Source organism: Streptomyces orinoci (assembly GCF_003121295.1).
In the GTDB taxonomy this organism is placed as follows: domain Bacteria; phylum Actinomycetota; class Actinomycetes; order Streptomycetales; family Streptomycetaceae; genus Streptomyces; species Streptomyces orinoci.
This window is the reverse complement of record NZ_PHNC01000006.1, coordinates 1-228,893: the sequence shown is the minus strand read 5'-3', so window position 1 is coordinate 228,893 and position 228,893 is coordinate 1. Positions and strand designations below refer to the sequence as shown.

Annotated in this window: 195 protein-coding genes, 1 tRNA gene, 24 pseudogenes and 1 riboswitch (1 of these 221 running past the window's edge); of the genes and pseudogenes, 111 read left to right on the top strand and 109 right to left on the bottom strand. The window is 70.4% G+C overall.

Going from position 1 to position 228,893, the window contains the following annotated elements:
- Positions 1-516, top strand: partial view of a L,D-transpeptidase gene (locus CV755_RS02950; protein WP_241560932.1) — the final stretch only. The gene continues 672 nt to the left of window position 1, outside the view; 516 of the gene's 1,188 nt are visible here — the last part of the coding sequence; its start codon lies off the left edge, out of view; its stop codon occupies positions 514-516.
- Between the two features lie 58 nt (positions 517-574).
- Here the strand turns inward: CV755_RS02950 and CV755_RS02945 are convergent, their stop codons facing one another.
- Both CV755_RS02945 and CV755_RS02940 read right to left on the bottom strand, forming a co-directional pair.
- Positions 575-1,720 (bottom strand): macrolide family glycosyltransferase, encoded by a 1,146-nt coding sequence (locus tag CV755_RS02945; RefSeq protein WP_109278517.1) that lies wholly within the window; start codon positions 1,718-1,720, stop codon positions 575-577.
- Positions 1,721-1,898: 178 nt separating this feature from the next.
- On the bottom strand, positions 1,899-2,264 hold the full coding sequence (locus CV755_RS02940; protein ID WP_109278706.1) for a DUF488 domain-containing protein: 366 nt from the start codon (positions 2,262-2,264) through the stop codon (positions 1,899-1,901).
- A 141-nt stretch (positions 2,265-2,405) separates the two neighbouring features.
- Here CV755_RS02940 and CV755_RS02935 point away from each other — a divergent pair, with 141 nt between their 5' ends.
- Together CV755_RS02935 and CV755_RS02930 are read left to right on the top strand one after the other, a co-directional pair.
- Positions 2,406-3,806, top strand: coding sequence for an MFS transporter (locus tag CV755_RS02935; RefSeq protein WP_109278516.1), 1,401 nt, complete (start codon positions 2,406-2,408; stop codon positions 3,804-3,806).
- 136 nt (positions 3,807-3,942) lie between these two features.
- Complete coding sequence (locus CV755_RS02930; protein ID WP_109278515.1) at positions 3,943-4,401, top strand: hypothetical protein; 459 nt, start codon at positions 3,943-3,945, stop codon at positions 4,399-4,401.
- Between the two features lie 3 nt (positions 4,402-4,404).
- Here the strand turns inward: CV755_RS02930 and CV755_RS02925 are convergent, their stop codons facing one another.
- The 3 genes from CV755_RS02925 to CV755_RS02915 are packed head-to-tail and all read right to left on the bottom strand — an operon-like array spanning position 4,405 to position 6,516.
- Positions 4,405-5,226 (bottom strand): ABC transporter permease, encoded by an 822-nt coding sequence (locus tag CV755_RS02925; protein WP_109278514.1) that lies wholly within the window; start codon positions 5,224-5,226, stop codon positions 4,405-4,407.
- The gene (locus tag CV755_RS02920; RefSeq protein WP_241560964.1) at positions 5,186-6,037 is read right to left on the bottom strand and encodes an ATP-binding cassette domain-containing protein; all 852 of its coding nucleotides are present in this window, start codon (positions 6,035-6,037) and stop codon (positions 5,186-5,188) included. The genes CV755_RS02925 and CV755_RS02920 overlap by 41 nt, the downstream gene beginning before the upstream one ends.
- A gap of 5 nt (positions 6,038-6,042) precedes the next feature.
- Positions 6,043-6,516 (bottom strand): MarR family winged helix-turn-helix transcriptional regulator, encoded by a 474-nt coding sequence (locus CV755_RS02915; protein WP_109278513.1) that lies wholly within the window; start codon positions 6,514-6,516, stop codon positions 6,043-6,045.
- A gap of 1,154 nt (positions 6,517-7,670) precedes the next feature.
- Here CV755_RS02915 and CV755_RS37325 point away from each other — a divergent pair.
- Positions 7,671-7,892 carry a hypothetical protein gene (locus tag CV755_RS37325; protein ID WP_161968579.1) on the top strand — a complete coding sequence of 74 codons (222 nt, stop codon included), beginning with the start codon at positions 7,671-7,673 and terminating at the stop codon, positions 7,890-7,892.
- A 33-nt stretch (positions 7,893-7,925) separates the two neighbouring features.
- Positions 7,926-8,282, top strand: coding sequence for a MerR family transcriptional regulator (locus tag CV755_RS02900; RefSeq protein ID WP_109278511.1), 357 nt, complete (start codon positions 7,926-7,928; stop codon positions 8,280-8,282).
- Here CV755_RS02900 and CV755_RS02895 read toward each other — a convergent pair.
- A complete protein-coding gene (locus CV755_RS02895; protein WP_109278510.1) occupies positions 8,254-8,907 on the bottom strand; it encodes a TetR/AcrR family transcriptional regulator C-terminal domain-containing protein in 654 nt (217 codons plus the stop codon). The two genes, CV755_RS02900 and CV755_RS02895, sit on opposite strands and share 29 nt — an antisense overlap.
- 98 nt (positions 8,908-9,005) lie before the next feature.
- Here CV755_RS02895 and CV755_RS02890 point away from each other — a divergent pair, with 98 nt between their 5' ends.
- The 5 genes from CV755_RS02890 to CV755_RS02865 all read left to right on the top strand — a co-directional run bounded on the left by CV755_RS02890 (position 9,006) and on the right by CV755_RS02865 (position 15,474).
- Positions 9,006-9,428 (top strand): ester cyclase, encoded by a 423-nt coding sequence (locus CV755_RS02890; protein WP_109278509.1) that lies wholly within the window; start codon positions 9,006-9,008, stop codon positions 9,426-9,428.
- Between the two features lie 100 nt (positions 9,429-9,528).
- Positions 9,529-11,586 (top strand): AAA family ATPase, encoded by a 2,058-nt coding sequence (locus tag CV755_RS02885; protein WP_241560931.1) that lies wholly within the window; start codon positions 9,529-9,531, stop codon positions 11,584-11,586.
- 82 nt (positions 11,587-11,668) lie between these two features.
- The gene (locus CV755_RS02880; protein ID WP_109278508.1) at positions 11,669-13,366 is read left to right on the top strand and encodes a hypothetical protein; all 1,698 of its coding nucleotides are present in this window, start codon (positions 11,669-11,671) and stop codon (positions 13,364-13,366) included.
- 90 nt (positions 13,367-13,456) lie between these two features.
- Positions 13,457-13,882 carry a hypothetical protein gene (locus CV755_RS02875; RefSeq protein ID WP_109278507.1) on the top strand — a complete coding sequence of 142 codons (426 nt, stop codon included), beginning with the start codon at positions 13,457-13,459 and terminating at the stop codon, positions 13,880-13,882.
- Positions 13,883-14,538: 656 nt separating this feature from the next.
- Complete coding sequence (locus tag CV755_RS02865; protein ID WP_109278506.1) at positions 14,539-15,474, top strand: DUF5996 family protein; 936 nt, start codon at positions 14,539-14,541, stop codon at positions 15,472-15,474.
- Between the two features lie 34 nt (positions 15,475-15,508).
- Here the strand turns inward: CV755_RS02865 and CV755_RS02860 are convergent.
- Positions 15,509-15,920 (bottom strand): annotated as a pseudogene (locus tag CV755_RS02860) (VOC family protein).
- A gap of 59 nt (positions 15,921-15,979) precedes the next feature.
- Here CV755_RS02860 and CV755_RS02855 point away from each other — a divergent pair.
- A pseudogene (locus tag CV755_RS02855) lies at positions 15,980-16,225 on the top strand (methyltransferase); the annotation flags it as partial.
- On the opposite strand, the gene CV755_RS02850 reads toward CV755_RS02855, so the two are convergent.
- The 4 genes from CV755_RS02850 to CV755_RS02835 all read right to left on the bottom strand — a co-directional run bounded on the left by CV755_RS02850 (position 16,194) and on the right by CV755_RS02835 (position 20,651).
- Positions 16,194-16,907, bottom strand: a complete 714-nt coding sequence (locus tag CV755_RS02850; protein ID WP_206608382.1) for a flavin reductase family protein — start codon at positions 16,905-16,907, stop codon at positions 16,194-16,196. The pseudogene CV755_RS02855 and the gene CV755_RS02850 overlap by 32 nt on opposite strands.
- Positions 16,908-17,018: 111 nt before the next feature.
- Complete coding sequence (locus tag CV755_RS02845) at positions 17,019-17,810, bottom strand: universal stress protein (protein WP_109278504.1); 792 nt, start codon at positions 17,808-17,810, stop codon at positions 17,019-17,021.
- 469 nt (positions 17,811-18,279) lie between these two features.
- A complete protein-coding gene (locus CV755_RS02840; protein WP_109278503.1) occupies positions 18,280-19,632 on the bottom strand; it encodes a cytochrome P450 in 1,353 nt (450 codons plus the stop codon).
- A 137-nt stretch (positions 19,633-19,769) separates the two neighbouring features.
- Positions 19,770-20,651, bottom strand: coding sequence for a LysR family transcriptional regulator (locus tag CV755_RS02835; protein ID WP_109278502.1), 882 nt, complete (start codon positions 20,649-20,651; stop codon positions 19,770-19,772).
- Positions 20,652-20,763: 112 nt separating this feature from the next.
- Here CV755_RS02835 and CV755_RS02830 point away from each other — a divergent pair, with 112 nt between their 5' ends.
- Entirely contained in the window at positions 20,764-21,597 is an 834-nt protein-coding gene (locus CV755_RS02830) for an alpha/beta fold hydrolase (protein WP_109278501.1), read from the top strand.
- A 625-nt stretch (positions 21,598-22,222) separates the two neighbouring features.
- The gene (locus tag CV755_RS02825) at positions 22,223-23,146 is read left to right on the top strand and encodes a DMT family transporter (RefSeq protein ID WP_109278500.1); all 924 of its coding nucleotides are present in this window, start codon (positions 22,223-22,225) and stop codon (positions 23,144-23,146) included.
- Here the strand turns inward: CV755_RS02825 and CV755_RS02820 are convergent.
- Complete coding sequence (locus CV755_RS02820) at positions 23,136-24,296, bottom strand: methyltransferase (protein WP_109278499.1); 1,161 nt, start codon at positions 24,294-24,296, stop codon at positions 23,136-23,138. The genes CV755_RS02825 and CV755_RS02820 overlap by 11 nt on opposite strands.
- Positions 24,297-24,647: 351 nt before the next feature.
- Here CV755_RS02820 and CV755_RS02815 point away from each other — a divergent pair, with 351 nt between their 5' ends.
- The 3 genes from CV755_RS02815 to CV755_RS02805 all read left to right on the top strand — a co-directional run bounded on the left by CV755_RS02815 (position 24,648) and on the right by CV755_RS02805 (position 28,736).
- Positions 24,648-26,396 (top strand): TIGR03767 family metallophosphoesterase, encoded by a 1,749-nt coding sequence (locus CV755_RS02815; RefSeq protein ID WP_109278498.1) that lies wholly within the window; start codon positions 24,648-24,650, stop codon positions 26,394-26,396.
- 137 nt (positions 26,397-26,533) lie between these two features.
- On the top strand, positions 26,534-27,751 hold the full coding sequence (locus CV755_RS02810; RefSeq protein WP_109278497.1) for an MFS transporter: 1,218 nt from the start codon (positions 26,534-26,536) through the stop codon (positions 27,749-27,751).
- A gap of 220 nt (positions 27,752-27,971) precedes the next feature.
- The gene (locus tag CV755_RS02805; RefSeq protein WP_109278496.1) at positions 27,972-28,736 is read left to right on the top strand and encodes an ATP-grasp domain-containing protein; all 765 of its coding nucleotides are present in this window, start codon (positions 27,972-27,974) and stop codon (positions 28,734-28,736) included.
- Positions 28,737-28,774: 38 nt separating this feature from the next.
- Here the strand turns inward: CV755_RS02805 and CV755_RS02800 are convergent, their stop codons facing one another.
- From CV755_RS02800 to CV755_RS02785, 5 genes and pseudogenes are all read right to left on the bottom strand, one after another.
- Positions 28,775-30,166, bottom strand: a complete 1,392-nt coding sequence (locus CV755_RS02800) for an FAD-binding oxidoreductase (protein ID WP_241560930.1) — start codon at positions 30,164-30,166, stop codon at positions 28,775-28,777.
- Positions 30,167-30,217: 51 nt separating this feature from the next.
- Positions 30,218-31,072, bottom strand: coding sequence for a class I SAM-dependent methyltransferase (locus tag CV755_RS02795; protein ID WP_109278495.1), 855 nt, complete (start codon positions 31,070-31,072; stop codon positions 30,218-30,220).
- Positions 31,069-31,134 (bottom strand): annotated as a pseudogene (locus tag CV755_RS37070) (hypothetical protein); the annotation flags it as partial. The gene CV755_RS02795 and the pseudogene CV755_RS37070, both read right to left, overlap by 4 nt.
- A 181-nt stretch (positions 31,135-31,315) precedes the next feature.
- Positions 31,316-31,366, bottom strand: a pseudogene (locus CV755_RS37065) (hypothetical protein); the annotation flags it as partial.
- 139 nt (positions 31,367-31,505) lie between these two features.
- Positions 31,506-32,771 carry an alpha/beta hydrolase family protein gene (locus CV755_RS02785; RefSeq protein ID WP_241560929.1) on the bottom strand — a complete coding sequence of 422 codons (1,266 nt, stop codon included), beginning with the start codon at positions 32,769-32,771 and terminating at the stop codon, positions 31,506-31,508.
- Positions 32,772-33,011: 240 nt separating this feature from the next.
- Between CV755_RS02785 and CV755_RS02780 the strand changes: the two genes are divergently transcribed.
- The 9 genes from CV755_RS02780 to CV755_RS02740 all read left to right on the top strand — a co-directional run bounded on the left by CV755_RS02780 (position 33,012) and on the right by CV755_RS02740 (position 45,556).
- Entirely contained in the window at positions 33,012-34,334 is a 1,323-nt protein-coding gene (locus CV755_RS02780) for an RNA-guided endonuclease InsQ/TnpB family protein (protein WP_109278494.1), read from the top strand.
- A 233-nt stretch (positions 34,335-34,567) separates the two neighbouring features.
- Complete coding sequence (locus CV755_RS02775) at positions 34,568-36,373, top strand: ABC transporter ATP-binding protein (protein WP_109278701.1); 1,806 nt, start codon at positions 34,568-34,570, stop codon at positions 36,371-36,373.
- A 4-nt stretch (positions 36,374-36,377) separates the two neighbouring features.
- Positions 36,378-36,719: an MmcQ/YjbR family DNA-binding protein gene (locus CV755_RS02770; protein ID WP_422070497.1), complete on the top strand. Its 342-nt coding sequence runs from the start codon at positions 36,378-36,380 to the stop codon at positions 36,717-36,719.
- A 77-nt stretch (positions 36,720-36,796) separates the two neighbouring features.
- The gene (locus CV755_RS02765) at positions 36,797-36,991 is read left to right on the top strand and encodes a DUF2795 domain-containing protein (protein ID WP_109278493.1); all 195 of its coding nucleotides are present in this window, start codon (positions 36,797-36,799) and stop codon (positions 36,989-36,991) included.
- Between the two features lie 150 nt (positions 36,992-37,141).
- Positions 37,142-37,783, top strand: coding sequence for a ScbR family autoregulator-binding transcription factor (locus CV755_RS02760; RefSeq protein ID WP_109278492.1), 642 nt, complete (start codon positions 37,142-37,144; stop codon positions 37,781-37,783).
- Positions 37,784-37,836: 53 nt separating this feature from the next.
- A protein-coding gene (locus tag CV755_RS02755; RefSeq protein WP_109278041.1) for an IS5 family transposase occupies positions 37,837-38,717 on the top strand; the annotation gives its coding sequence in 2 pieces (ribosomal slippage) (positions 37,837-38,197 and positions 38,197-38,717; 882 coding nt in all).
- A 234-nt stretch (positions 38,718-38,951) separates the two neighbouring features.
- Positions 38,952-43,166: a DEAD/DEAH box helicase gene (locus CV755_RS02750; RefSeq protein ID WP_241560927.1), complete on the top strand. Its 4,215-nt coding sequence runs from the start codon at positions 38,952-38,954 to the stop codon at positions 43,164-43,166.
- Complete coding sequence (locus CV755_RS02745; RefSeq protein WP_109278491.1) at positions 43,163-44,389, top strand: hypothetical protein; 1,227 nt, start codon at positions 43,163-43,165, stop codon at positions 44,387-44,389. Before CV755_RS02750 ends, CV755_RS02745 begins: the two co-directional genes overlap by 4 nt.
- Before the next feature lie 141 nt (positions 44,390-44,530).
- A complete protein-coding gene (locus tag CV755_RS02740) occupies positions 44,531-45,556 on the top strand; it encodes a globin domain-containing protein (protein WP_241560926.1) in 1,026 nt (341 codons plus the stop codon).
- A gap of 56 nt (positions 45,557-45,612) precedes the next feature.
- Here CV755_RS02740 and CV755_RS02735 read toward each other — a convergent pair whose 3' ends face one another.
- The 8 genes from CV755_RS02735 to proP form a co-directional block, all read right to left on the bottom strand.
- Positions 45,613-47,022: an acyltransferase family protein gene (locus CV755_RS02735; protein ID WP_241560925.1), complete on the bottom strand. Its 1,410-nt coding sequence runs from the start codon at positions 47,020-47,022 to the stop codon at positions 45,613-45,615.
- A gap of 119 nt (positions 47,023-47,141) precedes the next feature.
- Entirely contained in the window at positions 47,142-48,008 is an 867-nt protein-coding gene (locus CV755_RS02730) for a trypsin-like serine peptidase (protein WP_241560924.1), read from the bottom strand.
- A 139-nt stretch (positions 48,009-48,147) separates the two neighbouring features.
- Entirely contained in the window at positions 48,148-48,525 is a 378-nt protein-coding gene (locus CV755_RS02725; RefSeq protein WP_109278490.1) for a hypothetical protein, read from the bottom strand.
- 42 nt (positions 48,526-48,567) lie between these two features.
- The gene (locus CV755_RS02720; RefSeq protein WP_241560923.1) at positions 48,568-48,963 is read right to left on the bottom strand and encodes a roadblock/LC7 domain-containing protein; all 396 of its coding nucleotides are present in this window, start codon (positions 48,961-48,963) and stop codon (positions 48,568-48,570) included.
- A gap of 115 nt (positions 48,964-49,078) precedes the next feature.
- Entirely contained in the window at positions 49,079-49,843 is a 765-nt protein-coding gene (locus tag CV755_RS02715; RefSeq protein ID WP_109278488.1) for a hypothetical protein, read from the bottom strand.
- On the bottom strand, positions 49,843-50,220 hold the full coding sequence (locus CV755_RS02710; protein WP_109278487.1) for a hypothetical protein: 378 nt from the start codon (positions 50,218-50,220) through the stop codon (positions 49,843-49,845). The genes CV755_RS02715 and CV755_RS02710 overlap by 1 nt, the downstream gene beginning before the upstream one ends.
- Before the next feature lie 194 nt (positions 50,221-50,414).
- Positions 50,415-50,888: a DUF5709 domain-containing protein gene (locus CV755_RS02705; protein WP_109278486.1), complete on the bottom strand. Its 474-nt coding sequence runs from the start codon at positions 50,886-50,888 to the stop codon at positions 50,415-50,417.
- 104 nt (positions 50,889-50,992) lie between these two features.
- On the bottom strand, positions 50,993-52,588 hold the full coding sequence (gene proP, locus CV755_RS02700; protein WP_109278485.1) for a glycine betaine/L-proline transporter ProP: 1,596 nt from the start codon (positions 52,586-52,588) through the stop codon (positions 50,993-50,995).
- Positions 52,589-52,801: 213 nt separating this feature from the next.
- Between proP and CV755_RS02695 the strand changes: the two genes are divergently transcribed.
- The 4 genes from CV755_RS02695 (at position 52,802) to CV755_RS02680 (ending at position 58,533) form a co-directional block, all read left to right on the top strand.
- On the top strand, positions 52,802-54,181 hold the full coding sequence (locus tag CV755_RS02695; protein ID WP_109278484.1) for a S53 family peptidase: 1,380 nt from the start codon (positions 52,802-52,804) through the stop codon (positions 54,179-54,181).
- A gap of 82 nt (positions 54,182-54,263) precedes the next feature.
- Entirely contained in the window at positions 54,264-55,196 is a 933-nt protein-coding gene (locus CV755_RS02690) for an SAM-dependent methyltransferase (RefSeq protein ID WP_109278483.1), read from the top strand.
- Positions 55,197-55,446: 250 nt separating this feature from the next.
- Entirely contained in the window at positions 55,447-56,289 is an 843-nt protein-coding gene (locus CV755_RS02685) for a transglycosylase SLT domain-containing protein (RefSeq protein WP_109278482.1), read from the top strand.
- Positions 56,290-56,592: 303 nt separating this feature from the next.
- Positions 56,593-58,533: an N-acetylmuramoyl-L-alanine amidase gene (locus CV755_RS02680; protein WP_241560922.1), complete on the top strand. Its 1,941-nt coding sequence runs from the start codon at positions 56,593-56,595 to the stop codon at positions 58,531-58,533.
- On the opposite strand, the gene CV755_RS02675 is transcribed toward CV755_RS02680, so the two are convergent.
- Positions 58,530-59,903 (bottom strand): aspartate aminotransferase family protein, encoded by a 1,374-nt coding sequence (locus tag CV755_RS02675; RefSeq protein WP_109278481.1) that lies wholly within the window; start codon positions 59,901-59,903, stop codon positions 58,530-58,532. The two genes, CV755_RS02680 and CV755_RS02675, sit on opposite strands and share 4 nt — an antisense overlap.
- Positions 59,900-63,988, bottom strand: coding sequence for a Pls/PosA family non-ribosomal peptide synthetase (locus CV755_RS02670; RefSeq protein WP_241560921.1), 4,089 nt, complete (start codon positions 63,986-63,988; stop codon positions 59,900-59,902). The genes CV755_RS02675 and CV755_RS02670 overlap by 4 nt, the downstream gene beginning before the upstream one ends.
- A 594-nt stretch (positions 63,989-64,582) precedes the next feature.
- On the opposite strand from CV755_RS02670, the pseudogene CV755_RS34485 reads away from it, so the two are divergent.
- The 3 genes and pseudogenes from CV755_RS34485 to CV755_RS02655 all read left to right on the top strand — a co-directional run.
- Positions 64,583-64,690, top strand: a pseudogene (locus CV755_RS34485) (helix-turn-helix domain-containing protein); the annotation flags it as partial.
- 313 nt (positions 64,691-65,003) lie between these two features.
- A complete protein-coding gene (locus CV755_RS02660; RefSeq protein WP_109278479.1) occupies positions 65,004-65,567 on the top strand; it encodes an NUDIX domain-containing protein in 564 nt (187 codons plus the stop codon).
- A gap of 309 nt (positions 65,568-65,876) precedes the next feature.
- The gene (locus CV755_RS02655) at positions 65,877-66,614 is read left to right on the top strand and encodes a lysozyme family protein (RefSeq protein WP_109278478.1); all 738 of its coding nucleotides are present in this window, start codon (positions 65,877-65,879) and stop codon (positions 66,612-66,614) included.
- A 51-nt stretch (positions 66,615-66,665) separates the two neighbouring features.
- On the opposite strand, the gene CV755_RS02650 is transcribed toward CV755_RS02655, so the two are convergent.
- The 3 genes and pseudogenes from CV755_RS02650 to CV755_RS02640 all read right to left on the bottom strand — a co-directional run bounded on the left by CV755_RS02650 (position 66,666) and on the right by CV755_RS02640 (position 69,456).
- Positions 66,666-67,346 (bottom strand): response regulator transcription factor, encoded by a 681-nt coding sequence (locus tag CV755_RS02650; RefSeq protein ID WP_109278477.1) that lies wholly within the window; start codon positions 67,344-67,346, stop codon positions 66,666-66,668.
- Positions 67,306-68,124 (bottom strand): annotated as a pseudogene (locus tag CV755_RS02645) (sensor histidine kinase); the annotation flags it as partial. The gene CV755_RS02650 and the pseudogene CV755_RS02645, both read right to left, overlap by 41 nt.
- 30 nt (positions 68,125-68,154) lie before the next feature.
- Complete coding sequence (locus CV755_RS02640) at positions 68,155-69,456, bottom strand: cytochrome P450 (protein ID WP_161968578.1); 1,302 nt, start codon at positions 69,454-69,456, stop codon at positions 68,155-68,157.
- 155 nt (positions 69,457-69,611) lie between these two features.
- Here CV755_RS02640 and CV755_RS02635 point away from each other — a divergent pair, with 155 nt between their 5' ends.
- From CV755_RS02635 to CV755_RS02625, 3 genes are all read left to right on the top strand, one after another.
- Positions 69,612-70,010, top strand: coding sequence for a YidB family protein (locus CV755_RS02635; protein WP_109278474.1), 399 nt, complete (start codon positions 69,612-69,614; stop codon positions 70,008-70,010).
- 32 nt (positions 70,011-70,042) lie between these two features.
- Positions 70,043-70,861 (top strand): DNA-formamidopyrimidine glycosylase family protein, encoded by an 819-nt coding sequence (locus tag CV755_RS02630; protein WP_109278473.1) that lies wholly within the window; start codon positions 70,043-70,045, stop codon positions 70,859-70,861.
- A gap of 84 nt (positions 70,862-70,945) precedes the next feature.
- Complete coding sequence (locus tag CV755_RS02625) at positions 70,946-71,371, top strand: Hsp20/alpha crystallin family protein (protein WP_109278472.1); 426 nt, start codon at positions 70,946-70,948, stop codon at positions 71,369-71,371.
- 49 nt (positions 71,372-71,420) lie between these two features.
- On the opposite strand, the gene CV755_RS02620 is transcribed toward CV755_RS02625, so the two are convergent.
- The gene (locus CV755_RS02620) at positions 71,421-73,124 is read right to left on the bottom strand and encodes an ABC-ATPase domain-containing protein (RefSeq protein ID WP_241560920.1); all 1,704 of its coding nucleotides are present in this window, start codon (positions 73,122-73,124) and stop codon (positions 71,421-71,423) included.
- A 218-nt stretch (positions 73,125-73,342) separates the two neighbouring features.
- On the opposite strand from CV755_RS02620, the gene CV755_RS02615 reads away from it, so the two are divergent.
- The 3 genes from CV755_RS02615 (at position 73,343) to CV755_RS02605 (ending at position 75,022) form a co-directional block, all read left to right on the top strand.
- A complete protein-coding gene (locus CV755_RS02615; RefSeq protein WP_241560960.1) occupies positions 73,343-73,621 on the top strand; it encodes a DUF1540 domain-containing protein in 279 nt (92 codons plus the stop codon).
- 143 nt (positions 73,622-73,764) lie between these two features.
- Positions 73,765-73,980, top strand: a complete 216-nt coding sequence (locus CV755_RS02610; protein WP_109278469.1) for a hypothetical protein — start codon at positions 73,765-73,767, stop codon at positions 73,978-73,980.
- Between the two features lie 73 nt (positions 73,981-74,053).
- Positions 74,054-75,022: a threo-3-hydroxy-L-aspartate ammonia-lyase gene (locus CV755_RS02605; RefSeq protein ID WP_109278468.1), complete on the top strand. Its 969-nt coding sequence runs from the start codon at positions 74,054-74,056 to the stop codon at positions 75,020-75,022.
- On the opposite strand, the gene CV755_RS02600 is transcribed toward CV755_RS02605, so the two are convergent.
- From CV755_RS02600 to CV755_RS02540, 13 genes are all read right to left on the bottom strand, one after another.
- On the bottom strand, positions 75,019-75,915 hold the full coding sequence (locus CV755_RS02600) for a squalene/phytoene synthase family protein (protein ID WP_109278467.1): 897 nt from the start codon (positions 75,913-75,915) through the stop codon (positions 75,019-75,021). The genes CV755_RS02605 and CV755_RS02600 overlap by 4 nt on opposite strands.
- 170 nt (positions 75,916-76,085) lie before the next feature.
- Positions 76,086-76,850 (bottom strand): MerR family transcriptional regulator, encoded by a 765-nt coding sequence (locus CV755_RS02595; protein WP_109278466.1) that lies wholly within the window; start codon positions 76,848-76,850, stop codon positions 76,086-76,088.
- A gap of 109 nt (positions 76,851-76,959) precedes the next feature.
- A complete protein-coding gene (locus CV755_RS02590) occupies positions 76,960-78,615 on the bottom strand; it encodes an AMP-binding protein (protein WP_109278465.1) in 1,656 nt (551 codons plus the stop codon).
- A gap of 12 nt (positions 78,616-78,627) precedes the next feature.
- Complete coding sequence (locus tag CV755_RS02585; RefSeq protein WP_109278464.1) at positions 78,628-79,236, bottom strand: methyltransferase family protein; 609 nt, start codon at positions 79,234-79,236, stop codon at positions 78,628-78,630.
- A gap of 35 nt (positions 79,237-79,271) precedes the next feature.
- A complete protein-coding gene (locus CV755_RS02580) occupies positions 79,272-81,560 on the bottom strand; it encodes an MMPL family transporter (RefSeq protein WP_109278463.1) in 2,289 nt (762 codons plus the stop codon).
- 29 nt (positions 81,561-81,589) lie between these two features.
- Positions 81,590-82,441: a 4'-phosphopantetheinyl transferase superfamily protein gene (locus CV755_RS02575; RefSeq protein WP_153068566.1), complete on the bottom strand. Its 852-nt coding sequence runs from the start codon at positions 82,439-82,441 to the stop codon at positions 81,590-81,592.
- On the bottom strand, positions 82,438-83,004 hold the full coding sequence (locus CV755_RS02570) for a ferritin-like domain-containing protein (RefSeq protein WP_109278461.1): 567 nt from the start codon (positions 83,002-83,004) through the stop codon (positions 82,438-82,440). Before CV755_RS02570 ends, CV755_RS02575 begins: the two co-directional genes overlap by 4 nt.
- A gap of 3 nt (positions 83,005-83,007) precedes the next feature.
- The gene (locus CV755_RS02565) at positions 83,008-84,108 is read right to left on the bottom strand and encodes an SDR family oxidoreductase (protein WP_109278460.1); all 1,101 of its coding nucleotides are present in this window, start codon (positions 84,106-84,108) and stop codon (positions 83,008-83,010) included.
- Positions 84,105-85,013, bottom strand: a complete 909-nt coding sequence (locus CV755_RS02560; protein ID WP_109278459.1) for a class-II aminoacyl-tRNA synthetase family protein — start codon at positions 85,011-85,013, stop codon at positions 84,105-84,107. The genes CV755_RS02565 and CV755_RS02560 overlap by 4 nt, the downstream gene beginning before the upstream one ends.
- Positions 85,010-85,270 (bottom strand): acetyl xylan esterase, encoded by a 261-nt coding sequence (locus CV755_RS02555; protein ID WP_109278458.1) that lies wholly within the window; start codon positions 85,268-85,270, stop codon positions 85,010-85,012. The genes CV755_RS02560 and CV755_RS02555 overlap by 4 nt, the downstream gene beginning before the upstream one ends.
- Entirely contained in the window at positions 85,260-86,177 is a 918-nt protein-coding gene (locus tag CV755_RS02550; protein ID WP_109278457.1) for a diiron oxygenase, read from the bottom strand. Before CV755_RS02550 ends, CV755_RS02555 begins: the two co-directional genes overlap by 11 nt.
- Positions 86,174-87,148, bottom strand: a complete 975-nt coding sequence (locus tag CV755_RS02545) for a 3-oxoacyl-[acyl-carrier-protein] synthase III C-terminal domain-containing protein (RefSeq protein ID WP_161968577.1) — start codon at positions 87,146-87,148, stop codon at positions 86,174-86,176. Before CV755_RS02545 ends, CV755_RS02550 begins: the two co-directional genes overlap by 4 nt.
- Positions 87,149-87,487: 339 nt before the next feature.
- Positions 87,488-88,822 carry a PucR family transcriptional regulator gene (locus CV755_RS02540; RefSeq protein ID WP_153068564.1) on the bottom strand — a complete coding sequence of 445 codons (1,335 nt, stop codon included), beginning with the start codon at positions 88,820-88,822 and terminating at the stop codon, positions 87,488-87,490.
- 240 nt (positions 88,823-89,062) lie between these two features.
- Between CV755_RS02540 and CV755_RS02535 the strand changes: the two genes are divergently transcribed.
- Both CV755_RS02535 and CV755_RS02530 read left to right on the top strand, forming a co-directional pair.
- Positions 89,063-89,842 carry an SDR family NAD(P)-dependent oxidoreductase gene (locus tag CV755_RS02535; protein ID WP_109278454.1) on the top strand — a complete coding sequence of 260 codons (780 nt, stop codon included), beginning with the start codon at positions 89,063-89,065 and terminating at the stop codon, positions 89,840-89,842.
- 186 nt (positions 89,843-90,028) lie between these two features.
- Positions 90,029-91,765, top strand: a complete 1,737-nt coding sequence (locus CV755_RS02530; protein WP_109278453.1) for a hydroxysqualene dehydroxylase — start codon at positions 90,029-90,031, stop codon at positions 91,763-91,765.
- Between the two features lie 12 nt (positions 91,766-91,777).
- Here CV755_RS02530 and CV755_RS02525 read toward each other — a convergent pair whose 3' ends face one another.
- Together CV755_RS02525 and CV755_RS02520 are read right to left on the bottom strand one after the other, a co-directional pair.
- The gene (locus tag CV755_RS02525; RefSeq protein ID WP_109278452.1) at positions 91,778-92,290 is read right to left on the bottom strand and encodes a DUF1990 family protein; all 513 of its coding nucleotides are present in this window, start codon (positions 92,288-92,290) and stop codon (positions 91,778-91,780) included.
- 210 nt (positions 92,291-92,500) lie between these two features.
- Positions 92,501-92,854, bottom strand: coding sequence for a VOC family protein (locus tag CV755_RS02520; RefSeq protein WP_206608381.1), 354 nt, complete (start codon positions 92,852-92,854; stop codon positions 92,501-92,503).
- 365 nt (positions 92,855-93,219) lie between these two features.
- Here CV755_RS02520 and CV755_RS02515 point away from each other — a divergent pair, with 365 nt between their 5' ends.
- Positions 93,220-94,320, top strand: coding sequence for an alpha/beta hydrolase family protein (locus tag CV755_RS02515; protein ID WP_241560919.1), 1,101 nt, complete (start codon positions 93,220-93,222; stop codon positions 94,318-94,320).
- A gap of 101 nt (positions 94,321-94,421) precedes the next feature.
- On the opposite strand, the gene CV755_RS02510 is transcribed toward CV755_RS02515, so the two are convergent.
- Entirely contained in the window at positions 94,422-95,519 is a 1,098-nt protein-coding gene (locus tag CV755_RS02510; RefSeq protein WP_153068563.1) for a helix-turn-helix domain-containing protein, read from the bottom strand.
- Positions 95,520-95,915: 396 nt separating this feature from the next.
- Here CV755_RS02510 and CV755_RS02505 point away from each other — a divergent pair, with 396 nt between their 5' ends.
- Positions 95,916-96,122, top strand: coding sequence for a hypothetical protein (locus CV755_RS02505; protein ID WP_109278448.1), 207 nt, complete (start codon positions 95,916-95,918; stop codon positions 96,120-96,122).
- Positions 96,119-96,352, top strand: coding sequence for a DUF7848 domain-containing protein (locus tag CV755_RS34480; RefSeq protein ID WP_479681630.1), 234 nt, complete (start codon positions 96,119-96,121; stop codon positions 96,350-96,352). Before CV755_RS02505 ends, CV755_RS34480 begins: the two co-directional genes overlap by 4 nt.
- A gap of 134 nt (positions 96,353-96,486) precedes the next feature.
- On the opposite strand, the gene CV755_RS02500 is transcribed toward CV755_RS34480, so the two are convergent.
- Entirely contained in the window at positions 96,487-96,924 is a 438-nt protein-coding gene (locus CV755_RS02500) for a cyclic nucleotide-binding domain-containing protein (protein ID WP_109278447.1), read from the bottom strand.
- Positions 96,925-97,159: 235 nt separating this feature from the next.
- Between CV755_RS02500 and CV755_RS02495 the strand changes: the two genes are divergently transcribed.
- Positions 97,160-97,591, top strand: a complete 432-nt coding sequence (locus CV755_RS02495) for a DUF7144 family membrane protein (RefSeq protein WP_109278446.1) — start codon at positions 97,160-97,162, stop codon at positions 97,589-97,591.
- Positions 97,592-97,593: 2 nt separating this feature from the next.
- Here the strand turns inward: CV755_RS02495 and CV755_RS02490 are convergent, their stop codons facing one another.
- A complete protein-coding gene (locus CV755_RS02490; protein WP_109278445.1) occupies positions 97,594-98,286 on the bottom strand; it encodes a helix-turn-helix domain-containing protein in 693 nt (230 codons plus the stop codon).
- A gap of 189 nt (positions 98,287-98,475) precedes the next feature.
- Positions 98,476-99,633, bottom strand: a complete 1,158-nt coding sequence (locus tag CV755_RS02485; RefSeq protein ID WP_153068562.1) for a hypothetical protein — start codon at positions 99,631-99,633, stop codon at positions 98,476-98,478.
- A 126-nt stretch (positions 99,634-99,759) separates the two neighbouring features.
- Here CV755_RS02485 and CV755_RS02480 point away from each other — a divergent pair, with 126 nt between their 5' ends.
- Entirely contained in the window at positions 99,760-101,370 is a 1,611-nt protein-coding gene (locus CV755_RS02480) for a hypothetical protein (protein WP_109278443.1), read from the top strand.
- A gap of 110 nt (positions 101,371-101,480) precedes the next feature.
- On the opposite strand, the gene CV755_RS02475 is transcribed toward CV755_RS02480, so the two are convergent.
- The 8 genes from CV755_RS02475 to CV755_RS02440 form a co-directional block, all read right to left on the bottom strand.
- Complete coding sequence (locus CV755_RS02475; RefSeq protein ID WP_109278442.1) at positions 101,481-102,095, bottom strand: DUF6924 domain-containing protein; 615 nt, start codon at positions 102,093-102,095, stop codon at positions 101,481-101,483.
- Between the two features lie 15 nt (positions 102,096-102,110).
- Positions 102,111-103,118, bottom strand: coding sequence for a NucA/NucB deoxyribonuclease domain-containing protein (locus CV755_RS02470; protein ID WP_161968575.1), 1,008 nt, complete (start codon positions 103,116-103,118; stop codon positions 102,111-102,113).
- 311 nt (positions 103,119-103,429) lie between these two features.
- Positions 103,430-104,395 carry a GlxA family transcriptional regulator gene (locus tag CV755_RS02465; protein WP_193553339.1) on the bottom strand — a complete coding sequence of 322 codons (966 nt, stop codon included), beginning with the start codon at positions 104,393-104,395 and terminating at the stop codon, positions 103,430-103,432.
- Positions 104,396-104,494: 99 nt separating this feature from the next.
- Positions 104,495-105,886: an amino acid permease gene (locus tag CV755_RS02460; RefSeq protein WP_109278439.1), complete on the bottom strand. Its 1,392-nt coding sequence runs from the start codon at positions 105,884-105,886 to the stop codon at positions 104,495-104,497.
- Positions 105,887-106,005: 119 nt separating this feature from the next.
- Entirely contained in the window at positions 106,006-106,266 is a 261-nt protein-coding gene (locus CV755_RS02455; RefSeq protein WP_109278438.1) for a Prokaryotic metallothionein, read from the bottom strand.
- A gap of 189 nt (positions 106,267-106,455) precedes the next feature.
- Positions 106,456-107,940 carry an amino acid permease gene (locus CV755_RS02450; RefSeq protein ID WP_109278437.1) on the bottom strand — a complete coding sequence of 495 codons (1,485 nt, stop codon included), beginning with the start codon at positions 107,938-107,940 and terminating at the stop codon, positions 106,456-106,458.
- 383 nt (positions 107,941-108,323) lie between these two features.
- Positions 108,324-109,943: a purple acid phosphatase family protein gene (locus tag CV755_RS02445; RefSeq protein ID WP_109278436.1), complete on the bottom strand. Its 1,620-nt coding sequence runs from the start codon at positions 109,941-109,943 to the stop codon at positions 108,324-108,326.
- Positions 109,944-110,091: 148 nt separating this feature from the next.
- A complete protein-coding gene (locus CV755_RS02440) occupies positions 110,092-110,967 on the bottom strand; it encodes an alpha/beta fold hydrolase (protein WP_109278435.1) in 876 nt (291 codons plus the stop codon).
- A gap of 491 nt (positions 110,968-111,458) precedes the next feature.
- Here CV755_RS02440 and CV755_RS02435 point away from each other — a divergent pair, with 491 nt between their 5' ends.
- The gene (locus CV755_RS02435) at positions 111,459-114,038 is read left to right on the top strand and encodes a beta propeller repeat protein (RefSeq protein WP_109278434.1); all 2,580 of its coding nucleotides are present in this window, start codon (positions 111,459-111,461) and stop codon (positions 114,036-114,038) included.
- 51 nt (positions 114,039-114,089) lie between these two features.
- Here CV755_RS02435 and CV755_RS37060 read toward each other — a convergent pair whose 3' ends face one another.
- Together CV755_RS37060 and CV755_RS02425 are read right to left on the bottom strand one after the other, a co-directional pair.
- Complete coding sequence (locus tag CV755_RS37060; RefSeq protein WP_109278433.1) at positions 114,090-116,183, bottom strand: NEW3 domain-containing protein; 2,094 nt, start codon at positions 116,181-116,183, stop codon at positions 114,090-114,092.
- A 137-nt stretch (positions 116,184-116,320) separates the two neighbouring features.
- Positions 116,321-117,310, bottom strand: coding sequence for a GlxA family transcriptional regulator (locus CV755_RS02425; protein WP_241560918.1), 990 nt, complete (start codon positions 117,308-117,310; stop codon positions 116,321-116,323).
- A gap of 71 nt (positions 117,311-117,381) precedes the next feature.
- Here CV755_RS02425 and CV755_RS02420 point away from each other — a divergent pair, with 71 nt between their 5' ends.
- Positions 117,382-118,101: an HD domain-containing protein gene (locus CV755_RS02420; protein ID WP_109278432.1), complete on the top strand. Its 720-nt coding sequence runs from the start codon at positions 117,382-117,384 to the stop codon at positions 118,099-118,101.
- Positions 118,102-118,107: 6 nt separating this feature from the next.
- Here the strand turns inward: CV755_RS02420 and CV755_RS02415 are convergent, their stop codons facing one another.
- On the bottom strand, positions 118,108-120,498 hold the full coding sequence (locus CV755_RS02415) for a phosphoketolase family protein (protein ID WP_241560917.1): 2,391 nt from the start codon (positions 120,496-120,498) through the stop codon (positions 118,108-118,110).
- A gap of 371 nt (positions 120,499-120,869) precedes the next feature.
- On the opposite strand from CV755_RS02415, the gene CV755_RS02410 reads away from it, so the two are divergent.
- Positions 120,870-121,376, top strand: a complete 507-nt coding sequence (locus CV755_RS02410; RefSeq protein ID WP_109278431.1) for a DUF6624 domain-containing protein — start codon at positions 120,870-120,872, stop codon at positions 121,374-121,376.
- Positions 121,377-121,395: 19 nt separating this feature from the next.
- Here the strand turns inward: CV755_RS02410 and CV755_RS02405 are convergent, their stop codons facing one another.
- The gene (locus tag CV755_RS02405; protein WP_109278430.1) at positions 121,396-121,872 is read right to left on the bottom strand and encodes a MarR family winged helix-turn-helix transcriptional regulator; all 477 of its coding nucleotides are present in this window, start codon (positions 121,870-121,872) and stop codon (positions 121,396-121,398) included.
- Between the two features lie 44 nt (positions 121,873-121,916).
- Between CV755_RS02405 and CV755_RS02400 the strand changes: the two genes are divergently transcribed.
- The 3 genes and pseudogenes from CV755_RS02400 to CV755_RS35740 form a co-directional block, all read left to right on the top strand.
- On the top strand, positions 121,917-122,840 hold the full coding sequence (locus CV755_RS02400) for an alpha/beta hydrolase (RefSeq protein WP_109278429.1): 924 nt from the start codon (positions 121,917-121,919) through the stop codon (positions 122,838-122,840).
- A gap of 265 nt (positions 122,841-123,105) precedes the next feature.
- Positions 123,106-123,375, top strand: coding sequence for a hypothetical protein (locus CV755_RS02395; RefSeq protein WP_153068561.1), 270 nt, complete (start codon positions 123,106-123,108; stop codon positions 123,373-123,375).
- A 178-nt stretch (positions 123,376-123,553) separates the two neighbouring features.
- Positions 123,554-123,640, top strand: a pseudogene (locus CV755_RS35740) (pyruvate formate-lyase-activating protein); the annotation flags it as partial.
- A 228-nt stretch (positions 123,641-123,868) separates the two neighbouring features.
- On the opposite strand, the gene CV755_RS02385 reads toward CV755_RS35740, so the two are convergent.
- Positions 123,869-124,510 carry a CBS domain-containing protein gene (locus CV755_RS02385; protein WP_109278427.1) on the bottom strand — a complete coding sequence of 214 codons (642 nt, stop codon included), beginning with the start codon at positions 124,508-124,510 and terminating at the stop codon, positions 123,869-123,871.
- Between the two features lie 453 nt (positions 124,511-124,963).
- Here CV755_RS02385 and CV755_RS02380 point away from each other — a divergent pair, with 453 nt between their 5' ends.
- From CV755_RS02380 to CV755_RS02365, 4 genes and pseudogenes are all read left to right on the top strand, one after another.
- A complete protein-coding gene (locus CV755_RS02380; protein ID WP_109278426.1) occupies positions 124,964-126,700 on the top strand; it encodes a sensor histidine kinase in 1,737 nt (578 codons plus the stop codon).
- Positions 126,681-127,582, top strand: a pseudogene (locus tag CV755_RS02375) (IS5 family transposase). Before CV755_RS02380 ends, CV755_RS02375 begins: the two are co-directional and overlap by 20 nt.
- A gap of 90 nt (positions 127,583-127,672) precedes the next feature.
- The gene (locus CV755_RS02370) at positions 127,673-128,104 is read left to right on the top strand and encodes a pyridoxamine 5'-phosphate oxidase family protein (RefSeq protein WP_109278425.1); all 432 of its coding nucleotides are present in this window, start codon (positions 127,673-127,675) and stop codon (positions 128,102-128,104) included.
- A complete protein-coding gene (locus CV755_RS02365) occupies positions 128,101-128,766 on the top strand; it encodes a response regulator (protein ID WP_109278424.1) in 666 nt (221 codons plus the stop codon). Before CV755_RS02370 ends, CV755_RS02365 begins: the two co-directional genes overlap by 4 nt.
- A 61-nt stretch (positions 128,767-128,827) precedes the next feature.
- Here the strand turns inward: CV755_RS02365 and CV755_RS02360 are convergent, their stop codons facing one another.
- Entirely contained in the window at positions 128,828-129,613 is a 786-nt protein-coding gene (locus CV755_RS02360; RefSeq protein WP_109278423.1) for a universal stress protein, read from the bottom strand.
- Positions 129,614-130,411: 798 nt separating this feature from the next.
- On the opposite strand from CV755_RS02360, the pseudogene CV755_RS35735 reads away from it, so the two are divergent.
- The 3 genes and pseudogenes from CV755_RS35735 to CV755_RS02340 form a co-directional block, all read left to right on the top strand.
- Positions 130,412-130,690, top strand: a pseudogene (locus CV755_RS35735) (SMI1/KNR4 family protein); the annotation flags it as partial.
- 1,532 nt (positions 130,691-132,222) lie between these two features.
- A complete protein-coding gene (locus CV755_RS35730) occupies positions 132,223-132,810 on the top strand; it encodes an alpha/beta fold hydrolase (protein WP_241560915.1) in 588 nt (195 codons plus the stop codon).
- A 501-nt stretch (positions 132,811-133,311) separates the two neighbouring features.
- A complete protein-coding gene (locus CV755_RS02340; RefSeq protein ID WP_109278422.1) occupies positions 133,312-134,433 on the top strand; it encodes an NADAR family protein in 1,122 nt (373 codons plus the stop codon).
- Positions 134,434-134,780: 347 nt separating this feature from the next.
- On the opposite strand, the gene CV755_RS02330 is transcribed toward CV755_RS02340, so the two are convergent.
- Positions 134,781-135,365, bottom strand: a complete 585-nt coding sequence (locus CV755_RS02330) for an acyl-CoA-like ligand-binding transcription factor (RefSeq protein ID WP_109278421.1) — start codon at positions 135,363-135,365, stop codon at positions 134,781-134,783.
- 104 nt (positions 135,366-135,469) lie between these two features.
- Here CV755_RS02330 and CV755_RS02325 point away from each other — a divergent pair, with 104 nt between their 5' ends.
- Positions 135,470-136,405 (top strand): oxidoreductase, encoded by a 936-nt coding sequence (locus tag CV755_RS02325; RefSeq protein ID WP_109278420.1) that lies wholly within the window; start codon positions 135,470-135,472, stop codon positions 136,403-136,405.
- 28 nt (positions 136,406-136,433) lie between these two features.
- Here the strand turns inward: CV755_RS02325 and CV755_RS02320 are convergent.
- Positions 136,434-137,276, bottom strand: a pseudogene (locus CV755_RS02320) (IS5 family transposase).
- Positions 137,277-137,278: 2 nt separating this feature from the next.
- On the opposite strand from CV755_RS02320, the pseudogene CV755_RS02315 reads away from it, so the two are divergent.
- Positions 137,279-137,416: pseudogene (locus CV755_RS02315) on the top strand (IS630 family transposase); the annotation flags it as partial.
- Positions 137,417-137,435: 19 nt separating this feature from the next.
- Here CV755_RS02315 and CV755_RS02310 read toward each other — a convergent pair.
- The 4 genes and pseudogenes from CV755_RS02310 to CV755_RS02300 all read right to left on the bottom strand — a co-directional run bounded on the left by CV755_RS02310 (position 137,436) and on the right by CV755_RS02300 (position 140,994).
- Positions 137,436-138,080, bottom strand: a complete 645-nt coding sequence (locus tag CV755_RS02310; RefSeq protein WP_109278419.1) for a dihydrofolate reductase family protein — start codon at positions 138,078-138,080, stop codon at positions 137,436-137,438.
- 1,049 nt (positions 138,081-139,129) lie between these two features.
- Positions 139,130-139,645, bottom strand: coding sequence for an AAC(3) family N-acetyltransferase (locus tag CV755_RS02305; RefSeq protein ID WP_241560914.1), 516 nt, complete (start codon positions 139,643-139,645; stop codon positions 139,130-139,132).
- Between the two features lie 11 nt (positions 139,646-139,656).
- Positions 139,657-139,713, bottom strand: a pseudogene (locus CV755_RS37055) (hypothetical protein); the annotation flags it as partial.
- Between the two features lie 318 nt (positions 139,714-140,031).
- Positions 140,032-140,994, bottom strand: a complete 963-nt coding sequence (locus tag CV755_RS02300; protein ID WP_109278418.1) for an alpha/beta hydrolase — start codon at positions 140,992-140,994, stop codon at positions 140,032-140,034.
- A gap of 144 nt (positions 140,995-141,138) precedes the next feature.
- On the opposite strand from CV755_RS02300, the gene CV755_RS02295 reads away from it, so the two are divergent.
- Complete coding sequence (locus tag CV755_RS02295) at positions 141,139-141,792, top strand: TetR/AcrR family transcriptional regulator (protein WP_109278417.1); 654 nt, start codon at positions 141,139-141,141, stop codon at positions 141,790-141,792.
- A gap of 275 nt (positions 141,793-142,067) precedes the next feature.
- A pseudogene (locus tag CV755_RS02290) lies at positions 142,068-142,532 on the top strand (transposase family protein); the annotation flags it as partial.
- A gap of 166 nt (positions 142,533-142,698) precedes the next feature.
- Here the strand turns inward: CV755_RS02290 and CV755_RS02285 are convergent.
- The gene (locus CV755_RS02285) at positions 142,699-143,280 is read right to left on the bottom strand and encodes a TetR/AcrR family transcriptional regulator (protein WP_109278416.1); all 582 of its coding nucleotides are present in this window, start codon (positions 143,278-143,280) and stop codon (positions 142,699-142,701) included.
- Positions 143,281-143,535: 255 nt separating this feature from the next.
- On the opposite strand from CV755_RS02285, the gene CV755_RS02280 reads away from it, so the two are divergent.
- Together CV755_RS02280 and CV755_RS02275 are read left to right on the top strand one after the other, a co-directional pair.
- A complete protein-coding gene (locus tag CV755_RS02280; protein ID WP_109278415.1) occupies positions 143,536-143,982 on the top strand; it encodes a hypothetical protein in 447 nt (148 codons plus the stop codon).
- Positions 143,983-144,124: 142 nt separating this feature from the next.
- Positions 144,125-145,018: a hypothetical protein gene (locus CV755_RS02275; RefSeq protein WP_109278414.1), complete on the top strand. Its 894-nt coding sequence runs from the start codon at positions 144,125-144,127 to the stop codon at positions 145,016-145,018.
- Positions 145,019-145,133: 115 nt separating this feature from the next.
- On the opposite strand, the pseudogene CV755_RS02270 reads toward CV755_RS02275, so the two are convergent.
- Positions 145,134-145,525, bottom strand: a pseudogene (locus CV755_RS02270) (transposase); the annotation flags it as partial.
- Positions 145,526-145,542: 17 nt separating this feature from the next.
- Between CV755_RS02270 and CV755_RS37050 the strand changes: the two are divergent.
- Positions 145,543-145,759: pseudogene (locus CV755_RS37050) on the top strand (IS982 family transposase); the annotation flags it as partial.
- A 181-nt stretch (positions 145,760-145,940) separates the two neighbouring features.
- Here the strand turns inward: CV755_RS37050 and CV755_RS02260 are convergent.
- A pseudogene (locus tag CV755_RS02260) lies at positions 145,941-146,581 on the bottom strand (histidine phosphatase family protein).
- 204 nt (positions 146,582-146,785) lie between these two features.
- Here CV755_RS02260 and CV755_RS02255 point away from each other — a divergent pair.
- Positions 146,786-147,265 carry a DUF4279 domain-containing protein gene (locus tag CV755_RS02255; RefSeq protein WP_109278413.1) on the top strand — a complete coding sequence of 160 codons (480 nt, stop codon included), beginning with the start codon at positions 146,786-146,788 and terminating at the stop codon, positions 147,263-147,265.
- A 106-nt stretch (positions 147,266-147,371) separates the two neighbouring features.
- On the opposite strand, the gene CV755_RS02250 is transcribed toward CV755_RS02255, so the two are convergent.
- The 4 genes from CV755_RS02250 to CV755_RS02240 form a co-directional block, all read right to left on the bottom strand.
- Positions 147,372-147,980, bottom strand: coding sequence for a hypothetical protein (locus CV755_RS02250; RefSeq protein WP_109278412.1), 609 nt, complete (start codon positions 147,978-147,980; stop codon positions 147,372-147,374).
- Between the two features lie 230 nt (positions 147,981-148,210).
- The gene (locus CV755_RS02245; RefSeq protein ID WP_109278411.1) at positions 148,211-148,438 is read right to left on the bottom strand and encodes a hypothetical protein; all 228 of its coding nucleotides are present in this window, start codon (positions 148,436-148,438) and stop codon (positions 148,211-148,213) included.
- An 88-nt stretch (positions 148,439-148,526) separates the two neighbouring features.
- The gene (locus tag CV755_RS34475; protein WP_161968574.1) at positions 148,527-148,694 is read right to left on the bottom strand and encodes a hypothetical protein; all 168 of its coding nucleotides are present in this window, start codon (positions 148,692-148,694) and stop codon (positions 148,527-148,529) included.
- 106 nt (positions 148,695-148,800) lie between these two features.
- Positions 148,801-149,586, bottom strand: a complete 786-nt coding sequence (locus CV755_RS02240) for a hypothetical protein (protein ID WP_164503263.1) — start codon at positions 149,584-149,586, stop codon at positions 148,801-148,803.
- Between the two features lie 417 nt (positions 149,587-150,003).
- On the opposite strand from CV755_RS02240, the gene CV755_RS02235 reads away from it, so the two are divergent.
- Positions 150,004-150,183 (top strand): hypothetical protein, encoded by a 180-nt coding sequence (locus CV755_RS02235; protein ID WP_153068560.1) that lies wholly within the window; start codon positions 150,004-150,006, stop codon positions 150,181-150,183.
- 586 nt (positions 150,184-150,769) lie between these two features.
- Here CV755_RS02235 and CV755_RS02230 read toward each other — a convergent pair.
- The 5 genes from CV755_RS02230 to CV755_RS02205 form a co-directional block, all read right to left on the bottom strand.
- Positions 150,770-150,985, bottom strand: a complete 216-nt coding sequence (locus tag CV755_RS02230) for a hypothetical protein (RefSeq protein WP_109278408.1) — start codon at positions 150,983-150,985, stop codon at positions 150,770-150,772.
- Positions 150,982-151,254 (bottom strand): hypothetical protein, encoded by a 273-nt coding sequence (locus CV755_RS02225; RefSeq protein ID WP_109278407.1) that lies wholly within the window; start codon positions 151,252-151,254, stop codon positions 150,982-150,984. Before CV755_RS02225 ends, CV755_RS02230 begins: the two co-directional genes overlap by 4 nt.
- A 107-nt stretch (positions 151,255-151,361) precedes the next feature.
- Positions 151,362-151,871: a metallophosphoesterase family protein gene (locus CV755_RS02220; RefSeq protein WP_109278406.1), complete on the bottom strand. Its 510-nt coding sequence runs from the start codon at positions 151,869-151,871 to the stop codon at positions 151,362-151,364.
- Between the two features lie 465 nt (positions 151,872-152,336).
- A complete protein-coding gene (locus CV755_RS02210) occupies positions 152,337-153,254 on the bottom strand; it encodes an aminoglycoside phosphotransferase family protein (RefSeq protein ID WP_109278405.1) in 918 nt (305 codons plus the stop codon).
- A 162-nt stretch (positions 153,255-153,416) separates the two neighbouring features.
- A complete protein-coding gene (locus CV755_RS02205) occupies positions 153,417-153,935 on the bottom strand; it encodes a hypothetical protein (protein WP_109278404.1) in 519 nt (172 codons plus the stop codon).
- A 683-nt stretch (positions 153,936-154,618) separates the two neighbouring features.
- Here CV755_RS02205 and CV755_RS02200 point away from each other — a divergent pair.
- The 4 genes and pseudogenes from CV755_RS02200 (at position 154,619) to metE (ending at position 160,130) form a co-directional block, all read left to right on the top strand.
- Positions 154,619-155,149, top strand: a complete 531-nt coding sequence (locus CV755_RS02200) for a hypothetical protein (protein ID WP_109278403.1) — start codon at positions 154,619-154,621, stop codon at positions 155,147-155,149.
- Entirely contained in the window at positions 155,146-155,766 is a 621-nt protein-coding gene (locus CV755_RS02195) for a hypothetical protein (protein WP_109278402.1), read from the top strand. The genes CV755_RS02200 and CV755_RS02195 overlap by 4 nt, the downstream gene beginning before the upstream one ends.
- Positions 155,767-156,717: 951 nt before the next feature.
- Positions 156,718-156,981, top strand: a pseudogene (locus CV755_RS37045) (lysine transporter LysE); the annotation flags it as partial.
- A gap of 469 nt (positions 156,982-157,450) precedes the next feature.
- A riboswitch (cobalamin riboswitch) is annotated at positions 157,451-157,641 on the top strand.
- 164 nt (positions 157,642-157,805) lie between these two features.
- A complete protein-coding gene (gene metE / locus CV755_RS02180) occupies positions 157,806-160,130 on the top strand; it encodes a 5-methyltetrahydropteroyltriglutamate--homocysteine S-methyltransferase (protein ID WP_109278401.1) in 2,325 nt (774 codons plus the stop codon).
- A 12-nt stretch (positions 160,131-160,142) separates the two neighbouring features.
- On the opposite strand, the pseudogene CV755_RS02175 reads toward metE, so the two are convergent.
- Positions 160,143-161,228, bottom strand: a pseudogene (locus CV755_RS02175) (FAD-dependent oxidoreductase); the annotation flags it as partial.
- Here CV755_RS02175 and CV755_RS02170 point away from each other — a divergent pair.
- Positions 161,209-161,703, top strand: a complete 495-nt coding sequence (locus tag CV755_RS02170) for a TetR/AcrR family transcriptional regulator (protein ID WP_109278694.1) — start codon at positions 161,209-161,211, stop codon at positions 161,701-161,703. The pseudogene CV755_RS02175 and the gene CV755_RS02170 sit on opposite strands and share 20 nt — an antisense overlap.
- 197 nt (positions 161,704-161,900) lie before the next feature.
- On the opposite strand, the gene CV755_RS02165 is transcribed toward CV755_RS02170, so the two are convergent.
- The 4 genes from CV755_RS02165 to CV755_RS02150 all read right to left on the bottom strand — a co-directional run bounded on the left by CV755_RS02165 (position 161,901) and on the right by CV755_RS02150 (position 166,825).
- Positions 161,901-163,613 (bottom strand): NAD-dependent malic enzyme, encoded by a 1,713-nt coding sequence (locus CV755_RS02165; protein WP_109278693.1) that lies wholly within the window; start codon positions 163,611-163,613, stop codon positions 161,901-161,903.
- Positions 163,614-163,885: 272 nt separating this feature from the next.
- Entirely contained in the window at positions 163,886-164,992 is a 1,107-nt protein-coding gene (locus CV755_RS02160; RefSeq protein ID WP_109278399.1) for a PP2C family protein-serine/threonine phosphatase, read from the bottom strand.
- Between the two features lie 123 nt (positions 164,993-165,115).
- The gene (locus CV755_RS02155; protein WP_109278398.1) at positions 165,116-166,138 is read right to left on the bottom strand and encodes a tetratricopeptide repeat protein; all 1,023 of its coding nucleotides are present in this window, start codon (positions 166,136-166,138) and stop codon (positions 165,116-165,118) included.
- Positions 166,139-166,321: 183 nt separating this feature from the next.
- Positions 166,322-166,825: an LURP-one-related/scramblase family protein gene (locus CV755_RS02150; RefSeq protein ID WP_109278397.1), complete on the bottom strand. Its 504-nt coding sequence runs from the start codon at positions 166,823-166,825 to the stop codon at positions 166,322-166,324.
- Positions 166,826-167,019: 194 nt separating this feature from the next.
- On the opposite strand from CV755_RS02150, the gene CV755_RS02145 reads away from it, so the two are divergent.
- Together CV755_RS02145 and CV755_RS02140 are read left to right on the top strand one after the other, a co-directional pair.
- On the top strand, positions 167,020-168,852 hold the full coding sequence (locus tag CV755_RS02145; RefSeq protein ID WP_206608379.1) for a bifunctional metallophosphatase/5'-nucleotidase: 1,833 nt from the start codon (positions 167,020-167,022) through the stop codon (positions 168,850-168,852).
- 72 nt (positions 168,853-168,924) lie between these two features.
- Positions 168,925-169,386: a GNAT family N-acetyltransferase gene (locus tag CV755_RS02140; RefSeq protein ID WP_193553334.1), complete on the top strand. Its 462-nt coding sequence runs from the start codon at positions 168,925-168,927 to the stop codon at positions 169,384-169,386.
- Between the two features lie 7 nt (positions 169,387-169,393).
- On the opposite strand, the gene CV755_RS02135 is transcribed toward CV755_RS02140, so the two are convergent.
- The gene (locus tag CV755_RS02135; protein ID WP_109278395.1) at positions 169,394-170,035 is read right to left on the bottom strand and encodes a maleylpyruvate isomerase N-terminal domain-containing protein; all 642 of its coding nucleotides are present in this window, start codon (positions 170,033-170,035) and stop codon (positions 169,394-169,396) included.
- 318 nt (positions 170,036-170,353) lie between these two features.
- Here CV755_RS02135 and CV755_RS02130 point away from each other — a divergent pair, with 318 nt between their 5' ends.
- Entirely contained in the window at positions 170,354-170,911 is a 558-nt protein-coding gene (locus tag CV755_RS02130; RefSeq protein ID WP_109278394.1) for a hypothetical protein, read from the top strand.
- Between the two features lie 51 nt (positions 170,912-170,962).
- Complete coding sequence (locus tag CV755_RS02125; protein ID WP_109278691.1) at positions 170,963-171,436, top strand: hypothetical protein; 474 nt, start codon at positions 170,963-170,965, stop codon at positions 171,434-171,436.
- A gap of 59 nt (positions 171,437-171,495) precedes the next feature.
- On the opposite strand, the gene CV755_RS02120 is transcribed toward CV755_RS02125, so the two are convergent.
- On the bottom strand, positions 171,496-172,275 hold the full coding sequence (locus CV755_RS02120; protein WP_109278393.1) for a TetR/AcrR family transcriptional regulator: 780 nt from the start codon (positions 172,273-172,275) through the stop codon (positions 171,496-171,498).
- An 87-nt stretch (positions 172,276-172,362) separates the two neighbouring features.
- Here CV755_RS02120 and CV755_RS02115 point away from each other — a divergent pair, with 87 nt between their 5' ends.
- Positions 172,363-172,752 carry a VOC family protein gene (locus CV755_RS02115; protein ID WP_109278392.1) on the top strand — a complete coding sequence of 130 codons (390 nt, stop codon included), beginning with the start codon at positions 172,363-172,365 and terminating at the stop codon, positions 172,750-172,752.
- A 232-nt stretch (positions 172,753-172,984) separates the two neighbouring features.
- Complete coding sequence (locus tag CV755_RS02110) at positions 172,985-173,941, top strand: D-2-hydroxyacid dehydrogenase family protein (protein WP_109278391.1); 957 nt, start codon at positions 172,985-172,987, stop codon at positions 173,939-173,941.
- Between the two features lie 172 nt (positions 173,942-174,113).
- On the opposite strand, the gene CV755_RS34470 is transcribed toward CV755_RS02110, so the two are convergent.
- Positions 174,114-174,260: a hypothetical protein gene (locus CV755_RS34470; protein ID WP_161968573.1), complete on the bottom strand. Its 147-nt coding sequence runs from the start codon at positions 174,258-174,260 to the stop codon at positions 174,114-174,116.
- 419 nt (positions 174,261-174,679) lie between these two features.
- Between CV755_RS34470 and CV755_RS02105 the strand changes: the two genes are divergently transcribed.
- A tRNA-Ala gene (locus tag CV755_RS02105) sits at positions 174,680-174,752 on the top strand.
- A 94-nt stretch (positions 174,753-174,846) separates the two neighbouring features.
- Here CV755_RS02105 and CV755_RS02100 read toward each other — a convergent pair.
- Together CV755_RS02100 and CV755_RS02095 are read right to left on the bottom strand one after the other, a co-directional pair.
- Positions 174,847-175,722, bottom strand: coding sequence for an LLM class F420-dependent oxidoreductase (locus tag CV755_RS02100; protein ID WP_109278390.1), 876 nt, complete (start codon positions 175,720-175,722; stop codon positions 174,847-174,849).
- A 271-nt stretch (positions 175,723-175,993) separates the two neighbouring features.
- On the bottom strand, positions 175,994-177,265 hold the full coding sequence (locus tag CV755_RS02095) for an MFS transporter (protein ID WP_109278690.1): 1,272 nt from the start codon (positions 177,263-177,265) through the stop codon (positions 175,994-175,996).
- 75 nt (positions 177,266-177,340) lie between these two features.
- Between CV755_RS02095 and CV755_RS35720 the strand changes: the two are divergent.
- Positions 177,341-177,691 (top strand): annotated as a pseudogene (locus CV755_RS35720) (MarR family winged helix-turn-helix transcriptional regulator); the annotation flags it as partial.
- A gap of 214 nt (positions 177,692-177,905) precedes the next feature.
- On the opposite strand, the gene CV755_RS02085 reads toward CV755_RS35720, so the two are convergent.
- Positions 177,906-178,856, bottom strand: a complete 951-nt coding sequence (locus CV755_RS02085; RefSeq protein ID WP_241560912.1) for a CPBP family intramembrane glutamic endopeptidase — start codon at positions 178,854-178,856, stop codon at positions 177,906-177,908.
- Positions 178,857-179,138: 282 nt separating this feature from the next.
- On the bottom strand, positions 179,139-180,062 hold the full coding sequence (locus CV755_RS02080; RefSeq protein ID WP_109278389.1) for an SDR family oxidoreductase: 924 nt from the start codon (positions 180,060-180,062) through the stop codon (positions 179,139-179,141).
- Positions 180,063-180,182: 120 nt separating this feature from the next.
- Between CV755_RS02080 and CV755_RS02075 the strand changes: the two genes are divergently transcribed.
- Positions 180,183-180,749: a TetR/AcrR family transcriptional regulator gene (locus CV755_RS02075; RefSeq protein ID WP_109278388.1), complete on the top strand. Its 567-nt coding sequence runs from the start codon at positions 180,183-180,185 to the stop codon at positions 180,747-180,749.
- A gap of 215 nt (positions 180,750-180,964) precedes the next feature.
- Here the strand turns inward: CV755_RS02075 and CV755_RS02070 are convergent, their stop codons facing one another.
- A complete protein-coding gene (locus CV755_RS02070) occupies positions 180,965-181,534 on the bottom strand; it encodes a hypothetical protein (RefSeq protein WP_109278387.1) in 570 nt (189 codons plus the stop codon).
- Positions 181,535-181,840: 306 nt separating this feature from the next.
- On the opposite strand from CV755_RS02070, the pseudogene CV755_RS02065 reads away from it, so the two are divergent.
- The 7 genes and pseudogenes from CV755_RS02065 (at position 181,841) to CV755_RS02035 (ending at position 186,709) form a co-directional block, all read left to right on the top strand.
- A pseudogene (locus CV755_RS02065) lies at positions 181,841-182,614 on the top strand (transposase).
- A 196-nt stretch (positions 182,615-182,810) separates the two neighbouring features.
- Positions 182,811-183,227 carry a YtxH domain-containing protein gene (locus CV755_RS02060; RefSeq protein ID WP_153068557.1) on the top strand — a complete coding sequence of 139 codons (417 nt, stop codon included), beginning with the start codon at positions 182,811-182,813 and terminating at the stop codon, positions 183,225-183,227.
- Between the two features lie 207 nt (positions 183,228-183,434).
- The gene (locus CV755_RS02055) at positions 183,435-183,866 is read left to right on the top strand and encodes a DUF2267 domain-containing protein (RefSeq protein WP_109278385.1); all 432 of its coding nucleotides are present in this window, start codon (positions 183,435-183,437) and stop codon (positions 183,864-183,866) included.
- A gap of 167 nt (positions 183,867-184,033) precedes the next feature.
- Entirely contained in the window at positions 184,034-184,969 is a 936-nt protein-coding gene (locus tag CV755_RS02050) for an ADP-ribosylglycohydrolase family protein (RefSeq protein ID WP_109278688.1), read from the top strand.
- A 76-nt stretch (positions 184,970-185,045) separates the two neighbouring features.
- A complete protein-coding gene (locus CV755_RS02045) occupies positions 185,046-185,402 on the top strand; it encodes an ArsR/SmtB family transcription factor (protein WP_109278687.1) in 357 nt (118 codons plus the stop codon).
- 34 nt (positions 185,403-185,436) lie between these two features.
- Complete coding sequence (locus CV755_RS02040; RefSeq protein ID WP_109278384.1) at positions 185,437-186,117, top strand: NAD(P)H-dependent oxidoreductase; 681 nt, start codon at positions 185,437-185,439, stop codon at positions 186,115-186,117.
- A 121-nt stretch (positions 186,118-186,238) separates the two neighbouring features.
- A complete protein-coding gene (locus tag CV755_RS02035; protein WP_109278383.1) occupies positions 186,239-186,709 on the top strand; it encodes an SRPBCC family protein in 471 nt (156 codons plus the stop codon).
- A 203-nt stretch (positions 186,710-186,912) separates the two neighbouring features.
- On the opposite strand, the gene CV755_RS02030 is transcribed toward CV755_RS02035, so the two are convergent.
- On the bottom strand, positions 186,913-187,596 hold the full coding sequence (locus CV755_RS02030; RefSeq protein WP_109278382.1) for a lipoprotein: 684 nt from the start codon (positions 187,594-187,596) through the stop codon (positions 186,913-186,915).
- 436 nt (positions 187,597-188,032) lie between these two features.
- On the opposite strand from CV755_RS02030, the pseudogene CV755_RS02025 reads away from it, so the two are divergent.
- Positions 188,033-189,566: pseudogene (locus tag CV755_RS02025) on the top strand (AMP-binding protein).
- Between the two features lie 195 nt (positions 189,567-189,761).
- Complete coding sequence (pth, locus tag CV755_RS02020; protein WP_109278381.1) at positions 189,762-190,358, top strand: aminoacyl-tRNA hydrolase; 597 nt, start codon at positions 189,762-189,764, stop codon at positions 190,356-190,358.
- A 178-nt stretch (positions 190,359-190,536) separates the two neighbouring features.
- Here pth and CV755_RS02015 read toward each other — a convergent pair whose 3' ends face one another.
- Entirely contained in the window at positions 190,537-191,385 is an 849-nt protein-coding gene (locus CV755_RS02015) for an NmrA family NAD(P)-binding protein (protein ID WP_109278380.1), read from the bottom strand.
- The gene (locus tag CV755_RS02010) at positions 191,382-191,807 is read right to left on the bottom strand and encodes a nuclear transport factor 2 family protein (protein ID WP_109278379.1); all 426 of its coding nucleotides are present in this window, start codon (positions 191,805-191,807) and stop codon (positions 191,382-191,384) included. The genes CV755_RS02015 and CV755_RS02010 overlap by 4 nt, the downstream gene beginning before the upstream one ends.
- Before the next feature lie 94 nt (positions 191,808-191,901).
- Between CV755_RS02010 and CV755_RS02005 the strand changes: the two genes are divergently transcribed.
- Complete coding sequence (locus CV755_RS02005) at positions 191,902-192,495, top strand: TetR family transcriptional regulator (protein WP_109278378.1); 594 nt, start codon at positions 191,902-191,904, stop codon at positions 192,493-192,495.
- 965 nt (positions 192,496-193,460) lie between these two features.
- On the opposite strand, the gene CV755_RS02000 is transcribed toward CV755_RS02005, so the two are convergent.
- Entirely contained in the window at positions 193,461-193,928 is a 468-nt protein-coding gene (locus CV755_RS02000; protein ID WP_161968572.1) for a DUF6228 family protein, read from the bottom strand.
- Positions 193,929-194,745: 817 nt separating this feature from the next.
- On the opposite strand from CV755_RS02000, the gene CV755_RS34045 reads away from it, so the two are divergent.
- From CV755_RS34045 to CV755_RS01985, 3 genes are all read left to right on the top strand, one after another.
- Positions 194,746-194,940 carry a hypothetical protein gene (locus tag CV755_RS34045; RefSeq protein ID WP_153068556.1) on the top strand — a complete coding sequence of 65 codons (195 nt, stop codon included), beginning with the start codon at positions 194,746-194,748 and terminating at the stop codon, positions 194,938-194,940.
- A gap of 513 nt (positions 194,941-195,453) precedes the next feature.
- The gene (locus tag CV755_RS01990; RefSeq protein ID WP_153068555.1) at positions 195,454-200,031 is read left to right on the top strand and encodes a hypothetical protein; all 4,578 of its coding nucleotides are present in this window, start codon (positions 195,454-195,456) and stop codon (positions 200,029-200,031) included.
- Positions 200,032-200,135: 104 nt separating this feature from the next.
- Entirely contained in the window at positions 200,136-200,324 is a 189-nt protein-coding gene (locus CV755_RS01985; protein ID WP_109278375.1) for a hypothetical protein, read from the top strand.
- Positions 200,325-201,051: 727 nt separating this feature from the next.
- Here the strand turns inward: CV755_RS01985 and CV755_RS01980 are convergent.
- Positions 201,052-202,074 carry a Vgb family protein gene (locus CV755_RS01980; RefSeq protein WP_109278374.1) on the bottom strand — a complete coding sequence of 341 codons (1,023 nt, stop codon included), beginning with the start codon at positions 202,072-202,074 and terminating at the stop codon, positions 201,052-201,054.
- 365 nt (positions 202,075-202,439) lie between these two features.
- Here CV755_RS01980 and CV755_RS36600 point away from each other — a divergent pair, with 365 nt between their 5' ends.
- The 4 genes from CV755_RS36600 to CV755_RS34040 all read left to right on the top strand — a co-directional run bounded on the left by CV755_RS36600 (position 202,440) and on the right by CV755_RS34040 (position 209,648).
- On the top strand, positions 202,440-203,540 hold the full coding sequence (locus CV755_RS36600; protein ID WP_109278373.1) for a TerD family protein: 1,101 nt from the start codon (positions 202,440-202,442) through the stop codon (positions 203,538-203,540).
- Positions 203,541-204,126: 586 nt separating this feature from the next.
- Positions 204,127-205,707: a TROVE domain-containing protein gene (locus CV755_RS01970; protein ID WP_109278372.1), complete on the top strand. Its 1,581-nt coding sequence runs from the start codon at positions 204,127-204,129 to the stop codon at positions 205,705-205,707.
- A 144-nt stretch (positions 205,708-205,851) separates the two neighbouring features.
- A complete protein-coding gene (locus CV755_RS01965; protein ID WP_153068554.1) occupies positions 205,852-209,463 on the top strand; it encodes a hypothetical protein in 3,612 nt (1,203 codons plus the stop codon).
- Positions 209,460-209,648, top strand: a complete 189-nt coding sequence (locus CV755_RS34040) for a hypothetical protein (RefSeq protein ID WP_153068553.1) — start codon at positions 209,460-209,462, stop codon at positions 209,646-209,648. The genes CV755_RS01965 and CV755_RS34040 overlap by 4 nt, the downstream gene beginning before the upstream one ends.
- A gap of 34 nt (positions 209,649-209,682) precedes the next feature.
- Here CV755_RS34040 and CV755_RS01960 read toward each other — a convergent pair whose 3' ends face one another.
- Positions 209,683-210,459 (bottom strand): SDR family oxidoreductase, encoded by a 777-nt coding sequence (locus CV755_RS01960; RefSeq protein WP_109278370.1) that lies wholly within the window; start codon positions 210,457-210,459, stop codon positions 209,683-209,685.
- 198 nt (positions 210,460-210,657) lie between these two features.
- Between CV755_RS01960 and CV755_RS01955 the strand changes: the two genes are divergently transcribed.
- The 8 genes from CV755_RS01955 (at position 210,658) to CV755_RS01920 (ending at position 218,160) form a co-directional block, all read left to right on the top strand.
- Positions 210,658-211,524, top strand: a complete 867-nt coding sequence (locus CV755_RS01955; protein ID WP_109278369.1) for a helix-turn-helix transcriptional regulator — start codon at positions 210,658-210,660, stop codon at positions 211,522-211,524.
- A 122-nt stretch (positions 211,525-211,646) separates the two neighbouring features.
- Complete coding sequence (locus CV755_RS01950; RefSeq protein WP_109278368.1) at positions 211,647-212,006, top strand: SH3 domain-containing protein; 360 nt, start codon at positions 211,647-211,649, stop codon at positions 212,004-212,006.
- A gap of 114 nt (positions 212,007-212,120) precedes the next feature.
- A complete protein-coding gene (locus CV755_RS01945; RefSeq protein WP_109278686.1) occupies positions 212,121-213,263 on the top strand; it encodes an alpha-hydroxy acid oxidase in 1,143 nt (380 codons plus the stop codon).
- A 379-nt stretch (positions 213,264-213,642) separates the two neighbouring features.
- A complete protein-coding gene (locus CV755_RS01940; protein ID WP_109278367.1) occupies positions 213,643-214,023 on the top strand; it encodes an acyl-CoA thioesterase in 381 nt (126 codons plus the stop codon).
- A gap of 47 nt (positions 214,024-214,070) precedes the next feature.
- Positions 214,071-215,597 carry an acyl-CoA dehydrogenase family protein gene (locus CV755_RS01935; protein WP_241560957.1) on the top strand — a complete coding sequence of 509 codons (1,527 nt, stop codon included), beginning with the start codon at positions 214,071-214,073 and terminating at the stop codon, positions 215,595-215,597.
- Positions 215,597-216,541, top strand: a complete 945-nt coding sequence (locus CV755_RS01930; protein ID WP_109278365.1) for a DMT family transporter — start codon at positions 215,597-215,599, stop codon at positions 216,539-216,541. Before CV755_RS01935 ends, CV755_RS01930 begins: the two co-directional genes overlap by 1 nt.
- Positions 216,542-216,643: 102 nt before the next feature.
- On the top strand, positions 216,644-217,501 hold the full coding sequence (locus CV755_RS01925) for an endo alpha-1,4 polygalactosaminidase (RefSeq protein WP_241560911.1): 858 nt from the start codon (positions 216,644-216,646) through the stop codon (positions 217,499-217,501).
- A gap of 173 nt (positions 217,502-217,674) precedes the next feature.
- A complete protein-coding gene (locus tag CV755_RS01920; protein WP_109278363.1) occupies positions 217,675-218,160 on the top strand; it encodes a VOC family protein in 486 nt (161 codons plus the stop codon).
- 86 nt (positions 218,161-218,246) lie between these two features.
- Here the strand turns inward: CV755_RS01920 and CV755_RS35710 are convergent.
- A pseudogene (locus tag CV755_RS35710) lies at positions 218,247-218,387 on the bottom strand (LysR family transcriptional regulator); the annotation flags it as partial.
- Between the two features lie 69 nt (positions 218,388-218,456).
- Between CV755_RS35710 and CV755_RS01910 the strand changes: the two are divergent.
- The 3 genes and pseudogenes from CV755_RS01910 (at position 218,457) to CV755_RS01900 (ending at position 220,208) form a co-directional block, all read left to right on the top strand.
- Positions 218,457-219,379, top strand: a protein-coding gene (locus tag CV755_RS01910; protein WP_422070496.1) for an IS5 family transposase whose coding sequence is annotated in 2 segments (ribosomal slippage) — positions 218,457-218,852 and positions 218,855-219,379 — 921 coding nt in all. Because the reading frame shifts where the segments join, the coding sequence is not laid out codon by codon here.
- A 56-nt stretch (positions 219,380-219,435) separates the two neighbouring features.
- A pseudogene (locus CV755_RS01905) lies at positions 219,436-219,702 on the top strand (MFS transporter); the annotation flags it as partial.
- 209 nt (positions 219,703-219,911) lie between these two features.
- Positions 219,912-220,208: an SH3 domain-containing protein gene (locus CV755_RS01900; protein WP_109278362.1), complete on the top strand. Its 297-nt coding sequence runs from the start codon at positions 219,912-219,914 to the stop codon at positions 220,206-220,208.
- 493 nt (positions 220,209-220,701) lie between these two features.
- Here CV755_RS01900 and CV755_RS01895 read toward each other — a convergent pair whose 3' ends face one another.
- Both CV755_RS01895 and CV755_RS01890 read right to left on the bottom strand, forming a co-directional pair.
- Complete coding sequence (locus CV755_RS01895) at positions 220,702-221,064, bottom strand: peptidoglycan-binding domain-containing protein (RefSeq protein ID WP_241560910.1); 363 nt, start codon at positions 221,062-221,064, stop codon at positions 220,702-220,704.
- 224 nt (positions 221,065-221,288) lie between these two features.
- Entirely contained in the window at positions 221,289-222,593 is a 1,305-nt protein-coding gene (locus CV755_RS01890) for an FAD-dependent oxidoreductase (RefSeq protein ID WP_109278360.1), read from the bottom strand.
- A 298-nt stretch (positions 222,594-222,891) separates the two neighbouring features.
- Between CV755_RS01890 and CV755_RS01885 the strand changes: the two genes are divergently transcribed.
- Positions 222,892-223,509 (top strand): methyltransferase family protein, encoded by a 618-nt coding sequence (locus CV755_RS01885; RefSeq protein WP_109278359.1) that lies wholly within the window; start codon positions 222,892-222,894, stop codon positions 223,507-223,509.
- 340 nt (positions 223,510-223,849) lie between these two features.
- On the opposite strand, the gene CV755_RS01880 is transcribed toward CV755_RS01885, so the two are convergent.
- The 5 genes and pseudogenes from CV755_RS01880 to CV755_RS01865 all read right to left on the bottom strand — a co-directional run bounded on the left by CV755_RS01880 (position 223,850) and on the right by CV755_RS01865 (position 227,992).
- Positions 223,850-225,079, bottom strand: a complete 1,230-nt coding sequence (locus CV755_RS01880; RefSeq protein WP_193553332.1) for an MFS transporter — start codon at positions 225,077-225,079, stop codon at positions 223,850-223,852.
- Positions 225,080-225,219: 140 nt separating this feature from the next.
- Positions 225,220-225,613, bottom strand: a pseudogene (locus CV755_RS01875) (transposase); the annotation flags it as partial.
- Positions 225,586-225,999: a hypothetical protein gene (locus tag CV755_RS34035; protein ID WP_153068552.1), complete on the bottom strand. Its 414-nt coding sequence runs from the start codon at positions 225,997-225,999 to the stop codon at positions 225,586-225,588. The gene CV755_RS34035 and the pseudogene CV755_RS01875, both read right to left, overlap by 28 nt.
- Before the next feature lie 157 nt (positions 226,000-226,156).
- Entirely contained in the window at positions 226,157-226,510 is a 354-nt protein-coding gene (locus tag CV755_RS01870) for a thioredoxin family protein (protein WP_109278358.1), read from the bottom strand.
- Positions 226,511-226,690: 180 nt separating this feature from the next.
- Positions 226,691-227,992, bottom strand: coding sequence for a phosphatase PAP2 family protein (locus tag CV755_RS01865; protein ID WP_109278357.1), 1,302 nt, complete (start codon positions 227,990-227,992; stop codon positions 226,691-226,693).
- Between the two features lie 239 nt (positions 227,993-228,231).
- Between CV755_RS01865 and CV755_RS01860 the strand changes: the two genes are divergently transcribed.
- Positions 228,232-228,893, top strand: a 662-nt coding sequence (locus CV755_RS01860) for a tellurite resistance/C4-dicarboxylate transporter family protein (protein WP_241560909.1), incomplete at its 3' end; no start/stop codon positions are given.

Genomic DNA, 228,893 nt, shown 5'->3' with positions numbered 1-228,893 from the left:
GGCGAGGGCGGCTGGTTCGTCCGCGACTACGACTTCGGCTTCACCATAGGCGCCGACCACAAGGCCGTCATCGACGTACCCGCGCACAAGCTGACGATGTATGAAAACGGCAAGCCGGTGGGCAGTGTGATGGGCTCGGCGGGCTCCCCGGAGAACCCCACCCGCGGTGGCATCCACACGGTGCGCAGCAAGAACGCCGACGAGACCATGGACTCCTCCACCATCGGCTTCGGCAATCAGTGGATGCTGGACGCCAAGTGGGTCACGCATATGACCGCCTCCGGCACCTTCCTGCACTCGGCGCCCTGGAACAACGACATCGGCGTGGTCAACAACAGCCATGGCTGCTTCGGTATGACCACCGAGGACGCCAAGACCGTCTATGACTTCCTGCCCATCGGCTCCACGGTGGAGGTCAGGGGCACCTCCAACCCCAATAAGACCGAGGTGGGCAACGGCCTGGAGGTCTGGCAGGAGACCTGGGCCGAGTGGCAGAAGCGCAGCGCGCTGAAGTAGCCGACGCCCAAGGCGGATGACGGCCCGGGAGGTGAGGTCCCCCCGGGCAGTCGCGCCGTCAGCGCAGCTCCGCCTCGATGAGGTCGGCGGCCCGGGAGGTGCCGCCCAGGGCCCGCGTCCGGTCCCGCAACTCTGCGGCCCGTTTGGCCACTTCACCGTCGGAGACCAGCTCCAGCAGCGTCGTACGCAGGACTTCCGCGGTGGCCTCCGCGGTGTTGACGCGCCGGGCCACGCCCAGCTCCACCAGCCGGTCGGCGTTGAGGAACTGCTCGGCGGCCTGCGGTACGGCGATCATCGGAAGGCCGTGGTGGAGGCCCTCACCGCAACTGCCCATCCCCGCATGGGTGACAAAGGCGTCGGCCTGGGCGAGGACCGCCAACTGAGGCACCCAGGAGTGCACTTCCACATTGGACGGGACGGTGCCCAGCACCGCCGGATCGACATACTTGCCGATCTGCAGCACCACATGCCATCCGTCGAGGCCGCCGAAGGCGGCCACACACTGCCGGTAGAACTCCGGCTGCCGGGTGGCCGCCGAGCCCAGCGAGACCAACAGCACCCGCTCGGCACCGGCCGGCCGCCGCCACTCGCCCTGCTCCGCCCGCTGCCCCAGGCAGGGTCCGACAAAGCTCACCTGACGGTCCACTCGGCCGGCGTGCGGCTGCATGGCCTCCGGGATCAGCGCCAGGGCGCGCGGCGGCCGCCCGGAGAAGCGGTCCACCTCCTTGGTGGTGGCACCGCAGCTCGCCAGCCACTGTGCGAACTTCGCCTCGAATCCGGCATATCCGGGCAACTGCTTTAGCGGCCCGGTGAGTTCGGTATCCGCCCCCTCCCAGAAGACAAAGGTGGGGGACAACTGCACCAGTGGACGGCCCTGTCGCTCGGCCAGCGCGCGGGCGGCATAGGCGCCGATGTCATAGAGGTACAGATCGGCGGGGTCGGCGTCATGGACGGCCCGCAGCTGGGGAAGTGCCTGGACGGCTTCGTCCAGGAAGAGCTCCATCACGGCGATGGGGTCCTCGGGCCAGCGGTTGTCGGCCACCGGCAGGGTGGAGGTGACGGGCACGAACTCGGCACCGGTGGCGCTCACCAGCCCGGCCACCGCGGGGTCATTGGCATAGGTCACCCGGTGGCCGCGGTCCACCAGCTCCCGGATGACGTCCAGGGAGGGCAGGACATGGCTGACCGCGGGAATGCCGGCCATGGCTATATGGGCACGGCGATGGGACAAGGCGGATCACTCTCTCAGGTCCGTGGTTGACGGGGACGGGATGAGGGGCAGGGTCAGCCATAGATCTGGAGAAAGCTCATGCCGGTGACGCTAAACGGTTCCCCGGCCATGGGCCACCGAAATTCGCCGGGCGGTACGGGCTCCGCCGCCGCTACCGCCCCAACCGCTCGGCCAGTACCGCCGCTTGGCTGTGCTCCACATCCTTGGTGGCGGTCAGCAGGGTGAGGTGGTCCTCGGCCGCCAGCTCCCGCAGATGGTCCAGGGCCTGCCGCCGCTCCGGCTCCCGCAGCTCCTCCAGATAGCGCCTGCGGAACTCCGCGAAGCGCTCGGGCTGATGGCCGTACCAGCGGCGCAGATCCGTGGAGGGCGCGACCTCGCGCAGCCATTCGTCCAGGTGCGCGTCCTCCTTGCGGATGCCGCGCGGCCAGACGCGGTCCACCAGGACGCGCTTGCCGTCCTTCCCCGGGGACTCCTCGTACACCCGCCGGCAGTCGATGCGATGCGATCGCTTGCTCATGGTGCCCTCCGTCCCCTCCATGGTGCGGCCGGTCCGGAAGACCCGCCAGTTACCTTCCCTAGCATTGCAAGGCGCTCTCTAGCGGTGCTAGTTTCGTGGGCCTGTCACCGCTGGCTTTCCCGTACTTGAGGAAGTGGTCGCATGACCCTGCACGATCCGGCCGCCCCCGCCGCCCGGCGGACACCGGCCCCGCAGCCGGCCCCGCACGGGTGGTGGCCGCTGGTGGCGATCACGGCGGCGCTGTCGATGCTGATGCTGGATGCCACCGTGGTCGTGGTCGCCCTGCCGGACATCCGGCATGAGCTCAACACCGGTCTGGGCGACGCCCAGTGGGTGCTCAACGCCTTCACGCTTCCCTTGGCCTGCTGCCAGCTGATCGCCGGTTTTATGGGCGACCGGTTCGGCCGGCGCCGGACCTTCGCCGGGGGAGTGCTGGCTTTCGCGGCCGCGTCCCTGGCCTGCGGACTGGCCCCCGACGCCGGACTGCTGATCGCGGCCCGGGGCGTCCAGGGCGGGGCCGCGGCGGCGGTCTTCGCGGTCACCCCGGCGCTGATCGCCCAGTGCTACCGGGGCAAGGCGCGCGGTACCGCGTTCGGGATCCGCGGCGCCGTGGCCGGGGCCGTGGTGGTGCTCAGCCCGCTGCTGGGCGGGACGCTGGTCTCGGTGCTCGGCTGGCGCTGGATCTTCTTCGTCAACCTCCCCGTCTCCGCCGCGGTGTTGGCGCTCACCCGCCTCAGGATGCCCGCCGACCGCCCGGTGCGGGCCGGCCAACGCCCCGACTGGGGCGGGCTGCTGACCCTGTCCATGGGACTGCTCCTGCTGACCCTGGCACTGCTGCGCGGCGGCGACCATGGCTGGTGCGGCACCACCTCGCTGCTGATGTTCACCGGTGCGGCGGTGGCCCTGCTCGCCTTCCTCATCGTGGAAGCCCGCCGGGCCGACCCGATGCTGGACCTCTCCCTCTTCCGGGGCCGCACCTTCACCGGGACCCAGCTGGCCACCCTGTGCACCCATGGCGGCTTCTTCGGTCTGCTGCTCTATCTCTCGGTGTACTTCCAGGACCACCTCGGCTACTCGCCCATGAAGACCGGCCTGTGCTTTCTGACCGTCAACCTGCCGATACTCGCCGTGAGTCCGGTGGCCGGAGCGCTGATGGACCGGCTGCCCGCCCGGCTGCTGCCGAGCGCGGGACTGTCCCTGGTGGCCACCGGTCTCCTGCTGATGCATGGACTCACCCCGGCCTCCGGCTGGCGGGACCTGTCACCCGGCCTGGCCGTGGCGGGCCTCGGCCTGGGCCTCACCCTCCCCGCGCTGGGCTCACTGGCCGTCGGCGGAACCGACGACCGCCGTCTGGGCATGGCGGCCGGAGTCAACACCACGGCGAGCCAAGCGGGAATGACCCTCTCCACCGCCGTCTACGGCACCCTGCTCCAGGCACACCGGGATTTCCTGGCCGGCCTGGACCAACTGCTGCTCACCGCCGCCGCGGTGACAGCCGCGGGCGCGGCGGCGGCCCTGCTGCTGATCACCTCGGCCGAGTAGGCACTGCCGGGCACCCCGCTCCCAGGGTGCGGAAGAACAGGGCGTACCGCCCGCCCATTGACGGCCAACCTCCCGCATGCCAGCGTCACTTGAACACCCGCACCCCGCCGAACCCTCGCACCCGAGAGGAAGCCCCATGAAGAGATGGTCCGCCAGAGCGTTAACGATGACGGCCGCGCTGACCGCCGGAGTCACCCTGGCCGCCGGTCCCGTCGCGGCCGCGGCCGCTAGTCCGTCCACGGTGGCCGGAGTGGCGGCGCCCGCCGACGACCCCGCCCCGGACGAGCAGGCCGCCCTGCGCCAGGTGGCGACCGCCATCTGGGGAGCGGACCTGGCCAACGGCTGGGAGATGAACAGTGCCGTGGCCGATGTGCTCTCCCAGGCCACCCATGAGATCCTCCGGTGCTCCGAGGCCTTCTCCCTGGTGCCCAAGCCGCCCGGGTGGCTGCCGGGCCCGTTGTACCTGGTGAAGTACGCCAAGAACCTCTATGACTACTTCAACGCGGTCAAGGGCAGCCGCACCTACCGCACCTGTGTGGTGGGCGTGGCCTATGACTACCGCACCCAGATGGACATGGCCTCCCAGGGCCTGTGACCCTCACCGCGCCAGCCGCCCCAGCAGCGCCGAGGCGGCGGTGACGCCGATCACCACCGAGCCCGCCAACACCCCGAAGTCCAGCAGCAGATGCGCGGGCGTGCCGATCAACAGTCCGCGCAGGGCGTCCACTTCATAGCTGAGCGGATTGAAGCGGCTGACCGTCTGCAGCCAGTGCGGCATCAGCTCGATCGGATAGAGCGCGTTGGAGCCGAAGAACAGCGGCATGGTGATGGCCTGGCCGATGCCCATCAGCCGGTCGCGGGTGAGCACCAGACCGGCGATGGTCATGGACAGGCACGAGAAGAAGGCGGCCCCGAGCATCAGCACGGCCGCCACACCCAGCAGATGCAGCGGGTTGGCGTTCAGCGCCACGCCCAGCAGGGCCGACAGCACCAGCACCACCACGGCCTGGGCCAGCGCCCGTACCCCGGCGGCGAACGCCTTGCCGGTGACCAGGGCGGCCCTGGGCGTGGGGGTCACCAGCAGCTTGGTGAGTACTCCGGCGTCCCGCTCCCAGATGATCTGGATGCCATAGAAGATGGCGATGAACAGCGCGGACTGGGCCAGGATGCCGGGGGCCAGATAGTCCAGGTAGGGGACCGGCCCGGTGGGGATGGCCCGCAGCCGGGTGAAGGTCTCGCCGAAGATCAGCAGCCAGAGCGCGGGCTGGACGGCCCGGGTGAACAGCTCGGTGCGGTCCCGGCGCAGCTTCTCCAGCTCCACCAGGCACAGGGCGAACACCCGGTCCGGCAGCCGGCGCCAGGACGGGGGTACGGGCGCCTCAGCCCAGGCGGCCCGCGGTGCGTCGGGTACGGCGGACATCACGCAGCCCTCCTTGCCGGCCGGCATCGCCCAGGTGGTCTCCGGTGTAGTGGCGGAAGACGTCTTCCAGGCTCGCCCCCGGCCCCAGTTGGTCCTTGAGTTCGGCCGGGGCGCCCAGCGCCCGCAGCCGCCCCCGGTGCATCAGGGCGACGCGGTCGCAGAGGGCGTCCGCCTCGTCCATGTAGTGGGTGGTCATCAGCACGGTCATCCCGGTGGCCGCGCGCAGTTCGGTGATGCGCTCCCACACCCCCGAGCGGGCCACCGGGTCCAGGCCGATGGTCGGCTCGTCCAGCACCAGCAGCCGGGGCCGGTTGACCAGCGCCTGGGCCAGCTCCAGACGGCGCACCATGCCGCCGGAGTAGCCCGCCACCACCCGGTCCGCGGCCTCGGTCAGCTCCATCGCCGCCAGCACCTCCGTCACCCGCTCCCAACGCTGGGCACGCGGCACATCGAAGAGCCGGGCGAAGAGCATCACATTCTCCCGGCCAGTGAGCGAGCCGTCGGCGGACAGTTCCTGGGGTACGTAGCCCAGCAGGCGCCGTACCCGCATCGGCCGCCGCCCCGGGTCCAGGCCGAACACCCGGGCCCGGCCCTGGCGCAGCGGCAGCAGGGTGGTGAGCAGCCGGATGGTGGTCGTTTTCCCGGCGCCGTTGGGGCCCAGCAGACCGAACACCTCGCCGGGGGCGATCCACAACGAGACGTCGTCCACCGCCAGATGGTCGCCGAAGCGGTGGCTCAGGCCCCGGCAGTCAACGGCCCGTTCGGCTTCGGGGGGTTCCGTCGGAGGGCCCGGGGTGGTCATACCCGCCATACCCGTCATACCGCCTCCATGGCGTCGGCCAGCCGCCGCAGCAGGGCGACGGCATCGGGCAGCCGGTCCCGCTCGGGCCGGTCCAGCCGCTCCAGGGCGCGGGCCAGGGCGGCGCAGCGCCGGTCCCGCCAGGCGCTCATCCGCCGGTGGGCGTCCGGCGTCAGTTCCAGACGCACCACCCGGCGGTCCGGCGCCCGCCGCACCCGCCGCACCAGTCCCGCCCGGCACAGACAGCCCACCAGGGTGCTCACCGAGTTGGGGGCCATGCCCAGTTCGGTGGCGGCCGCGGTCACCGACAGGCCCGGCCGCCGGTAGAGCAGCCGCAGCAGATCCGCCTGGGCGCCGGTGAGCGAGGCGAACACCGGGCCGCGGCCCGCCACCCGGCACGAAGCGCGCCGCAGGGCGGACACCGCTCCCAGCAATTCCTCGGCCGGCTGAGCCGAGGTGGGCACCGCCATCGTGGCGGTTTCGGCTGGCATGCCCCGATTTTATCTCTCGGTCAGAGGCTTTGCCCAGGCCGGCGAAGTCCCCCGGGGCAGGGCCGAAGTGCTCATCGAGGGTGCGCTGCCCGTCGGGGCGTGGCGGCCTCGGCCGCCCCGGCTGGGAGCGGGCGGGGCCGCCATGCCCAGTGACGGCAGGGCCGGGCCAGGGGCCGCCGGGTGCCGTGGTCCAGGGCGATGCCCGGACGCTCGTACCAGGGCAGGCCAGGCCCGCCTCGGTGAAGGCGAAGCCGGTGGAGTGCTGGAGCAGGCCCAGCCGGTCCAGGGCATCACTGATCAGTGCGCCCAGCCGCCCGGCGAGACGGTCGTAGCAGGTCCGGGCCCGGGCCATGACCGCCCCGGGGAGGCGGCCCGCAGGGTGCGCGGCGGGGGCGGTGATGGATCCGGCGTGGCACGGCCCGTTCCTCGATCAGCTAGGGGACCCCATGACCGCCAGGCGCAGATAGCGGTGGCGCCCCCGCCGTTCCTGGACCAGCAGCCCGCCCGCCGTCAGCGGGGCGAGATGACCGCTGGCCATGGAGGGGCCACCCCGGCATGCGGGCCACTTCCCCAGCGGTCCAGGCCCGGCCGTCATGGGTGATCCGGTGACGGCGGCGGAGCCGCGCCACCCCGGCGGTCCAGGCCCGGCCGTCCAGCAGGGCCGGACAGAACGCCGCCCGGCTGTCATCGGCGAGCGGCGGTCGGCCGCTGCCCCGGTCGCGGGCGGTGTGCGGCCGCTCGGCGGTGGTGGCGGCCAATGTCGCCCAGGGAGCGGCAGGTGTCCGCGGTGCCGGCCGGGATCTTCAACGCGGCCACCCCGGTGCTCACTCTGGGCGTGGCCGCCGTGCTGCCGCCCGGCGAACGTCCCGTACGTGGGAGGCCGTTGGGCATCACGCTGGTCTTCGCCGGGGTGCTGATGGTGCCGGGTGTCCGGCGGGCACCGGACGGTCCGCGGCCGGCCGGGCAGGCCGCCTGTCCCATGGCCGCGGCCTGCTACGCGATGGGCTTCCCCGGTGCCGAGCGGCACTTGGCGGGCCGGGCCGAGTCCACGGTGGCGCTGCCCCCGGCGCTCTCCGGGGGACTGCCCGAGGTGCCCGGCCGCCGGGGTCTGCCCCCGGCGCGGCCTGCTGGCCCTGGGAGCCCTGGGCACGGGGGTGGCCCATCTGCTCAACCGCCGGTTGCCGCGCCGGGCGGGCGCGGTGGCGGCGACCACGGTGGCCTATCCGATGCCGCTGGTGACGGCGGCCGCCTGGGTGCTGGTGCTGGGGGAGCGGCTGACCTGGAACCAGCCGGTGGCCGCGGTGGCGGTGGGGCAGGGCGGGAGCCCGCGAGGAGCGAGCGCGTCGGCGGTCCCCGCCGGGGACTCTAGAATCTGATCTTGGAGTCAGGTTCAAACCGGGGGAACGGCCGTGCTGATCGGGGAGTTGTCGCGCAGGACCGGCGTGAGCGAGCGCTCCCTGCGCTACTACCAGCAGCAGGGACTGCTCACCGCCGAGGGTACGGCCAGCGGCCAACGGGAGTTCCCGGAGAGCGAGGTCGAGCGGGTGCTGCGCATCCGGGAGCTGTTCGCGGCCGGGCTGTGCAGCGGCAAGATCGCCCAACTGCTGCCCTGTGTACGGGTGCACGGCGGCAGCCGGACCGCGCCCCCGGAGCTGGTGGCCGTTCTGCTGATGGAACGGGCCAGGATCGACGGCCTGGTCAGAGGGCTGCTGCGGTCCCGCGAGCTGCTCGACCAGGTCATCGCCGAGGCGCGGCCGGCCGACTGACCCCGGCCAGCAGGGCCTCCACCGCCAGCTCGAAGCGTTCGGCGTCATCCACTCCGGCGCCGGTCCGGGCCGCCTCGGTGAGCAGCGGATAGCGCCCGGGGTCGGCACCGGCCAGCCACTCGGCCGAGCCCGGCCCCTCCTCGCCCAGCCCGGCCGCCTCGGCCGTGGCATGGCTTATCGCCAGCAGCGCAAGCGAGTTCACGGTGTGCAGCGCCCGGCCCAGCTCTATCCCGGCCCCGGTCAGCACCCGCAGACAGCGCTCCACCGTGTCCAGCGCCGCCGGGGTGACGGCGGGGCGGGCCGCCACCAGGGGCAGCACCCCGGGATGGCGCAGCAGGGCGGACCGCAGGCCATGGGCGTAGGCACGCAGCAGGGGGCGCCAGTCCTCCTCCGTGGTGTCCAGGGGCAGCGCCTGGGTGAGAACCCGCTCCACCAGGCCGTCCAACAGGGCCTGCTTGCCCGGAACATGGTGGTAGAGGGTCATGGCCTCCACGCCCAGTTCGGCGCCCAGCCGGCGCATGGTCAGGGCGCCGGTCCCGGAGTGGTCCACCAGGTCCAGGGCGACATCCAGGACCCGCTCCCGGTTCAGCCCGGCCCGTTCGCCCGGCCTTCTTCCGTCAACCATCCGTGCCCCCTTGGCCCTTGACTTTCTTACGCCGTAAGGCCATCCTAGCGGGGACAGTGAAACTTACGTCGTAAGAAATATGCAAACGGGGGGCTGGGATGTCGGACGTCAAGCAGGTCGTCAAGGACTTCTTCGATGCGGTCAATGAGCGCCGACTGGCGGATCTGCCGCGGTATATGGCGGCCGATGTGATTGATCACAACAAGATCATTTTTGGTGAGCCGGATGAGCCGGGCGCGGCCTTCGACGGCTTCCGGCAGCAGCTCGATGCCTTCGGCGAGGTACGGATGGAGCCCCGGCAGCTGATCGCCGAAGGCGACACCGTGGTCGCCCGGCTGCTGGTCAGCGGCATCCATACCGGCTACCACCCCCGGATGCCCCGGCCCACCCACCGCTCCTTCGGTGTCGAGCAGATATGGATCTTCACGGTGCGGGACGGCCGGATCGGCGAGATACGGGCGGTCAGCGACCGGCTGGGAATGTTCCTTCAGCTCGGCTGGGAGTGGCCGGCGGCCGCCTGAGCCGCCTTGGTGGCCGGGGCCTCGTGGCGGCGGGTGGGGCCAGGCAATACGCTGTGCGGGCCAAGAGGCGCCAGGGCGGGACGAGTCGGAGGGAAGCCGGGTGGACGGCGGCAGCAGCGGGGGTGCCGGGCGGGTGGTCAACAACTCGGTGGCGGGCGACGCCTCGGTCTATGGCCCCCTGGTCCAGGCCGATCGCATCGACTCCCTCACCTTCGCCGCACCGCCCCAGCCGGTGATCCCCCGCCAGCTGCCCTCGCCCCGCCCCCACTTCGTCAACCGCGAGCGGGAGTTCGCCCAGCTCAACGCGGGCATCGCCGAGCAGGCCGCGGACGGCCGGCCCGGGGTGATCGTGGTCACCGGGCTCGGTGGCGTGGGCAAGACCGAGCTGGTGGCCGAGTGGTTCCGCCGGGACTTGGCGGACCGGTATCCGGACGGCCAGCTCTATGTGGACCTGACCGAGTTCCGCCGGGACGGCGGAGTGGACGTCGGCGCGGTGCTCGGTTCCTTTCTGCGCGACCTCCAGGTGGACGACCGCGTCATCCCCGCCACCCTGGGCGAGCGCACCCGGATGTTCCGCAGCGTGACCGCCGGACGCAGCCTGCTGGTGGTGATCGACAACGCCCAGCAGGCCGCCGAGGTACGGCCGATGCTGGCCGGGCGCGGACTGACCGTGGTGCTCAGCCGCACCCGGCTGGCCTCACTGGAAGTGGACGGAGCCATTCCAGTGCGGGTGGATCCGCTGGATCATGCGGCCGGTGCCCAACTGCTGCGCCACTGGCGGGCGTCGGAGGCCGACTCCACCGACGGCGAGCGGCTGATCGAGCTGTGCGGCGGACTGCCGCTGGCCCTGCGCGCCGCCGGTCGGCGGCTCATCCAGCGCCCGCATGTCAGCCTGGCGTCCATGGTCCGGGAGCTGGCCGACGACCGGCCCCGCTCCGGCGGCCCCGGCGGCAACCCGGCGGTGCCGGTCATCGAGGCGGTCGTCGGCGCCTTCCCCCGGCACACCCGCCGCCTATACCGCTTCCTGGGCACCTTCCCCGGCACCACCTTCACCCCCGAACTGGCCCGGGCAGCAGGGATCGAGCGGTTCGACGACGCGCTGGAGGACCTGCTCACCGCCCACCTGGCCGTGGACACCCGGCGGCCCGGCCGGTTCCGGCTGCACGATGTGGCGGCCGCGCACGCCCGGCAGGAGGCCGGCACCCGGCCCGAGGAAGAGCTCCGCCAGGCCCGGCGCCGGACCACCGACTACTATCTGGCGGCCGCCGCGGCCGCCGACCGCGCGGTCATGGGCGAGCGCTTCCGGCTCCAGCAGGCGCCCGAGCACGCCCCCCGGTTCCAGGGCAGCGCCCAGGCGCTGGACTGGCTCGACGACGAACGCGCCAACCTCCTGGCCGTGCTGCGCGGCGCCGCCGGCCAGGGCTGGCATGACGCGGTATGGCGGCTGTGCGAGTCGCTCTGGGCGCTCTACCACAACCGCAAGCACTACGCGGACTGGATCGAGTCCCACCGGCTGGGCATCGAGGCGGCCCAGTGGGAGGGCCGCCCCGACGCCGAGGTCCGGATGCGCAACCAACTCGCCCGCGCTCACTACGAACTGGGCGACTACCACCTGGCCGAGGAGCAACTGCGCCCGGCCGAAGAGCTGTTGGGCAGTGTCACCGACCCCCGCCTGCCCGGCGTCATCTGGGAGACCACCGGCCTGCTCAGCCTCGCCCGCGGCGAACCCGAGGCGGCCATCGGCCTGTTCCGGCGCTCCCTGGCGGCCAACCAGGGTGATCCGCACGGCATAGTGGTGCAGAGCTACCACCTCGCCCAGGCCCTGCTGGCCGCCCGCCGCCCACGGGAGGCGGGCGAGGTGCTGGCCGGCGCCATGGACCTGGCCCGCACCCACAAGGACGAGGCGATGCAGGTGAGGGTGAGCCTGGTCCGGGCCCGGGTCTACCAGGCCCTCGGCGAGGACCAGCGGGCGCTCCGCGCTGCCACCGACGCCGCACTGCTCGGCCGGCACCTGGGCCACCACCTCAAGGTGGACCAGGCCCTCCGGCTGACCGCCGAGATCGGCGAACGGCTGCGCGTCCCCCAGGTCCAGCAGGCCAGCAGGCGCAAATCACGCGAACTCTGGCAGAGCTTGGGGCTGCTCGACCCGGTCGCCTGAAGCGTCCCTCGGTTCCCCTACCCGGCTGAGTACGATCGCCTCAGCTGCCCCAAGTTCAACCCATGTTGCCCGGAGAGTGGTTGTGTCACTGCTGCCTCACCGCCGCACCCGGCGTGACCGGTCACGCTGGGACACCCTGCGGGAGGACGCGCAGGTCCTGGGCGTCGCACGCACCCTCACCTCGGCCACCCGGCTGCTGGATGTGATGCAGCTGCTCCGCCCCGAGGACGGCATCCGCGTCTCCTACACCGTCAACCCCGGCTCGGTCTTCAGCGAGGGGCTGGAGGACTACCTCTACGACCTGGGCGCCACCGTGCTCAGCTGGCGGGAGGCCAAACGCCGCCGTTTCGACCTGGCGGTGGCCTGCGCCGTGCACCCGTCCATGCGCGGCCTGCACGCCCCACTCTTGGTGATGCCGCACGGCGCCGGGTACAACAGGCTGGTCACCGAGTCCACCGGCGACCCCTCGGCACCCGCCGGGCTCTCCCGCCGCGAGCTGATGCACCGCGGCAAGGTGCTCCCCGAGATCATCGGGGTCTCCCACCGGGACCAGATCGCCCGCCTGGCCGCCACCTGCCGTGAGGCGGTCCCGCACGCCCGCCTGATCGGCGACTACTGCCTGGACCGGATCAGGGCGAGCATGCCCCGAAGGGACCTCTACCGGGAACGGATGGGCGTCACCGGCGGACAGCGGCTGGTCCTGGTCAACAGCACCTGGAGCGAACACTCCCTGCTGGGCCGCCACCCCGACCTGCCGCTGCGCCTGGTGGCGGCACTGCCCGCCGACGAGTTCAAAGTCGCCCTGGTGCTGCACCCCAATGTCTGGGCCCGGCACAGCCGCCACCGCGTCTACGAGCGGCTGGGCAAGGCGATGGACGCCGGACTGCTGGTACTGCCGCCCGAGGAGGGCTGGCGGGCCGCCATCGTGGCCAGCGACCTGGTGGTCGGCGACCACGGCAGTACCTCCTTCTACTCCGCCGCCCTCCGGCGCGTGGTCCTGCTCGCCGCCACCGGCCTGGACGAACTGGACCCCGCCTCACCCGCCGCCGCCTTCGGACGCACCGCCCCCCGCCTGGACCCCGAGGGCGACCTGCTGGCCCAACTCCTGGACGCGGACGGCCGGCACAAGCCCGACGACCTGGCCGAAGTGGTGGAGCGACAGCTCGGCGGCCCCGGCGAGGGCGGCCAGCTGCTCAGGGAGATCATGTACTCCTTCCTGGAGCACCGCGACATCCCCGCCCCCACCGGCAAGTGGCAGCCCCTGCCCGTCCCCGAACCCAGCCCACGGCAGCGCCCCGCACCCGCCACCTGGGATGTCACCGGCGAAATCCATCCCGATGGCTCGGTGGCCGTCCGCCGCTGGCCGGTGATCGCCGAACTCCACGAGGAATCCCGGGGTTTCCTGGCCGTCACCGACCAGGAAACCCACCCGCTGTGGCAGGCCTCCGCCGCGGTGGCCGCCCGTACCGTCCTGGACGCGGACCGCCCGCCCGCCGACTGGCTGGCCCAACGCCTCGCCGACTACCCCGGCCTGGACGTCCTGGTCGCCGCCCTCGCCGAGGACCGCTGCCTGGTACTGCTGCGCCGCGGCCGGGTGCTGCTGGAAGCACACACCCAGCGGGCCTGGGGAGAGCCCGACCGCCGCCTGGACCCGGTGCTGCTGGGCGCCGCCGTCAACCTCTGGCTGAACGAAGGACGTTCGGCCGCCGACCTCGGCCGCGGTCTGCGGCTGCGGACCGGCCCCCGCGGGCTGCGCATCGCCTTCACCACCCGCCCCTGAACCAGCGCCGCCCCTGAACCGGCGCCGCCTCGACGCGGAGTGCCCGGACCACTACGGTGGCGGCAGCGCAAGCGAGACAAGGGGGAGCCCATGGAGGCGGAACTGACCGCGCTGGCGGTCTCGGGGGCCACGGCACTGGTGCAGAACATGGCCAGCGACGCCTGGGAACAGGTCAAGGGACGACTGGCCCGGCTGGTCTCCCGCGGCGGCGACACCCGGCAGACCGAGGAGGAACTGGCCGCCTCCCGCACCGAGTTGATGGCCGCCCGGCAGTCCGGGGACGAGGAAACGGCGGCCGAGATCCACGAGGAGTGGCGGCTCAGGCTGCGCCGGGTGCTGCGCACCGACCCGGAAGCCGCCCGCGAACTGCGGCAACTGCTGGACGAGGTGGCCCCGGAGGGCCCCGCCGCCGGCTCGGTCACGGTCAACAACACCATCAGCGGCGGCACCTACCAGCAACCGGTCTTCCAGGGACAGAACTTCTCCAGCCTGCGCATCACCGAACCCGGAAACTAAGTCACATCACGCGGCCCCGCCGCGTGAGCGCGACCGGCCAAGGACGGCCCCATCAGGGTCACTGCCGCCGATGACCGGCTGACGGCGGCCACCGCCCACCGCCTGGCCTGCGAAGGCACCGCCCTGCTGTGGCGCGGCGATTACCCCAACGCCCGCCGGCTGCTGAGGGCGATGGGCCGCCGGGTGGACCGCAAACCCGCGCCGGCGGGGAGCAGCCCCGCGGAGACCTATCACCTGTACCGGCGGGCCCGCGGCCACCGCGCCCGGATCCTGAGCCGGTTGCTGGTGCTGCTGGAACCGGACCACACCCTCGCCCTGCGCCGGGCCCCGGACGTCCGCCGGGCCTGCGCCCAGGCATATGGCCCGCTTTCTGCGCCCACGGCGGTGGCCCTCACCGAACTCCTCGGTGTGACCGGGGCGTTCGAATGGCGCCGCAAGGGGGTGGAGGTGCCCGCCCAAGGTCGCTCTGCTCCGGAAACCGCAGTGAGCCGGGACACGATAGGTGGAACCTGGCCACGCATGTTGGAACCAGGGCCCTTGGCTTCGGGGGAGCTGGGTGCTGGACCGCTCCCTCGGCGGCATGCGGGATGTCCCCGGCGGGGTCATGATGAGACGGCCCGGCCGCCGCGGGAGCGCCGGGCGGGAAGGAGCAGGCGATGGAGCTGTTCCCGCCGGCGCCGCTGCAGGAGTGGCGGGACACGAAGGAGACGCTGCACCGCTTCGCGCAGATTGTCGGCAAGATCCGCTTGGCCGCGAGCGCTCGGCGCAACCACTGGTGGAACGTCCCGTTCCATGTCACTGGGCGCGGCATCACCACCCGTCCGATGGGACAGGCCGACGGGAATCCGATCTTCACGGTCGACTTCGACTTCGTCGACCACCGGCTCGCCGTCATGACGCTGGACGGTCAAGAGCGGTCCTTTCCGCTTCCGGGCCAGTCCGTCGCGTCCTTCTACGACCAGACCCTGGCCGCTCTGGCCGCGCTGGGCGTCCGGGTGAACATCGCTATTCCCAGGCCCTTCGATCTACCCGACGCCGACCGGCCGTTCGCCGAGGACACCGAGCACGCGACCTACGACCCGGTAGCCGCAAACCGCTACTGGCGGGTGCTGAGCCAGGTGGCGTCCGTACTGGAGGAATTCGCGGCAGGGTACTCGGGGAAGGTGAGCCCGGTGCACCACTTCTGGCACACCTTCGACATCGCGCACACCCGGTTCTCCGAGCGTCACATCGAGCAGCCAGAGCAGACCGACCCGGTCACCCGGGAGGCGTACTCCCGGGAGGTGATCAGCTTCGGCTTCTGGTTCGGCGACGACACTTTTGCCGAGCCCGCGTTCTACTCGTACACCGCCCCCGAGCCCGCCGGTCTGGCCGAAGCGCCGCTCAGCCCGGCGTCCGCGCAGTGGGTCGCGCGCGGCGACAGCCACCTGGCCGTGCTGCGCTACGACGCGGCCCGCGCCGAGGCCGATCCACGTGCCGCCGTGCTCGCCTTCTACGAAAGCGCCTACCAGGCCGGGGCCGGACGCGCCGGATGGGACATCGCGGCGCTTGCGAGCCCCGGCGGAATCACGGACCCGGTCCGTCGTATCTGACGAATTCGGTCAGCAGTGCAGCGCGGTGCAGTGGTCAGGCTTCGGTATCGGTGCGCGCCAGGATGCCCTTGAGCAGGCCCGTGGACTGGCCGACCTCGATGAGGTAGCCATCCGGGTCGCCCATGTAGCAGCGCAGCTCGGCGCGCCGGTCGATGGGCGGGGTGAGGAACTCGGCTCCCTTGGCGCGGGCTGCCGCGTAGAAGCCGTGGATGTCCGCCACCCGTACGTTCAGGAAGCTGGAGGCGGTGTGGCGGTCCTCCGGTGGGCGCAGTGTGACGTCGGGTTTGTCATCCGTGGGCCCGCCGCCGGGGTTCATGATGATCCAGCTGTTGGCGACCTTGATGATGCAGGGGTTCTCCTCCAGCACCACCTGCCCGCCCAGCACGTCGGCAATAGAACGCTCGCGAGCGAGGGACGTCACCGACCGTGAGAAAGTGCGTCAGCAGCAGACCCTCGGCCGGTGCGGGAAAGTCCGGCTTGGCGTTCGATGTTCCCCGAGGCCGTTCTGCGTCAGCTGCCCGGGCACCTGGCACCCGGCGGGGAGGGCTGGCTGATCCTCTCCGATCTGGCCGAACTCCTGGGCCTGCGCAGCCGGGAGCAGCTGACGGCCGCCATCGCGGCGGCGGGCCTGCGGGTGCTGGACCGGCTGGACACCCGGCCACGGCATCCGCGCGCCGCCGATCCGGCCGACCCGCTGCACCGGGCCCGGGCGGCCGAGGTCACCTCGCTGTGGCGGCTGGCGGCGGCATAGCGGCCGTGCGGGCGCGGTCCACATCCGGGCTGCGGTAGAGGCGTTCCGGGATACGGGCCAGGGTGGAGGGGTGTACCTCGGCCCCGAGCCCGTACAGCCGCTGAAAGCTCATGATCAACGGGCGCCAGGCGTCCGGGTCGATCCGGTCCTCCGTCCCGGCGGCCCTGATGTCCGGGTGCACCAGCACCCGTTGCACCCGTACCTCGAAGGCCGCGATGGCGCCCTGCTGCCGGGGATCGTCCTCGGCGACCGGGTGCACCGCCTCGACCACCGCCTCCATGGCCACCGGGCACTCGGCCGCCCGGGGCGGGGCGACCGTCTCGGAAGCGACCGGGGTGAGTCCGGACCGGCCGAACTTGTCCGGCTCATACCGGTATCCACGGGCCCGCTTGCGGGCGGGGACCGGATCGGTGCCGGTGGTCAGGGCCAGCCGGTCAACGGCCCCGGCGAGCGCGTCGGACGGGAGATTGAGCACGCACTCGCGCTCGCGCAGCAGATTGCGGGCCGTCTGGGAGCTGCGGCCCAGCCCCAGCACGGCCCGCCAGCCGAGCCAGAAGGCGGAGGACATGGGGGCCAGATTGGCCGAACCATCCTGGTTCCGGGTGGAGATCAGCACCACGGGGGTGCCGAAGTAGAGAATGCCGGGTTCAACTCGGGTGTGCGTCGCGGTACTTGTGGTCACGCCGCCAGTCTCGGCGGGCGGTGCGCGCCGCTGCTGGCGGGAATCGGACGCTCAGCCGGGCGGCTGGGCCGTCGATGGCGGGTCGGCGCCCACGAGGGAGCAGGCACGCCCTCAGTCGTGCGGCACCACGGCCACCGGGCACCTGGCATGGTGCAGTACGGCGTGGGCCACCGGGCCCACCCCCAGCGCCGGGCGGTGCTCATGGCGGCCCACCACCAGCAGTTCGGCGTCCGCGGCGGCGGTGAGCAGGTGCTGGGCGGGGGAGCCGGTCAGCAGCCATTCGTCCACCTCCACGGCCGGCCAGTGCTCCCGGTGCGGGCGCAGCATCTCGGCCAGCGCCTCGGCGTCCCGGCTGACCCTGCCCCCGTTCGGCTCCTCGCGCCGCACCCGGACCACCCGCAGCAGCGCGTCATGCCGGGCGGCGGCCGCGAAGGCGAAGGGCAGCAGGGACTCGTCGGCCTCCTCCGGGTCCAGGCCGACCAGTACCGGACGCCCGGTGGCCGGAGCGGCCGGCACCTCCGGCTCATGAACCACCGTGACCGGCCCGGGTGCCCGAGCCAGCACCGCCAGGCTCACCGGCCCCAGCAGAAACCCCTGCTGTCCGGCCAGCGCCCGCGAGCCCAGCACCAGCAGATCGGCGGTCGCGGCCTCCGCCAGCAGCACCTCCGTCGGCGCACCGGACTCCTGGCGCACCTCCACCGGCAGGCCGGGATGGGTGGTGCCCAGCTCCTGCCAGACCGCCTCGATCCGGGCGGCGGCCCATTCGCCGCCGTCCGGGTCCGCGCCGCCGGCGTACACCAGGTGCAGCGGCACCCGGCGCAGCACCGCCTCCCGCCCGGCCCAGACGGCCGCGGCCAGGCTTTCCGGGGAGCCGTCCACTCCGGCGGATACCGGTCGGGTCACGTGGTCACCGCCTCCACTACGAGAGCTGTCTGCTGTTTCGCATCCTCCCGCCGGTGAGCGCGACGCGCATGTCCGCGCCCGGTGAGGGACGCGGGGCAGCCGCCCCATGCGGCCCCGCCGCGCGGGCGCGTCCGGCCCCGGACGGATCCGGACGGGCCTGCGGCCGAAACGCGCCCCACCCGTCATACGGTCACCGCGGACGACCCGGCCAACGCCGCCGTACCAGCCTCGGCGATCTCAGCTCCCTGCCCCGCGGACGATCGGTGCGAGATGCCCACCGCGCCGGTGACCGCCGCCGTCCGGGCCGCGCAATGGCAGCCCGTAACAGCGGCAGGCCGCTGCCGAAGGAGACCGGCCCCCCGTTGCTCCGGCCGGTGCCGTGGACGACGGGGCCACCCGGGCCGGAGATTCCGCCCACCTGCGGATTCCGGGCCGCTGGGCGGCCGGCCCGGCCGCCAACCGCCCGCCCTCAAGGCGGCTTTGGATCCGCCGCCCGGATCAGCCGCATCGGCAGCCGCCGGGGGCTGAGCACCAGCCGGGGCACCGGGCGTACCGCCTGGTCCCCCGGTGGGCTCAGCGGTTCCAGCCGCCAGCGGGAGACGATCGCGGCCAGGGCCAGCGCCGTCTCGGCAAGGGCGAAGGAGTCCCCGACGCATTTGCGGGCGCCGCCGAACGGGATATAGGCCCCGGACAGGCGCTGAGGCGCGGTGCCCAGCCAGCGGTCGGGCAGAAAGCGTTCGGGTTCCGGATAGAGGCCGGCGCGGTGGTGCAGCAGATGGGCGCTGAAGACCACGGTGGTCCCGGCCGGCGGCGGATGCCCGCCCAGCCGGGTGTCGGCGGTGGTGGTCCGGTTGAGCAGCCATACCGGCGGCCGGATCCGCAGGGTCTCGGCGATGACCCGCCCGGTGAGCTCCAGCCCGTCCAGGTGGTGATGGCCCACCGGGCCGTCACCCGCCATGGCCGCCACCTCGGCGCGCACCCGGTGTTCCACTTCCGGATGGCGGGCCAGCAGATGCAGTGCCCAGGCGAGCGTGGCGGCGGTGGTCTCCATGGCGGCCGCGAAAAAGGTGACCAGCTGGTCGAGGATCTCCCCGTCGGACAGCCCCCGTTCGCCCTCGGCGTCCGGCGTCAGCAGCAGCGAGAGCAGGCTGCCTTCCTGTGGGTCGTCGGTCCGGCCCTCGAGGATCAGCCGCTGAAGCGCCTCCCGGAGGCGGGCGCGGGCCCGGTCGTAGCGGCGGTTGCCCGGCGTGGGCAGCCGGTCCACCGGCCAGGGCATCAGGGCGCGGCCGGGAATGCCCGCCACCACCACGGCGAAGTCCTCGATGAGCCGGCCGAGCGCTGTGGCGGGGACCCGGTCGCCGAACAGGGCGGCCGCCGTGACCCGGGCGCTGATTTGCAGGGTCTCCGCCATCACGTCGATCACCTGGCCGTCCTGCCGGCGATCGGTCACCTCGGCGATCCGGGCCGTCATCACCCTCGCATACCCGGGCAGCCGCGCCGGGTGGAACGCGGGCTGGATCAGCCGCCGTTGGCGCCGGTGCCGCCGGTAGGGGCAGCTGGCCAGGCCGTCCCCGGCCACCTCCCGGATCCGGTCGTACAGCGGCCCGCCCTTGTCGAAGAGCCGGTCGTTCAGCAGCACTTGACGGGTGAGCTCGGGATCGCACACGACCACCGCCCGGTACGGCCCCGCGCGCACCTGCACCAGGTCCCCGAAGCGGGGCAGCGAGGCGAAGAAGCGCAGGGGATCGTGCAGCAGTGGCAGCGCATGCCCGAACCACGGAAGTGCGCCGGGGGCCTGGGCCCAGGTGCAGGAGGTCCGCACACCGCTGCACGTGCCCCCGGCGCTCCCGGGCAGCCATTGGTCAACTCTTTGCAGCTGGGCGGCGGTTGCCCACCCCGCACGGACCGCGCACGCCGGGCGCGTGTACCGGGCGCCCGGCCGGGGCGGGGAAGCAGCCGCTATTCCACCTCATGGCAGGACTCGATCAGCGCCCGCAGCTCCGCCCGGGGCGGATCCGGCCGGACCGCCAGGAAGGTGCGCAGCACCGGCGTGGGGTTGCGCAGCGGCCGGAAAACCACGCCAGGCACCGGCAGTTGCCGGGCGTGCGCGGCATAGAAGACCGTCCAGGAGGGCTTGCCGAACCCAATGGTGGCCAGCGTGTCCTGGGCGGTGGTGAACGCGGGCCCCAGGAGTGGCTCGAATCCGGCCTCCCGGCAGCAGCGCAGCATCAGTTCATGGAGGGCGGGGTTGCGCTCGGGGGTGGCCAGCCGCAGCGGCAGCCCGGCCAGTTCGGCCAGGTCGATCTCGCCGCGCACCGCCAGGTCGTGCCGGGCGGGAATCGCGGCGAACAGGGTGTCCTGCCACAAGGGCAGCAGTTCCAGGCCGGTTTCCGGCCGTTCGCCGCGCAGCAGGGTGGCGTCCAGCTCGCCGGACCGTACCGCGCGCAGCCGGTCCGCCTGAGGAGCGGTGACCAGTTCCAGCTGGGCGAGCGGGGCGAGCCGGGCGAATCCGGCGAGCACCGCTTCCAGCCGGTCGCCCAGTCCGTCGCTGGTGCCCAGGCGCAGGGTGGCGGCCGTCTCGCCGCGCAGTTCGTCCATGGCGGTTCTGGCCCGTGCCTGGGCGGCCAGTATCTCCCGGGCGTGCGGGAGCAGCCGACGCCCGGCCTCGGTGAGGCGCACGGCGCGGGTGCTGCGGTCGAACAGGTCCACCCCCAGCTCCCGTTCCAGCCGGCGCACCTGCTGGCTGACCGCCGACTGCACAATGTGCAGCCGCTCGGCTGCCCGCCGGAAATGCAGCTCCTCCGCCACGGTGAGGAAGTACTGCAACTGCCGGATTTCCATGCTTACCCCCGCGCTGATCTTGATCGGTGATGAGTGTATGCGCGGTTCGGCGGTTGGTCGCGGGCGTGGATCGCGATGAGGTGGGGGCAGCGAACGAAAGGAAGAACCCCCCATGCGCCAGACCATCGTTGAGACCAGTGGCGGCCCCGCCACCGTCGCCTATGACATCACCGGCACCGGCCCGGGCCTGCTGCTGGTGCATGGCACCGGAGCCGACCGCACCCAGTGGCGGCCGCTGACCGAGGCGGTCGCCGACCGCTTCACCGTGGTCGCCCTGGACTACTCGGGGTCCGGTGACACCACCGACCACGGCGGCCCGCTGACCCTGGACGACCTGGCCGGCCAGGTGCTGGCGGTGGCGGACCACGCCGGGCTGGACTCCTTCCACCTGGTGGGCCACTCGCTGGGCGCGGTGGTCGCCGCACAGGCCGCGGCGACCGCGCCCGAGCGGGTGCGCTCCCTGGTGATGCATGCCGGCTGGGTGCACACCGACGTCCGGATGGACGCCGAATTCCGCTACTGGCTGGAGCTGTTGGCGGCCGACGCCCGCCAGGGCAGTGAACTGTTCGTCCGGATGCTCCCGTTGATGGCCTTTGGCCCGCGCTACTGGGAGCGTACGGACGCCGCGGCCAACGAGAAGTTGGTACGCATGCTGGCCGGTGTACTGGCGCCGGGTACGGACCGGCAGACCGAGGTGGACCGCACCGTGGACCTGCGCCCGGTGCTGGGCCGGATCACCGCCCCAACCCTGGTGCTCGCCAGTGCGCATGACCGGGTGATCGGCGCGGAGCAGCAGCAGGCGCTGATGGACTCCATCGCCAACTCCCGTTATGCGGAGATCGATGCCGGGCACGGCGCCCCGGCCGAGGACCCGGCGGGCTTCGCGGCGAAGATCACCGGCTTTCTGGACGAGCGGCTGGCTGTGGAGAAGGCGGGCGTGGCCTGAACGGCCGCTGCCCCGGCAGGGGTTGTGCCCTTGCACGCCCCCGCCGCACGCCGGGGCGCGCACGGGCCCTCCGCACCCCAACCTATCGACTACCCTAGGTGACTGAATGAATGCGCTCTGGAATCATAGGAGTTGCACGGTCGCGAAGGGCGGCGCCGGCGCTCCGGGAGGGGAGGGTGTGCCACCTGCGGAGCACCGCCTCAGCCGACCGCCGGGACGCCCCTGGGGCAAGGGGAGACCTGCCGGTCGAGGAGCCGGTGCGCCGGGCGCATCCCCGGTGCCGGCGCTCCCACCGCACCGTGCGCCGCCGGGCGGCGAGCGGATGAGCGCGGCCACCGGCGAGGGGCCGGGCCGGAGCCCCGCCGTAGCGCGCCGCCCCGCGGGCGGGCAACGGCCGGGCTCCGGCCGGCAACGCGCCCCGTCAGGGGTGCGGGGAACTGCGCGATCAACCCCAGCCGGCCCGCAGCCGTACCGCCACCAAAGGAACCCTTTGATTTCATACCGGAATTCATTATTCGACTTATAGAGCGCCGCTCGGTAGCTTCGGAACCGTCTCCCATTTCTCTCCGACCGAGGGCGGTATTCCGTGGCGGGCGAGCGCCGGACGGCGACTCCTTGGGCCTTTATGGCCGCGACAGCGATCCTCTGGGGATCGGCGTTTCCGGCGATACGCATCGCCCTGGACGGCTATGCCCCGACCGATATGGCCGTGCTGCGCCTGGCGACCGCCGTGGTCCTGCTGCTGCCCTGCCTGCTCACCGGCCGCGTCAGCCGGCTGCGCCGGGCGGACCTGCCGCGGATGGCCGGCTTCGGCCTCAGCGGAATGACCACCTATCAGCTGCTGCTCTACGGCGGTGAGCGCCATGTGGAGGGCGGCACCGCCGCCATGCTGGTGGCCACCAGCCCGGTCTTCGCCACCCTGCTGGGCATGCTGGTGCTGCGCGAGCGTCCGGGTGTCTGGGGGCTGGGCGGGCTGGCGGTGGCCCTGTGCGGAGCCCTGGTGGTCGCCATGACCAGCGGCGGTGGAGGCGGCTCGCGGACGGGCATGGCCATGGTCGTTCTCGCCGCCGCCGCCCAGGCCACCTCCTTCATCCTCCAGAAGCCGCTGCTGCGCCGCTATTCCGGCATGGACTGCATCTTCTACGGCAGCCTCTTCGGCCTGCTGCCCCTGCTGGCCTGCGCTCCCGGCGCGGCGGCCCACGCGGTCACCGCCGGCTGGCAGCAGAGCGCCGCGGTGCTCTGGCTGGGACTGGGCTGTACGGTGCTGGCCTTCTGCACCTGGTCCCGGGTGCTGAGCGCGGCCACCGCGGCCACCAGCTGCCTGGTGCTCTACGCGGTGCCGGTCGCGGCGCTGCTGCTGGACGCCGCGCTGCTGGGCACGCTGCCCGCCCCGATGGCCGGGGTGGGCGGGCTGATCGTGCTGGCCGGGGTGGCCATGGCCGCCCTGCGCAGGCCGCCCAAGCCGCAGCCGGAGCAGCAGCCGGAGCCGCGGCCGGAACCGTCCGGGCGGGCGGCACGGCCGCGCGAGCGGGAGCGGGTCAGCTCTTGACCGCGCGCAGCACCACGAACTTGGGGTCGCCGGCCACCAGTTCGCAGTTGCCGAAGAGGCGGCGCAGCTTGGCGTGGTAGCCGAGGTGGCGGTTGCCGATCACCCAGAGTTCGCCCGAGGGGCGCAGCACCCGGCGGGCGCCGGTGAACATCCGCCAGGCGGTGGCGTCGGTGGTGGACTGATGGGTGTGGAACGGCGGGTTGTTGAGCACCAGGTCCACCGATTCGTCCGGTACCGCGGACAGCCCGTCGCCCACCAGGAACTCGGCCTCGGCGCCGGTGGTGTTGGCGTGGAAGGTGGCCTCCGCGGAGGCCACCGCCTGGTACGACTCATCGATGAACACCGTCCGCGCCGCCGGGTTGGCCAGTGCGGCGGCGGTGCCCACGACTCCATTGCCGCAGCCCAGGTCCACCACCCGGGCCGGCCCCCGGCGCCGCGGCAGGTGCTGGAGGAAGAACCGGGTGCCGATGTCCAGTCGGTCGGCGCAGAACACCCCCGCGTGGTTGACCACGGTCAGGCCCGCCGCCGCACCGGCGTCGGCGCCCAGGGTGTAGCGGTACGGCCAGGGGTTGCCGCCCGGCCCCGCCTCGGGGGCCGGGGTCTGCGGGGAGCAGAAGATCAGCCGGGACTTGCGGACCGCCAGTGAGGTCCTGGTCGGCCCCAGGATCCGCTCGAACAGCTTGAGGGTGGAGGTGTGGATCTCGGTGACCCGGCCGGTGCCCACCACCAGGCTGCCCGGGTGCAGCCGGGGCGCCAGCCGGTGCAGCTGGTCCTCCAGCAGCGCCAGGCTCTTGGGCACCCGGACCAGCAGGACATCGATCCGCGGCGGCGGGTCGTCCTGGGTGGACAGCAGCCGCACCGCCTCGGCCGGACGGCCGTTGCGGGCCAGGTTGGCGGCGGTCGCCCGCTGGGCCAGATAGGAGTCGCTGATCTGCACCGGGCGGAACTCCGCCAGCGCGGTGGCCAGCGCGCCCCATCGGTCCCCGAGGACGGCCACGGTGCCGGAGAGGTCGGCCGGCTCCCCGTCGGTGCCCGCCAGGTGCCGCAGCAGGTACTCATCGGCGGAGTCCCAGGCGCGCAGCCGGTCGCGGGGGTCCTCGGGAAAGCGGGTGAGCTCCAGCTCACCCCAAGGTGTGCAGAATCGGTTCATTGTGCCCACAGGCTAGCGGTTCGCCGCGGTGCCCGGCGAAGCGGCGGGAGAGCCGGGACCGGCGAAGTCCCCGCCGGGGTATGTCCCGTCGGCCCGTCCGCACCCTTGGCCGAGCCCCAACCGCCTGACCTCCAGGGACATTTGACGGTGTGTTTCGGCCACCCAGGGGCACGGCCCGGACGCGGGGTGTCATCGACACCATTCCTTTGCCAACCGTTCACACAATGCCGACTGTCGTCTCCATGCCGGGCCCCCATCATTACTGACCGGTAAATAGCAGGCACCGGACGGCAGTTCCGCATGCCATCGGCGCCCGTCATCGGACAAACCAGGCATTCCAGGAGATCCCCCATGCCCGCATACAGCAGACGCCACTTCCTCACCGGCAGCGCCGCCGCGGCCTCCGCGGCGGCGCTCGCGCTCGTCGATGGCCGGTTCGCGTCCGCCGCGGCACTGGACCGGGCGGCGGCCGCCACCGCCGCCCGCGCGGTGCGCATCGAGGGCACCACCCTGGAGCAGGTGGCCACGCCCACCGGCAGCGGCGGCTACCGGCGGCTGCGCTCCGGCCCCGGCTGGCCGCTGGTGGTCCGTACCGACCTGGCGTCCTCCTCCGCGGCCCGCGACACACGCCGCACCGGACTCGCCTCCTTCGTCCAGTTCACCGATCTGCATCTGAACGACACCGAGTCGCCGGTGCGTTTCGAGTACCTCGCCCCGTTCAACGGCGCCGCCTACCGCCCGCAGGAGGCGCTCACCGTACGCGGTGCCTCCGCCCTGGTGGAGCGGATCAACTCGCTGTCCGGCGGCCCCTTCACCGGACTGCCGTTCTCCATGGTGATGGCCACCGGTGACAACACCGACAATCATGAACTGGTCGAACTCGACTGGTACCTCCGCGTGATGAGCGGCGGCCGGATCACCCCCAACAGCGGTGACCCCAACCGCTACGAGGGCGTACAGAACTCCGGCAGCGCGGAGTTCTGGAACCCCGAATCCGCCTTCCGCGACTCCTTCAAGGCCAAGGGCTTCCCCGAGGTGCCGGGCTTCCTCGGCGCCGCCGGACGGCCGTTCACCGCACCGGGCCTGCGTACCCCCTGGTACAGCACCATCGGCAACCACGACGACAGCATCGAGGGCACCCTGCCCGACCTCGGCCTGCTGCACTCCCTCTACACCGGCGACCGCAAGCTGGAGGGCTGCGACGAGTCGGAGGCGGCCAAGCTGGCCGACGCCCTGCGCAACGACCCCGGCCAGGCCATCCTCCGGCTGGCCAAGCTGCTCAGGAGCGGCGGCCCGGTCCGGGACATCACCCCCGACCCCCGGCGCGCCCCCTTCTCGCCCACCGAGTTCGCCAAGGCCCACCTCGACCCTGCGCACACCGGCCCCGGCCCGGTGGGACACGGTTTCTCCGCCGCCGATGTCGCCAAGGGGCGGCTCTACTACACCTTCCCCATCGCGGAGGGCGTCCTGGGCATCAGCCTGGACACCACCAACCCGGCCGGTTTCGCGGACGGTTCCATCGGCACCGCCCAACTCACCTGGCTGGAATCGGTCCTTCGGGCGCACAGCGGTCACTGGTACGACAGCGACGGCCGGGTGGTGCGCGGCGGGAGCGGCGGCCAGCTGATTGTCATCTTCAGCCACCACACCAGCGCCAGCATGGGCAATCTGCTGCCCGACCCGCACCACCTCTTCGAGAAGCGCCATGACGGCAAGGCCGTGGTGGACCTGCTGCAGCGCTACCCCCATGTGGTGGCCTGGGTCAATGGCCACACCCATGAGAACCGGATCCTGCCGCACGGGCACCCGACCCCCGAGCGTGCCTTCTGGGAGATCAACACCGCCTCGCACATCGACTTCCCGCAGCACGCCCGGCTGATCGAGATCGCCGACAACGGCGATGGCACCCTCTCGCTGTTCACCACGCTCGTGGAGTCCGCCGCCCGCTACGAGACCGACTTCGGCGACACCTCCGACGCCGGACTGGCCGCGCTCTACCGTGAACTGTCCTACAACGACCCGCATGCCACCCCCGGAGCGCGCCTGGGCGGCCCCGCCGACCACAACACGGAGCTGCTGCTGACCAAGCCCGGCCGCTGACCTTATCGCCGGTATTGCCACTATCGGGCGTGATACCGGCGAAAGTTGGGACTCGCCCCTCTTGGTCCGCTTAAGGTGGAGCGCGGTTCGGCCGGGGCCGCTGTGCCCGGTCTGGCGTCGTGCGGCCGGGAGGGCGCATGGAGTACCTGCGACTACTGCGACGGCGACGGGTGCTGGTGCTGTGGCTGGCGCGCAGCCTGTCGGTGCTGGGCGACCACTTCTACGCGGTCGCGGTCATATGGAGCGTCTACGCCGCCACCGGCTCGGCCTCCCTGATGGGGCTGGTGGCGGTCGCCGAGTCGGCACCCTATGTGGTCCTGGGCGCGGTGGGACGGCGGGCAGTGGCCCGCTTCCTCTCCTACCGCGCACTGGCCGGACTCGACCTGGTACGGGCGGTCCTGGTCGCCGCCCTGCCCTTCGTCTGGACCCCGGACGGGCGGGGCCTGGCCGTCCTGCTGGCCGGCGTACTGCTGCTGGGCACCCTTGGGGCGCTCTTCGACCCCAACCTGGAGGCCCTGGTCGCCGAGCTGGCCGAACCGGCCCGCATCCAGCAGGTGACCGGCCTGTTCGACCTCACCGGCCGGATCGCCCGGATCGCGGGCAAGGCCGGCGCCGGACTGCTGCTGATCTGGTTCTCCAAGATCCAGCTCTTTGCCCTGGACGCCGCGGCCTTCGCCGTCTCCGCCCTCTCCCTGCTGCTGCTCGCCGGGCGCCGCGCCCCGGTGTCCGGCTGTCAACTCCCGTGCGCGGTACCGCCGGTACGGGCCTGGCCACTGCTGCGCAGCCACCCCCAGGTGGCGCTGGCCATGGCGGTGCACGGCCTGGTGCCGTTCTGCTCGGCGGCCACCACGGTGGGGATACCGGTACTGCTGGCCACCCGCTTCGACGCCGGCGCCGGCGTCTACGGCCTGGTCACCGCCTCCGTCGGCATCGGCGCCCTGATCGGCAACCCGCTGGCCGGCAACTGGCGCCCCGGCGGCTGGCTGGCGGTCTGCTGTGGCGCCTGGGCGGCGGACGGCCTGGCCACCGCCTGTATGGGCCTGGCCGGCCGGGTCTCCGCCCTGGAGATGATGTCCCTGGCCACGGGACTGGTGGCCCCCCTGGCCACGGTCACCCTGCGCACCCGCCTGGGCCTGTTCCCCCCGCCCGAACGCCTGCGCCTGATGGCCGTGGAACACACCGCGACCCGGCTGGGCAGCATGCTGGGCATACTCCTGCTGCCCCTGCTGGTGGACATATCCCCCCGCGGCTGCTTTGTCGCGGCCGGTGCGATGGTGACGGGCCTGGCGGTGGCGGCCCGGGTGGTCTCCCCCTGGATCGGGGGGCGGGAACCGGTGCGGGCTGTGGAGGTCTGACCGCGCCGGTCCATGCGCAGCCCTGCGGGCTCCGTACTGACCCAGGGCCTCCGGCGAGGCGGTGCCATCTTTCCGGTTACGTTGACGCGCGGGTCGTCGGGGGCTGGTCGCGCCCACGCGGCGAAGGCGCATAAAGTAATCGCCCCACGCCCCTGACGGGGTGCCCGGCGAACGATATTCGCTGGTCAGAGCGGCGGCCCGCGGACCATGATCGGGCACCATGACCCTGCTCCTGCCGCCCCGGCTCACCGCCTCCGCCCAGGCCGTGCGTACCGCTGCCCGGCAACGGGGCCTGCGCACCGTGCAGTTGCCGGACTTCACCGTGCCGCCCGGGTTGCGCGCCCGCCACCTGCACGCGGGCCCCGGCTTCGCGGATGCCGTGGCACCGGCCCTGGGCATCGCCCTGCTCGAGGCCCCGCCGGACTGGCTGACCGGGCTGCCATGGGAGTACACCCGGCGGGAGATCCGGGCGATGCCGATCGCCGAGGCCTACCGGCTGCGCCGCCCCGCCTTTGTCAAGTCGCCCAACGACAAGGGGATCCCGGCCCGGGTCTACACCGACGGCTCCCGGCTGCCCGGCCCGGACGCCGTCGATCCGCGGACCCCCGTTCTGGTCGGCGACGTGGCCGAGTTCACCGCCGAGTACCGGCTGCATGTGCTGGACGGGCGGGTGCACACCGGCGCTCGCTATGCCCAGCACGGCAGGCTCGCGCCCGGCCCCTTGGCGGACGGGGCCCTCGCCTTCGGCGCCGGGCTGCTGGCCGGGTACGGGCACACACTGCCCAGCGCCATCGTGGTGGATATCGGCCTGACCGGGGGACACTGGGCGGTGGTGGAGGCCAACGCCGCCTGGGCCAGCGGGATTTACACCGCCGATCCGGGGCGGGCGCTGGATGTGGTGCTGCGGGCGGCCGGACCGGAGGAGACGGTCAGCGAACGGGACCGTCCGTACCGCCGGCCTCGGCCACCACGATATGCAGGGTGACGATGGCGTGGAACGGCCCCTCGGCGAGGTGCCGGAGGTTACGCGGGACGGACGTTGCGGTTGCAGCGGAAGAGGTTCTGCGGGTCGTAAGCGGCCTTGAGCGCGGACAGCCGCCGGTAGGTGTCGTCCTCGAACCCGGCCCGGGTCTGGGCCTCGTCGGCCCGTTCGCCGTCGCCGTAGAGGAAGCCCAGGCTATGGCCGAGGGTCCAGGGCGCCAGGACGCGGCGCAGCTCGGCATGGCGGTCGCGGACCTGGTCCGGGCCGATGCCGCCGGGACCGTACATGGAGATGGCGCGGACAATGAATTCCGCCTCCCGGTGGTCCACCGCGATCTGCCCGGGGCCGCGCTTGCGCAGTGCCCCGCCGAGGTGGCGGATGTCCAGGACACAGGGGACGGGGGAGCCGGGCCCGGCGGTGCGGAGCGTCAAGTCGAGTGCCCGCGGGGTGAGTTCGCCGAGCAGTGCGTTGGTGGCGGCATAGGGGTGGGGGTTGTCGGGATCGCTGTGGATGGTGCCGCATTCGGCGTAGGGCATCTGGCGCAGGGTGTCCAGCAGTGGTCTGCCCAGGGCCCGCAGCGGTGCCATCAGGCGTTCGCCCTCCTCGGCGGGGCCGTTGAAGGCGATCCGGAAGGAGGCCGCGTACCGGCCGCGCAGGGCGGCGGGGACCTGGGGGAGCTCGGGGTAACCGAGCAGGGTGACGGAGGAGGTCAGTTCGTCCGGGACGGTGGCGGTCCATCGCCGCCAGGTCTCCAGAGCCTCCTCCACAAGCGGGGCTCCGAAGGCCAGTTGGCCGCCGTAGACGGTGGCGACGGGGAACAGTGCCACCTCCAGGGCGGTGACCACCCCGAGGTTGCCGCCGCTGCCCAGCAGCGCGCCGAAGAGCTCGTCCCCGGGGAGCAGCCGGCGTGCTTGCCCGTCGGCGGTGACCAGCTCCACCGCCCGTACCCGGTCGGCCGCATAGCCGAACTGGCGGGCCAGCAGCCCCAGTCCGCCGCCCAGGGTGTAACCCACCGCGCCCACCGAGGGGGAGGAGCCGTTGAGCGGGGCCAGGCCATAGCGGGCGGCCGCCTCGATCACCGCGCCCCAGCGCACCCCGGCGCCCAGCCGGGCGGTACGGGACTGGGGGTCGATCACCAGCTCCGTCATCCGGCGGGTGCTGACCAGCACCCCGCCATCGGTGGCCACCGAAAGACCGTGCCCGGTGGCCTGGACGGCCACCGGCAGCCCATGCCGCGCGGCATGGCGCACCGCCCGGCGGACGTCCTCGGCGTCGGCCGCGCCCACCACCAGTGAGGGGCGGTGGGTGTACGCGGTCTGGAAACCGGCGGTTTCCTGGTGGTACCCGGGGTCCTGGGGACGGAAGACCGGGCCGGTGAAGACGGGCTGGGAGCTGCGGTGTTCGGTGATCTCCATGACCAACAGCATTGCCATGATGCGTTCATAAGTCCAAGAGCTGGTTGGTCTGGCCGGGAGAAGCACTGCTTATGCGGGCCGGAGGGCCCGCAGGGCGAACATCAACGGGATCTTCGGCTGGGAGGAAGGGAGCCGCCACCAGCCGCCCTCCGACGGTTCCATGGCGGCGAAGCGCTTCCAGGGCAGCAGGTCCGTCTCCCGCAGCCGATCCACTCGCAGCCCGGCCCCGGTGAGGGCGGTGAGGATCTCGCCCAGGCCGTGCCGCCACTCATAGCTGGTGATGGCGCCCGCCAGCGGCGGACCGTCGGTGTAGGTGTACGGGGAGTCGCCACGGATGGCGCCGCGTCCCGCCAAGTAGTCATGGCGCAGCGTCAGTCCGTCCTCCTCGCCCGGGCGGGGCACCGGGCCCAGGGAGTTGAGCAGCGGATGGAACTCCACTAGGTACAACAGCCCGCCGGGGTGGAGCAGTTCGCTGACGATCCGCGCCCAGCGGGTGAGGTCGGGCAGGTAGCACAGGGCGCCCTTGCCGGTGTAGACGATGTCGAATTGCCGCCCGTCCAGGGCGTGTTGGGCTTCATGGACGTCGGCGAGTACGAACTCCACCGGCCGCCCCGCCTCCGCCGCCAGCCGGCGGGCCTCGGCCACGGCGGCGGAGGAGAAGTCCAGCCCCACCGTGTGCAGCGCCCCGCGTGCGGCGAAGGCCTGGGTCTCGGTGCCCAGATGGCACTGCAGATGCAGTACCCGGCGGCCCGCCAAAGGGCCCAGATCCTCCCACTCGAAGGGCGCGAACCAGTCCTCGGCGGTGCGCGAGCCGTCCAGGCCGTAGAAGTCGCTGGCGATATGCGCCGGGGTACGGGCGTCCCAGTTGGCCGCGTTGGCCCGCAGCATCTCCTCGGTGGTCATCGGGTGCTCTTGGGCAGTCATGGCCAATGTCTACCCTTCTCGATGTACTGGCGTGCAGCGGTCAGCGGTGCCCCGCCGCAGCTTCCGGCGAAGTGCGAGCCGGACCAGAAGTGACCTCCCCATGGGCGCCGTCACACATGGGGGTCGTATTCCTTGCGAAGCAGCCGGGCGGAGACGCCCTTCAACGAGTTGGCCGGCCTGGAGTGCTGGAGTTGGGCGGTAGTGCCCGAGCATGTGCACATGGTCTGGGTTGCGTAAGCTCGGCTTCGAAGTCCGGGCAGACCTCCCGATGATCTCCTCGCATCGGCTGAGCATGGTGCCGGTGAAGACGCCGCGCCGGTAATTGGTGACAAAAGCTAAGTGGTTGGCTCCGGAAGTCTTTCGGGGGGTTGGCTCCGGAGCCGGTGCTGTGTGTTGCCTCGTTCCGCCTCGCGAGCGCAGAGCGGGCCGGCTCTCAGCGCAGTCGGCTGAACCAGCGGACGGTGGCGGCTGTGCCCGCGACGTTGGAGCCAAGGTGCCGGGAACCCGCGAAGTCGGGGGTGCCGAGATTGACGACTGGCGCGTTCACGCCGTGTGATTGCAAGGCGGCCTCGCAGTGGTCGGTGTTGGCATTGGCCGCCTGCTCGTCCGCACTGGCGGCGTACAGACGGACCGGGACGCGGGGACTCCAGGCGCAGGTGTTGTCGGCCACCCGAAGCGCCGCCGCCAGCTGACCGGTCGGGTGGCGCAGCATGTCGAAGCCGTGTGGGGTGAGCAACGCGCTGAGGGTGTTGGGCGTGCCGGCGAAGAGCTGCTGGCCGGTGTGCGAACCGTCGAACAGTGCCTCAATCGTGCTGTCGTACGGCGCCTGGAAGACCTCGTTCGGCGAGTGGTACAGATGGTGCAGCCGATTCCACGCGACGAGAAGATACGCCGTGTACAACACACTGGACTTTGCATCGAGGGAGCCGTCGAGCAGTGCCGGCAGCTCGGCGTGCTGGAAGTCGTAACCGCCGCTGATCGGCGCGACGGCTTTGATCCGGAACCATCGATCGCCGTCGGCCTGGAGCGTTCGCGCGAGTGCCATCGCCGCCGAGGCTCCCTGGGAGAACCCGGTGACCAGCACGTCGTGTCCCAGCGCCCGGCCGGTATGCGGAGCAAAGGCGCGGGCTGCCCGCAGCATGTCGAGTGAGGCGGTCGTCTCAGAGGGCACGTCCATCCAGGGGTGGTGTCCCGGACCAGCACCGAGGCCGAGGTAGTCCGGGGCGACAGCGGCAAACCCGGCGGACGCGTACGTAATAGCGGGGGAGGACACAAAGCCGGCCTTGACCATGGAGGATGGTGCGTCGGACCGGTAGCTGGTGGTTCCATGAGTGAACGAGACCGTCCGCAAGTGGTGTTCGCGGCTCCGGGGCAGCACCAGCAGTCCGCTGGCGGTGGTAGGCCGGCCCTGGGGGTCCACGGTGCGGTACACGAGCCGGTAGGCATCCACCCCGAACCGGACCGTACCCGCGTCGAATCTGGCAGCGGCCAGTGCTGCTGCCACGTCCTGCTTCGTGGCCAGTGTGCTCACCTGCTGAGCGGACACCAACTGCCCGCGATCGCTTGGGGCCACCGCGCCCGCCGAGGCGGCTCCGGCCGTCACCGTCGTAGCGGCCAACACCAGGCCGACCAGGACCGTCACGGCGCTGCGCCGACGGGACACGGAGCGCGGATTGCCTGTTGAATAAGCGGATTTCATGTCGCAGACGCTAGTGACGACCGCGCTCGCCCACTGCCCGGCCAGCGGGTGTATCCGCCCTGGGGCAAGCCCTACCACGGCACCAGACTCGAGCGCCTGACGAGCCTCGCGTCAACCCCCGAAGGACTTCTGGGGCCGACCACTAAGTAACCATGGAGGTTGTGGACGCGGTGTCGGCCCAGTGCGCACATCGGGGTCTGGATTCCAGCGCGTGACATGAGCCAATGTCATGGTGGCCGTGTGAGCAGCGAACTCGCCGAGGGCGCACGGAAGTTCGGGCATCGTGCCCGGCTTGTGCTGAGCCCGGCCGAGGTCCGGCTGCTGGACGATCAGGCGCACGCGGCCCGCACCTTGTGGAACTGCCTGCATGCCTGGTGGACGATGCTGCCGAAGGACAAGCGGACGCTGGCCGCCGCTGACGCGGCGATCCGCCAGGCCCGCAAGGAGATTGACTTCCTCGCCGCTCTTCCCGCTCAGGCCGCCCAGGCGGTGCTCAAGACGTACTTCCAGGCGTGGAAGCACTGTTGGGAGGTCCGGGCGGGGGAGCCGAACTTCAAGGCCCGTTTCCGTTCGGTGCTGAGCGTGGACACCCCTCAGGGCCGGGACTTGCAGATCACGCGGGTGCACCGCCGCTGGGGCATGGTCAACATCCCCAAGATCGGTCGCGTCCGGTTCCGCTGGACCCGAGACCTGCCCGTGGGCAAGAAGGCAAACGGCGACAACCGGATCACCGGCGCCCGCCTGATCAAGGACGCACTCGGCTGGCACATCACCTTCCGTATCACCGCCCTCGAAGCCCAACCCCGGCCACACGCCGGCCCGGAGGTCGGCATCGACGCCGGGGTGAACCTCCCGCTCGCCCTGTCCGACGGCAATCACCAGGACCACGGGCGTCCGCCCCGCCTCCCGGACGGCACCTCCGACCGGGACAAATGGCTGAACACCGGTGAGAAGGCCAGGCTGCTGCGCCTGGAACGACGGGCCGCGCAACTCATGCGGCACCGCGGGCCCGGGCGGCGGTCGTCGAACCGGCTGCGGGCGGTATACGACCAGATCGGCAAGCTTCGAGCGAAAGCCAAGCGACGGGCAACCGACTGGCAGCACAAGACCACCACCCACCTCGCCCGCACCTACGGCGTGATCGTGGTGGAACACCTGGATATCGCGAACATGAACAAAAGCGCCCGGGGCACCATCGAGAAGCCGGGCAGGAACGTCAGGCAGAAGGCCGGTCTCAACCGCTCCATCAGCCAGGAGGCATGGGGCCGGACCGTGACGATGCTGACGTACAAGACCGCCAAGTACGGCGGCACCCTGCACAAGGTTCCCGCTCCCGGCACCTCCCAGCGCTGCTCAGCGTGTGGTTTCACCACGCCGGGCAGCCGGGAGAGCCAGGCTGTGTTCGTGTGCAAGAACGAGGGCTGCGGCTGGTCGGGCAACGCCGACCACAACGCCGCCCGGAACATCCTGCACCTGTACCGGATGGGCCTCGCGCTCATCCCGGCTGCCGGGAGGGCAGTCGTCAGGCGCGCACGTCGCGTCAAGCCCGCCACCGCAAGGTAGGCAGGAATCTCCTTCCCGAGCTCGCGAAGCCCCCACCTTCGGGTGGATTGAAACCGTTCGCCGGTGCGCCCGGGGTGTGGTACGGCATCGTGCACTCGCTCATGCCGTAACCCGCTTATGCCCTGAGGGGCCCAGAGACAAGGGGGTGCGCAGTGCCGTCCGCGACCGCCCAGAACCCGGGAGAGGAATTACGGTACAACTCCCACAGCCTCAACCTCTTCACCACCAACCCCATGACCGCCCGGTCGATGAGCCGTCGGCTGCCCCAACTGGTGCGCAGGGCGCTGTCCTTGGCCTGGCGAGTGGACCGCAGGGCGGTGGTCCTGCTGCTGGCCTGCCAGGTGGCCTCGGCCGCCTTCGAGGCCTTCGGCCTGCTGGCCACCACCCGTACCATCACCGCGCTGATCGCCTCCGGCCATATCCAGAACCGGCTCCGGGAGGCGCTGCCCTCCCTGCTGATCCTGGCCGCCGCCGCGGGCACCCGCGCCCTGCTGGCCATCGCGGTCGGCAATATCTCCAGCCGGCTGGCCCCGCGCATCTCCCGCGAGGCGGAGATGCAGATGCTGGATGCCGCCGTCCACGCCGAGCTGGCCGCCTATGACCACCCCGGCTTCAACGACAAGCGCGAGGCCGCCGACCGGGGCGCCGAGGTGGCCCGCGATCTGCTCACCGACGCCCAGGACCTGATGTCCTGTGTCGCCTCGCTGGTGGCCGCCGCGGGCGTGGTGACCCTGCTGCACCCGGTGCTGCTGCCCCTGCTGATGCTGGCCACCCTGCCGCAGGGCATCGCCGGCATCAAGGCCGCCCGTATCCAGTACCAGACCTCCCGCGCGCTCAGCGGGGAACGCCGGGTGCTCAACCATCTGCGCTGGTACGTCACCGACAAGCGCCCCGCCGACCAGCTGCGGGCCGGCACCATGGCGGACTTCCTGCTGGAGCGCTACCGGACCATCGGCACCCGGATCGACCTGGCCACCGACCAGGCGGTCAACCGGGGCGCGCGCTACGCCCTGGCCGGTTCGGCGGCCGGCGGCGCGGCCTCCGCCCTGGTGTGGGCGGCGCTGGCGATGCTGCTGGCCACCGGGCGAGTGTCCATCGCCTCGGCGGGCACCGCGGTGTTCGCGCTGCGCTCGGTGGGCTCCGCGCTGCGCGGCATGGTCGCCTATGGCACCCGGCTGTTCCGTACCGGGCTCTATCTGGACGACTGGGCCGAGTTCATCGAGGAGGCGGGCGGGCACCGGGTGCGCCGGGGCACCGTACGGCCCGCCGCGCCCAACGCCGTGGAGGCGGAGGCGGTCGGCTACCGCTACCCCGGCGCCGACCGGCCCGCCCTGGAGAAGGTGAGCCTGACCGTGCGCCGGGGCGAGGTGCTGGCGCTGGTGGGGGAGAACGGCTCCGGCAAGAGCACCCTGAGCAAACTGCTGGCCGGGCTCTATCTGCCCACCGACGGCAGCGTCTGCTGGGACGGGGTGGACACCCGCGAGCTGGACCCCTACGAGCTGTGGCGGCAGACCGCGGTGGTGCCCCAGGACTATGCGCACTGGCCGATGACCGCCCGGGAGAACATCACCCTGGGCCAGCCGCACGGCGGCGACCGGGCGGTATGGCGGGCGGCCCGGCTGGCCGGTGCCGACGAGGTGGTCTCCTCGCTGCGCAGCGGCCTGGACACTCTGCTGGCCAGGGAGTGGTTCGGCGGGGTGGACCTCTCCGGAGGGCAGTGGCAGCGCATCGCCATCGCCCGCGCCTTCCACCGGCCGGCCGGGCTGCTGGTGATGGACGAACCCACCAGCGCCCTGGACGCCCGGGCCGAGCACCGCATCTTCACCGGTCTGCGGGCCATGGCCCGGGACCGGGCGGTGGTCCTGGTCACCCACCGGCTGGCCAATGTGGCGGTCGCCGACCGCATTGTGGTGCTGGACCAGGGCCGGGTGATCCAGCAGGGCACCTTCCCCGAGCTGGTGGCCACCCCCGGCCTGTTCCGGGAGCTGTGGGAGCTGCAGAACGACCGCGGCACCGCCGGCCCGGCCGGACTACCGTAGCGGGGTGATCGTCAATGCCGCCGCGGTACGCCGCTTCGCCCTGTCCCTGCCCGAGACGGTGGAGAAGGAGGCATGGAGCATGCCCACCTTCCGGGTCGCCGGGAAGATGTTCCTGACCATTCCCGACGACCAGAGCTCGATCGCGGTGCGCTGCCCCCGGCATGAACGGGCCGAGCTGATCGCGGCCGAACCGGAGAAGTTCTGGGTGCCGCCGCATGAGGCGGGCTCCAACTGGGTGCGGGTGCGGCTGGCCGCCCTGGAGGACCCGGCGGAGATGCGGGACATCCTGCGGGACTCCTGGCGGCAGGCGGCACCGCCGCGCCTGCTGGAGACATCAGGTGAATAGTCCGGATTTTTCCGGGTACCCGGCGTAGCCGCGGCCGCCCTCTCGGGCGGCGGTGGATCACTACACAGGAGGTCTTCATGGCCGGCACCAACCCCATCGAGCTGCAGAAGGCGCTGAAGAACGCGCACTACCCCACCGACAAGCAGCACCTGGTCGAAGTCGCCAGGAAGAACAAGGCGAGCAATGACGTGGTGGACAAGATCTCCGATCTGAAGAAGGACCGGTTCGACAGCCCCGCGGATGTACAGGAGGCGATCTTCCGGTCCAAGTGAGTCCCGGGGGACGGCGGGCGTGGATGCGCCCGCCGTTCCCGTACAAGCCCGGCCAAATGTCGCCATTCGAATCGGTTTAACTTGTAACATCGCCGGGGCGGGGATGGGCGTCCCGGCGGCGGTGGGCCGGTGAGAGGGATGAAGCAGCCGATGGCGACGCAGAATCGTGCAATTCGCACCAGACGGGCGATTCTTGAAGCCGCCGCCACGGTCTTCTCCGAGCACGGCTATGCAGCGGCCAAGGTGGCCGACATCCTTGAGCTGGCCGAGGTCACCAAGGGTGCGCTGTACTTCCACTTCGACTCCAAGGAGGAGCTGGCCCGCGCGGTCATCGACGCCCAGGCCGCCGACGCCCCGCCCCGGGCCGCCCAGGCGCTGCGGACCCAGGAGTTCGTGGATCTGGGCATGGTCTTCGCCCACCGCCTCACCCACTCCGTCCTGCTGCGCGGCAGCCTCCGCCTCACCGGCGAGAGCGGCGAATGCGAGCTCAACCGCCCCAGCCCGTACCGCGACTGGACCCGGCAGGGCACCGCCCTGCTGGAGGAGGCCGCCGGCCAAGGGGAGTTGCTGCCCGGTACCGACCCCGCCGAGACGGCCGGACTGGTGGTCGCCTCCTACGCCGGGGTCCATATGATGGCCCGCGCCCTGGACGAACTGCACGACCTGGAACGGCGCATGTCGGCGCTGTACCGCCATGTGATGCCCGGCGTCGCCGTCCCCCGGGTGCTGGCGGCGCTGGATATGGCGCCGGGACGCGGGGCACGGGTGCTGGCGGCGGCAGCGGGCGGTTAGGGTCTGTCCGGCGGATCATGTGACCGCTCTGCGTTCGGGACGTTAGGTCTTGTGTGGGGCGGGGTGATCTGACGAATGACGAGTGGGCCCGGCTGGAGCGGCATCTGCCCAAGTCCGGGCAGCGGGGCGGCCGGTGGGCCAGTCATCGCAGGGTGATCAACGGGATTCTCTTCCGTGAGCGGACTGGTGTCCCGTGGCGGGACCTGCCGGAGCGTTTCGGGTCGTGGAAGACCGTCTACGAGCGGCACCGTCGCTGGTCGGCGGACGGCACGTGGGACCGGATCCTGCGGGCTGTCCAGGCCGAGGCCGACGCGGACGGCCGGATCGACTGGAGCATGGTGAGCGTGGACTCGACCTCGTGCCGCGCTCACCAGCATGCCGCCGGGGCCCACAAGAAGGCACCTCGTGTCCCGAAAAAAGATCAACGCCCCGGCAGCACAGGCCCGATGAGGGACTCGGACGGTCCCGGGGCGGGCTGACCTGCAAGATTCACCTCGCCGCCGAAGGCGGGCGCCGACCACTGGCCCTGCTGGTCACGCCGGGCCAGTGGGGCGACTCACCACAGCTGATCCCCGTCCTGGAACGCATCCGCGTCCCGCGCCCGGTCGGCGGGCATCCGCGCACCCGCCCGGACCATCTGGGCGGAGACAAGGCCTACAGCTCCCGCCGCAACCGCCGCTACCTGCGCAGGCGGCAGATCAAGCACACCATCCCCGAGCCGAAGGACCAGCGGGCCAACCGCAAACGCCGTGGCAGCAAGGGCGGCAGGCCCGCCGGCTTCGACAAGGAGATGTACAAGCGCCGCAACGAGGTCGAGCGGACCATCAACCGGCTAAAGCACTTCCGGGCCGTGGCTACACGCTATGACAAACGGGCCTACGTCTTCCACGGAACCGTCACCGTCGCCGCGATCCGGCTCTGGCTCCGAACATGATCCGCCGGACAGAACCTAGGGCGCGCCCCATAAGGGGGCGGGGCGCTGTTTTTCCGTACGGCCGCGCCGTGTACGTCCACCGGCGGCCCGCACCGGAAACGCATCGAACACCGTGGCACCAAGGCTCGAACTCCTTTGCGGCGCATGGCTCTTCCGTACGACCGGAAGCCGTTTCACCCCCCGCCCAGCCATCGCTCTGCTTGACTCCTGCGGTAATCCGGAGAGGAGTCGCCCTTGACCGCTGAACCCCACGGCCGTCACCCCGGTCATCAGGCCCCGGACGCGGAACGGTGGCACGCCGCCCTGAAGTCGGCGTGCGCGCGGCGCAGTTACCCCGAGGAGCACACCGCCGAGGCCGTCCGCAGAGCGGCCGAGGGACGGCTGAGCCTGCGGGATCTGCGCCTGATGCTGCTGGCCGTCCCCGACCACCCCGCCCGCCAGGCCGCCTTCGACCAGGTCGCCGCCCATGGGGATGCGGCGGGCCAACTCCTGCTGCTGCACGCCCAGCTGGAGTCCTGGCCGCCGCCCGTGGTCACCGACGACGGTGCGGAAGAGGGGCGGGAACACCGGGCCAGCGCGCTGGCCGGGCCGCCCGGCCGGCCGGTGCGCGGCCCCGAATGCCGGGCGGACACCCGCAAGGCCGCCCGGCAGCGCGCCCAGCTGGCCCTGCTGTGCCAACTGGCCGGGCTGACCCCGCGCCAGGCCGCCCCGGACGCCACCCCGCTTCGCGCCGCCCGCGCCCTGGAACCCGGGATGACCGGTGCGGAGTTCGAGACCCTGCTACGGGAGCGGGCCGAGTCGGGCCAGGGGCCGGGCGAGGAACTGCTGGAGGAGATCCTGCGCCGCGCCTCCGCCAGCCGGCTGCGCCACCGGGACCTGGAACTCCTGCTGTTCCACACCGGCGGGCCGCCCTGGGCAGCGGCCCGGGCCGCCGCCCTGGAGCTGGTGGCCAGAATGCCGCCCACCGCCGAGACCCTGCTCAGCTGGCACTGCGAACAAAGCGGTGGCCCCGGCGCCGAATACCGGCAGGAGACCGGCGGCACCCCGGCTGAGCCGAAGTACACCGTCACCGCCCGGCTGGGCCCCCACACCGGCGGCCCCCGCCAGGCCCTCGGCCGCAAGGTCGCCCGGCACTACGCCGCCGTGGAACTGCTCGCCCGGGTGACCGGCCTGGAGCCGCCGCGGGTCACGGTCCCCGACCGGCCGGAGAACGAAAAACGGGTCGCCCCGCTCAAGGCCGGGGACGACCCGCTGAAACTGCTCAACAAATACACCCAGCTCGAGGTCATCACCAAGCCCGTCTACACCTTCAGCCGCGGCCGCCCCGGCTCCCAGGCGCCCGTCATCTGCACCGCGGCCTGTGACTACCGGGGCCGCCGGACGGAGGTCTCGGCCCAGGGCCGGGCCGCCTCCAGGGCCGAGGCCCGGATCGCCGCCGCCCGCGCCCTGATCGGCGTGCTCAGCCGGACCGGCGGCGACATGGCGCCCGTACCCGCCATACCGGAACGCCGCAAGCCGCCCGCCACACCGGCTCCCGCCACACCAACACCCCCTGCTCCGGCGGCCGCCGGGGCCTCGGCCGACCAAGCCCTGGAGGCGCTCCGGGCCGGCTGTGCGCTGGTCTTCCTCCCGGCCCCGGCCCCCTCCCACGCCCGGCTGCTGATTCACCGGCCCGACGGCAGCCCCCTGCCCGCCCCGCCGCTGCCCGGGCCGCTCACCCCGGCCCGCCGCCAACTCGCCCTGGAACGGCCCGAAGGCATCCGGTGCGCCCAAGTCGAGGGCTGGGCCCTGCCCTTGGACCATGCCGTCCCGCTGCTGCTGAGCGCGGACGGTCAGGCCGCCGTCCACCCCACCGTGCGTGCCTGGGCCCGGGCGGCCCGTACCGGACTGCGGCTGATCGCCGCCCGGCTGGTCCACCCGGCGCTCACCCCGGCCGGCCTGGACACCTGGCGCATCGGCCCGCTGCCGGAGGAAACCCACCGCACCCTGGACCAACTCGCCGCCCAACTGCCGCCGCACGCCCACTGCACCCCCGCCGGCTCCCCGCCGCATCTCCCGCCGCCCGGCCGCACCCTGCAGGAGTTCCTGGACGCCCTGGCCGACGCCCTGCTGCGCACCCCCGGCGCCGTACCGCTCTTCGGCGATCTGCCCTTCACCGGAACGACCGCCCGCCCGGCCCCCCAACTGCGGCTGTGGACAGACATGGTGGCCGACCGCTGTGAGGGCGGCACCACCCCCGGCCTCGTCCTGCGGGTGGCACCCCCGGACCCGGCGGACGCCGAGGCCGGGCGGCTGCGCGCCACCCTGCTGCTCCGGCCCCCCGGCAGTGACCGGGCCGAACCGGTCGCCCGGTTCCATACCGGCCACCGTCCACCGCCCGGCCTGGACCACGGCGATCTGCGCCGGGCGGTACGCGCCCTGCGCCGCGCCGCCCAGGACTGGCCGCCGCTCAAACGGCTCGCCGACCACGACCCGGCCGCCCCCCTCCTGCTGACCTCCTCCGACATCCTGGAACTCCTGGGCGAGACCGGCCGGTTGCTGGCGGAGCGGGGCCTTGGCATCCAGTGGCCGGAGGAACTGCGCCGGGCGCTGAGCACCCGTACGGTGGTCGGCGGCACGGCCCACGACGGTTCGGACGGCTCGCGAGGCTCGGGCGAGTCCGGCGGCCCAGGGGCATCCGTGGGCTTTGGGCTCAACCAGCTCCTGGACTTCCGCTGGCAGCTGGTACTGGACGGCGAGCCGCTCACCGAGGCGGAGATGGACCGGCTGGTGGCGGCGGCCCGCCCGCTGGTCGCCCTGCGCGACCGCTGGGTCCTGGTCGATCCGGACACCGCCCGCCGCGCCCGCCACCGCCGTCTGGAACCGCTCACCGGCGCGGCCGCGCTGACCGCCGCCCTGTCCGGCTCGGTCACCGTGGACGGCCGGGACTTCGCCTGCGAGCCGGCCGGGGCGCTGGCCGAGGTGGTCGCCACCCTGCGCGGCGGTGAAACCGCCCGCCCGGTGCCGGTGCCCCGCGCCCTCCACGCCCAGCTGCGCGACTACCAGCACCGGGCGCTCAACTGGCTGTCCCACACCACCTCATTGGGCTTCGGCGCCTGCCTGGCCGATGACATGGGCCTGGGCAAGACGCTCACCGCCATCGCCTTCCATCTGCACCGCCGGGAATGCGGCCACCCCGGCCCCACCCTGGTGATCTGCCCGTCCTCGCTGGTCGCCAACTGGGCCAGGGAAATCGCCCGGTTCGCCCCCGGCACCCCCGTCATCCGCTACCACGGCAACCAGCGCTCGCTGGCCGGTACGGCGGAGACGGCCGTGGTGGTGACCACCTATGGCATCCTGCGCCGCGACCACCGGCGGCTGGCGGCCGTCAACTGGGACCTGGTGCTGGCCGACGAGGCCCAGCATGTGAAGAACCACCGCACCCAGACCGCCCGTTGCCTGCGCGAGCTGCGCTCCGGAGTACGCCTCGCGCTCACCGGCACCCCGGTGGAGAACACCCTGGACGAACTCTGGGCCATCCTGGACTGGGCCAACCCCGGACTGTTCGGCACCCTGGCCCGGTTCCGGGAACGCTATGCACGCGATGTGGAACGGGACACCGCCGACCCGGCCGCCCGCCGGCTCACCCGGCTGATCAGCCCCTTCCTGCTGCGGCGGCGCAAGAGCGACCCCGGCATCGCCCCCGAACTGCCGCCCAAGGTGCACCAGGAGCGCATTGTCCAGCTGACCGCCGAACAGGCCGCGCTCTACGAGGCCAATGTGCGCGAGGCCATGGCCGCCGTACGCGGCTCGGCCGGACCCGGCCGACGGCGGATGGTGCTGCGACTGCTCACCGCCCTCAAACAGATCTGCAACCACCCCGCGCACTATCTGCACCACCGCACCGGCCGGCCGGCGCCCGACGAGCCGCCCTTCGCCGAGCGCTCCGCCAAACTCAGGGCACTCCAGGAGCTGTTGACCACCATTGGCGAACGCGGCGAATCCGCCCTGATCTTCACCAGCTATGTGGTGATGGGCCGGCTGCTCCAGGACCATCTGGACACCCTGGGACTGGACCCGCTGTTCCTGCACGGCTCCACCCCGCCCGCCCGGCGCCAGGAAATGGTGGACGCCTTCCAGGCGGGCCGGCACCGGATCCTGATCCTCTCCCTGCGGGCCGCCGGCACCGGGCTCAATCTCACCCGCGCCACCCATGTCATCCACTACGACCGCACCTGGAACCCCGCCATCGAGGACCAGGCCACCGACCGCGCCCACCGCATCGGCCAGCACCGCACCGTCCATGTCCACCAACTCATCAGCGAGGGCACGGTGGAGGACCGGATCGCCGCCCTGCTGGAGAGCAAACGCGCCCTGCACGACGCCGTCCTGGCCACCGGCGAAAGCGCCCTGGGCGCCCTGACCGACCGGGAACTGGCCGACCTCGTCACCCTGGGGAAGAACACATGAGCACGGCCCTCAGGCCCGCCACCGCCCGCTGGGCCGACATTTGGACCACCGCCTTCAAGGCCGCCGCGGGCAACCCCGCCGTGCCGGCGGAAGGGTGTGCCCTGCTGGGCACCCTGGGGCCGCTGAACATCGGCGCCGGAGTGGTCACCACCAAGATCCATGTCCCCGGCGTCCAGGCCAGGATCCGCCCGGTCATCGGAGTGCCGGTGCTCGGCGAGGAGGAATGGGACCGGATCTACGCCGCCCTGTCCCAGGACCCCGTGCTCGCCGCCGCACTGCGCGGTGAGCGCCTCCCCGATGTACTCACCGACCCCGCCCGCACGGCCGGGGTACCGCTGATGCCCTCGGCCGCCGAGCTCTCCCTCCGCTGCAACTGCGGTGCCGAGTCCGGCATTTGCCCGCACACCGCCGCCCTGGGCCATGCCTTCGCCCAGCGGCTGCGTACCGCCCCCGCCGTGCTGCTCTCGCTGCGCGGCCGCGCCCATAAACACCTCCGCGCCCACCTGGCCACCGGGGGCGTCCCCGCCCCCTCGCCCGCCCCGGACCTCCAACCCGATCCGGACGGCATCCCGGCCGAGGAGGCCTATCGCCGCTGGCGCAACCGCCCCACCGGGGCCGCCCCGCCGGACGACCGCGCCGCCCCGCCCGGCGAACCGGAGTTCTGCCTCCTGGACGGCTCCCTGGAGGAGCCGCCCGCCCCCGCCCCGTCCCTCACCGTCCTGTCCGCCCTGGCCGATGACGCGGCCCGGCGCGCCCGGGCCCTGCTGCGCGGGGAGCACCGCCCGCCCGCCGGCGATTCCTTCACCGACGCGGTGCGCCTGCTGGCCACCTCCCCGGGGGCACCCTGGGCCGCCGAGGCGGCCGAGCGCCTGGGCCTCGCCCCCGGCCAACTGCGGCGGCTGGGCACCGCGTTGGAGTACGGCGGCCTGGACGGCCTCCAGGTCACCCTGCACCGCCTGCCCGCCGACCCCGATACCCTCGCCCAGGCCGAGGCCGCCATCCAGCCCTTGCGGCCGGCGCCCCTCTCCACCCTGGAGCGCGACCACAACCGCGTCACCGACCCCGGCGCCCGGGTCCAGCTCCGGCTCGGCCCGGACGGCCGCTGGTACCCCTTCACCGACTGGCTTGGCACCTGGCGCCCGGCCCCCGGCCCGTCCCCGGACCCCGCCATGGCCTACAAGGCCGCCCGCCAGGCACTGAGCCGCCAGCCGGGAGGCGGCTAGCCGGGGGCGCGGAGAACCCGCGGCCCTCAACACAGGCGCGCCGATGCGCCGAGAGCCACCGGAAGCCGCCCGTCCAGGGCCCAACGGCCCTGGTGAACGGGGCCCTTTGGGCACTCGGGGGCGGTGTCATACTGCGGCCCCATGAAGATCGACACGCATGAGTACCACGCCCTGCTCGCCCGGCATGACGCCATGCGGCTGCGCCGGCGGCTGCTGTCCACCGCGCCGGACCGGGCGGGCGGGCCACAGCCCTATGACGGGGCCGCCGACCAGGCGGTGATCCACCGGTACCTGGACACGGTCACCCCCTTTGAGAAGCTGATCGCCCACCTCTACACCTCCCTCTTCGAGCAGTGGCCCGCGCTGCGGGCGCTGTTCCCCGAGTCCATGGCCTTCCAGCGGCAGCATCTGGCGGAGATCCTGCGGTACTTGACCGCCAACCTCCATCAACCGCGGGAGATCGAGGGGACCTTCGCCCGGCTGGGCCGCGAACACCGCAAACTCGGGGTGCGCCCCGCGCACTTCGCCGCCTTCGAGACCGCGCTGCGCCAGGCGCTGCGGGCCACGGCGGGGCCGCGCTGGACCGAGGAGATGGAGGGCGCCTGGCTGCGGATGCTGCGCTTCGCGGTGGCCGCCATGGTGGCCGGTGCGGAGGCGGCGGTGGGCGAGCCCACCGCCTGGCAGGCCACCGTCACCGCGCATGAGCCCGTCGCCCCGGGCACGGTGCGGCTGCGGTTACGGCCGCATGAGCCGTACCCCTATCGGGCCGGGCAGTCTGCGGCCCTGGAGTCCCCGCTGCTGCCCCAGGCCTGGCGCCGCTATGCCATGGCCCATGCGCCCCGCCCGGACGGTGAACTGGAGTTTCTGGTCGGCAGGTTGGGACCCGGTGGGGTGAGCGAGGCGCTGGTGGAACACACCCGCGTGGGCGATGTGCTGCGGCTGGGACCGGCCGCGGGCGGACCCACCCTCCAGGGTGGCCCCGGCCCGCGAGGTGCTGCTGGTGGCGGGCGGCTGGGGACGCTCGGCGGCCCGCGCCCTGCTGGAGGAACTGGCCGTACGACGGCGGCCGGTGCCGGTGTTCCTGGACACCCCCGCGACCGGCGAACCCTGGCCGTGGGCACGATTGACGCCCCCCGGGGACATCCCTTCCGCCGCCCTGCCGGGTGACCTGTCCCGTTGCCTCGCCCTGGTCAGCGGGCCCCCGGAGTCGGTCGAGGAGGCCCTCACCCGGCTGCTGGCGGCGGGACTGCCGAAGGAGAACGTCCGGCGCGGATAGCGCGCGCCCCGCCGGCGGAACCGCCCTCGGCGACGGCGGCCAGGACGGGGCCGGGGCCGCCCTGCCAAGAGCGCGGGGCGTGAGGCGCAGGGCGGCTCCGCCGCGCGGGCGCGACCGGCTCAAGACGGCCCGCACCGGACAGCGCGGCCGAGGCAACCGGACCGCTCACCGAAGGAACCGCGCCCGGCGATGTCGTGGCCCCCTGGCGCACCCCACCCGGCCGCCTTCCCCCACGCCCGTGCTCGAACCGGTGGAACACCGCCCAGAACAGCGCCAGCGCCACCCCGAACACCGGCACCCACAGCACCCGCAGCGCCGCCCAGCCGGGCCCGTCCGGTGCGGTGTGCAGGGCGGGCAGCTGACCGGCCGCCACCAGCCCCAGCCCGGTGACCGCCATCATCGCCGTCTGGTGCCAGAGGAACACCGTCATCGCGAAGAGATTGACCCCGGCCACCCCCGCCCAGGCCAGCGGCCTGCGCATGGCCCGCCGCAGCGGCTCCATCAGCAGCAGCGCCAGTCCGCACTGGGCCAGGCCGAAGCACACCGCGGCCAGCGTGGGCGGGCTGAGGTTGGAGATCGCCGCACCCGGCACCCCCACCATGCTCGCCGGATAGCCGCCCCACAGCACCAGGGCCACCGTCGCCGCGCCCCCGCCCAGCAGCAGCGGCAGCCCCGCGTACCGTCCGCGCAGCCCGCCCCGGGCGTAAAGCGCGCCGAGGGTGAAGGGCACCAGCCAGCCCGCGGCCACATTGACCCAGCCCAGCCAGGCCGGGCCGCCCAGGGCGAAGCGGGTCAGGTCCACGGCGGCGACCACCGCCAGCGGCCCGCCCGGGTGCAGCCGGGCCACCAGCGGAGTGGCGGCGGTCAGTGCCGCGAACACCAGCAGGAACCACATGGGGGAGGCCACCAGCGTCATCAGCGTGCGTACCGTCCCCTTCGGTACTCCCAGGGCCGGCAGCAAGCACGCGACCGGGATCCACACCGCCAGGACCACGGCCGCCGGACGGGCCAGCCGGCCCAGCCTGCCGCCCGCCCACCGCCGGTAGCCGATGCCCCGGCCGCGGGCCGAGCGATAGCCGCGCACCGCGCAGATGCCGCCGACGAAGAAGAACAGCGCCAGCGTCTGGCACACCCAGGACACCGGGGCCAGATAGGGCATATGCCGCAGCGGACTGTCCGTGTGCAGCCCGCCGTCGGTCGCCACCAGGGCGGTGACCAGCCAGTGGCCCAGCACCACCCCCAGGATGGCGAAGGCCCGCAGCGCGTCCAGGGCCCGGTCGCGGCCGGGCGGGGTCAGGTCCGACACCCGCCGCGCCAGCAGGCGAGGCGAGGGCGGCCGGGATATCAGCAGGGTCATTGCCGGGGCTTCCTTCCGGTGTGGTGTCCGGAGCGGAAGCTAGGGAGGCGGCCGGGCGGACCGCGTCACCCCGGGGTAGCAGACCGGGCCTGATACCCCAGGGTCAGCGGGATGAGGGATCAGCCCTGCTGGGCGACCGCCTGGTCGTACAGCTTGCGGACCGCATCGTCGAAGTACGGGCTGTAGGACACATCGTCGCTGTCCCCGCCTTTCTGGTAGCCGCCGATGACCCCGATCACCGAGCCATTGCGGGTCGCCGGGTCGAAGTCGGTCACCCAGGGACTGCCGCTGGTCCCCCCGCTGTAGCCGGTGCAGGCGATCCGCATCTGGTGCGCGCTCTGCTCGCTGATGTGGTTGCCGCAGGTGATGGGCTCATTGCCGCTGTCGGGGTAGCCGGTGATCCGTACGTCATGGCCGAAGCCGGGGTCGATGCCCAGCCGGTTGGTGCCCAGCACATCGGCGATGCGCTTGCCGCCCAGCGGTTTGAGCACGATGAACGCCACATCCGCGTCGGGGTCCCCGGACCGCGTCCAGCGAGGGTCCACCACCAGGGCGGCGGGCTGCCAGATACCGTCGGGGCTCCTGCCGTCGCGGTAGGCCGGGACGAAGACGATGTCCCGCTTGTAGTCGCCGCCCGCCCCGCCGTGCACACAGTGCGCGGCGGTGATCAGCAGGGACTTGCCCGGGCTGGACACCACGCTGGCCGTACAGAAGTGGTCGCCCGAGGTGTCATGGGAGAACAGCGCCCCCACCCGGGAGTTGGACAGCGTCGCCCGGGCGGTATGGGACACCCCGGGATGGTGCCCGAGCGCCCTGGCATGCGCCAGCCGCTCCCTTGACCAGGAGGGCGGCGCGGTGGGCGGAACGGTCCGCGCGCCAAGGGACGGCCGGGCGGCGGAGTGCGTGGCACCGTCCGGGGAACAGCCGGTGAGCGGGAGGAGCAGCAGCAGGGCGCACAGCAGACGGGGGCAGAGTCTTGGCCGCATGACGGAACGCTAGCGGCATCTCACCCCGTACACCCGGGACCCGGGGCGGGCGGACGGGGGATGGCCTCACCGCCGGGACGCCGCGCTGCCGGGGCCGCGCGGCCACCGCACACTCCAGGGCGGTGAGGCCAGTGGCGGGTCAGACCTCCAGGCCGCCCTCGATCGTCTTCAACTGGTGCCTGGCCATCGCCAGGTTGGCCCGGGAGCGGTCCAGGGCGAGGTAGAGGAACATGCCCTTGCCATTGCGTCCGGTGAGCAGCCGGATCAGGTGGTACTGGGTGCCCAGGGTGATGAGAATGTCCTCGATCTCCTCCTGCAGCCCCAGCATCTCCATGGTGCGCACCTTGGCCCGGACCACATCGGTGTTGCCGGCCGCGGCCACCGTGAGATCCAGGTCCTTGCCACCGCCGACCGTGCCCAGCGCCATTCCGCTGGTGTAATCGACCAGGGCCGCGCCTATGGCGCCCTCGATGGAGGTCATCGCTTCCTTCAGCGCGGTCTCGATGTTGATGGCCATGATGGGTGATTCCTTTCAACTGGGGTTATTCGGAGCGGAGGTTCAGCGGCGTTCGGCGGTGCGGCCCAGGGTGCTTTCCACAAGTTCCGCTATCCGGGCACTGCAGCGGCGGACCTCCAGCTGCAGGCGGCCGACATTGGCGCGTGGTTCGGCGAGTACGGTCACCACCGCCGAGGGGCCGGCCGCGTAGATGGCGACATATCCCTGCTCGCCGCGCACCAGCAACTCACGGAATTCGCCCTGGGCGGTGGCCTCGGTGAGCCGCATTCCCACACCGAGCGCGGCCGCGGTCAATGCGGCGACGCTCTCCGTCTCGGGCGTCGCACTGTCATGGGCGAGGACAAAACCATCGACGGTGGCCGCCAGGACACCGGTCAGATGGGGCACTCTCGCCCGAAGCCGCTGCAATTCCTTGGCGACTTCGGCGTCTACGGTCATCAGCCGGTTCCTTCCAGCACGCTGACGCAGCATCCGCCTCATGACGCTGCGGTTGTCCGGACAAGAGCAAGGGCAAGGGCATGGCCAAGGGCAAGAGCGCGGGCCGGAACGGGATTCACAGTCGGGCCTCCAAGGCATCGCGAATGCGGCGCAGCAACGCGACGTCCGGCACGGCCGCCGCGTCCGCGCTCCACGGGGCGAGGGGGGTGGCGGGACGGGGCGGCGGACCGGCGGCCGGGGTGTCGATATATCCGGCGGCCGCCAGCCGCCGTATGTCGATCAGGGTGTGGAACGCCGGACGGCCCAGCAGCCGGGCGATCTCACTGGGGGTCCGTACGCCGTCGGCCAGTGCCAGCACCGCGCCCTGGCGGCGGCTGGGGGCGGGGGAGTGGGGCGCGGCGCGCCGCACCACGGGCGCGGTGTCCACCTGGGGATGCGGCCAGAGGCCATTGAGCAGGGCGGTACGGCGCCTGCTCTCCCGTTCGACGGCCCCGGCGGTGATGGGGCGGAGGTGGCCGAACCAGTGCTGGGCGCCCGGGCGGAAGCGGGTGGGGCCGCCCTTGGCGCCCAGCACAAAGTAACTGGCGTCGAAGAGGGCCGACAGATGGCAGATCTCCAGCTCGCCGCAGGAGAGCCGGCCGCTGTCCACCAGGAAGCGGCCCACCTGCCGCCGGGCTCCGGCCCGGTCGATGGCGCCGCGCCAGAGGTCGTCGGTGAGCCGTCCGCCGGCGGTCAGCAGGGTGCCGACCCCGGGGGCGGCGGGGCTTTCGGCGTGGACCACGGCGCCGTCGGCGAGATAGAGGGTGCCGGAATCCCGCAGCAGGGCGCCGGTGGCCCGGCGGGCGGCGAGGTCCAGAAGCACGGAGCGGGGGCCGGACATCAGCCGAGCACCAGCTCCGTCGCCAGATGGCGCAGCCGTAATCGGGCCAGGGCCAGGTTGGCGTGGGAGCGGTCCAGCCATAGATGAATGAGCACGCTGCTGTCGAAGCCGGTTTCCACGAACCTCAGGACATGGAAGTCACTGCCGGTGGTGACGATGACGTCCTCCACCGGGAATTCGCCGCGTGCTCCGAAGGCCTGGTGCTCGGCGGCCAGCCGGGCCAGTTCGGCGGTCTCCGCGGCGGCGGTCTCCCGGTCGTCTTCCGGTGCTTCGCCCGCCGTGCCCAGGGCCAGCCCGCTGACCCAGTCGAGCACCGCGGCACCACGGGCTCCGGGCAGAGCCATGACATCCAGCAGGCACTCTTCGATTCCGGGCATGGAAAATCCCCTCGATCCGGGCGGCTGCGCGGCGACAAGGGGAAGCGTAGGGAACCGTGGCCAAGGGTGAGCGGGTTTCCGCATTTTCCAGCGAAATATGCGGGCGGTGGGTTATGAGGCCGTGAACTGCCGTCGTCCCGGCGGCCGTTGCCGGAATTCCGCAAAGAGGTTGCCAAAGGGGGATGGGCGGCGCGTCACAACTCCCGTTCGCCGCTCGCCTCCTCGTCGATGATGTGCATCGCCGCCTCCTCCGCGGACGCCGCTCCGCCGTTGATGCCCACGTCCCGGGCGAAGACATCGTTCCGGCGGGGCGGCAGGCGGTCGATGACCGGGGTGAGGCGGCCCGCCCGGGCGTCGCCCACCTCCTCGTCCACCGGCTCGCCCGCCTTGTCGCTGTCGTCCCCGATGCCGTCGCCGTCGGGAACGGCGATATCGGGGACTTCCTCGGCCAGGCGCTGCTCCAGGGTCTCGCCCGCGCGCTGTTCGCCGGCGGTGTTGCCGTAGTGGTTCACGGCCAGCGGCCGCTCCGGCGGCGAGTAGCCCTCGTCGAGAATCTTGTCGAGGCCGTCCTGGTCGAGCGCGTTCTCCAGGTCGAGGTCGGAGGGGTTGTCGCGGTCGTCGGACCGGACCGGCTGATAGACCTCGTCACCCATCGCGTCGTCGGACATGGGTCCTCCTTCTTCGCTCCTCGGGCCCCCGAGTGGTCGCCCACGCCTGAGGTGTTCCCCTCTTCCATTCTCCGCGCGGCTTCCCGGCGCCGCGCGGCGGGCCGTCACCCCCGGTCGTGGTGCCGGTGGCCGGGGCGGCGCAGCCGGAGCCAGGTCTCACGGGCCCGGCGCCCGGCCTCCACCCGGCTGCGGGCGACCAGCTCCCGGGCCTGTTCCTCGGTCTCCACCATCGGCCCGGAGCCGCGCAGCGGCCGCCCGGCGGTCTCGTGCAGGAAGAAGGCGGAGACAAAGCCGATGGCACCGGCGGCCATCAGGTAGTAGGCCGGGACCATCTTGTTGTGGGTGCTCTCGATCAGGGCGGAGACCGCCAGCGGGGTGGTGCCGCCGAACAGCGAGACCGAGATGTTGTAGGAAACCGATAGCGCGCCATAGCGCAGCCGGGTGGGGAAGAGGGCGGGCAGGGTGGCGGCGGCGGTGCCCGCGAAGCAGACCAGCAGCAGCCCCAGCACCAGACAGCCGATGGCCGGCAGCAGGGTGCCCTGGGCCCGGATCAGCAGCAGCGCCGGAATGGCGAGGGCCACCAGGGCCGCGCTGCCGGCCATAAAGACCGGCCGGCGTCCCCAGAGGTCGGAATAGCGGCCCACGGTGGTGATGGTCAGCGCCACGACGATCATGGTGCCCAGGATCAGCAGCTGGGAGGTGGTGGAGTCCCGGCCGAGCGTCTCGGTCATATAGGTCGGCAGGTAGGAGGTGACCAGATAGTTGGTGACGTTGTAGACCACCACCAAACCCATGCAGATCAGTACTGCGTGCCAGTGCTTGGTGAAGGTCTCCTTCAGCCGCCCGTGCCCGGACTGGCGGGCCTCCTCGGCGTGGGCCTGGTGGGCGGCCTCGGTGTCGTCACCGCCCGCCTCCATGCCCACCGAGGCCTCGGCCCGGAAGGCGGGGGTCTCCTCCAGCCGCATCCGCATATAGAGCCCGATCAGCCCCAGCGGTCCGGACAGCAGGAAGGGCAGCCGCCAGCCCCAGTCGGTCATGGTGTCCGTGCCCAGGGCGGCGGTGAGCCCGGTCACCAGCGCCGAGCCCAGCGCGTAGCCGACGAAGGTGCCGAAGTCCAGCCAACTGCCCAGGAAACCACGGCGGTTGTCGGGTGAGTACTCGGCGATATAGGTGGTGGCCCCGGCGTACTCGCCGCCGGTGGAGAAGCCCTGGACCAGCCGGCAGACCAGCAGCAGGACCGGTGCCCACAGCCCGGCGGTGGCATAGCCGGGCAGCAGGCCCACGGCGAAGGTGCTCACCGCCATCATGATCATGGTGGCCGCCAGGACCCGCTGCCGTCCGATGCGGTCGCCCAGCGGCCCGAAGGCCAGTCCGCCCAGCGGGCGCACCAGGAAGGCCGCGGCGAAGGTGGCGAAGGAGGAGATCACCTGGACACCGGGGGAGCTGCCGGGGAAGAAGACCTTGCCCAGCACCGCCGCCAGGTAGGCGTACACCCCGAAGTCGAACCACTCCATCATGTTGCCGAGCGCCGCCGCCGAGACGGCGCGGTGCACCTCGGGGCGGTCGGTGACCAGGACCTCTTCGAGGCTCAGGGGACTCTTCCGGCGGCGCAGTACGGTGCGCAGCAGCCGGTCGGTGGCCGGAGTGCTCTCCCGCTGCCACTGGGCGCGGCCCGGCTTCGACGGCCTTCTTCCGTCCATGAAGCTAATTCAACCCTTATGTGCGGCTTGGTGCTTTTCGAGTGCCCGCCGGAGCGGACCTGCACGCGTATACCCCGGGACGCAAGTCGTATTCATTTTCGTATTCAGGTAAAACGTTCGCCATCAAGAGACCAAGAGTCTTGATCTGTTCATGACCTCCCGCTGGGATCTTGCCAGCCGCTTCAGCGGCTTGAGCCCACTCAGGGAGAATCCATGCGCCTTGCTCGTCCCCGGCCGCGTACCGCCGCCACCGCGGCCTTCGCCGCCACCCTCGCCGCCGCCGCGCTGGCCGCCGTCCCGCAGACCGGGACCGCGCAGGCCGCGCCCATCCCGCACACCTTCGCCAAGCCGGCGATCGCGGGACACGAGCTGGCGAAGGGGATAGGCACCCCGCTGTCCATTGCTCAGTGCCAGGCCAAGTTCAAGCTCAACTGCTACAACCCGCTCCAGTACCGCCAGGCGTACAACCTCAACTCGCTGTACAAGTCGGGCATCACCGGCAAGGGCCGCACGATCGTGATCGTGGACTCCTTCGGCTCCCCGACCATCCAGCACGACCTGGACGTCTACAGCAAGCAGTTCGGCATCAAGAGCACCAAGGTCGATGTGGTCAAGTGGGGCAACGTCCCCAAGTTCGACCCCAAGAACGCCGATATGACGGGCTGGGCCGGCGAGACCACCCTGGATGTGGAGATGGCCCACGCGGTGGCCCCGGACGCCAAGATCGTCCTGGTGGAGACCGCGGTCGCCGAGACCGAGGGCACCACCGGTCTGCCGGAGATGATGGACGCCGAGAAGGCCATGATCAAGAAGGGCGTCGGCGATGTGATCACGCAGAGCTTCGGCGCCACCGAGAACACCTTCCCGGGCTTCGACAAGGGCGACTTCTCCAGCATCAAGAACCTGCGCTACGCCTTCGAGGAGGCGGCCCGCAAGCATGTCACCGTGCTGGCCTCCTCCGGTGACGGCGGCGCCACCGACAACACCGCGGACGGCAAGGGCTTCTACAAGGAGCGCGTCAACTCCTGGCCCTCCTCCGACCCGCTGGTCACCTCCATCGGCGGCACCCAGCTGCACCTCAACGACAAGGGCGACCGCATCAAGCCGGACAGCGTCTACAACGACCACGGCGCGGGCGGCGGCGGCCAGTCCCATGTCTTCACCCGCCCCTCCTTCCAGAACAGCGTGAAGAAGGTCGTCGGTGACCGCCGCGGCACCCCGGACGTCTCCATGGCGGCCGCGGTGGACGGTGGCGCCTGGATCTACACCAGCTACGACCCGACCGCGGTCGGCTGGGAGATCACCGGCGGCACCAGCGAGGCCAGCCCGCTGTTCTCCGGCGTGATCGCCCTGGCCGACCAGGCCGCGGGCAAGCGCGTGGGCGACATCAACCAGGCCCTGTACACGCTGAACGCCCGTTCCGCCCACGACCGTTCCACCGGCATCGTGGACGTGGCCGACGGCACCAACAACAGCTACGCCGGTGTCACCGGCTACACCGCCGTCAAGGGCTATGACATGGCCACCGGCGTGGGCACCGTGGACGCCAACCGCTTTGTCCGCGCCCTGGCCCGCCTCAGCCGTCACCACTGACGCACGCGGCATCTGCCGGACCCCCTGAACGACATGCCCCGCCCTTGGGCGGGGTATGTCGTTTGTGTTTTCGCGTTAACTGATGTGGCTGGAGGGCCTGGTGGACGGCGTGCGTCGCGGTAGTACGGATGAATGGGACATTGTCTCGGGGGTGGGCATCACCGCGCTGGCGGTGGCCTCGGGCCGGGCGATCGAGTCAACCCGCCCCGATCCCCTGATAGTTGACCCCTACGCCGCCTGGTTCCTGGCCGAGGCGCAGCCGCCGGTGCCCATGCCGGACTCGGCCGACGACCCCGAGGTCACCGGGTCGCCCCAGGGCGGCTGGGCCGCCGCCTCCCGCTATATCGCGGTCCGTTCGCGCGCCTTCGACGACTACCTCCAGGACGCCGCCCGTTCGGGAATCGGCCAAGTGGTCATCCTGGCCTCCGGGTTGGACACCCGCGCGCACCGCCTGGACTGGCCCCAGGGCACCACCGTCTTCGAAATCGACCAGCCCGCCGTCCTGGACTTCAAGCTCCGGGTGCTGCGGGACCGGGGCGCCCGCCGCGCCTGTGTGCACCGGCCGGTGCCGGCCGACCTGCGCGAGGACTGGGCCGCCGCCCTCCGGGAGGCCGGCTTCGACCGCACCCGGCCCACCGCCTGGCTGGCCGAAGGGCTGCTGCCCTACCTTCCGGCGGACGCCGAGGAACGCCTCTTCGCCGAGATCCACCGCCTGTCCGCCCCCGGCAGCCGGCTGGCCGTCGAACAGGTCCAGGAGGTCGAGGGGGCGGTCGCCGCCACCGCCAGAGCCTCCCGTCACGCCGATCTGCGCATCGGCATCTCCCAGCTGGTCCACGCCGACCCCCGCCCCCCGGCCGACCACCGGCTGTCCGCCATGGGCTGGCAGGCGGAGTCCGTCAGCCCGGTCGATACCGCGGCCCGCTACGGCCGCGACCTGACCACCGACAGCTCCCCGGGCCGGCACATCCGGCACGCCTTCGCCCACCTCCCGGCGCCGGGGGCCCAGCGGCTGTGAGCCAGGTCATGGGACGCAGATCACTTACTGAAGTGGTTAGTGCTGAGTGAGGGCGATTTCTGGCGGCTTTCGCCGGTTTCTGGTCGCTTCAATGCGGTGTGCGGTAGTAGGTCACAGTCTTGTACCGGGTTTTCCGGGCCGCTAACAATGGCTGGGCCGCAGGGCGCCGTGGATCGGATACGGCGCCTTCCGCATGCCGGGCTTCCGGCCGCTGCGGCATCCGCGATCGAAATCGAGGTTCTGCTTCGTTATGCGCTCCAACCACTCTGGCTATACCCGTCTGTCCAAGGTCCACAAGGTTTCCGCCGCCGCGCTGACGGCCGCCGGTGCGGCTGCCGTGGTGTTCACCGCGGTGGGCGGCGCCTCGGCCGCCGAGCAGTCGGCCGAGGTCAAGCCGGTGGCGTTCAGCGCCAAGGCTTTCGGCCAGGATCACGACGCGGAGCTGGCCAAGCGGGCCGACGCCGCTGCCGCCCAGGCGAAGACGCAGGCCGCGGAGCGCAAGAAGGCCGACGCCGACGCGAAGGCCGCCAAGGCCGCGCGGGAGCGTGCGGACAAGGAGCGTGCCGAGAAGGCCAAGGCGGAGAAGGCCAAGGCCGAGAAGGCCAAGGCCGAGAAGGCGAAGGCCGCCGAGAAGGCCAAGGCCGACAAGGCCGCCAAGGAGCGTGCCGCCAAGGAGGCCGCCAGCCGTTCCGAGGCCCGTAAGCCCATCGCCGCCGCTCCGGCTGCCCCGGCCGCTCCGGCCGCTCCGGCCGCTCCGGCTCCGAAGGTGTACGCGGACAACCTGGACGGCTGGATCAGCCAGGCGCTGGACATCATGCACGCCAAGGGCATCCCCGGCTCCTACGACGGCATCAAGCGCAACATCATGCGTGAGTCGAGCGGTAACCCGCAGGCGATCAATGACTGGGATGTCAACGCCCAGGCCGGTATCCCGTCCAAGGGTCTGCTGCAGATCATCGACCCGACCTTCAAGGCGTTCCATGTGGACGGCACGTCGTGGAACATCTGGGACCCGGTGGCCAACATCGTGGCGTCCTGCAACTACGCGGCCAAGACCTATGGCTCCATGGACAACGTCAACTCCGCGTACTAAAGAAGCGCTCCCTCAGGGCGGCGGCCCCGGCACCCAGCCGGAGCCGCCGCCCTTTTGCCATGTCCGGAAGCACCCGGCGCCGCGGCCCCCTAGCACAGGACGCTCCAGTGGCGCCGGTGACCGCCATCCGGTATGCCCGCTCCGCCGGCCGGCGGAATCCCAGGGTCTTCCCGGGCGCCGCCATCAGGGGTGTTGTGGTGCTCCGCCGAGGAGGAAAGGCCCTGCACCGGGCAATGGTGGGGGAGACCCGCGGGGTGCCTCCGCGGATTTCACCGCCCGCTCTTGGCCCGTTGGAGAACCCGCATGCGCCGTTACGCCAAACGCCTCAGCGCCCGGCTGGGTGCGAGCGTGCTGTTGTCCCTGCCGGGGATCCTCCCGGCCAGCGGTGCCCCCGCCGCCACCGTCCAGCAGGCGTTCCTGGACGCCGCCGCCGAATTCCAGGTGCCCCCGCAGGTACTGCTCGCCCTGAGCTACCAGACCTCCTGGTGGGAGTCCCATACCGGACAGCCCAGCACCAGCGCCGGATACGGCCTGCTCCACCTCACCGATGCCACCGCCGCCGAGGCCGCCACGGCGGACGCCGCCACCCCGGGCGATGCCGCCGCCCGCCCGCCCGCCGAACCGGACCGCGCCCGGTCCGGTGATGCCTCGCTGCACACCCTGGACACCGCCGCCCAGCTGCTGCGCACCCCGGGGGAGCGGCTGCGCACCGAGGACCGGGAGAACATCCGGGGCGGCGCCGCGCTGCTCGCCCAGTACGAGCAGGCGCTGACCGGTGGCCGCCCCCGCGACCCCGCCCAGTGGTACGGGGCGGTGGCCCGCTACAGCCAGGCGCCCGGCCGGAGCGGCGCGGCGGCCTTCGCCGACGAGGTGTACGCCACCATGCGCCGGGGCGCCCACCGGGTGCGCTCCGACGGGCAGGAGGTACGGCTGCCCGCCGACCCCAATGCGGTCCCCGACCGGGGCCAGCTGGCCCGGCTCCGGCTGGCCCCGGACGCCGCCCGGACCGATACCGAGTGCCCCGCGGGCGCCGGCTGCCGGTTCGTACCCGCCGCCGCCGGCAACTACCAGAACACCAACCGGACCGAGAACGGCATCCCCATCGACTACATCGTCATCCATGACGCCGAGGGCAGTTACAGCGGGATGATCGCCACCTTCCAGAACACCGCCGCCCGCACCTCGGCGCACTATGTGGTGCGCTCCTCCGACGGGGCGGTGACCCAGATGGTGGCCACCAAGAACGTGGCCTTCCACAGCGGCAATTACTGGTTTAACCTGCACTCGATCGGCATCGAGCACGAGGGCTTCGCGGCCCAGGGCGCCGCCTGGTTCACCCCCACCCAGTACAAGGCCACCGCCTCCCTGGTGCGTTATCTGGCCGAGCGCTACCACGTCCCGCTGGACCGGCAGCACATCATCGGGCACGACAACGTACCGGGCATCACCCGGGAGGCCGTGGGCGGCATGCACTGGGATCCCGGCCCCTACTGGGACTGGAACGCCTTTATGGACCTGCTGCAGGCGCACGATGACGCCGAACCCGAAAGAAGCACCCCCGCCGTCGGATCGGTGGTCACCATCGCGCCCCCCTTCGCCGGCAACAAGCAGACGGTACGGATCTGCCAGCGCGCCCCCAAGTCCCCCAAGAGCGCCAAGTCCCGTCGTCGCACCACCACTTGCAGCAACCAGACCCAGCCCGCCAATCTGCTCTTTGTACACACCTCGCCGGGCAACAGCGCACCGCTCTTCCCCGACCCCGCCATCCACCCGGGAGAGAGCGGCGGCAGCAACGCCATTGAGGACTGGGGGAGTTCGGTCGTCGCCGGGCAGCAGTTCGTGGTCGCCGACCGGCAGGGCGACTGGACAGCCATCTGGTTCTCCGGCCGCAAGGCGTGGTTCTACAACCCGGGCGGCAAATACACCCGCTCCGACGGCGGCACCGCCCGGATCGTCCGGCCCCGCCCCGGGGCCACCGCCATCCCGGTCTATGGCAGCGCCTATCCGGCCGCCGACTCCTACCCCAAGGGCCAGCCGCCCTCCGCGCAGACCGCGCTGGGCCTCTACACCGTCCCCGCCGGGCAGGCGTATGTGGCCACCGCCCCGGCCGCCGAGGCGGACGACTACGCGGCCAAGCAGGGCACCGTGGTGGTCGGCCGGAAGCACTACTACACCGTCCAGCTCAACCACCGGGTGGCCCTGCTCAGCGCGGATGACGTGGAGGAATCCGGCAAGGACGGCTAACGGGCCGGCGGGGCGGCGCACTTCCGCACGGCGGCCACCAGGATCGAGCAGGCGGTGTCCACCACCTCCTCGGTGACATTCAGCGGCGGCAGCACCCGTACCACGCTGTCCGCCCGCCCGCCCAGCTCGGTGATCAGACCATGCCGCAGCGCATGGTCCTGCACCGCCCGTGCGAGCTCGGGCGCCGGGCGGCCGTCCCGGGGATCGGCCAGTTCGACGCCCCACATCAGGCCAAGGCCGCGCACCTCCCGCACCCAGCGGCAGTCGTCCAGCTCCCCCAGGCGCTGCCGGATCTGGGCGCCGCGCGCCCGGACATTGGCCAGCACGCCCTGCTCCCGGATGATGCGTACCGTCTCCACCCCGGCGGCGAAGGCCAGTTGGTTGCCGCGGAACGTTCCGGTGTGCGCGCCCGGCGCCCAGACATCCAGCCGGCGGTCATAGATGATCAGGGCCACCGGGGCGCCGATGCCGCTGAGCGCCTTGGAGGCCACGATCACATCGGGTTCGATGCCGTACTGCTCAAAGGCGAACCAGCTGCCGGTGCGCCCGCAGCCGGTCTGCACCTCGTCCACGATCAGCGGGATGTCCAGCTCACGGGTCAGCTCCCGGACGCGGGTGACGAACTCCAGGCGGGCCGGGATGACGCCGCCCTCACCCTGGACCAGTTCCAGCACCACCGCGGCCGGCAGCGGCACCCCGCCGTTGCCGTCGTGCAGCGAACGTTCCAGGAACGCCGCGCAGTTGGTCTCGCAGTCGTCCGGTGACAGCGCCAGCGGGCAGCGGCCGCAGTAGGAGTACGGGAAGAAGTGCACCCCCGGCATGCCGTTGGCCACCGGCTGCTTCTGGGCGACCAGCCCGGTGAGCGCCATGGCGGCATGGCTGCTGCCATGGAAGGCGCCCTGGAAGGCGACCACCTCCCCGCGACCGGTGGCCGTCTTGCACAGCTTCACCGCCGCGTCCACCGCATTGGCTCCGGTGGGCCCGCACAGATGTACCTTCATCCGCTCCCGCAGCGCGGCCGGCAGCATGGACAACTGGGCCTCGACAAAGGCGTCCTTGACCGGAGTGGGGAAGTCCAGGCCATGGGTGAGCCGGGCGGCCTGCCGGGTCACCGCCGCCACCAGCTCCGGGTGGCCATGGCCCAGTGAGAGCACCCCGGCACCGGCCAGGAAGTCGATGAACACATTGCCGTCCACGTCCCGCAGCCAGGGCCCATGCCCCTCCGCCGGTGCGATGGGCAACCGCCGGGGGTAGGTACGGGCGTTGGACTCCCAGTGCCGCTGGCGGGCCAGCAGCTCGGCCGAGCGCGGACCGGGCAGATCCCCGTGCACCCGGGGACCGTGCCAGGCGGTGACATCGGCGGCGGTCATGAGGACTCCCTTGCTGTGCTGGGCCGGTGGCCGGTGCCGGAGGGACAGGGGCGGGCCGGAATGCCGCGCCAGGCGGTCGCCGGGGGCAGGTTCTCGCCCTTCATGACCAGGGAGAGCGCGTCCAGCGAGGCGCCGGCGCCCACCCGGGCGTCATAGAGCACCACACAGCGGGCGCCCACCGAACTGCCTTGGTCCACTTGGACCCTGGACATCTTCATCACCCGGTCCTCGAAGAGATGGGTCTGCAGTGAGGTGGCCCCGGCCACGGCGGCGTCATCCCCGATGGACACCAGGTCGAACTCGGTGACAAAGGTGGTGTCGATCCAGCAGCGCCGCCCCGCCCGCACCCCGAACAGGCGAAGTACCGGCGCCATAAAGGGCGTTCCGGCCACCAGGCCCACCAGCGCGGGCACCACCAGGTTCTCGTAGAGGCCGGTGATCAGCTCGGTGCGGCGGACCCAGACGCTCCACAGCGGTTCGGTACGCGGCCGGTAGCGGCCGATCACCAGCCATTTGAGGGCCGCCACCACCAGGGTGCAGGCCAGCCCGGAGGCCAGCAGCAGGGCGGGGGACAGGGCGAGCAGGACGAGCGGCGGCAGCCGGCGGGCGAGGGTGACCATGGTGTACAGCAGGGCCAGCAGGCCCGCCCCGCCGATGGTGGCGGGCAGGGTGACCCGCAGATACTCGATGGCCAGCCGGGCCGCGATCAGTCCCCGGGTGGGGGCGAAGGTGTACTTGGCCGGGAAGCCGGGGCTGGCCTCCCGGCGGGGCAGGAACAGCGCGGGCGAACCCAGCCAGGTGGTCTCCGGCTCGATGGGCCCGTCCGGCGCCACCGAGTGCACCCCCAGCAGGCTCCGGTCGCCCAGCCGGCAACCCCCGGGCAGCAGCGCCCCGTTGCCCACGAAGGCACGGTCGCCCACGGTGGCCGGGGCCAGGGCGATCCGGCCGCGGTGGAAGACCGCCGGAGCCACCACGGAGATATCGGCGACAAAGCTGCGCTCACCGATCTCCAGCAGGTCGGGATCGACAAAGCTGACCGTGGCCACCTCCGCCCAGCGCCCGGTGCGCGCCCCCAGGGCCCTGAGGAAGGGCACCAGGTAGAGGGTGGAGTACAGGGAGTGGGTGAGGGTGAGGCTGAGTGTCATCATCCCGTCGGCGATCCACTTGGCCGCGCCGAAGGGGCTGCGCTCGGCATGGATGCCGGTACGGGCCCGGGGCAGCAGGCCGCGTTTGACGGCCACCACCAGCAGACAGGTGGTCAGCGGGACCAGCGGCCCGGAGACCGCCAACGAGGCCAGCGCCAGGGGCAGTCCGCCCCGGGCGGCCGCCCAGCCGGTCAGCACCGCGCCCGGCGCCGGCACCAGCAGCGGTGCCAGTACCAGCAGCAGCGCCCCCAGGGCGTAGCAGACCAGCACCCGGACCGGCCAGGGGCGCCGGTCCGCGGCGGCCTCCAACTCCGCGATCAGCGCCGGCTTCCCGCCCTGTGGCGTGGCGGGCGAACCGGCCCAGTAGGCGCCGTCCGGGACGCTGACATCGGCGGGCACCAGTGACTGGGCTCCCACCACCGCCCCCCGGCCCAGCCCGGCCCCCGGCAGCAGCACACTGTTGGTGCCCAGACAGCTGCCCGGCCCCAGGGTCACCGGCGCCAGCCGCAGCCGGCCGCCCTCGACCGCGAAGGGCTGCACCTGTGCCCCGTAGCCGACGCTGCACTCATCACCGAAGGAGACCAGCGCGGGCACCGCGGGCACGGTGGCCAGATGGCAGCCATGGCCCACCCTGGCTCCCAGCAGCCGCAGAAAGGGCGCCAGGAACGGCGATCCGGCCAGGGCCCGGGCGGGGGAGAGGGCCAGCACCTTGCCATGCAGCCAGAACCGCAGATGGATCCGGCCCCACAGCGGATACCAGCCCGGCCGGACGCGGCCCATCAGCAGCCGGGCGCCCACCGCGGGCAGCACCACCAGATCCACCGCCATCCAGGCCAGATCCAGCGGGATGAACGCCGCCCAGCCCAGATGGGCCAGTACGGCCAGGGCGCCCGGTCCGTCCGCCACGCGCGTCGGCAGGCCCACGGTGGTGCACAGCCGGTAGAACAGCGCCAGCACCGGCGCGCTGAGCAGCAGCAACCAGCCACAGAAGAGCGTGAGCTGGGCCAGCCCGAAGGTCCATACCCGGGCGGTGGAATGCCGCCGGGGCGGTGGCGCCGGTACCGCGGGGCACTGCCGGGCGGAGTGCTGGGCGGCCGCCGCACAGGAGGCCAGGGAGCGGATGGTGGGATGGGCGTAGAGGTCGCCCATGGCCAGCTGCCGCAGCCCGGGTTCCCGGCGCAGCCGGGAGATCAGCCTGGCCGCGGCCATTGAGTGGCCGCCCAGGTCACAGAAGAAGTCGTCGTCCACCGAGACCTCGGCCAGGCCCAGGATCTCCCGCCAGACGGAGGCCAGTTGGCGCTCCAGCGCGGTGGCCGGGGCGACCGGTTCGGTGCGGCGGCGGCCGAAGGGGGCCGAGGCGGGGGCGGGCAGCCGGGAGCGGTCCACCTTGTCGGCGGCCAGCAGCGGCAGTTCGTCCAGGATCTCCACAAAGGCGGGGATCATATAGTCCGGGAGCCGGCGGCGCAGGGCGGTGTGCAGCCGGCCGCGCAGCTCCTCCTCGTCCTGGCTGCCGCGTGGAGCGGTGAGGGTGAGATAGCCGACGAGGTCCTGGGCGGAGCCGTTCACCTGGCGGGGGACGACCACGGCGTTCTCCACCGCGGGGTCGGCGCGCAGCAGTTGCTCGATCTCGGCGCACTCGATGCGATAACCGCGGATCTTGACCTGGGTGTCCACCCGGCCCAGGTACTCGATCTCCCCGGCCGGGGTGATCCGGCCCAGGTCTCCGGTGCGGTAGAGGCGGGGGACGGTGGCCCGGTCGGCGGCCACCGGGTTGGCTATAAAGCGCTCGGCGGTCAGTTCCGGCCGGTTGAGATAGCCGGTGGCCACTCCGGGGCCGCCCACACAGATCTCGCCCTCGGCGCCGTCCGGCACCGGCCGCAGCCGCTGGTCCAGGATGGCGATCCGGTAACCGGGCAGCGGGCGGCCGATGGTCACCGGCCGGCCGGGGCGCAGTTCGGCGCAGGTGGCGGTGACGGTGGACTCGGTGGGGCCATAGGCGTTGAGGATCCGTCGCCCCCGTCGCGACCAGCGGCGCACCAGGTCCGGCGGGCATGCCTCGCCACTGACCAACAGGGTGCGCAGGGCGGGCAGTTCACCCTCGATGGTGGTGAGCAGGGTGGGCACACAGCACAGCACGGTGATGGCGTGCCGGGCCAGGAACTCGGTGAGCCCCTGGCCCACCCGGCGGTCGTCACCGGGCCCCGCGTAGAGGGTGGCCCCGGCGATCCAGGCGGGCCAGATCTCCTCGATGGAGAAGTCAAAGGCCAGCGAGAGTCCCTGGTAGACGCGGTCCTGCCGGCGCACCCGGTAGACGGGGGCGGCCGCGTTGAGGAAGCTGACGATATTGGCGTGGCTGATCACCACTCCCTTGGGGCGGCCGGTGGTGCCCGAGGTGTAGATGACATAGCAGGGCGCGGAGGAATCGCGCAGCGGCCGCAGCCGGCCTTCGGGCCGCGCCGCCAACTTCTCTTCCCATAGGTCGAGTTCGAGCACCGGGCAGCCCGCGTCCCGGGTCTGCTCGCGCCGGGCGGAGGTGGTCAGCAGCTCGCTGAGCTCGGCGTCCTGGGCGATATGGCGCACCCGGCCGGCCGGGAAGGACGGGTCCAGGGGCACATAGGCCGCACCCGTCTTCAGTACGGCCAGCAGGCCGGCATAGGTGTACGCGGACCGGTCGAGCAGAAGGCCCACCGTGCTGCCCGCGCCGATCCCGTGCTCCTTGAGCAGATGGGCCAGCCGGTTGGCGCGGCGGTCCAGCTCCGCGTAGGTCAGCTCCTCGTCCTCGCAGACCACCGCCAGGGCGTCCGGAGTCCGGTCGCAGGTCTGCTCGAAGAATTCCGGAAGAAATCGTACGGGCGGTGGGGGGTTTTCCTGTTCGAGTCTGCCGGGCCTTTCCTCCGGGTGCACCGCCCGGTGTTCCGGGGTCGCTTTGGTGTAGGGCACTTACCCCCCTCGCGAATTCGGGAATGCGGTCACACCACCGCCGGATCCCGGACTTTGCCGATCCGGATGTCCGGGGGCGGGGTGCGAGGAAGCTAGGGGGTTGAGGCCAGGGCCGACAGCGGTAATCCGGCCAACGTCCTCCCTGCCGGGAGGGGGTCACATGGGTACCGAGGAGCGGGGCGCCAGTCATCTGGCGGGACTCATGGGTCGCACGACCTGCACGAAAGAATGAAGCGCGGAATGGAGTTGACGATCGAAGGGGGTATAGCGGACTCAACTGACGGGCGGGATCCGGCCAGTTATCGCCGGGCAGCCGGAAAGGCAGGCAAAGAATGCGTACGGAGCCGGCCTGCTGCGTAAATGCCGCCCAAAAAGCGGGTCGGTGAAGTGCACGGAAGGTAATCGGCGGCGGGGCTGCGGTAGTTGCCGGGGCGCGGCACCGTTTCGGCGCGTGGGCGGGGCGCGCCCGCCACAGGCGGAAAACGGCACCGCACCCGGCGGCACCGCTCGGCCCTCACCCCCGCAGGAACTCCAGGACATCCGCCACCTCTGTAGTCGTTTGCCCCTTCCATATGACCCGCCGTTGGTAGGGTCGTGGCTGTGCAGCTGCGCTACAACTACCGTGCCTACCCGGATACTTGCCGGCGCCGGGCGCTGGCGCGGGCGTTCGGGTGTGCCCGGGTGGTGTGGAACGACTGCCTGCGCGACCACAATGCAGCCCGCAACGTCCTGTTCGAAGGATGCCGAATCGTCGCCGCCGAACGGGCGGAGACGCAAAACGCCTCGTGGAGCGCCGGTAAGACCAGGGCGAAAGTCCCGGCACAGCGCGGTGAAGCAGGAAGCCCCCGGAAGGGTCAGCCGACCCAGGCCGGAACCCCTGGCCATTGGACCAGGGAGCACGTCAACTCCGGGGTCATGTTCCAAACCCGTAAAGGGCGCCAGGCGCTTGCGCGGCCCCGGCGGTCCGGAGCTATACGCTCCGGCAGCTCAGGCCCGGCCCGGCAGAGGGGAACCCATGATGAACGGCAACGACGGCGCGACCGGCCGCTGGCAGCGGCTGTCCCGGGAAACGCTGTACGACCTCCCGGGGCTGCGGCTGCACCGGGACCGGGTGACCCAACCGGACGGTGCCACCGGCGACTTCCGGGTGCTGGACATTCCGGACTGCGCACTGACCGTCGCCGTGGACGAGGCGGAGCGGATCGCCCTGGTCCGCTATGGCACCTATCTGCACGGCGAGATGCTGACCCCGCCCGGCGGCCGGGTCGAGCCCGGCGAGAGCCCCGAGGCCGCGGCACGGCGGGAACTGGCCGAGGAGGCCGGGATCACCGCCGCGTCCTGGCACAAGCTGGGAACCGTGGCGCTGATGACCAATAGCACCTCCCGGCTGCATATGTTCCTCGCCACCGGCCTGACGCTCGGCGAACAGCAGCTCTCGGGCACCGAGGCCGGAATGAAGCTGGAGTGGTGGGAACTGCCGGACGCCGTGCGGGCCGCCCTGGACGGGCGGATGCGGCTGTCGGGGGCGGCGCTGTCGGTATTGATGTACGCGCACCGGGCCACGGGTGGTTCCGTTTAGCCCCGCTTATGCGTAGCGGTTGTTGGGCGGTGGGTGAGATCGGGGGGTGTGGAGTGTGAGCCCGCCCATGAGACCCACGTCACTTACGAGCCTCTTTCGTGATAACCGAACGCGTGGGATGGCGAATTGGCGGAAGTGGTGTGCCCTCTGCATGGGGTTCTTTCGTAGGTCACACCCTTTGCCAGGGGGTTTTTGCGTCGCTAAGACTGGTCGGGTCGCAGGGCGCCGTCGGATCGAGACGCGGCGCTTCTTTCGCGCCGATGAGGGCCGCTGCGGCAGATTCCCCCCACTGGAAGGTTCAGCTCACTTATGCGTTCTGGCTATACCCACCTGACCAAGGCCCACAAGTTCGCCGCCGCCGGTATCGCCACCGCTGGTGCCGCCGCCCTCGCCCTGGGCGTGGCGGGCACCGCTTCGGCCGCCGAGTCCACCTCGGTCAAGCCGGTCGCATGGAATGCGCAGACCTTCTCCGGTGCGGGCCAGACCGAGCTGACCCAGCTGTCGGACACCGCCGCCGCCCAGGCCAAGGCCCAGGCCGCCACGGTCAAGGCCACCGCCGCCAAGAAGCAGGCCGACGCCAAGAAGCAGGCCGACGCCAAGGCCGCCGAGAAGGCCAAGGCCGCCGAGAAGGCGCACGCCGCCAAGGCCGCCGCCGGCCGCTCCGAGGCCCGCAAGCCCATCGCCGCCGCTCCGGCCGCCCCGGCCGCTCCCGCTCCCAAGGCGTACGCCGACAACCTGGACGGCTGGATCAACCAGGCGCTGGACATCATGCACGCCAAGGGCATCCCCGGTTCCTACGACGGCATCAAGCGCAACATCATGCGTGAGTCGAGCGGCAACCCCCAGTCGATCAACGACTGGGACGTCAACGCCCAGGCCGGTATCCCGTCCAAGGGTCTGCTGCAGATCATCGACCCCACCTTCAAGGCCTTCCACGTGGACGGCACCTCGTGGAACATCTGGGACCCGGTGGCCAACATCGTGGCGTCCTGCAACTACGCGGCCAAGACCTATGGCTCCATGGACAACGTCAACTCCGCGTACTAAAAAAGCGCTCCCTCAGGGCGGCGGCCCCGGCACCCAGCCGGAGCCGCCGCCCTACGCATATCCGCCCCCCTCGGCGTCGTGCACCAGCAGAGCGATCTGCACCCGGTTGTTGAGGTCCAGCTTGGTGAGGATGCGCGAGACATGGGCCTTGACCGTGGGCACCGACATATAGCGTTCAGCCGCGATCTCCGCATTGGTACGGCCCTGGCCGACCGCCCGGGCGACCTCCAGTTCCCGCTCACCCAGCAGGGCCAGCCGCTCCCTGGCGCGGGCCGCCCGGGAGCCCTGGGCTTCGCCGTCGGCGGCCACCCGGGCCATCAGACGCCGGGTGACGGCCGGGGAGAGCACCGGGTCACCGGCCGCCACCCTGCGGATCGCCTCCACAATCTGCTGCGGCGGGGTGTCCTTCAGTACGAACCCGGCGGCGCCCGCGCGCAGTGCCCGCAGCACATTGCGGTCGGTGTCAAAGGTGGTCAGCACAATGACCTCGGGCGGCCGCGGCAGTCCCCGCAGTTCCTCGGTGGCGGCCAGCCCGTCCACCCTCGGCATGCGGATGTCCATCAGCACCACCTGGGGCGAGTGCCGGGCGACCAGGTCCCGTACCTCCGCCCCGTCGGCCGCCTCCGCGACCACCTCCAGGTCCGGAGCGCCGCCGAACATCAGGCGCAGTCCGGCTCGTACCAGGGGGTCGTCATCGACCAGGAGCACATGGATCGGGGCGGGCGGGGTCAAGGGCGGCCTCACGGTCGGGGAGTGGGTTGTTCATGGTCCGCCGGCCAGGTAGCCAGGCGGCCAGCCGGAACTCCGTGCCCACCCTGCCGTGCTCCAGCCGTCCGCCGGCCAGTTCGGCAAGCCCTATCAGCCCCTGACCGGCACCCGGTATGGCGTCGGCGGTGCGCCCGCCGGGTACTGCGTTGCGCACCTCCACGCTCAGCCCGCCGCCCGGGCGGCCGGTGACCGCCACTCTTACCGCCTGCTCGGGGGCGTGTTTGCGGGCACTGGTCAGACCTTCCTGGACCACGCGATAGACGGTGCGGCCCAGGGCCGCGGGAGGGGACGGCAGGGTGCCCGGCCAGTAGTCGATGTGCATGCCGGCCTGTCTGGACTCCTCGACCAGTAGCGGCAGTTCACTCAGCGTGGGCTGGGGGCGGGGATCGCCCTCGGGAGCCCTGAGCACCCCGATGACCTCGCGGAGGTCCTGGAGTGCCTGGTGGGCGCTGGCCCGGATGACGCCCGCCGCCCGGCCGATCTCCTCGGCGGGGGCGCCGGGGTGGTACTCCAGGGCTCCGGCGTGGACGCTCAGCAGGGACAGCCGGTGGGCGAGCACATCGTGCATCTCCCGGGCGATCTCCTCGCGCGCCTGCCGCCGCGCCCGGTCCGCGCGCAGCTCCGCCTCCGTCTCGGCGCGCTCGGCCCGTTCCCGCAGCGAGGCGATCAGCTGCTGCCGGGCCCGCCGGAACAGCCCCCAGCCCAGGGCGCCGGCGAGCAGGGCGAAATAGGTGACCGCGGAACCGGCGCGGTTCTCCCTTAGGGGTGCCCCTCAAGGGCGCCTTCGGCGCACCAGTCGCATTGGCAGTGTCCGGGGTGCCAGCACGCTGCGGGCCGCCGCGTGGACCAAGTGGCCCGGCAGCGGGCGTAGTTGCCAGTGGGACGCGATGGTGGTCAGGGCCACGGTGGTTTCGGTGAGGGCGAAGGACTCGCCGATACAGCGAGTGGGCCCGGCGCCGAAGGGGAGGAAGGCGGCCCGGGCCCGCCGGTCCGTCCCGCCCGGCAGCCAGCGCTCCGGGCGGAAGCGTTCCGGCTCGGGGTGGAGGTCGGGCCGGTGGTGCAGCACATAGGGGCTGAACAGCAGGGTGGCCCCGGCCGGGAGCCGGTGGCCGGCCAGCATGGTCTCCCGGGTGACGGTGCGCGGGATGGCCCAGGCGGGCGGATAGAGGCGCAGGGACTCCTTCACCACCCGGTGGACATGGTCCAGTGCGGCCGGGTCCGGCCCGCCCGAGTCCAGCCCGGCGTGCAGTTCCGCCTCGGCGTCCGGGTGGGCGGCCAGCAGATGCCAGGTCCAGGACAGGGCGGCCGAGGTGGTCTCCGCCCCGGCGAGCACCAGCACCGCGATCTGGTCGGCCAGCTCGGCCTCGCTCAGCCCGCCTTGCCGGCCGTCCCGGGCCTCCAGCAGGGCGGACAGCAGGTCCGGCCCGCCGGCCGGGCGGCGCCGGGCCTCGTCGATGAGCTGCCGCACATAGTGCCGCCAGCGGACCAGGGCCCGGTCGAAGCGGCGGTTGGCGGGGGTGGGCAGGACGGTGGACAGCGGCAACAGGGCCCGGGTGTAGGAGCCGCGCAGAAAGACATCCAGGCACTGCCGCAGCGCGGCGGTGGTCCCGGGGCCGATCCGGGAGGAGAAGAGCGTCCGTACCGCCACCGAGACGGTGAGCCCGAACATCGCGTCCACCACGTCGATCACCTGGCCATGGCACCAGCGGTCCGCCAGCGCCGCGCTCTCCTCCTCCATCACCGTCCGGTAGCGCTCCAGCCGCTCTCGCTGGAAGGCCGGCCGCAGCAGCAGACGCTGCCGGTGATGCTCGGCCTGGGGGCAGGTGGCCAGTCCATTGCCCATCTCCGCGCGGATGCGGTCGAACAGCGGGCCGGTGCGGTCGAAGGTATGGCCGTCGGCCAGTGCCCGGCAGGCTGCTTCCGGCCCGCAGGGGACGAAGACCTGCCGCCCGCCGAGCCTGATCCGCACCACCTCGCCCTGGGCGGGCAGGGAGCGCAGAAAGCCCAGGGGATCCCGGGCGAACCGGGGCAGATGGCCGACCAGCGGCCAGGCCGAGGGGGCGGAAGGAGTCATGGGCGCTACGCCTCTCGACGGGGTGGCGGATGCGGCTGTCCACCGGCCTTCCCCGGGCCGGCTCCGGGCAAGCCGGGGGGACTGGCTCCATATGACAGTGGGTACCCGCGATGCGACCATGCGTTCAGTGCCACTGCCGTAGGAAGGAAGCCGCCATGGCCGGATCTGACCTGGGAAGCCTGCTTGAGCCACTGCTCGGCGGAAGCGGCGGTCAATCCGGCGGCAGCCTTCTGGGGTCCCTGCTGGGCGCGCTGGGCAGTGGGGGCGGGCAGTCGCTGGAGGGGCTGATCCAGGAGCTCAACGAGGGCGGACTGGGCGAGAAGACCCGCTCCTGGGTGAGCACCGGCGCCAATCAGCCGGCCACCGGCCCGGAGATCGCCCAGGCGGTCCCCGACCAGGTGCTCAACCATGTGGCCCAGCACTCCGGCCTCTCCCCGGAGCAGGCGGCGGACCGCCTCGCCGAGGCCCTGCCGCAGTTCGTGGACAAGCTCACCCCGGGCGGGGAGATCCCCCAGGGCTCGCTGGAGGACGTCATCCGGCAGCACCTCGGCTAGCGCCGTCGGGGGCGAGCCGACCGGGGGACCGTATGCCCGAAGGTGACACCGTCTGGCGCGTGGCGCGGGAGCTGGAGCGGGCGCTGGGCGGGCAGCGGCTGGTCCGGTGTGATCTGCGGGTGCCCGCGCTGGCGACCGTGGACCTCACCGGGCGGGAGGTCACCGAGGTGGTCTCGCGCGGCAAGCACCTGCTGATCCGGGTCGAGGGCGGCCTCACCCTCCACTCCCATCTGGGCATGGACGGCGCCTGGCGGATCCAGGCAGCCGGGGAGCGCCGCCGCGGCGGGCCGGAGCACCAGGTCAGGGCCGTACTGGGCACTGCCGCCCGCACCGCAGTCGGCTACCGGCTGCCCGTCCTGGACCTGCTGCGCACCGCCGAGGAGGACTCGGTGGTCGGCCACCTCGGCCCCGACCCCCTGGGGCCGGACTGGGATCCGGCCGAGGCCACCCGCCGCCTGCTCGCCGAACCCGCCCGGGCCGTCGGGGAGGCCCTGCTGGACCAGCGCAATCTGGCGGGCGTCGGCAATGTCTACAAGTCCGAGCTGTGCTTTCTGCTGCGGGTGACGCCCTGGCTGCCGGTGGCCCGGGTGCCCCGGCCGGAGCGGATGGCGCCGCTGGCCGCCAAGCTGCTGGAGGTGAACAAGGCCCGTACGGCCCGGATCACCACCGCCGACCGGCGGCCCGAGCACCGGCTGTGGGTGTACGGGCGGGCGGGCCGCCCCTGCCGCCGCTGTGGCACCGCCATCGCGGTGGCCGGCCAGGGGCCGCCGGGCCGGGAGCGGCCCACCTACTGGTGCCGTCACTGCCAGGCGGGTCCCGGGCCGGAGGGCGAGCCGGATGCAGAATCTTGAGCCAAGGCTTGTCAAGTTTCTGCCGCCGGGCTATATAAGAAGTGTCACGCGCATCCGCTCCGACAAAGCGCTGAGGAGGGACCCATGATGCTGATGCGTACTGACCCGTTCCGCGAGTTCGACCGCCTGACCCAGCAGCTGCTGGGCACCGCCGCGCGGCCGGCCGCGATGCCCATGGACGCGTACCGCGACGGCGAGACCTTTGTGATCGAGTTCGACCTGCCCGGTGTGACGCCGGAGAGCATCGACCTCGACGTCGAGCGCAATGTGCTGACCGTCCGGGCCGAACGGCGTCCGACCGCGGGCGAAGGAGTGGAGCTGGTGGCGGCCGAGCGGCCCGCCGGATCCTTCAGCCGGCAGGTCTTCCTGGGCGAGACCCTGGACACCGAGCGCATCGACGCCGCCTATGAGGCGGGTGTGCTGCGGCTGAGGATCCCGGTCGCCGAGCACGCCAAGCCGCGGAAGATCTCCATCAGCGGCGGTGCCGACCGCAAGGAGATCAGCAGCTGACACCGGCGGTCATCCGGCCGTGCCCGCCCCGCGGCGGGCGCGGCCGCCGTCAGCGGCCGACCGCCAGCGTCCGAAGGCGGTTGAGGGCCGCGGCGACCTCGAAACGGCGCGGCACGGCGAAGTCCTCGTCGCGCACCGACAGCAACGGGCCCACCCCCTGGGCCAGTTGCCCGTCCAGCAGATCCAGCGCGGCGGCCAGGGTGCGACTGCCGTCCAGATGCCCGTCCCGCACCAGCAGGGCCAGGGCGTGCCCGACACCCACCACCTGCCGGGAGTCGGCCAGCTGCTCGACCGCCCGCAGATCCACGGTGTGTTCACCGAAGACCAGGGCGTCGGTGCCCCGGGCGCTGACCCGTACCCGGCCGCGCACCACCCCGTCCACGGACGCCGGATCCGGCCTGCGGTGCACCGGGGCCGGGAAGGCGTCCGCCTCGGCCTTGCGCCCGGTGGGCACCGCGGCCAGCTCCCTGGCCCGGGCCGTGACATCACGGGGCCGGTAGCCGTCCATCATCACCACCCGGTCGGCGACCTCCATATAGTCGCCCGAACCGCCCATCACCAGCACGGTGGAGACCCCGTGATCGCGGTGCAGGGAACGCACCAGGTCCACAAAGGGGGTGAGCGGCTCCCGCTCCTTGGCGACCAGCGCCTGCATCCGGGCGTCCCGGATCATCAGATTGGTGGCCGCGGTGTCCTCGTCGATCAGCAGCACCCGGGCCCCCGCCTCCACCGCCTCCACGATGGAGGCCGCCTGGGAGGTGGAGCCGGAGGCATTGTCGGTGCGGAAGTCCGAGGTGTCCTGACCGGTGGGCAGATGGTCCACAAAGGCGTGCAGATCCACCCGCTCGATCCGGCGGCCGTCCTCGGCACGGACCTTTACGGTGTCCGGCCGGGACACCGCCAACTCCCGTCCGTCCCCCGGCACATGGTCATGGATCCCGCTCTCCAGGGCGCGCAGCAGGGTGGACTTGCCATGGAAGCCGCCGCCCACGATCAGGGTGACGCCCTCCGGCACGCCCATCCCCGACACCCGCCCGGCATGCGGCAGTTCCACGTTCACCCGCAGCTCCTCCGGGGAGCGGAAGGGGATCACACCCGGTCCGGTGGCCGCCCGGTCGTCCACCCCGCTACGGCGCGGCAGTACGGCGCCATCGGCCACAAAGGCCACCAGGCCAAGGCCCGGCAGCGCCTCCCGCAGGGCGCAGGAGTCCTCCACCGTCTCGATAAAACGCCGGAGCGCGGCGGGGTCCAACGCCTTGTGGCGCAGGGAAAGTTCGGCCAGCCGGGGCAGACGGCGGCAGAGCAGCTCCTCGGCGGCACGGCCGTCCACCCGGCGCCTGGGGCCGGGCAGCGGCGCGTTCAGCCGCAGGGTCACCGAACCGGGGTCCGCCTCGTCCGGTCCGGCGATCCGGCAGGAGGCCCGCTCCAGGACCTCCTGCCCGCCCGCGTCCACCAGGACCCCGCTGCCGTCCCCGGCCTCGGCGGCGGCCCGCCGCGCCAGAAAGCTCGCCAGAGCACGCCGCCGCAGGGGCGTCAGCCAGAGCTCGGGCGGGAATCCGGCGGCCTCCGAGGTCAGGTGCAGGGCCAGCCGGGCGGGCGGGGCGAAGGGGTCCGCCTGGGCCCTGACGATCTCCAGCACATGGCCGGCGCCGGACCAGCGGCCGGTCAGCGACTTGTAGCGGCCATAGGGAGCGCCGTCCAACCTGCGCAGCACGGAGGAGAGTTCGCCTTCGGGGCGGGGCCGGCGGGTCATGCGTGCTCCTGGGGGCGTACTGGCGGTGAAGGCTCCATGGGCCATTCGGGAAATGCTATCGGGGGGATATGACCCCCACGGCGGTACCCCGGGCGCCGCCTGGCCGGGTGAACCGGCGGGGCGACCGGTGTCCCCGCCGGGCGCCCGAGGAAGGGATCCGGCGCCGAACCGCCCACCAGGACGCCGACGGGCGCCATACCAGGAGGAATGCCGTGGATATGCCGATGGTGACCATCTGCCAGGTCGATGAATGCGCCTACAACCAGGAAAGCACCTGCCACGCCCTGGCCATCACCGTCGGAGATTCCCAGCACGCCCGCTGTGACACCTTCTTCTCCTACGCCGGCAAGGGCGGGGACGCCTCGGCCGTCGGCCGGGTGGGGGCCTGCAAGATGTCCGGCTGCCGCTACAACACGGCCCTGGAGTGCCAGGCGCCGGGCATCACGGTGGGAGCGGTCTGGGAGACCGCCGACTGCCTGACCTACACCTCCCGTTAGGGCCGTCCGCCTCCCGTTGGGGCCCGCCCGGCGGCCCTTGGCCGGCCGCCGGGCGGTATCACCCATTCGGCCGCGTCCTGTCGCCTCCCATGCGGTGCTGCCGCACGGTGCTAGATGGAGCACCCATTCGGAGGAGGCTGGAAATGATCAAGAAACTTCATGAGGCCGGACTGCGCAGCGAGCACGCCTACACCGCCGCGATGGCCTCGATCGGCCTGTCCGTCCTGTCCTGGGCCACCTCGCTCAAGGCCGAGTCGGCCGGCGTGGAGCGCGCCGACCGCTGGGGGATCTTCATCGGTGAGTGGGCACCCACCTTCTTCGGCCTCGGGCTGGCCCTCGCCCAGTTCGAACGGGACTGAACCCGGCGCAGGGCACCGAGGACGGCAGCGGTAGAGTCCGGCGGTCCAGTCGTCGCCGCCAAGGAGGCAGCAGATGTCCGGCCCGCCGACCTACCAGGACGTCCTCGACGCCGCCGAGCGTATAGCGCCGCACGCCCACCGCACCCCGGTGCTGCGCTCCCGGCTGATCGACGCCGAGCTCGGCGCCCAGGTGCTCTTCAAATGCGAGAATATCCAGCGCATGGGCGCCTTCAAGTTCCGGGGTGCCTATAACGCGCTGTCCCGCTTCACCCCCGAGCAGCGCCGGGCCGGGGTGGTCGCCTACTCCTCCGGCAACCATGCGCAGGCCATCGCGCTGGCCGCCCAACTGCTCGGTATTCCGGCCACCATTGTGATGCCCCATGACGCCCCGGCCGCCAAGGTGGCCGCCACCAAGGGATACGGCGGGCGGGTCGTCGGCTATGACCGCTACACCGAGGACCGGGAGGAGATCGGCCGGGCGCTGGCCGCGGAGCGGGGGCTGACGCTGATCCCGCCCTATGACCACCCCCAGATCATCGCCGGGCAGGGCACGGCCGCCAAGGAACTCTTCGAGGAGGCGGGCCAACTGGACGCCCTCTTTGTGCCCTTGGGCGGCGGCGGGCTGCTCTCCGGAACCGCGCTGGCCGCCGAGGCGCTGGCCCCGCGCTGCACGCTCTATGGCGTGGAGCCGGAGGCCGGTGACGATGGACGGCGCTCCCTGCGCGAGGGCCGCCTCGTGCGTATCGAGACGCCCCGGACCATCGCCGACGGGGCGCAGACCGAGCAGCTGGGCAGCCTGCCCTTCGCCCTGCTGCGCCGGGCCGCGCCGGAGATCCGGACCGTCCGTGACGACCAACTGGTCGAGGCCATGCGGATGTTCTTCACCCTGATGAAGATCGTGGTGGAGCCCACCGGCTGCCTGGGCCTGGCCGCGCTGCGCGAGATGGCGGAGCAACTGCGCAGCCGGCGGGTGGGGGTCATCGTCAGCGGCGGCAATATCGACCCGGCCCGGTTCGCCGCCCTGGTGAGCGGCGGCGCCTAGCGGCCGCGCCGGGCGTACTCCCGGCACAGCACCCGCAGGGTGGTGAGCGCCGGCGGCCGGGCCGGACCGGCCGGCAGGGCGGCGCCCTTGGCCAGGGCCGCCTCGGCGGTGCGCATCTCCAGTTCGAGCATGGCGCGGACGAAGGAGCGGTTGGCCGGCGGTGTCAGGCGGACCAGGGGACGGGCGGCCAGCAGATCCTCGCGGGCCCGCTCCAGCAGGGTGCGCAGCAGGGACCGTACGCCCGCCGTGTCCCGGCCGCACTCCAGGTCCTCCCGGCTGACGCCGTGCCGCGCCAGCGTGCTCACCGGCAGGGTCAGCCGGCCGGAACCCAGGTCCTCGGCCAGGTCGTTGACGAAGTCCAGGCGCTGGCTGCCGTCGATATAGGCCCGGCACAGCCGGCGGGCGGCCGACGGGTCGGCGTCCGGTGCCAGCAGCAGAGTGGCGATGAGCATAAAGGCGGGCAGTGAATAGGCGTCCACATAGCGCTGGTAGTCCGCCTCATCGGGGAACCCGGTGAACTCCCGGTCCAGCAGGGCCCCGGCGAGGAACTCCTCGACCGGGCGGCGCAGGGCGGGGCGGGCGGCCAGGGTGTGCAGCAGCGGCCGGAGCTCCGGGTCGGTGCTCTCCCCGGTGGCCAGGGCGGAATGGACCTCTTTCTCCCAACTCGCCCAGGCCGTACCGTCGTCGGCGCCGTCCAGCAGGGTGTCGGTGCGGTGCATAAAGGCGGTGGCGGCGATGATGTGCGGCGCCAGGGCCTCGGGCAGCAGCAGCCGCACCGCGGCATAGGCGTGCCGCCGGTAGGCGGCGACCTGCTGCCGCTGGCGGGTGTAGTCCGCCCGCAGCCGCGGGTGGTCGATGCCCGCGAGGGTGAGGGTCCGGTCCCAGTTGCGCATATGGTTCTCCCGCGGACGGCGACAAGCGGACCGAGCCTATCGCCCGGGAATCAACGGCGCCCGTCCGGGTCGGCAGGCATCCGGCGATGCCGGTGCCAAGTGTGCGAGGGGCGTGGTGACTTGCCCGGTGCCGGGGGTCTGCAGCCCCCCGGGCGGAGCCGGGCCGCCGGTCAGCTCAGCCGGGTGTCGGCGTAGACGGCCATGGCGTCGCGCTGGTAGACGGCCAGCCCTTCGGCGATCTTGTCGTAGTTCTCGCGGAACCGCGGGTCATCGACATAGGTCTGGCCCAGCCCCTTGTACGCGGCCGCGTTGGGGGTCCAGAACCGGCATACGCTCTGGTGGTGCACCTCCATCTCGGCCTGCACCGCGGCGTCGGTGACGGGGGTGCCGGCCGCCATGAACTCCGCCAGGCGGATCATCTGGGCGGTCACCGCGCGCTGCCACCGCTCCATGTCCTCGGCGGTCATCGCCGCGGCGGCCTGCCGGGACTGCTCCCAGTGCTCCGGCCACCGCTCCCGTACCTCGGCATCGATCTCCGGGGACTGCTCAAAGCCCTCGAAGAGGTTCTCCGGCCGGTTGATCTTCACCATGTGCTGTCCGTCCTTGTCTTCCTCCAGTTCGGCGATGGTGCGGCCAATGGTGCGTACCAGCGTCTCCAGGCGCCGCTGTTCCGCCAGCAGCCGTTGCCGGTGCTCCCGGAGCACCGCCACCCGGTCCACCTGGCTGTCCAGCACCGCCCGGATCTCGCGCAGCCCCAGGTCCAGCTCCCGCATCAGCAGGATCTGCTGGAGCCGCAGCAACTGGGCCTCCTCGTAGTAGCGGTGGCCATTGCCGCCGATCCACGCCGGGGGCAGCAGACCGATCTCGTCGTAGTGCCGCAGGGTCCGGGATGTCACCCCGGACATCCGGGCCACCTCCGCGATCGACCAGGCCATGGCTCCGCCCTCTCATCGCCGGGCCGGTCCTTCCGGCCCTGGAGAAGACGGTAGAAGTTGACGCAGCGGAAAGCGCAAGCGGCGTTTCCCGGGCCCGCCCCACCGGCGGTCAGCCGATGACGGTCGCCCCCTTGACGGCGCCCTCCCGCAGCAGCCGCCACATATGGCGGCGGCGCGGCTTGCCGCTGCTGGTCCGTTTGAGCAGGCCGCGCCGTCCGGCGACCAGGGTGAGCGAGGGCTCGGAGCCCAGCTCGTTGCGGAGCGCACCGGTCACCGCCTCGGTCCAGGGGCCGGGGGCGGTCTCCACAAAGACGGCCAGGCCGGGCCTGCCCCGGTCGTTGACGGCGACCACCGCCACCCGTTCCTTGTCCACCCCGGCCGCCGCCGCCACCTTGGCGTCCAGGTCGTCCACATAGACACTGCGGCCGCGCAGCTTGAGGCTGTCTCCCATCCGGCCCAGGACGAACAGCTCGCCATGGTGGCGGAACCCGGCGTCCCCGGTGCGCAGTTCACCGCCCACAAACCGGGTGGAGCCGCCCTGGCGGCCGGCATGGTAGCCGTCGGCCACCGAACTGCCGGTCACCGCGATCTCCCCCAGGTGGCCATCGGGCAGCGGGCGCCCCTCCTCGTCCAGGACGCGGACGCCGATGCCGTCCCCCGAGTGCGGGGCGCCATGGCCCACCAGCCAGCCCGAGCCCGGCTCAATGGGCCGGTCGCCCAGCTTGGCCTCCTCGGTGATGGTCACCGCCTCGCCCATCCGCAGCGCGGCCCAGTCCGGGCGCACCAGCAGCACCGGTCCGTCGGCGCCGGTGACCGCCAGGGTGTTCTCGGCCAGTCCATAGGAGGGCAGATAGGCGTCGGGGGAAAAGCCGGCCGGGGCCGCGAAGCGGGCGAAGGCGTCCAGCGCGGCCGGGTCGATCACCTCGGCGCCGGTGATCACCGTGCGCCAGCCGGACAGGTCCAGCTCCGCCAGCCGCCCCGGGCGCACCCGGCGGGCCGCATAGGCGAAGGCGAAGGAGGGTGCCGCCGAGTGCGCCGCCCGGCCCGGGGCGAAGCAGGCCAGCCAGCGGGCCGGATCGCGGATGAACTGCTCGGGCCGCATCAGCCACAGCGGGCTCTGGGCGGCCACCGGGAAGAGAAAACAGCCGATCAGGCCCATGTCATGGTGCAGCGGCAGCCAGGAGGCCACCCCGTCACCGTCCCGCCAGCCCGACATCCGGCGCTGCACCGCATGGTTGGCGGCCAGGTTCGCCCAGGTGACCCGCACCCCGCGGGGCTCCCCGGTGGAGCCGGAGGTGAACTGCAGCAGGGCGGTCCCGGCGGCCGGGCGGACATCGGCGGCCACGGTGCCCTCCCGGGGCGTCCAGGGTGCGTCCCGGCGTCCGGCCTCGGCCATCGCCCGGGCGGCCAGTGGGGCGTACTCCTCGGCACAGACCACCAGGGAGGGTTCCGCCTGCCGGAGGATGGCCGCCAGATACCCGGTGTACTCCGCGTCGGTCTGGAAGGACGGCGGCAGCAGCGGGGAGACGGTGGCCCCCGCCGCCCAGACGGCGAACAGAGCGCTCGCCAAAGGACGTCCGCTGGGCAGCACCAGGCAGACCACCGAGCCCGGACGCACCCCGGCCGCCGTCATCTGTGCCGCCATCCGGCGGGCGGACAGGGCCAGTTCGCGGTACGGGACGAACTCCCAGCCGTCCGTGTCATCGGCGAAGCGCACCCCGTGCCGGGGATGGGGATCGGTCAGCCAGGAGACCAGAGGCGACATGGCGCGGCCCTCCTATCGTTCGCCGGCCGCAACGGTCTCCAGCGGCGCGGCCGCCGGAAGCCTGCCCGGCCGGGGGAAGAAACGTCCGGTGTGGGTGAGGTAGTCGCGGTACTCCGCGCCGAACTCCGAGGCCGCCAGCCGCCGTTCCTCCCGTACCGCGGTAAGGCGCAGCGCCAGGAAGCCATAGAGGGCCAGGGCCAGGGTGGGCCAGTGCGGCCAGGCCAGCAGGCCGGAGCAGAAGGCCAGCAGGAAGGCGGTGTAGAAGGGGTGCCGGATCCGGCGGTAGGCGCCATAGGTCACCAGATGCCGGGGGGCGTCGTCGTCCTGGTGCCACAGGGCCAGCGGAATGCGGTGGGTGCCCAGAGTCATGGAGATCAGCGCTATCGAGGCCGCGTTGAGCACCACCGCGGCCAGGACGGTGCCGGTGCGCCAGGCATCGGGCAGCAGCGGCTGCCAGTGCAGGGCGGTGGCCGCGGCGACCAGTGCCGGGCAGAGGAAGAACGGCAGCGCGGTCAGCCACCACTTGAGGTTGAACCGGCCGTCCGGCCGGAAGAAGAGCCTGGGCAGCGCGCCGATCAGGCCGAAGTTCAGCAGGAGGAGCAGGAGAGCGGAGCCGTCCATGGGTCGGGTGGTCCTTTCGCGCTTGTGTCGGGTGGTTACGGCCGGACGGCCGGTTCCCCGGCGACGGGGGAAGTGCGGGCCGGGCGGGCCGGGCGGCCCGGCAGCCACCAGTTCCAGTCGCCCATCAGCTGCATGGCGGCGGGCACCACCACCAGCCGGATGACCGTGGCGTCCAGGGCGATGGCCACGGCAAGTCCCAGGCCCAGCTGCTGGATCGGCATGATGCCGGTGAAGGCGAAGGCACCGAACACCGCCACCATCAGCAGGGCGGCACCGGAGATCAGCGGAGCGGTACGGGCCATCCCGCGCGCCACACTGGAGGTGTTGTCCGCCCCGCCGTCGAACTCCTCGCGGATCCGGTGCAGCAGAAACACCTCGTAGTCGGTGCTCAGGCTGAACAGGATCGCCAGCAGCAGCACGGGTACGAAGTTCTGCAGATAGCCGAACTCCTGGAAACCCAGCGGGCCGGCGAGCGCCGAGTGCTGGAAGACCAGCACCAGCACGCCATAAGTGGCGCCCAGCGACAGCAGGTTGATCAGGATCGCCTTGACCGGCAGCAGCACCGAGCGGAAGGTGACCAGCAGCAGAAGGTAGATCACCACCAGCATCACCAGGATCACCGCGGGCAGCCCGTCCTCGATGGCGGCATTGGCGTCCACGCCCTCCGCCGACTCGCCGCCGACCACGGCACGCAGACCGGGGGCGTCCAGCTCCCGCACCAGCGAGCGCATCGAGGAGACCAGGGCCCGCGAGACGGCGGCGGAGGCATGGTCGTCGCCGATGACCTCCAGCACCAGGGTGCGCCGGTCGGCCGAGACAAAGTGGTCCACGGTGGCCCGGGCATCGGCGGGCAGTTGGGCGAAGACCGCCGGTTCCAGCGCGCCGAGCGGACGTCGGGGGCTCGCCCCGCGCAGCGCCTCCAGCGGCGAGTTGACGCCGGTGACATGCGGCAGCGCGGCCAGCCGGTCGCGCAGCAGGGGGATCTTCGCGGCCCCGGGTGCGGCGGTGAGCGGGGTACGGGAGGTGATGACCACCTGGTGGGGGGAGGCGGTGCCGGGGCCGAACTCCCGGCGCATGGCGTCGAATCCCTGGCGCACCGGGGAGGAGGCGGGCACGATCCGGGCGTCCGGGGTGAAGGTGCGCAGCGACAGCGAGGGCGCGGCCAGGGCCGCCATGGCGATGACGGCGGTGAGCAGAAAGAGCACCGGCCGGCGCATGATCTGCCGGGCCACCCGCTGCCAGCGCCGCCCCCGTTCCCCGGACGGGGCACGCCGGCCGGGCAGCCGGCCCCACAGCACGCGGTCACCGAGCAGCCGCAGCACCAGGGGGAGGACGGCCACCGAGGCCAGCACGGCGAAGGCGACCACCACCACAATGCCCAGGGCGATGGACTGGATCACATTGAGATCCACCAGGAACAGGCTGGCCATCGCCAGGATCACGATCAGCCCGGAGAACACCACCGTCCGCCCGCTGGTGCGCAAGGTGGTGACCAGCGCCGCCTCCTGGCCGCTGCCCCGGGCGAGTTCATCGGTATAGCGGGAGATGATGAACAGCGAATAGTCCACGCTCACCCCGAGGCCGATCATCGTGGCGGCGTTCTCCACAAAGAGGGACAGCTCGAAGTGCCGGGCCAGCAGCGACATCAGGCCCAGGGTGAAGACGATGGCGGTGGCGGAGACCACAAAGGACACCACCGCCGCGGCCACGGTCCGGTAGAGGAGCAGCAGGATCACCAACAGCAGGGGGAAGGTGATGAGTTCGGCCTTCTCCAGGCCCCGCTGGCTGAGGGTGTTGATCTCGCCCCACAGGGTTCCGGCGCTGACCAGCGAGACCCGCAGCCCCTCGGGGGCGAAGCGGTGCTCCGTGTCCTTCTGGACCTCGGGCAGGACACGGCGGGCGGTGCCGTCGTCCAGTTCCAGCCCGACCAGGGTGATGGCGGTGCGCCGGTCCTTGCCGAGGAAAGTGCCCCGGGCAGCAGGGGAGAGGGTGGTCCAGCCGTAACTTCCCACCGTGCGCAGCCGCTTGTCGCCGGTGACCCGGTCCACGGCCCGGCGCACCCGCTGCTCGAAGTCCGGGTCGGTGGCGGTGTTGCGCTCGTCCCTGACCACCAGGGTGAGATCGCTGGCGCCCCGGTCGGCGAAGCCCGCGCGGGTGGCGGCGATGGCCTGCTGGGAACCGGAGCCGGGGACGTACCAGCCGCCGCCGCTGAGCCGGTCGGCGATGGGCAGCGCGGCGACCCCGGCGGCCACCAGGGCCACCAGCCAGAGGGCCAGCAGGGGCCACCGGAACCTGGTGAGTGTCCGGATCAGACGTTGCGACATGGCGGGCTCCGCTCTCCCGGGCGCGTCCGTCAGGCCCGGACGCCGACGAGACCGGCGAGTTCGCCCAGGGTGGTGATCTCGCGCAGCTCGTGTTGGGTGAAGACGGTGTCGAACTCCTCCTGGAGGTCCACGGCCATCTCCACCAGCCGGAAGCTGTCGGCGGCCAGTTCACGCAGGCGGGTGCCGGGGGTGAGCTGCTCCACCGGGATGGAGAGGGTGGCGCTGATGCGCTGGGCGACGTCGTCGAAGGTGAGGGCGGGCACGGGGCGCTCGCTTTCCGGTACGGGGGAACGGGGTCGGATGGCCACGGCGAAGGAGAGGTGGCCCTGGTGGAGCCGGGCGCTGCTGTAGCCGAAGAGGGTGCCGGGGTGCGGGCGGGCGCGGGCCCGTCCGCAGCGGGCCGCCGGGTCGGCGGTGATGTAGTCCGGCAGAACGGTGCGGTGGTTGAGCGGATCGGCCTTGAACAGCGCCTCCTTGACGGTCCACAGCCGCAACCGATGGGCGGCCCGGGCGTCTTGGGGGAGCGAGTCCAGCCAGGACCGCTCGCGCGGGTCCAGAAAGAAGCGGGAGGTGTCCACCGGTGCCGTCCGGTCCGCCTCCAAGTCCACGCCCAGGCCGTGCTGATGGGTCATTGCCGTGCCCGCCGCCACCGCCGCGCCGTCGGTGTGGGAGAGCGACAGCCGCCAGTGGGGGAAGGTATGGGCGGTGGTGTCGGGGGGCAGCCCCAGCAGGCCCAGCAGCACCTTGAGGGCGTGCCGGGAGATCAGCCACTGGCGGCGGGCCCGGGGCGGCACGGCGGCCAGCCGCTCCCGCTCCCGGCGGGTCAGGGTGTCAACGGCCAGTGGCCGCCGGGTCCATACCGCCAGCACCGGCACCCTCATGCGTCCGGGGAGCGGTCGCCGAGGAAGGCTATCCGCTCGCCGTACTCGGCCAGCGTCTTGGCATAGACCTCCTCGTCCGCCGCGGTGAACCGGGCGAGGGTGTCCTCGATGAGCTCCTGGCCGTACTTGGCCGCCATGCCCTCCAGGGCCTCACGGACGTACTTCACATGCCAGCGCTCGTCTTCCATGATCTTCTCAATGGTCTGCCGGACCCTGGGGTGGACGTCCGGAGCCCGCAGATGCCGGTGGTACTGGCCGATCACCCGCTTCTCGAAGACCTGGGTGATCGCCATGACCTCCATCAGATTGGCGGGCAGGCCCACCGCCTCCAGATACCGGTCCTGGTACGAGCCCTGGAGCTTGCGCGCGCTGTAGCCGAGGTCTTCGATGCAACGCGTCCAGAACTTGGCGTGGTTGGCCTCGTCGGCGAAGTGGTGGGTGACATCCGCCTGCAACGGCCCGCCGCGCAGGGTACGGGCCACCTGCCCGAAGAACAGGGCACCGTTGATCTCGGAGGAGCGGTAATAGCTCAGCAGCCAGAGGTCGTTCTCGGAAAGAGTCACTTCTCATGTCTCCTCGGTCCGGCGGCCCCACCGGGAGGCCACCAGCCGGGCACAGGTGGCCTCGGCCAGAGCGAGCGGGTCGGGAGCCGCATAGCCGGGCCAGACGGCGCGCAGTGCCGGATTGTGGAAGGTCTTGGGCAGATAGAGCTGGTGGGCGAAGGGCGAGACCGAGGACAGCGACTGGTGAACGGGGCCGGCCCGCAGCTGGTCCGCGGCGTTCAGCAGGTCCTGGAAGCTCTCCCGGTCGCAGGGCAGCGGCCGCAGCACCCCGCGCCGCCGGAACGCCTCGTCCCTCTCGAAGACGGTGAAGGCGGTGTCCAGCAGCTCGCCCAGCGAGGCGGTGCCGGCCGGGTCCGGGCAGATGTGGAAGACACCACCGCCGGTCGCCGGGTCCAGCAGCCGGGCCACCGCGGCGGTGGTGAAGGCGGCGGTCGCCAGGCTCAGCGGGGTGCCCCGGTCCCCGGGCACCAGGGAGAGCAGCCCGTAGTAGAAGAGCTTGAGAGTGTTGTGAAAGGCGTTGTACTGCACCACCCGGCCGTCGTCGTCCTCGGCGACCAGGGTGGGCAGCCGGAACACCGACACCGGCAACCGCCCGGCCGCGTCCAGCACTTGCTCCTCCGCCGCCCACTTCGACCACTCGTAGTGGTTGACGAAACCGGCGTCCGGCAGCCGCTCTTCATGGACATCGCCCCGGCGGCGGCCCGCCGCGTAGAGGGTGGACAGCAGGGCGAACCGCTGGAGGTTGTCACAGCGGGCGGCCAGCGCCAGCAGCCGGGCGGTGCCCTCGGTGTTGACCCGCCGCGCGGTCTCGCGGTCCACATTGAACCGGGTCACCGCGGCGGCATGGACGATCCGGGTCACGCCCCGGGGATCGAGGTCCGCCCAGGCGCCGTCCCGGCCGGCATCGGCGGCCACCACCCGGGCCCGGCCCATGGCCCCGGGGCCCAGCTCGGCGGCCAACCGCTCCCGCTTGACGGCCAGTTCGGCCCGGTCCGCGGCGCGTACCGTCAGGATGAGGTCGTCCTCGTCCCTGCCCAGCAGGGTGGCGGCGAGCCGCCGGCCGAGATAGCCGTCCGCGCCGGTGATCAGCGTGGTTCCCCTCATGGCGCCCCACCGCCGAGTTCCGCGCACACCTTGGCCGCGGCCGCCTCCAGCGACGGCCAGCGCTCCGGGTCGGTGCCATGGCGGTCGGTGAGGGCGAACAGCCAGCGCTCCAGGCCGAAGGCCACACAGGCGCTGTGCACCGGACGGCCGTCGAGCGTCAGCCCGAAGCCGGTACCGAAGTGGTCATGGTGCCGGTTGGTGGAGGCGATGGCCAGGTCACCGCCGTAAATGGCCTCGTACTTCACCGGATCCACCCGCTGGAGCAGATAGCGCGGATTCTCCCGTGGCCGGAAGAAGGGATCGGTGGCCGGGTGCCATTGCGGTTCCAGGCCGGCCAGCGGGAAGAACAGCTCCAGGGCCTCCCGGGCCAGCCGGAGGAACTCCGCCGTATCCGCCCCGGTGCCCAGGCAGACCACCTCCCGCATGGTGAAACCGCTCAGCCGGCGCAGCGGGACATACTCCCGCTCCCGCCGGAAGCAGCTGTTGCGGGTGGTGACGAACTCCGGCCCGGCCAGCGAGTGTCCCAGGCGGTCACTGAAGACGTGGTAGCAGGCGGCCGGGGTGAGCACCTCGGAGAGCGGGGACAGCCGCGCCTGGGCCAGGGCGCCGTGCTCATCGACCACCGGACCGTCCAGGAACGCCTCCAGATCGGCCTCCTCGGGACTCAACCGGGCGGCGAAGGACGCCTGATGGGGAAAGGAGCGCAGATAGCCCACCCGCTGCAGCCGCTCGGCCGGGAGCGAGCAGGGGTGCCGCTCCTCCCGCGCCCGCCACAGCCCGGCCAGCCGGACGAAGGCCCGGTCGCAGTCCTCGGCCAGCGCCAGCAACGGGCCGCGCAGCGCCGCCTGCCCCGAGGGCTGCCAGGACAGCCCGATCCGGGCCAGCTCCGCCGGTGAAGGGCTCATGAGGCCACTCCGCTCCTGGCGTAGCGGCGCACCATGGCGTCAATGGACCGGAAGTCGCGGGGGCTGAGCTCCTCGACGTCGATGGGCTCCCCGCACAGCCGCTCCAACAGCAGCAGCAGTTCCGGCAGATGCACCGACCTGAGGTACCGCTCCTCGAACAGGGCGGTGCCGTCGGTCAGCGCGGCAGTCTCCCCTTCGCCGCTCTTCGACCGTATCCAGGACCGCAGTTGGTCCCGGAACTCCTGCTCAGAACGCATCCACCGGCTCCTTGTCGAGAATTCCACCGGACAGCAGAAATGTGGTGACCTTCCGGGACACCCGGCGGCGGTGCTCCCGCTGCGCCGGTGCCAGCCAGGCCCGTTCGGCGGTCTCCCATGGCTCGTCCAGCCCGGCGTCGGCATAGACATCGGGGTTGTAGTACTCCCGCCAGCTGGTGGTGAAGAACTGCCGCAGATGGTCGCGGACCCCGGCCACCGTGCCGCCGTCCCAGGAGGGGGAACAGGACTCCCACAGCGCGGCCACCAGACGGCGGCCGAAGACCAGATGGCGGGACTCCTCGAAGTGGTGGTTGTGGTTGATGAACCGGGCCACCGGGTGCAGCCGGGAATCCCTGGACTGCACCAGGTTGTAGTGGTCCACGATCTCCTCGAAGATCATGGTCCGGGTGAAGAAGAGAAAGTCCTCCACATCCCGCGGCCGCTCGTCCCGGGACTCCTCGAAGGAGAACTGACGGCTGCGGTAGACCTTGGCGTACCGGGTGCAGAAGCCGCCGAAGTAGATGCTGTGCTTGTTCTCCTCGTCCAGGAAGTGGTGCAGATACCCGGCGACGTCCAACAGGTCCTTGCGGTACAGCCGTTCGGCCAGGCCCTGCATCAGGCCCTTCTCGCCATGGATGTTGAGGCTGTAGAAGTTGGCGGCCTCATGGAAGGCCAGCCGCCGCCGGGCGGCCTCGTCCAGCCGCTCCCAGAACTCGGTGCCGTAAAGGCTCAGATACTCGGGCGAGCCGAACCACTCCTCCTCGGGCCGGACTTCGGCCGGCCACTCGACCGCGGTGTAGGGGTTCTGGTAGGAGCGCTGGGAAAGCCGGCTCAGCCGCTCCACGGTGGGGCCCAGCGAGGCCAGGGCCTCGGCCAGCCGGGCCTTGCGGGCCTGGGAAGTGCTCATACGGCCCTCACGGCGTCGGTGGCCTCCAGGACCAGGCACTGCCAGTTGAGCCCGAACCCGGCCATCACCAGGGCCAGCCGCTGGCCGGGGCGCACCTGTCCGGTGGCCAGCAGCTCGACCAGGTTGACGATGTTGTCGGCGGAGATCACATGGCCCACGTCGGGCATGGAGGAGAAGAAGACCTTGCCGAAGTCCACGCCCAGCAGCCGGGCCAGGATCTGCCAGGCCTTGTCATTGGTGTTCTGGGTGACCACCCAGTCCAGGTCGGCCGGGGTCATCCCGGCGCGGTCCAGGGTCTCCCGCAGCAGCCGGTGGGTGTAGCTGAAATAGCTGCCCACCGTCTCGTCGTCCCCGGCCCGGCCCAGGCCCCCATTGGTGATCTGATGGGCCGTCACCAAACGGAAGGCGGCCGGCTCCCGGCCCACCACACAGGCGGCGGCGCCGTCCGAGATCAGGTTGTACGCCTGCTCGTACTTGGCCCCCTCCGGGAACCGGTCGGCGGTCACACACAGCACCCGGTTCCAGCCCGGCTCCGCCCGCAGCAGGGCGTCGGCCAGCCGCACCGAGCCCAGCATGGCGGTGCACGCCTGCTGGTTGAGGCCGAAGACCACGGCCTCGGACAGCCCGAACTCCGCCTGCAGCCGGCCGGCGGGGAAGTCCATCAGATGCTTCACATCCCGGCTGCGCTCCCACTCGCCCGGATCACCGGCGTTGGCGTTGCCGGGCAGACAGGTCGCGTAGACGATCGCGTCCACCCGGCCCAGCCGGCCGGTGGCGGCCAGTTCCCCGGTCACCCTCCTGGCCAGGTCATAGGAGCCGGTGCCGGGCTCACAGATGTGGTGCCAGCGGAAGCCCGCCGACTCCAGGTCCGAAGGCGCCGAGACCAGCCGCCCGGCCTCGGCCGTTTCCTGTACCAGCACTTTGCGTTCGCCCAGTGCGTAGACGAATGAGTCGACGAAGACACCCGTCACTGACAACTCCCCAGGATTGCCGTCGCGAACCGCGCGCTTCCCGTGGTCATCGCCGTCCGCTCCATCGCGGACGGGACCATCGGCCCGATGGAGGCCGGTAACGCCCCATCGGAGCCACCCGGTTCTCCGGTCGAAGGCGGCATCCCCGTCACGCCTTCGCCCCCCGGCTCCATGATTCCGCGCGGCCATCCGTCCCGTCGATGGCCGTTCGCTGCGGATCACGGGGGTGCGGTTGTGCACCGAGCACAGGTGTTCCTGGGCGCGGGTCCGTTGTGGCCGGTCACGCCCATGCGGCGGAGCCGCATAACGCAGCCGCCCCGCGCTGCGCGCCACGCCCTCCTACGGGGCGTCCAGGGGCAGGGTGTGCACGGCCAGCAGGGCCATCCGGCAGGCCAGTTGGTGGCGGTCGTCGTCCAGGGAACGGCCGGTGAGCACCTCGATGCGGCGCAGCCGGTTGAGCACGGTGTTGCGGTGGCAGTGCAGCTCCTCCGCGGCCCTGGCCGCCGAACAGCCGCAGTGGAACCAGGAGTCCAGCGTGCTCAGCAGCAGGCCGCGCTCCTCCTGGGCGCATTCCAGCAGCCCGCCGAGGGCGTGCTGGGCCAGCCGCCGCGCCACCTGGGGGCTGGTCACCACAAACGCCTCCAGCAGCCGGTCGTCGAAGGCGGCCACTCCCGCGGTGCCGGGCGGCAGGGTGCGCAGCGCCGTCTCCGCGCCGTGATACGCGGCCGCCAGCTCGGCCAGGCCGCCCGCCTCGCCGGAGACGCCCACCCGGCGGGCGGTGGTTGCGGAGAGCCGGTCCAGCAGCCGGGGCAGCTCGGTGTGCCCCAGCTCCAGCAGGCCGACCTCCCGGTCGGCGCGCAGCCCCCAGACGGCGCGGACCGCGTGGCCGGGCAGGGCGGCGGCGAGCTCCCGCCCCGGATCCCCGCCCCCGGCGTCCAGGGCCAGTACCAGGAACCGGCCGTGGGCCGGCAGCCCCAGGGTCACCCGGGCCTCGGCGGCCACCGAGGGGTCGGCTCCCCGCCCCTCCAGCAGGGCGTCGAAGAGCGCGTCCCGGCGGGCCGCGTCCTGGCGACGGGCATCGGTCTCCGCCGAGCGGTAACCGGCGACCAGCGCCGAGGAGTAGCTGTCCAGCACCTCCCACACCGGGCCGCTCTCGTCCAGCAGCCGTTGCAGCGTGCCGGGGGAGTCCGCACGGGCCTCGTCGAAGAGCTTCTCCCACAGCAGCTGGGTGGCCAGGCGGTGCACCCGGAGCATGGACTCCACCGGCACGCCCTCCCGGGCCCGGCAGTGCCCCCAGGCCAGCGGCACGGCCAAGGGGTCCCCATGGACGGGGGTGTTGCCGGATTTCTCGGAGTTTCCGGGGTTCCCGGAGTTGTCGGTGTTATCGGCAATGTCAGCGATAAAGCGCAGAAATCCCAGAATGTGCTCGCGCACCGAACGCCTGAGGTCGGCGGCGGGCACCTGGTCGAGATAGCGCACCTCCCGCTCCTCGGCCAACGCCAGCAGTTCCTCGACCAGTTGCGGCACCCGCCTGATCAAGGTCCGGGCGAGCGCGGGGACCACCGAGCCCTCCGGGTCCAGCGGCAGCGGTCCGGGCAGGCGTATTGGCCACGCCTCGCTCCGCTGACGCTCGGCGCCCCCATGTGCGGTGTACATATGGGTCGTTAACGACATATGAGGCTCCCTTCGCCGGCCGTTCCTGGTCCACGGCCGTTCTCCGTAGGCTACGGGGGGTGACGAAGGAGTCGCCCATTGGTCATCACGATGTGGCCACCGCCACGCCCGCCGCTGTGGTCTCTTTTGCGTCACCTTGCGGGGCCTTCGGCAATCGGCCGTAAACCAGCCCTGGCCCGCCCTGTTCCGCCTGATGGGACGGACCGGTGGCCCGTACGCACGCTCGACTAGGGTGCGCCCATGAGTTCTCGGGAATACCTCTCCGGCCTGTTCTCCCTCGACGGCCGGATCGCCCTGGTGACCGGCGGCAGTTCGGGCATCGGCCGGGGCATAGCCCTGGCCCTGGGCCGGGCCGGAGCGAGCGTGGTGATCGTGGCCCGGCGGGAGGCCGAACTCGCCGAGACGGTAAGCGAACTGACCGGCCATGGCTGCCGGGCCGCCTGGGTGAGCGCCGACCTCGCCACCCGGGAAGGTGTCCGCACCGCGGCCGAACGGGCGGCCGGGATCTTCGGGGAGCCCGACATCCTGGTCAACTCCGCCGGAATCAATCTCCGTCCGCCGATGAGCGAACTGGGCGAGGACGTCTGGGACACCACCATGGCCGTCAACCTGGACGCCCCCTTTCTACTGGGGCAGCGGTTCGGTCCCGGCATGGCCCAACGCGGCTTCGGCCGCATCATCCACATCACCTCCCAGCAGGCGCACCGGGCGTTTGTACAGAGCGGCGCCTATGGCGTCTCCAAGGGCGCACTGGAATCACTGGCCCGCTCCCAGGCCGAGGCCTGGTCGCCGCACGGCGTCACCTGCAACACCCTGGTGCCGGGCTTTGTGATGACCCCGCTCAACGCCCGGCTGTCCGCCGACCCGGCCAAGGTGGCCGCCCTGGCGGACCGCACCCTGACCGGCCGCAACGGCCTGGCCGAGGACTTCGCCGGGGCGGCGGTGTTCCTGGCCAGTGCGGCCTCCGGCTATGTCACCGGGCAGACGCTGTTTGTGGACGGGGGATTCTCCGTGCACTGATGCGGCGCACCCCCCGATCGGGTAACCCACCGCCGTTCCCGCCCGGACGGGCCCTCGCCGCCCATACCCTCCGGAGTCCGGGATTCCATACAGCTCGGGTTCCGTACGGCTCGGATTCCGTACAACTCGGATTGATACAGCTCGCATTCGTACAGCTCGCATTCGTACAGCTCAGGCGGAGGGTGTATGCGGCGCAGGGACGTACTGCGGTATGGGGCGGTGGCGGCCGGGGCGGTGGGCGTCGGACTGCCCGCCATCAGACCCGCGGCGGCCCGTGACCAGCGGCGGGTGGCCGTGCTGGGAGCGGGGGTCGGCGGGCTGACCGCCGCCCATGAACTCGCCGAGCGCGGCTTCGAGGTGACCGTCTACGAGCGCCGCCTCGTCCCCGGCGGCAAGGCCCGTACCCTCTACGCCCCGCGCACCGGCACCGGGGGCCGCCGGGACCTGCCCGGGGAGCACGGCCACCGTGCGGTGTTCGGCTTCTACCACAACCTCCCCGACACCCTCCGGCGCATTCCGCTCCCCGGCGGCGGCACCGTCCATGACAACCTCGCCACCGTGGAGTGGATCGAACTGGCCCGCAATGGCGGCAGGTTGACCACCCCCATTCCCCTCCGGGACTGGAAACCCGCACCGGGCGATGCCGGATCGCTGGTCACCTCGCTCACCGGACTGATCGGCGAGAACCTCCGGCTGCCGCCCTGGGAATCGGCCTTCCTGGCCAAGCAGTTCGCCATGCAGTTCACCAGCTGTACCGAGCGCCGCTTCGGGCAGTGGGAGTATGTGGACTGGTGGCGCTATATCCAGGCGGACCGGATGTCCCAGGACTACCAGCGGCTCTGGGGCGGCGGAGTGCAGATCCTCCAGGCGCTCAAGCCACGCACCGCCAGCACCCGCACCTGCGGCCAGGGCTTTGAGGCCATCTTCTGCGACCTGGCCGGGCGCGGCAGCGACGGCCCCGTGGACCGGATTTTCAACGGCCCCACCAGCGAAGCCTGGATCGAGCCCTGGGCCGCCCATCTGCGCTCGCTGGGAGTGCGGTTCGCCTTCGGCTGCTCGGTGGAGAAACTCCGGCTGCACCAGGGCCGCGTCGAGGCGGCCGCCGCCCGCGGCCCGGACGGCAGGCCGGCCAGGATCGACGCCGACTGGTTCATCGCCGCGGTGCCGGCCGACCGCGCGTCGCGGCTGTGGGACTCCGCGCTGCGCGCCGCCGACCCCCGGCTGGGCGCCATGGACGGGCTCCAGCAGACCTGGTGCAATGGCATCCAGTTCTTCCTGCCCCGCCCCTCCGGCGTCGTCCGGGGCCATATCGAGCATGTGGACTCGCCCTGGAAGCTGGTCTCCGTCCCGCAGTCCGCCTTCTGGCGCGCCCCCTTCGCCCGTACCTGGGGTGACGGCACCGAGCAGGAGTCGCTGTCGGTGGTGATCTCGGACTGGGAGACCCCGGGCCCGCTGCACGGCAAACCCGCCAGGAACTGCACCCGGGCGGAGGTGGCCCAGGAGGTGTGGGCGCAGCTGAAAGCGGATCTGAAGGAGCTGGACAAGGCACCGCCGGACCGCTGGTATCTGGATGAGGCGATCACCGAGCAGGGCGGTCAACTCCGCAATGACGACACCTTCTTGATGAACACCACCGGATCCTGGGACCTGCGGCCGGAGGCCGCCACGGCGGTCGGCAACCTCTTCCTGGCCGCGGACTATGTCCGCACCCACAGCAATGTGGACTTCGCCTCGATGGAGACCGCCAACGAGGCGGGACGCCGGGCGGCCGCCGCCGTGCTGGCGGCCGCGGGAGCGGCGCGGGGCGGGGCGGTACGCACCTTTCAGGGCTATGAGCCACCGGAGCTGGCGCCCGCCAAGGACCAGGACCGGGAGCGCTGGCGGCGGGGCCTGCCGCACATTCTGGACACCGAACGGCGCTGACCGGCCCGCGGGTCAGTTCGCGCTGTCCAGGCAACGGCGCAGCACGCGGACGCAGTTACGGGCATAGGCCCGCTGGAACAGCGGCCCCAGCGGGCCGGCCGCCCGGGTGTACCAGCGGGCCGGCCGGCTGAAGGCGGTCACCGTCAGGCGCACATCCTCCGCGGCGTCCATGGTCACCACAAAGGACTCCTCACCGCACTCCGGATGGCCCGCCAGGGTGCCATAGGCGAACCCGGCACGCCGTGGGCCGTGCTCGGCCCACACCACCTCGCAGGGGGCGGTGATCCGCAGCGGTCCGCACACCAGGGTCGGGGTGACCCGGACCCCGGGCGCGGCGGGCGGGGTGCCCTCGGCGATCCCTACTCCGGCGGCGCGGTGCATCCGCCAGCCGAGCACGGCCTGTGCCGCCGCCTCGAACACCGCCCGGCCACGGCCCAGATAGCCGCTGTGCCGCAGCTGGTGGTAGCCGGGCGGCAGCTTGTCCCGCCGGGTGGCGCCGACCTCGGGGTAGCTGAAAGCAGTCATCGGTCGCAGTATGCGGCACCGGCCGTCCCGTCCGCGCGCCGGGCGTCCGGCGGGGGTCATGTCCCGTGTAGTGGTGCAGCCGGGGCGAGTTGGGGTGCGTCGGCGCTGGGGAATCTCCGGACGATGCCGGTGCGGCGCTTGCGCCGGCCGGAGCCGTGCACGGACCACGGTCGGAGCACCCGGCCGGCCGGGTCGGCTGCCCAGTCCCGCTCAGCTCTTGCGCTCGCCCAGGACACAGAATTCGTTGCCCTCCGGGTCGAGAAGGGTCACCCAGTGCTGCTCGTTCTGCACGGTATCGGCGCGCCGGGCACCGAGGGAGAGCAGCCGGGCGACCTCGGCCTCCTGGTCGTCGGGCCGGAAGTCGGGGTGGAGCCGGTTCTTCGACGTCTTGCCCTCGGGGACAGGCACGAAGAGCAGCCCCGGCATCCGGTCCGGCTCAGGCCGGATCTCGATGATCTCCTCGGATTCATCGACCACTACCCAGCCGAGAGCCTCGGCCCACCAGCGCCCGAGGGCGATGGGGTCGGAGGAGTCGACGATGATCTGTTCCCATTCCAGTGCCATGGGCGTGAGCATAAACTGGGCCGGCCGGCTGCCAGGGCCGGGGTGACTGCCATCGACCGCCGGTCCGGCGTGCGGATCGTGTCCCCCGGACCGGGGGCACCTTCCCGGCCGGTCTCATACCCCGGTATCACCCCGGATCTCGCCCCTGAGTAGGGCGCGGCCGGTGCCACCCGCTCCCTAGAGTCCCGGTGTCGGTCCACGCGCGGGAGGAACGAAAAATGCGGGGAAAGGGCGATCAGTTGAGGCGCAGGGCGGTGTTGGCGGCTTGCACTCTGGCGATTTCGGGCGCGTTGCAGGTCTTCGCACCCGTGGCGGGAGCGGCGGTACAGGGTTCCGCGGGAGCGGGAACGGGAGTGCGGCTGCGGTTGCCGGAGCCGACCGGCCCGTACGCGGTGGGCACCACCACCCGCCAGTTCACCGACCTGGCCCGTAAGGACCCCTGGCACCCCGAGCTCGGCCACCGCCAGGTGGCGGTGAGCTTCTGGTACCCGGCCGTGCGGGGAGCGGCGAACGGGCCCGCGGTACCGCAGATGCGGCGGGACGCGGCGGTGCACTTCGGCTCCAAGGACGGCGCCGCCCACTTCAACTATGAGGTGCCGGCCGGGGCCGTGGACTGGACAGCCACCCGCACCCACGCCCACCGGGACGCGCCCCCGGCGAAGGGCACCGGGCCGCGTCCGGTGGTGCTCTACTCCGCGGGGCTGGGCGACCCGCGCACCTGGAACACCACCCTGGTGGAGGAGCTGGCCTCGCGCGGCTATGTGGTGGTCACCATCGACCACACCTATGACTCCTCCGAAGTCGCCCTCGCGGACGGGAAGTTGGCGGCCTCGGTGCTGCCCGGCTACGCCGGAAAGCCCGGGACGGATGTGGGGGCGCTGCTGCGCAAGACGGTCAAGGCGCGGGTGGATGACACGTGTTTCGTCCTGGACCGGCTCGATGACCGTGCGGTGCGGCGGCAGTTGCCGCCGGGGCTGGGCGCGGCGCTGGATCTGCGGCACATCGGCATGGTGGGGCAGTCGGCGGGCGGCTTCACCGCGCTGCAGACCATGCACGACGACCGCCGGATCAAGGCCGCGGTCAATATGGACGGGACGCTGGCCTTTCCCCGGCCGGACGGCAAGGGTGTTGAGCTGAGCGAGGTGGCCAGGGAGGGGGTTGACCGGCCGTTCCTCCTGATGGGTACCGAGTCGGCCGACTCCGGCCCGTACCAGCGGCAGCCGGACTGGAAGTCGCTCTGGGACCACTCGCGTGGCTGGCGCGGCGATGTCACCCTCGCCGGGTCCCGGCATGGGGCGTACACCGACGCCGCCTCCTTGCTGCCACAGGCGGCCGCGCGGGGGGCCGTGGACTGGGGGACGGTACGCAAGGACGTGGGTTCCGTGCGGGGCGGGCAGACGGCGCTTGCGTTTATGCGCAACCAGGTTGCCGCGTTCTTCGACCGCTTTTTGCGGGGGCGCGGGTAGGAGCATCTGCTTGGGATGTGGTACCAGCTCCACCATGTGCCAGATATCAATTGCCGCATTGATCCGTCATCGCAGAAGCCCCCGGCCGGAGGGTAGCGATGTCACAGCATGGCTGAAACCTCCTGAGCAATATTTGAAAGCCAAACGGGTACCCCGGGACTATGGGTGATTCCCGCGAGAACACCTCGCAGCCTACGACGTGACCTCCCTGAGGCGACGACTTCCAGCATCGGGATGATATCGATGAGCGTGGATTCGCAATCACGCCAAGCCCTGGAAGAAGCGCATGCCGCGAGCAAGGCTACGCTGTAATACAGCCTCCCCCGTCGACTGGCGTCGGTGTTGATACTGAGCTCTAGTGCTTGCCTCATTTTCGGCACCGCAGCGTTTGAATCTTCGAGCACCAACAGGGCTTCACCTTCGTGCCCGGTAAGTTCTCGTTCATCCACCCACCATGTCCACGAGGGATCGCGACGGGTGATGGAATCCTGGAGGGACGCTCTCGCTACCGAGAACTCCTTCATGGCCTCTTGCCGCGATCCTGCAATAGCAAGTGAGCGAGCCTTTCGGATGTGTGCAAGCAAAGCAACGCGTGGCGGGATTCGAGATTCATCGAGAAGCTGATCCGCGATACGCAGCGTTTCATTCGGGCGTCGGTGCTCTATTCCGTGCATGGCCAGCATGTCGAGGGCAAACCACTTGATGGGCTTGTCTCCTGCCTGAAGAGCAAGCATATGAGATTCCAGAAAGGCCGAGCGTGACTCGTTGACTCTACCGGAGTCAAACAGTAGCCATCCCGAAATCTGTGCCAACTCGGCCAATGTCCCCAGGTATTCATTCTGCACTCGGCTGGCGACGGCACCACTGTCCAGCTTCCTTTGACCGCATTTCCAGACCTGAACAGCAGCCGATGCCACCGCATCACCGCCATAGCGGTTGTCGTGATCCAGAAAATGGTCAACCGTGGCCCGCATATGCTGAATGTCAGCGTTCGCACTGACCTGACGAGGGGCGTTACTCGGGACCACCAGGTCAGCGAGCTCGCCTTCCATGCCAAGTACGCGATCAAGAGCCGCGGCCAATGCCTTGGATGGCTGCTGCCTCCCATTCAGTACCCGGGACAGGTAGGCGGGGTCGTAGTTGGTTGCCCGGGCGGCCTCGCGCATGGACATCCCCTTGGCATCCAGGGCGTCCCTCATGCGAGAAGCGAAGTCGCTCACTACACCTCCAGGGGGTGTTGACTGCGGCCCCTCCAGATTAGTCAACGCTGGTCAACTCCCGCTGGACTTCGGGGATCCACTACACCTGACAGCTCAGACCCCGGCGACCGATGGGACGGCCCCGGGGCATGGCCAACGCTGACAAGGAGCGTCGACAATGGTCAACCGTATCCGCCAATGGCTCCGACAGGCCAGGCAGGTCCACCGGACCCCCAGCACCCCCACCCCGACGCCCCACACCGTCCCCACCGCCTCAACACCCCAGCGGCCCACACCGATGCGCTGCGGGTGCGCCCAACCGCCCCTCCCGCCCCGCAACGGCGTCCGCGTGGTGATCACCGCCCACGGGATCAACATGTGGACGGAGGACGGACGATGAGCGCGCAGAAGCCCCGAAGGGGCGCCTATGTCATCGACACCACCCGGGACACGCTCGGAGAAGTCATGGACCACATCGACGGACACATCCAACTCCGGCCGCTGAACGGCGGCTTGGAGTGGGATGCGAGCAGCTCCGAACTACGGCCGGCGACCGCCGCGGAAGTGCGGGCCGCCAAGCGCTGTAGCGGGGGTGGGAAGTGACTCGCTCCGTGATCCGGTACGCACGATGGAAGATCAGCCGATACCAGGTTCCCGGAATGCCTGACATCAGCCATGAGTTCGTGTGCGTAGGCTGCGCCGATCGCTCAGGCCCCTGCCGGGAGTTCGAGACGGCCCAGCACTGGGCACTCGGGCACTCCGGCCGCAACCCCTCCCACACCACCTACCGCGAAACCATCCATCGGTACTGGCAGACCGCCATGGTGGACTGAGCGGCAGCACCACCAAGGGGCCCGCCATGCGCCGGGCCCCTTGCTGTTGCCCCGTCAATTGACAGGCAACAGGGCAAGAGGTTACAGAGATCCCCCGCGCCCTGAGGGGCGCACCCGGCGTCGTGAGGCGCCCCTTACCGGGCGCCGGTGAGCAGGCGGGTGCGGGCGGTGCGCAGGCGTGCCCCGGTGACCCTGGCCACGTACAGGAGCAGCGCGTGGTCCAGCGCCGGATTCCCCGCGCACAGTTCGCGGACCCTGTCCGCGTCGAACTCCCAGGCCCGGACCCTGCTGTCCGCCTCCGCGGTCAGGCGCCAGCGCCGGGGCAGGAACAGCCAGGACCAGCCCAGTAGTTCCCCCGCGCCGACCCGCTCGGTGGCGGCGGCGCGGTGGCCGGGGAGGTGGAGGTCCAGGGTGACGGAGCCGGTGCGTAGCACCCAGAAGCGGTCGGCCCGGCCGCCCTCCTCGAAGATCCGGGCGCCCGGCGGGAAGGACACCTCGCGGGCGACGCCCAGCAGAGCCTCCCGGCCGCCCTCGGGAAGCGAGGCGAAAAGTCCCGTCCTGGCCGCAGCCATGGCCTTCTCCCATCGGCTCGTGCGTGCCCTCCCAGCCTGATCACACCCGACGCCCGCCCGCACCCCGGGCGGCCCGGGAGTGCGCCACATGGCGCCAAGGCCACCCGGAGGGGCACTCCGGCCGCCGGTGTGCGATCACCGGTAGACGGTGGTGACGATGGAAGGTGAGCGGTCCGGCCCCCGAGCGGCGGGGGCACTCCCCGCGCCTCGGGTACGCAGGCAAAGGAGGACGAGCATGGTTTCCGCTCCCGAAACACACACCGGAAAGGCCCAGGCCGCCACCGGCCTGACGATGTTCGCGGCAGTGATGATGCTGATCACGGGATTTCTCAATCTCCTCCGCGGGATCTCGGCCATACTCCGCAACGCGGTGTATCTGAAAACACCCGACTATGTATTCAAGTTCAGCCTGGCGGGCTGGGGTTGGGTGCACCTCTTCCTCGGCATCGCGGCGATCATGGTGGGCGTCGGCTTGTTCCGGGTCTCGCTGTGGGCGAGAATCCTGGGAGTTGTCATCGCGTCACTGCTGCTGATCGCCAACTTCCTTTCGGTTCCCTACTTTCCGTTGTGGTCGATCGTGCTGATGGCCCTGTGTTCCTTTGTCATCTGGGGCCTGTGCGTGGTGCGCAGAGAGGAGACGCCGTCCGGCCAGGGCGGTCAGTGGTGAGATCAACGGTGAGCTGAACCGGGCCGGTCGAGCCCGATGGCGGCCAGGGCGTCACCGCTCTCGGTGCGCCGGTAGACCACCCGCCGCCCGACCCGGGTACCGGTGATCAGACCGGCCTGGCGCAGTACGGCCAGGTGGCCGCCCACGGTGCCCAGTGACCAGCCGAGCAGTACCGCCGGTTCACTGCTGGTCGCCGGGTGGCGGAGCTCATGGAGGACGGCCGCCCGGCCGGTGCCCACCAGCCGTTCCAGGGCGCGGCCGGGCCGCTCGGGCGGCCGGTCCGGGGCCCAGCGGCCCCGAGCCGGGTAGACCTGGGCGTACCGTCCGCCGGGCGCCGAACACAGCCAGGTGCCGTGGTCGCCGGTCACCGGGACGAGGAGCAGGCCCTGCTCGCCCACCACCCGGTCCGGCCCCGGCCGGATGCCGAAGCGGATGGCGTCGGGGTCCACCCAGGCGCTGTGGCGGCTCATCCGGTGCAGCGCCTGTGGCCGGCCATGGACGGCCAGCAGGCCCGCCCGGTAGGTGATGTCGCGCTCCAGCAGGGCCCGGCGGCGCGGCCAGTCCGGCCGTACCCGCTCCTGCCAGAGGCGGGCCAGCAGGGCGGCGGTGCGGGGCGCCCAGTCGCGCCCGGACAGCCAGGCCAGGTCCTGCCGCAGCCGGCTGTGCGCCAGGGCCTTCTCCAGCCCGGCCCGCACCTGGCGGCTTCCGGGTAGGCCGCCGTCGCCGGGACGCTGTCCGCCCTGGCGGCTCTGCTCCCGCTGGCCTCGGCCACCGTACGCGGGCTGCCGCGCACCGCCGCCCCGGCCACCGGGCCGGCGTGAGGCGCCCCGGCACCGGGCCGGCCCGAGACGCCCCGGCTACGGGGCCGGCGTGAGACGCCCCGGCTACCGGGTCAGCCCGAGACGCAGAAAACGCGGCCGGTAGAGATCCGCGCGGCGCAGGACGTCCGCCGGATCCAGACTGTTGACGTTGTAGGAGACCACCAACTCGGCACCGTGCTCCAACTCCGGGTGCTCATGCGGGTTGTAGGCGATCACCCGGGCGTTGTGGTACGAGCCGTACGGCCCGGCCTCCGGTGCCCGGAACACCGTCCCGGGCCGACCGAAGGGGCCATCGGGGGACCGGGACCAGGCCAACTCCAGTTCGGAGCTGAAGAGTTGGTCCACCCGCTGGGTGAGCAGCGCATACCAGCGGCCGTGCCGCACCACGCTGATTTCCTCCGAGGTACGCAGCGCCCGGCCGCCCGGCCCCGTCAGCCGGGCCGCGTCCGCCTCACGCCGGGACCAGGTGCCCCGGCCGGTCCGGTAGCTCCAGGCGCCGCGCAGCCCCGGCCCGGAGGTGCGGGCCAGATACAGCGATGAGCCGCCGCCGGGCGCGGCCCGGGTCCCGTAGACATACGCCCCGCGCCCATGCGGCGCCACCCAGGCGCCCCAGGCGATCCGCGCGGTGGACGGCAGCGCGGTGAGCGAGTCCGGCCGGTCCAGACGGCCGGAGCGGAAGGAGGCCAGAACGTTCCCGCGCCAGGCGACATCCAGCGGACCGCCGCCGGTCCGCGCATAACGGGCGTAGACGATCTCGGCGCCCCGCCCGGCGGGCAGCCCGGCCCGCGCCCAGTACCACTCCCGGCCCCTCCCCGCGATCAGGGAGGCCGGACGGCCGGCGGCGTCCCGCCCGGTGACGGTGTGCACACCCGAGCCATTGACCAGCACAAAACTATTGTGAACAAAGGGTGTTGGACCGCCGTCGGCGGTGACCGGCGGACGGGAGCCGTCGGGGCGCACCCTGCCGAGGAAGGTGTCGGAGAACACCCAGAGCTCCCCGGCCGCCGTCCGCACCGAATAGGTACTGTCGCCGCCGGTCCAGTGGCGCGGCGAGGGATTGTGGTCGGCATAGTCGCCGAAGGCCCGGTCCAGCGCGGTCAGCGCACGCACCGAGGCGACCCGTGGCGGGGCGCCGGGGGCGGTCGCGGCGGACGGGGCCGCCGCACACGCCGCCACCAGGGCGGCCAGGACCGCCCACCGGGACGGCCGGGGGATCCTCATGACGCCGCCCAACTGGCCGACGAACGCGGGCGGTTGTCACTCGTGTCGGTGATTGCGGGGGCGGCGGCACGGCACGGACCCTGGAAGCCGGGCGCCATGGCACGGGGGAATTCGGGGGAGACGGCCATGAACGGCATTGTGCCGGTGACCACTCAGCACAATGACAACCGCCGCACCGGCGCCAACCTGAGGGAGACGGCGCTCTCCCCGGCCACCGTGGGCCCCGCCTCCTTCGGCAAGCTCTTCAGCCGTCGCGTGGACGGGCAGATCTACGCCCAGCCGCTGGTGGTCCCAGCCGTCCAACTCCCGGGCGGGGCAAGGCGCGACATCGTCTATGTGGCCACCATGCACAACAGCGTCTACGCCTTTGACGCCCACCGGCCCGAGGCCGCCGACCCCTTGTGGCACACGGTGCTGGGCCCCTCCGTCCCGCTTCCGGATCCCGAGATCGGCCCGTCCGGATACCGGGACATCAGCATCGAGGTGGGCATCGTCGGCACACCCGTCATCGACCCGGTGCGCAAGGTGCTCTATGCGGTGGCCTTCACCAGGGACCGCACCGGCTACCAGCACACCCTGCACGCCCTGGGCCTGGCCGACGGACGCCAGGCGCCGGGCGGCCCGGTGCGCCTGACCGCCGAGGCCCCCGGCACCGGAGAGGGCTCCACCGGCGGCCGGATCACCTTCGACAGCAGGCGCCAGCTCCAGCGGGCGGCGCTGACCCTGGCCAACGGCCGGGTGTACACGGCCTTCGCCTCCTATGGCGACCGGCGGCCCTACCACGGCTGGGTGCTGGCCCATGACGCCGCCACCCTCGCCCCGGCCGGGGTGTTTGTCACCACCCCCGGCACCGGCCAGGGCGGCATCTGGCAGGCGGGCCAGGGACTGGCGGTGGACGAGGCGGGCGCGCTGTACTGCGTCACCGGCAACGGCGGCTTCCGCCCGGACGGATCCGAGCTGGGCGACTGTGTGGTCAAGCTCCGGCCCGGCCTCACTCCGGCCGACTGGTTCGCCCCGTTCAACAACGCCCGACTGGACGCCACAGACGCCGACTTGGGATCGGCCGGGCCACTGCTGCTGCCGGGTGTCCCCCGGCTGGTGGGCGGCGGCAAGGAGAGCAGGCTCTATCTGCTGGACACCGGCCGCCTGGGCCACTTCCACCCCGGCTCCGACAGCCAGATCCCGCAGAGCTTCCTGGTCTGCCGGCCCGACGGGCAGAGCCACCACATCCATGGCGGGCCGGTGTACTGGGACTTCCCCGGCGGCCCCTGGATCTACCTCTGGCCGGAGAACGCCTTCGCCCGCGCCTACCGCTTCACCGGCGGGCGCTTCGACCCCACTCCGGTGTCCACCAGCACCACCACCGATCCCGCCGGGGTACCCGGAGGTTCACCCGGCATGCCGGGCGGCGCGCTGTCCCTCTCCGCCCATGGCGCGGACCCGGCCAGCGGTGTGCTGTGGGCCTCCCACCCCTACCGGGCGGACGCCAACCAGGCGGTGGTGGACGGGGTGTTGCGTGCCTACGCGGCCAACGACCTGCGCCGCGAGCTCTGGAACAGCGAACAGCACCCGGACCGCGACCGGGTCGGCTCCTACGCCAAGTTCGCCCCGCCGACGGTCTCCGGCGGCAAGGTCTATCTGCCCACCTTCGACAAGGCGCTGCATGTCTATGGCCAACTGCGCCAGGAGTTGTCGTCGAATGTCACGCCCCCATCGGGAGCGATGCGCCGCTTGTAGACCTCGCGGCCCGCTCGGGGCGGCGAACACCCGCCGCCCGGTGGTGAAGTCGGCTTCCATAGAAGTGGCCCGGCACCCTGGGGTGCCGGGCCACCATCATGCCGGGGGCCTCAGTCCTGCTCGCCCGTCCATTCCACAGCCACCCTCAACGGTTCAAGGGGAGTCGAAACGAACGGCGCAGAGCAGCCGGCATCGGGGCAGGCCGGCGGGGCGGCGCGCCGGTCTCGGCCGACAGGCACTCCATCGTCTCCCCGGAATCCCCGGAAGACCCCGTCGTCCCCGGCCTCCCGCGCCCACTCGTCGAAGTCCATGTTGCCGATGGACATGTTCGCGTAGAAGGCGGAAAGCTCGGAAGCGGCGATTCGGAACTGCTGATGTTCGGCGTCCTGGAGGAGGTTGAGGGCCAGCAGCGGGAACGACGGGTCGCTCAGACAGCGCTCGTCGGCTACGAGGACTTCACTGAACAATGGCCGCCCCTCGTGGTCCCGTATGACCTCTGCCGTAAGGCTCTCCACGGTCGCCGCCACATACCGGGGGTTCTCCACCAGTGAGACCGCAGCAGTGTTGCCGTACTCGTCCGGGATCCTCAGCTCGTCCAGGAGCGCCGCAAAGGCCGCGTCGTCGGCAATAAACGTCCGTACCAGCGGCATACAGTTCTGGTCGGCGGCCATGATGCTGGTCACCCGCTCGAACAGGTCGTCTTCCTCGGAGATGTCGTCGTACACCGGTTTCCTTCTCGTTCAGGCGACCACGTAGAACCGGTCGCCGGACAGGATGCGCCAGGCTTTCAGCCACCGTTGGATCTCGCCGCCCTGCTGGTTGTTCTCGCGGGGTGGGACGAAGGTGATCTCCCGCTGGCCGGCGGGCAGTGTGGTGCCGCCTTGGGCGGTGGAGGCGAAGGGGTACTCGTCGCAGGATGTGCGTCCGGCACGGCGCTCAGCGGCGGTGGGGGTCCTGCCCTTGCAGACCTCGTCCCAGTGCCGCTGCCGTATCCAGGCTCCCAGCCAGGTCAGCGGAACGCCCCTGCTCGGGTCGCCCCAGTAGCCGCCCCTTTGGCGCAGGGCACGGATGCCCGCCGATATGTATCTGAAGCTCGTCATGCTGACTTGGGTGGTCACACTGGGGACAACGCATCCGGCCCGCATGCCCTTGAAGGTGTTGTCGCACCGGTAGCGGACGGTGGTGGCGCTGAAGGAGAAGGGTATGACGCCGGGCTTGCTGACGGTGAAGGTATAGGTGGTGTCCTCCGCGCGAACGGCCTGCCTGAACAGGTCGAAGGTGCCGACCAGCTGTCCCTGTGAGGGTGTTCCGAGTACGTGACCTTGCGGATAGATGATCTTGACCTGGTTCCCAGGCGAGGAGGCGGACACGGACACGGCCAGATCCCGGGCGTTGGGGGTGAGGACCGGATCGGTGATCGAGACTTGCTCCGTCCAGTGCAGTGATTTGCGGTCAAATCTTTGGATGATCCAGAGGTTGAACGTTCCTCCGCCGACCTTGCGGCCGTTGGAGAGGAGCACGATGGTGACGGAGCGCCCCTCGCAGGAGGCATAGCGGGTCACGACGAGATTGCCCACGGTGCAGTCCGCCTGGCTGGTGGCCTGGGGACGTTCCACGGTCCGTACACCGGAGGGGTGGACGCTGATGGTTCGTGTGGCCGGGGCCGCTTGGGCTCCGGCCACACTGCCGGCGAGCAGTCCGAGCGTTGCCGCTCCTGCGGCGAGTACGCGTCTGAGCTTGGCGTTCACGTGGCTTTTCCCCCTTCGCCTGGCGCCGGGTCCCACCGGTTGAGGGAGTGCGGCGCCGGGCGACATAGAAGGTACCGGCGCAACTGCCGCTTATCTACTGCCTGTTGGTCGTCTTCGTGCTGTGGTCACGAACAGCGCTTTCGCGCTTCCGCCGGCCGACGTGCGGCGGATCGCTTCAGGGCGCGGCGGGGGAGGAAGTCAAGGCCCGCAAGGGCGTTGCCACCTGTCGGCGGGGCCGGTTCGGCCAACTTCCACTGCCGCGAAGGCGATACTGCACCGCGCGGCTCTGCCGCGTTGCCGCGACCGGCCACTTACAACCCGTACCCGTCATCGCACCCCTGACGACGGCCGCGAAAAGCCGCCCGGTACGCCCCCGGTGTGGTCCCCGTAACCCTCTTGAAGCGTTCGCGGAAGGCCGTGGCCGACCCGAACCCCGCCTGGTCCGCGATGCGTTCCACCGAGTAGTCGCTGTTCTCCAGCAGATACTGCGCTCGCCGGACCCGGGCGCGCAGCAACCACTGCAAGGGCGTGGTGCCGGTCTCGGCACGGAAGCGGCGCCCGAAGGTGCGGCTGCTCATTCCGCTGTGCGCGGCCATCGCCGCCAGTGTGAGCTCCTCGCCCAGATGGTCCTCGATCCAGGCCAGCGCCGGCTCCAGCAACGACCCGTGCGGCAGCGGCGGTTGCTCATGGACGATGAACTGGGCCTGGCCGCCCTCGCGTTCCAGGGGAGTGACCGCCAGCCGGGCGGCGTCCGCCGCGACGGCCGAGCCGAAGTCCCGGCGGACCATATGCAGACACAGGTCCAGCCCGGCGGAGGCCCCGGCCGAGGTGAGCAGTTGCCCGTTGTCCACGTACAGCACATCGGGGCGCACATCCACCTTGGGAAACAGCTCGGCCAGCCGGTCCGCGGCGACCCAGTGTGTGGTGGCCGCCAGACCGTCCAGCAGTCCGGCGGCGGCCAGGGTGAAGGCACCGCCGCAGACCGAGGCGATGCGCGCCCCACGGGCGGCCGCGTCCCGCAGCGCGTCAAGGGCCCGCTCCGGTGGCGGCCCGGCTTCCTCGCCGCGGCCGGGCACGATGATGGTGTCGGCGTCGGCGAGGGCTTCCAGCCCGTACGGGGCATGGATGGTGAAGGCATCGGTCGGCACCTGGGGCTGGGTCCCGCAGACCCGTACCCGGTAGGGACGGCGCCCGTCCGGGAGGCGGACACGGCCGAAGACCTCGACCGGTATCGCCATGTCGAAGACCACCGTCTGATCCAGGGCCAGGACCGCCATCGTGTGCACCGGGGCAGCGTACGCCGGGTGCGCGTCTTCAGCGCCGCGACAACCTGCACCGTGGCTGTCCCCGGCGGGCGTTGGAACATTCCGGGGCGGTCACCTGCGCCGCTGCCGCACCCGGCCGGTGACGGCCAGGGCGAGAGCGAGCCCCCCGGTGGCATACAGCTGCACCCGGGTGCCCGAGTCGAGCGTCATCAGCACCAGCGTCCCGCCGACCCCGGCCAGCGTCACCCAGGTCAGATAGGGGAAGCCCCACATCCGCACCACCAGCTGCCGCGGTGCCTCGCGCTCCAGCCGGCGGCGCAGCAGCAGCTGGGAGACGGCGATAAAGCCCCACACCACCAGCACCGCGGCGCCGACCGTATTGAGCAGCCAGGCGAAGACCGTGGTGGGCCACCACAGGGACAGCAGCACCGCGAAGAAGCCGAAGGCACAGGAGGCCAGCACCGCGCGGCGCGGCACCCGGCCGGAGACCTTGGCCAGGGCCCGGGGGCCCTGGCCGCGGGCGACCAGGGAGTACGCCATCCGCGAGGAGCCGTAGATATTGGCGTTCATCGCCGACAGCAGGGCCACCAGGACCACCACATTCATGAGCTGCCCGCCGCCGGGCACGCCCAGCCGGTCCAGTACGGCGGCATAGGGGCCCACCTCGGTGATGGCCTTGTCGTGCCAGGGAACCAGGGTGACGATCACCAGCATGGAGCCGATGTAGACGATGCCGATCCGCCACATGGTGGTGCGTACCGCCTTGGCCACCCCGCGGGCCGGGTCCTTGGACTCGGCGGCGGCGATGGTGACCGTCTCCAGCCCGCCGTAGGCCACCACCGAGGTGACCAGGCCCACCAGCAGCCCGCCCAGGCCGGTGGGCAGAAAACCGCCGTCGTGCAGCAGATGCGCCGTGCCGGGCGAGCCGCCGGGCAGGACGCCCGCGATGGCCAGCGCGCCCAGGACCAGGAAGAGCGCGATGGCGCCGATCTTCAGGGCGGCGAACCAGAACTCCAGCTCGCCGAAGTTGGACACCGCCGCCAGATTGGAGCCGCAGAACAGCGCCATCAGCAGCAGCACCCACAGCCAGGCCGGGGTGCCCGGAAACCACCCCTGGAGGATGTGTGCGGCGCCGATGGCCTCGACGGCCACGCCCACCACCAGCAGGGTCCAGAACATCCATCCGGCGGTGAAACCGGCCCAGGGGCCGATGGCGCGCTCCGCGTGCACCGAGAAGGAGCCGGAAGCCGGGTTGACCGCCGACATCTCGCCCAGCATCCGCATCACAAACATCACCAGTACACCGGAGACGGCGTAGGCCACCACGATGGACGGCCCCGCCGCGGCGATCCCGGCCCCGGAACCCACAAAGAGCCCGGCACCGATCACTCCGCCGAGGGCGATCATCGAAAGGTGCCGTTGCTTGAGGCCGTTGGAGAGCGGGGAGGGCTGTCGCTCCGCCCCCTGGGCGGTCGGGGGCGGGGAGAGCAGTGTCCGAGTCATGGTCGCGCCTGTCCGGTATACGAGATAGCGGGTAGGCGGCGAGTATGGGCAACCCGGACATCGGGCCGCTTTCTCGTCCGTTATACGGACGCCCGGCTCACCGAGGGTGATGGGTGCGCTCAGCCCGAGTGAGCGCCCACCGTGTCCCGGATCTCCGCACCCAGGCCCTTGGCTCCCTCGCGGGCGCAGTGCGCACAGCAGAAGAAGCGGCCCTCCACCGCCACCCCATGGCCGATGATGCGCGAGGAGCAGCGCTCACACACCGGTGCCAGCTTGGTGATGGCGCACTCGAAACAGTCGAAGGTGTACTTCTCGCCGGTGATCGTGGTGATGTCGAAGGCCATCTGGTAGTCGTTCTCGCAGGTGCTGCAGACAGGCATGGGGATCCTCCGGACATGGTCGCTATGGGGCGGTATTACATGTCGCATGATCCGTTCGACATCCGCCGGCCGGGGTCTGCCGGGGGCGCCCCTCACTCGAAAGTGAGCGGCCGCACCGCCGTGTGCCGGTACGCGTAAGGGCCCGGACGGGAGCTTCCCGTCCGGGCCCTTGGCCGTGTGCCGCCGCCGTTACTGCTGAGCGGCCTCGGCGGCCTGCGGCTCGGCCTCCTGCTTGGTGCGGGCCACCCGGCCGCGCACCAGGAACCAGCCGCCCACCAGGGCCGCCGCGATCACCGGCAGGCAGAGCACGGTGGTGCGGTCGGCGCCCTTGTCGGCCGCCATCAGGCCCAGCACGGAGGCCAGGAAGGCCAGCGTGATGATCTGGGTGTACGGCGCGAAGGGGAGCCGGTAGCGGGGACGGGTGACCAGGCCCTGCTTGGACCGGCGCCAGAAGAGCAGCGAGCAGAGCATGATCATGCCCCAGGTGCCGATGATGCCGATCGCCGCGAAGTTCAGGACGATCTCAAAGGCGTCCGAGGGGACCACGAAGTTCAGGCCCACACCCAGCACACAGAAGCCCGCGGTGAGCAGGATGCCGCCGAAGGGCACCTGGCCCTTGTTCATCTTCGCGGTGAACTTGGGCGCCGAGCCCGCCATGGCCATCGAGCGCAGGATGCGGCCGGTGGAGTACAGGCCCGAGTTGAGGCTGGAGAGTGCCGCGGTCAGGACGACCAGGTTCATCACCCCGGCCGCGTAGGGCACGCCGATCTTCGACAGCACGGTGACGAAGGGGCTCTCACCGCCGTGGAAGGCGGTGTAGGGCAGCAGCAGCGCCAGCAGGATGACCGAGCCGACGTAGAAGATGCCCACCCGCCACATGATCGAGTTGATCGCCTTGGGCATGATCTTCTCGGGGTTCTCGGTCTCGCCGGCGGCCACACCGCACAGCTCCACCGAGGCGTAGGCGAAGACCACACCCTGGACGACGAAGAGCATCGGCATCACACCGGCCGGGAAGATCCCGCCGTGATCGAGGATGTTGCCCAGACCCGGGGCGTTGCCGCCCACATCGTGCTGCGTCATCAGCAGGAAGATGCCGATGACCATGAAGATGACCAGCGCGCTGACCTTGATGATCGCGAACCAGAACTCCATCTCGCCGAAGTACTTCACCGAGATGAGGTTGACGGTGAGCACCACCGCCAGGGCGATCAGTGCCAGCACCCACTGCGGGATGCTGCTGAACATGTGCCAGTAGTGGGTATAGGTGGCGACCGCCGTGATGTCGGCGATACCGGTGGTGGCCCAGTTGAGGAAGTAGAGCCAGCCGGCGGTGAACGCGCCCTTCTCGCCCATGAATTCACGGGCGTAGGAGACGAACGCGCCCGAGGAGGGGCGGTGCAGCACCAGTTCACCCAGCGCCCGGACGACGAAGAAGGCGAAGAGGCCGCAGATCGCGTAGGCGATGAACAGGGAGGGCCCGGCGGTGTGCAGACGGCCGCCGGCACCCAGGAACAGGCCGGTGCCGATCGCTCCGCCGATCGCGATCATGTTGACGTGCCGGGACTTGAGGTCCTTGCTGTAGCCGGCGTCTCCGGCGTCGATGTGGGGAGACGCCGACGGGGAGACCGTGCCGGATTCAGGCGCGGCCGCAGTAAGAGTGCGGTCACTCATAAAGAAATTCGCCTTCGTTGGGGAGGGAGCGGCCGGGCCGCTGCGAAGGTGGGGGTCGGCTCGCCGGGGACCGCTGGCTGCGGTGTCTATGCCCGGGCAAAGCCTTGGGGTGAATGGTGTGGTGGCCGGGGAGCGGCGTCAAGGGTTCATAAGTGTTCACCCTGCAGCCAACTACCTGCGAGGATGCCTGGCCGGTCAGGGGTGGTTGGCCGTCCTGTCACTTACCGGATCGCTAAATTCCGTTTAACTCTCGGCTTTCCGCGGGTTGCGCAGGGTTGCGTTGCGTGTGCGAATAGTGCGCGAGTGACCTCGATCACCAATGGCCCAGGGGCGGCGGAACCGGATGGGTGCCGCCGCCCCGCGCTCCTTACGGCCGGCACTCCTCAGGGAACGTCCCGGCGGGCGCGTTCCAGGGTGAAGCTGTCCACCGGGGTGAGATCGCCATGCGGCCCGTCGAAGGTGTAATAGGTGACCCGCATCCGGGTCCGGCCGGTGTGCCGGTCGCCCGGGTCCACATCGAACGCGGCAAAGCCATGGGTGTGCTCATGGTCCCGTACGGCGGCCCAGGGCGCGTCTTCGCTGATCCACACCGGGTTTCTGTGCCCTGACGAGGTCTTCTCATCGCTCAGCCCGACCAGCACCCGGGCCTGCGGGGTGTCGAAAAGGTCGTCCTGACTGGTGGCGATGTTCCCGCCGGCCCCGATGACCATATGGACCGTGCCCTTGCCGGTGTCGATCAGATCCGTCCGGGTCGCGACCGGGACGGGCGTACGGGCCTGGTTGGGGAGGGTGCCGCGCACCGGATGGGAGCGTTCGTAGTGGTGCTCGTGCCCGCTGACCACCAGATCGACGCCATAGGCGTCGAACAGCGGCCCCCAGGCGGCCCGCACCCCCAGATCGCTGCCCGCGCTCCTATGGCTGGAGATCATCGGCTGGTGCATGCACACCACGATCCAGTCGATGCCCCGGTCGCCCCGTGCCGCCTTCAACTCCCGCTCCAGCCAACGGCGCTGGGCGCCGCCGGAGTAGCCGCTGATATAGGTGTCCCCGCCGTCCTGGATGGCCACATCGTCATTTGCCAGGCTGATGAAGCGGACCGCGCCGACCGTGAAGGCGTACCACATGCCCCGGGTCTCCTGGTCCGAGGCGGCGGAGGAACGCGGCAGTTCGAAATAGGTCTGATAGCCGGCCGCGCCGATGGGCCCATTGCCGTGCTCGTTCTCATGGTTCCCGGCACAGGGCATCCAGGGCCGCAGGCGCGTGGAGCGGCTGTTGTTGATGAACCAGTCCGCCCAGGTGGCCACCCGGCTGGTTCCCCAGGCCCCGGCGATCGCCGCGTAACACAGATCGCCGTTGACCAGGTTGAACAGCGGACCCACGCGTTCCACGGCGGCCACGATGTCCGCCGCCGTGGGCGAGCCCACCTGGCCGCTGGTGTACAGCGGATAACGGTTGACGGGGGAGGGGACGCCGTCCGGGAGGTGGACGACCCGCCGCAGATCGGGAGTGGCCTGGTCGCCGAAGCTGGTGAAGGTGAAGGGGGCGCGGCCGCGCGGCGCCGTGGTGAACGAACCGGTCTCCGGTGTCGCACCGTCGTGAACGGCCGCGTAGAGATAGGTGGTTGCCGGACGCAGGCCGGTGACCCGGGCGTGGTGGACATACACCTCCTCCTTGGACAGTCCGTCCCGGTAGGTCCTGGTCTCGGCATGGACCACCCGGCCGTACCCGTCGTCCGGCGAACCCAGCCGCACCTGGGGGCGGTTCACCGACTGGGGAGTGATCCAGGAGACGGTCATCCGGGACGCCGGGTTATCGCCGAACTGCAGATGCACGCCCAGCACGCCGGGTGCGCCCAGCCGGTGCGGCATGCTCCGCAGCAGCGGTGTGCCGGCCGGCGGTGGCGGGTCGGTGGCGGCCGCCGCCTGGCCGGCGGAGGCACCGAGGGCCGAGACGGCCGCCGCTGCCGAGGAGCCCTTGAGAATGGATCTGCGGGTGATTGCCATGAACGCCCTTTTCCGGGTGGGGGGTTGAGGATCCGCAGACTCTAAGTGATCGCCACCGGGCCGGGCCATAGCCAAGATCACGGAATAACGGGCCCCTGAACTCCCTTGCCGACGAGGGAGACAGCACAACCGCGCTCAATTCCCTCCCCTACGCCCACCCCTCCGTCCCCAGCACCCGGCGGATGGCAGCGGCGAACCGCGCGGGGGCCTCCACCGGCACAAAGTGCCCGGCCCCGGCCACCGACTCCACGCCGACATCGGCGAAGAACAGCGACAGCCGGTCCGACCAGGCCCGGGGGAAGAGCGGATCGTGCTCCGGCCACAGCACGGTCGCCGGCACCGCGATCCGCTCCCCGGGCTCGGGCACCACCTCCCCCAGGGAGGCTGCCACCGCGCCGGCGCCCGCCCGGTACCAGGCGATGGACGCACAGAACGCCCCCGGCGGACCGTAGACGGAGAGCAGATGGTCCAGCGCGGCCTCGTCCAGGGTGAAGGACGGGCCCGACCAGCCGTCCCAGAAATGGCGCAGATAGGCCCGGAGCGCGTCCGGCTTGCCGTCGAGCAGTTCCCCGGCCAGCGGCAGCCGGTGGAAGGACTGGTACCAGAACTCCCGCTGCGCCCGCGGCTGGAGAATCCGGTTGCCGATGCCGGGCAGCGGCGGGGCCAGCACCAGCGCCCGCACCAGCTCCGGATGGTCCTGGGCCACCGCCTGGGCGATCCGGCTGCCGATGTCATAACCGGCCAGCACCGGCCGGTCCAGCCCCAGCTCCCGGATGAGCCCGGCCACACCGCGCGCCTGCGCCCGGGCGTCGTACTGCTGCTCGGGGGCGGCCGGTGGCCCGCCGGACGCGCCGAAGCCGCGCAGGTCCGGCACCACCAGCTCACAGGTGTCGCGCAACAGGGGCAGGACCCGGCGGTAATCGGTACGGTCACCCGGCCAGCCGTGCAGCAGCACCACCGGGTCCCCCGCCCCCTGCCGGTCATAGGCCAGCCGGAATCCGTCCACCGGTGCGCTGAGCGGCATCCGAGCCTCCCGAAGCGAGTCATTCGGCGGGCGTCGGCCCACCGTCCGCCCAGCCTAGGCCGCGCCCGGGCTCGGGGGCCGGTGACGTGTCAGGTGCGGGCCGTCCGTGGCCGGTCGCGCAGTTCCCCGCGCCCCTTACGGGGCCCCTGAGCCGCGCGGTCCTGGTTCGAAGGCCCCGGCACCAGGGCGGCCGGGCGCGTGGCGAGACGGAGGCGCCGGGCGACGAGGCGGGAGCAGATCGCCCGGGCGGGACCGTCCGGCCGTGCGCCGGGACCGAGCATGAAGTATGCGGCCGGGCAACGGGCGTTGGCGACACAGCGAAAGGCCAGAACCTGATGTTATGGCAGCCGCTCGGGGCAACGGGACGGCAAAAGCAGCCGACTTGAGTCTGGGCGAACCCCATCAGCACCCTCTACGCTCACCCGCGTCCTGTGGTGGCGGGAGCACCACGCGACTCAGCGTTCGCCCCGTCCTGCCCAGGAGGCAGTTACATGCCCAGACGCCATAGGCCCCTGGTCGCCGCGCTGGCGGCGGCCACGGCCCTGCTCACCGGAGCCACCGCCTTCGCCGCACCCGGCCCCCGCCCCGTGCCCCCCACCGCCGCCCGCCAACTGGCCGCGCTCGCCCGGCAGGTGCACCCCAGCACCACCGGCCGGGAAAAACCCGCCCGGGACACCGGCGATCCGGACGATCCGGTGGCCGGATCCCTGCAGTTCGCCGCCGCCCGTACCGCCCCGTCCGTCACCGTCTCCGGTGCCGCCCTCGCCCAAGGGGCCGCCGCCGGTGACCGGTTGCCGGTGCGCGGCGGCAAGTGGTCGGAGCTCAGCAGCGGTTCCACCAACAGCGAGGCACCCGGCTACGCCGACCCCAACTTCTCCGACTATGGCTCGGGCTGGGGTCTGGTGACCGGCCGGGCCTCCGCCCTGGCCACCGACGGGGCCTGGGTGTACGCCGGATTCGCCGACGGCGGCGTCTGGACCTCCCACAACGCCGGCAAGAGCTGGACCCCGCGATTCCAGCACCAGTCCACCGCCTCCATCGGCGCGCTCTGGGTGAACCCCGACGACCACTCCCTGTGGGTGGGCACCGGCGAGGCCAACACCAGCGCCGACAACTACACCGGCCAGGGCGTCTACCGGTCCACCGATCACGGCCGCAGCTTCCAGCGGGTGGGCGGCGACGAGCTGTTGAACGCCCAGGTGGCCACCCTCACCTGCAACGGTGGCTATGTGTTCGCGGCCACCAGCCATGGCCTGTGGCGACGTCCGCTGCACAGCCGGCCGGGCCGCCGCTGGGAGTCGGTCCTCAGCCCCGACCCCAACCCGGACCACAGCCCGTCCCGCACCTCCGTCATCTCCAGCGTGACCGTACGCCCCGGCAGCCACGGCGGTACCGTGCTGGCCGCCCTGGGCTACCGCGGCGGCACCCCCTATGACGGGCTCTACCTCTCCACCCGGGGCGGCGCCCCCGGCACCTTCCGGCGGCTGGCGCCCACCGGGATCGATACCACGGACATGGGCCGCACCAGCCTGGCCTACACCCCCGACGGCCAGGCGCTCTACGCCCTGGTGCAGTCACCCGCGTACACCGCCGGCAAACGGCCCGCACCGCTGCAGTCCACCAGCCTCAAGGGCGTGTACAAGTCGGCCGACGGCAACCCGGAGGGGCCGTGGACCCTGGTCGCGGACGCGGCCACCCTCGGCAAGTCCGGCTCCGCACAAGCCTTTCCCAGCGGCTATGAACCGGGCGTGGGCGCCTGGTACAACCAGTACCTCAAGGCCGACCCCCGCGACCCCCGTCACCTCTACCTCGGCCTGGAAGAGATCTACGAGACCCGGGACGGCGGGGCGACCTGGCAGACCATCGCCCCGTTCTGGAACTACACCCTGCCCTGCTACGGCACCGCCGCCGGCTGCCCGCCCACCGTCCACACCGACCAGCACGCCGTCGCCATCACCGAGGACGGCACCCTGTACGTCGGCAGCGACGGCGGCATCTGGTCCCGGCCGGTGGCCGCGACCGGCACCACCGGATGGCGGGACCTCAACGCCGGGCTGCGCACCCTCCAGTACTTCTACGCGGGCGCCGGCCGCGACCCCAAGGGCGGCACCGCCGTATGGGGCGGGCTGCAGGACAACGGCGGCACCCTGGTCCCCGGCAACTCCCACCAGGTGATGCAGCCCTTCGCCGGGGACGGCGGCGATGTCATCGTGGACCCGGCCAACGCGGACCGGGCGGCGCTGGAGTACACCTATGGCGACATCTCGGTGACCACCGTCGGCGGCCGCTCCGACGGCAAGACGGCCGCGTTCCGGGAGATCAGCCCCAGCTGCCAGATCACCACTCCGGTGGCGGTCTGCGACCCCCAGATGCAGTTCATCGCGCCCTTCACCGCCGACCGCACCGACCCCAACCGCTGGGTGATCGCCGGGCGTTATGTATGGGAGACCACCAAGGGCTTTGACACCGTCTGCGCCAAGGACGCCGGAAGCTGCGACTGGAAGATCGTCCATGATCTGGGCAGCACCGCCTCCACCACCGCGGTGGAGGCCGTCAAGGGCGTGGACTATGTGGGCTGGTGCGGCCCCTGCACTCCCTCCCGGCAGGACGGCACCGGCTTCCACAGCGGCATCGCCACCAACTACGGCGGCACCTGGCACACCATCACCGCCCCCAACCTGCCCAACCGCTACCTCACCCGGCTGGTCGGCGACCCGGCGGACCCGGCCCATGTCTACGCCGTGTACGGGGCCTACTCCGCCAAATGGATCCCCGGCGGCGGCACCGGGCATATCTTCGAGTCCAGGGACGGCGGCGCCAACTGGCGGGACATCAGCGGGAATCTGCCCGACCTGCCCGCCAATGCCCTGGTCATCGCCAAGGGGCGGCTGATTCTGGCCATGGACCACCTGGTCTATACGGCGGATGTGCGGCGGCCCGGACGCTGGGCCCGGCTCGGCCGTGGGCTGCCCAGCTCGGTGGTCACCGATCTCACGCTGTTCCCGTCCGGTGACACGGTGGTGGCCGCCACCCATGGGCGCGGACTTTGGCAGCTGAAGCTGGGCCGTTGAGACCGGCGGCCGGGACGGCACTCCCCGCCCCGGCCGCGCCTCCGGTTCCGGTCAGGTCTGGCGGAACCCCGTGAAGTCCGCCTCGCCACTGGTGCCTTCACTGTGCGAGCTGGTGAAGACACCCACATCCTGGGCGGCGGCCGCCCCCGGCACGGTCGCCGTGCCCACCAGGGTCCAGTGGCTGCCGTCCAGGGAGTAGTAGCCGGTGAACTGCCCGCCGGACCGCACCAGTTTGAGCAGGCTGGGATACCCGGCCGTACCCGAACCCTGGTTGGACGGGGCGCTGTTGGCGTCCAGATGCCCGCTCCCCGTGCTGTCCCACTGCAGGACATACCCCTTGCCCGGAGCCACGGCCAGGATCACATAACCCGGTGCGGTGTCCGCTCCGGTGATGTCATTGCGCACCATGATCCCGGCCTTGGCCCACTCATTGGTGCGGTCCTGCGCCGTCACCTTGACGATCGTGGTGGAGCCGTCATGCTCCGCACCCGGCCGGTAGACCGCGCTGTACTGGTCGGTGTGGTACCAGAGGTCCGCGCCCGCCCCGTCGATGGCCAGCCGGTCGCCCTGCGCCCCGAACACCGCCGTGTTATCGGTGAAGGTCTTCCAGGGCGCCCGCACCGGAGCGGCGAGTTCCACCATGGCGTGCTGGGTTTCCTTCGCTTCCCCGGCCGGTCCCCGCAAGGATTCCCAACTCCCGATGACCGCCCGGGTGATGGGCCGGGGCAGTACGGCGGGCGCGGTCACCCGGAAGCGGGCGATGGCCTGGTGGCCGGGTGCCAGCTGGGGAAAACGGGTGGGGGTGAGCGGGGTGGCGGTCCAGCCGGCCGGGACGTCCAGGCCCAGCCGGACGCCGGAGGCGCTCTGCCCGCCGTCATTGGTGACGGTGGAGGTCACCGTGGCGGTGCTGCCCGGGGACCAGGCGGGCGTGGTGCTCTCCAGGAACATCCGGGGGAGATACCGGCCGGGAGCGGCGGTGGGGGTCACCCGGTACAGCACGGTGCCATGGCCCGGCACGGTGGCCCGGATGCTGCCCGCGGTCTCGGTGGTGCGATGGGCCCACAGGTCGCGCAGGGCATAGCCCTTGGCGGCGGGGAGCCCGGCGGCGGAGGCGGTGGTGGAGATCACCGCCGGGGTGGCGTTCTCATTGAACAGGGCCACCGCCACACTGCCGTCGGCCAGCGGTTTGGCCAGCACATCCCGGCCGCCCGTCATGCTCACCGCCCGGCCCTGCCTGCCCAGCCGGTCCTGGTCGATGGCGATGACCTCCCGGTTGCCGTAGACCGCCAGGGTGTCGGGGCGGGCATGGCGCAGATCGGTGCCGGCGATCAGCGGGGCGGCCATCTCGGCCCAGAGCGAGAACTCGGTGCGGTCCTCGACCGGTGTCATTCCATTGCCGACCTCCAGCATGTCCGGGTCGTTCCAGGCGCCCGGCCCGGCGGCGTCGGCGAGTTTGACGTTCTGGTGGAAGATGCCCAGCATCCGGCCGTAGGAGGCATCGATGTCCCCGGTGGTGCGCCAGAGGTTGCCCACCGAGGCGCCCCAGCTCGCCACGTTCTCCTCGCCCCAGTTGCAGAGGCTGTAGACGATCGGGCGGTGGGTGGCGGCCAGGGCGTCGCCCATGGTCCGGTAGCGCTGGCGGGCCGGCAGGCCCATGTTGTAGCAGTTGTCGTATTTGAGGTAGTCAACTCCCCAGGAAGCAAAGGAGTTGGCGTCCTGCCGCTCATGGTTGAGGCTGCCCGGGTAGCCGGCACAGGTCATCGTCCCGGCGCTCTCATAGATGCCCAGCCGCAGCCCTCTGGAGTGGACATAGTCGGCCAGGCCCTTGATGCCGTGCGGGAACTTCACCGGATCCGGTACCAGATCGCCGCCGGCCGACCGGGACTTGGCCATCCAGCAGTCGTCGATATTGACCTGCCGGTATCCGGCGTCCCGCAGGCCGCTGGAGACCAGCTTGTCGGCGGTCTGCCGGACCAGTTGGTCGCTGACCGCGCAGCCGAAGGTGTTCCAGTCGTTCCAGCCCATGGGCGGGGTACGGGCGAGATGGTTGTCGAGGGCGGCGGCGGGAGTGGCGGTGTGAGGGAGTGCGGTGAGGGGCGCCGCTGCCAGTACGGCCGTGACGAGGACGGCCCACGTCTTGCGCATCGGTTCTCCTGGGTCCGTGGGACGGCGGATGTGATGCCTTGCGCAGAGCGTGGAGAGCGAACCAAATCCAACAGAGCTAGTCAATAGGAAACATGGAAAGGGGGTGCTTCTCGACAGATTCGCACATGGGGGAGTGATTACGCCGGTTCGCGGCGACGGAAGGTGGTCCGGTAGGAGTGCGGAGAGGTGCCGGTGTGACGGGTGAAGTGCTGGCGCAGTGCGGCGGTTGAGCCGAATCCCGCCCGGTCCGCGATCTGCTCCACGGACAGCTCGGTGGTCTCCAGCAGCTGCTGAGCCCGCTGGATACGGGCGCGCAGCAGCCATTGCAGGGGAGTGGTACCGGTCTGGGCACGGAAGTGACGGTTGAGGCTGCGCACACTGAGCCCGGCCTGGCCGGCGATCTCGGTGAGGGTGAGCGGCCGGTGCAGATGCCGCTCCAGCCACTGCAACACCGGTTGCAGGGCCGTGGGATGAGCGGGTGGGCGGGGATGCTCGATGTACTGCGCCTGGCCGCCGTCACGTTGCAGAGGCATTACCGTACGCCGGGCGGTGGCGGCGGCCAGATCCGCACCCAGGTCGCGGCGCACCAGATGGAGACAGAGATCGAGCCCGGCCGCCACCCCCGCCGAGGTGATCAGCGCCCCATGGTCGATGAACAGCACGGCGGGATCCACCTCGATGTCCGGGTGGCGGCGGGCCAGTTCACCGGCGTACTGCCAGTGGGTGGTGGCCCGGTGGCCGTCCAGGAGGCCGGTGGCGGCAAGGGTGAAGGCGCCGACGCACACCGACGCCAGCCGCGCCCCACGCGCCGCCGCCCGCCGCAAGGCCGCAAGGACGGCGGGAGAAGGCGGGTCCAGGAAACCGGAGTGCCCCGGGATGACCACCGTCCCGGCCCGCTCCAGCCCGTCCAGACCGTGGGGTGCGCGCATCCGGAACGCTCCGTACTCGGGGGAGGTGGTCACCGAACGGCCCGGAGCGCACACCAGGATCTCATAACGCGGCCTTCCGGCGGCCTGGTTGGCGGTGCCGAACACCTGGCCAGGGACGGACAGATCGAAGGGAACCACGCCGTCCAGCGCCAGCACGGCCACGGTGCTCGTGGTGCTCATGGTGCTCATGGCGGTCATGGCCAGAATCTAGCGCAGCCCGGCATTACTGCCACTGGCTGGGGGCAAGACGAGATCGCAGGATCGACCGCATGACCGATACCGCACCTTGCCCTGCCGATGATTTCGCCCTGCCGGACACCGAACTGGCCCAGGCGGCCCTGCGTTACGCCAAGGAACTGGAACCCGGCTTTATCTTCCATCACAGCCTGCGCAGTTACCTCTTCGCCCGCGCCCTCGCCGACCATCGTGGCCTGAAGCCGGGAATGGACTATGACGACGAACTGGTCTTCCTGGGCTGCGTCCTGCATGACCTGGGCCTGTCCGAAGCGGGCAATGGCAACCAGCGGTTCGAGGTGGACGGCGCCGACCTGGCCGAGCGGTTTCTGCGGGAGCGGGGAGTGGGGGAGGAGAGCATCGCGGTGGTCTGGGACACCATCGCCCTGCACACCTCCGATGGGATCACCTCCCGCAGAGGGCCGGAGATCGCCCTGGCCCAGGCGGGCATCTCGACCGATGTCCTGGGCCTGCAACGGGAGTTGCTGCCCGACGGCTTCGCCGAGCGGGTTCATGCGGCCTTCCCCCGCCAGAACCTCGCCTTCGCGATGACGGATCTGATCGCGCGGCAGGCGCTGGCCAACCCCGCCAAGGCGGGCCCGCTCAGCTTCCCCGGTCAGATTCTGCGCCGCCATCTGCCGCAGGGGGCGCTGCCCGACTGGTACGACCTGATCTCCCAGTCGGGGTGGGGTGACCGGCCCGTTGCCCCACCCGCCGCCGACCCGGCTCCTGCCGTGCGCCGGCCGGGCAGCTGAGCGCCCTTACCCGGCCGACCAGGCCCAGTCGGCGACCTCCGGCAGGTCCGTCCCATGCTCCCGGATCCACGCATGGTGGCGGTTGCGGGTGTCCTCCATGGTCTGCCGTACGGTGGCGGCCCGTACGGCCAGACCCGGAACGCGGTCGATGACGTCAATGACGAGGCGGTAGCGGTCGAGGTCGTTGCGGACGACCATGTCGAAGGGGGTGGTCGTGGTGCCGATCTCCTTGTAGCCGCGCACATGCATATGGGCGTGGCCGGTGCGGCGGTAGGTGAGGCGGTGGATGAGCCAGGGGTAGCCGTGGTAGGCGAAGATCACCGGCCGGTCCCGGGTGAACAGGGCGTCGAACTCGGCGTCGGTCATGCCATGCGGATGCTCCTCCGCGGGCAGCAGCCGGGCCAGATCGACCACATTGACCACTCGCAGGGCCAGTCCGGGAAGGTGGCGGCGGATCAACTGGGCCGCCGCCAGGACCTCCTGGGTGGGTACGTCCCCGGCGCAGGCGAGGACGACGTCCGGCTCCCGGGTGCCGTCCTCGGTGCCGGCCCACTCCCAGATGCCGGCCCCCCGGGCGCAGTGGAACCGCGCTTGTTCCAGGTTGAGCCAGTTGAAACAGGGCTGCTTGCCGGCGACGACGACATTGACGTAATCCCGGCTGCGCAGCACATGATCGGCCACCGACAGCAGGGTGTTGGTGTCCGGCGGCAGGTAAACGCGCACCGCCTCCGGGCTCTTGTTGAGGATGTGGTCGATAAAGCCGGGGTCCTGGTGGGAGAAGCCATTGTGGTCCTGGCGCCAGACATGGGAGGTGAGCAGGTAGTTGAGGGAGGCGATGGGGCGGCGCCAGGGCAGTCGGCGAGCGGTGCGCAGCCATTTGATGTGCTGGTTGACCATGGAGTCCACGATGTGGACGAAGGCCTCGTAGCAGGAGAACAGGCCATGGCGTCCGGTGAGCAGATAGCCCTCCAGCCAGCCCTGGCAGGTGTGTTCGGAGAGGATCTCCATCACCCGGCCGTGCCGGTCCAGATGCTCGTCGGTCGGCAGCGTCGTCGCCTGCCATGCCTTGCCGCTGGATTTGTACACCGCCTGCAGGCGGTTGGACGCGGTTTCGTCGGGGCCGACCAGCCGGAAGTCGCGCCGCTCGCTGGTGGCCTCCATGACGTTTTCGAGGAGCTCGCCGAGGACACGGGTGGGCTCGTGGCGGGTTGAGCCCGGCTTGTCCACCGGTACCGCGAAGCGCTCCAGCGGAGGCAGGGGCAGTTCGCGCAGCAGCAGGCCGCCGTTGGCGTGGGGCGTCGCCCCGAGCCTTCGGACGCCCTCGGGCACACAGGAGAGGACCATAGGACGGGGGTGGCCGTTGTCGTCGAAGAGCTCCTCGGGACGGTAGGAGCGCAACCACGCCTCCAACTGGCGCAGATGCTCCGGGTTTTCACCGACCTCGGCGAGCGGTACCTGATGCGCTCGCCAGGTGTTCTCAACGGGCAGACCGTCCACTTCGGCGGGCCCGGTCCAGCCCTTGGGCGTACGCAGGACGATCACCGGCCAGCGGGGGCGGTCGGTGATGCCATCGACGCGGGCGGCGCGCTGGGCGGCCGCGATGTGGTCGAGCGCGGTGTCCATGGCACGGGCCATGGCGCGGTGCACCTGGAGAGGATCGTCGCCGGTGACATGGATGACATGGTGGCCATAGCCCTTGAGGAGCTCATCGAGCTCATGCTCGGGGAGGCGGGCCAGCACGGTGGGGTTGGCGATCTTGTAGCCGTTGAGGTGGAGGATGGGCAGGACCGCGCCATCGCGCACCGGGTCGAGGAACTTGTTGGAGTGCCAGGAGGCGGCCAGCGGCCCGGTCTCGGCCTCGCCATCGCCGATGACACAGGCCACCAGGAGGTCCGGGTTGTCGAACGCGGCTCCATAGGCATGGGAGAGGGAGTACCCCAGCTCCCCGCCCTCATGGATCGACCCGGGTGTCTCGGGGGCGACATGGCTGGGCACCCCTCCGGGAAAGGAGAACTGCCGGAACAGCCGCTCCATGCCCGCCGCGTCCCGGCTGACATCGGGGTAGGTCTCCGAGTACGTCCCTTCCAGCCAGGAGTTGGCCAGCACCGCCGGCCCACCGTGCCCGGGACCCCAGATGCACAGGGTGTCCAGGCCACGGGCGCGGATGACGCGGTTGAGGTGGGTATGGACCAGGTTCAGGCCCGGCGAGGTGCCCCAGTGGCCCAGCAACCGGGGCTTGACATGCTCGGGGCGCAGCGGCTGCCTCAGCAGAGGGTTGGCCAGCAGATAGATCTGTCCGGCCGCCAGGTAGTTCGCCGCCCGCCAGTGCGCGTCCAGGGCCCGCAGCTCCTTGTCGCCGAGCGCGGTGGCCGGAGTCGGCATGGTGCCGTCCTGCATGACTGCCTCCGATGGTCGGATGGGCTTTGCCCGCGATGTCTTCCCCAGACTCATCCCCTGCCCATTGCGGCCACCAGGGCCGGCCGGAGGGGAGCGGGAGGCCGTCCGGCCCTGATGCGGCGGGCCGGGCGGGCCGCCCGTGTCTGCGGGGACGTTCGGCCCGGGCGGGGCACAGGACGGCGGCGAGCGGCATCGGAACCGTCCCTGCCTGCTCAGCACCCCCGGAAGCCATGCTGATCTGAGGGGGGTGGATCCATTATCCCGGCGCGGGAAGGCCTCTGTCACCCTGCCCCGGAATGATCTTTACACCCGAATTGCACCTCTAGGCTTGCGGGCGAACCCAAAGCACATACCCGACCCGGGAGTTGACGGTGACGCACGACCTTGCCGCGCTGGCGGTGGAACTCATCGACATGGCCGCGGCCGATCACCGGTCCGCAGCCCGCGCCAACAGCGATGACCCCGCCGAGCAGCTGGCGTGGCGGCGGCTGACCGCACAGCACGGTGACCGGCTCGGCGAGATCATGGACCAGTACGGCTGGCCGACGGCGGAGCTGGTCGGCGAGGAGGCCGCACGCGCGGCCTGGCTGATCGCCCAGCACGCCGACCGGCAGCTCGATGTTCAGCGCCGTGCCCTCCAGTTGATGCAGCGCGCGGTGTCGGCAGGTTTGGCCGTCCCGCGCGAGCTGGCCTTTCTGCGCGACCGCACGCTGGTCAATGAGGGCCGTAAGCAGGTCTACGGCACTCAGATCGCCGGCGTGAAGGACGGGGCCCCGGTTCCATGGCCCTGTGAAGACCCCGAGCGCGTGGATGAACTCCGCGCGGAAGCCGGCATCGAGCCCTTCGATGAGTACGTCGCCAGGTTCTCCATACGGTAGTTGACCGGGGCGATGCCCGTCAGCCGGTGGGCGTGCCGATCCGGTCGCATTCGAGCACGGCGCGCAGCTCCGCGATGGCGCGGATGGCGGCTGCTCCCGAGGAGCCGTCGAGCGTGTCTCCGATCAGCGCGGCGAGTCCGTCGGCGAAGGTTTTCTCCGCCGCCTCGACGAGTCGCGAGCCGTCATCGGTCAGGGCCAGCAGGGAGGACCGCCGATCGGAGGGATTCGGCTGCCGGGCGGCCCATCCCTGTTTCTCCAGACGATCGATGCCCTTGCTGGTCGCCCCCACACCGATGGCGAACTCTGCGGCGAGGTCCGCCACCCGGGCCCCGGGGTGGTCGCGCAGGAAGCGCAGGAACTCGAACTGCGAGGTAACGATCCCGTGTTGCTCACGGAGACGGTCATTGAGGGCGTTGTACAGACGCGTCTCACACCGGACCAGGTCGGCGAAGAAGCCCGGGAGGTCGATCCTGCCACCGCTCAATTTAGATTCCATGGAATATAGTGTAGTGGAATCTACTTATGGCAGGAGCGCACCCCATGAGCAAGGAACAGCGCGCCCGGATCGACGCGATGCTGCGGCAGCCGAGGCCCGAGGGACCCCGGTCGGTCGAGGAACTGCGCGACGGATTCAAGGCGTTGATGGCCGGGATGATCGTGCCCGATACCATCCGCGTCACGCGGACAACGCTCGGCCACCGGCCCGCCCTGTATATCGAGCCGGACAACGGATCCCGCGCCGGGACGATCCTGTACTTCCACGGCGGCGGCTTTGTGTTCGGCTCCCCGGAGACCGCCCTGTCGCTGACGGGACACCTCGTGGCCAGGACCGGCCTCGGGGCGTACTCGCCGGACTACCGGCTTGCTCCCGAGCACCCGTTCCCGGCCGCGATCGAAGACGCCCTGAGCGCCTACCGGGCCCTCCTCGACAGCGGCCTGGACCCCTCGGCCATTGTGTTCGCCGGCGACTCCGCCGGTGGCGGCCTCACCGTCACCACCTGCCTCGCCGCCCGTGACGCGGGCCTCCCACTGCCCGCCGCCATAGTGGCGTTCTCCCCTGGTCTCGACGCCACCCGCACGGGCGAGAGCATGGACACCAAGGAGGGCATCGACCCGATCTTCACCCGTAAGGCCGTTGAACACACCGGGGCCATGTATCTCGCCGGAGCGGACCCCCGCCAGCCCCTGCTCAGCCCGGCCGTCCTCGCCGACCTGACCGGCTTCCCGCCCATGCTGATCCAGGTGGGCAGCAACGAAATCCTGCTGGACGACTCCACGCGCCTCGCCGCGCGAGCGAGGGCGGCCGGGGTGGACGTCATTCTGGACATCACCGCCGATGTGCCGCACGTATTCCAGTCGTTCGCCGGCGTTCTGGACGAGGCGGACGAGGCACTGGACCGCGCGGCTCTCTTCCTGACTCAGCGCATTCACGCTGGGCGCGCGGCACACACGGCAGCGAAGTAGGTTCGGCCCCAGCCCGCACTCGGGCTGGGCCTTCGCCGGCTCGACGCAACCGCACCGCACCGCCACGGCGACGCGGTAACGTCGTGGGTGCAGATGAACAGCGGGGGAGGGGGTCGCCTTGGCCGGTGGATCAGACAGAGGCGGTCGAGGAGACCTTGGGCTGCGACCGGATCTGGTGCAGCGTGCGGCACCGTTGCTGCCCGTCGGCAGTGAGATCCGACAGGTGTTCATCTGTCAGAGCGCGCCAAGCTTTTGGTACTTCCTGGTGACCTATGTCACCGGGCTGACGATGTTTGTTAACAAGTACCGTTGCGTGGCGGTCACTTGGCAGGCCATCTATGTGCTGGAGAGCAGCAAGTTCTCCGGCGGCGCCAGCCCCCGGCGTCTGGTGGGCACAATGCCGCGGCAGACCCGGCTCGGTCCGGTGTCCGGCCGGTGGGCGACATTGAACATCCTTGGTGAGCGTCACTGGGTCCATAAGCGCTTCCACGGCCAGATCGCCGCCGCGGACCGCGAGGCGGGCCTGGCTCACTGAATGCCCGTCAGGAACTGGTGAGTTGTCGTCCTGGAGCCGCAGCCGGTTCACCTCCTTCCGGGCCGGGAGAGCGGCTTGCCTGGGACTTCAAGGGCAACCGGGCCGGACATCCGCCGGGCATACCAGGGGCGGCAATGGGCCGAAAGTCCCGCCCCGGCCGCCTGCGCCGGGGCGGGGGCTGCCGGTCGAAGGCAGCATCCACTCCTGGGACCTGTCCACCGGAGTGGACGGTCCCGGTACCCGCTTCACCCTGTCCACCAGCGGCTGACCGGCGCCGAGCCGGCGCCCCCACCCTGCACTTCGCCCGGTGGCTCGACACCCCGGGCGTCCCGGTGTGCCGTTCCACAAGCTGGACGCCGCCAAGTACCGGGCCATGGGCATCCCTTTCCCACTGGCGGCCACGCCCCACGCCGTCGGCGGAGCTTGTCGAGAGTGTGCGCCACCGGTTCCGCGGCCGGGGGCTGCGCGCCGACTGATCCGGTGCGCGGCCCGTTCAACCGGCCTGTGCCGCCCCGATGGTGAGGCGGTTGACGATGCCCATGACGCCGTCCACCCGCCAGGTTCCCCGGATGACGGGCGCCAGGTCGGCCTGGTGCACCGCGCCTCGCAGCTGAACCACCCCATCGTTGACCCGCACCGCCACGGTGCCCGGCAGCGCCGGCCCTACGGCGGGCAGCACCGTGCCCATCACCTCGGCAAGGATGGCGGCGTCCGACTGAACGAAGATCCGCAGCAGGTCATGGCGGGTGACGATACCGATGAGCCGGTCCTCCTCGTCCACCACCGGGAGGCGGTTGATGTGATGGCTGTCCATGATCCGCGCCGCGTCGGCGGCCCGCTGCCCGGGATGGATGGTGAGCGCCGGTGTGGTCATCAGCGCCGCCGCCGTGGCATCGGGCGGTGGATCGGTGGTCCGGGTGGTCCGGCCGCTCCGGGGGCCGGGCGGTCCGGCGGTGCGCCGGCGCAGCAGATCGGCTTCGGAGACCACACCGATCACCTTGTCCTCCCGGTCGGTCACCGGGACTCCGCTGACACCCCGGCGGCGCATCAGCACCACCAGTTCCTGGAATGTGGTCTTGGCATGGGCGTGGGCGACGTCGCAGGTCATGACGGAAGCGACGGTGGGATGACGCATGGCGGATTCCTTCCCTGGATGGTCAGTTGGATGGTCGGTTGGCTGGTCTTGGTCCCTTTGTTGATTTGTCCCTTTCGCTGCCGAGGCTCCTCAAGGCTCTCTGTCCGGCGGCGCGGGCACACGGGCCGACGGTCCTGTCAACCGTCCCTGTGGCGATGGGCCGGGCGGCCCGGCGGTGCCGCGTGAGCGGCGACCATCCGGCCCTGGCCGGGCACCTTCGGACCCTCGGCGGCGGGCAGGAGGCCATCCTCGCTGGTGCCGCCGGCACCGTGGTCACTGCCGGTGGGCGGCCCTTCCCGGCCGTACCCACCATGCCCGCACAGCGCGGCGGCAGCCGCACGCACCCGGCGCCGTCCCCGGCCGGAGCCCTGGTCACTGACCGGGGTCCTCGCCCCTTGCCGTTCGGTGGCAGGATGGCCACCGATTGCCGGTGAGTGGGGAGGGGGCAGGGACATGAAGGAAGCGGCCGCGGCAGCCTCCCGGATCCCGCGGTTGCGACTGGACGAACTGCTGGAGGAGCTCCAGGCGCGCATCGACGCCGCCCGCGGCACCCGGGACCGGGTGCAGAGCCTGCTGGAGGCGGTGCTCTCGGTGGGGCGGCAGCTGGATCTGACCCAGGTTCTCCAGCGCATTGTCGAAGCGGCGGTGACCCTGGTGGACGCCCGGTACGGGGCCCTGGGCGTCATCGCGCCCGATGGCGAGAGCCTGGCGCAGTTTCTGACCGTCGGCCTCTCCGCGGAGGAGACCAAGGCCATCGGCCCGTACCCCACCGGCAAGGGCATCCTCGGCGAGCTGATCCGCCACCCCGAACCGCTGCGCCTTCGCGACCTCGCCGAGCACGCCTCCTCCGTCGGCTTTCCGGAGAACCATCCGCCGATGCGGAGCTTCCTCGGCGTACCCCTGCGGGTGAGGGACGAGGTCTTCGGCAACCTCTATCTCACCGACAAGCGCGACGGCGAGGACTTCGACGCCGAGGACGAGGCCGTACTCGCCACCCTGGCCGTCGCCGCCGGGGTGGCCATCGACAACGCCCGGCTCTATCAGGAGGCGCGGCAGCAGCAGGCCTGGCTCCGGGCCAGTGCGGAGATCACCGGCAGCCTGCTCTCGGGAAGCGGGCGGGGCGAGGTCCTGGAACTGATCGCGCGGCGTGCCCGGGAAATCACCGGAGCCGAGGTCGCCGACGTCACGGTGCCGGTGGCCGGTGCCGGCCGGCTGCGAGTGGAGCTGGCGCTGGGCGGCGACGCCGCTGTGCGGCAGGGGCTGGTCGTGCCCGCCGAGGCGACCCTGTCCGGCGCCGCCTATGCCGGGGGTTCGCCGGTGACCAGCCCCGACCTCGCCGCCGATGCCCGGTTCGCAGCCGGGCCGCAGCGCTTCGACGGGCTCGGCCCGGCCGTCGCGGTACCGCTGGGCACCGCCACCGAACAGGTCCATGGCGCGCTGCTGCTGGTCCGCGCCAAGGGAGGGGCGGCGTTCCGCGACGATGAGCTCGGGCCGCTGCTGGGCTTCGCCGACCAGGCCGCGCTCGCCCTGGAGCTGGCCCAACGACGGCGCGACGCCGAGCAGTTGGCGCTGCTGGAGGACCGCGACCGTATCGCCCGCGACCTGCACGACCTGGCCATTCAGCGGCTGTTCGCCACCGGTATGACCCTGCAGAGCGCCGCCCGCTTTATTGACCACTCCGGAGCCGAGGAGCGGGTGATGCGCGCGGTCCATGACCTCGACGAGACCATCAAGATCATCCGCACCGCCATCTTCGGGCTGCGCAGCCATGACGAGGAGAACGCCCAGGGGCTCCGCGCCCGCGCCGTGCAAGCGGTGGCCGAGGCCCAGCAGTTGCTGGGCTTCGCCCCCCAGCTGAGCATGGAGGGACTGCTGGACACCGATGTGCCGCCACACTTGGCGGACCAGGTCGTCGCCGTGCTGGGCGAGGCGCTGAGCAATGCCGCCCGGCATGCGCAGGCCGGCCGGGTCGAGGTCACCCTGCGGGCCACCGGCGCCGATGTGGTGCTGAACGTGGTGGACGACGGGGTGGGCATCCCCGCCGGGGGCCGCCGCAGCGGTCTGCGCAATCTCGCCGCCCGCGCCGAGGAGGCCGGCGGCACCCTGGAGCTGCGCACCCCGCCGGGCGGCGGCACCCATCTGGTGTGGTCCGCACCGCTGGGCGCGCCCAATGGGGCCGATCAGCCCTAGGCAGTTTCGTTTGGATCAGTCGGTCGTTGGTCCGGGTGTGCCGTTAACAGATGCGCAGTGGGCGCGGATTGAGCCGTTGCTCCCGGACCGGACACCGCAGCGTGGTGGTCGCTGGCGGGATCACCGGGAAATGATCGACGCGATCTCCTTCAAGTTCCAGACCGGGACGCAGTGGGTCCACCTGCCGGAGAAGTACGGCAACTGGAGAGGTGTCTACAACCGGCTGCGGATGTGGGCCCTCGACGGCACCTGGCAGCGGGTTTTCACCACGCTGATGGCCCAGGCCGATGCCGATGAGGACCTGGCCTGGGCCGTGTCGGTGGACTCCACGATCGTGCGTGCTCACCAGCACGCGGCCGGAGCCCGCAAAAAGGGGCCCCGGCCGGCGAACCGGCCGACCACGCCATCGGTCGGTCCCGGGGCGGACTGACCACCAAGATCCACCTCGCGGCCGATGCCCGCTGCCGGCCCCTCGCCTTCGTCCTCACCGCCGGCCAGGCTGGTGATGCACCTGCCTTCACCGCCGTCATGGCCCGCCTGCGCGTTCCCCGACGACGTGGTCGTCCGCGCACCAGGCCGGACATGGTCCTGGCGGACAGGGCCTACTCGTCCCGCGCGATCCGCGACCACCTGCGCAAGCGCGGCATCCGAGCGGTCATCCCGGTCCCGGCGGACCAGCGGGGCCACCGGCTTCGACGCGGCAGCCGGGGCGGCAGGCCACCGGCCTTCGACCGCGAGACCTACAGGCTGCGCAACACCGTCGAACGGTGCATCAACCGCCTGAAGCAGTGGCGAGGGATCGCGACCCGCTACGAGAAGACCGCCACCATCTACATGGCCGGACTTCACATCGCGGGCATCTTCCTTTGGTCAGCACGATGATCCAAACGAAAGGCCCTAGCCGCTCCCATGGCGCCTGGGTCTAATGGGTCCCATGGCCCGAATTCATGCGTACCGCCAGGAGTACCGTCCATGACCGCACCGCCCCGTCATCTCATGCGGCGCACCGAGCAGTTGGGCCGACAGGAGGCGCTCCAGCTGCTGAAAGGCGCGCCGATCGGCAGGCTGGTCTTCAGTCATCAGGCGCTGCCCGCCGTACGGCCGGTAAACCATGTGCTGCTCGACGACCTCATCATCATCCGTGCTCACACCGGGGCCGCGCTGCTCGGCCCCGCCCAGGACGGTGCCGTGGTGGCGTATGAGGCGGACTCCTTCGACCTGGAGCGGCGCACCGGGTGGAGCGTGGTGGTGACCGGCGAGGCGCACCTGGTGAAGGATCCTGAGCTGCGGCGGCGGTATCAGGCCGCCGTGGAGCCATGGGTCGGTGGTGAGATGACCCATGTGGTCAGCATCAGCCTCGATATGGTCACGGGCTTTCGTATCGGCATGGAGAAGGAAGAGTGACAACCAACAACAGTGACAAGGTGACCGTCTTCCTCCTCGATGACCACGAGGTGGTCCGCCGGGGCATCCGCGATCTCCTGGAGGCCGAGGAGGACATGGCCGTGGTGGGGGAGGCCGGGACGGTGGAGCAGGCCTTGGTCCGCATCCCCGCCCTGCGCCCTCAGGTGGCGGTGCTCGACGTACGGCTGCCGGACGGGGACGGGGTGAGCGTCTGCCGTGAACTGCGTTCCCGCATGCCCGAGTTGGCATGTCTGATGCTCACCTCCTTCGATGACGAGGAGGCGCTGCTGGACGCCGTGATGGCCGGGGCCTCGGGGTATGTGCTCAAGCAGATCAGCGGCACCGATCTGGTCGCCGCCGTGCGCACCGTGGCCGGCGGCCAGTCGATGCTCGACCCCGGCGCCGCCACCCGGCTGATGGCCAGGCTGCGGGGGCAGCCGGAGGAGGAGCAGCCCTCGCCGGTGCTGGCCTCGCTGACCGAGCGGGAGCGCCAGATCCTGGACCTGATCGGCGAGGGGCTCACCAACCGGGAGATCGGCCAACGCCTCTACCTGGCCGAGAAGACGGTGAAGAACCACATCTCCCGCCTGCTGGGCAAGCTGGGCGTGGAACGCCGGGTACAGGCCGCGGTCATCGCCGCGGAGGCACGCGGCGAGCGCTGAACGGCCTTATCCGGCTGGCGGGTTGGGCGGGCGGGGGCGCCGGGCGTCCCCGCCCGCACCGTCAGGAGGCGTCCGCCGGCACCGGTACGAGGGTGACCGGGCAATGCGCGTGGTGGAGCATCGCATGGGTGACCGGGCCGAGTTGGAGCCCGAGCGCATGGGTACGCCGGTGGGCGGCGATCACCATCACATCGGCGTCCCGGCTCGCCTCCAGCAGCGCCCCCTCGGAACCCTGGAGGACCGCGTCCTCCCGGACCTTGACCTCCGGGTACTCCTCCGTCTCCACGGCCTGGCACTCCCGGGCCCACCGGGCGTACCTGGCCCGGTTCGCAGCGGCGGCCGGCCCTGCCCAGGCGGCCAGGAAGACCATGAGCAGGCCCCCTGTCGCCGCGCCGGCGGCGGCCCAGCCGCGGCCCACCGCCTTGTCGTGGCTCAGCGGCGCACGAACCGGTACCCCGGTCTCATCCAGCCACACCGGTACCGGGGCACCCTTAGTGGTGTCACTGGGTACCTCGACGGTCGCGGACCGCTCCCCGCCCCCGGTGTCGCGCCAGCGCACCGGAATCCGGCGCGGAAGGTCCTCCGTCCACCGGGTACCGCGGCCGGTGGCGCCGGTCACCGCATAGGCGGTGACGCGGTGGCGGTGGGCGGCCTGCTCGCGGGCGGTGTGCAGCCTCGCCCGGCCGACGGTCCGCCCCACCGCCGGCACAACGGTGACCAGGGAGACGGCAAGCAGAATGAGCAGGCACCAGCGGAGCCGGGTCTGCCACCGGTCGCAGGGGCGGCGCAGCTCCCTGACGGCCCGTCGGCGGGCCCGGCGCTTGGATTTGGCGCGACGGGTGCTCATGTGTGTGCCTCCTGGGGCAGGAGTCGGCCGGTGCGTACGGGGCGCGTATCGGGGTGTGCGTGCCGCTCTCCACGTTCGGGGCCCGGCCGCTTCCGGTGCACGGGGCCGGAGGTCCTCCACGCGGACCGTGGGGGGAGCCGGAGACGGGACGAACGGGCCCTGCCACGGGTGGTGCCGGGTGCCGGGTGCCGGGTGCCGGGTGCCGGGTGCCGGGTGCCGGGTGCGGGTTCGGGCGCCGCGCCACTGCTGGCCTGCCCGGAGCCCTCGGCACCACCGCTGTCGTCCGCGCCGGCCCCGCTGCCCATGGTTCTGAGGCCGAAGGGCTCAAGGCCTCTGGCCCGCAAGGCCCGTGCCCCGTCTCTCCGGGCAGTCGTAGCTTTTCCGACGCGTCGAAGGCGCCGCCGACCGCACCGGCCACCTCGCCGAGGGATCACCGGCGGCCCCGCCAACCTCGCCCAGAACCGGGCAAGGCCGTTCTCATCCAGGCCCGTCACCCCCTCTAGCTGACGGCTACACCGGCGATGTGCGCTGAAACTTCGAAGAATTCCCCATCGCCCCCGACGGCACCGTCGCCGCACGCTTCGCGCCCCAGGCGGACCCAGAGGCGGATGAGATCATCTCAGCGATCGAAGCCGTTCCTGCCTGACTGAGCACTCACCTCCGCAGACGCCCACCTCGCATGAGGCCCATCGGTGCGGGTGCTGTGCCGGATGGTGCCCTCCCACTCACATAACGAGGTTCGCGGTCACACAGAAGCCTGGTCGAGGTGTCCCAGGCCGAGTTCAACTCCAAGACACAGGCGTCGAGTTCGAGCCGTACACCACCCTCGAATCCGCCGGTGAAACCACTCACTGGCTGCGCCACTGGACCGGAAACCTTGAACTCGAGGGCAGCGCCTACCGAATCTTCGGACAAGACGGTGCGGGCGGTCTCGCCGCCATATGGTGCGCCCGGTCAGGACGCCCGCACACCGAGCAGCCCGTGGTGGTCATGGGTTCGGAAGGCGAATGCGGCGTGGTAGCCCGCAACCTGTCCGACCTCCTATGGGTCCCGGCTGACGGCTTCGGCCCCAGGGAAGCCGCCCTCGACCATGACCAGGGTCGCACGCTGATTGCCCGAGCTCCGCCCCCTGTGGGTGCGGGACCCACCAGCACGGGCCGGTGCCCTCCGGTGGTAGCGAGGTACATGCGCGCGGGTGCGGGCCAACTCCCCACGCCCTCGCTTGGGTTGGCTGGCAGCCGTAGTGGTGCATCGAGTGCGGCTGGTGACAGGATGGACTCCGTGATGACTACCGGAAAGGGTCATGCCGCGTAGGCGTCCAGGTGCGATCCGCGCCGCGCGGGTGCGCCAGCCGCCTCTTTGGGCATGTGAGCTGCCCCCGATAGACCGTCTGTCGCGTGATGCGAGCGCTGCGGTCCACTTGGCGGAGTACGGCAGTTACAGCCATGGGATCCAGCCCGGGCTGACCGCGCAACTCCTCAGCAGTTACCGGAAGTTCTTGCGGCAGCCTGGTTGGAAGCTGAGGCTGACCGCCTCTGAGTGCCCCTCCTGTCCGGGGTGCCGTTACGATGATGCGGCGGTGGTCAGGGACGCGCTGGAGGACATCGTGGGCGTCCTCCCGCTACCGGCACGCACTGAGTTACGACGGCTGCTTGCCGGTCTCGATGCGGAGTTCCGTAGGACCGTTCACAATCCTGATCCAAGCCACTGGACGGACTGGAGCGGAAGTCCGTATCCGTGGTGGCACCGGCGGTTGTATGTGGGCGGGTGAGAGCAAGGCGGGCCACCACCGGGGTTGCCGGTTGCCAGGCCGGTTCCGATCAGCCCGACACCGAGAGTCTGCGTGGCGCATTCCCATAGGTCCACAGCCGGAGAAAACGAACGCTGTCCTGGCCATGGACGCGTCGAAGCACTCGGCTTCCCTGCCGCACACCGCCACGAGCGAGTCCGTGCCGCGCGACCATGCGTCGGCTCGTAGTCGTCCAGCGTCAGCCATCGCCGCATACTAGGCGAGGGCCACGGGCTCGACCCAGCCTTCTACGCTCTGGTGCAGCGGAACCCATCGACCGGCGTGTATGCCGAACTCGCCCTTGGGACCGACCATGAAGCTGTAGAGCACGGCATTGCTTTGAGGACCGGCCTCTAATCACCATCCCTCTGATGCCGAGCCCTCGGGAGTATCGGGCCAGAAAAGCCGGGGGCCTCCGTCGTACTGCGGGGCGGGAGGCAGGGCCAGTCCGCCCCAGCGCTGGCTGAAGGCAGTTGTACGGTTGATCGCGTCCTTGGCGATGCCGAGGGCCAGCCGGGAGGCGGACGTGGAGGTAATCGACCTCGAACCCAGGCCTGTGTGCGCCCCGTTGGCCACAGGCGTACGGAGATTATCCGGTCGATGGTTTACCCTGACGCAGGGGCAAGCTCCCAGCATGGTGGCATGGCGATGAGGCACTTCGCGGTCCACCACGATGGCGTCACGATTCCGGTATCCCGCGGCGGCCGTGGACGACCGCTGGTCCTGTGCCCTGGGCTGAGCTCGACCCAGGCCGATCTACAGGAGTTGGCAGAGCTTCTGCGATGTGACTATGACGTCACGTCCTTCGACCTCAGGGGGCATGGCCTCGCTTCAGCCGCCGACCGGTATTCCTTCGAGGCATTCCTTCGAGGCATTCCTCAGTGATGTCTTCGCTGTAATGGCGGAGTTGAGGCGCCTCGACCTGCCCGAGGCGCCAGTGCTCGTGGGCTACTCGCTGGGCGCGGACCTGGCCGTGCACTACGCCTCCGAACGTCCTGACGCCGTAGCCGAGCTTGTTCTCATCGACGGTGCTAACCCGGTTGCCGAACCGTTCATCACCGAAGCTGATTTGCCGGGGTTCCGGGCCATGTGGGAGGAGCAAGTGGCGCGGCAGGAAGCCGAGCGGGCCAAGGGCAGCGCGCGTCAGGTACTGCTCACCGCACAGGACATCCTCGACCTGAACCTCGAACTCGATGTGCCTCGGCCCGCAATCCTCGACCAGTACCGGAAGATCGACTGCCCGATCAGCATGATCGTGTCGACCGCGATCGCCGGCGACAGCACCGAGGGACGCGCACCGCGGTACAACCAGCTTTGGCGTGACGTCACAGGCTCGTCTTCACCCACGCACCGGACATCGCCCAGATCATTCGGAAGCGCACGCCCCTCCGGCAAGCCGACTTCTTAACAGTTTTGGGGAAGACCCTGGGGGACTGGCCCGGTGCTGACCATCGGCGCTCTGCTTTCCGGCTGTGCTGCCCAACTCCATCCTGCGCCAGGGACTTTTGCAGCGGTCGGACGCGTCTGCGCCACCACGTTCAAGCTGCCGGTATAGCACCGTGAGGACGATGCCGTCCTCGCCGACGCCACACCGCAGCCATCGCGAAGTAGCCCGGCGGTACAAGGACTTGCTGTGATCGCCACTACCGCTACAGCCGAGCTCTTGGACGGCCTGGCCGGCGCCCGGAGCGTGACCGCATCGAGAAGACCTCTGTCGGCGCCGTCCGGAACAAACTTGGGGAAGCTTGCCCCCCCCCACTCAGGACGGGTTCTGCCAGGGTCTTGAAATGCCAGGTGATGGGTGGAGGTTGGCCGGTGGGGCCTGTCCCGGTGGTCAACGGCGCCCGTCCGGGGGCGGCCCGGAGTACAACCAAGTTCTCCTCGGCGGCGGCTACGGCACAATCACAGAATGATCGGCGAACGGATCACCTATCGCACCGCGGACGGCGTCCGCATACCCGGAACCTGGCGGCATGCCTTCATCCGCAACGGCGACTGCTACTTTCTCACCGACCTCTTCATCTATGCCGACGGGCTCATCAACTGCTGGGACCTGGTCACCCTCGAGGAGTTCCAGGAGAAGCTCCGCAGTGGCTGGGTGGCCACCAGCCTCCCGGACGGCGCGGAGGCATCCGCGCACGATCTGGCAGGCTGGAAGTTCAGTGAGCCACGCACCTGGCTCACCCCTGACCTGCTGGTCGCCGAAATACGGGACACCATCGACCAGTTGAACGGACGGCCTGACTCGACGGGCCGCTGCCTGGCCGCCGTGGACACCTTCCTCGCCGACCGGACAGAGGAGAACCGGGCGGCAGCCCGCGCCGCGTTCCTGGCCATCCCGGTGTCGCTGCGCCGTTACGCGCTGGGCGACATGGATCAGAAGGACTGGCCACTGCGGGTGCTGGTGGCAGGGCCCGGCGGCCGGACCTATATGCCGCACGACCAACGGATCACGCAAGAGTCCTACGACAACGCAGTCGCATACTTCGAGGACCGGGCCCGGTGGATCGCCAAGCGGTCCATGCGTGTCCCGGCAGACGGGCCGGTGACACCGCATGCTCCGGCGGTCCAGCTCTATCAGTCCTGTACGGACAAGCCGGAGGCCGCCCCCGGCAAGCGCGGTCTGCGCAACGACTACCCTGCCCCGATCGTCATAGGGGAGGTCAGCTATCCCTCGGTCGCTCATGCCTACTGGGCCCTGTCGGTCACTCAGCCCGAGGTCCGCGCCGCTATCGTGACGGCGGAAACCGCTTATTCAGCACGCAAACTCGCGGCCGGGGCACCGCGCCGCGCGGGCTGGGAGCATGCTCGCACCGCCGTTATGACGAGCCTGCTACGCGCCAAGTTCGATCAGCACCCGGAGCTGGCTGAGATCCTGTTGGCGACAGACGACGCCACGTTGATCTACGACGACATGGACTCGGGCTTCTGGGGTGACAACGCCGGCCGAGGCCGCAACTGGACGGGCCGTCTCCTCGAACTCGTCCGCTCCGAACTGCATGCGCGGCGAGCCGGGCTCTCGGGGCTGTGACCAGACCGGGTGCGTGACGATGGAGATCACTACACCATCAGGCGCCAGGGCTCTGAGGGCGTGGTCGGAACGCATGTGCTGACCAGCGTCCACCCACCGGATGCGACGTGGGTGAAACCGTCAAACGCCCCAAGAGCGTCGATGAGCGAAACCCACCGGGTGGTCGCGAGAGGCTATGACGAGCTGACCGAACTGCTCTGGAACCATTCGCGGCCCTGCTGCCCAAGCGGCCGGTGTACCACCCGGACCATCCGCTCGGTTGCCATGCCCGCGCATCAGCGACCGGATCATCTTCGACAAGCTCCTGCAACTCCTGAACAGAAATCTCTCGCCGGCTGCAAGACAGCTCACTCAACGGAGTCCAATGCCGGGGCAATGGTGGCGAAGGCCCGGTCGGTCAGTTCGGCAGGGTCCTCGGCACCGTCGCTACCGCTCCACCGTTGCAGCACGGCGTCGAAGGCGGTGAGCGCCATCCCGGCGGCTAGCTGCGGGTACAGATCGGTGTCGGGGTCGAGCCCCAGGCGCTGCGCCAACTCTGCTGCCAGGTCGTCGCGCCACTGGTCCTGGCGTTCCAGGAAGCGTGCGCGCAGGGCGGGGGTGCGCAGAATCAGCTGAACCACGCGCAGTGCCCTGTCGGAATGGTCGGCGCAGGCGGCCATGGAGACCCAGACGGTGTGCTGCAGGGACGCGGAGGGCTGCTCCTCGATGGGGCGAGACGCCAGCACTGCGCGCATGCCGGTGCCCATGTCGGCCAGAAACTGGACGACCACGTCCTCCTTGGAGGCGAAGTACCGGAAGAAGGTTCGCTTGGACACGCCGGCGGTGGCCGCGATCTCGTCGATGGTGACCGTATCGAACCCCTTGAGCGCCAGTAGCTGCAGCGCCGCTTCGCTCAGCTCGTTGGCGACGAGTTGGCGTTTGCGCTGGGCCATGGTGACTTCAGGCTGGGGGCTCACCAGGCAATCCTACCGCTATGCCATCCATGGCACTCGGTAACTGCTTGACACCGAGTGCCATTGAAGGCAGCGTGTGTCGCATGACGAAGAATCAGCGCTGGACCGCCGATCAGATCCCGGACCAGGCCAAGCGGGTGTTTGTCGTCACCGGAGCCAACAGCGGCCTCGGCCTGGCGACCACCCGGGCACTCGCCCGCAAGGGCGGTCACGTGATCCTCGCGGTACGTGACGAGGCAAAGGGCCACCGGGCCGCCGCAGAGATCACCGCTGAGCAGCCCGGCGCCGACCTTGAGGTGCGCCGCCTCGACCTGGCCGATCTCGATTCGGTCCGAGCGTTCGCCGATCAGTTGCGCGCCGATCATCCGCGGCTGGACGTGCTCGTCAACAACGCCGGCGTGATGGCGCCGCCCCGCTCACTGAGCGCCCAGGGCCACGAGTTGCAGTTCGCCTGCAACCATCTCGGCCACTTCGCGCTCACTGGTCTACTGCTCGACCTGCTGACCGACGGCAACGACCCTCGCGTGGTCACGGTAAGTTCGACCAACCATCGGCAGGGGCGCCTCTACCTCGACGACCTTTCCGGCGAGCGCAGGTACTCGCCCATGGGGTTTTACAACCAGTCGAAGTTCGCCAACGCTGTCTTCGGATGGGAACTCCACCGGAGGCTGACCGCGGCCGGCAGCTCGGTGCGCAGCCTGCTCGCCCACCCCGGCTACACCTCCACCAACCTCCAAACAAGCGCGCCGGCCGGCATGGTGAAGGTGTTGTTCGGCCGCATCCTCGCCCCGCTTGCCCAGCCCCCGGAGCAGGGTGCACTGCCCCCGTTGTACGCGGCCACTGCCCCGGACGTGAAGGGCGGTGAGTTCATCGGGCCGGACGGCTTCGCCGAGCTGCGAGGTGGTCCGACGCAAGTGCAGTTGTCCACCGCGGCAGCCGATCCCCGGACCGGCCGCCGTCTGTGGGAACTGTCGGAACAACTCACCGACGTGCGGTTCCTGTCTCCGGCAACTTTCTAGCGAAGAGGTCGCGCGGATGGGCGTGAGGTCATGGCCGGCGGTTCGGGCGTTCGGCCCAGCGGTGGGTTGTCCACGCCTGTCGGATCAGGCCCCGCACGGTGATGATCGTGTCGCCGAGATCGAAGAAGGCGTCGATGACGATGACCCGGTGCTCGTAGCAGCGGGCGAGGCGGAGGAAGGCGTTCTGCCAGGCGTGGGTGCGCTCCCCGTGCCACCCCTGGCTTGCCTGGATGGGCGCCTTCTCGCCCTTGTGCGCGATCCGGCCCTGCAGGCCACGCTCGTCGAGCAGGGCGCGAGTCTTGTCGGAGTCGTAGCCGGCGTCCAGGTGGACGGTGATGTCGTCGGGCAGCGGTCCGAGGTCGGCCAGGCGGTCCAGGGCCGGCGCGAGCAAGGGGGAGTCGTGCCGGTTGGCCCCGGCCAGGACGCGGCCCAGTGGAATGCCATAACCGTCCGTCATGCCCGAGCGTTTCAGACCCTGCTTGCCACGGGCGACCGGGGAGCGCCCGGCCACCTCGCCGCCTCCGGGGGCCTTGGTGATCGAGCCGTCAACGGCGATCTGGTCAAGGACCAGGCCCACGATCCGGTCGTAGGACTCCAGCGCGCATCTGCTTGAGCCGTGCGAAGACGCCGTGGGCAATCCACTCGTCGCGGCGGTTGCGGATCGTGGTGGCCGAGCAGGCCGTGTCGGCGATCGCCTGGTAGGAGCAGCCGAAAAGCAGGAGCTGCAGCATCTGTCGAAGACGATTCGGTCGCTGATGCGTCGGCGGTGGCAGCCAAGTGGATGGTCCGGGTGGTACTCCGGCCGCTCGGGCAGCAGGGCCGTGAATTGGCCCCAGAGAGGTTCGGTCAGCCATGATGGCAGCGCAGGCACAGGTGCACGCTTACCTGCGGTGGCGCAACGCCAACGCCCGCCACCCCGATGTCCTCGCGGCCCAGCGCAAGGAGCGGGTCCGCATCCGCAGCGAGAAGGGCATCCGATGGAGCGGACGCCCTCTCGCAGTCGCAGCCTGAACTCCAGTGGGCCCTCGCGTCAACGTCGCCAGAACAGGTGGTGCGTCACGCCACTCGGGCTGGGCACGACCTCCAGGTGGAACCGGTCGAGCAGCTCATCGGGGGACTCCCAGAGCCGTATTCCGGACCCGAGCTTTACCGGCGAGACCGCCACATGCATGGTGTCGACCAGGTCAGCATCAAGGAACTGCCGGATGGTGGTGACCCCACCGCCGAGTCGAACGTCCTTGCCCTGCGCGGCTTCCCGCGCCCGTTCGAGGACGGTGGCCGGGTCGCCGCCGACGAAGTGGAAGGTGGTGTCGGAGAGCGTGAACGACGGACGCTCGTGATGGGTCATGACGAACACCGGAGTGCGAAATGGTGGCTCGTCACCCCACCAGCCGCGCCACTCATGGCCCTGCCAGGGCCCTCGCTGGGGCCCGAACTTGTTGCGGCCCATGATCTCGGCACCGATGTTGCGCGCGAAGTCCCGCGTGAAGTAGTCGTCGAGGCCCCGGCTTCCCCCGGGATCCGTGCGCATGGGCCAGCTCGCCGTGGCTCCGGCCCAGGCGAACAGCCTCTCGGGATGGTCAAGGCCGAACGGCCGCTCGAGACTCTGGTGCTCACCGGCACCGATTCCGTCACTCGCGAGGTTGAAGTTCATGACTCTCAGCAGTTGATCCATGTGTTTCCTCGTCAGGTCCTGTCGGTCATCGTGTGGCGAGGCGCCGCACATCATGACGTCGAACCCGGCATCGCCGGATCGACATCGGCCCGCGACTTATTTGCATGGCGCGTCAGGAAACGGCCCGCTGGCGGTGTGGCCATAGCGGACGCGGACAGCATCGAGGTGGCCGCGGGGGCCGCCGCGACCACTCATATGCGTCGCAACGGACGTCACCGCCCAACCAACTGTCACCATCGCCGCTATGGGCGTTGGTGGTTGCCACAGTCGGTCACACCACCGCGGCCGACCAGGGGCACCCGGCCGGCCGTGAGTGCTACTCAGCGGAGGGGACAAGGCTCCACTCGACTTCACCGAGGGGCTTGTGGGGGAGATCATTGCCCCAGAGATCGCTCCCAGTCATCCGCCCACCGGTCCACACGCGCTGTCCGGGAGGCGGGTTACCGAGTTGCTGCTGGCACACTGTGCGATCCGGCACCGGAACCTGGGCTTCACTGTGCAAGGAAGGACTTGGCGCGGGGGTTCTTGACCAGTGATTACGCCGGAGTATGGCACATGAGAGCCGGGCCCTTGGTCGCTCGGAATGCGAACGTGGTCATGGGGGTTGGCGCTGGTGCTCTGCTGCCGGGCCTGACGTTCTGGGGTCGGGGAGTGGGCCGCGCTCGTCTTGGCAAAGAGGGAGACCTTGCTGAGTAAACAGCAGAATACTTGGGTTCCTGGGCGGCGATGCTGCTTCGGTTCTTACAGTGACGCCGACTGATTCTGCGCCCCGGAGACCATTGGGCAATCGCGCAGACCCAGGCCGTGCGGCACGGGACGTATGCGCGGGGGCCTTTGGGATGGCCGGAGGCCACGTCCGAGTGGCCTCGTTCTCCTGAAGCGGCCTCGAAGTGACAAGTAGCTCTGTAATCAGAGTGACGCCTCTGTAAGGGCGAGCGAGGCGGAGCCCGGGGAACTCGCCGACCGCCTGGAGGGCGGCGAAGTCGGCGTGCGTGACCTCTTCGCCGTTCGCGCGGCGATGGGGTCGCCGGTGCTACGCCGAGCCGTAGTCACTGAGCCCGTAACGGCCGGGTCTGCGGGCGGTAAGCCGCAGTCAATCGCCCAGCCTGGGGCAGCAGTTGAGACAGGCGCTTTCGGGCGTAGTCGACGAAGTCAACAGCGGGCACCAATTGGCAGAGAGCCGAGCCAATCATGCGGCTGCAGGATAGCCCCAGGGCGGCGAACTCCGCGCCGATGAGCGGGAAGTAGGTGTCGTTGTCGTTGCCGACATCCAGTGCCTCAAGCCACACCCGTTCACCGTCAACCAAGTACGGGAAGCGGCGCAACTTCTTCCGGTGGGTGGGGACCAGGGATTCCGCATGGTGCAGGAACGAGTTGCGGTTGTGTCCGACTCCGAGCAGCAGTATGGACCCACCCAGCTGATAGATCTTCGCGAAGGGCGAACCACTCCCGAGGGCGTAGCCGAGTGGCTGCCCGGCGCAGATCGTGCGTGCGTCCGCGCCAAGGGCCGCAAGGGATGCCTGCGCCGCACAACAGACGTGCCCTTCCGGCCCACTGCCGCGCACAGGGCCTGCACCACCGCGTCGGCCCCTCCGTCCACCCGCCCAAAGGCAGACAACGAAGAATGGACCATCAGCACTGACCCGGGCCGCACGCCCAGTGATTCGAACTCACCCTGCAAATCCGCTGAGTTCAGTGGCTTGATGGGTGGAGCGGTGTTCATTTTGTTGCCCCCGTCTTGTCTCGTCGCCGTTCAGTACTGGGTGAAATGCCGTAGTCAGGAAGGCTGTTCCAACATGGCGACGCCTCAAAACGAGGGCTTCCAGCGCAATGGCCCGGCCTCGTATGGGTCAGTGGGGCCGTAGGCGCCGGCCATGCTTATGCAACCGAGGCCGAGTCGGGAGACCGCTGGTTGCCGTCAGGCCCATGGATGGAGAACCTCGCTCCTCCGTCACTTTTCCAGGGTTGCGCGGAGGAATGCGAGGATCTCCGCCTGGGCGGTATCGGCCTGTGGTTCCACGCCGGGCAAGGTGAGGAACGCATGCCTTGCTCCCGGGTATTCGGAAAGCCGCACGGGGGTCCCTGCCTTGCGCAACTGCTCGGCGTAGCGGCGGCCGTGGTCGGCGACCGCATCCCGGGTGGGTACCACCACGAGCGCCGGGGCGAGCCCGCTCAGGTCGTCTGCGTACAGCGGTGAGACCGCGCGGGCGTCGGCTCCCGGCGGAACGGCGAGCCGCCGTATGAGCTGCAGTTGCGGCAGGGCCCGGGTCGGGCTGTATGCGTACTCGACGATCGAGGGATGGTCGAACATCGTTTTGGTCACATCGACCACGGGGTTGACCAGCACCTGCGCCTTGAGCTCCAAGCCGGCCTTCCTGGCTCGGATGGCCGTCAGCGCACTGATGAGCGCGCCGCAGCTCTCACCGAAGACGGCCACGCGCGCCGGGTCGGCGCCCCACCGCGCGGCGTGCCGCACCACGTGCTGGAGCACATCCCAGCCGTCGTCCGCAGCGTTGGCGAGCGGGCTGCCGGGGGCGAGGAGGCGGTGCTCAACCGAGACGACGAGGGCGGGCAGCCCCGCTGCGAGGTGGCTGTTGGTCCAGTCGCACTGCGCCGCCGTGCCTACGAAGCCGCCTCCATGGACATGGACCACAAGCGGCAGATCGGTCTGGGTACCGGCTTCGCTGCCTCCCGTTGGGGCCGGCCTGTAGACCCGGACCGGGAGGTCGCGGCCGGGCAGCGGCACCTGCTGCCAGACGATCGCGGCGCCGGGATCCGGTTCCCCGAGCATTGCCCGAGCCGTGCCAGAGGCCCGCCAGCGGTTCTCCGCGTCGCTGTAGGCGCGCAGTTCCTCGGCCGTGATCGCCGAGAAGTCCGGCTCCTCGGGCCGTGCCGCGGTAGTGGTCTCACTCATATGTCCTTCTCCCCGCCCAGCCGGATGCCGGGTGTGTCGTTGTGAACGGACAGTGCGTTGCCTCCATTAATGCACGCGGTGCGTGCATCAGCAAGTGCATAGGTGAGTGCATAGGTTAGGCTGAGTCCGGACGAGGGGAGCGAGATGACTGGCCGCAGGCGGTGGTCGACCGAGGAGATCCTGGATACGGCGGCGGAGCTGCTGCGTACGAGCGACGCCGAGTCATTCAGCGTGCGCAAACTCGCCGCAGCGCTAGGGACCGACTCCTCCAGCCTCTACCGGCACTTCCGCAACAAGACCGAGCTGTTGCGCGCGGTTGCCGACCGGGTCCTGCTGGCCGCCATGGACGGCTACCGTCCCGAGGGCGACTGGAAGCAGCGCATCACCGCCCTGGCCGTGCGCTTGCGCGTGGCCTTCGGTGAGCAGCCTCAACTCGCCGTGGTCTGGGGACGTTATGCGTCCGGCGGCACCGGGTCCCGATTGGTCATGGAGGAGCTGCTGCAGGCCCTGCGCGTGTCCGGCCTGCCCGATGAGGAAGTCCCGGTGCGATACCACCGCCTCGTGATTCTCCTGGCCGCGCTGATCGCCTCCGAGGCCGGTATCAGCACCATTGCTCCCAAGGAGTACGAACAGGGCATTGAACAGTTCCGCGTCGCGGTGTTCGGCGCCGATCCCGAACGCTTCCCCGCCCTGGCCCACTTTGCCCGCGATGTCCGCCCCCTAGGAGCGGACCGCCATGTCGCATTCGAGGAAATTCTCGCCGCCCAACTCGCCCACATCGAGGCCCAGATCCCCTGACGTGCCAGAAATGCGTACGGCTCTTTGCGTTCCCGTGCCATGCGGTCGGGTCGCGCCACTGTCGCAGGCGTGGTGCCGGAGGCCGGGTGCAGGACCAGCGACCGAGGAAGTTGCTGTGGTCGCACCGGAGCGGTAAGAGCCGGCGGTCGTTCAGACCGGGCCTGCCCGGGAGCCTGCCGACTGGGCAGTGCACTCTGACCGCCGCCGGAGCCGGTCGGGTCGCCGTTCTTGCCGTAGAACAGGTCGTGGTTGGCGGAGTTCCAGTTCTCGACGACCTGGAGCCCGTCGTTGACGCCCTTCCGGCGGCACTGGTGGAGGTGTTCATCGATGAACATGTGGCTCCAAGTCGCCGGATTGGGCGACCCCTGAAACTGACGGACGCGGAGCTACTGTGCCGGGCCGTCGCCCAGGTCCTGCTCGGCTTCCCGTCCACCCGGCACTGGATCCGTTTCGCCCATGCCCGGCACGGCATCTATTCCGTTACCTGCCGCAGCACTCGGGCCTACGCCAACCGCCTTGGCGCGGCCAGGCCGCTGATCTCCTGGATCATCGAAGCTCTGGCGGGGCAGATACCCACCTGGCACGACAACCTGCGGCTGATCGGCTCCACCTCACTGCCCTGCGCAGCCTCCCGGGAGACAGCCAAACGCTCCGCACTGGCCGCGCACGCCGGGTACGGCTACTGCCGCAGCCACTCCCGCTTCTTCTGGGGCCTGCGCCCGTATCCGGTGACCACGGCCTAACTGATCGTTTCAGAATGACCTGCTACGGCGGTCGTCCTCACAGGTGTCCGCCGCGGCCATCGTGGGGACGGGCCCGGTCCTTGCATCTCAGCGGCCCTGGCTGTCGTCGATGTCGGTGGGGCCGTGCCTCGCCCGGAAACTCCCCGAGGACGACGCCGACCGGTCAGCCCAGCCGGTCGGCGAGGGCGACCAGGGCCGCGCGGCGGGCGGCCGGGCTGTCCTCGGGCAGGTCGGCCATCAGCATCGCGACTACCTTCGGCGCGGTGAACCACCAGGCGGAGAGTGCGAACACGGCGAACAGCAGGTGGGCGGCCGGGAGTTCGGCGTCGATCCGGCCGACCCGTTGGGCCTGGGCGATCGCGGCGACGCGCCCGGCATAGTAGGCGGCTCGCTCGCAGTCCCGTGCGGTCGGAGTGGGCTCTACCAGGAGGCCCTCCCAGTGCAGCAGGCGGAGGAAGTTGGGGTTGGCCGAGTGCCAGTCGAAGAGCTGTCCGGCGAAGTCGCCCAGCCCGCTGCAGTCCGTCGGCGATGGCGACGCCTCGGCCATCACCAGGGCGAGTTCGTGGTCGATGACCGCGGCTAAGAGCTGCTTCTTGTTGCCGAAGTACTGGTAGATCCGCTCCTTGTTGACGCCCGCCGACTTGGCGATCCGATCCACCCGGGCACCCTCGGGGCCGCGCGCGGCGAACTCCTCCATCGCGGCTTCGAGCAGCAGGCGCTTGGTCTTCTCCGTGTCCCAGGCCATATAGGCAGTCTAACGGCGAAACCTGACTAACTATTTGGACGTGCAGAGGCCGTCGTGCCAAACTCCAACCATTCAGTTGGAGGCGAGTTCCGGCCGGTCACCGCAGGGTGTTTCTCGCCGCTCCCGCTCGCGTCATGCCCGCGGCCAGTGTCCATGGGCCAAGAGCCCCGAACAGGGCTCCCGCCGCAGCAGACGAGTCGTCATAACCCTTTCTCCAAAGCATCATCCTCAACGACAGTTCAGAAAGGCAGCGCCATGTCCGCTCTGCGCAGCAAGATCGCGCTCTTCGCCGCCACGGCCGGCCTCGCCGCCGGCACCGTGGCCCTCGCCACCCCGGCCAGTGCCGACGTCATCTCGGGTGGATCAGACCGGGGCCTTTGCACCTACCGAGTCTGTATGTCGTACAACGCCGGCGGCGAGGGCGCCTGGTTCAGGTCGAACGCCTCCGAGCAGACCGACCTGGCCGGCGCGGTCTTCGGCCTCGGCGCGTTCAATAACTCCTACCAGTGGAACGGTGACGGCCTGCCCGTCAAGAATGCCGCGGCCTGGATTACGAACACCGGCTCCCAGGACATCTATGTGTATGTCAACAGCAAGGCCTACGGATGGGGCGCCTACGACGTGGTCTACCCGCTCAATGCCGGCGACCTGCAGGTCACCCGCAACAACGAGGCCTCGTACTCGACCACCCCCTACTCGTGATCGTCGCCGGCTGACGGCTGGTGGCCGTCGGTCATGCACCGATCTCGCCGGGCCGGCCGCTCGCGCAACCGCGGCCGGCCCGGCAGCCACGCCCCCTGCCCCAGGAAGGACCCCAACTGCCGTGCCGCGCTCCCCTCACCGCGTGTCCGCCGGATACGCCGTGCTCGTCGTCACGGCGCTCGGCGCCCTGCTGGCCGGCTGCGCGGGCCCCAGCCACCCGGCGGCCTCTCCGTACCCCGCGGCCGCCGCACCGACCCTGGCGGACATCTCGGCCATACCCAGCGCGGCCGTCCCGTCCGCCGCCCCGACCGACCTGAGCACCCTGCGCCTGCCGATCGAGAAGTACGTGCTCACCCCGGCGGAGAACGCCCAGCTGAACCACGCCACTTGGGTGCTGGCCGCCGATTGCATCCAGCACCACGGCATCACGTTCCCGACGCCGGCCGCCCTCACCAACCTGCGCAGCGGCAGTGAAGTGCCGCGCCGCTACGGACCGGCAGACCCGGCCGCCGCCGCCAAGGACGGCTACCACAACCCGGCCGCGCCGGACGGGGGCAAGGTGCCGACCGACAACCTGCCCTCCCTGCCGGTCGACCAACGCACCACGGTGTTCAACTGCCGCCGGGCCGCCCAGACTCAACTCACCGGCGGCGCGCCCTTTGGCTCCTCGCCGATCGGCGAGCAGATCAATTCCCGCAGCTACATCAAGTCCGCCGACGACAACCGGGTCAAGGCCGCCTTCACCGCCTGGTCCGCCTGCATGAAGACCGCCGGCTACAGCTACGCCTCGCCGATGGACGCCTACAACGACCCGCGCTGGCGAGGCTCGCCCACCGCCGGGCCGCAGGAGATCGCCACCGCCCAGGCCGACATCGCCTGCAAGCGGCAGACCAACCTGATCGGCACCTGGTACGCGGTGGACGCCGCCTACCAGCAGCAGCAGATCCAGGCACACCAGGCGGAACTCGACCGCGACCGCACCGCCGAGCGGCAGCAACTGGCCGCTGCCCGCAAGGCATTGGGACAGAGCAGCTGAGAACCGCGCGGGCTCGCCCCGGCGGCGAGGGTACGGCAGGGCATAGCGCCCGCGTGGTGCCGTGCGGGCGAGGCTGAGTTGGTCAACTGCCGCTCAGGCAGGCTTACTAAGCGTTTCAGAATGACTTTCGAAGGCACCGGAGGCAGATGATGCTGCAGGCGAGGTCGAGTAGCCCCTGGTGGAGATCGGCGCGTCGCTCGTAGCGGGTGCGGAGGCGCTTGAACTGGTGGAGCCAGGCGAAGGCGCGCTCTACGACCCAGCGCACCTTGCCGAGTCCGGAACCGTGGGCGACGCCGCGTCGGGCGATCATCGGCTTGATGCCGCGCTTCCATAGCAGGCAGCGGTACTTGTCGAAGTCCTAGCCTCGGCCGGCGAACAGCCGCCGGGGCCTGCACCGCGGGCGACCTCGTAGTCCTCGAACCGGCGGTATCGCGTCCAGCAGGGCAGCAGCTGGGTGACGTCGTGGCGATTGCCCCCGGTGAGCGTCACGGCGAGCGGGGTGCCGCAACGGTCTACGGTCACACGACCGCAAGGACGACCCCCTGGCATGGCAGGCCGGCCCGCGTGCGCCAGCGGATCGAAGCGGTCATCGACACCCTCAAGGGCCAGCTCAGCCTGGGAGAGCACGGCGGCCGCACGTCGGCCGGAGTTTTCGCCCACACCGGCCAACGTCTTCTCGCCCTGGCCGCGGCCATCCGGCACAACTGGGCCACCGGAGCAAAGACCAAACGCAATGTCTTGCTGCGCGGCGACGACGGCCAGGCCATCCTCGCCCGTGGGCCGGACGACGGCAGACCTCGAGCGTGTTCGTGCTCTGGTCCTGCGCGACTGGCTCAAGGGATATCGCTGAGTACGGTCTTGAGCGCTCCTGTATGCCAGCTTGCCAATACCGGTATATCCAAAGGAAGTTCGTGGGGTGGGTTCAGAGGCGAAGGCCGGTTGGCAGCCCGGTCCGTCGGAGTTTGTCGGGGAGGTGCCTGGTGCCGTTGTAGAAAAGCACGGAGGAGGGGCGGTTTGGTGTGTATCGGATGACGGTGAGTGCTGCGTTGGCGTGGTTGAGGCCCGGCCAGCGCCACTTGGGAGCGTCCAGGGCGGCCCGGACGAGCCATCCGATGAGGAAGTTGTGGGTGACGAGCAGCTCATGGCGGGGATTGTCGCCGTCTGCGGGGCCGGTGGATCGCGCCAGTGTTTTCCGGGCCAACTGCCGGCCTTCTTCGCCTTCCTCGGCGGGTATTTGGGCCAGATGGTTCAGCACGGCGCCGGCCGTGTTCGCAGGCAGCTCTTGTCGTGTGGGGAGGCAGGGGATGTAGTCCCCGGCTAGTTCCGAGGGGAGAGGGGAACGCCGGCAAGCTGGTCGCCGATCAGTCGGGCGGTCTGCTCGGTGCGGGGGAGCGGGCTGTGATGGATCACCGAGAGTGGGCTGTGGCGGAGCCGTTTGCCGAGCAGTGTTGCTTATTGGCGGCCGTTGTCGGTCAAGGCGCTTTCGTCCTCGGTGGCTTCACCGTGGCGGGTGATGTAGAGGTACGGGTGGTTTTGTCGGCCATGGTTGCGTCCTCCGTCGATTTTTTTGATCACGGGGAGTGTCCGGAGAGACGATGATGCGCTTCGGCCGGTTCCGCCGACGGTGCCGGTGGCCGACGGTCGTGTGGTCGGACTTGGGACCCGACCACGTTTCGGCGGCGATACAGGTCTGTCTGCACCTGCGTCGAAGAGGGCAAGTACGTCCTATTCATCCAGCGTTCAGTGACTGGCCGTTATCCTTCGGGGATGCCCCTGCGTCAATACGCATACTTCGCTCTATTTAGTCAGCACACTTCTGCGGATGAGATGACGTCGCAGCTGAAGATCACTCCTGACAAGGTGATCGTGCGGGGCAGCCGTTTCATGGAGCCGGTAGTGGTGCCGGTCGCCCACCGTTGGGAGATCGTCTGCCGGGAACCAGGCTTGCGGGTCGATGAGCAGATCACCTGCCTCCTCGACAGGCTACGACCGCATACGGAGCCCATCGCCGAACTCGTCAGTCGTCTGGCCATTGACGGCGGCGGAGCGGTCCTGCAGGTCGTGCGCTACTTCAACGACACCGAACAGGGCCGGTCACGTAACCGGCCGGGCGATTCAGACTCTCCCAATCTCTTCGGCTGGCATCTGGACCGCCATGTCCTGGACTTCATCAACGCGGTCGGAGCCGAAATCGACGTCGATGAGTACGACTTGAGCCCTGACGAGGACGCTGCCTCGGGCAGGTAACTCCGTAGGCTCCGTACTCTGGCCGGCACTCGGCCAAGTGCAGAAAATGGGCCCGCGGCAGGCCGGACGGCACCGGTTCTCGTCACGTTGGTGTGATGCTCCGCAGTCAGCCCTTGGAAAGGGGGCCGAAATCCTCTTCCTGGGGGCCTTGTACCGCCACATTCCGGAGCTCGGTGAGGAGTTCGGTGTAGTGCCGGCGGCGTTCGGCAATGAGCGCGGTGACGTCGTCGTCGGTTGTCTCGGGGATCTCGCGCAGGTGCTCCAGCAGGTTGTGCCGTTGGCCGTGGCCGGAACCGGCGACGTAGGCGACTGTGCGGGCTGTTCCGCCTCCGGCGAGCAGAAGTCGGTGGGGTAGGCCGCACCAGGTGTCGAAGCTGGTGGTGACCGCTTGCCATAGGTGCCAGATGTCGTTGGGCCGGCGGTGCTCGGCGAGCAGTAGCGCGGCGATCTCGATGCTGTGGCTGAAGCCCCAGCAGTGGCGGTGGAATTGTGTCTCCTGGTCGAGGAGGTAGTGAGCGAAGCCGTGGTCGATTGGTCCTGGGGCGAGGATGAGTGTTTCCAGGACGTCTCTGCGGTCTTTCCACCAACGGTCGGTGGGCAGGCCCTCGTTATGGGCCGGTTCGAACTGCAGGAGGCTCCAGCGCTCCGGGGTTACGGCCCACCAGGCGTGGCCGAGTATGTCGTTATCGGCCTCGTGCGGCCGGTCGGCGGGCATATGCGGACTCCGGAGCGTTGGTCGTGGCGGCTTCTCGCGTGGGTTGAGGCGGGCGGTAGTTGGGTGGGGTGCCGAGAACGTGGTGAGCGGTCGCCAGAGTCGCCAGCTGCCAGGGAAAGGAGGCCACTTGCCCGGTCACCGAAATCGGCGGAGCCTCTGGGTCCCGTACGTCTCCGGTGGCCATATGCGATGAATCGTCGCCGAGATGTTCTCGTTGGTCACGCTCGTCCTCAGTCGGGTACCGATAGGCCCATTTCGCGCAGGCGGGGTAGGCAGGCCTTTAGGCACTGCTCCACCGAAGCGGCATCGGTCCGCACGAGGATATCGTCACGCAACGGGGCGCCAGTGACCACAAGTGTCCAGGGTTTGCGCCGCTCTGCCATTCGCTCGGCGTCAGCCTTGAAGAGCACGGTCACGCCTTGTTCAGCCAACGCTTCCATGATTGCCACAACGTCCACTGATGCTCTCCCTCTGCAGAAGTGCTTCCAAAGCACCGCTCCTGAACCTACCTGTTCGGGGTTTGGCCAGGAATGCAGACCTCACTGCTCAGAGCGGCCAGCCAAGGTCCTGTCCGATCTGCGCCGGCTTCCCGCCCGAGGCCTCGCCGTCAGCGGCGTTGCATCGCTGTGCAAAACTCACGACGCGATCGACCTGGTCCTTGCTGCGGGCCGCCGCGGGCGGGCCGTCCGGCTCGGTAGCCGTCAGTTCGGTCAACGCCGCGGCAGATTTGATGACTTGGCAGGCGGTTGCCCGAAACGCGATGTCGCCGCAGCTTGCTGGGCGAACGCATTTGAGGGGCGAGGAGTGGGAGGGCACGCGCTCAGGAGGCCCACGGTAGGCGTACGGCTTCGATCTCCGTATCACCGACCAGGGTGTCGAGCAGCGCTGTGGGCCCGACGACCTTGGTACCCCATAGGTCATAGTCGGTGTAGACGATCCATGAACGGTCCTCCGGCCACAGGTTGGACGGGCTGAAGTCCGGCTCGTCCATGTCATACAGCGCCCGCGCATCCCCCAGTCGCCCCGAGAGGACATGCAGGTTGTCGAAGTCCCCCATCATTAGTGGGTTGTAATAGGCGAGGCAGCGAGTGTCCGGGCCGGCCGGGCTGTACTCCTGAAGGATCTCGATCAGCCGGTTCCAGGTCTCCCGGTCCAGGCTTCCTTCCGTCGGCGGCACGATACTCACCGGCCAACTCCGGTCCTCCATACGGCCGTCGGGAACGCTGCGGCGCGAAGGCCAGTACCCCTCCTTGACGACCGGGTCGCCGGTTCGGCGCGCAAGTTCCGCCCAGCGCAGCCGCCGCCAGCCCGGACCCGGATGCTCCGCACGCCCCAGGCGCCCGCCTGTGACCGTCCCCACCTCTAGGTCGATGCCATGGAAGGAGTCGGGCTCGATGCTGCCGTCCGCCAGCCCTGCCTGGCGCACTTCATGGTGCGAGACCAAGCCCGGCCCCTGCTGGTGCTCGTACATCGCGTTCAGCACCCAGGCCGCGTCCGGCATGCCCGGCGGAGGAAACCCGGTAGTGCCCTCGTCTTTGCACAACTCGACGAGCCATTCGGTCTCGGTGGAGGAAGCGATCTGCCACAAGGCGGATATCCGGGTCATGAGCCGCATTATTTCATCCGCTGTCTTCCGCTATTCCTCAATCCTGCCGCCATGCTGCGACCGGCAGACCGGGAAGTGATCGCTGCGGGCCACCGTGGCAGGGTGCTTCTGCTCGTGAGCACCCCAAGGCAGGGCGTCCGGCAAGCTGAGGCCATGGCTCTCTCCAACCACCCACAGCTCAGCACGCTGATTGAGCAGGCGAGCGATTCTGCCTGGGCGGTCCGTGCTGCGGCGGGTCGGTAGCTGGCGATATCGGCGCAGAACGACCGAGCAGCGGAAGCCCTGATACGCCTTCTTCTGGACCCTGACGACACAGCCGTCACTCAGGCGACAGCGGAAGCATTGCTCGAGCGGGGTGACACGCTCGGTCTTCGTTACGTGCTTCTAGCCATGGCCCTGGCTACGGCGGATTGCACCATGGATGAGCTCAGTGTCGCGCTGGACAACCACTCTGCGTGGTGCGACAGCGAAGGGACCGATCGGCTGATTGGACAGCTACAGGAGCTTGCAACGGATGACAACGCCGCCCTCCGCCAGGAGGCCCTGAGCGAACTTGCCCGCGTGGCACCGGAACTGAGTACCCCGGACTCGTCGTGACAGGTCGTTCGGCATTATTGATCCGATTGCCGTCTGCGTGCGTGGGGCCGGCTCGGTCGTGCAGGTCCAGGAAGGAGGTTTTCCGATGTCGGTGCATGCCGGATTGCTGATGTGCTGACACCTGTAGGGGATGGAAGGCGCGGACCCGGCGATGCGGAAGCCATCGCCGAGCAGCAGGAACGCGCCGATTTCCGCACCGGTTTGGCAGCCGGGGCGCAGCGTCTGACGGGTTGAGCCGTCTGGCGAACGGGTTTGGCTCGGACGACCGGTTCCTGTGCGCGCGGGCCCGCGTGGTGCTTCAGTCAACGGGCTTTGTGGTGCCGGTGGCACTTCATCAGTCGCCCTGAGCTCCTTACCGGCCCGATCCCGGCTTGCTGTCCGCGGGCGGCTGCCCCGGCGCCTTTGAGAGTTTCCGGACAGGCTGGCTCACTGGTACGTGGCGCCTGCAGCTGCCGCCGGGAACGTGAGCGGCTGCAAGGAGGTACCTCATCCAGGTGTGGCCCGCACTCAGTGCGGCCTTTCCATCCTCGGCTGATCTTGGACGGCCCCACGAGCGTTCTGGCGGTCGCGGTACACGCGCCGCTGTTCAGTCCGGGGGCTCATCCCTCTGTGGTTCGTCGGAGGCACTCGTGCCGCTGGCCCGCTCCCGGGCGTTGTCGATGTTCTCGGTGCTCTTGGGCTTACGAGAGGTTTCCTGGTCGGCCGGGCCCCGCTGTGGTGCGGCGTCTGCCTGCTGGTCCTGCATGTCCCGGGGAATGGCCTTGCGGTGGGCCGGAGTCTTCCCGCCGCGTCCGGCGCTCACGACTGGGTCCTCTTGCCGTGCGCCGCATCGCGCGTTCGTTCCTTCTCCTTGTCCTTCTCCGGCTTCCCAGCGCGTGCCCGCACTCCTTCGAGGGCCTCGCCCCGCGAGGTGCCGCCCTTGGTCTGGTAGCCCTCCTGAGCGCTCGCCGTACCCGGCACGGAGCGCTCACGTGCCTGGCTCTCCTGGCCGGAATGGGAACCGGGCTCCTTCGGGTCGCGGGCCCGTCCGTAGGGGTCCCGGGACGTCTTCTTGGGCTGCTGCCGGGCCATATCGGCCACCTCCGTGGTCGTGAGCGTGCACCCGCCACGCGGATGCGGCGGGACCTCCGGGTACCCGCGAGCCCGTCACACATGCGGTGCCGGCGAAACGACAGTCCCTAGCGCGCCGCTGCCGCCTCGATGCGGTGCAGTGTCACGTCTGTGAGCTCGCCGTTGTCCGCACGAGCGGTCATATATGTGCGGTAGGGCTGACGGCGCCGGTCGGTGGGTGAGCCGGGGTTCAGCAGGCGCAAGCCGTCAGGGGTGGTGGTGTCCCAGGGGATGTGGCTGTGCCCGAAGACCAGGACATCGGTGGCAGGAAAGCGTTCGGTGCAGCGTTTCTCGCGGCCGCGGGCCGGGCCGGTGTCGTGGACGATCGTGAAGCGCAGTCCGGCGAGTTCGGCGTGGGCGATCTCGGGCAACCGGGCGCGGAGGTCGGGGCCGTCATTGTTGCCATGGACGGCGATGAGACGGTGGGCGCGGGCGGTGAACAGCTCCAGCGTCGCCATGTCGGTCCAGTCGCCGGCGTGGAGGACGACGTCGGCTTGGTCGAGCGCGGCCAGGAGGGGTGGCGGTAGTTTCCGGGCCCGGGTGGGGAGGTGGGTGTCGGACGTCAGGAGCAGCCGCATGAACGGCACTGTAGCCCCGGGATGCAGTCCACTCGCGGGCTCGCACCGTTCCGCATGAACGCCGGCCCGGGGCCCTGGCTTCCTGCGGTAGGTGGTCACCACTCGGCTCCCCCGGAGAGCCCGGCCACGACGGCGGCCCGGATACGCCCACATCAGCTCGTAGGCACCATCCCATCCACTCGGGTCAGCCGGAGTGGAGCCGCAGCGTCAGCCGCGTGGTGCCGTTCTCCTCGCGTGCGCTCCAGAGAGCCGGCGAGGGCGGACCGCGGATCGGCTGTCACTGCATGGTGGGCCGGGCGCGCAGGTCGGAGCGCACGACTTCGGGGTTCCCTACGTCCCGTAACAAGGGTGGCTCGGCGAGGTCGCCGCGATCGAGGCCAGCATCGAGGCCGGCCCCGCCGCCGAGCGAAGGCTCGCAGCGTTGCGCGGCCTCGCCACCCGGCATAACCACTGTCCGCTTTGGCTTCAGCTGCGGGCCGCCTCGACCAGGCGTCGAAGGGCGGTCTGGGCGGGTGGGCCCCAGGTGGGTTTGCCGCCCGGGCGCCCGTGGATGCCGGCCTCTCCGATGAAGATGCAGTCCAGAGCCTTGAGCACCGCCCAGCCGCGGGCGCGGCGCAAGGTGGCGGCGTCCGGGGTCGGCTGGTAGGCGGCATGGAAGCGGTCGGCGGCGCCGTCCGGCAGCAGTATCCACGCGGCGGCGAGATCGCAGGCCGGATCGCCTGCGCAGAGGTCGCCGAAGTCGATCACGCCGCAGAAAGTGCCGTCCTCGGTGAGGATGTTGGCCGGATGCAGGTCGCCGTGGAGCCACAGCGCAGGTCCCGTCCAGTCGGGCGCGGCAGCGGCGTCTTCCCAGATGGCGCGGATGGCGTCCGGGTCGGGGAGCAGCCCCAGGTCGGTGGCCGAGGTCAGGGCCTGCGCGAACCCCTCGGCATGGGCGGCCGGCGGACCCCCGCGGTCGCGGCCGGCCGGCGCCCCTTCGGGGGCGGGCCGGTGAAGAGCGGTCAGGAAGGCGGCCAAGGTGTCGGCCGCCTCGGCGGCGCGTGTGGCGGGGGCGCGGTCGGCGGGCGTTCCCGGCACCCAGGTGGTGACGAGCCAAGGCCGCGGAAACCGCTCGGAAGGCTCGCTGAGGCGCTGTGGGACGGGGACCGGCAAGGGGAGACGCGGGGCGAGGGTGGGAAGCCACTGGTGTTCCTTGCGCAGCAGGGCGTCCGCGGAGTGCGTCGCCCAGGGCAGCCGGACGGCGAGGTCGTCGCCGAGCCGCCACAGCTGGTTGTCCCAGCCGCATGCGCCGAGCCTTACCGGGTGATCGGCCAGGTCGGGGTGCTGGTCGCGGAGCAGGCCCCGGACCAACTCCGCGGTGATCTCGATCTGGGTGTGGGTCATGCGGAACAACCGTAGTCGGGCGGCGGCTTGCCGTCGGCAAACGAACGTTCGGACTATGGCCGCAGGGGCAGGCCCCTGTGCCGTGGTCGGCCCGGCATTGCCACCAGTCTGCGCAATCAGTTCAGGACACGCCGAAGGGCATGACGGGCCTCGCGTGGCTGCTTACGAGGGCGAGGGTTTCAGGAGGTCCAGGAGCTCAGTGCGGTGCAGGTCGGCGATGGGCGCGACGAGGTCCGGGTGGCGCAGCAGCGCGGCTGACCGCCGGTCGTGGGCATCGGGTGCCAGCAGCCGGCGGAACTCCACCGGTGCCCCGTTCAGGTGAACGGAGCCCTCCACGGCCGCCAGTGCTGCCGCGGCCAGCTCCGGCGTGGTGAGCAGGACCGTGGCCCAGCTGGCCACCACCTCGTCCACCCAGGTGCGCCACGCGTGCTCCGTGGGGTCGTCGGACTCGTGGTTGTCGGCACCGGTGATCCAGTCCAGACGTGACGATCCTCCCGGGCCTGCGACCTGCACGAGAGCGGCGTCCATCGAGGTGGGGTAGCGCAGCCACGCCGCGACCGTGACGGCTTGGCGTGCTTGTGCATCGGCGAGGGCGGCGGCCATGGTGCCGCCCCCCGAGGGATAGGCACGTACCAGCCACTGAGTCGTCGCCGATATAAGGGGAGAGAGATCTGCGGGCACTGTCCGGCCGTCCGGTTCCTGGGGTCTGGACGACCCAAAATAACGCTCGGTCTTTCCGGGAGAAATGGTCCATATCACGGCATGGGCAGTGGCATCCGACACACACTTCCCGACGGACCTCACCGGTGCCCCGTGGTCCCCGGCGCGGAGGATGGCGGTAGCCCGCCAGCCGGCGTTGGCAGCAGCACCGCACCCCCACCTCTCTTCGTGCAGGGGGCCGCATTCGGCGCCTCCGACTCCGCCCGGTCCCATGGACGCCGCCGCTCGGCGGGGCGGCAGTCGAGATGAGCGACTGCGCCGTTCCGTCCTTGCGGGCGCAGTAGCCCGGTGTGCGTGTGACACCGGCCGACTGCTCGGTGCCGACGAGGCACACCGGAAGGGCTGCGAGGAGATCCACCACCTCCGTCGGACGGAAGTCCAGCAGCATCAGCTCTTGCCCGATGCACCCGCCCGTCGCCGCAGACCACCACGCCAGTACGACGCGAAGGCCCGTACAGAGCGGCGTGCTTGAGCGGCACCGTCCACGCGGCCGCCGGAGAGCGCGGTAACTCCGGCCCGTCCGGGGCTACGCACGCGACCTCGAACGTCCCGGTCGGATACCCGGGAAGCGCAGGATCTGCCCGCCTCACCCGATCCGGTCGGACCGAGCGAGGATGCCCCGGCGGCCGGGTACCCGGAGCGGCATGAGGAAACGCGTGGCGTGGGAGGGCCTGCTCCCCGGAGTCGCCGGGGTGACGGCGACGGCCCTGGCGGAGAAGGCCGAGGAGCGGTGCACCGGCCACCCCGATTCGCGGGTCCCCGGGCGGATGCCGCGCCGCCTGGCCGGATGGGACGGGCCAACGGCGGCGGCCAATCCGGCCAGGCGCTGCGGTCAGGGCGCCGTGCCGGGCGTGCTGCACTCCGCGATGGCCCGGGCCGAGCTGCGCGGCCCGTTCCTGGACGACGCCACCGGTGCTGGTGCGCTGCCCGCCGCTTGGCTGCGCGGCGGACTCGTCGTCGATCTGCTGCACAAGGCGGACTACGCCCCCGCCATCGGGGCCGTTGCCGACGCCCTGGCCGCTCGCGGCGGCCCGGGTCCCGGTCAGCGCCACGCGTCCCGGGACGCCATCCGCACACCGGTTCGCCGCCGCGCCCGCCCTTCCCCGCCGTCGCGAGCCGGAACACCGCACGGGAGGCCCCCGGTGAAAGAAGTGCCCCTGAGGACCGGCCGATGACGAGGCCGCGCCTGCGCTTCGACGGATGGATCGCGGGGGTCGGCACGGCGTCCGGGACCCGCCTTGTGCTCGGGCACTGGCCGCGTTCGCCGTTCGGCCCGTTCGGCGACGTCATGATGGAGCACCCGGATGGGACGCGTCGGCTGCTGGCCCCCACCGAGCGAGTGGCGGACTTCGTGGCCGCGACCTACCGCTTCGATGACGTGGACATCAAGCCCGTGACGGTGGAACGAGTCGGCGCCCACTGGACGGTGACCGCCGGCCCATTGTTGTGGCGCTTCACCACCGGCCCCCGGACCGCACTCGGCCGGCTGCTGCGCTGGGTGCCGTCCGCTTTTGCCGCTCGCCCTCTGTGGATCCGCTGCGCCGATCTGCCCGCCCGGGCGGTGGGCCTGCGCACTCTCGGCGACTCCCCGTCCGGGCACCGGTCGTTCTACGGTGCCCGCGACCTGCACCGGATCACCGGCGGGGAGGCCCGGTGGCAGGCCACCGACCTGGGACCGCTCGCGGGGGTCGAACCGCCGGTGCGCTTCGGTTCTGTCTCCGTGCCCCCGCGGCCCTCACTCGTCCGCATCACCACCATCGTGGAGCTGCCGGATACGCGGCCGGGAGCGTAAGCCGCCGCTCGGGTTGGCCGCAGCGGAACGGCCGAGCGGGCCGGCGGGTGGTGGCCACGGGGACACCGGGGAACGCCGGGAACGTCGGGGACGGCCTGGTCCGGACGCTCGCGGGATCGCCCGCCGGGTGCCCAGCCGGCGGCCGCTGAGGACGACGTGGATCGGCGCCGACGTCGCCGACGAGGGCCCCGATTCACGGAGTGCTTCCGGGGCATCGGCATGCACCGTGCTCCATCGGGGGACCGGCTTGTGGACGAGTCATGGCCCAACCACGGCTGGCCGGAGGCCGCCTGCGCCCGCGAGAAGGCGTATCCGGAGCGGGTGCTGGACGCCTTCGAACAGCGTCATCCGCAGACGCAGGTGATCCGCGCGCGCCCCGGCTGCCTCTTCCGGCGTGGCTCCGCCGCCGAGCAACGCCGCCTGTTCGTCGGCCCCTTGCTGCCCGGCACGTCCCCCCGCCCGCTCACGGCCGGGGATCCCAGGCGTGCACCTCCCCGGCGGGCAGCCGTACGTTGTCCTCGTTGTCGAACCACTCCCCGGAGGCGGCGACGGCATACCGCTTGACCGCGGCCATGGCGGCTCCTCTCATCTCGCGGCGGCACCGGAACGGGCTCGCCCGGTCCTCCCACCGGCCCGGAGCACGCCCACCGTCGCAGCTCGCGGTGGCCGACGTGGTTCCGCAGCCGGGACAGGAGCGCGGCCTCCTCGTCGCAATGTCCTGCCGCGCCAGCCGGAAGGCTTGGTTCTCACGCGCCGGATCGGTCACCGGCGTGCGCTCGGCCTGATGGGGTACCCCGACTACCGGGTCCGCTACACGCACAAACTTGCGCTGCATGGAACTCGACCGCCACGGCGCCGAACTCCTCTACGTTCCGCGTCGGGGGACCCCGCACGACGCCGCACGCGCCGGACGGGGCTGAGCGGTGGGCAAAATGCGTTGCATGGGCGGCGTTGGCGCTCGCAGGATCTGCGCATGGCCATGATGACCGCTTCGCTGCTGCCGACCTCCGCCGCTCGCCTCATGCGAGTTCAGCAGCAGCCCGGCCGGTCGCGGAGACCGCCGCTCGCGCGGTCGTGAGCGCCGCGCTGGTCGCGGGGCTCCTTGCCGGTTATGGCATTGCCATGCCGGTCGGAGCGGTTGCGGCATATCTGGTGGCCCTTACCGCGCGGACGTCTTTGAAGACCGGTGCGTCTGCCGCACTCGGGGTTGCCACCGGGTGTCGTCCTGATTCGGAGTCAAAGGGCGTATGAACAGCCAGATGTGACCGTTTACCGAGAGGCTCTCCAGAGCCCGGCGGCGGGCCGCCGGACGTTACGCGGTCTGAGTGGAAATCCGGACCGCCGGGGCGACGTTCAACGCCCTCAACTCCGAGACCGGCGTGTGGATGGCGGACTTCGCGGACGCCACCTCGCCCACCCGGGGACGCCATCGAGCGGCGCATCGCTTTCACCACGCCCGAGGGGAAGCAGTACCGGCGCCGGGTCACCGGCCGGGACCCGAATGTCATCGGGTTCCCCATCGTCCTGCTGGGCCGTCCCCGGCGACCGCGATCATCGTGTCGGCGGTCTGGGCGATCGCCCTGTCGGCGACAGGCGGACCGCTCACATCCAGCCCACCGAGGCGGCCGCCGGCAGATGAACACCCCTGTTGCTGCCGGGGGTTCTCCCTCTAGGGTGGCCGGTGCAGCTGGTTCGCCCTGCCCGCCAGGCAGGCGCGTCGTAAGAGGGAACCCGGTGGGAATCCGGGACTGCCCCGCAGCGGTGAGCGGGAACGACCGCCGTCATACGCACTGGGCCCGGCGAGGGCCTGGGAAGCGACGGCCAGTAGGGGTCTGCCCGGCAGACGTGCCCGCGAGTCCGAAGACCTGCCCGTTGCCCGCGTGCGAGCGTCTCGTGCGCGGACATCCCGGTGACCTCGCGGGCGGGTCGGCGTACACAGCGGACGGGCACCCATGATGACGGTGTCCCGGCCGGTCTGCCGTCCCTTCGCGCCCGTATTCCCATCGGGGTCAAGTCAGCAGCTCGCGAAGGAGAGTTCTGTGACCAGCAAGTCCGCAGCCGCGGCAGCACGGGCCACCGTGTACGGCTACCCCCGCCAGGGCCAGGGCCGTGAACTGAAGAAGGCGATCGAGGGCTACTGGAAGGGCCGGGTCACCGCCGACGCCCTGCGGGAGACGGCCGCCCGGCTGCGCCGCGCCAACTGGCGGCAGCTCGCCGAGGCCGGCATCCATGAGGTGCCCACCGGCGACTTCTCGTACTACGACCACGTCCTGGACACCACCGTGATGGTGGGAGCGATCCCGGCCCGGCACCGGGCGGCCGTCCAAAGCAACGCCCTGGACGGCTACTTCGCCATGGCCCGCGGCACCCAGGAGGTGGCGCCGCTGGAGATGACCAAATGGTTCGACACCAACTACCACTACCTGGTCCCCGAACTCGGCCCCGACACCGTGTTCACCACCGACGCCGCCAAGCAGGTCGCCGAACTCACCGAAGCCCTCACCCTGGGTCTGGCCGCCCGCCCGGTCCTGCTCGGACCGGTCACCTATCTGCTGCTGGCCAAGCCGGCGCCCGGCGTCGCCGCCGGCTTCGAGCCGCTCACTCTGCTGGACCGGCTGCTGCCGGTGTACGCCGAGGTACTGGCCGAGCTGCGGGCCGCCGGTGCGGAGTGGGTACAGCTCGACGAGCCCGCGCTGGTGCAGGACCGTACCCCGGCCGAACTGAACGCCGCCGCCCGCGCCTACCGCGAACTGGGCACCCGCGCCGACCGCCCCAGGCTGCTGGTCGCCTCGTACTTCGACCGGCTGGGCGAGGCCCTGCCGGTCCTGGCCAAGGCCCCGGTGGAGGGGCTCGCCCTGGACTTCACCCGCTCCGCGGCCGCCAACCTGGAGGGCCTCGCGGCCGTCGGCGGCCTGCCCGGCAAGCGCCTGGTGGCCGGTGTGGTCAATGGGCGCAATATCTGGATCGACGACCTGGAGAATTCGCTGTCCACCTTGGGCACCCTCCTCGGTCTCGCCGAGCGGGTCGATGTCGCGGCCTCCTGCTCCCTGCTGCACGTCCCGCTGGACGCCACGGCCGAACGGGACATCGACCCGCAGATCCTCCGCTGGCTCGCCTTCGCCCGCCAGAAGGTCCAGGAGGTGGTCATCCTCGCCAAGGGCCTTTCCCACGGGGCCGGTTCGATCGCCGCCGACCTCGCCGCCAACCGCGCCGACCTGGCCTCCCGGGCCGCCTCGGCCATCACCCGGGACCCGGCGGTCCGCGCCCGCGCCGCCGCCGTCACCGACGCCGACACCCGCCGCTCCCAGCCCTACCACCGGCGCACCGCGGCCCAACGCGCCCACCTGGGCCTGCCGTTGCTGCCCACCACCACCATCGGCTCCTTCCCGCAGACCGGTGAACTGCGCACCGCCCGCGCCGACTTGCGGGCCGGCCGCATCGGCGCCGCCCGGTACCAGGAGCGCATCGAGGCAGAGATCCGTGAGGTCATCGCCTTCCAGGAGAAGACCGGCCTGGATGTCCTGGTACATGGCGAACCCGAACGCAACGACATGGTCCAGTACTTCGCCGAACAGCTCACCGGGTATCTGGCCACCCGGCACGGCTGGGTGCAGTCCTATGGCACCCGCTATGTCCGCCCGCCGATCCTCGCCGGTGACATCTCCCGCCCCGAGCCGATGACCGTGCGCTGGACCCGCTACGCCCAGTCGCTCACCGCCCGCCCGGTCAAGGGCATGCTCACCGGACCCGTCACCATGCTCGCCTGGTCCTTCGTCCGCGACGACCAGCCGCTCGGCGAGACCGCCCGCCAGGTGGCCCTCGCGCTGCGCGACGAGGTGAACGACCTGGAGTCCGCGGGCACTTCGGTGATCCAGGTCGATGAGCCGGCGCTGCGTGAGACGCTCCCGCTGCGTACGGCCGACCACGCGGCGTACCTCGCCTGGGCCACCGAGTCCTTCCGCCTCGCCACCGGCGGCACCCGGCCGGACACCCAGATCCACACCCATATGTGCTACGCCGAGTTCGGCGATGTCCTGGCGGCCATCGGCGACCTCGACGCCGATGTCATCAGCCTGGAAGCCGCCCGCTCCCATATGCGGGTCGCCGACGAGCTCGCCACGGCGGGCTACCCGCGCGAAGTCGGCCCAGGGGTGTACGACATCCACTCGCCACGCGTCCCCGGCGCCGGCGAAATCGCGGACCTGCTGCGCAAGGGCCTGGCCGCGATCCCCGCCGGCCGTCTGTGGGTCAACCCCGACTGCGGCCTGAAGACCCGCGGTTGGGCGGAGGTACGCGCCGCCCTGGAAAACCTGGTCGCGGCGGCCCGCACGGTGCGCAGGGAACTGGAGGGCACCGCCTCCTGACGGGGTGCCGGTTCAGCGGCTCCTGGCCGGGCCGTGCGCATCGGCCCGGCCAGGGTGCCCCGTTCCCTCCCCGCCGGGGCCGGCTGCCCGGGGGGCGTCGCTGCGGCCGCCGAAGTCGGGTATGGCGGCGGACAGCAGGTGCTGGGTGGCGCCTTCGAGGGCCTTGGCCGTCTCGATGGCGCGGGGGAGCATGGTCTGCTCGTAGCCGCGGAGGGCGTCGTCCACAGTGGCCGCGTCGGCGAGGGCGAGGGCGAGTTCGCCGGCGTCCTGCATGGCCAGGTTGACGCCGACGCCGAGCGGGGGCATCAGATGGGCGGCATCGCCGAGCAGGGTCACCGTCGGGTTGTGGTCCCAGGTGTGCGGGACAGGGAGGGCGAGGATCGGGCGGTGGATGTAGGGGCCGTCGTTTTCGGTGATCATCTGGCGCATACGGGGCGACCAGTGGGCGTACTCGTCGCACAGCAGGGCGCGGATGGCATCGGTGTCCTCGGCGGTCAGCCCCTTGGCGGGGATCCAGTCGGCCGGACCGCGCCGGATGAGGTAGACGCGGATCTGGTTTCCGCTGTTGCGCTGGGCGAACAGGCCGCGTTCGCCATCAGCCGCGTGGGCGCTGCCCGAGCCGACCAGCTCGGCGATCCCGGGGTGCCGGTTGTCCACATCGGAGAACCATGCCTCCAGGAAGCTGAACCCGGTGTACTCGGGGACGGCGGGGGACACGGCCGTGCGTACCCGGGAGAAGGCGCCGTCGGCGCCGATGACCAGGTCGGTCTCGATGCTTGTGCCGTCGGCGAAGTGCAGGCGCCGCGGCCCCTCGGCGGGTCCGCTGACGGTGTCGAGGGTGCGGCCCCAGTGCACGGTTCCCGTCCGCAGGGAGTCGAGCAGCAGGTTGCGCAGCTGGCCGCGGTCGATTTCCGGCTTGAAGAGCTCGTCGGTGGCAGGGACTTGACGGAAGGTGACCGTGCCCGCCGGGTCCAGCTTGCGCATCTCCTGCCCTTCGGGACGGGCGAGGGCGAGGAACTCGTCGAGCAGGCCGGCTTGGCGCAGGGCGGCCTGGCCGTGGTCGGCGTGCAGATCGAGGGTGCCGCCTGGCATCCGTGACATCGCCGACGCCGCCGATGTATCGACCGCCACGGTGTTCAAGCACTTCAGCGGCAAGGAAGCGCTGGTATTCGACCTGGACGAGGACCGAGAGGCGGAGCTGATCGCGGCGGTGCGGGAGCGGCCCTCGGGTCAGGGCATCCTCGACGCCCTCCGGCAGCATGTCCTCGACACCTGGCCTTCGATCGAGGCGCATCCTCAGGGGCCCGCGTTCCTCAACCTGGTGGACTCCACGCCGGCGCTGCGTGCATACGCCGAACGCATGTGGACCCGGTACGCCGACAGCCTCGGCGCGGCCATCGCCGATGAGCTCGGCGTGGACCACGACGACCTCGCCTGCAAGGCTCTTGCCCGGTTTGTACTCGACATCCCGGCCCTCACGCGCAGCCGGCCGGACCACCGGGCCGCCGTCGAGGCGGTCTTCGACATCCTCACCCGCGGCTGGCAACCGCCCGGTAAGCCGCCTGCCTCGTAGCCCTGTCGGCGGTCACGCAATTCCCACTGCCTTTACAGGGGTTGCGCGTCATCGTTTTCGCCGCCGTGAGCCGACGCACGTCCTACGGAAACCGGCGAAACCTGCGTCACGGCCTGGACGCTGATCAGACATCCTCTTGGCTGGGGGCCGCGTTGCGGCTGGTCGCCCAGTTCCCCGCGCCCCTCGCCGGGGCGCGCTCAGACCGCCCGTACCGGCCAATAATCCGGCTCCCACATCGCCGCCCGGATCCGGGCGGCCACGTCCTCCCCGATCTCCGCCCGGGCCACCCGATCCCGGACCGCGGCGCGGGCCACCGCCGCCCCCACCGCCACCGAGGTATCCCGCAACCGCCGCATCGGCGGCAGGATCGCCGCGCCCGGCTCGCTCGGGTCCACCTGACCGGCAACCGCCTCGGCCGCGGCCTTGAGCATGCCGTCGGTGATCCGCGCCGCCCGGGCGACAATCGTGCCCAGGCCCAGCCCGGGAAAGACCAGGGCGTTGTTCGCCTGCCCGATGGAGTAGGTGACCTCCCCATGGGTCACCGGCTCGAAGGGGCTGCCGGTGGCCACCAGGGCCCGGCCATCGGTCCAGGCCAGCAAATCCGCGGGGGCGGCCTCCGCCAAGGGCGTGGGATTGGACATCGGCAGGATGATCGGCCGGGCCACGGCCGCGGCCATCTCCCGGACGATGGACTCGGTGAAGGCCCCGCCCTGCCCCGAGGTGCCGATTAGAATGGTCGGCCTCACCTGGTGCACCACCTCCGACAGGGCAATGCCCCCCAGGGCCGGGTCACGCCGCCAGCCCGCGACCTCGCCCGCCGGGCGCGCATAGGAGAGCTGGAAGTCCCGCAGCCCGGACAGGTCGTCCGTGAGCAGACCGGGCCGGTCGATGCACCAGATCCGCCGGGTCGCCTCCGCCGCCGCCATCCCGTCCCGGACCAGCGCGTCACGCAGCTGGTCCGCGACCCCCACCCCCGCCGTGCCCGCACCGAACACCACCACCCGGTGCTCCCGCAGCGGGGTGCCGCTGGCCCGTACCCCCGAGAGCACCGCCGCCAGGTTCACCGCTCCGGTGCCCTGCACATCGTCGTTGAAGGTGAGCACCCGGTCCCGGAAGCGGGCCAGGACGCGACGGGCGTTGCCGGGGCCGAAGTCCTCCCAGTGCAACAGGGCATGAGGGAAAAGCCGGTTGGCGGTCTCCACATATGCCTCGATAAAGGCGTCATAGGCTTCGCGGTCCACCCGCGGGTGGCGGTTGCCCAGATAGAGGGGATCGTCCAGCAACTCCTTGCGGCCGGTGCCCACATCGAGCATCACCGCGATGGTGCGGGCCGGGTCGATGCCACCGGCGGCGGTGTACACCGCGAGCTTGCCCACCGAGATATTGATGCCGCCCACGCCCCAGTCGCCGATGCCCAGGATCGCCTCGCCATCGGTGGCCACCAGCAGATCGACCTCGTCCGGTCCCAGCCCGGTGGCCAGCAGCGATCGTTCGATATCCGCCGGGGCATCCACCGAGAGATAGACCCCGCGCGGACGCCGGTACTCATAGCTGTAGCGCTCGATCGCGGTGCCCACGGTGGGGGTGTAGACAATCGGCAGCATCTCCTCCAGATGCTCGCTGATCAGCCGGTAGAAGAGCACTTCGTTGCGGTCGTGCAGGGCGGTCAGATAGACGTGTTTGGCCAGGTCACTGGGCTGGACCCGGTACTGGGCAAAGACCCTGGCGGTCTGCTGCTCCAGGGTGAGCACCCGGGGCGGCAGCAGGCCGATGAGGCCGAGTTCCTGCCGCTCCCCGGCGGGAAAGGCGGTGCCCTTGTTGATCCGGGGATCGGTGAGCACGGCCCGGCCCCGGGCGGTGGTCTCCCAGCAGCGGTCAAGTGCGTTCCAGCGGGTGGGTCCGGGATTCATGGGCCTGCCTCCTCGCACGGCATCGGTCACCTTGAGCAGCAGCACCATCGCACCGATCGCCGCGAGCGGCAGGTATGCCGCGCGGGGCGGGCGGCGTCCCGCCCGTACAACTCCCGCGGCGACCCGCGGCCACCGGCGGCGGCCGGCGAGGGCGCCCGTCGGCCCGGCGCGGACGGCGGACTCCATCAGCGCACCCGGTGGCCGGCCGCCTGCCGGGGGCGCGGGGCATGGACGGTACGGCGCCAACTGCCGCCGTAAGACGGTTAGTTGGGTCAGCACCCGGCCGAGGTGCGGGTGACGGCGAGCAGTGCCAGGTCATCGGTGATACGGCCACCCGTATGGTGGCCCACCTCGCTCAGCAAGGCGTCCAGCAGCGCGTCCGGCTCGGAGAACTCCCGCCCGGCCAGCCCGGCGACCGGGTCGTAGAAGACCCCGGCACCGTCACGGGCCTCGGTCAGGCCATCGGTGTACAGCAGCAGGGTCGCCCCGGGCGGGAAGCCCACCGAGTCCACCCAATCCCCCTCCGGATCCAGGTCCCCCAGCGCCAGGGGCAGCGCCGGACGGGACGGTTCCACCGGGTGCGCCTCGCCCCCGTACAGCACCAGCGGCACCGGGTGGCCGCGGTTGACCAGCCGCAGCCCGGTACCGCGGTGCGGGATCTCGGCCAGTACGGCGGTGACAAAGCCCTCCACCCGCTCCACGCCCGCCCGCCGCCCTGCCTCCCGTCGCAGGGCCCGGTCCAGCCGGGCCGCGACGCACACCAGGTCGGGTTCCTCCTCGGCCGCCTCCCGGAACACCCCCAGCGCCACATCCACCGTCTTCACCGCCTCCATGCCCTTGCCCCGGACATCACCGATCAGACAGCGCACCCCATGGGGGGTGTCCTGCACGCTGTACAGATCACCGCCGATCTGCGCGTCCGCGACGGCCGACTGGTAGCGCACCGCGATCCGCAGCGGGCCGATGGCCGTGGGCGGCTGGGGCAGTACGGCGCGCTGCACGGTGAGGGCCACCCGGCGCATGGACCGCAGCCGTACATCGCGGTAGTGGATCAGACGGTTGACCACCACGGCGAAGGCCGAGACGGTGGCCACCGCGGCCAGCTCGCTCAGACCGCCGGAATCCTCGATGAACCCGAAGTGGGCCAGCAGGGCCAGGTCGGCGAGGCAGGCGCCGATACCGGCCAGGATGGTCGCCCGCAGCGAGAGCAGCGCGGCGGCCGTCATCGGCGCCGCGGTGTAGAAGGCCTCGGCGCTGAAGTGCGGAGAGGTGTTGTAGTCGAGCAGGACGCCCGCCACCAGCAGCAGCACCGGCAGCAGTCGCGGATGACGCACCAACCAGCGCGCCACGACGGTGCGCCGCGCACTCGCTCTCCTCACGTACCCGCTCCCGCTCTCCCGGCCGCCCCGGTGCCGCTCACCCCACGGGCACGGGTATCCGACATCCTCACCCGGGTGCGCCGGCACAGGCGGGCGGCACGCCGGGGCCCGGCGCCGGGGATCTCAGGCGGCCGCCGCCCGGGCCCCCAGTTCCGCCCGGAAGCGCTCCAGGCCGGCGCGGGCGTGGTCCAGACCGATACGGCGGAAGGTCTCATCGAGCTCGGCCAGGTCGGCTTCCGTCTCCTCGGCCGAACGGCCAAGGCGAGCCAGCGACTTGACCAGTCCCAGCCTGGACAGGGCTGCCCCGCGCGGTTCCTCCATGGCCCGGAACTCCGCCAGGGCGCCGGAGTAGACCTCGCGCGCCTCCTCGTACCGCCCGGCGCGGAACAGCACGTTCCCGCGCATCTTGTGGTTGTACGCCAGCGCGCTCTCCAGCCGCATGCTCCGGCAGATCCCCTCGGCCCGGGTGAGCAGGGACAGCGCCCGGCCGGTCTCACCCCGTACCGACCGCACATCGGCGATGCCGCGCAGCGCCCAGGCATGACCGCGGGCGTCCTCGGCGCCGGCGGCTATCTCCGCGGCTTCCTCGAACATCGCCAACGCGGTATCCAGCGAACCGGTGTTGCGGTGCATCTGCGCGATGCCCTCCAGCGCCCACACCATATGCCGGGCCTCGCCATGCGCCCGCGCCTCGGCCAGCAGCTGCTCATGCAGTGCGGCGACGGCCGCGTAGTCGCCCCGGATACGGCCGGTCTCCGCCAGCCCGGCCAGGGCGTAGCCCCGGGCGGTCCGGTCCCCGCCGCGCTCCGCGCACTCGGCGGCGGCCGCCAGCCAGCGGCAGGCCAGCGCCAGCCTGCCGCGCTGCCGGGCCAGGGTGCCGCCGCTCCACAGCGCCCAGGCCATCGCCGCGCTGTCCCCGGCCCGCCGTGCGGCACGGTAGCTGTCCCGCCAGGCCCGCTCGGCCTCGGCCACCCGGCCCAGCCGCCGGTTCGCCTCCGCCACCGCCAGCCCGGCCCGCGCATATCCCAGCGTCGAACGGCGCTGCTCCTCGGTCGCCTTGGCCAGCACCTCCTCGTAGGAGGAGTTCACCGAGAGAGCGGACCCGAGCACTCCTTGGTATTCGGGAGCGAAGGCCTTGCTGTACATGATGTGCCCGTCTTCCTCATCGATCGCCGTCACCGGTCTTCGCCCAACAACCTATGAGCGGACGGCAGTCGGGCAGGTCAGCCTGGATGCGGGTTTGGCGTCAGACTGCGGTACCACGGTGGGACGGGTGTCATCACTGAGTCGTACGGGTCCTCAGGCCGCGCGTGCGGCGGGGCGCCCGGTTCAGAGATTGGTGAGCTTCTCGCCCTTGAGGTCCTGGAGGATGTGGTCCACACATACGGCCACGACCAGCAGCAGAATCTCGTCCGGCTGGTGCAGTACATCCACCGTGTAGACATCACGAATGCTGAACCAGCGCCGGGAGATATGGGCCAGGGTGGTGCCCTGGTGCTGGATGTCGAATTCGCGGTCCCAGAGGTTGCCGGTGATGGCCAGCCGCCGTCCATCGCTCAGCCGCACGGTGAAGCGGTCCCGGAAGAGGGTGAAGGCCCGCTTGCTGACCCGGGCGACCACGGTGCCGTTCTGCTTGATGAGCAGGGTGTGGTGAAAGGTCAGTGCCTTTTTGACGATGCCGGCGATCTGGCGGCCCTCGACGTCCACCACCGCGAAGGTGTTGCGCAGCCGGAACAGCTTCCGGTCCACCCGGTACAGCTTCTGCCGGTGCTCGGTCTCGATCCATGCCTCCTCGTGAAAGGCGAGCATGCGGTCACGCACCAGATAGCGCATAGGAGTTCCCCCGTTCTGCCGGGCCGTCAGCACGGCCTCACCACAGAGGGTAATGGCGGCGCGGAGGTGCGGCGGACAAAGGGCTCGCCGGACGGACGTCACCGGAGCCAAGTCCGCTATCCTCCCGCCGTTTCCACCCCACCCGGCTCGGTCGCGTCCGCGGAACCCTGTTCTCCGGACGGAAGGGACAGACCTTGAACCACCGTTGTGAATCCGGCTCAAACCTCTCACGCCGGGCGGTACTGCTCGGCGGGGCGGCGGCCGCACTGCTCGGTGTGCCCGCCTATGCCTCCGCGGCCGCCGCGGCGAACGACACCAGGCGGAGCCGCTGCATTCCCGTTCAACTGCTGAGCATTACCGACCTGCACGGCAATCTGCGCCCGCCCGGGAACGGGGACGGTCTGCTGCCGGATGACCAGGGGCGGCGTACGGTCCGCGTCGGCGGCGCCGCCTATATCGCGGCCCATGCCAAACGGCTGAAGTCCCCCGCCAACTCCATCTTCTTCTCCATCGGCGACAACATCAGCGGCGGCGAGCCGATGGACAACAAGATGCTCTCCGATGAGGGCCCGGCCGAGGTGCTCAACAAGCTCGGGCTGAAGTTCTCCACGCTGGGAAACCATGAACTCGACTATGGCGCCGACTACTTCCTCGACCATATGGTCAAGGGAAAGCCGGCGGGCGTCGCCGGACGGGATTCCAGCTTCACCGACTCCACCGGACACCGGTACGCCGGCCTGAAGTTGCCCTACTACTCCGCCAATATCGTGCGCCGGGACACCGGCCGGACCATTCTGCCGCCCTACAACATCGAGCAGGTCAGCGGCCCCGACGGCCGCTCGTACCCCATTGGCTTCATCCACCTCACCCTGCCGCACACGCCCACCGGATCCAGCTCCTACAATCCCGGACTCGACGGCCTGGACGCGGTGGAGACGGCCAATCAATGCGCCAAGGAGCTCAAGGCCCGGGGCGTCAACGCCCTGGTGCTCTGCGTCCATGACGGCGCCAGCCAGCACAACGGCGACACGGCCCCCATCAATGGCTCGAAGAACCTGGGCGGCCCCGCCCTTGAGCTGGCCAAGAAGGCCGACCCGGACATCTGCGCCATCATCACCGGGCACTGGCACGCCTGGTTCAACGCCATGCTGCCCGACGCACACGGGGTCCCCCGGCCCTTTGTGGAAGCGGGCCATGCCGGGCAGATCATCAATGAGATCAACCTCAGGCTGGACCCGGCCACCGGAAAGGTGGTGCGTGAACTGACCACCTCCACCAACCACCCGGTAACCCATGACATTTCGCCGGACCCGCATATCCAGCGCATCGTGGACTACTGGACCGCGCAGGGAAAGAAGCGGTCGGCGACGGTGGCCGGTCATCTCACCGGCGACTACACCCGAGACAAGAACGCACATGGCGAATCCACCCTGGGTGACCTGGGCGCCGACCTGATGCTGTGGTCGGCCCGCCGGCACCGCGGCGGAGCGGCGGACTTCGGTATCTGCACCGCTTGGCCGCGAACCGGCTCCAATGCCTTCGGCGGCTCCCTGCACTACCGCAAGGGCAGCGGAACGGGAGACGCGGACGGCGTGATCCTCTATGGCGAGGCATACGCCAACGTCGGATACGAGAACCCCATTCTGACCGTCTCGCTCACCGGGGAACAGATCCGCCTGGCCCTGGAACAGCAGTGGGAGGAAAAGACCGGGGGCATGGCCCCGTTGTCCTTCTCGGCGAATGTCAAGGCGGTCTTCGACGCCACCCGGCCCATAGGCCGGCGCGCCGACCCGGCACACTTCCTGATCGACGGCAAGCCGCTGGACCCGAACCGGACTTATCGGGTGGCGGGACTCGCCTACACCCTGATCGGAGTGGACGGCTACAGCGCGCTGGCGGACTTCACCGACCCGTTCCGCAACGGCCGTGACCATGAGGAGTTCATCGCCTACCTGCGGGCCGAGTCCCCGATCCGCCCGGCCCGGCGGGACCGGGTCACCGTGATAGGCGGTAGCGCCCACTCCTGATGGCGCCCGGGCGCGCCCAGCGGGCCGCCGGGCGCGGCCGGGATGTCAGTGGCCGGTGACAGACTCCGTTGCATGAGCGATCAGGTGCGTTTGCGAGACGTTGGTCCGGCCGATCTGGAGGTGTTCTTCACGCAGGAGCACGATCCGGAGGCGGTACGCCGGTCGAAGTTCCCGCCCCGGGAGCGGGATGCCTTTATGGCCCACTGGACGACCAGGATCCTCGGCGACCCCTCGGTCTTCGTCCAAGCCGTCACCGTGGACGGGGAGTTGGCAGGGGACCTGGTGGCCTGGTGGCAGGAGGAGCGGCGCTTTATCGGCTACTGGCTGGGCCGGCGGTACTGGGGCCGGGGCATAGGCACCCGGGCGCTGACGCTTTTCCTGGAGCGGGAGCGTACCCGTCCGCTGTACGCCGATCCCTTCGCCGGGAACACCGGCTCGGTGCGGCTGCTGGAGAAGCATGGCTTCCGGCGTGCCGGGACGGTGGCGTACGGCGAGCAGGAGCACATCCTGCTGGTGCTCGGCCCACAGGGGTGACGGACAGTCAGAAGGCGGCGATGGTGCGCGGTGCCCGTTCGGCGCGGCTGAGGGCGCGCAGAACATTGACCGGACCATGGCGCCGGGCGGCCAGCCGGGCGAGAAGGCCGATCACCCGCTCCATGGTCCCCGGTGGGAGATCCGGAGCGGCGGCGCCGATGCTGACGGCCAAGTCGTCACTGTGGACGGCCAGTTCCATGACGCGGGTGGTCAGCAGATCGTCCAGGGTGAGCGACCAGGGCCCCCAGAAGGGCAGGCGGACCGGCCGCTCGCCGTCCTCCGCGGTCAGGATGCCCGGCAACTCGCCGAGCAGGGCTTCCACTTGCCGTACCAGGGCGGCCTGGCCGCGGCTCGCGGTCTCCGCACCGCCTTGCCGGATGCGTACGTTGATGTCCTCATCCGGTGCGGCGCCGATCCAGGCCACCCGGCGGTAGTGCTCCAGCAGCGGAACACATGGCTGGACGGGGGCGGGTTCCGCCAAGGCGGCGCGCACGCAGAGCACTTGGTAGGCGAGGTGCCCGGCCAGCGCGGCCACGCCGAACTCCGGCAGCGCGCTGGGCCGCCCCCAGGCGGCGGTGAGTTCGGGGCCGCTCAGCAGCCGGGCGGCCGAGCGGGCCGCGGCCAGGAAATCCTCTTGGGCACCGGTCATGGCCCGTCACCGTAGCGCGGTCCGGTCCATGCCGCAGGGGAGTCGGCGCGGACCGAAGCGGAGTGGCCGCCGCCGCTCACCCCGGGCGGACCGGGCGGACAACGGACAGGGCGGACAGCGGACAAGGGCGCGCCCCCCACCGAATCCGCCGCTCCATATGCGCCCCCGCTTCGGCCGCATGACCGCCCCGCCCCGGGGCACCCGTCCCCTGCGGCGGATCCGGGCCAATTCCGGGCCAATAATGATCGAATTTTTGCCCGAATTGCCCGATGATGTGCCTAAAATGGTTTTACCTCGCCTGACTGAGGGGGTTGTCCCATGTCCACAGGGACCCTTCTAGCGATCATCATCCCCATCGCGGTGGTGGTGGCCCTGGCCGTGGCGGCGGTCGTGCTGATGACCCGGCGCCGTCGGTTGCGCCAGCGCTTTGGTCCGGAGTACGAGCGGACCGTCGAAGAGGCCGGTGGCCGGATGGCCGGCGAGCGCGAGCTCAGGGCCCGCGAGAAGCGCCATGACTCGCTGGACATCAAACCGCTGCCCAACAGCTCACGGGACCGTTATGCCCGGGAGTGGAACAGCGTGCAGGAAGAGTTCGTGGACCAGCCGGAGGCAGCCGTCCACGATGCGGATCGTCTGGTGGCCTCTCTGATGCATGAGCGCGGATACCCCACCGAGGGCTTCGATCAGCAGCTCAAGGACCTGTCGGTCGAGCACGGCCGCACCCTTGAGCACTATCGCGCCGCCCATGAGGTCGAAACGCTCAGCACCGGCAGCAAGGCCACCACCGAGCAGCTGAGGGGCGCCATGGTCCACTACCGCGCCCTCTTCGATGAGCTGCTCTCCAACGGCGGGCGGGCCAAGCACGCCCGTACCTGAATCACCCGCTCAAGCCCGGCCCGAACCCAGGACGGCCGGGTGGAGGAAGCCATGCGAAGCGACAACGACCTGCCGGACCGCCAGGAAGGCGGTCTGTCCACCGACGACCTTGCCCAGCCCACAGGGGAGACGGCCCAGCCCGCAGAGGAGACGGCCGGGGAAGCTCCGGTCTATCCCGGAGAGGCCACCCAGGGGTTCGAGGAGCAAGGCGAGACCCGCGAACGCGAAACGGACACCACAGGAGAAGAAGAGGAGGCGCCGGCCTTGCTGTCCCCCGAGGACGAAGAGGGATTCCGCAAGCGCTGGCAGGAGATCCAGGGCACCTTTGTGGACGATCCGCGGGACGCCGTGCACGCCGCCGACTCCCTGGTCGCCGATGTGATGCAGACCCTCGCCTCGACCTTCGCCCAGCACAAGCACGACCTGGAAGGCCAGTGGAGCAAGGGCGAGGAAGCGGACACCGAGGAACTGCGCAACGCCCTGCGCCGCTATCGGTCGTTCTTCAACCGCCTGCTCAGCACCTGACCGAGGGCCCGGGAAGCCCGGGCCGCCACGGCCGGCGCCCGGTGTCACCGGGCGCCGTTTCAGTGCGCGCCGGCTCCCTCGTTCCGGTCGATGAGGGCGGCGAAGGCGTCCAGCACCCGTTGCAGTCCAAAGGCATAGGCGTGCTCGGGATCGTAGGCGCTGCCATGCGCGGCCCCCGCCGCGGCGCCGACCCGGACGGCCCTGGGATAGCTCTTCTCATCGAGGACCCGGGCCAGGAGCGGGGCGTTCGCCTCCCACCACTGCTGGTCGCTCATGGCGCCGTCGTTCCGGACCGCCCGGGCCTCGGCGGCGGCGCGGGCACAGGTCTGTACAAACATGAGCAGATGGGTCAGACAGTCGTCCATCTCCACATCGCCCAGGCCCAGGCCGTCGAGGGCGGACAGCTCATGCTCGTACTTGGCCATCAGCCCGGGGCCCAGCGGGGGTCTGGCGGTGGAGACGGTCGCGGCCCAGGGGTGGCGCTCGAAGAGGGCCTTGTTCTCCTCGGCGATGGCGGTGACGCGCCGGCGCCAGGGCTGCCCAGAGGTGTCCGTGCGCGGCATCCGTGCATAGGCGGCATCCAGCATCAGATCCAGCAGTTCCGACTTGCCGGGCACATAGGTGTACAGCGTCATGGGCACCACACCGAGCTCCTGGGCGACCCGGCGCATGGTCACCGCGTCCAGGCCCTCGGCATCGGCCACGGCAGTGGCCGCCGCCACGACCGCGTCAATGCTCAGCCCGCGCCGTGGCCCCCGGCGGCGGTCCGGGGAGGCGTCGCGCCACAGCAGTTGGAGGGTGCGGGCCGGGTCGCCCGCGCTGGTTCGTTCGGTAGGCACGGGGGAATTCTCTCGCACAGTTACTCTGTACGATGTACAGTGTACTTTGTACAGAGAAAGCGCTCGACCCAACCCGGGGGAGTCTCCGTGAAGATCAGCTCTACTGCCGTCTCGCTCAATGTCGAGGATGTCGCCGCCTCCAGCGCCTTCCTGCGCGAGCACTTCGGATTCCATGAGGAGATGGCGGCCGACGGCTTCGCCTCCCTGACCCGCGCCGACGCCGGAATCAATGTCGTCTTCCTGCGGCGGGGCCTGCCCACGCTCCCGGCGGACCAGCGTGACCAGCACGCCACCGGCCTGATCCTCGCCTTTGTGGTCGATGACCTCGAAGGCGAACTGGCCCGGCTGCGCGCCGAGGGAGTCGATATCACCATGCCGCTCACCGAAGAGGAGTGGGGCGAACGAGCCTTCCAGGTGCGCGACCCCAATGGCGTCATCGTCCAGCTGGTCGACTGGAACGCACCCACCGGCCACTGAGAACACCAGCGCCGGTCCCGGCACGCCAACCTCCCTCAGCGGAACGGGGTTTGCCGCCTCCGCCGCCCACCAAGCGGTCCGGCGGAGACGGGCCGCGCGGAAATGCCCGCCGTGACGACGGTGTTGGGGGGGGCGTGGGGCCGTTGTGGATCAAGGGCCGCATCAGTGCTGATGACGGTTCAAGCTCCCAACGGCTCCGCCCACCCGAGAACACCAAGGGAGAACAGCCGATATGACCCTGCGCTGCGCCGTCCTGGACGACTTCCAGTCCGTGGCGACCACCGTGGCCGACTGGTCGCCGCTGGCCGGGAAGGTCCAAGTGGTCACCTTCCAGGAACACTTCGGCACCGAGGAGGAACTCGCCACCGCCCTCGCCGACTTCGATATCGCCATCACCCTGCGCGAACGGATCCCCTTCACCGCCTCGCTGTTCGCCCGGCTGCCCCGGCTGCGGCTGCTCATCGCCTCCGGCATGCGTAATTCGGTCATCGACTACGCCGCCGCCCAGGCGCACGGCGTGACCGTATGCGGCACCGACAGCTCCGGCACCCCGCCGGTCGAACTGACCTGGGCCCTGCTGCTGGGCCTGGCCCGTGGCATCGTCCCGGAGGCGAATGCCCTGCGCCGGGGCGGCCCCTGGCAGTCCACCCTGGGCGCCGACCTGCACGGCCGGCGGCTGGGGCTGCTCGGCCTGGGCAGGATCGGCAGCCGGGTGGCCAAGGTCGGCCTGGCCTTCGGCATGGAGGTGGTGGCCTGGAGCCAGAACCTCACCGAGGAGCGGGCCGCCGAGGTCGGCGTGGCCCTGGCTGCCAAGGAAGAACTGCTGCGGACCAGCGACTTTGTCTCGGTGCACCTGGCGGCGGGCGAGCGTACCCGAGGCCTGATCGGCGCCGCCGAACTCGCCCTGATGCGCCCCACCAGCTTTCTGGTCAACACCTCACGGGCCGCCATCGTGGACCAGGACGCGCTGCTGGCGGCCCTGCACGCCGGGACCATCGCCGGGGCGGGCATCGATGTCTTCGACATCGAGCCGCTGCCCGCCGACCACCCGATGCGCACCGCCCCGCGCCTGCTGGCCACGCCCCACCTCGGCTATGTGGCCCACAGCAATTACCGGACCTACTACGGCCAGGCCATAGAGAACGTCCAGGCCTTTCTGGCGGGCTCCCCCATCCGCCGCCTGGGCTGAACGCCACCCGGTGTCACTGCCTCGCATGGGGCGGAGGGCCTGGTTATCGTTGCCGGTGTTGTGCCCTCGCCAGGGGTGGTAAGGCGAAGCCCGCCGCCATGGGCGTGGCGGCGGGCTTCCTGGCAGGGACAGCCTTGCAGTGTGGTCCCCGTCGGCTATCACCCGGCGGGGGTCACAGTGTGTGCCTCACCTCCAACCACCACTTGGCGACTGCTCCGGCGACCGCCGCGGCCACGGCGGTGGTCAGCCGGAGGAGCCATTCGAGGCCGGCCCTGGTGAGGAGGGCGCGACCGCTCTTCTCCTGCGCGTGACGGCCCATGATCGTGCCGTTCTTCCGGGTGGGCGGGTGCCCACATGGCCGGGCTTCCGGTCGGAGAGCCCGGCCATGGGTGCGGCTGGTCCTGGTGTGCCAGGAATCGCGCCCCAGCCGGGTTCGCCGAGGAGGTGACCGACCGTTGTGAGCGCCCCGGATGGATACGTTCACGAGGTCACTAATCGGACTTTAGCGGCGATCGGGTGTCAGATGCCGCAAGACGCCGGTGTTCAGGGGGCGCGTGCCGGAATGCAGCAGTGTCCAGAGGCCGGAAGGCGGCGGACGAGGAGTCCGCCGCCGGCCTGAACGCGGGCCGCCGGGGCAGACCGGAGGCGCCTGGGTTCCGGCCACCGGGCCGATTTGGCAGAAGGGCGGTCTGATCAGGTAATCTCTTGCCTGTCGCCGGGAAACGGCGCAAGACACCCGGGGCTATAGCTCAGTTGGTAGAGCGCCTGCATGGCATGCAGGAGGTCAGGAGTTCAATTCTCCTTAGCTCCACTTGGGAGTGGGGGCCGTTCCATGGGAACGGTCCCCATTTGTCATTCCCCTGAACAATGACCGGAGTTGGCGGAGTCGGCCAGGGGTGCCGCTGTCAGCCCAGCTCGGCGAGCTGGGCGACGGCCGGTGCCATGGCGTCGATCCAGGCGGCGGGAGAACCGGTGACCGGGCTGACGATGGCGGTGTGCACGCCCAGTTGGGCATAGCGGGCCATCTGCCGCACAAACTCCGCACGGGTTTCCGGGCTCGGCCGGGGAGTGCCGACGGTGATTGTCTTGCGGATTTCCGCATAGTCGCGGCCGGCGTCATCGCAGTGCCGTCGCAGCACTTCCAGCTTGTGCCCGACGTCCTCGGGAGCGGAGGCGAAGAGATTGCACGCATCGCCGTATCGCGCCACCAGCCGCAGCGTCTTGCGTTCCCCGCCACCGCCGATGAGGATCCTGGGCCGGCTGACCGGCTGCGGTGAGCAGAGCGTCTCGGCCAGCTGATAGTGCTTGCCCTGGAATGGGCCGTTGTTGTCCGGGTCCCACATCTGCCCGCAGATCCGCAGCGTCTCCTCCAGCCGTTCGAACCGTTCGGCGAGGGGCGGGAAGGGCACGCCGAGGCCATGGTGCTCGCGCTCGTACCAGGCGGCGCCGATGCCCAGCACGGCCCGGCCGCCGGACAGTACGTCCAGGGTGGTGACGATCTTGGCGAGCAGGCCGGGATGCCGGTAGGTCACGCCGGTGACCAGGAGGCCGAGGTCGATGGCGGAGGTGTGGGCAGCCAGATAGCCGAGCGTGGTGTAGCCCTCCAGCATGCCGGCTTCCGGGGGAAGGCCGGTCTGCTCGATCTGAAAGTAGTGGTCCATAAAGGACAGCCAGGCCGCCCCGGCCGCTTCCGCCGCGCTGCCCACCCTGGCCAGTTCACCGGCGATGGCGGTGGTACCGCCGTCGATGTCGAAGACGGGAATGTGGATACCGAGTTCCATGAGGCGGGTTCCTCTCACCGGGGGTGGAGATCGGCGCGGCGGGTATGCGGCTCATCACGACTATTCCCCGTGCGATGCCTTTCCTGCGGTCCAGGAACCGGCAGGCAGGGCGCCGGGGCGGCTCGTCGGAAGCCCGGGGAGCCGCGCGGCCGGCGACCAATGGCCCGCACCCGGACCCCGACCGTAGGGGAGTCCTGGCGCTGGACGGGCCGTCGCCGGGCCGGGCGGTGAGCCCTTCGGCGACGCCCTGCCAAACCGGGTCGCGCGAGAGTCAGGACCGCCCGGGCGCGGTGAGAGACGCCCCCTCGGCACTCACCTCCCGCTCCCCGCACGGATCCGCCTCCCTCATCGCCCCCTGCCCGATGCGCCGGACACCCGGTACGGCCGCTGTGCCCGCGCAGGTGAGGGCCACCAGTACGGCCGTGACGGCGAGCGGTGCGGAGCTGCCCCAGGCGTGGGAGGCGAGCGGTGCCAGCACATAGCCGAGCGGGGCGGCCGCCAGTGACAGCAGCCAGTCATAAGAGGTGACCCTGGCCAACACCCCTGCCGGGAACTGCTGTTGCACCACCGTCTGCCACACCGGGTTGAGGAAACCGAGACCGGTCATCGCGAGGGCGTACCCGGCCACCGTCACCGCCGCCGGGGCCGCCGTGGCGAGGGCGAGCAAGGGCAGCGCGTACAGGGCCAGGCCCAGATTGGCGACCAGCACCGGCCGCTTGGGCCGCACCCGGCCCGCGATCAGCGAACCCATGAGCACCCCACCCGCCGCGGCCTGGGTCATCGCGATCCATACACCGTCCCCGCCCAGGCGCTGGGCGGCGATCAGGGGGCCGAGGGTGAGCAGGACGGCACTGGCGCCGTTCCAGACCGCATGGCCGATCAGGCTGGTCCAGTACCAGTCCCGGGAGCGCACCTCGTCCCAGCCCAGGGCCAGATCGGCGAGCAGCGGGCGGCGTTCGCCGGGGATGTGCCGGACGGTCAGCCGGGTGAGCAGCGCGGCGCTGGCCATGAACGAGGCGCCGTCCAGGACGAACGCCCAGCCCGCGCCGGCCGTATAGACCAGTACCCCGGCCAGGGCCGGGCCGCCGAGCCTGGCCGCGTTCCCGGCCGAGGCCAGCAAGGCGTTGGCCCGCATCCGCTGTACTCCCGGAACCGTGGCCGCCACCAGTGGTGTTGCGGTCGGCATGGCAAAGGCGGAGGCGATGCCGCCCACCGCCTCGGCCACCGCGATATGCGCCAATCGCGGCTGTCCGGCGGTCAGTTCGACACCGACGGCAAGCTGCGCGAGGGCCCGTATCAGATCGGTGGCCAAGGCCACCACCCGTGGGTTGAAACGGTCCCCGGCCACGCCGCCGAGCGGCAGCAGAAGCAGCCTGGGCACCATCGCACAGCCCAGTACCAGGGCGAGCGCCCCGGACGAGCCGGTGGCGCGGGTGATCGCGATGGCCAGCGCGGCGGGGACCACGGCATCGCCGAGGGTGGAGACGGTCCGGCCGATGAAGAGCAGCCGGAAGTCCGGCAGGCGCAAGGGGTGTTGGGTCACGGCCCGCACTATATTTCGGTACCGAAATTTCGGCAACGAAATATTTGATGTCGTTGGAACCTCTAGACTCCCGGCATGAAGCACCCCGAACCACGACCGGACGATGACGCCCCGCGCGACTCCGTGGACGACCACGTCCAGCGCTGGCTGCCGGTCCTGCCCCAGCTCGACCCGGACATCGAGGGCGCCGTCAGCAGGATGAGCAAGCTCATCCGCCATCTCGCCCGGGTCCGCGAACAGGGCGTCGCCGAATATGGCTTGCAGAAGCACGAGTTCGACACCCTGCATATGCTGGCCGGCCGTGGCGGCCGGGCCACCCCCACCGAACTGCGCACCGACCTCGGCCTGGCACCCGCCTCCGTCACCGGCCGCCTGGAGGCCCTGGAACAGCGGGGGTTCGTGCTGCGTACACCCTCCACCCGGGACCGCCGCCGGGTGGATGTGGAACTCACCGAGGACGGCCGGGCGGCCTGGCGCTCCGCACTGGACGTGGTCGGCCGCGAGGAACACCGGCTGCTCGGCGTCCTGGCACCCGCGGAGCGCCGTCAACTCGCCGACCTGCTGCGCCGGGTGCTCCTGGTCCAGGAGAAGACCGCACCCGACGAGCCCCTGCCCCGTCACCAGCCCGCGGCGCGCCCGCTCACCGAGGGGACGCCGCACGGGCCGGGCCACGCCCCGTACCCCCGCCGCTCGTCCGGTGCGGACTCGAGGACGAAACGATCCGCTGACAGCGGTCGGAGGAGGGGCGAAGGCGGCCGGTGACCGCCAGAAAAGCGACGAACAAGCCCATGACGATCCAGCCGGGCCACCCGGTGATCCCCATGTGCAGTGGATCGAGCGTCGCGTCCGGGTCGGCGAACTCCTTGACCATGCCCACGCTCACCGAGCTGACGAAGGCATGGCCGATGACGGCCGGGACGACCGAGCCGGAGCGCAGCCGCAGCCAGGTGAAGACCGGCAGGACCAGGGTGCAGCTCAACACCATGGCCGGTACGGCCACATACCAGGGGCGCCCCGGGTACTGGCCGCCCATCAGCAGGGTGGGCAGATGCCACAGCGCGAAGGCCGCTCCGGTGAACAGATATGCCCGTACCAGAGCGGCTCGCCCGCCCTCCCGCAGCAGGCGCGGGAACAGATAGCCCTGCCAGCCCAGTTCCTCGCCGAAGAACAGCGGCAACGACACCAGCATGCTCAGCACCGCCCCGGCCGCCCACCCGCCGAGCCCGCTCCAGTGCGCCCCGCCGAAGGGGTAACGGCCCGCGAGGGCGCCGATGACCAGCGCGGCGGCGGTAAGTCCCGCCGGAACCGCCATGGCCACAAGACAGGCCCGCAGGGTGCGCCACCAAGGCCGCGGCCAGCGAAGGGCGAGGGCGTCCCGCAGCCGCCCGCCCCGTTCGACGAACCGGATGACGAGGATCGCGGCCAGCGCCGGTGCGCACATCGCGGCCGCGATGCACGCCTGCTGCAGCGCGCCAACTCCCTCCCGGGCGCTGCCCCGTTGATACCCGCAGGCCAGAAGCGGCGACATCGCCGCCCACATCCCGGCATTGGCCACCGCGAGGTAGACGAGCAGGCCATGGCGTCGTAACAAGGGCCTTCTCGGGGACCCCGCTGAGATCATCATGCGCCGCACGCTATGAGGCGGCGGGGGAGGTGCGGAATGCGGTCAACCCCCTTGGTCTGCTGGGGTTTTCCCTATTGCGGGGAGCGGCGGGCGGCGGGTTGAGGGATCATTACCCGGGCCGTTCCCCGGTGCGCCGCGCGCCGGGCTTGCCGTTCCAAAGCGCGACGCCTCGCGGCGCGCCGCGTGCGGGATCGGCGGGGCTGATGGGAAACCCGGGGTCGGACGATCCCGCACCCGGCGCGCCTCTCCCTACCCCCGAACCCCCTCGTCGATACGGAAGTAGTGCCCCTCCTCAAGGTCGGCGATCAGTCCCGGCCCGGTCGGCTGCCAGCCCAGCAGTTCACGGGTCAATGCGCTGGACGTCGGAACGTCGATCGCCAGGATGGAGCCCAGCCAGCCGAAGTGGCCTGCCGCGTCCTCCGGCGGTACGGAGACCACCGGCAGGCCGAGATGCCGCCCGATGACCTCGGCGATCGTCCGGACCGGCACGCCCTCCTCGGCCATGCCATGCAGAACGGAACCGGCGGGCGCCTTCTCCACGGCCAGGCGGAACAGGTGCGCGGCGTCCCGCCGGTGAACGGCACACCAGCGGTTGGAGCCGTCGCCGATATAGCCGGAGACGCCCTTGGCGCGGGCGATGTCGATCAGGATCTTGACGAAGGCCTGGTCGCCCTCCCCATGAACCGAGGGAGGCAGCCGCAGCACCGAGGCGCGGACGCCGCGCTCGGCCAGGGAGAGCGCGGCGTTTGCGCTGACGGCCCGGTGCGCCGTGACCGACCCGGGTTCGGGAGTGTCCCGCTCGGTCGCCACCCGCCCCCCGGCGGCCCTGACCGTTCCATTGGCGACGACCAGGGGCTTGCCGGAGCCTTCCAGCGCGGTGCCCAGCGCCTCGATGGCGCGTACATCGGTGCGTATGGCGTTCTCGTACTGCGAGAAGTCATGGAAATCATGGATGAAGGCGAGGTGGATGACGCCGTCCGCCGCGGCGGCTCCGGCCCGAAGGCTGTCGAGGTCCTCAAGGGAACCCCGATGTGCCTCGACGCCCGCAGCGGCCAGGGCTTCGGCGGAGGCATCCGAGCGTGCCAGCCCGACGACCTGGTGACCTGCGCCGATGAGTTCGGGAACGACGGCGGATCCGATGAAGCCGGATGCGCCGGTGACGAATACCCGCATAAGAGCACTCCCGTGGTGATGGGCGGCCGAGCGGCCTGCCCATGGCATGACAGCCAATGTCAGTGACTGTCATCAAGCTAGCACTGATGTCATGCACTGTCATCAAGTAGGATTCCGGCCATGGGGCGATGGGAGCCGAACGCACGCGGCCGACTCGAACAGGCGGCACTGGAGCTCTATGTCGAGCGAGGCTACGAACAGACCACGGTGGCGGAAATCGCCGGGCGCGCGGGCCTGACCGAGCGCACCTTCTTCCGGCACTTCGCCGACAAGCGAGAGGTGCTCTTCGCCGGCGCGGGCACGCTGCGGGATGACCTGGTGAGCGCCGCCGCCCAGGCGCCGCCCGGGGCGCCGCCAATTGACGTGGTGGCAACGGCACTTGCTGCGGTCGCCGCCCCGTTCCAGGGGCGCCTGGAGAGCGTCCGCCGGCGCCAGTCGGTCATCGAGGCCAATGCGGAGCTGAAGGAACGTGAGCTGATCAAGCTCGCCTCATTGTCGGCGGCCCTGGCCGAGACCTTGCGGGAACGGGGCGTTGCCGAGCCGGCCGCGAGTCTGGCCGCGGAGGCGGGGATCGGTGTGTTCAAGGTCGCCTTCGGGCGCTGGGTCGGCGAGCCCGGGGGCGGGGAATTCGCCCGGATCGTCCGGGAGGCGGTGGACGAACTCAAGGCGGTGGCTGCCGGAAGCTGACCACGGGGGTGGCCGCCATCGACCGGGGTGTCCACGGCGCGCCCGGCTCCGCGCGCCTCGTCTCCGGTGCCGTGCCGGGAGTTACGTACGCACCCCGGCAGGCATACGGCCGGGGTGACGACGCACCGGACCGCGAGGCTCCGGACCCTCATCTCTCACGACCAAGCCGGGCTACGGCCGAACTGCTCGGCGCCCGGCGGGACTTCACGCCGAGGTCAGCGCGGCGGAACGGTGGCGCGGAACTTCTTGGCCAGGTCCGCGCCCCGGATGACACCGCCCGTGTGGTACGTCAGGCCCCAGGCGTCGATGGCCGAACCATCGGCGAAGACGCACATATCGTGCAGATGATCGCGATCGACCGGGTCGCCTCGCCTGATCCAGCCACCCACATCGCTCTTGTGGTTGCCGAACTGCGTGGTGCCGCCGATGGACGCGCAGTACGCGGCGGAGGGGTTGCCCTGCGGGTGTTGCGGGAGCGGTGGTTTCCGGACATACGCGAGGGCGGCGAGTGTCGGCAGGTCGGCGGCGAGGGTATCGGTGGGCAGGACGAGCTGGGAATGGTCCTTGGCCTGGAAGTGGCACAGTTGCCGCTCACTGCCGAGCGGGGTGAGCCGGCGCCCGGCGTCGTAGTAGGCCCGGTAGGTGGCCGGATGGCCGCCATGGCCGGTGCACCAGGCGGCCGGGGTGGGCGGCTGAGCCTTCCCGGGGCTGGCGGTGGCCTGGGAGGTGAACACGGCGGCTGTGGCAATGGTGGCCAGGGACAAGGCGATGGCGCGCTTGCGCATAAGGATGCCTCCCGTGAAAGTCGGGAGACACAGTCTCGACCGGGGGCGGGAGGCCGTCAACGGTGCCGGAACGGCCAGGGAATTGGGTAGCCGGCGGCGTTGCCGGTGATTGACCTGGCTCCGCTTCACCGATGATCGGCGGCCTTTGCCGCAAGGTTGCGTACCGTAACGCAGGGTGCGCCTCACCGTGTGGCACACCCGCCGAATCCGCCCGTTCCCAGTGTCCGTTCTCCTGAGGTGCAGCCCTCGCCGCCCGTCCTGAAGTGTGTCTCGTAGCTCGTGGGCTGGGGCTGCGTTGAGCTGGCCGTGCGGGTTGTCACCGCTCAATTCCATGAGCTCCTAGAGGTGTTCACCGGGCTCCGCCCGCGTCAGTTCCGGCGTCTGGTGCAGGCTGTCCACCGCAACGGGGCCGGCTCTGGGGCCGGACCGGCCGGGCCGACCGTGGGCACTGCCTCTGGAGGACCGGGTCCTGCTCGTGGCGATGTACTGCCGCACGCACCTCACCATGCGCCGGCTCGCCCCGCTCTTCGGGATCTCCCCGGCAGCCGTCGGCCGGATCATCAGCCGGCACGGGCCCCTGCTGGTCCTGGCCCCGGGCAAGCGCAAGCCCGGACGGCACCACATCCTCGTCGTGGACGGCATGCTGGTGCCCACGAGAGACCGGACGGTGTCGGCCTCGTCGAAGAACTACCGCTACTCGGCGGGCCTCCAGGTCCTGATCAAAGTGGACACCCGGGTGGTACTGGCCGTCGGCCGGCCGTTGCCCGGCAACCGCAACTACTGCACCGCCTTCGCCGAGTCCGGCATCAAGGATGCCTGCGGCGCTGCGACCGTCCTCGCCGACGGCGGCTACCAGGGCACCGGTGTCCTGATGCCCCACCACCGTCAGGCCGGGCAGAACCGGCTGTCCGACCGGAACAGCACAACACCTCCCACCCGCGGATACGCGCCCGCGTCGAGCATGCCTTCGCTCGCATGAAGAACGGGAAGATCCTGCGCGACTGCCGCCTGAAAGGCGATGGCGTCCGGTGGGCCGCCAGTTGCGTCGCCCACATGCACAACCTCGCCCTCAGCCACTGATCACAGCGTCACGGGACAAGCTTCACCAAGGGGTGTCATCGAACAAACGCCGACTACTGACTGAGCATCTTGACCAGCCACAGTGTGACAGTGCGGGGCGGTCATCTGCTGGCTCCGCTTCGAACTTGCATGGCCGAAACGCCGGAGGGATCGTTTATTGAGGGCACCTACGCAAGGACGGAGAAAGCCAATGGCCGTGTCTGACACCCTGAATACCATCGCTGAGCGGGCCAAGGCTGCCCAAGACCACGTATCGCAGGCCGCGGCCCAGAGCCGTGAGCAGTTGCAAGCCGAGGTTGAAAGGGCCCGCGGGGACGCCCAGGCTCAGGCCGCCAAGCTCCAAGAGTCGGCGCGCGGCGCTGAAGCAAAGATGTCGCAACGGTGGGCCGAGATGCAGAAGAACTGGCGTGAGCACACGGCCCAGGTGAGCAGCGACATCGAAGCTCGCAAGAAGGAACTCAGCGCGGCTCACGCGGCCCGAGCGGCCGACCGGGCCGAGGCCGATGCGGTCACCTCAGTCGAATTCGCGTTGGCTGCCATCGAAGAGGCCGAGTACACGGTTCTCGATGCCCGGCTGGCCCGGATGGAAGCCAACGAGAAGGGGGCCGGGTAGCGCGCTCAACAGCATTTCCCGGGCTCGGGCCGCTCCTGGATCACCGAGAGTGGCCCGCTTTATAACCGCAACAGACGCTGAAACTGAGGCGGGTGAAAAGGCGACACCCAACCCTGGGTCACGAGACAAGCTTCAGCATGCATATCCGAGGGCAGGAGGCGACAGTAGTCTGCCGGAAGTCCGGAAGGAACCGGAAGGAAGAGGCCAATGTCTTCCAATCGCCCACCCGATTTCGAGCATGCCATCCATACGGCCAATATCTGGCTGAAATCGGTGGCCGAAGCCATGGGAACCGAAGACCGCGGCGCGGCGAACCGCGCGCTGCGGGCGTGGCTGCACACCGTGCGCGACCGGTTGACCGTGGATGTGGCCGCCCACCTCGCGGCGCAGCTTCCCGAGTTGCTTCGCGGGGTTTACTACGACGGCTGGGATCCCAGCATTGTGCCGGTCAAATACGACCGCGATGCCTATATGATCCGCTTCGCCCAGGAGGCCAAGGTCACCGCCGAGGAGGTGCCGCAGGTAACCGCGGCGGTCACCGCCGCGCTGGCCCGTCAGATGTCCCCGGGCCAAATGGACTCCGTGCTCCAGGAGTTGCCGCACGACATCCGCGTCTTCTTCCTGGAGCCGGTTGCCTAGCACCGGGGCGGTAAGGGAAGCCGACAAGCGAACTGGAGCAGCGAGTTCCCGTCAGGGGTCGGGAACTCGCCGTTCCAGGCTCGGCAATTCCTGCCACCGCAGGGCAAGTCACGGCCGCTGAGCGACTGTTCGCCGGGCGGGGCGGCATTGATTAGCATGTTCAAGTGATACCCAGGGAACAGCAGGCTGCCGGTGCGGTCATTGGATCAGCGGTGGGAGACGCCCTGGGCGGTCCCTTCGAGTTCGGCCCGCCAGGAGTGTTCTCCGCTCGTTTTCCCATCCAGGGCATGGGCGGCGAGATGAGCGGGGGAGGCGGGTGGGAGCCGGGCGAGGCGACGGACGACACGCAAATGGCCGTGCTGGTCGCGGAATCCCTGATTGAACGGGCCGGCCTCGACCTGCCGGATATCTTCGCCCGCTTCCAGCGATGGGCCGTCTCCGGTCCCAAGGACATCGGACTGCAGACCGAAGAGGTGCTGACCAGCGGCCTGCCTTGGGACAGGGCCGCTGCCGCCCACTTCCGCACCAATGCGCGGGCGGCCGGAAATGGCGCGTTGATGAGGGCCGCCACCTCCGCGGTGTACTTCGCCGCCCAGGGGCAGCGGGCCAGCATGGACGCGGCTCGCCGCATCGCCGCCCTCACCCATGGCGACCAGGCGGCCTGGGAGGGCACCGCCATCTTTCATGAGCTTCTGCGCCTCACCTTCCATGGCGTGGATCCCCTGGCCGCGCTGCCGGACGTTCTGGGCCTGGTGCATCCCGAGCACCGGGACCGCTATGCCACCGTTCTCGCCACCGACTGGCACCCCGGCCGGGCCACCGAGTTCAATGGCGCCGTCTGGCCCTGTCTGGGCTCGGCGGTCTGGGCCCTGCGTACGACCGGGAGCTATGAGGAGGCGGTACGGGCCGCCATCGACCTCGGCGGTGACACCGACACCGTGGCAGCGGTCACCGGTGGACTCGCCGGTGCCTATTACGGCCTGGACGGCATTCCCGCTCGCTGGGCCGAGCCGCTTTATGTCCCCTTGCCGGGATTCAACGGCCGGGTGCTGCGGCTGCCGGAACTTCTCCACCTTGTACGCCGCCTTGTGGCCCGTACCTGAGGCCGTGGGGCCGGCCGGATATCGCGATATGTTGGTGTGTCGGAGTATCTGGTGAGAGAGGTGGCTCATGGCCGCGATGGCGGCGGGATCCGAGTCGGAGTCGGCAGCGGGCTCGGGTTCGGGCGCGGATGACCTGATCGAGGTCTTCAAGGCCCTTGGCAACCCTGCCCGTTTGCAGATCATGCAGTGGCTGAAGGACCCCGATACGCATTTCAGTGAGTATGAGCCGATCGCGGACCGCCAGTCGGTCGGTGTGTGCGTCACGCATATCCAGGCGAAGTCGGGGCTCGCGCAGTCAACCGTCTCCAGCTATATGAGCACGCTCGAACGGGCGGGACTGGTGCGCCCCACCCGGGTGGGCAAGTGGACCCACTACCGGCGGGACGGGGAGCGGCTGGCGCAGCTGGCACGAGTGATCGGCAGCACTCTCTGATTGACACATCGCAATACGTCGATATGATCTTCTCATGCCGACCTTCGATGCTGCTCCCACGGCCCTGATCGTCCACGCCCACCCGGAGCCCCACTCCTTCAACACCGCCCAGATGACCACCGCCGCGCAGGCCCTGCGCGACGCGGGGTACCGAGTCGATGTCCTCGATCTCTACTCCGAAGCCTGGGCCCCGGTGCTCGGCCGGGAGGAATTCGCGCCGGTGGAAGGCTACTTCAAGCCGCAGGTCGAGCAGATGCGCGCGATCAAGGACGGGACGCTCGACGAGGCCGTCAAGGGCCATCTCGACCGGCTGTTCGCCGCCGATCTGCTGGTGCTGTCGTTCCCGCTGTGGTGGTTCTCGCTGCCCGCCATTCTCAAGGGTTGGGTGGACCGGGTGTTTGTGATGGGCGGCGTCTTCGGCGGGGACTACGGATACTTCGATGACGCGGCCCTCGCCGGAAAGCGAGCGATGCTGCTGCTCACCACCGGCGGGTCCAGCGAGGCTTTCCAGGCCGATGGCACCCTGGGCGCGATGGACGACTTCCTGTTCCATATCCGCCGCGGCATGCTGGAGTTCGTCGGCTACCAGGTCCTCGACCCGGTGGTCACCTATGGGCCGGTCCGCATGACCGACCAGGAGCGGGCGGAGGCGCTGGAGAAGGTCAGGGAGTCGGTCACGCTCGCCGTGGCGGAGCCCCGGACCGCCGCACGCTGATCTCCGGAACGGAGCGGGCCGGAGCGAGCCTGCATAAGTGAGCGCAAAGGGGTACCCGAAGGAGTAAGCCGAGCGCGGCCGCCGAGTCGCCGCGCTGTGCGACCAAAGCGAGGAGCCCCTGATGACCACGGTGAAAGAAGCTGTAGACGTGGACGTGCCCGTCCGTACCGCCTACAACCAGTGGACACAGTTCGAGGAGTTTCCGAACTTTATGGAGGGGGTCGAAAACGTCCGGCAGATCGACGACCGTCACAACCACTGGATCACCAAGATCGGCGGGGTGCAGCGGGAATTCGACACCGAAATCGTTGATCAGCTCCCCGACGAGCGGATCACCTGGCGAACCATCGGTGGCGACACCCGGCAGAAGGGCATGGTGTCCTTCCGGCGGGTTGATGACGCGCACACCCGGGTGGAACTGGTGATGGACGTGGAACCGAGCGGAGTCGCCGAAAAGGCCGCCGACCTCACCGGCACAATCGACCGCCGGGTGAAGGGCGATATGCGGCGCTTCAAGGAGTACATCGAGAAGCGAGGCGGCGAAACGGGTGGCTGGCGTGGCCGCATCAGGCCGGGAGGCCGACCGGCCTGACACTGTTGTCGCTCTCCGGCGGCATGGTGAACTTCCTTCCGCCGGTAGGTGATTGGCCCGGCCTACGGCAGCGCTTGCGCCGGGCCACGAGAGGCGGACGGCTACCTTGACCGGGGCGACGGCGAGGTAGCCGTGCCGAACGCGGGCATGGGCGCTTGCCTGTGCGCTGCTCCCGGCTGCGCCCGCGATCGCACCACACCCTCTCAGGCGGCGGGCCGCATCGTCTTCTTGGCGGTCTCGTAGGCCGGGATCATCACCTTTGAGTCATCGCTCTCGGCCCCTTCAAGGTGCAGCACCGTCAGGCCCTTTGCGGTCTTGACCGCGACACCCCGTCGCTGCTGCGGTTTGTCCGTGAGAATGTTCTGCTGCGTATAGACGACCTCTGCCGCGGGCAGATCACCGAGCTTGGTCTCGCTGTACTCGGGGCCGCTGACGCGCTTCTCCTCGGCGACGAAATCCTCGAGCACCTGACGGGGCGACTTCTCCGGCCGGTCCGTGGTGTAGATCCGTATAAAGCCGATCACGCCAGTGGAGCTTGCGGAGAGTTCGCAAGCGCCCTTGACCGACCGATGCCCGGACAGCTTGCTGAGAAGCTCACTGTCCTCATCCGTGAAGCCGGTGAACTTCCACCCCTTCGGCGCCTCGAAGGACACAGGAAGCACACAGGCGGTCCCGGCATCGCCGATCCTGCCATCCTTGAGACCCTGCCCGGACTTGGCGGCCTTTCCGGCCGCGGTTTCGGAAGGCTTGGTGCTCTCCTTCACCGTACCGGCCGAGGTCCCGGCCGCCCTGGGTGCGTCGCCGCTCTTGTGGTCAGCGGACGAGCAGCCGGTGAGCACACCGATGGCGAGCATGGCGGATGCCGCACTCGAAGCAATCTTGCGCATAAGCCTTCCTGGGTCATTCGGGACAGCCCGGCAAACCTATAGCCATGTGGGCGGGATGCTCAAAACGATAATTTTGCACACCGTGCTGACAGCGCCGCATGTCCTGGATTCACCGGTCGGTGGCTCATTTCGGCCGGCGCCCGGTCAAGTGCCTTGCCCCGACCGTCGCTTGAGTGGCGTCGGTTGAAGCCAGAGTCCCGCTGCTCCGGCGCTGCAGCCGATGGATCGTCAACTCCCTTGCTGCACACGCGTGGAACTGTCCGCTTCCACGCGCCCGGAAGGCGGCCGGCCGTGCGCACTCACCGGGGTGATCCAGTGGCACCCGGGCGTTGACGCTGTCCGGGGCTCAGCAGGAAGGCGGCGACTTGGAGTTGTCGATCGGGACGGGCATCATAAGGTATGGATGCCTAAGGCAATTATATAGCGAAGGGTAGACATGACTGACACCACGGCTGTCCTCGGCTACGTGGAGGAGAACCTCGCCGGCATGGGTGACGACCCCGGGCGTGAGGCGCTGATCCACGAGGGGCGCCACATCACGGTGGGGGAGTTCCGTGCGCTCGTCCACCGGATGGCGAGGGCAATGCAGTCCGAGGGCATAGGCCGCGGCAACACCGTTACCCTCCTGAGCGGGAACCTGCCCGAGATCATCGCCGCGCGGTACGCGGCCAATCTGCTGGGCTGCCGGGTCAACCATCTCTACAACAAGCTCTCGCCCGAGGTTCAGGCCGCCATAGTGCGGGACGTGGAGACCCATGCGCTCATCGTCGATCCGCGCCTCGCGGACCGCGCGGCCGAGGTGACGCAAATCGCCCCGGCGGAGAAGGTCTTGGTGCTCGGGCCCGCCAAGTCCGGCAAAGACCTGCTGGAGTTGGCCGCCGGATTCCCCGCGGACCCTTTCCCCACTCTTGCCCGGCCGGAGGACATAGCCGGTATCCGGCACACCGGTGGCACCACCGGTCACCCCAAGGGCATTTGCAGCACCTATGAGCAGCTGGGGATGGCGCACTCCATCAAGGGGGACGGGGAGTACACACCCCGCCAACTGGTCTGCACCACCATCGCCCATGCCGCGGGTTTCCTCGCGGACAGCACCCTCCGCCTGGGCGGCACCCTGGTCCTGCTGGAGGACTTCGACGCGGCCACCGTCCTCGCGACCATCGAACGCGAGCGCATCACGGATTCTGTTCCTCCTTCCGCCGCTGCTCTATGAGCTCCTGGACCACCCGGACGCCGCCCGCGCCGACACCTCCAGCCTCCGCCGTCTCCTCTACGGCGGCTGCCAGGCGTCACCGGTGCGGATCGCCGACGCCGTGCGGCGTCTCGGCCCCGTCCTCCTTCAGTTCTACGGCCAGAACGAGGCGGGTGGCATCAGCGTCCTCCTGCCCGAGGACCACGACCTGGAACGGCCCGAGCGGCTGCGCAGCGCGGGCAAGGTGCTGGCCGAGGTGGAGGTGGCGATACGGGACGAGGCCGGCCGTGACCTGCCCACCGGCGAGCACGGTGAGATCTGTGTGCGCTCGCCGCGGGTGATGCAGGGATACTGGAAGCAACCCGCCCTGACGGCCGAGGTGTTGCGGGACGGCTGGCTGCGCACCGGTGACATCGGGTTCCTGGACGAGGAGGGCTATCTGACCGTCGTCGATCGCCTCAAGGACATGATCATCGTGGTGGGCGGTCATGTGTACACCACGGAACTCGAGGATGTGCTCAACTCCCACCCGGAGGTCCGGCAGAGCGCGGTGTTCGGTGTCCGTGACGCCGACAACATGGAGCGCGTCCATGCCGCGGTGGTGACGGCCCCCGGTGCGGATGTCTCCGCGGACGGGCTCCGGGCCCTGGTCCGCGAGCGGTGCGGGGCGATGTACGAGCCGTACCGCATCCACTTCGTTGCGGCGCTGCCGCTGACCGACGCCGGGAAGCCGGACAAGAAGCTGCTGCGGCGGCGGGTTGAGGAGTCGGCGGTGTGACCGGTCGCGGGGGCGGGGAGCCGCCCCCGCTTCCGTATGCCGCGGCGGCGGTGCCGTACGGGGCCGAGATGAGCGGTCCCCGGGGTCGGTGCGGCCGCCCGGCGCCGAATGGCGGTTCGGCCGAGCCGAAATCCGAGGGCATTCGCCGGATAGCATGCCGTGTACAAGCCGGTAGGACGGAGAGGGTTCGGCGCTGTGACGTCTGAGGAACGCTGGGTGATAGCAGGTCTCGGAAATCCAGGGCCGTGGTTCACAAAGACGCGGCACAACGCAGGGTTTCTGGTCATTGACCGCCTGGCCCGGCGCCATGGAGCGGAGTTCAGGTGGTACGGCACCAAGTGCCGGCTGGCGGAGATCGATATCGATGGCAGGCGGGTAATCCTGGTGAAGCCGCAGTGGTTCATCAACCTGTCGGGCAATCCTGTGGCTTCCGTCCTGCGGACTTATGACGTTCCGGTGGAGCGGCTCGCGGTTGTGCATGACGACCTGGCGTTCCGTTTCGGCGCCGTCCGGATAAAGCGTGGCGGTGGCGCGGGCGGGCACAATGGTGTGCGTTCGGTGACCGAGGCGCTGGGAACTCGGCATTACACCCGGCTCCGCTTCGGCCTTGGACGTCCACCGAAGGGACAGCAGACCGGGAAATACGTCCTGCGGAAGTTCCCGGAACCGGAGCGATCCGCACTGCCCGCGGTTCTGGACCGGTGCGCGGATGCCATTGAGGCCCTTGTGGTGCGGGGACTGGACAAGACGCAAACCGAGTTGCACAGCGCACCGGGAGCAGGGGAGGAATGAGGGCGGCCGCACCGGCGCCGGGCGGCGACTTCCCGTCCGGTACCGGCTTTTGAGCGAGGCGGCGCGACCTCGGTGAAGTGATGGCGGCCCGCCCGGCAAAGGGCCGGGCCTCAGGCATGGTGATCACGTGCCCGGGCGCTGGGTGGCGCCACTGCTCGGGGCGCAGCGCCGCCGCGAGCTATCCGCCGAGGGCCAACTCCCTTTTGAGGACCGCGCGGAGGTCGTGTGGCGGGCGGCCGGTGAGGCGCTGGACGGTATCGGTGGTACGGTCCTCGGCCCCCTCGGCGATGGCGCGGTCCATATCGGCCAGCAACCCGGCGAATTCCATGGGCATATGGGCCGTGAGCCGATCTCGCAGCCGGGCATGGGTGATACGCCGGTGGACTACGGGCTTGTTGGTTGCCTCGGTCATGATTGCGGCGACCTCGTCATAGCTGAGCGCCTGCGGCCCGGTGAGAACAAGGTCGGTGTTGGGGGCGGAACCATCGGTGAGGGCCCGGACGGCGACAGCGGCGATGTCATCGGCATCGACAAAGCCGATGCGGCCGTTCCCGGTGGCGGTCAGGATGGTGCCGCTTTCCCGGATGCCGACGGCATGCGCATGGTTGCCGGTGAAGTTCTGCATAAACCAGGAAGGCCGCAGCACCGCCCATTCGTCGAACAGTCCGGGCAGGGCCTGGTGCACCGCTCCCACTGCCGGCCCGCCCTCGGCTACGGCCGAGGAGCTGAGGAGTACCGCGCGGCGTACGCCCGCGGCGCGGGCCCGTCGAAGGAAGGGCAGCATGACCGCGGCCGGGTCGGAGTCGCCCAACGGCGGTATCAGGTAGACGCGGTCGGCTCCGTCAAGGGCGTCGGTGTGGGTGGCGGGGGCGTACCAGTCGAAGCGGACCGGCTCCGCACCCGGGACCGTGGCGGCGTGCCGGCCGGCGGCTTTGACGCGGTGGCCGGCGGCGGTCAGCCGGGCGGCGGTCCGGCTGCCCGTGGTGCCGGTGGCGCCGATGACCAGAGTGGTGCCGGTGGTGGTCATCGGGCGCTCCCGGTGAAGTCGGTGCCGGGCTGCTGGACGGCGAGTGGGTTCCAGTAGTCGCGGTAGGAGGTGATGCGCCCATGCTGAACCGTCACCACGGCGATATAGCGCATATCGAAGGGATCGCCGGTCTTCACCAGTCGTCCCACACCACGCATTTCGACCACTATCCCCTCCGGGTCGGTGGTCTGGTGGATGCGGACCTCGGGGAAGTCGTGCAGGTCGATATGTTCCGGATAGTGGCGCACATAGGCGGCGATGGCCTCCTTGCCCTCCAGGCGGCCGGGCCAGCCTGCGGGGGCGAAGGGGAACTCCAGGACCCCATCCTCGGCCCAAAGGCCGACCCAGGCGGGGATGTCCTTGTCCAACAGCAGTTGGAGGCTGTGGCGGTAGAGGTCCGCCGGTGACGAATGTATGGGCATGAGCAGGCCGTCCTTCTCCGCATCGTAAAATCCGGACCTAGGGTCCGGTTGAAAGATACGGACCGCGGGTCCGCTTCGCAATAGGAGGAATCGCGTGCCCGAACGCAAACCTCGCAAGGACGCAACCCGTAACCGGGCGGCGGTACTTGCGGCCGCCGACGACCTCTACGCTCGCTGTGCGAGCCCCGAGGACGTCACCATGGCCGATGTGGCGGCAGCGGCCGGGGTGGGCAAGGGGACGCTCTTCCGTGCCTTCGGCGACCGCAATGGACTGATCCGAGCGCTGTACCAGGCGCGGCTGGAACCGCTCGGAAACTCCGTGGAGGCCGGCCCGCCACCCCTCGGGCCCGGCACCCCGCCGCTTGAGCGGATACCAGCCGTGCTCGACGCCCTGCTGTGCTTCAAGCTCGACAACCGCCGCCTCGCACTGGCCCTGGAAGGCGCGGGCGGCGGCAGCCCTTACCTGGCTGAGCACTATGAACGCTGGCATGCGCTGCTACGGGCGATGGTGGAAGGGATCCCGGGTTTCATGGGTGGCGACTTCACCGCCCATGCGCTGCTGGCCGCCACTCGTGCCGACTTGGTTGAGCACTTGGCCGGTCAGGAGCGGGTGCCTCGTGAGCAACTGCGGGCGGATTTGGCGGAGTTCGTTAGGAGGGTGCTGGGTGCTGGGGTGTTGCCGGGATAGGCGGCCGGAGGTCGATGCCCCGGCGGAAGCCGCCAGGTGTAAGGCGGAAACGAGCGTCAACGGCGGACGACGGTCATGGCCGAGGCCGCGACCGGCCCGGTCCTGGACGTCGAGACCCGCGAGAGTGCGGCCGCCCCTGGCAACGGCGTTACGCATGCGCCGATAGGGCCCGGCCAGCCCGTGGCTCTGTCGCCCCTGCCCTCGGCACGCACTGCAGTGCCACCACCGGCGGCACAACCACCCGCCGCCGAACACGCGGGGATACCGCCACTATGGACCTGCCTTGGGACGGCCCGGCGGAGGTGCTGCGCATTGTGTGGGACACGTGCAGTCGGTGCACCTCAAGCAGTTGGCCGAAGGCTTCCTCGGACTGGTGTGACGCCGGCTGGCGGTCCCCACCACCGAAACGACAGGCCGGGTCGGCCCAATGGCGGCTGTCCTTCCGGCAGCAACCAGGCGAACCGACCGGCGCCAACGCACTGTGGCTTACCGGTAATTCACACCAAAACGTCTCGGCTCAGTGTAGGAAGAGTCCCGTGCGAGCACAGCAGTTTGCTCCGCGATGTACGGGACCGGCCGGCTGAACCGCACCGGTGGTCGATGGCGGCCGGAGAACCAACCGCGTCTCACGAAAGGTGCCTGTGGTAAGCACGGTACCGACGCTGGCCGGTATCCGCCCGCACTACCGGCCGACCGGCCCGCCGGTCCAGGCCGTCGCGACGATGCCCTCGACGAAGAGCAGTGCCACCAGGTCGAGAAGCCGGATGCGCCAGCCGAGGCGGGTTGGGTCCGGTGAGCACGACGCGGACCGGCGTCCCAGAGCAATGCCTGCGCGGTGTCAGCGCAGCCCGAGCATGCCGCTGGCACTGTCACCTGGATCGGCCGGGCTGCCGTGGCTGATACGGGCTGGAGGTAGGGGACCCGTGCCAGAGGCGGGGCCGGTGCGAGTCCAGATAAGCTGCGGATCAGCCGCGGCTGCCGTCCTGCTGTGTAAGGAAGTGCCGGATGTCCGCGGCAAGGGCGGACATCTGCTCGCCGGCCTCGATCCAGGTCGTGAGGGATGCCTCCCAACCGCCGGCCGCGCTTCTCCACGGGCGAAGGGTCCAGGTCAGCCCGACGTGGCCGCCAGAGCGGAAGGCCGCGCTGATGGTGAGATCACGGTTGTCGGTCCGCCACTCCCACTGACCGTCCCAGCCGCGGTAGTCGGTCGCCAGTCCCTCCAGGAAGGGCACCAGGCCGTCAGCGCCCCAGTTCCAGGCGACCACCTGGTCAACGCGAAGGGCCCGCCCCGGTGCCTGAGCCTCGACGGCGTAGTGCACGCGTTCCTCGTCAGGCCGGGAAGGGTCACACAGCCGCACGCTGACGGAGTGGTTGTCCCGGCAACTGACGGTGACGGGGCTTGACATGTCGAGATGGGTGTCCTGGCAACTCATCGGTCAAACGGTAGATCACGAAGGCTCCGCCGCGGCGACCTCGGAACCCAAGAATCCACGAACGGCCCAGGTTATGAGCGCAGTTGACACCCTGGCCTGCTGCTGAGTGCTGAGAGCGAAGGTGATGGACGGGTTCCCGGTAGGAGTGCGTGCCGTTGTGCACGCGGCCCCCCTTCACAGTGGTCCAGGTGCAGGGCCCCGTCGGGCCCTGGACTTCGGCGAGGGCGGCGGAGAGTTCGTCGGAGGCTTCGACGACGGTGCGTACGGAAAGGGCAGCCACGAGACGAGGTACGGCGCTGCCCGGTACAGCGTCGTCTCCCGACGAGGGCAGCAGCAAGAGGAGTCGGCTGGGGGAGGCCGTGCTTCCGCCCGCAGGCCGTTGCATACAGCAGCCGACGGCTCAGACTGGGCCATCCCGACCGCCCGGCAACTCTCGGTGCTAGCCTCGGCCGCGTCGAAGTCCGCCCCGAAGAGCAGCTCTTCGGAGTCCTCGCTCTGTGGGCACGAGGACAGATGGCCGGCTCGAAGAGGGGCTCTTCCAGCAGCTCCGGCCGATGGGCGAGCGGTCCACCTTCATAGCCGGATATCCCCATCCTGGGCGGCATCATGCCGTCCGGCCGGTCCACGACGACTCATGGCTCCCAACTCATGTATGCACTGGCTACATTGCGGAATACCCCGGCAAGGAAGGTAGCGGAGCGGCCGGGGCGCGCACCATTTTCCCCATTGGCGCCCGCCTGCCGCGAACCCCCGGCGGTAGGCGACCCGGGTCGGCGAGAAGGGAGGCCCCGCACCGGCCGAGAGGGGAGAGGCGGACGTGACGGCACGCGAGCCGCCAGCGGTGCTGCTGATGGACATCAACGGCTCCGGCGACAAGGACGCCCGAGGCGCAGGACATCTTGACGGGCCCGTCGGCGAAGAACACCGGGAGGCCCAGCCCGCCGTTTGGCAACGGCGACTGGAGGGGAGCAACGGCCTCCATTTCAACGACGGCGGCCTGCCGTCGCTGTAGCGGCTCCATGAAGAGAGGCTCCCTCTGTACCTGCAGGTAACAGGGGTAACCCTTTGCTCCTGGGGAATTCGACGTTCCACAACTGGTCCTCTTCCGGCGGAGATTGCCGCGGGCCGGGGCGGTTACGGTCTGCTGGACAGCGGACTTAGTCGGCCTTTACATTGATCAGCATGCTGCGGCCTCCGCCACGAGGAGCCCGCCGGTGATCTTTTGAGTTCAGGGGTGGGGATCCATGGCGCGCTTGATTCGTGCTCGCGATGTTGTGCTCGGGGGAATCGGGCTCGTGGGTCAGGGGTCGATGGCATACCCGGCCGTCGCGGCCGATCGGTGGAGCCCGCCGACGCGCAGGTAGTCCCGAAGGGTCACGCTTCCCAGCCGAGAGGCCGGCCACCACCGTGCGCGCGGGGTGGGCCGGTCCTTTCCGTCATGCCCGGAATTGCCTTTATCGGCCCTGTTTCTCTGCGTCAGGGCATCAACTGTGGCCGCAAAACATAGGGGTTGTGCCCTGAGTTTATGTGCTGCTTACGATGGCCGAGATCTTCTATTTGGGCGCCTCGTGGCGCGCCCATCATTCGCGCCGGCGTCACCTGGGGTTCTCCGCCCTTCTCCGTCGGCTGCCAACGCACAGAGGATGTAAGCGAGTTGAAAACATTAAGACCGGCCCGCACCGGGATCGCGGGGCTTGTGGCCGCCGCTGTCCTGACCGGGCTGATACAGGGCACCGCGGCGCACGCCATACCGGACGCCCCGCCGGGCAGGCCCAAGTCAACTGTGGAACCGGCCGGTTCGGGGCAGGTCGCCGATCCTGACAAGCACCTCGGGAAGAACTGGCAAACGTCGAAGGACCAGGCCGTCACCGCCGCGGCGGACTCCGCCGGCCTGCGGATCCTCGCCGCGGAATCGGGCCAGGCCTACGCGTGGAAGACCGCCGCCGTCCTCAATGAGCCGGGGATGCCGGCCGATACATGGATCGGCAACCAGTGCGTCATGGACGACTCGCACGTCGCCGCCGTGTACGCCCCGCGTGCGTTCACCAACAAGCCCGACCTGATGCAGGGCGGCGCGTTCACGGCGATCGTGAACACCACGACGGGTACGGTGACGAAGCTGCCGTTCACGGCCACGCTCGCCTATTTCGACCCCACCTGCAACACCACCACGCACACCGCCGCCTTCACCCAGTACCGCGACATGAACGACGCGTCGCAGACGAAGTCGCGGGTGATCACCGTGGACACGTCCGGCAGGACGGTCATGAAGACGGGTGAGCTGCGCGGGCAGGTGTCGTCGGCAGCTCCGGCGAAGGACGGGGTCGTCGCAGGCCTCGGCGGCGACCTCGTCCGGATCGACGGTGAGGGGAAGACCCGCCGGCTCGCCAAGGGCGACAGCGTTCCCTTCGACATCCGTCCCATGGCCGACGGCCGGATCGGCTTCGTGGACCGCAAGGGCACGAAGACCGCGCAGGCAAAGGTGTACACCGGACATGGCGCACCGCGCACAGTAGCCACCGGTGCACTCGGTGACCTCGACCTCGTAACCGGTGCGCAGGGCCGCACCTTCCTCACCGGCCATCCCAAGGACGTCAAGGTGGAGGGGAGCGGGATCACCAGGATCGACGCGCCGGCCGACACCGACGTCTCCTCCCTCGGCCGCCTCGCCGTCGACCCTGTGCTCACCCCCGGCGTCCGCGCCGGACTGACCCGCATCAAGGGCGGCGGGAAGGGCTTTGTCAAGGCGGACGAGCCGGAGGCAGGCGTGCGTGCCCGTTCCGGGAAGGCTCCCGGGGCGGCGGACGCCGACACCACTCTGACCGTCACCTCGACCGTCACGACGACGGGGGACAAGGTCGAGCAGCGGGTGACCTCGGCGCAGCCGCGTCTCAAGGCGGGTCTCTCGCCCGCGCTGACCGGCGGCACCAAGCCGCGTACGCTGATGCCCGCCTCGGTGAAGGCGGGCGGGCCCGTCGACGCGCCCGTCTCGCACGATCCGACCGACACCGACCGCTGGTGCTCGGTCTCCCGCAACGACATGAGCGTTCAGGCGTTGCAGCCGACGCCGAACCAGGTCGAGTGGGCAGTGGACATGGCCGTGCGCGGGCAGCTGCGCGGCAACTGGCTCCGCCAGGGCGGCTACCGCGACCAGGCCGGGCTGGGGACGGTCGATCCGCAGGGGTTGTTCCCCCGCCCCTCGCTGAACGGTGGCGGGCAGATCCCCGCCAACGTCCTCCTCGGCATCCTGGCCCAGGAGTCCAACCTGTGGCAGGCCGAGTCCGGTTCGATCCCGGGTCAGATGGGCAACCCGCTGGCCGCTGTGGACGGCTACTACGGCCATAGCACCAAGGACACCCTGCTCGGCTACTGGCGCATCAACTGGGATAAATCCGACTGCGGTTACGGCGTCGGCCAGGTCACGGACGGCATGCGTCTGAAGGGGCATGAGAAGACGGACAAGGTGACGGGCCAGAAGCTCGAGACGAGCCTCGACCCGAAGCTCCAGGAGATCATCGCGATCGACTACGCCACCAACGTCGCCGCCTCCATGAAGATCCTCGCCGACAAGTGGAACGAGGTCCACACGGACGGGCAGCGGATCACGGTCAACAACGACGACCCGTCCCGCGTGGAGAACTGGTTCACCGCCGTCTGGAACTACAACCTCGGTTTCAACCCCAGGTCCGAGGCCGGCAAGAACGGCGGGCACTGGGGCCTGGGCTGGTACAACAACCCGGCGAATCCCATGTACAAGGAGGGCGCCTGGGACCACCCGTTCATGGACACTTCCCTGGGCAGGGAACACATCGCCGACGCGGCGCACCCGCAGTTCTGGCCGTACGAGGAGAAGGTGATGGGTTGGGCCGCCTGGTCCATCGACACCGGTTTCTCCTACGACACGGACGGCAAGCAGGGGTGGAAGGGTGAGTCCGGCTACGCCACCGCGGGCTTCATGCCCGCCTGGTGGCTCACTCCCGAGAGCCGCTCCCGCGTCAGCCCGCCGCTGGACACCTTCTGCAACAGCAACAACGGCTGCAACGCCGGCAAGCCGATCGACTGCCCCAACGAGGCGTGCTATCGGCAGTTCTGGTGGACCCAGGACAACGTCACCTGGAAGCCGGACTGCAAGGACTCGTGCGGCAACGAGAGCATCAAGTACAAGACGCTCCGCGCCGAGCCCGGCCGCGGCTACCGGCTGAAGAACGGCCAGCCGGCGTGCGGTGGCGCTCCGGACGGCGCCGACGTCGTCGCCTCGATCCCGGCTGGCACGGAGACCTGGTCGGAGTGCGGGAAGGCGTCGTCCACAGGCAAGTTCGAGTTCACCTTCTACCCCGACTGGGACAAGCACTACGAGGCGAAGGCCGATCTGCATTCGGTCGGTGGCGGCCACGGAGGCCACTTCTGGTACACCCACACCCGTAACGACGACCACCTCGGCGGCGACGGCAACCGGATGACGCTCGAGGGCGAGTGGACGGCGGGCAAGTCCTACGACCTCGCCGCGGTCTATGCGTACATCCCCGACACCGGGGCGCAGACCCGGCGCGCCAAGTACGTCATCGACGGAGCCGTCGGCGGTCCGTACGAGCGGGTCGTGGACCAGGACGCGAACAATGGCAAGTGGGTGCCGCTCGGTGCCTACAAGTTCAGCTCCACGCCCAAGGTGAAGCTGACGAACTATACGAAGGACGGCACCGCCGACCAGGACATCGCCTGGAACTCCGTGGCGTTCAAGCCGATCAAGGGCAAGTTCGTCCAGCGGTCGCTGACCGCCGCCGCGGTCTTCGACCCGAACCAGGAGCTGAACTCGAACTGGCCGGTGAATCAGCTCGAAACCCCTGTGCGGTCGATGAAGTCGCTCTACGACTGGGGTTTGGGGCTTGCGGAGCGGGCCCAGCTGTGGGACAACAACGGCAATGGAGTCGAGGCATTTGGTCTGACATACCAGGCGCGGTGCAATGACGCCAAGGCTGTGAGCGAGTGCACGGGCCAGAAGACCTATGACGCGGCCGAGCAGTGGGCGAAGGACATCAAGGCGGGCGGCTGGAAGCCGAACGCCGACGGCTCCGCCCCGGCGATGTCGATCCCGAGGTGGATGGCCATGGCCAACGAGCGTCCCGACCCGTCCAAGCCGGCTTCCGAAGCGTACAAGGACCCGAACAGCTACAAGATCAAGTCCGATGTGAGCGTAACCTTCGTGGTCGGCGAGGATGGGAAGATCGTCGACGGCAGCGTGGGGTCGGACTACCGCGCCCGGGTCGGCAACGCCCACCTGCCCTACTTCGTCACCAAGATCATGAAGGCGATCGAGGCGGACTACGGCATTCCCGCGCCGGACATCGACTACAGCACACAGGACGCGCTGGAGTACGGCGACTTCAAGATCTCCCACCCCTATGAGGACGGGGATACCCCGGGTCAGGCGTACTTCCCGCACTTCCGTGCCGCGCGTCTCGACGACGCCAAGCAGTGCGTGGACTTCCGCGCCATCGGCGGCGGTGTGCACGGCTACCGGGCCATGCTCGGGCACCAGTCGATCAACGACAATGTCAAGGCGTGGGCGGACGCGGTCAAGTCCAACACGGAAACGAACTCTGCGGTGCGGCGGTTCGCCGGGGACGTCTACTCGATGTTCTTCAAGAACAGCGGCTCCTGGAACAACAGCATGTGGGGCTCCATGATCGGCAACGCGCCGCCCATCTGGCAGGACATCGCCGCCGCCTTCTGCGCCGACGGGTCCATCAAGCCGACGCACTACCTGGAGAACGACGACGCGCACCCGTCCAACGGCATCGTCTACCAGTCCTACATGCCCGACCTCTACCTGTACGTCGACGACCGCATGACGGACAACCTCGGCTATCCGTCCAGCCAGCGGATCAGCGGCGGGGACTGGAAGAACTTCTCCAACTTCCCCGGCACCGCGCCCAATGGCAATGCCTACGCCTGGTGCGGTGTGGGCACGCGGGGCAACGGAGGCAACCCGTGGGGCGTGAACGCACCGGTTCCGATCTTCGGTGACGGGCCCGGGAACCGGCCCGGCAAGGTGGTGCACTGCGACGAGCCGGAAAAGGAGTTCGATGTCAACCTCACCCGGTAGCCGGGAGGCGCGGCAGGTGATTTAGCATCACGCCGAGGGGAGGGGGACCGGACCGCATGGGCCAGCCTCCCTCCCCCTTTTTTCGTTCACAAGGAGAATTCCTCGTGGGTTTCCTGTACATGGCCTTCCTCGGCGCTTTCCTCTACCTGTGGTTGGTGATCGTGTTGTGCAGGAAGGTCGCGCGCCGGACGACGAAGAGGATGGGCTGGACCATGGCCTTCCTGCTGATCGTCCTGCCCGCCGTCCTGCTGGTCATCGGGGGGACGATCGATGCCAGACGGGCGGCGGGCTGACCGTCGCCGTCGGTTGTGCGATACGTCGGGGCCGCATCCAGTAAGGGTCGTTCCGCTTTCCTGGACAAGCACTTATGTGGAGTACGGCTTCACCGTCAAAGGGGCATGACCGGGTGAGGTGCCGACCGGCGAGCGAGCATCCCTGGCAGCACTGTTGGTCTACGGGGCCTGCCGCACTGGCTGGAAAGGGTCACTCCAGCGGCCGCCACCACAGGTACAGGACACGTACGGCTGACCTGCTGCAGCCACTTCGAAGTTGCGGTTACCGAGTTGAGACACGGGAGGGGCTTGGGGTACTCGGATCTCCCAATATCGCCCCGGTTCCGCAACCTCCGCCGACGGGCGAGCCTTGGCGGCCGTCTTTCCGGGCCGGCTCGGAGCCTGGCGACATGGCTTCTACGACCGAGTTCGGGTTGAGCCACACGCTCGCCCTTTTCAGGCGGCCCGCTGTCGCATCAGGCGCGTGCGCTCTCCATGGTGTCCGTCAGCCGGGCGGCAGGGGCGCCACGCTCAACAGGTAGGTGCCCTCATGGCGTTGGGGAAGTGAGGCCACTCCCGCCCGCTCCACCACACGCCGGGCCGCGTGCGTGGGGGCGACCGTGCGGTGAGTCAACCAGCGGCCGGTGAACGATGGGTCCGGCAGAAATCCGGCACGGCCGACGAGCGCGGCTCCACCCCGACCGCCTCCATCGGGACGGGGACGGCTGGGGAGCGGGCAATCGCGGCGTCAGCGGCACACCTCCGGAACGCTCAGCCGTGCCACCCTGGCGGTCGTGAGCTCGGTGGCGAATACGCCACGCCGCAGCGGCAGCAGCCGGTGCGCCTTGCAGTGCTGGGTGGGGAGCATCGCGTACTCCTCGCCGAGGACTCTTGTCCACGAAGGGTCGAACCGCACCCGGACGATGAGATCCCGTGCCCGGTCGGCGACGATCGACGACCCCAGCAGCCAGAGGCCGGGTGCCGCCCCCGGCCGGCCGAAGGCCAGATGCAGCAGCCCCGCCGAATGCCCCCGCGGATCACGCAGCCGGTACCAGGTGATGCGTCCGTCCCCGTCGATGCGGCCGAAGGTGCCGCTCCCCGCGCGGGATGTGCCGAGCAGCACCACCCAGACGCCGCCGGGTCCGCTGACCAGCCCGACCGGCGTGCTGCCCCGCTCCGCCGGGATCGGCAGTTGCCAGGTACGCCCGCTCCCCGGGTCGATCCGGAGCAGGGAACTGGCACTGTCCTGGCTGATGTAGAAGTCCCCGCTGACCGGATGCCGCGCCGCGAAGATGGGCTGGGGCTTCGCCTCGAAGAGGCGATGACGCGCCGGACGCGACTGGTCCAGGGCCAGAACCTGGTTGCTGCCCTTCAGGGTCACCCACAACGTGTCGCCGTGCTCGGCGACATAGTGCGGCCCTTGGCCACCCCCTGGAATGGCCAACTCCCTTTCCACCCGGGGTGCGGCGTCCAGCGCATCCGCCCGCGGGTCCACCAGGAGCAGCCGGTTCCCGCCCTCGTGGGTGGCCCAGATCCTTCCGGGGTGCCGTGCGGACACCGCCAGCCCATGCAAGTGGGCGTCCGGCGGGCCAAGGGGAAAGTCCTTGATGCCCGTTACCCGCTCGGTGCGCGGATCCAGACGCAGCTTCACCAGACGGCTATTGGACATCTGGGACACCAACACCATTGGTGCGCCGGGCAGTTTGACGATCTCATGTGTCTCTTCGGCCAATGGCAGCTGGTACTCCACCACCGGCCGCCGGCAGGGCACTTGCGTAGGCTCCCGACCTGCTGCCGCTCCCCGAGGCACCCCCCATAGTGATCCGGCCATGGTCAGGCCGCCCAGTGCGAGTAAACGGCTCTGAAATGTGCGGCGGTCCAAGCGGCTCCCCCCAGCGCGCGTCGCCTCGTCAACGGAACCAGGAAAGCGGCGCGTCCGGGCCGCTGTGGACGGATCCGGGCTGATTCACCCTTTCGGGTAAGCCCGCCGTGGCGAGTTCGGGTAGCCCGCCGTTGCGAGCAACCGAAGCTCCGCGCATTCCCTCCTCGTTCTCGTGCGCAAGCCGGGAACTGTCGGCCTCCGGGCCACGTTCTCGCAGTGCAGCAGTGAAAACGCGTGAGTTCAGGAGGACGTCGATGGGCGTGGCCCTACCCAAGGGCGGCAATGTGTCGCTGTCGAAGCAGGCGCATGGTCTGACCGCCGTGACGGTCGGGCTGGGATGGCAGGTTGGGGCCGGGGGCGCCGGCTTCGATCTCGACGCCAGCGCATTGCTCTGCGATGCGAGTGGCAAGGTGCTCTCCGATCAGCACTTCGTGTTCTTCAACAACCTCCGCAGCCCCGATGGTTCGGTGGTGCACACCGGAACCGGCGGTACCGGTGGGGACAATGAGCAGATACAGGTCGATCTCACCCGGGTGCCCGCCGAGGTGGCACGGATCGTCTTCCCGGTCTCCATCTACGAGGCCGCTCAGCGCGGGCAGAACTTCGGACAGCTCGCCGGAGCGCATATCCGGGTGATCGACCAGCACGGCGGCACCGAGCTGGCCCGCTTCGACCTCAAGGACGCCGCGGCCGCCGAGACCGCGATGGTTTTCGGTGAGCTCTACCGCCATGGTGCCGAGTGGAAGTTCCGGGCGATCGGCCAGGGATACGCCTCCGGGCTCGCCGGCATAGCCACCGATTACGGTGTTGACGTTCTGCGGGAGAGCACGCCCGCGGCACCGGCGCCCACAGCTCCGTCCGCGCCCACCGTTCGGTCCGCGCCTGCCGCGCCCGTATCTCCGGCGCAGGCCCCGGCAGGGCACGCCCCCACCCTGGCATCCGCTCCCGCGATCGCGTCCGCGCCCACGCTCGCCGCCGCGCCCATGATGCCGGGCGCCCCCGCGCCGTATCCGCCCCAGCAGGCACCGGTGAATGCGCCCGCCGGCTGCTTCTTCGACCCCAGCCATGGGCCGGGCACCGACTCGGCGGTGTGGTCACCGCAGTGGGGCGTCTCCCGGCCGGTCGAGGCATGCCCCAGCTGTGCGCAGCGGGTCCGGACCACCACGCCGCCCTTCTACGCCCCTCCGGCGAATCACCAGCCGCCGGTGCAGCAGGGCTATCCGCAGCAGCCCGGCGTGGGGCCGGGCCAACAGGGCCAGCAGGGACGCCGGTTCGGGACGGGGGCGCTCCTCGGCGCCGGTGCGGCCGGTCTGGTGGGCGGTGCCCTGCTGGATGAGGCGCTGAGCGATGACTAGGCGCGGTGTCTGACGGTTTCTGGGCGGGGTGCCTCGGCGGCCGCCTCCCTTGAGGCGGCCCCGTGCCGTCGGTCAGGGGCCGGCCGGCCGACGGAAGAACCCCTGCACGGAAAACCCGTGTACGGAAAAACCCTTGGCGGTCCGCCCGCCCGCCCTCCTAGAGTGATCCGCGTCCAGGTGCGAAGGCAGGACCTACTTCGACTCGTAATCGGGAGGTCGCGGGTTCGAATCCCGCCGCCGGCACACAGGCCGGCGTAGCTCAGGGGACAGAGCACCATGTTGGTTCCGCCGCCTCGATCTCTGGACGCTGGTTTTACGCACCTCCCGGTGCGCGGGCCACGGCTACTTCGTTAATGACCGAATTCCATGCCGTGGCCGCTTTGAACTCGGGAGGCGCGGCACCGGGGCGTCCGGTGTGCCGGTGACGGTTACTTCCTGGGGACGGCAGGCGCGGGTTCGAATCCCGTCCCGGCTTTGGGCCGGTGCAGCTCAGCCAGGCAGAGCGGCCGTTGTTGTGTGTACCGTCGCCAGTCCCTGTTCTCGGACGCCCCCGCCGTGCTTCCCCAATGGATTTGGGGGAACTCATATGGCGCGCTTCAACAGCCGTACGCCCAAGGCGGTCCGTCCCGCCTCGCCCGTGACCACCACCGGGCGCACCCGTACCCACCTCGGCGGCCAGGGCTACCAGCGGGACGACCGCTCCGAGCTGTTCCTGCTCGCGGTCGCCAACTTCGTTTCGCAGCAGACCTATCACGAGAGCGGCACCGGTCGTGATGAGCGGTTCGCCGGACTCGTCCGCAAGCTTGCCGTCCAGGACGCCGCCTGGACCGCGGGTCTGCTGGAATGGCTGCGCGGCGACGGACAGATGCGCACCGCCTCCCTGGTCGGCGCCGCCGAATATGTCAAGGCCCGTCTCGACGCCGGTGCCACCGAGGGCCCCACCAACCGCCAGGTCATCGACTCCGTACTGCGCCGCGCCGATGAGCCCGGCGAAATGCTGGCCTACTGGGTCTCCACCTATGGCCGGAATGTCCCGAAGCCGGTCAAGCGGGGCATCGCCGATGCCGTACGGCGGCTCTACACCGGACGCAATCTGCTCAAGTACGACACCGCGTCCAAGAGTTATCGCTTCGGGGATGTACTCAACCTTGTCCACCCCACGCCCCACCCGGACAAGCCGTGGCAGGGAGAGCTGTTCCAGTACGCCCTGGACCGCCGCCACAATCCGGACAACGCCCTGCCGCCCGCCTCCGACCGCACCCTCACCGCGCACCGGGCGCTGATGGCCGTGCCCGCCGGGGAACGCCGCGCCCTGGTCACCGGTCCCGGCGGCGCGGAGCGGCTGGCCGAGGCGGGTATGACCTGGGAGGCGCTGGCGGGCTGGCTGCAGGGCCCGATGGACGCGGCGGTCTGGGAGGCCGTCATTCCGTCCATGGGCACCATGGCCCTGGTCCGTAACCTGCGCAACTTCGACCAGGCCGGCGTCGGCGACCGGGCCGCCGAGCAGGTGGCCGCCCGGATATCCGATCCGGAGGAGGTCGCCCGGTCCCGGCAGTTCCCCTTCCGCTATCTGGCCGCCTATCAGCACGCTGCTTCCTTGCGCTGGGCCTACCCGCTGGAACGGGCCCTCGGCCACTCGCTGGCCAATGTGCCCGCGTTGCCCGGCCGTACCCTGATCCTGATCGACCGCTCCGGCTCCATGTGGTCACCGCTGTCCGACCGGTCCCAGCTCAACCGCGCCGACGCGGCCGCCATCTTCGGCACCGCCGTGGCCGTCCGGGCCGCCGAGGCCGACCTGGTCCAGTTCGGCACCTCCAGCGCCCCGGTGAGCTACCGCAAGGGCGAGTCCGTCCTCAAGGTGCTGGAACGCTTCGGCAACCTCGGCGGCACCGACACCACCGAGGCGGTGCGCCGGCACTACCGAGGTCATGACCGGGTCCTGATCGTCACCGATGAACAGGCCGCCCATCACTACGCGGGCGATCCCACCGAGCAGGTCCCGGCGGACATCCCGGTCTATACCTGGAATCTGGCCGGCCACCGGCCCGGCCATGGCCCCTCGGGTTCGGCCAACCGGCACACCTTCGGCGGGCTCGGCGACGCCGCGTTCCGGATGGTGCCGCTGCTGGAGAGCGGGCGGAACGCCCGCTGGCCCTGGGAGCGCTGAGTACGAACGCGTCGGCCTCCGGATGCCAACGACTGCCGTGCGGCGGTGAGTTGAGCGCCCCGTGGCAGGCCGTCGGAGCGGAGGCGCCCGGGCCGCGGCGGCTCGGCGGAGGGAATGTCAGACCCCCTCCCTAACATGGCGGGCATGAGGGGATCACAGAGCGGTTCGGCCGCCCAGCTGGTGCGCATCATCCTTGACTCGGCCGGCCGGCCGGGCGGCGGGGGAGAGGCCCGGGGCAGGGAGCGCGAGGTGCGCGCCGTGCTGGAGGAGGCCCGCCCGGCGCGCACGGCCGCGGCGCGCATCGCCGCGGCGGGCGGAGCCGATGAGCGGGTGGCGGGCCGCCTGCGTGAGCTGGTGGAGCGGCATCTCGGCGGCCACGCCGAGCGCTGGCGCCTCCTGCACCAGGCGCTGGCCGGCCATCGGGGCACCCTGCCCGAACTGCTCGCCGACCTGCCGCGGCAGGCGTCGGCAGCCGCGTCCGGCGCGGCCCGCTCGCCCGTCCCGCGCAGCGTGCACGCCACTCTCGGCCTGCTGATGGAGTACGCCCGGCCCGAGCACACGGTCAGCGGGCTGGCCGCCTTGCCCGACCGGACGGTGGAGGGGCTGCTCGCCGGCGGCACACTGCCCGGTCCCGGGCTGATCGACGCCGTCACCAAGTACGGCGACTCCCGTGCCCGCACCGCCCTGGCCGGCCATCCCCGGCTGGACACCCGGGTGCTGGCCAGGCTGCTCACGGTCGGGGATGCCCGGGTAGGGGCCGCCGTCTACCGCAATCCCCGCGCCACGCCCTCCCTGCGCCGCACCCTGGTGCACCGGCTGGACTCCGTTCCCCTGGACCGGACGCTTCGCGATGAACTCACCCGGCCCGGGCGCGAGTTGCCGCGCACCTGGCTCACCCCGCTGCTCGGCTCGGGTGAACCACAGCTGGTGACCAGGGCGTTGAGCGCCGGAGTGAGGGGCGTGGCCCAGCAGTACGCCCTGGTGCGGGTCTGGGAACGCACCGGGCCGGAGGCGGTACGAGGCATGCTGGACGACCCCTCCGTCACCCGGCAGCTCAGCCGCCGCGTCATCACCACCCTCACCAACGCCCTGGCGGAGGCGAACGATCCGGACGGGGCACTGCGCCGACTGCGCGAGCAGTGCGAGCCCTACCAGGATCCCGGGCGGCTGCCGAACCTCCTGGCCACCACCCGGGGCACCAGCAGCCTGCGCGACCTGCTGTCCGAACCCTACGTCCACGATCTGCGCCTTCTCTCCGAAGCCCACGCCAAGAGCCCCTTTATGCCCGCGGCCTGCGAGGAACTGGCCCGCCATGAGGAGGCCGACGATGCCCAGCGCCTGGCCTTCCGGCTGAGCGTGCTCAACGACCCCTGGCGCAAGGACGGCCGACGAGCCGGGAATATCACTCCGCCCGAACGGCGCCTGGCCGAGGAGGTGCTCGACGACGACGCCGCCTGGTGGGCGGAGGGCGTGATCAGAGCCGGGCTGCTCGACCCGGTCCAGCTGGTGCGCATTGCCCGGCCGGCTGCCAGGGCGATGGCCGCGCTCGTCCAGCTCGCCGAGGGCGGCCTGCTCGACGAGACCGCCGTGGCCGAGCTCCGCTCGCTCACCGACACCCATCTCGGCACCCGCCCCGAGACCTGGACCGCCCTCGACTGCCTGCTGCCCGACTTCACCGGTACCGTACGGGAGTTGATCACCGAAGCAGGCACGGCCACCCCGGCCGACCCCGGCACGAGCGCCGAGGCCGGGAGCGGAGAGGCCGAAAGCGAAGAGGCCCCTCCGCGCATGGGAGCAGCGCTTCAGGAGCCGAACGAGCCGCCCTCGGCTCCTCGTCTGCCCCATGAACGGGCCGCCCTCGCCGCCATCGACCTCCTCCGCTCCCTCGCCCCCGCCGACGCCCCGCTCACCACTGACCCCGGCATTCTCTCCTTCCTCGCCCACAGCGACCGTTATGAGACCCCGGGCCTGGTCACCCCGCAATGGCTGGTCCAGGCATGTGCGTCCCAGGGCGTCACGCCGCCCGAGGGCGGCTCCTGGCACACCGCCCCCACCCGCCGGGACGTATGGGCAAACCCCCCGGAAAGCTGGGGTTCCAGCGCCACGCTCCTCGAACACGCCTATACCCAGGGCATCCTGCCCGCCGAGGAGCTGCTCGCCCTCCTGCCCGCCCGCCGTATGCTGCTCCTGCCCCATGACTGGTGCCGGTTCGCCTTCCCCGGTGCCTGGCGGGCCGCGCTCGCCCGTCTGCTGCGCACCGAACTCGGCACCGACCCCGACGCCTGGCTCCAACTGGCCGAGACGGCCTGGAGGTCAGCCGGGCAGCCCGGCACCGGGCCGGGCGCGGGCGGGCCCAGCTGGCTGGAACTGCTGTCACTGCCCGTGGACCGGCCGCTGCGAGAGCCGGCGACATCCGCCTTCACTCCCCGCCCGCGCACCCCCGACGAGGCGCTGAAACTGCTGGAGCGCGGCAATCACCTGTGGGTCTGGCCAATAGGAACCCTGCTGTGCCTGGCCGACGCCGAGGTCATCGACGCCGTCCTGCCCCGCCTCGGGCCCGATGGCCCCTGGCTGCTCGCCGCCTATCTGCTGCGCCACGACCACACCCCGCGCCCCGTCTTCAACCGACTGCTCGCCGACCGGGATCCCCAGGCCCTGCGGATCCTGGCCGCCCAGTCCCGGTGGCTTGACCACGGGCTGGTGGAAAGGCTGGCCGAACTCGACGACGCCGATGTGGACTTGAGCCTGCTGCGCCATACCGGCGGCAACCCTTCCCTCGCCCGCCGGATCGTGGCCCGGACCCGTCGCCCGGCCGCCGGAACGAGCCCCGTTGCGGCGCGTGTGCTGGCCGAGTTGCGCGCCGATCCCTCCTCCGCACCGATCGGCGGCCTGCACTGGCTGTGCTCGGCCGAGCCCGATCTGATCGAGGAGATTCTCATCCGGCAGGGCAGCCAACTGACCCTGGTCCACCAGATCCTGGGCTGTCTGCATCTGCTCCAATACGGCGGAGCGGGCCGGCTTGCCGCACTCCTCGGGCGTGAACCACTGGGCCAGGCCGCCACCGGACTGTGCGCCAAGGCGCTGGATTCCAAGGACCCGGCCGTTGTGCTCCGGGCCCGGCTCGACCGTGAACTCGCCCCGGCCAAGCTGGTCAAGAAGTTGCGCCGGGCCCAAGCTCCCTGGCAGGCGGTGAGCGCGGTGGCCGCGATACCGGTCGGCGTGGACTGGGAGGCGCTGGAAGCCGCGCACCGGGAGGAACCACTGCCGCACTGGGAGCAGTTGATCAACCTTCCGGACGTCCCCGCCGAACTCCGTCTGCGGCATCCGGCGCTGGTCCGGGAGCCCGGGCCGAACGGTCTGCCCCAAGGCGGCGAACTCACCCGGGCCCGGGCTCGCCACGGCCTGGCCGGCCTTTACCACTGCGCACCCGTCACCCAGCTGGACGGCCTGCTCAACTCGGGCATACTCACTGGCTCCCACCTGCTGCACCAGGCGGCCCCGGCCGCGCAGCTGCTTGCCTACCTCAACAGCGCCGCGCGCCGCACGGACGCCCCGGCCGAGGCGGACGCAGCACTGGCCGAGCTCGCCGGACTCGTCCGCTCCTGCCTTGGGAGCGACGCGGAGGCATGGGAGAGGGTGGTCAGGCGGCTCACGGGGCGTGACCCCGACTGGGACTCCATGTCCACCGTGGCGATGCTGCTCGCCGACGGCGACTCCGCCGCTCTGTCGGACCCGTCATCCCGGGGCCGGGCATGACCGAACCCTCCTGCCTCGCCGCGGTCCGCGAGTCGTATGACACCGTCGTCGCCGCCTACTTGAACGACGGGGCGCTCCGTCAGGGGCGCGGGGAACTGCGCGACCGGCCCAAGGCGGCCCGCAGCCGACCACGCACCCGGGCCTGCCGCGCGGGCCGGCCCGGCCGGAGCCCCGGTGGATCCTGACGGGGCCCGGCACGGAACTCGACGGCCGGGGAACTCAGCTGGCCTGGCCAGTCGGCATAAGAGTCACCTGCTGGGCATTCACCCGCGGCGGCAGCGCGGCGATAAAGCCCACCGTCTCGGCGATGTCCTGCGGGGTGAGCCACTCCATCGTTTCCTTGGAGCCCTCCAGCCACTGAAGGGCTCCGTCATCGGTGACATGGCTCTGCAGCTCCGTACCCACGATCCCCGGCTCAAGGGCCGACACCCGCACCTTCTTCGCACCCAGTTCGGCACGGAGATGACGGGAGAGGTGGGAGACATAGGCCTTGGTCCCCGAGTAGACGGCGAAGCTCGGGAAGATGTTCTGCGCCGCGATCGAGGAGGTGTTGATGAGGTCGGCCACACCGCGCTCACCGGCGGCCTTCACCAACTGCGGGGTAAACGCGCCGATGACATTCATCAGCCCGCCGATGTTGATGTCGATCTGCCGCTGCCACTGATCGACGGCCAGCTGCTCGATCGGGGCCGGGAGCATCACACCCGCGTTGTTGAACACCAGGTCGGCATCGCCCAGTTCGGCCGCCACCCGGTCGGCGGCCGACCGCACCGCGGCGGCGTCGGTGACATCGACGGCCAGCGCCAGGGCGCTGCCGCCGTCCTTGACGATCCGGGAAACCAGCTCATCCAGCCGGTCCGTACGCCGGGCCAGAACGGCGACCTGCGCACCCAGCGCCGCCAGGTGTTCGGCGGTGGCTTCGCCCAGACCACTGGAGGCTCCGGTGACGACCGCCACGCGTCCGGTCAGCGGCTTGGCAGGAGTGTTGGAGAACATGAGGGTGCACCTTCCGAAGGAGAGGAGAGGAGAAGAGAGGCCGTGCCGGTTGGCATCGGCCGCTCATCAAGAACACCACCCCCGAGCTCCGATTTTGGGGCCGGAGCAGGCCCTGACCGGGCAGGTCTCCGGAAGACCGGTACTGGCAGGGCCACCCAGGGAGGCATATGCCACGCCAGGTTGATCCACACTGGACGGATGGACCGTAGTAACGAGATCACCGACTTCCTGCGCTCCCGGCGCGCCCGTATCACCCCCGGCCAGGCGGGGCTGGCGGGCGACGGCCGTGCCCGACGTGTGCCGGGGCTGCGCCGTGACGAGGTAGCCCGCCTCGCCGGCGTGAGCACCGAGTACTACACCCGTCTGGAACAGGGCCGCGCCGGGAACCCGTCCCAGGAGGTCGTGGCGGCCCTCGCCGACGCGCTCCAGCTCGACCCCGTGGAGCGGGAGCATTTCACCGACCTGCTGTCGCGTCCGCTACCGGCCCTCCGTACGCCCGCCGGTCCGCAACGGGTGCGGCCGGGCCTGTATCTCATGCTCCAGACCCTGGAACATGTCCCCGCCTTCATCATCGGCCGGCGCACCGATGTACTGGCCGCCAACCGCCTGGCACGCGAGGTGCTCACCGACTTCGACGCCCTCCCCGCCACCCGGCGCAATCTGGCCCGCTACTACCTCCTGGATTCGCAGGCCCGTGACCGCGTAGGAGACTGGGAAAAGATCGCCGCCGAGACGGTCGCCATACTCCGCCTGGAAGCGGGCCGCCACCCGCATGACCGGCGGCTGGCCGACCTGGTCGGCGAACTCACCCTGCTCTCACCCGAGTTCACCACCTGGTGGAACGATCACCGGGTGCTGCGCCGTACACACGGCAGCAAGCACTACCACCATCCGGTGGTCGGCGATCTCCACTTCTCCTATGAAGCCTTGCAGCCGCCCGGCGACCCCGACCAGACCCTGTGCGTCTACAACGCCGAACCCGGCTCCGCCACCGCGGAAGCGTTGCGGCTCCTGGGCAGTTGGACCACTGACGGCCCTCAGGAGCCTGCCCCGTCCACGCGATGAGCGAAGCCGCTCCTTAACTCCCTGGGCTCTGCAACCATTTCACCCCCTCAGGTGTCTTACTGGATGTAATTCCCGTTGACGTGGATTCGGTTCAAGGGGGAGGAAAAGTGATCAATTCGACCATGCGTCGCAGCGCGACCATCGGGATCGCCGCGCTGCTGGCGGGGGCGGGTGCGCTGGTGGCGGCGGCGCCGGCCGGAGCCGCGCCGGCCGCCCGTTCCTCGGCGGTGACCGCTGTCGTGGTGGCCCCGCCGAAGGGGAAGGTGGTGTCCAGGGAGCCGTTGTCGGTCAGAGAGCGTCCCACGACCTCCGCCAAGTACCTAGGTGCGCTCAAGCCCGGTTCGGTGATCGAACTGTCCTGCAAGAAGCACGGGCAGAATGTGCTGGGCAACGACATCTGGTATCTGCTGGCCGCCAAGCCGGGGTATGTCTCCGCGCGTTATGTGAAGAACCTGGCGCCGGTGCCGCTCTGCAAGAAGTAGGAAGCAAGCGGTGGGAAGGGGCTCCGCTCACCGGACGGGGAGCGGGGCCCTCTTCCGCCGGCTGGCCGGAACCGGGCTTGTCCGCAGCCCGTGGGGCCTGATGAGGTGATCAGCGTGTCTGAGGTCAACTCTCCCGGGTCCGGTGGCCGGAGCAAGGTCACGGTGGACGACTATCACGCTGCCGCGCGTCCCCTGGTCGAACCCTCGGCCTGGGATTACATCGACGGCGGCAGCGGCGATGAGGCAACGCTGCGGGAGAACCTCGCCGGTTACCGCCACTACCGGCTGCGCCCGCGCGTCCTGGTCGATGTCTCGCGCTGCGATATGCGCACCACGCTGCTGGGCTCCCCGGTCGCCCTGCCCATCGCGGTGGCCCCCACCGCCTTCCATGGACTGGTCACTCCTGAGGCAGAGTTGGCGTGTGCCCGTGCCGCGGGAGAGGTGGGCGCGCTGATGGTGGTCAGCACCTTCGCCACCACCCGGCTGGAAGACATCGCGCGGGTGGCCCGGGGCCCGCTGTGGATGCAGCTGTATGTCTTCCGGGACCGCGCCGTCAGCGAGGACCTGGTCAAGAGGGCCGAGGCGGCCGGATATCAGGCACTTGTGGTCACCGTGGACGCCCCGGTCCAGGCACGCCGTGCCCGGGATCTGCGGAACACCTTCGCCCTGCCGCCAGGGCTGGCACCGGCCAACTTCGCCGAGGGCCCCGCCGACGGTTCGTCAACCGAGCTGGCCCACCGAGTGGCCGGGCGCATCGACCCGGCCTTCACCTGGGACGATCTGGCCTGGCTGGGTTCGCTGACCCGGCTGCCCATCGTTTTGAAGGGCATACTCACCTCCGAGGACGCGGCGCGTGCGGCCGAGCTGGGGGTGGCCGGGATCGTGGTCTCCAACCATGGCGGCCGCCAACTGGACGGCGCCGTCACGGCACTTGACGCGCTTCCCGAGGTGGTCTCCGCCGTGGCGGGGCGCTGCGAGGTGCTGATCGACGGGGGTGTCCGCCGCGGCTCGGATGCCATGGTCGCCCTGGCGCTCGGAGCCCGGGCGGTGCTGGTCGGGCGGCCGGTCCTCTGGGGCATGGCGGTCTCGGGGGCCGAAGGCGCACGGGATGTGCTGTCCATCCTGGGTGCCGAGCTGGAGACCGCCATGGCGCTCTGCGGACGGCCCGACCTGGCGTCCGTGGACGCGAGCCTGCTGCGTCCGGCACCGTGGCGCACCGCCTCCGGTATCGCCGGGGACGGTATTCTTCCCGGCTGAGTCGGGTGGGGCCCGCGATGGTGTTGTGGCCCTTGTTACCGGGAACTCCCTTACTGGCGCCGCGTGTTCGCCCTCCGGGCGAGCCGCCTGACGGCCCGTCCGCGCCCTGACCCGACCCGGCCGGCGCCGCCCCTCTCCGCGGCCGCGTCGCCAACTGAGCGTGTCACGCCCTTGGTTGGGGCCCCCTCGAATTCGATTGACTTCTTTTGCCGCCATCGCCCAGCATCGGGCGGCGTGTTCGATGCGGTTCAAGCTGTTCCGCTTTGTGGCGGTGGCCTTCTGACGCGGTGACAGTCGTGTCAGAGGTCACACCCGATGGGAGGCGGACGGTGAGACACTGTCGATCAATCGAACAAGCGAGCTACTGGGGGATGGTTGCATGCAGGTGACGATTTCGCCGCGCTTCTCCGAGGTCGATGTGCTCGGCCATGTCACAAACTCGGCGGTACCGGTCTGGTTCGAGCACGGCCGGCTGCCCATTTTCCGGCTGTTCAGCAAAGAGCCGAATATGCGGGACCTCGCCCTCATTCTGCGCCGGTACGAGATTGACTTCACCCGGCAGATCTTCGCGTCCGATGACGTCGTCATCGAGACCAGGGTGGCGAAGGTCGGCACCACCTCGATCACCATCGAGCAGGTTGCCAAGCAGGGTGGTGCCGAGGTCGCCCATGGCACCTGCGTCATGGTCCATTTCGACTACGAAAGGGAGACCACCGCCCGTATCCCGGACCATCTGCGAGCCGAACTGAGCGCCCTCTGAGCACCAGGACCAACCGTGTCAGCCGAGATTGGATTACTGCCTTGAGTGTGTCGCGCAACCTGTTGATCGACCTGGGTTCGTCCGAGTTCCTGGACAACTTCCGGCGCAATATCGACGAGTTCGACAGCGCGCGGCTTCCGCAGGAGCCGCTGTCCAAGGAAAACCTGCGGAAGCTGGTCGAGTTGGGCATATATCTGCCGGCCATCCCACGCGAGTACGGCGGCCGGGAAAGCCATCGGGAGATGTGCGAGATCATCGAGATCATGTCCGAGCGCAATCTGCCCATGGGCATGTACACAATGATCGTCACGGTTCTCTTTCTCCGCAATGTGGCGGCCAGCGGTGATGACGCGCTGAAGAAGGAGGTCTTCGAGGACTTCCTCGACAACCCCGTCATCGGCGGGCTGGCCTTCACCGAACCGAGCAGCGGCTCCAACCTCGCGCGGATGCAGACCACTTACCACGAGGACGGCGACGGGTACCGGATCACCGGGACCAAGCACTGGCAGGCATTCAGCGAACAGGCGGACTGGTGGATCGTCTGTGCCAAGCACCCGGAGCGCAAGGAGTTCGCCTACTTCGCCCATAAGCGGTCCGACGGCGGATTTGTGACCACCGAGGTCTATGACAGCCTGGGGCTGAAGAACCTCGGATACGGCCTGAACACCCTGGATCTGCGGGTGCCGCGCCACTACCGGCTCAACAAGACCAGGGAGAGCCTGGGCGACGCCGCCGAGATCCTGTGCGCGTCCCGGTTCAGCAAGGCCGCCATGGCCAGCGGATTCCTGCGCCGGCTGAGCACCGAAGCGCTGCGCCATGTCAGCACCAGAAAGATCGGTGACGGCACCCTGCACGACATCGACTATGTGCGGTACAAGGTCAGCCGCATCAGGCAGAACTACGTTGTCTGCAACGCCCTTTACCGGCATCTGATGCTGGACGAGGACTACTACACGGACCTGGAGAACAGCATGTTCGCCTCGCTGGCGACCAAGGTGCTGTCCTCGGAACTGATGCTGGAATCGGCCATCGACTACCAGCAACTGTGCGGTGGGGAAGGGTACCGGATGGGCGCGCCGGACAACATCGCCGCGTATGCCCTTCTCGACGCTCGCGTCTACACCGTCTTCGATGGCACCAACGACCTGCTCTGCCAGCATCTGGCGAACCTGTTCCTGCGCCGGTTCCAGCAGTCCGGGCTCCGGTCGCCGCTGGAGTTCATCGGCCGGTTCGGGTATCTGGAAGACGCGTTCTTCCTCCTCACCGACATCAATCTCAGCCATCTCACCGATGCGCCGTCCCAGGACAGGATTGTGATCCTCGGGCGCATTCTCTCCAGAATGTATGGCATCAGCATGCTGCAGAAGTCGTCCGGGGCGGCCGCGCCCAGTGCCCGGCTCGCCGTGGACGAGGCCGACTACCCCAAGGCGATCGCGGTGTTGAAGAACGAGATCGTCGCCCTGGTCAATGAGTACGAGCTGGCCGGCCGGCTCGCCGGGACCGGGGCGGAGCCGGAGGCGATGCGGGCGCACACCACCATGGTCACGGTCAACTCCAAGGCAGGCGTGCACTAGTGGCAGGCGCCAACAAGAGTCTCAAGGTCTCGCTGATCGCCTTAGCGTTTGTCACCATCTATGGATCGGGCTTTGTGGGCGGCCGCTATGGCCTGCCCTATGCAGAGCCGCTCTACTATCTGGCCATCCGGTTCGGCGCGACCGCGGTTGTGCTGTTCGCCCTCATCATGTGCTTGAGGATCGACTGGCCGCGCTCGGGCTATCTCCACCTCATCCTCAGCGGCATCCTGCTGCAAGGGGTGTTCTCGGTAGGGGTGTTCTACGCGCTCTACCGCGGAATGACGCCTGCGGTCTCGGCGTTGATCATCGCCCTGCAGCCCATTCTGGTATGGCTGATGGTGTCGGTCGTGACCTCGCGCAAGGTCCGGCTGCTGTCGGTGCTGTCGCTGATCGGCGGGGTGCTCGGGGTCGCCATCACGGTGTACCGGGGCCTGGAGTCGTCATCGGGGCTCACCCCGGCCAATGTCGCCTTCGGTTTCCTGGGCCTGGCGGGCCTGTCCACCGGACAGTTCTACTACCAGGTCAAGAACCCCGGTGCCCACCCCTTGGTCAATGGATGTGTGCAATCCGGGTCATCGGCCGTGGTGATGCTGGCCGGAGCACTTCTCTTTGAGAAGGGCGATATCCGGTGGACCCCGAAGTTTCTGCTCTCGGAGCTATGGATGTCGGTGGGGGTGTCGATCGGTGCGCTCAGCCTGCTGTTCATCCTGATGCGTTCGGAGAGCGCGGACCGGGTGGCCTCGTACTTCTACGGTGTGCCGATCGCCGCCGGGCTGATCGCCTGGCCGGTACTGGGCCAGCGCCCGACCGTATCGGAGGTCATCGGATTCGCGGTCATCGTGGTCTCGATCACCGCCTTCAACCGCAGCAGCAGACCGCCTCGCGCCGAACGGGCCCCGGTGATCGCGGCTGACAGCTCATTGCCGGCGGCAGACCGCACTTGAGCGGGGTGGGGACCGGTGGCGGTGCCTGACGCACCGTCGCCGGTCCCGGTCCGGCCAGGGCACCGGCGGCCCCGTAAAGCGGCCGGAACATAAGGTGACTTCGTGAAACTTCTCCCTTCCCGCGCCGCTTTCGCCGCCATGGTGTTGTGCACGGCCCTCATCACGGCTTGTTCCGCTTCCACTACCGGATCGCGGCAGGACGACGATCCTCCGGCGGGCGGAACCGACACTCCGGCGAAGGTCCGGCTGCCGAGTCCGAATGCCGTCTTCGACTACCAACTCGGCGGTGCCTATCCGCCCGCGGGCAAGGTGCAGGCGGTCTCCCGCGACCGTGAATCCAAGCCCGCCGCCGGGCTCTACAACATTTGCTATGTCAATGCCTTCCAGTCGCAGCCCGGCGAGGCCATCGGCTGGTGGCGGAAGCATCATCCCGATCTGCTGCTGAAGAACGACGACGGAGACCTGGTCATCGACAAGGACTGGGACGAGCCCCTGCTGGACATCTCCACCGCCGCCAAGCGCGAGGCCCTGATGGGTGTCATCGGCCCATGGATCGACGGTTGTGCCGCCGCTCACTTCGACGCGGTGGAGCCGGACAACCTGGATTCCTATGAGCGGTCCGAAGGCAAGCTCACCTCCCGGGACGCGGCCGCCTTCGCCCGGCTCCTGGCCCTCCGGGCGCACCAACGGCACCTGGCCGTCGCCCAGAAGAACACCGCCGGCCTGCTGCCCCAACGCACCCGCATCGGCTTCGATTTCGCCGTAACCGAAGAATGCGGACGTTACAAGGAGTGCCCCGACTTCGGTGACGCCTACGGCGGGAAGGTCTTCGACATCGAGTATGCGAAGAAGGACTTCACCGCCGCCTGCCAGGCCTGGGGCAGCGAATTGTCCATCACCCTGCGCGACCGGGAGGTCAGCCCGGCGGGCAGTGCGGGCTATGTCTTCGAATCCTGCTGAAAGAGCGGATCCGGGCCGGTCCGGGCGGGACGACACCGGCCGTTCTGCTTACAGACACCGCCTGCCGCTGGGACGATGCGGTCATGCCGTCGAGGAAGAGCTACCGGAGACGAGCGCTCGTCCTCGGCCCCACGGCTCGGGCAGCTCAGAAAGGCTCAGACATGACCGCACGGATGAAGCAGAAGATCACGACCTTTTTGTGGTTCACGGACCAGGCCGAGGAGGCGGCGGAGTTCTATGTCTCCGTCTTCGGCGGCGACTCCCGCATCGTGGACAAGACCCTCTACACCGAGGACAGCCCCGGCAAGCCCGGCACGGTCATGACCGTGGTCTTCGAGCTGGCGGGCCAGCAGTTTGTCGCGCTCAACGGCGGCGACCGGGGGTTCACCTTCAATGAGGCCGTCTCCCTGTCGGTGGACTGCGACGGGCAGGAGGAAGTTGACCGCTTCTGGTCGGCCCTCACCGCGGACGGCGGCCAAGAGGGCCCGTGTGCCTGGCTGAAGGACAAGTACGGGCTGTCCTGGCAGATCGTTCCGCGCCAGCTGCCGGAGATCCTCGGTGGCCCCGACAAGGAGGGGGCCGCTCGCGCGATGCAGGCCATGCTCGGCATGAAGAAGATCGATGTGCAGGGGCTGAGGTCCGCCTACGAAGGAGAGTGAACGAGCGGGCCGGGCGGCCGACAGCTCCGAGGGGCTGACGGCATCCGCCCGGCCCTCAGGAGCCGGCGGGCGGGTTCCGGCGGGCCCGGGCCGGTGACCTCGATGGTAAGCCCAAAGGCGGCGGCAAGGGCGTCATAGTAGGCGGCCCACTCGGTACCGGGAACGATGCCCGGCATCCAGATCCGGTGCCCGACGAGCCCGGCCGGCCTGACCCCGCGGGCGGCGGCCGGCTAGGCAGTGTCTGATGGCTCTTGCCTGTGCGGTGGATCTGTCGCCGTTGCGGGCAGGAGCCTTGCATGGTGCGGCGGCATGAACTGACCAACGCTCAATGGGAACGTATCGCTCCGCTGCTGCCTGAAGTAGGTGGGCCGGGTGGGCGGTGGGCCGATCACCGCACGGTGGTCAACGGAGTGCTCTACCGAACCCGGACCGGGATTCCCTGGCGTGACCTGCCCGAACGCTACGGTCCCTGGCAGACCGTGTACGAGCGCCACCGCCGCTGGTCGGCCGACGGCACCTGGTCGAAGATCCTGCGCGCACTGCAAGCAGACGCCGACGCCACCGCCCGGGATGCGGACGGCTCCTGGGCCGTCAACGCCGATTCCACCACCTGCCGGGCCCACCAGCACGCGGCCGGGGCACCCCGCCGGCCCCCGGCCGACCACCCGCAAAAAGGGGCGGCGCCCGTGAGGATGCGGAGGGGCGTGAGGCCCTGGGACGCTCCCGGGGCGGACTGACCTGCAAGGTCCACCTGCTGGCCGACGACCGCTGCCGGCCCCTGGTCTGGCTGACCTCACCCGGCCAGCGCGGGGACAGCCCCATGTTCATCCCGCTGATGCAGGCCCTGAACGTGGCACGCACCGGGACCGGGCGCCCGCGCACCCGCCCGGACCGGGCCCGCGGCGACAAGGCCTACTCCAGCCGCGCCAACCGCAGTTACCTGCGACAACGCCATATCAAGGCCACGATCGCCGAACCGGACGACCAGCGGGCCAACCGCCTCCGGCGAGGCCGGGCCGGAGGACGCCCTCCGGCCTTCGACCAGGCCCAGTACCGCCTTCGCAACACCGTGGAACGCTGCGTCAGCAAACTGAAACAGCACCGGGCCGTCGCGACCAGATACGACAAACGCGACTACATCTTCCACGGCACTCTGGCCACCGCAGCCATCGTGATCTGGCTCCGCGACCTCACCAAAGAGCCATCAGACACTGCCTAGTGGTCCGGCCCGGTGAGGAGCTGGATGGGCTCGTCGAAGGCCCGTACCACCCGCACTGCGGTCTGTACGGCCCGGTGCCGGCCACCTACCGGCTTGAGCACACCGGCTCCGACCGGGTCGCCCGCACCCTGTCGGCCTGGTCGGTCAGCAGCAGCGCCGCCATCGCCACCATGACCGCCCTCTGGGGCCTGCTCGCCGCCGCCATCGGGGCCCGCACGGCGATCACGGCCGCCGGAGTCCTGCTGCCGGCCACCCCGCTGCTGCTGCCCCGGCGCCAGGGCGCGACCCGGGAGGCGAGGGAGGAGGCGGCGGGCGTCGTCTGACAGCGAAGTGCCGTCGCGGCAAGGGCTGCCGCTCTTATTGGCTGCCGCTTTTAAACGGGCAAGGTCGTGCGCCCATATGCCTCTCCTACGCCCCGGCGTAGGCGCCCCATGCTTCGCGCGGGCGCGATAGGTTCAAGGCCGGGCGGCCGGGGAGCTGAACGGCGGGGCCGCACCGGCCAGTTGAGAGCTCACCACCGACGGAGGCGGAAATGCCGGCAACGCCCCAGCAGCCCTACGGCACCGTGGTCAGTCCCACCGGGGTCAATGAACGCGAGTACCCCAGCACCGATTCCGCCGTGGTCGGCCACCTCGGGCACAACGCGGAGGTGGCCCTGCGCTGCAAGGTGCGGGCGCAGAACATTGACGGCAATGACATCTGGTACCTGTTGCGGGAGCGCCAGGCATGGGTGGCGGCCCGCTATGTGCGCAATACCGGGGATGTGCCCTACTGCCGTGACGTCGCCTCAGCCGAATCGGGTGAGCCCGCCGGGGAGAGCGCCGGGTGATTGGACGGCAACCGGCTGCGCGGGTCCGGTGAGTGACGAGGGCGAGGCTCCCTGCCAACTGATCGGCGTACCACGGCAGAAGGCCCGTCCTCGGTGCCCGCTCGCGCTGCCTCACCCGGGGGTTGGGCCCGGGCAACTCCAGGGCGGGGAAGAGCGGTATGAAATTTGGCGTGCCCGACCCGTGGTCCGACTTGTTGTACGGGCGCGAACGGGGCGGCCCCATGGACGCCTTGGCACTACGGGTCAGTCACCCCCAGCCCGCTGCTGATCGCCGGGCATGAGGCCACCGCCAACCTGATCGCCGGTACGGCACTCCGCCCCGTACCGGCAGAACGGATCTCTCGTGGTCCGGGGAGTCCGCCGGTCGCGTTTCGGCAGCTCGGGGCCCGATCCGGGCCTGTCCGACGGCTGTTGGGCCAAGCCGCCCCCGGTGACGGGTTCCGGCGGGGGCCCAAGCCCTCCGGGCCCCAACCGCCGCCGCCTGCCGGGCAGATCAGGTATAGCGCAGCTTCCGCCAGGTGTTGGGGCCTACGATGCCATCCGCACGCAGCCCCTCATCGGACTGGAACTCCTTGACCGCGTTCTCGGTGTCCGCGCCGAAAACACCGTCCACGCCCGATGGGCCGATGTCATAGGCCCACTTCTCCAGCAGACACTGGATCTCCTTGACCTTCGGTCCCCGGTCACCGCGTGAGGCATAGGTGTTGTGGCTGTCATAGCCGCAGTAGAGGGCGAGGACATGGACCGCCTGGGCCTGTCGGCCGGCGGTGCTCGCCGAGGTGAGCGCGCGGGGCGCGGCCGTTGCCGATGGGGCCATGGCGAAGGCGCCGGCGGCTGTGACGGCGAGTGCCGACACGCTTATGGCGAGCCTATGGGCAAGGGTGGTTCGGGGCATGGCTGGTTCCCTCCCGGTGGTGGCGCGCCGTTCGGCGCGCCGGTCGGCGTGAATCTACGCTCGCGCCGCCCGTGCGTCGTCAAACGAGCGATGCAGGGGGTAAACCCATGCGGCAGGGGCGCCGGTGCCTTCCTGGACAGCAGGGGTGCGCCACCCCGTTCACCGGCGGACGTCCGTAGGGCGCCTTACCCCAGCAGGGTGCGGGCCACTGCCAGCATGGTTGCCGGGCGGCTGAGCACACGCGGGTGTTTGCGCATATGGGCGACTTCCAGGAAGAGCCGGTGCAGGCCGGGGTCGGTGAAGGTGGCCCGGCCGAGCTGTTCGCTGTACCAGCGGGCGAACCGGTAGCCCCTGGGGTACGGGCCGTCAACGTGCGGCAGGGCGAGGTCCAGGAGGGTGGAGATGCCCCAGGCCGCGTCCACGATGACCTGCACCCGGCGGAAGTAGTCCCAGGCCGGTTCGTTGAGCGGGGCTCCTGAGCGCAGGTGGGCCGACAGGCAGGAGGCATGGAGCAGCGCGCTGGTCATGCCCTGGCCGTAGACGGGGTTGAAGGAGGCCACGGCATCGCCGACGGCGACCAGCCCGGCCGGGAAGCGGGAAAGGGCGGTGAAGTGCCGTCGGCGGCTGTCGGCCATGGTGTAGGTCGCCACCTCACCCTCCAGGGTGCACTGTTGGGCGATCTCGGCTATCGGCGGAACGGGAGCGGCCCCGCAGCGCCGTAGGAACTCTTCCCGGTCGCGCGTCGGGCGGTCCTCGCCATAGGCGGACAGCACGACCATCCATCGGCGTCCCTCCACCCGCACCGCGGCGAAGGAATCCCGGTACGGACCCTGGGGAGTTGAGATCGCCTGCACAACGTTGAGGCCAGGCAGCTCCTCGCCGCTCTTGAACAGGGCGGTGGCATAACCCAGTTGCAGGTTCATCCGTTCCAGGGCGGGCGGAGTCCAGCCGGCCGCGGACAGCCAGCGGTCGAGCCGGGTGCCGCGGCCGGTGGCGTCCACCACCAGGTCCGCCGCCAGGGTCCGGGGCTCCTGGGTGTCATGGGGCACATATTCCACCCCCGTGACTCGCTCGCCCTCGGCAACCAGGGCCAGGGCCCGGCCCCGCACCAGCCGCACTCCTTCCGCCGCCAGAACCCGGCGGCGGACGTGGGTTTCGAGCAGGGGGCGGGTCAGGCCGATGGTGTATTCCGAGGGGACACCGACTTTGCGGACACCGTCCACATAGTGCTCGATACGGTCGCCGTAACCGGGTATCGCGCCTTCGGCGGCCAACTCGTCGGTCAGGCCCGGCAGCCAGCGCTCCAGCAAGTCAGAGCCCATGCTCAGCACCGCATGCACCTGGCTGCCCTGCGGGACGCCGGGTCTCACCGGTGAGGACGCGCTCAGTTCGTCCGGCTCCACGATGACGACCTCGTCGGCGTGCTCGCTCAGTACCCGGGCCGCGCCCAGGCCGGCGATGCTTCCTCCCAGGACGACTGCTCGCCTCATCGGCTCTCCTTTGTCCAGCGGCACCTGGCGGCACCTGGCGGCGCGGGCCAACTGCCCTGTCGGGCAGGTGAGCCGTGCCATCGATTGGTCGTGAGGAGTCAACCGTGTGTGTGGTGCGGCGATCAACTCGCGGCCACCGGACGCCCCATCGGCCCGGCGCTGCCCAGGGAACGCGACGGCCGGTGCGCCCATGCATCCGGTATGTCGTACTCCACGGCAACCTGTCCGTATACCGCCGCGTCTCATGGGCAGAGCCGGCGGCGGCAGTGCGGCCCGTACCGGCCCAAGGGGGTGAGCGATGATGACCGATGCGCAGTGGCGCCATATCGCGTTGACGACCGACATTGTCTGCTGGGCGACGTTCCTGACCGTATGGGTCTGCGGCGCGCTGTACAACGCCCGCCGGTCCCCGGCCGTGCGCAAGCGCGGACAGCCGCTCCAGCGGTGGAGCGTGGCCGCCGGGATCGCGGTGGCGGTGACGGTGAACACTCTGCTGCCGCATGGCACTTGGGACCCGCTTACGGTCCATGTGCAGTGGCTGCGTGCCATCGGCGCGGTCGTGCTGATCGCCGCTACCGCCTTTGCGATCTGGGCCCGTATCCGCCTGGGGCGGATGTGGACTTCCACCCCGGTGGCCAAGCAGGGCCACCAACTGCGCACCGACGGCCCGTATGCGATCGTCCGGCACCCCATCTACACCGGGATTCTCGGCATGTTCATCGGCACCGCGCTGCTGATGCTGCTCGGCGGCTGGGTGGTGGCCGTGCTGCTGGCCGTCGTCCTGGCGCAGTGGAAGATCAGCGTTGAGGAAAAGCTGATGGCCGAGGCGTTTCCGGGTGCGTACGAGGATTACCGGCGGCGCGTCCCCCGGCTGGTCCCGCGCGTATGGCGGCGCGGGGACGCCGGTGGGAGGTAGGGCAGGCCGCATCCGCCGGCACCGGCCAGGGAGCCGGGCGCCCACGAACGGCTTGGGTGGTGCCGTCGGTGCAGTCGTTGCCCACCACGATGACGGACGGCCGTCCGGCTAGAGCCGCCGGCCGGCCGAGGGTATGCAGAAGGCCCTCGTGGCGGTTGTGGGTGATGACGACGACCGTGGTGCGGCGATCGGTCATCCTTGTACCTCCGAGGAGACCCTGCCCTTGAGGGCGGGGAGGAATGGGAGCAGGGCAGGGAAAGACATTCACCTCAGGGGGATGGATCGCCCACTGCCCGAAAACCCGCACAAAGGCGCAAGTCACGAGACCGTGCTCGCCGGACTACTCGGGCCCGTCTGCGTTTCCTGGCCAGGCGAGACGCCTGGCGCAGTGGGCTCCCGCTGTCAGGACCATGAATAGCGCAGTGCAGCCGCCGAGCACCATGACCGCGGATGGAGAGGTGCGGTCCAGGACCATCCCCCCTAGAAGCGCGCCGATGGAGATCGTGGCTTGGAAGGAAGCCGTGAACAGAACCGATGCCGCTTCGGGGACAGACGGCGCCGCCTTGGAAAACCAGGTCTGCGATGCGACAGGCACTGCGCCGTAGCCGACGCCCCACACGATCAGCAGGGCAACAGCACCCGCCGCCCAGCGGCCCACCATGGGAAGCAGAAGAGTCGCCGCTGCAATGAGTCCGGCCGCAAGTCCGAAGACCGTCCGCGGATACCGTGCCACTCGAGCACCCCCGAGAAAGTTGCCGAGGATACCGGCAGCGCCGTAGACCAACAGGAACGTGGTGATCAGGCCGTCGCCGGCATGGGTGACCCGTTCCAGGAACGGCGTCACATAGGTGTAGGTCCCGAAGTGGGCGACCACGATCAGGAACGTCAGCAGGAGCGCGAAGCGGGTGTTGCTACTGCGGAACATGCCCCTGAGATCGCTCAGCTGGGTGGCCTGGACGGGAGGTAACGGGGGCGCGACCAGGAACAGCATGATCAGTACCCCGACCGTCAGCGCACCCATGACCGCGAATGCGATACGCCACCCGGCGAGATCCCCGAGGAGGGTGCCGGTCGGTACTCCGAGGACGGATCCCAATGGGACAGCGGAGAAGATCACGGCGGTTGCCCTGCTGACCGAGGTCGGCGGCACCAACCGTTCGGCCAGCCCAGCGCCTATCGACCAGAACCCACCGATCGTGATCCCCACCATGACCCTGGAGACCAGCACGAGCCAGTAGTCGGGCGCCGCAGCAGCAAGGAAATTCGCCAGGGCCAGCAGGAGCATGAAGACGCATAGCATCAGGCGACGGTCGATGCGTGCCGTGGCCACAGTGACCAGAGGAGCGGAGACCGCCGCGAGAAAACCCGGCATGGTCATCATCAGCCCGGCCACACCATCGGAGATGGTGAAACTGGAGCCGATCGAGGTCAGCAGACCGATGGGCAGGATTTCAGTGGTGACAATGGCGAAGATTCCCAGCATCACCGAGACCACGGCCAGCCAGCCGATCAGCGGCGATCGGGTCGGCAGAGCTGCGCCGCCGACCGGGTTGGTAGTGGTGGAGGACATGAGTTCCGTCCTGTGATGGGCAGTGTGTTGGCGAACAGCTCAGCAGGCGGTGTCCCCGGTCGGCTGGCAGAACTACGACAGCACCCTCGCGCTCCGCGGTTGATGTCGCATTCTTGCCAGGGCAATGGCACTTACAACGGTCAACACAGTGAGTTGAGTTGTCGGTGGGTGATGAGGCAGCAGGCAAATTTGAGGAACGCTTCGTGGCTGTCGGCTCGCCGTTCCCATCGGATGCGCAGACATCGGAAGCCGTGCAGCCGCGCAAAGCTCCTCTCCACGACCCAGTGGTAGGTGCCCAGTCCCGTGCCGTGCCGGAATCCCGCGGCGGGCGATCGCGGGCACGATGCCGCGGGCGCGGACCTGGTCGCGGTAGATGTCGTGGTCGTAGCCGCGGTCGGCAAACAGCGAGTCCGGCTTGCGGCGGGGATGGCCGATCCGGCCGCGGACCGGCGGGATCGCATCGAGCAGCGGCAGCAACTGAGTGACGTCGTTGCGGTTGCCGCTGGTCAGCAGGACCGCGAGCGGCATGCCGTGCCCGCCGGTAACAGGCGCGGGCGAAGCGTTCGTCGAACCTGCCGGCCGCCTCCAGGGCCGTCCGCCGGCAGGCCAGGTCGGCGGCCGTCCCCCGCGGCGCCCGGACCCACGGCCGTACCCTCCCGGTCGGTGAGCCGTGCCTGGACGGCGGCCGTCCGGGGGCCCGCCGCCGCGAGCTCGGCGGCGAGCTCGGCCGGCCAGGTGGGTCCAGGCAGCACCTTCTCGTCAAGGAAGACGGTCCACTGCTCTTCCGCGCCGCGCCATCCCGCATTGCGAGCGGCGGCCGGGCCGGCCGCGCAGCCGGAAACGGTCTCGACAATGCCGCGCAGGGAGTGCAGGACGGCCACGGGCAGGGGAGTGCAGACGCCCAGCGGCCGGTCGTCCACCAGCACAATGCGGCGGGGCGGCGGGCCCCGGCCCTCGGCCAGGGCCCGCAGACAGCCGGCCGTGTGGTCGGCCCAGGGTCGGGATGACGACCGTGTAGGAGGGGACGGGGCACGGTATGGAGCCGTTCGCCGGAAACACCGCCGGTCCCCGGGGTGCTCAGCCGTCGTCCGGCCGGTCGTCTCCGGTGGTACTCGCCCAGGCGACCAGCTCGCGCAGGGCCTCCGGCCCGGGAGCGACGACCTCGGAGAGCCTGGTGCCATGGCAGAAGACCATAAAGACGGGTACAGGGCCGACGCCCGCCTTCTGCGCGACATCGGCCGCCTCATCCAGGTCCACGCTGTGGAAACCAACGGTGGCCGCGAACTCGGGCAGTTCCGACAGCCTCCGGAAGACCGGGGTGATGACCCGGCAGCGAGGTGCCCAGGTCGCGCAGAAGCTCACCACCACCGGTTTGTCCCTGGCGATGGCTTCTTCGTACTCCGTCAGGTTCGTCAGGGGGAGGACGGCCATGGCTCTCCGATCCCTCGGCGGACGTCCGGCCTTCTGCCTGCTTCCGCAGACCGTGGACGCTCGGCAACCACGGTTCCATGAGTCGCCTCGGCACGCATGCGCACAAGGAGCGGCTCGGCCGCCGCCTCCGGCCGGCCGGACGCAGCGGGCCGGAGGCAGCGGTCGGACGATCGCCGCGCGTCAGACCAGTTCGGGCTGTGGCTCCGGCTGCTGCACCGGCACGGGCTTCGGCTCCGCAGGCTTGGTGAACCGCAGATAGCCGCGGATCACCGAGGTCATCGCCATAAGGAGCAGCGGCCCCGCAATCCACGGGTATTCGGCCATCTGCATCGGCAGATATCGATAGGAAATCAGAAGCGCGACAAATACCGTTGTTCCGTAAACGACCAGCTGAATTCCCTGCCGGTCCCAGCCGCGGTCGAAGGCGCGCACTCCTGCCTCGATGGTGAGGGCGAAAACCACACCCGCAACGAGATCGACACCGTAGTGGTAGCCGAATCCCAGCGTTGCGCCGAGGGTGGCGACCAGCCAGAAGGCACCCGCGTACCGCAAAAAGCGCGAAGCCTGGCGGGAATGAATGAAGATCGCGGTGGCCCATGCCGTGTGCAGGCTGGGCATGCAGTTGCGCGGGGTGAACCCGTCGAAGGGCATGTGGTGCGGGGTACTGACCGGCGGCGGAGTGTTGGGCCACAGGTTGGCCAGTGCCCAGTGCCCGCCGTCGTTGGCGTAGACAAAGATCGGTCCGACCGTCGGGAAGAGCATGTAGATGCCCGGTCCGAGCAGACCGATCAGCAGAAAGGTGCGCACCAGATGATGGCGCGGGAAGCGGCGCTCGGCTGACACATTGCGCAGCTGGTACAGCGCGATGACGATCGCGGCCACCGCGATCTGCCCGTAGACCAGATGGAGAAGGTGGCTGCCGACCGGCCCGGACGCCCTGAGGAGCCGGCCCGCCAGCCATGAGGGTTCGCCCAGTGCATGATCGGCCACCGCCGTGTACTGGTCGAGTACCGTCGGGCGGGTCTTGGCCGTGATGAGCAGCCAGGTGTCCCCGGTCTTACGGCCGGCCACCAGCAGCAGGCCCAGTCCGACGCCCTTCAGCAGCAGAACGCGCTCCCGGCCGGTGCGCCGGGTGATCGCGATGACCGCACAGCCGAGAATCACCCACAACGCGCCATTGCCGAAATTCAGCCTGGCACCGGCCGCCCACCGCACCATGAGAAAAACGAGGTCGATGCCGACCGCGAAGCAGGCCGCGACAAGCCGTTGCCGCCAGGTGAGCACCACCATCATCAATGCCATGCCGGCGTACAGCAGAGGGCCGGATTTCGGGCCGAAAATCACCTCCCGGGCCTGGTTGGTGATCGGCCCCGGCTGGCCGTAGCGGCGCGCGGTGATCTCGAGTGCGATGAGAAATCCAAGGGTCACCACACCCGCAATGGTCCACAGAATCGCCCGCGGCCGACGCCACGCGGCGAGCATATTTCTGCAGTTTATTCGCGAAAACAACCGCGATGTTATAGGTATCAATTTCTCAGCCGATTTGTTGGATTCAGGGCGATCGTCGTGAGCGATCATGCTATCGGAGTTGGCGCGGGTGGGGTTCGTCGGGCATGCGGAGCTCCGGTGGAGCCCCTGGGCGGGAGTGCGGTGCGGAGGCGAGTGCGGCCCGAGTGACGGAGACTCGACGGGGATGCGGCGGAGGACAAGGTGGTGACCGGATGAGGGCCGTGGAGTCCGGCCGGCCACCCGGCGCCTGGCGGAAGGTGCTTGCCGAGACGGTGCGGGATCTCACTCCGGGGGCGTTCGCCTTCGTCATGGCCACCGGCATTGTGTCCCTGGCGGTGGCAGCCGCCTCGCTGGGCCGGCATGCCAACGGTCCGGCGCTGGGCGGCCTGGCCGCGGTCTGCTGGGCCGTCGGGCTCGTGCAGTACCTGCTGATCGCCGCGCTGGCGCCGGCCAGGCTCCTGCTGGAGCCGGTGGCGCCCACGGAGCTGGTCACTCCCTACTGGATCTTTATGGGCGCCGCGGCGATCACCGTGCTGGCCGGCGCGCGGACCCTCCGGACGCCCCCCGGCAGCCAGCTGCTGCCCCGGCCGGTCGTCCTCGGGCTGTCCACCGCCCTGTGGTCGTTCTGCACCTGGCTGATCCCGCTGCTGCTGGCCCTGGGCTTCTGGCGGCACCTGTTGCGCCATGTGCCGCTGCGGTACGAGGCGAGCCTGTGGAGCCTGGTGTTTCCGGTGGGCATGTACGGGGCCGCGACCCGGGAACTGGCCCGGGCGGGCCGCTGGGACTGGATGGCAGCGATCGGCGCCGCCGGGTCATGGGCCGCCTTGGCGCTCTGGGCCCTGGTGTTCCTCGGCATGCTCGCGATGGCGGCCAT

Excerpts from the sequence above, each read along its gene's own strand:
- CV755_RS02945 (WP_109278517.1), bottom strand. The coding sequence starts at position 1,720 with ATGGCCGGCATTCCCGCGGTCAGCCATGTCCTGCCCTCCCTGGACGTC.
- CV755_RS02940 (WP_109278706.1), bottom strand. The coding sequence starts at position 2,264 with ATGAGCAAGCGATCGCATCGCATCGACTGCCGGCGGGTGTACGAGGAG.
- CV755_RS02935 (WP_109278516.1), top strand. The coding sequence starts at position 2,406 with ATGACCCTGCACGATCCGGCCGCCCCCGCCGCCCGGCGGACACCGGCC.
- CV755_RS02930 (WP_109278515.1), top strand. The coding sequence starts at position 3,943 with ATGAAGAGATGGTCCGCCAGAGCGTTAACGATGACGGCCGCGCTGACC.
- CV755_RS02925 (WP_109278514.1), bottom strand. The coding sequence starts at position 5,226 with ATGTCCGCCGTACCCGACGCACCGCGGGCCGCCTGGGCTGAGGCGCCC.
- CV755_RS02920 (WP_241560964.1), bottom strand. The coding sequence starts at position 6,037 with ATGGCGGGTATGACCACCCCGGGCCCTCCGACGGAACCCCCCGAAGCC.
- CV755_RS02915 (WP_109278513.1), bottom strand. The coding sequence starts at position 6,516 with ATGCCAGCCGAAACCGCCACGATGGCGGTGCCCACCTCGGCTCAGCCG.
- CV755_RS02895 (WP_109278510.1), bottom strand. The coding sequence starts at position 8,907 with ATGGTTGACGGAAGAAGGCCGGGCGAACGGGCCGGGCTGAACCGGGAG.
- CV755_RS02890 (WP_109278509.1), top strand. The coding sequence starts at position 9,006 with ATGTCGGACGTCAAGCAGGTCGTCAAGGACTTCTTCGATGCGGTCAAT.
- CV755_RS02875 (WP_109278507.1), top strand. The coding sequence starts at position 13,457 with ATGGAGGCGGAACTGACCGCGCTGGCGGTCTCGGGGGCCACGGCACTG.
- CV755_RS02865 (WP_109278506.1), top strand. The coding sequence starts at position 14,539 with ATGGAGCTGTTCCCGCCGGCGCCGCTGCAGGAGTGGCGGGACACGAAG.
- CV755_RS02835 (WP_109278502.1), bottom strand. The coding sequence starts at position 20,651 with ATGGAAATCCGGCAGTTGCAGTACTTCCTCACCGTGGCGGAGGAGCTG.
- CV755_RS02830 (WP_109278501.1), top strand. The coding sequence starts at position 20,764 with ATGCGCCAGACCATCGTTGAGACCAGTGGCGGCCCCGCCACCGTCGCC.
- CV755_RS02825 (WP_109278500.1), top strand. The coding sequence starts at position 22,223 with ATGGCCGCGACAGCGATCCTCTGGGGATCGGCGTTTCCGGCGATACGC.
- CV755_RS02820 (WP_109278499.1), bottom strand. The coding sequence starts at position 24,296 with ATGAACCGATTCTGCACACCTTGGGGTGAGCTGGAGCTCACCCGCTTT.
- CV755_RS02815 (WP_109278498.1), top strand. The coding sequence starts at position 24,648 with ATGCCCGCATACAGCAGACGCCACTTCCTCACCGGCAGCGCCGCCGCG.
- CV755_RS02810 (WP_109278497.1), top strand. The coding sequence starts at position 26,534 with ATGGAGTACCTGCGACTACTGCGACGGCGACGGGTGCTGGTGCTGTGG.
- CV755_RS02805 (WP_109278496.1), top strand. The coding sequence starts at position 27,972 with ATGACCCTGCTCCTGCCGCCCCGGCTCACCGCCTCCGCCCAGGCCGTG.
- CV755_RS02800 (WP_241560930.1), bottom strand. The coding sequence starts at position 30,166 with ATGGCAATGCTGTTGGTCATGGAGATCACCGAACACCGCAGCTCCCAG.
- CV755_RS02795 (WP_109278495.1), bottom strand. The coding sequence starts at position 31,072 with ATGACTGCCCAAGAGCACCCGATGACCACCGAGGAGATGCTGCGGGCC.
- CV755_RS02785 (WP_241560929.1), bottom strand. The coding sequence starts at position 32,771 with ATGAAATCCGCTTATTCAACAGGCAATCCGCGCTCCGTGTCCCGTCGG.
- CV755_RS02775 (WP_109278701.1), top strand. The coding sequence starts at position 34,568 with ATGACCGCCCGGTCGATGAGCCGTCGGCTGCCCCAACTGGTGCGCAGG.
- CV755_RS02765 (WP_109278493.1), top strand. The coding sequence starts at position 36,797 with ATGGCCGGCACCAACCCCATCGAGCTGCAGAAGGCGCTGAAGAACGCG.
- CV755_RS02760 (WP_109278492.1), top strand. The coding sequence starts at position 37,142 with ATGGCGACGCAGAATCGTGCAATTCGCACCAGACGGGCGATTCTTGAA.
- CV755_RS02745 (WP_109278491.1), top strand. The coding sequence starts at position 43,163 with ATGAGCACGGCCCTCAGGCCCGCCACCGCCCGCTGGGCCGACATTTGG.
- CV755_RS02740 (WP_241560926.1), top strand. The coding sequence starts at position 44,531 with ATGAAGATCGACACGCATGAGTACCACGCCCTGCTCGCCCGGCATGAC.
- CV755_RS02735 (WP_241560925.1), bottom strand. The coding sequence starts at position 47,022 with ATGACCCTGCTGATATCCCGGCCGCCCTCGCCTCGCCTGCTGGCGCGG.
- CV755_RS02730 (WP_241560924.1), bottom strand. The coding sequence starts at position 48,008 with ATGCGGCCAAGACTCTGCCCCCGTCTGCTGTGCGCCCTGCTGCTGCTC.
- CV755_RS02725 (WP_109278490.1), bottom strand. The coding sequence starts at position 48,525 with ATGGCCATCAACATCGAGACCGCGCTGAAGGAAGCGATGACCTCCATC.
- CV755_RS02720 (WP_241560923.1), bottom strand. The coding sequence starts at position 48,963 with ATGACCGTAGACGCCGAAGTCGCCAAGGAATTGCAGCGGCTTCGGGCG.
- CV755_RS02715 (WP_109278488.1), bottom strand. The coding sequence starts at position 49,843 with ATGTCCGGCCCCCGCTCCGTGCTTCTGGACCTCGCCGCCCGCCGGGCC.
- CV755_RS02710 (WP_109278487.1), bottom strand. The coding sequence starts at position 50,220 with ATGCCCGGAATCGAAGAGTGCCTGCTGGATGTCATGGCTCTGCCCGGA.
- CV755_RS02705 (WP_109278486.1), bottom strand. The coding sequence starts at position 50,888 with ATGTCCGACGACGCGATGGGTGACGAGGTCTATCAGCCGGTCCGGTCC.
- proP (WP_109278485.1), bottom strand. The coding sequence starts at position 52,588 with ATGGACGGAAGAAGGCCGTCGAAGCCGGGCCGCGCCCAGTGGCAGCGG.
- CV755_RS02695 (WP_109278484.1), top strand. The coding sequence starts at position 52,802 with ATGCGCCTTGCTCGTCCCCGGCCGCGTACCGCCGCCACCGCGGCCTTC.
- CV755_RS02690 (WP_109278483.1), top strand. The coding sequence starts at position 54,264 with ATGTGGCTGGAGGGCCTGGTGGACGGCGTGCGTCGCGGTAGTACGGAT.
- CV755_RS02685 (WP_109278482.1), top strand. The coding sequence starts at position 55,447 with ATGCGCTCCAACCACTCTGGCTATACCCGTCTGTCCAAGGTCCACAAG.
- CV755_RS02680 (WP_241560922.1), top strand. The coding sequence starts at position 56,593 with ATGCGCCGTTACGCCAAACGCCTCAGCGCCCGGCTGGGTGCGAGCGTG.
- CV755_RS02675 (WP_109278481.1), bottom strand. The coding sequence starts at position 59,903 with ATGACCGCCGCCGATGTCACCGCCTGGCACGGTCCCCGGGTGCACGGG.
- CV755_RS02660 (WP_109278479.1), top strand. The coding sequence starts at position 65,004 with ATGATGAACGGCAACGACGGCGCGACCGGCCGCTGGCAGCGGCTGTCC.
- CV755_RS02655 (WP_109278478.1), top strand. The coding sequence starts at position 65,877 with ATGCGTTCTGGCTATACCCACCTGACCAAGGCCCACAAGTTCGCCGCC.
- CV755_RS02640 (WP_161968578.1), bottom strand. The coding sequence starts at position 69,456 with ATGACTCCTTCCGCCCCCTCGGCCTGGCCGCTGGTCGGCCATCTGCCC.
- CV755_RS02635 (WP_109278474.1), top strand. The coding sequence starts at position 69,612 with ATGGCCGGATCTGACCTGGGAAGCCTGCTTGAGCCACTGCTCGGCGGA.
- CV755_RS02630 (WP_109278473.1), top strand. The coding sequence starts at position 70,043 with ATGCCCGAAGGTGACACCGTCTGGCGCGTGGCGCGGGAGCTGGAGCGG.
- CV755_RS02625 (WP_109278472.1), top strand. The coding sequence starts at position 70,946 with ATGATGCTGATGCGTACTGACCCGTTCCGCGAGTTCGACCGCCTGACC.
- CV755_RS02620 (WP_241560920.1), bottom strand. The coding sequence starts at position 73,124 with ATGACCCGCCGGCCCCGCCCCGAAGGCGAACTCTCCTCCGTGCTGCGC.
- CV755_RS02615 (WP_241560960.1), top strand. The coding sequence starts at position 73,343 with ATGCCGATGGTGACCATCTGCCAGGTCGATGAATGCGCCTACAACCAG.
- CV755_RS02610 (WP_109278469.1), top strand. The coding sequence starts at position 73,765 with ATGATCAAGAAACTTCATGAGGCCGGACTGCGCAGCGAGCACGCCTAC.
- CV755_RS02605 (WP_109278468.1), top strand. The coding sequence starts at position 74,054 with ATGTCCGGCCCGCCGACCTACCAGGACGTCCTCGACGCCGCCGAGCGT.
- CV755_RS02600 (WP_109278467.1), bottom strand. The coding sequence starts at position 75,915 with ATGCGCAACTGGGACCGGACCCTCACCCTCGCGGGCATCGACCACCCG.
- CV755_RS02595 (WP_109278466.1), bottom strand. The coding sequence starts at position 76,850 with ATGGCCTGGTCGATCGCGGAGGTGGCCCGGATGTCCGGGGTGACATCC.
- CV755_RS02590 (WP_109278465.1), bottom strand. The coding sequence starts at position 78,615 with ATGTCGCCTCTGGTCTCCTGGCTGACCGATCCCCATCCCCGGCACGGG.
- CV755_RS02585 (WP_109278464.1), bottom strand. The coding sequence starts at position 79,236 with ATGGACGGCTCCGCTCTCCTGCTCCTCCTGCTGAACTTCGGCCTGATC.
- CV755_RS02580 (WP_109278463.1), bottom strand. The coding sequence starts at position 81,560 with ATGTCGCAACGTCTGATCCGGACACTCACCAGGTTCCGGTGGCCCCTG.
- CV755_RS02575 (WP_153068566.1), bottom strand. The coding sequence starts at position 82,441 with ATGAGGGTGCCGGTGCTGGCGGTATGGACCCGGCGGCCACTGGCCGTT.
- CV755_RS02565 (WP_109278460.1), bottom strand. The coding sequence starts at position 84,108 with ATGAGGGGAACCACGCTGATCACCGGCGCGGACGGCTATCTCGGCCGG.
- CV755_RS02560 (WP_109278459.1), bottom strand. The coding sequence starts at position 85,013 with ATGAGCCCTTCACCGGCGGAGCTGGCCCGGATCGGGCTGTCCTGGCAG.
- CV755_RS02555 (WP_109278458.1), bottom strand. The coding sequence starts at position 85,270 with ATGCGTTCTGAGCAGGAGTTCCGGGACCAACTGCGGTCCTGGATACGG.
- CV755_RS02550 (WP_109278457.1), bottom strand. The coding sequence starts at position 86,177 with ATGAGCACTTCCCAGGCCCGCAAGGCCCGGCTGGCCGAGGCCCTGGCC.
- CV755_RS02540 (WP_153068564.1), bottom strand. The coding sequence starts at position 88,822 with ATGTCGTTAACGACCCATATGTACACCGCACATGGGGGCGCCGAGCGT.
- CV755_RS02535 (WP_109278454.1), top strand. The coding sequence starts at position 89,063 with ATGAGTTCTCGGGAATACCTCTCCGGCCTGTTCTCCCTCGACGGCCGG.
- CV755_RS02530 (WP_109278453.1), top strand. The coding sequence starts at position 90,029 with ATGCGGCGCAGGGACGTACTGCGGTATGGGGCGGTGGCGGCCGGGGCG.
- CV755_RS02525 (WP_109278452.1), bottom strand. The coding sequence starts at position 92,290 with ATGACTGCTTTCAGCTACCCCGAGGTCGGCGCCACCCGGCGGGACAAG.
- CV755_RS02520 (WP_206608381.1), bottom strand. The coding sequence starts at position 92,854 with ATGGCACTGGAATGGGAACAGATCATCGTCGACTCCTCCGACCCCATC.
- CV755_RS02510 (WP_153068563.1), bottom strand. The coding sequence starts at position 95,519 with ATGAGGGACGCCCTGGATGCCAAGGGGATGTCCATGCGCGAGGCCGCC.
- CV755_RS02505 (WP_109278448.1), top strand. The coding sequence starts at position 95,916 with ATGAGCGCGCAGAAGCCCCGAAGGGGCGCCTATGTCATCGACACCACC.
- CV755_RS02500 (WP_109278447.1), bottom strand. The coding sequence starts at position 96,924 with ATGGCTGCGGCCAGGACGGGACTTTTCGCCTCGCTTCCCGAGGGCGGC.
- CV755_RS02495 (WP_109278446.1), top strand. The coding sequence starts at position 97,160 with ATGGTTTCCGCTCCCGAAACACACACCGGAAAGGCCCAGGCCGCCACC.
- CV755_RS02485 (WP_153068562.1), bottom strand. The coding sequence starts at position 99,633 with ATGAGGATCCCCCGGCCGTCCCGGTGGGCGGTCCTGGCCGCCCTGGTG.
- CV755_RS02480 (WP_109278443.1), top strand. The coding sequence starts at position 99,760 with ATGAACGGCATTGTGCCGGTGACCACTCAGCACAATGACAACCGCCGC.
- CV755_RS02465 (WP_193553339.1), bottom strand. The coding sequence starts at position 104,395 with ATGGCGGTCCTGGCCCTGGATCAGACGGTGGTCTTCGACATGGCGATA.
- CV755_RS02460 (WP_109278439.1), bottom strand. The coding sequence starts at position 105,886 with ATGACTCGGACACTGCTCTCCCCGCCCCCGACCGCCCAGGGGGCGGAG.
- CV755_RS02455 (WP_109278438.1), bottom strand. The coding sequence starts at position 106,266 with ATGCCTGTCTGCAGCACCTGCGAGAACGACTACCAGATGGCCTTCGAC.
- CV755_RS02450 (WP_109278437.1), bottom strand. The coding sequence starts at position 107,940 with ATGAGTGACCGCACTCTTACTGCGGCCGCGCCTGAATCCGGCACGGTC.
- CV755_RS02445 (WP_109278436.1), bottom strand. The coding sequence starts at position 109,943 with ATGGCAATCACCCGCAGATCCATTCTCAAGGGCTCCTCGGCAGCGGCG.
- CV755_RS02440 (WP_109278435.1), bottom strand. The coding sequence starts at position 110,967 with ATGCCGCTCAGCGCACCGGTGGACGGATTCCGGCTGGCCTATGACCGG.
- CV755_RS02435 (WP_109278434.1), top strand. The coding sequence starts at position 111,459 with ATGCCCAGACGCCATAGGCCCCTGGTCGCCGCGCTGGCGGCGGCCACG.
- CV755_RS37060 (WP_109278433.1), bottom strand. The coding sequence starts at position 116,183 with ATGCGCAAGACGTGGGCCGTCCTCGTCACGGCCGTACTGGCAGCGGCG.
- CV755_RS02425 (WP_241560918.1), bottom strand. The coding sequence starts at position 117,310 with ATGACCGCCATGAGCACCATGAGCACCACGAGCACCGTGGCCGTGCTG.
- CV755_RS02420 (WP_109278432.1), top strand. The coding sequence starts at position 117,382 with ATGACCGATACCGCACCTTGCCCTGCCGATGATTTCGCCCTGCCGGAC.
- CV755_RS02415 (WP_241560917.1), bottom strand. The coding sequence starts at position 120,498 with ATGCAGGACGGCACCATGCCGACTCCGGCCACCGCGCTCGGCGACAAG.
- CV755_RS02405 (WP_109278430.1), bottom strand. The coding sequence starts at position 121,872 with ATGGAATCTAAATTGAGCGGTGGCAGGATCGACCTCCCGGGCTTCTTC.
- CV755_RS02400 (WP_109278429.1), top strand. The coding sequence starts at position 121,917 with ATGAGCAAGGAACAGCGCGCCCGGATCGACGCGATGCTGCGGCAGCCG.
- CV755_RS02385 (WP_109278427.1), bottom strand. The coding sequence starts at position 124,510 with ATGCGTCATCCCACCGTCGCTTCCGTCATGACCTGCGACGTCGCCCAC.
- CV755_RS02380 (WP_109278426.1), top strand. The coding sequence starts at position 124,964 with ATGAAGGAAGCGGCCGCGGCAGCCTCCCGGATCCCGCGGTTGCGACTG.
- CV755_RS02370 (WP_109278425.1), top strand. The coding sequence starts at position 127,673 with ATGACCGCACCGCCCCGTCATCTCATGCGGCGCACCGAGCAGTTGGGC.
- CV755_RS02360 (WP_109278423.1), bottom strand. The coding sequence starts at position 129,613 with ATGAGCACCCGTCGCGCCAAATCCAAGCGCCGGGCCCGCCGACGGGCC.
- CV755_RS35730 (WP_241560915.1), top strand. The coding sequence starts at position 132,223 with ATGGCCTCGCTTCAGCCGCCGACCGGTATTCCTTCGAGGCATTCCTTC.
- CV755_RS02340 (WP_109278422.1), top strand. The coding sequence starts at position 133,312 with ATGATCGGCGAACGGATCACCTATCGCACCGCGGACGGCGTCCGCATA.
- CV755_RS02330 (WP_109278421.1), bottom strand. The coding sequence starts at position 135,365 with ATGGCCCAGCGCAAACGCCAACTCGTCGCCAACGAGCTGAGCGAAGCG.
- CV755_RS02325 (WP_109278420.1), top strand. The coding sequence starts at position 135,470 with ATGACGAAGAATCAGCGCTGGACCGCCGATCAGATCCCGGACCAGGCC.
- CV755_RS02310 (WP_109278419.1), bottom strand. The coding sequence starts at position 138,080 with ATGGATCAACTGCTGAGAGTCATGAACTTCAACCTCGCGAGTGACGGA.
- CV755_RS02300 (WP_109278418.1), bottom strand. The coding sequence starts at position 140,994 with ATGAGTGAGACCACTACCGCGGCACGGCCCGAGGAGCCGGACTTCTCG.
- CV755_RS02295 (WP_109278417.1), top strand. The coding sequence starts at position 141,139 with ATGACTGGCCGCAGGCGGTGGTCGACCGAGGAGATCCTGGATACGGCG.
- CV755_RS02285 (WP_109278416.1), bottom strand. The coding sequence starts at position 143,280 with ATGGCCTGGGACACGGAGAAGACCAAGCGCCTGCTGCTCGAAGCCGCG.
- CV755_RS02280 (WP_109278415.1), top strand. The coding sequence starts at position 143,536 with ATGTCCGCTCTGCGCAGCAAGATCGCGCTCTTCGCCGCCACGGCCGGC.
- CV755_RS02255 (WP_109278413.1), top strand. The coding sequence starts at position 146,786 with ATGCCCCTGCGTCAATACGCATACTTCGCTCTATTTAGTCAGCACACT.
- CV755_RS02250 (WP_109278412.1), bottom strand. The coding sequence starts at position 147,980 with ATGCCCGCCGACCGGCCGCACGAGGCCGATAACGACATACTCGGCCAC.
- CV755_RS02240 (WP_164503263.1), bottom strand. The coding sequence starts at position 149,586 with ATGACCCGGATATCCGCCTTGTGGCAGATCGCTTCCTCCACCGAGACC.
- CV755_RS02235 (WP_153068560.1), top strand. The coding sequence starts at position 150,004 with ATGGATGAGCTCAGTGTCGCGCTGGACAACCACTCTGCGTGGTGCGAC.
- CV755_RS02225 (WP_109278407.1), bottom strand. The coding sequence starts at position 151,254 with ATGGCCCGGCAGCAGCCCAAGAAGACGTCCCGGGACCCCTACGGACGG.
- CV755_RS02220 (WP_109278406.1), bottom strand. The coding sequence starts at position 151,871 with ATGCGGCTGCTCCTGACGTCCGACACCCACCTCCCCACCCGGGCCCGG.
- CV755_RS02210 (WP_109278405.1), bottom strand. The coding sequence starts at position 153,254 with ATGACCCACACCCAGATCGAGATCACCGCGGAGTTGGTCCGGGGCCTG.
- CV755_RS02200 (WP_109278403.1), top strand. The coding sequence starts at position 154,619 with ATGAGGAAACGCGTGGCGTGGGAGGGCCTGCTCCCCGGAGTCGCCGGG.
- CV755_RS02195 (WP_109278402.1), top strand. The coding sequence starts at position 155,146 with ATGACGAGGCCGCGCCTGCGCTTCGACGGATGGATCGCGGGGGTCGGC.
- CV755_RS02165 (WP_109278693.1), bottom strand. The coding sequence starts at position 163,613 with ATGAATCCCGGACCCACCCGCTGGAACGCACTTGACCGCTGCTGGGAG.
- CV755_RS02155 (WP_109278398.1), bottom strand. The coding sequence starts at position 166,138 with ATGTACAGCAAGGCCTTCGCTCCCGAATACCAAGGAGTGCTCGGGTCC.
- CV755_RS02150 (WP_109278397.1), bottom strand. The coding sequence starts at position 166,825 with ATGCGCTATCTGGTGCGTGACCGCATGCTCGCCTTTCACGAGGAGGCA.
- CV755_RS02140 (WP_193553334.1), top strand. The coding sequence starts at position 168,925 with ATGAGCGATCAGGTGCGTTTGCGAGACGTTGGTCCGGCCGATCTGGAG.
- CV755_RS02135 (WP_109278395.1), bottom strand. The coding sequence starts at position 170,035 with ATGACCGGTGCCCAAGAGGATTTCCTGGCCGCGGCCCGCTCGGCCGCC.
- CV755_RS02130 (WP_109278394.1), top strand. The coding sequence starts at position 170,354 with ATGTCCACAGGGACCCTTCTAGCGATCATCATCCCCATCGCGGTGGTG.
- CV755_RS02125 (WP_109278691.1), top strand. The coding sequence starts at position 170,963 with ATGCGAAGCGACAACGACCTGCCGGACCGCCAGGAAGGCGGTCTGTCC.
- CV755_RS02110 (WP_109278391.1), top strand. The coding sequence starts at position 172,985 with ATGACCCTGCGCTGCGCCGTCCTGGACGACTTCCAGTCCGTGGCGACC.
- CV755_RS34470 (WP_161968573.1), bottom strand. The coding sequence starts at position 174,260 with ATGGGCCGTCACGCGCAGGAGAAGAGCGGTCGCGCCCTCCTCACCAGG.
- CV755_RS02100 (WP_109278390.1), bottom strand. The coding sequence starts at position 175,722 with ATGGAACTCGGTATCCACATTCCCGTCTTCGACATCGACGGCGGTACC.
- CV755_RS02080 (WP_109278389.1), bottom strand. The coding sequence starts at position 180,062 with ATGCGGGTATTCGTCACCGGCGCATCCGGCTTCATCGGATCCGCCGTC.
- CV755_RS02075 (WP_109278388.1), top strand. The coding sequence starts at position 180,183 with ATGGGGCGATGGGAGCCGAACGCACGCGGCCGACTCGAACAGGCGGCA.
- CV755_RS02070 (WP_109278387.1), bottom strand. The coding sequence starts at position 181,534 with ATGCGCAAGCGCGCCATCGCCTTGTCCCTGGCCACCATTGCCACAGCC.
- CV755_RS02055 (WP_109278385.1), top strand. The coding sequence starts at position 183,435 with ATGTCTTCCAATCGCCCACCCGATTTCGAGCATGCCATCCATACGGCC.
- CV755_RS02045 (WP_109278687.1), top strand. The coding sequence starts at position 185,046 with ATGGCGGCGGGATCCGAGTCGGAGTCGGCAGCGGGCTCGGGTTCGGGC.
- CV755_RS02040 (WP_109278384.1), top strand. The coding sequence starts at position 185,437 with ATGCCGACCTTCGATGCTGCTCCCACGGCCCTGATCGTCCACGCCCAC.
- CV755_RS02035 (WP_109278383.1), top strand. The coding sequence starts at position 186,239 with ATGACCACGGTGAAAGAAGCTGTAGACGTGGACGTGCCCGTCCGTACC.
- CV755_RS02030 (WP_109278382.1), bottom strand. The coding sequence starts at position 187,596 with ATGCGCAAGATTGCTTCGAGTGCGGCATCCGCCATGCTCGCCATCGGT.
- CV755_RS02015 (WP_109278380.1), bottom strand. The coding sequence starts at position 191,385 with ATGACCACCACCGGCACCACTCTGGTCATCGGCGCCACCGGCACCACG.
- CV755_RS02010 (WP_109278379.1), bottom strand. The coding sequence starts at position 191,807 with ATGCCCATACATTCGTCACCGGCGGACCTCTACCGCCACAGCCTCCAA.
- CV755_RS02000 (WP_161968572.1), bottom strand. The coding sequence starts at position 193,928 with ATGAGTTGCCAGGACACCCATCTCGACATGTCAAGCCCCGTCACCGTC.
- CV755_RS01990 (WP_153068555.1), top strand. The coding sequence starts at position 195,454 with ATGTGCTGCTTACGATGGCCGAGATCTTCTATTTGGGCGCCTCGTGGC.
- CV755_RS36600 (WP_109278373.1), top strand. The coding sequence starts at position 202,440 with ATGGGCGTGGCCCTACCCAAGGGCGGCAATGTGTCGCTGTCGAAGCAG.
- CV755_RS01970 (WP_109278372.1), top strand. The coding sequence starts at position 204,127 with ATGGCGCGCTTCAACAGCCGTACGCCCAAGGCGGTCCGTCCCGCCTCG.
- CV755_RS01965 (WP_153068554.1), top strand. The coding sequence starts at position 205,852 with ATGAGGGGATCACAGAGCGGTTCGGCCGCCCAGCTGGTGCGCATCATC.
- CV755_RS34040 (WP_153068553.1), top strand. The coding sequence starts at position 209,460 with ATGACCGAACCCTCCTGCCTCGCCGCGGTCCGCGAGTCGTATGACACC.
- CV755_RS01960 (WP_109278370.1), bottom strand. The coding sequence starts at position 210,459 with ATGTTCTCCAACACTCCTGCCAAGCCGCTGACCGGACGCGTGGCGGTC.
- CV755_RS01955 (WP_109278369.1), top strand. The coding sequence starts at position 210,658 with ATGGACCGTAGTAACGAGATCACCGACTTCCTGCGCTCCCGGCGCGCC.
- CV755_RS01950 (WP_109278368.1), top strand. The coding sequence starts at position 211,647 with ATGCGTCGCAGCGCGACCATCGGGATCGCCGCGCTGCTGGCGGGGGCG.
- CV755_RS01940 (WP_109278367.1), top strand. The coding sequence starts at position 213,643 with ATGCAGGTGACGATTTCGCCGCGCTTCTCCGAGGTCGATGTGCTCGGC.
- CV755_RS01920 (WP_109278363.1), top strand. The coding sequence starts at position 217,675 with ATGAAGCAGAAGATCACGACCTTTTTGTGGTTCACGGACCAGGCCGAG.
- CV755_RS01900 (WP_109278362.1), top strand. The coding sequence starts at position 219,912 with ATGCCGGCAACGCCCCAGCAGCCCTACGGCACCGTGGTCAGTCCCACC.
- CV755_RS01890 (WP_109278360.1), bottom strand. The coding sequence starts at position 222,593 with ATGAGGCGAGCAGTCGTCCTGGGAGGAAGCATCGCCGGCCTGGGCGCG.
- CV755_RS01885 (WP_109278359.1), top strand. The coding sequence starts at position 222,892 with ATGATGACCGATGCGCAGTGGCGCCATATCGCGTTGACGACCGACATT.
- CV755_RS01880 (WP_193553332.1), bottom strand. The coding sequence starts at position 225,079 with ATGTCCTCCACCACTACCAACCCGGTCGGCGGCGCAGCTCTGCCGACC.
- CV755_RS01870 (WP_109278358.1), bottom strand. The coding sequence starts at position 226,510 with ATGGCCGTCCTCCCCCTGACGAACCTGACGGAGTACGAAGAAGCCATC.
- CV755_RS01865 (WP_109278357.1), bottom strand. The coding sequence starts at position 227,992 with ATGCTCGCCGCGTGGCGTCGGCCGCGGGCGATTCTGTGGACCATTGCG.